193 protein-coding genes, 1 tRNA gene and 5 pseudogenes are annotated in these 230,686 nt (G+C 42.3%); 92 read left to right on the top strand and 107 right to left on the bottom strand.

Features of this window, described 5'->3' with window-relative positions:
* Positions 1-16 precede the first annotated feature (16 nt).
* Genes KOE27_RS26770 through KOE27_RS26755 form a run of 4 tightly spaced genes read right to left on the bottom strand, consistent with a single transcriptional unit; the run spans position 17 to position 3,961 of the window.
* Complete coding sequence (locus tag KOE27_RS26770; RefSeq protein ID WP_215241933.1) at positions 17-868, bottom strand: type 1 glutamine amidotransferase; 852 nt, start codon at positions 866-868, stop codon at positions 17-19.
* Positions 869-909: 41 nt separating this feature from the next.
* The gene (locus KOE27_RS26765) at positions 910-2,010 is read right to left on the bottom strand and encodes a carboxylate-amine ligase (RefSeq protein WP_215241932.1); all 1,101 of its coding nucleotides are present in this window, start codon (positions 2,008-2,010) and stop codon (positions 910-912) included.
* Positions 2,011-2,039: 29 nt separating this feature from the next.
* Complete coding sequence (locus KOE27_RS26760; protein ID WP_229253003.1) at positions 2,040-3,203, bottom strand: ATP-grasp domain-containing protein; 1,164 nt, start codon at positions 3,201-3,203, stop codon at positions 2,040-2,042.
* Between the two features lie 50 nt (positions 3,204-3,253).
* Complete coding sequence (locus KOE27_RS26755) at positions 3,254-3,961, bottom strand: esterase family protein (RefSeq protein ID WP_215241931.1); 708 nt, start codon at positions 3,959-3,961, stop codon at positions 3,254-3,256.
* Between the two features lie 189 nt (positions 3,962-4,150).
* Between KOE27_RS26755 and KOE27_RS26750 the strand changes: the two genes are divergently transcribed.
* Positions 4,151-4,939, top strand: a complete 789-nt coding sequence (locus KOE27_RS26750; RefSeq protein WP_229253002.1) for an alpha/beta hydrolase — start codon at positions 4,151-4,153, stop codon at positions 4,937-4,939.
* A gap of 19 nt (positions 4,940-4,958) precedes the next feature.
* On the opposite strand, the gene KOE27_RS26745 is transcribed toward KOE27_RS26750, so the two are convergent.
* A complete protein-coding gene (locus KOE27_RS26745; RefSeq protein ID WP_215241929.1) occupies positions 4,959-5,981 on the bottom strand; it encodes an acyl-CoA reductase in 1,023 nt (340 codons plus the stop codon).
* 132 nt (positions 5,982-6,113) lie between these two features.
* Here KOE27_RS26745 and KOE27_RS26740 point away from each other — a divergent pair, with 132 nt between their 5' ends.
* The 3 genes from KOE27_RS26740 to KOE27_RS26730 all read left to right on the top strand — a co-directional run bounded on the left by KOE27_RS26740 (position 6,114) and on the right by KOE27_RS26730 (position 9,393).
* Entirely contained in the window at positions 6,114-6,461 is a 348-nt protein-coding gene (locus tag KOE27_RS26740; RefSeq protein WP_215241928.1) for a 4Fe-4S dicluster domain-containing protein, read from the top strand.
* Between the two features lie 346 nt (positions 6,462-6,807).
* On the top strand, positions 6,808-8,037 hold the full coding sequence (locus tag KOE27_RS26735; protein WP_229253001.1) for a porin: 1,230 nt from the start codon (positions 6,808-6,810) through the stop codon (positions 8,035-8,037).
* Positions 8,038-8,073: 36 nt separating this feature from the next.
* Positions 8,074-9,393, top strand: coding sequence for an ammonium transporter (locus tag KOE27_RS26730; protein WP_215241927.1), 1,320 nt, complete (start codon positions 8,074-8,076; stop codon positions 9,391-9,393).
* Positions 9,394-9,511: 118 nt separating this feature from the next.
* Here KOE27_RS26730 and mtaB read toward each other — a convergent pair whose 3' ends face one another.
* The gene (gene mtaB, locus KOE27_RS26725) at positions 9,512-10,840 is read right to left on the bottom strand and encodes a tRNA (N(6)-L-threonylcarbamoyladenosine(37)-C(2))-methylthiotransferase MtaB (protein WP_215241926.1); all 1,329 of its coding nucleotides are present in this window, start codon (positions 10,838-10,840) and stop codon (positions 9,512-9,514) included.
* A 38-nt stretch (positions 10,841-10,878) separates the two neighbouring features.
* Entirely contained in the window at positions 10,879-12,711 is a 1,833-nt protein-coding gene (locus KOE27_RS26720; RefSeq protein WP_215241925.1) for an LTA synthase family protein, read from the bottom strand.
* A 142-nt stretch (positions 12,712-12,853) separates the two neighbouring features.
* Here KOE27_RS26720 and KOE27_RS26715 point away from each other — a divergent pair, with 142 nt between their 5' ends.
* Positions 12,854-15,040 carry a glutamine synthetase III family protein gene (locus KOE27_RS26715; protein ID WP_215241924.1) on the top strand — a complete coding sequence of 729 codons (2,187 nt, stop codon included), beginning with the start codon at positions 12,854-12,856 and terminating at the stop codon, positions 15,038-15,040.
* Between the two features lie 38 nt (positions 15,041-15,078).
* Positions 15,079-15,633: a hypothetical protein gene (locus tag KOE27_RS26710; protein WP_215241923.1), complete on the top strand. Its 555-nt coding sequence runs from the start codon at positions 15,079-15,081 to the stop codon at positions 15,631-15,633.
* Positions 15,634-15,699: 66 nt separating this feature from the next.
* Here the strand turns inward: KOE27_RS26710 and KOE27_RS26705 are convergent, their stop codons facing one another.
* On the bottom strand, positions 15,700-16,710 hold the full coding sequence (locus KOE27_RS26705) for a glutamine synthetase beta-grasp domain-containing protein (RefSeq protein WP_215241922.1): 1,011 nt from the start codon (positions 16,708-16,710) through the stop codon (positions 15,700-15,702).
* A 388-nt stretch (positions 16,711-17,098) separates the two neighbouring features.
* Between KOE27_RS26705 and KOE27_RS26700 the strand changes: the two genes are divergently transcribed.
* The 3 genes from KOE27_RS26700 (at position 17,099) to KOE27_RS26690 (ending at position 19,386) form a co-directional block, all read left to right on the top strand.
* Positions 17,099-17,806, top strand: a complete 708-nt coding sequence (locus tag KOE27_RS26700; protein ID WP_215241921.1) for an RsmE family RNA methyltransferase — start codon at positions 17,099-17,101, stop codon at positions 17,804-17,806.
* A 31-nt stretch (positions 17,807-17,837) separates the two neighbouring features.
* Entirely contained in the window at positions 17,838-18,500 is a 663-nt protein-coding gene (locus tag KOE27_RS26695) for a DUF4159 domain-containing protein (RefSeq protein ID WP_215241920.1), read from the top strand.
* Between the two features lie 139 nt (positions 18,501-18,639).
* Positions 18,640-19,386 (top strand): acyl-CoA desaturase, encoded by a 747-nt coding sequence (locus tag KOE27_RS26690; RefSeq protein ID WP_215241919.1) that lies wholly within the window; start codon positions 18,640-18,642, stop codon positions 19,384-19,386.
* Between the two features lie 374 nt (positions 19,387-19,760).
* On the opposite strand, the gene KOE27_RS26685 is transcribed toward KOE27_RS26690, so the two are convergent.
* From KOE27_RS26685 to KOE27_RS26665, 5 genes are all read right to left on the bottom strand, one after another.
* Positions 19,761-21,140 carry a sensor histidine kinase gene (locus tag KOE27_RS26685; RefSeq protein ID WP_215241918.1) on the bottom strand — a complete coding sequence of 460 codons (1,380 nt, stop codon included), beginning with the start codon at positions 21,138-21,140 and terminating at the stop codon, positions 19,761-19,763.
* A gap of 1 nt (position 21,141) precedes the next feature.
* Positions 21,142-21,819, bottom strand: a complete 678-nt coding sequence (locus KOE27_RS26680; RefSeq protein WP_215241917.1) for a response regulator — start codon at positions 21,817-21,819, stop codon at positions 21,142-21,144.
* Positions 21,816-22,349 (bottom strand): 5' nucleotidase, NT5C type, encoded by a 534-nt coding sequence (locus KOE27_RS26675; RefSeq protein ID WP_215241916.1) that lies wholly within the window; start codon positions 22,347-22,349, stop codon positions 21,816-21,818. Before KOE27_RS26675 ends, KOE27_RS26680 begins: the two co-directional genes overlap by 4 nt.
* A complete protein-coding gene (locus KOE27_RS26670; protein ID WP_215241915.1) occupies positions 22,349-23,641 on the bottom strand; it encodes a dihydrolipoamide acetyltransferase family protein in 1,293 nt (430 codons plus the stop codon). Before KOE27_RS26670 ends, KOE27_RS26675 begins: the two co-directional genes overlap by 1 nt.
* A 61-nt stretch (positions 23,642-23,702) precedes the next feature.
* On the bottom strand, positions 23,703-24,974 hold the full coding sequence (locus tag KOE27_RS26665) for a competence/damage-inducible protein A (RefSeq protein ID WP_215241914.1): 1,272 nt from the start codon (positions 24,972-24,974) through the stop codon (positions 23,703-23,705).
* Between the two features lie 110 nt (positions 24,975-25,084).
* Between KOE27_RS26665 and KOE27_RS26660 the strand changes: the two genes are divergently transcribed.
* Positions 25,085-25,816, top strand: coding sequence for a DUF4197 domain-containing protein (locus KOE27_RS26660; protein ID WP_215241913.1), 732 nt, complete (start codon positions 25,085-25,087; stop codon positions 25,814-25,816).
* A gap of 63 nt (positions 25,817-25,879) precedes the next feature.
* Positions 25,880-26,227 carry a gliding motility protein GldC gene (gene gldC / locus KOE27_RS26655; RefSeq protein ID WP_215241912.1) on the top strand — a complete coding sequence of 116 codons (348 nt, stop codon included), beginning with the start codon at positions 25,880-25,882 and terminating at the stop codon, positions 26,225-26,227.
* Positions 26,228-26,295: 68 nt separating this feature from the next.
* Here the strand turns inward: gldC and KOE27_RS26650 are convergent, their stop codons facing one another.
* From KOE27_RS26650 to KOE27_RS26625, 6 genes are all read right to left on the bottom strand, one after another.
* A complete protein-coding gene (locus tag KOE27_RS26650; RefSeq protein WP_215241911.1) occupies positions 26,296-26,655 on the bottom strand; it encodes an MmcQ/YjbR family DNA-binding protein in 360 nt (119 codons plus the stop codon).
* Positions 26,652-26,831 carry a DUF6728 family protein gene (locus tag KOE27_RS26645; RefSeq protein WP_215241910.1) on the bottom strand — a complete coding sequence of 60 codons (180 nt, stop codon included), beginning with the start codon at positions 26,829-26,831 and terminating at the stop codon, positions 26,652-26,654. The genes KOE27_RS26650 and KOE27_RS26645 overlap by 4 nt, the downstream gene beginning before the upstream one ends.
* Positions 26,832-26,872: 41 nt before the next feature.
* Positions 26,873-28,882, bottom strand: a complete 2,010-nt coding sequence (gene ispG, locus KOE27_RS26640; RefSeq protein WP_215241909.1) for a (E)-4-hydroxy-3-methylbut-2-enyl-diphosphate synthase — start codon at positions 28,880-28,882, stop codon at positions 26,873-26,875.
* Between the two features lie 317 nt (positions 28,883-29,199).
* Complete coding sequence (locus KOE27_RS26635; protein WP_215241908.1) at positions 29,200-30,300, bottom strand: GHMP family kinase ATP-binding protein; 1,101 nt, start codon at positions 30,298-30,300, stop codon at positions 29,200-29,202.
* 3 nt (positions 30,301-30,303) lie between these two features.
* A complete protein-coding gene (locus tag KOE27_RS26630; protein ID WP_215241907.1) occupies positions 30,304-31,557 on the bottom strand; it encodes a sugar MFS transporter in 1,254 nt (417 codons plus the stop codon).
* A 31-nt stretch (positions 31,558-31,588) separates the two neighbouring features.
* Positions 31,589-32,938 carry a Gfo/Idh/MocA family protein gene (locus KOE27_RS26625; RefSeq protein ID WP_215241906.1) on the bottom strand — a complete coding sequence of 450 codons (1,350 nt, stop codon included), beginning with the start codon at positions 32,936-32,938 and terminating at the stop codon, positions 31,589-31,591.
* 290 nt (positions 32,939-33,228) lie between these two features.
* On the opposite strand from KOE27_RS26625, the gene KOE27_RS26620 reads away from it, so the two are divergent.
* Both KOE27_RS26620 and folE read left to right on the top strand, forming a co-directional pair.
* Positions 33,229-33,645 (top strand): 6-pyruvoyl trahydropterin synthase family protein, encoded by a 417-nt coding sequence (locus tag KOE27_RS26620; protein ID WP_215241905.1) that lies wholly within the window; start codon positions 33,229-33,231, stop codon positions 33,643-33,645.
* Positions 33,605-34,294, top strand: coding sequence for a GTP cyclohydrolase I FolE (gene folE, locus KOE27_RS26615; RefSeq protein ID WP_215241904.1), 690 nt, complete (start codon positions 33,605-33,607; stop codon positions 34,292-34,294). The genes KOE27_RS26620 and folE overlap by 41 nt, the downstream gene beginning before the upstream one ends.
* Positions 34,295-34,404: 110 nt before the next feature.
* On the opposite strand, the gene KOE27_RS26610 is transcribed toward folE, so the two are convergent.
* A complete protein-coding gene (locus KOE27_RS26610) occupies positions 34,405-35,331 on the bottom strand; it encodes a sugar phosphate isomerase/epimerase family protein (RefSeq protein ID WP_215241903.1) in 927 nt (308 codons plus the stop codon).
* Between the two features lie 39 nt (positions 35,332-35,370).
* Positions 35,371-36,384, bottom strand: coding sequence for a cation diffusion facilitator family transporter (locus KOE27_RS26605; RefSeq protein ID WP_215241902.1), 1,014 nt, complete (start codon positions 36,382-36,384; stop codon positions 35,371-35,373).
* 45 nt (positions 36,385-36,429) lie between these two features.
* Here KOE27_RS26605 and KOE27_RS26600 point away from each other — a divergent pair, with 45 nt between their 5' ends.
* Positions 36,430-36,975 (top strand): NUDIX domain-containing protein, encoded by a 546-nt coding sequence (locus KOE27_RS26600; RefSeq protein ID WP_215241901.1) that lies wholly within the window; start codon positions 36,430-36,432, stop codon positions 36,973-36,975.
* 1 nt (position 36,976) lies between these two features.
* Positions 36,977-37,591, top strand: coding sequence for a LysE family translocator (locus tag KOE27_RS26595; RefSeq protein ID WP_215241900.1), 615 nt, complete (start codon positions 36,977-36,979; stop codon positions 37,589-37,591).
* A 62-nt stretch (positions 37,592-37,653) separates the two neighbouring features.
* On the opposite strand, the gene KOE27_RS26590 is transcribed toward KOE27_RS26595, so the two are convergent.
* Positions 37,654-39,219, bottom strand: a complete 1,566-nt coding sequence (locus tag KOE27_RS26590; protein ID WP_215241899.1) for a GH3 family domain-containing protein — start codon at positions 39,217-39,219, stop codon at positions 37,654-37,656.
* A gap of 23 nt (positions 39,220-39,242) precedes the next feature.
* A complete protein-coding gene (gene surE, locus KOE27_RS26585) occupies positions 39,243-40,010 on the bottom strand; it encodes a 5'/3'-nucleotidase SurE (RefSeq protein ID WP_215241898.1) in 768 nt (255 codons plus the stop codon).
* Positions 40,011-40,129: 119 nt separating this feature from the next.
* Between surE and KOE27_RS26580 the strand changes: the two genes are divergently transcribed.
* On the top strand, positions 40,130-40,624 hold the full coding sequence (locus KOE27_RS26580) for a GNAT family N-acetyltransferase (RefSeq protein ID WP_215241897.1): 495 nt from the start codon (positions 40,130-40,132) through the stop codon (positions 40,622-40,624).
* Positions 40,625-40,657: 33 nt separating this feature from the next.
* On the opposite strand, the gene trhO is transcribed toward KOE27_RS26580, so the two are convergent.
* Positions 40,658-41,644 carry an oxygen-dependent tRNA uridine(34) hydroxylase TrhO gene (gene trhO / locus KOE27_RS26575; protein ID WP_215241896.1) on the bottom strand — a complete coding sequence of 329 codons (987 nt, stop codon included), beginning with the start codon at positions 41,642-41,644 and terminating at the stop codon, positions 40,658-40,660.
* Positions 41,645-41,826: 182 nt separating this feature from the next.
* Here trhO and KOE27_RS26570 point away from each other — a divergent pair, with 182 nt between their 5' ends.
* Positions 41,827-42,441: a deoxynucleoside kinase gene (locus KOE27_RS26570; protein WP_215241895.1), complete on the top strand. Its 615-nt coding sequence runs from the start codon at positions 41,827-41,829 to the stop codon at positions 42,439-42,441.
* 9 nt (positions 42,442-42,450) lie between these two features.
* Here the strand turns inward: KOE27_RS26570 and KOE27_RS26565 are convergent, their stop codons facing one another.
* Together KOE27_RS26565 and KOE27_RS26560 are read right to left on the bottom strand one after the other, a co-directional pair.
* Complete coding sequence (locus tag KOE27_RS26565; protein ID WP_215241894.1) at positions 42,451-42,672, bottom strand: hypothetical protein; 222 nt, start codon at positions 42,670-42,672, stop codon at positions 42,451-42,453.
* A 326-nt stretch (positions 42,673-42,998) separates the two neighbouring features.
* Positions 42,999-44,615 (bottom strand): glycoside hydrolase family 32 protein, encoded by a 1,617-nt coding sequence (locus tag KOE27_RS26560; protein ID WP_215241893.1) that lies wholly within the window; start codon positions 44,613-44,615, stop codon positions 42,999-43,001.
* Between the two features lie 313 nt (positions 44,616-44,928).
* On the opposite strand from KOE27_RS26560, the gene KOE27_RS30075 reads away from it, so the two are divergent.
* Entirely contained in the window at positions 44,929-45,114 is a 186-nt protein-coding gene (locus KOE27_RS30075) for a DNA cytosine methyltransferase (protein WP_406566874.1), read from the top strand.
* A 193-nt stretch (positions 45,115-45,307) separates the two neighbouring features.
* On the top strand, positions 45,308-48,409 hold the full coding sequence (locus tag KOE27_RS26550) for a GH116 family glycosyl hydrolase (protein ID WP_215241891.1): 3,102 nt from the start codon (positions 45,308-45,310) through the stop codon (positions 48,407-48,409).
* Here the strand turns inward: KOE27_RS26550 and KOE27_RS26545 are convergent.
* The 8 genes from KOE27_RS26545 to cobA all read right to left on the bottom strand — a co-directional run bounded on the left by KOE27_RS26545 (position 48,384) and on the right by cobA (position 58,504).
* A complete protein-coding gene (locus KOE27_RS26545; protein WP_215241890.1) occupies positions 48,384-48,770 on the bottom strand; it encodes a hypothetical protein in 387 nt (128 codons plus the stop codon). The two genes, KOE27_RS26550 and KOE27_RS26545, sit on opposite strands and share 26 nt — an antisense overlap.
* 41 nt (positions 48,771-48,811) lie before the next feature.
* Positions 48,812-48,895 (bottom strand) — tRNA-Leu (locus KOE27_RS26540).
* 177 nt (positions 48,896-49,072) lie between these two features.
* Positions 49,073-49,543: a nitrate reductase associated protein gene (locus KOE27_RS26535; RefSeq protein WP_215241889.1), complete on the bottom strand. Its 471-nt coding sequence runs from the start codon at positions 49,541-49,543 to the stop codon at positions 49,073-49,075.
* A gap of 14 nt (positions 49,544-49,557) precedes the next feature.
* A complete protein-coding gene (locus tag KOE27_RS26530) occupies positions 49,558-51,024 on the bottom strand; it encodes a rubredoxin domain-containing protein (RefSeq protein WP_215242433.1) in 1,467 nt (488 codons plus the stop codon).
* Between the two features lie 37 nt (positions 51,025-51,061).
* Positions 51,062-54,670 (bottom strand): nitrate reductase, encoded by a 3,609-nt coding sequence (locus KOE27_RS26525; protein ID WP_215241888.1) that lies wholly within the window; start codon positions 54,668-54,670, stop codon positions 51,062-51,064.
* A 53-nt stretch (positions 54,671-54,723) separates the two neighbouring features.
* Positions 54,724-56,034 carry a NarK family nitrate/nitrite MFS transporter gene (locus tag KOE27_RS26520; RefSeq protein WP_215241887.1) on the bottom strand — a complete coding sequence of 437 codons (1,311 nt, stop codon included), beginning with the start codon at positions 56,032-56,034 and terminating at the stop codon, positions 54,724-54,726.
* Positions 56,035-56,223: 189 nt separating this feature from the next.
* Positions 56,224-57,582: an alginate export family protein gene (locus KOE27_RS26515; RefSeq protein ID WP_215241886.1), complete on the bottom strand. Its 1,359-nt coding sequence runs from the start codon at positions 57,580-57,582 to the stop codon at positions 56,224-56,226.
* Between the two features lie 169 nt (positions 57,583-57,751).
* Positions 57,752-58,504 carry a uroporphyrinogen-III C-methyltransferase gene (gene cobA / locus KOE27_RS26510; RefSeq protein WP_215241885.1) on the bottom strand — a complete coding sequence of 251 codons (753 nt, stop codon included), beginning with the start codon at positions 58,502-58,504 and terminating at the stop codon, positions 57,752-57,754.
* A gap of 276 nt (positions 58,505-58,780) precedes the next feature.
* Here cobA and nirB point away from each other — a divergent pair, with 276 nt between their 5' ends.
* From nirB to KOE27_RS26485, 5 genes and pseudogenes are all read left to right on the top strand, one after another.
* Positions 58,781-61,297 carry a nitrite reductase large subunit NirB gene (nirB, locus tag KOE27_RS26505; protein WP_215241884.1) on the top strand — a complete coding sequence of 839 codons (2,517 nt, stop codon included), beginning with the start codon at positions 58,781-58,783 and terminating at the stop codon, positions 61,295-61,297.
* 104 nt (positions 61,298-61,401) lie between these two features.
* Positions 61,402-61,755 (top strand): nitrite reductase small subunit NirD, encoded by a 354-nt coding sequence (nirD, locus tag KOE27_RS26500; RefSeq protein WP_215241883.1) that lies wholly within the window; start codon positions 61,402-61,404, stop codon positions 61,753-61,755.
* A gap of 8 nt (positions 61,756-61,763) precedes the next feature.
* Positions 61,764-63,194: an ATP-binding protein gene (locus KOE27_RS26495; protein WP_215241882.1), complete on the top strand. Its 1,431-nt coding sequence runs from the start codon at positions 61,764-61,766 to the stop codon at positions 63,192-63,194.
* A gap of 7 nt (positions 63,195-63,201) precedes the next feature.
* Positions 63,202-63,864: a response regulator gene (locus tag KOE27_RS26490; RefSeq protein WP_215241881.1), complete on the top strand. Its 663-nt coding sequence runs from the start codon at positions 63,202-63,204 to the stop codon at positions 63,862-63,864.
* A 3-nt stretch (positions 63,865-63,867) separates the two neighbouring features.
* A pseudogene (locus KOE27_RS26485) lies at positions 63,868-63,969 on the top strand (helix-turn-helix domain-containing protein); the annotation flags it as partial.
* 19 nt (positions 63,970-63,988) lie between these two features.
* Here the strand turns inward: KOE27_RS26485 and KOE27_RS26480 are convergent.
* The gene (locus tag KOE27_RS26480; RefSeq protein ID WP_215241880.1) at positions 63,989-64,582 is read right to left on the bottom strand and encodes a sigma-70 family RNA polymerase sigma factor; all 594 of its coding nucleotides are present in this window, start codon (positions 64,580-64,582) and stop codon (positions 63,989-63,991) included.
* 134 nt (positions 64,583-64,716) lie between these two features.
* Here KOE27_RS26480 and KOE27_RS26475 point away from each other — a divergent pair, with 134 nt between their 5' ends.
* From KOE27_RS26475 to KOE27_RS26465, 3 genes are all read left to right on the top strand, one after another.
* The gene (locus KOE27_RS26475) at positions 64,717-65,748 is read left to right on the top strand and encodes a FecR family protein (protein ID WP_215241879.1); all 1,032 of its coding nucleotides are present in this window, start codon (positions 64,717-64,719) and stop codon (positions 65,746-65,748) included.
* 211 nt (positions 65,749-65,959) lie between these two features.
* On the top strand, positions 65,960-69,535 hold the full coding sequence (locus KOE27_RS26470; RefSeq protein WP_215241878.1) for a SusC/RagA family TonB-linked outer membrane protein: 3,576 nt from the start codon (positions 65,960-65,962) through the stop codon (positions 69,533-69,535).
* 11 nt (positions 69,536-69,546) lie between these two features.
* Complete coding sequence (locus KOE27_RS26465; RefSeq protein WP_215241877.1) at positions 69,547-71,295, top strand: RagB/SusD family nutrient uptake outer membrane protein; 1,749 nt, start codon at positions 69,547-69,549, stop codon at positions 71,293-71,295.
* A gap of 153 nt (positions 71,296-71,448) precedes the next feature.
* Here KOE27_RS26465 and KOE27_RS26460 read toward each other — a convergent pair whose 3' ends face one another.
* The 3 genes from KOE27_RS26460 to KOE27_RS26450 all read right to left on the bottom strand — a co-directional run bounded on the left by KOE27_RS26460 (position 71,449) and on the right by KOE27_RS26450 (position 77,435).
* Positions 71,449-72,591, bottom strand: a complete 1,143-nt coding sequence (locus tag KOE27_RS26460; RefSeq protein ID WP_215241876.1) for an efflux RND transporter periplasmic adaptor subunit — start codon at positions 72,589-72,591, stop codon at positions 71,449-71,451.
* 1 nt (position 72,592) lies between these two features.
* Positions 72,593-76,960 (bottom strand): CusA/CzcA family heavy metal efflux RND transporter, encoded by a 4,368-nt coding sequence (locus KOE27_RS26455; protein ID WP_215241875.1) that lies wholly within the window; start codon positions 76,958-76,960, stop codon positions 72,593-72,595.
* A 97-nt stretch (positions 76,961-77,057) separates the two neighbouring features.
* Complete coding sequence (locus KOE27_RS26450; RefSeq protein ID WP_229253000.1) at positions 77,058-77,435, bottom strand: hypothetical protein; 378 nt, start codon at positions 77,433-77,435, stop codon at positions 77,058-77,060.
* Positions 77,436-77,524: 89 nt separating this feature from the next.
* Here KOE27_RS26450 and KOE27_RS30110 point away from each other — a divergent pair.
* Positions 77,525-77,722: pseudogene (locus KOE27_RS30110) on the top strand (IS982 family transposase); the annotation flags it as partial.
* A gap of 233 nt (positions 77,723-77,955) precedes the next feature.
* Here KOE27_RS30110 and KOE27_RS26445 read toward each other — a convergent pair.
* Complete coding sequence (locus KOE27_RS26445; RefSeq protein WP_215241874.1) at positions 77,956-79,275, bottom strand: serine hydrolase domain-containing protein; 1,320 nt, start codon at positions 79,273-79,275, stop codon at positions 77,956-77,958.
* A 343-nt stretch (positions 79,276-79,618) separates the two neighbouring features.
* Here KOE27_RS26445 and KOE27_RS30105 point away from each other — a divergent pair.
* Positions 79,619-79,804: pseudogene (locus tag KOE27_RS30105) on the top strand (IS982 family transposase); the annotation flags it as partial.
* Between the two features lie 86 nt (positions 79,805-79,890).
* Here KOE27_RS30105 and KOE27_RS26440 read toward each other — a convergent pair.
* Positions 79,891-80,559, bottom strand: a complete 669-nt coding sequence (locus tag KOE27_RS26440; protein ID WP_229253061.1) for an IS4 family transposase — start codon at positions 80,557-80,559, stop codon at positions 79,891-79,893.
* A gap of 572 nt (positions 80,560-81,131) precedes the next feature.
* On the opposite strand from KOE27_RS26440, the gene KOE27_RS26435 reads away from it, so the two are divergent.
* From KOE27_RS26435 to KOE27_RS26360, 16 genes are all read left to right on the top strand, one after another.
* Positions 81,132-82,130 carry a sensor histidine kinase gene (locus KOE27_RS26435; protein WP_215241873.1) on the top strand — a complete coding sequence of 333 codons (999 nt, stop codon included), beginning with the start codon at positions 81,132-81,134 and terminating at the stop codon, positions 82,128-82,130.
* On the top strand, positions 82,127-82,891 hold the full coding sequence (locus KOE27_RS26430; protein WP_215241872.1) for a LytR/AlgR family response regulator transcription factor: 765 nt from the start codon (positions 82,127-82,129) through the stop codon (positions 82,889-82,891). Before KOE27_RS26435 ends, KOE27_RS26430 begins: the two co-directional genes overlap by 4 nt.
* 30 nt (positions 82,892-82,921) lie before the next feature.
* Positions 82,922-83,746, top strand: a complete 825-nt coding sequence (locus KOE27_RS26425) for a type II CAAX endopeptidase family protein (RefSeq protein WP_215241871.1) — start codon at positions 82,922-82,924, stop codon at positions 83,744-83,746.
* On the top strand, positions 83,743-84,294 hold the full coding sequence (locus KOE27_RS26420; RefSeq protein WP_215241870.1) for a nuclear transport factor 2 family protein: 552 nt from the start codon (positions 83,743-83,745) through the stop codon (positions 84,292-84,294). Before KOE27_RS26425 ends, KOE27_RS26420 begins: the two co-directional genes overlap by 4 nt.
* Positions 84,245-84,601 carry a YciI family protein gene (locus KOE27_RS26415; protein ID WP_215241869.1) on the top strand — a complete coding sequence of 119 codons (357 nt, stop codon included), beginning with the start codon at positions 84,245-84,247 and terminating at the stop codon, positions 84,599-84,601. Before KOE27_RS26420 ends, KOE27_RS26415 begins: the two co-directional genes overlap by 50 nt.
* An 83-nt stretch (positions 84,602-84,684) precedes the next feature.
* Positions 84,685-85,035, top strand: coding sequence for a TfoX/Sxy family protein (locus KOE27_RS26410; RefSeq protein ID WP_215241868.1), 351 nt, complete (start codon positions 84,685-84,687; stop codon positions 85,033-85,035).
* Positions 85,032-86,276 carry an RNA polymerase sigma factor gene (locus KOE27_RS26405; RefSeq protein ID WP_229252998.1) on the top strand — a complete coding sequence of 415 codons (1,245 nt, stop codon included), beginning with the start codon at positions 85,032-85,034 and terminating at the stop codon, positions 86,274-86,276. The genes KOE27_RS26410 and KOE27_RS26405 overlap by 4 nt, the downstream gene beginning before the upstream one ends.
* Positions 86,277-86,393: 117 nt before the next feature.
* Positions 86,394-86,759, top strand: coding sequence for a DUF2147 domain-containing protein (locus KOE27_RS26400; protein WP_215241867.1), 366 nt, complete (start codon positions 86,394-86,396; stop codon positions 86,757-86,759).
* Positions 86,760-87,067: 308 nt separating this feature from the next.
* Positions 87,068-87,913 carry a hypothetical protein gene (locus tag KOE27_RS26395; RefSeq protein ID WP_215241866.1) on the top strand — a complete coding sequence of 282 codons (846 nt, stop codon included), beginning with the start codon at positions 87,068-87,070 and terminating at the stop codon, positions 87,911-87,913.
* 131 nt (positions 87,914-88,044) lie between these two features.
* Positions 88,045-89,169, top strand: coding sequence for a hypothetical protein (locus KOE27_RS26390; RefSeq protein WP_215241865.1), 1,125 nt, complete (start codon positions 88,045-88,047; stop codon positions 89,167-89,169).
* A 171-nt stretch (positions 89,170-89,340) separates the two neighbouring features.
* Positions 89,341-89,922: a Crp/Fnr family transcriptional regulator gene (locus tag KOE27_RS26385; protein ID WP_215241864.1), complete on the top strand. Its 582-nt coding sequence runs from the start codon at positions 89,341-89,343 to the stop codon at positions 89,920-89,922.
* Positions 89,923-89,974: 52 nt separating this feature from the next.
* The gene (locus tag KOE27_RS26380) at positions 89,975-90,298 is read left to right on the top strand and encodes a hypothetical protein (protein WP_215241863.1); all 324 of its coding nucleotides are present in this window, start codon (positions 89,975-89,977) and stop codon (positions 90,296-90,298) included.
* A gap of 8 nt (positions 90,299-90,306) precedes the next feature.
* The gene (locus KOE27_RS26375) at positions 90,307-90,837 is read left to right on the top strand and encodes a hypothetical protein (protein WP_215241862.1); all 531 of its coding nucleotides are present in this window, start codon (positions 90,307-90,309) and stop codon (positions 90,835-90,837) included.
* A gap of 201 nt (positions 90,838-91,038) precedes the next feature.
* Positions 91,039-91,620 carry a Crp/Fnr family transcriptional regulator gene (locus KOE27_RS26370; protein WP_215241861.1) on the top strand — a complete coding sequence of 194 codons (582 nt, stop codon included), beginning with the start codon at positions 91,039-91,041 and terminating at the stop codon, positions 91,618-91,620.
* Positions 91,621-91,702: 82 nt separating this feature from the next.
* Positions 91,703-92,323 (top strand): hypothetical protein, encoded by a 621-nt coding sequence (locus KOE27_RS26365; RefSeq protein WP_215241860.1) that lies wholly within the window; start codon positions 91,703-91,705, stop codon positions 92,321-92,323.
* A gap of 196 nt (positions 92,324-92,519) precedes the next feature.
* Complete coding sequence (locus KOE27_RS26360; protein ID WP_215241859.1) at positions 92,520-93,146, top strand: hypothetical protein; 627 nt, start codon at positions 92,520-92,522, stop codon at positions 93,144-93,146.
* A gap of 95 nt (positions 93,147-93,241) precedes the next feature.
* On the opposite strand, the gene KOE27_RS26355 is transcribed toward KOE27_RS26360, so the two are convergent.
* Positions 93,242-93,625, bottom strand: coding sequence for a winged helix-turn-helix transcriptional regulator (locus KOE27_RS26355; RefSeq protein WP_215241858.1), 384 nt, complete (start codon positions 93,623-93,625; stop codon positions 93,242-93,244).
* A 101-nt stretch (positions 93,626-93,726) separates the two neighbouring features.
* Between KOE27_RS26355 and KOE27_RS26350 the strand changes: the two genes are divergently transcribed.
* Entirely contained in the window at positions 93,727-94,479 is a 753-nt protein-coding gene (locus KOE27_RS26350) for an SDR family NAD(P)-dependent oxidoreductase (protein ID WP_215241857.1), read from the top strand.
* Positions 94,480-94,751: 272 nt separating this feature from the next.
* On the opposite strand, the gene KOE27_RS26345 is transcribed toward KOE27_RS26350, so the two are convergent.
* Positions 94,752-95,633, bottom strand: coding sequence for an AraC family transcriptional regulator (locus tag KOE27_RS26345; protein ID WP_215241856.1), 882 nt, complete (start codon positions 95,631-95,633; stop codon positions 94,752-94,754).
* A 356-nt stretch (positions 95,634-95,989) separates the two neighbouring features.
* Between KOE27_RS26345 and KOE27_RS26340 the strand changes: the two genes are divergently transcribed.
* From KOE27_RS26340 to KOE27_RS26295, 10 genes and pseudogenes are all read left to right on the top strand, one after another.
* Positions 95,990-99,205 carry a SusC/RagA family TonB-linked outer membrane protein gene (locus KOE27_RS26340; RefSeq protein ID WP_215241855.1) on the top strand — a complete coding sequence of 1,072 codons (3,216 nt, stop codon included), beginning with the start codon at positions 95,990-95,992 and terminating at the stop codon, positions 99,203-99,205.
* An 18-nt stretch (positions 99,206-99,223) separates the two neighbouring features.
* A complete protein-coding gene (locus KOE27_RS26335; protein ID WP_215241854.1) occupies positions 99,224-100,657 on the top strand; it encodes a RagB/SusD family nutrient uptake outer membrane protein in 1,434 nt (477 codons plus the stop codon).
* Between the two features lie 52 nt (positions 100,658-100,709).
* Positions 100,710-102,641, top strand: coding sequence for a hypothetical protein (locus KOE27_RS26330; protein WP_215241853.1), 1,932 nt, complete (start codon positions 100,710-100,712; stop codon positions 102,639-102,641).
* 106 nt (positions 102,642-102,747) lie between these two features.
* Entirely contained in the window at positions 102,748-103,842 is a 1,095-nt protein-coding gene (locus KOE27_RS26325) for a phosphotransferase family protein (protein ID WP_215241852.1), read from the top strand.
* Positions 103,839-104,585: an HpcH/HpaI aldolase family protein gene (locus tag KOE27_RS26320; RefSeq protein WP_215241851.1), complete on the top strand. Its 747-nt coding sequence runs from the start codon at positions 103,839-103,841 to the stop codon at positions 104,583-104,585. The genes KOE27_RS26325 and KOE27_RS26320 overlap by 4 nt, the downstream gene beginning before the upstream one ends.
* A 541-nt stretch (positions 104,586-105,126) precedes the next feature.
* Positions 105,127-106,005, top strand: a complete 879-nt coding sequence (locus tag KOE27_RS26315) for an SDR family NAD(P)-dependent oxidoreductase (RefSeq protein ID WP_229252997.1) — start codon at positions 105,127-105,129, stop codon at positions 106,003-106,005.
* A 17-nt stretch (positions 106,006-106,022) separates the two neighbouring features.
* Entirely contained in the window at positions 106,023-106,751 is a 729-nt protein-coding gene (locus KOE27_RS26310; RefSeq protein ID WP_215241849.1) for an SDR family NAD(P)-dependent oxidoreductase, read from the top strand.
* Between the two features lie 118 nt (positions 106,752-106,869).
* Positions 106,870-107,685 carry a helix-turn-helix domain-containing protein gene (locus KOE27_RS26305; RefSeq protein WP_229252996.1) on the top strand — a complete coding sequence of 272 codons (816 nt, stop codon included), beginning with the start codon at positions 106,870-106,872 and terminating at the stop codon, positions 107,683-107,685.
* A 439-nt stretch (positions 107,686-108,124) separates the two neighbouring features.
* Positions 108,125-108,563 (top strand): annotated as a pseudogene (gene tnpA, locus KOE27_RS26300) (IS200/IS605 family transposase).
* 274 nt (positions 108,564-108,837) lie between these two features.
* A complete protein-coding gene (locus tag KOE27_RS26295; protein ID WP_215241848.1) occupies positions 108,838-110,373 on the top strand; it encodes an IS1182 family transposase in 1,536 nt (511 codons plus the stop codon).
* A 233-nt stretch (positions 110,374-110,606) separates the two neighbouring features.
* Here the strand turns inward: KOE27_RS26295 and KOE27_RS26290 are convergent, their stop codons facing one another.
* From KOE27_RS26290 to KOE27_RS26265, 6 genes are all read right to left on the bottom strand, one after another.
* Positions 110,607-112,304 carry a PHB depolymerase family esterase gene (locus tag KOE27_RS26290; protein WP_215241847.1) on the bottom strand — a complete coding sequence of 566 codons (1,698 nt, stop codon included), beginning with the start codon at positions 112,302-112,304 and terminating at the stop codon, positions 110,607-110,609.
* A gap of 544 nt (positions 112,305-112,848) precedes the next feature.
* Positions 112,849-115,341 carry a cation-translocating P-type ATPase gene (locus KOE27_RS26285; protein WP_215241846.1) on the bottom strand — a complete coding sequence of 831 codons (2,493 nt, stop codon included), beginning with the start codon at positions 115,339-115,341 and terminating at the stop codon, positions 112,849-112,851.
* A gap of 219 nt (positions 115,342-115,560) precedes the next feature.
* Positions 115,561-116,274 (bottom strand): hypothetical protein, encoded by a 714-nt coding sequence (locus tag KOE27_RS26280; protein ID WP_229252995.1) that lies wholly within the window; start codon positions 116,272-116,274, stop codon positions 115,561-115,563.
* 15 nt (positions 116,275-116,289) lie between these two features.
* Positions 116,290-117,054, bottom strand: coding sequence for a LytR/AlgR family response regulator transcription factor (locus tag KOE27_RS26275; RefSeq protein ID WP_215241845.1), 765 nt, complete (start codon positions 117,052-117,054; stop codon positions 116,290-116,292).
* A gap of 44 nt (positions 117,055-117,098) precedes the next feature.
* Complete coding sequence (locus KOE27_RS26270; RefSeq protein ID WP_215241844.1) at positions 117,099-118,127, bottom strand: sensor histidine kinase; 1,029 nt, start codon at positions 118,125-118,127, stop codon at positions 117,099-117,101.
* 80 nt (positions 118,128-118,207) lie between these two features.
* A complete protein-coding gene (locus KOE27_RS26265; RefSeq protein ID WP_215241843.1) occupies positions 118,208-119,158 on the bottom strand; it encodes a fasciclin domain-containing protein in 951 nt (316 codons plus the stop codon).
* 475 nt (positions 119,159-119,633) lie between these two features.
* Here KOE27_RS26265 and KOE27_RS26260 point away from each other — a divergent pair, with 475 nt between their 5' ends.
* From KOE27_RS26260 to KOE27_RS26220, 9 genes are all read left to right on the top strand, one after another.
* Positions 119,634-120,062 (top strand): hypothetical protein, encoded by a 429-nt coding sequence (locus KOE27_RS26260; RefSeq protein ID WP_215241842.1) that lies wholly within the window; start codon positions 119,634-119,636, stop codon positions 120,060-120,062.
* A gap of 129 nt (positions 120,063-120,191) precedes the next feature.
* Positions 120,192-121,247 carry a tetratricopeptide repeat protein gene (locus tag KOE27_RS26255; protein ID WP_215241841.1) on the top strand — a complete coding sequence of 352 codons (1,056 nt, stop codon included), beginning with the start codon at positions 120,192-120,194 and terminating at the stop codon, positions 121,245-121,247.
* A 72-nt stretch (positions 121,248-121,319) separates the two neighbouring features.
* Positions 121,320-122,321 carry a hypothetical protein gene (locus KOE27_RS26250; RefSeq protein WP_215241840.1) on the top strand — a complete coding sequence of 334 codons (1,002 nt, stop codon included), beginning with the start codon at positions 121,320-121,322 and terminating at the stop codon, positions 122,319-122,321.
* A 247-nt stretch (positions 122,322-122,568) separates the two neighbouring features.
* Positions 122,569-123,888 carry a TolC family protein gene (locus KOE27_RS26245; RefSeq protein ID WP_215241839.1) on the top strand — a complete coding sequence of 440 codons (1,320 nt, stop codon included), beginning with the start codon at positions 122,569-122,571 and terminating at the stop codon, positions 123,886-123,888.
* An 11-nt stretch (positions 123,889-123,899) separates the two neighbouring features.
* Positions 123,900-125,027 carry an efflux RND transporter periplasmic adaptor subunit gene (locus KOE27_RS26240; protein WP_215241838.1) on the top strand — a complete coding sequence of 376 codons (1,128 nt, stop codon included), beginning with the start codon at positions 123,900-123,902 and terminating at the stop codon, positions 125,025-125,027.
* Between the two features lie 32 nt (positions 125,028-125,059).
* Entirely contained in the window at positions 125,060-125,755 is a 696-nt protein-coding gene (locus KOE27_RS26235; protein ID WP_215241837.1) for an acyloxyacyl hydrolase, read from the top strand.
* Between the two features lie 9 nt (positions 125,756-125,764).
* Positions 125,765-127,006 carry an ABC transporter permease gene (locus KOE27_RS26230; RefSeq protein WP_215241836.1) on the top strand — a complete coding sequence of 414 codons (1,242 nt, stop codon included), beginning with the start codon at positions 125,765-125,767 and terminating at the stop codon, positions 127,004-127,006.
* 18 nt (positions 127,007-127,024) lie between these two features.
* Positions 127,025-127,699, top strand: coding sequence for an ABC transporter ATP-binding protein (locus KOE27_RS26225; RefSeq protein WP_215241835.1), 675 nt, complete (start codon positions 127,025-127,027; stop codon positions 127,697-127,699).
* 36 nt (positions 127,700-127,735) lie between these two features.
* Positions 127,736-128,623: a DUF6268 family outer membrane beta-barrel protein gene (locus KOE27_RS26220; protein ID WP_215241834.1), complete on the top strand. Its 888-nt coding sequence runs from the start codon at positions 127,736-127,738 to the stop codon at positions 128,621-128,623.
* A 76-nt stretch (positions 128,624-128,699) separates the two neighbouring features.
* Here the strand turns inward: KOE27_RS26220 and KOE27_RS26215 are convergent, their stop codons facing one another.
* Entirely contained in the window at positions 128,700-130,361 is a 1,662-nt protein-coding gene (locus KOE27_RS26215) for a T9SS type A sorting domain-containing protein (protein ID WP_215241833.1), read from the bottom strand.
* A 188-nt stretch (positions 130,362-130,549) separates the two neighbouring features.
* On the bottom strand, positions 130,550-134,572 hold the full coding sequence (locus KOE27_RS26210; protein WP_215241832.1) for a hybrid sensor histidine kinase/response regulator transcription factor: 4,023 nt from the start codon (positions 134,570-134,572) through the stop codon (positions 130,550-130,552).
* A 247-nt stretch (positions 134,573-134,819) separates the two neighbouring features.
* Here KOE27_RS26210 and KOE27_RS26205 point away from each other — a divergent pair, with 247 nt between their 5' ends.
* From KOE27_RS26205 to tnpA (KOE27_RS26195), 3 genes and pseudogenes are all read left to right on the top strand, one after another.
* On the top strand, positions 134,820-135,683 hold the full coding sequence (locus KOE27_RS26205) for an AraC family transcriptional regulator (RefSeq protein WP_215241831.1): 864 nt from the start codon (positions 134,820-134,822) through the stop codon (positions 135,681-135,683).
* A 77-nt stretch (positions 135,684-135,760) separates the two neighbouring features.
* Complete coding sequence (locus KOE27_RS26200; protein ID WP_215241830.1) at positions 135,761-137,248, top strand: MFS transporter; 1,488 nt, start codon at positions 135,761-135,763, stop codon at positions 137,246-137,248.
* Positions 137,249-137,463: 215 nt separating this feature from the next.
* Positions 137,464-137,896: pseudogene (tnpA, locus tag KOE27_RS26195) on the top strand (IS200/IS605 family transposase).
* Positions 137,897-138,967: 1,071 nt separating this feature from the next.
* Here the strand turns inward: tnpA (KOE27_RS26195) and KOE27_RS26190 are convergent.
* The 4 genes from KOE27_RS26190 to KOE27_RS26170 all read right to left on the bottom strand — a co-directional run bounded on the left by KOE27_RS26190 (position 138,968) and on the right by KOE27_RS26170 (position 144,263).
* Positions 138,968-141,382, bottom strand: a complete 2,415-nt coding sequence (locus KOE27_RS26190; protein ID WP_255574041.1) for a sensor histidine kinase — start codon at positions 141,380-141,382, stop codon at positions 138,968-138,970.
* Positions 141,383-141,427: 45 nt separating this feature from the next.
* The gene (locus tag KOE27_RS26180; protein WP_215242427.1) at positions 141,428-142,024 is read right to left on the bottom strand and encodes a ligand-binding sensor domain-containing protein; all 597 of its coding nucleotides are present in this window, start codon (positions 142,022-142,024) and stop codon (positions 141,428-141,430) included.
* Between the two features lie 5 nt (positions 142,025-142,029).
* A complete protein-coding gene (locus tag KOE27_RS26175; protein ID WP_215241828.1) occupies positions 142,030-142,653 on the bottom strand; it encodes a response regulator in 624 nt (207 codons plus the stop codon).
* Positions 142,654-142,820: 167 nt separating this feature from the next.
* The gene (locus tag KOE27_RS26170) at positions 142,821-144,263 is read right to left on the bottom strand and encodes a hypothetical protein (protein ID WP_215241827.1); all 1,443 of its coding nucleotides are present in this window, start codon (positions 144,261-144,263) and stop codon (positions 142,821-142,823) included.
* A gap of 346 nt (positions 144,264-144,609) precedes the next feature.
* On the opposite strand from KOE27_RS26170, the gene KOE27_RS26165 reads away from it, so the two are divergent.
* The 3 genes from KOE27_RS26165 to KOE27_RS26155 all read left to right on the top strand — a co-directional run bounded on the left by KOE27_RS26165 (position 144,610) and on the right by KOE27_RS26155 (position 146,823).
* A complete protein-coding gene (locus KOE27_RS26165; RefSeq protein WP_215241826.1) occupies positions 144,610-145,176 on the top strand; it encodes a Crp/Fnr family transcriptional regulator in 567 nt (188 codons plus the stop codon).
* A 78-nt stretch (positions 145,177-145,254) separates the two neighbouring features.
* Positions 145,255-145,995 (top strand): SDR family oxidoreductase, encoded by a 741-nt coding sequence (locus KOE27_RS26160; protein WP_215241825.1) that lies wholly within the window; start codon positions 145,255-145,257, stop codon positions 145,993-145,995.
* 222 nt (positions 145,996-146,217) lie between these two features.
* Complete coding sequence (locus KOE27_RS26155; protein WP_215241824.1) at positions 146,218-146,823, top strand: class I SAM-dependent methyltransferase; 606 nt, start codon at positions 146,218-146,220, stop codon at positions 146,821-146,823.
* Positions 146,824-146,866: 43 nt separating this feature from the next.
* On the opposite strand, the gene KOE27_RS26150 is transcribed toward KOE27_RS26155, so the two are convergent.
* The 4 genes from KOE27_RS26150 to KOE27_RS26135 form a co-directional block, all read right to left on the bottom strand.
* Positions 146,867-147,775, bottom strand: coding sequence for a helix-turn-helix domain-containing protein (locus tag KOE27_RS26150; protein WP_215241823.1), 909 nt, complete (start codon positions 147,773-147,775; stop codon positions 146,867-146,869).
* Between the two features lie 20 nt (positions 147,776-147,795).
* Complete coding sequence (locus KOE27_RS26145) at positions 147,796-148,614, bottom strand: oxidoreductase (protein ID WP_215241822.1); 819 nt, start codon at positions 148,612-148,614, stop codon at positions 147,796-147,798.
* 330 nt (positions 148,615-148,944) lie between these two features.
* Positions 148,945-149,751 (bottom strand): helix-turn-helix domain-containing protein, encoded by an 807-nt coding sequence (locus tag KOE27_RS26140; RefSeq protein ID WP_215241821.1) that lies wholly within the window; start codon positions 149,749-149,751, stop codon positions 148,945-148,947.
* Positions 149,752-149,786: 35 nt separating this feature from the next.
* Positions 149,787-150,743 carry an SDR family oxidoreductase gene (locus tag KOE27_RS26135; protein ID WP_215241820.1) on the bottom strand — a complete coding sequence of 319 codons (957 nt, stop codon included), beginning with the start codon at positions 150,741-150,743 and terminating at the stop codon, positions 149,787-149,789.
* Positions 150,744-151,218: 475 nt separating this feature from the next.
* On the opposite strand from KOE27_RS26135, the gene KOE27_RS26130 reads away from it, so the two are divergent.
* The 14 genes from KOE27_RS26130 (at position 151,219) to KOE27_RS26065 (ending at position 162,095) form a co-directional block, all read left to right on the top strand.
* The gene (locus tag KOE27_RS26130) at positions 151,219-151,815 is read left to right on the top strand and encodes an RNA polymerase sigma factor (RefSeq protein WP_215241819.1); all 597 of its coding nucleotides are present in this window, start codon (positions 151,219-151,221) and stop codon (positions 151,813-151,815) included.
* 262 nt (positions 151,816-152,077) lie between these two features.
* Complete coding sequence (locus KOE27_RS26125) at positions 152,078-153,328, top strand: site-specific integrase (protein ID WP_215241818.1); 1,251 nt, start codon at positions 152,078-152,080, stop codon at positions 153,326-153,328.
* A 649-nt stretch (positions 153,329-153,977) separates the two neighbouring features.
* A complete protein-coding gene (locus tag KOE27_RS26120; RefSeq protein ID WP_112376281.1) occupies positions 153,978-154,370 on the top strand; it encodes a single-stranded DNA-binding protein in 393 nt (130 codons plus the stop codon).
* 45 nt (positions 154,371-154,415) lie between these two features.
* Positions 154,416-155,489, top strand: a complete 1,074-nt coding sequence (locus KOE27_RS26115) for a DUF932 domain-containing protein (RefSeq protein ID WP_215241817.1) — start codon at positions 154,416-154,418, stop codon at positions 155,487-155,489.
* A gap of 52 nt (positions 155,490-155,541) precedes the next feature.
* Positions 155,542-156,024 (top strand): DUF1281 family ferredoxin-like fold protein, encoded by a 483-nt coding sequence (locus KOE27_RS26110; RefSeq protein ID WP_045754127.1) that lies wholly within the window; start codon positions 155,542-155,544, stop codon positions 156,022-156,024.
* Positions 156,025-156,035: 11 nt separating this feature from the next.
* Positions 156,036-156,377, top strand: coding sequence for a molybdenum ABC transporter ATP-binding protein (locus KOE27_RS26105; protein ID WP_229252994.1), 342 nt, complete (start codon positions 156,036-156,038; stop codon positions 156,375-156,377).
* Positions 156,378-156,395: 18 nt separating this feature from the next.
* A complete protein-coding gene (locus KOE27_RS26100; RefSeq protein WP_045754125.1) occupies positions 156,396-156,578 on the top strand; it encodes a hypothetical protein in 183 nt (60 codons plus the stop codon).
* Between the two features lie 12 nt (positions 156,579-156,590).
* Positions 156,591-157,208, top strand: coding sequence for a PRTRC system protein E (locus KOE27_RS26095; RefSeq protein ID WP_045754124.1), 618 nt, complete (start codon positions 156,591-156,593; stop codon positions 157,206-157,208).
* A gap of 11 nt (positions 157,209-157,219) precedes the next feature.
* Positions 157,220-157,438, top strand: a complete 219-nt coding sequence (locus KOE27_RS26090) for a PRTRC system protein C (protein ID WP_215241816.1) — start codon at positions 157,220-157,222, stop codon at positions 157,436-157,438.
* 17 nt (positions 157,439-157,455) lie between these two features.
* Complete coding sequence (locus KOE27_RS26085) at positions 157,456-158,622, top strand: hypothetical protein (RefSeq protein ID WP_215241815.1); 1,167 nt, start codon at positions 157,456-157,458, stop codon at positions 158,620-158,622.
* A gap of 113 nt (positions 158,623-158,735) precedes the next feature.
* A complete protein-coding gene (locus KOE27_RS26080; protein ID WP_229252993.1) occupies positions 158,736-159,338 on the top strand; it encodes a PRTRC system protein B in 603 nt (200 codons plus the stop codon).
* Positions 159,338-160,144 (top strand): PRTRC system ThiF family protein, encoded by an 807-nt coding sequence (locus tag KOE27_RS26075; RefSeq protein WP_215241813.1) that lies wholly within the window; start codon positions 159,338-159,340, stop codon positions 160,142-160,144. The genes KOE27_RS26080 and KOE27_RS26075 overlap by 1 nt, the downstream gene beginning before the upstream one ends.
* Positions 160,145-160,541: 397 nt before the next feature.
* The gene (locus KOE27_RS26070; RefSeq protein WP_037438465.1) at positions 160,542-161,009 is read left to right on the top strand and encodes a DUF1905 domain-containing protein; all 468 of its coding nucleotides are present in this window, start codon (positions 160,542-160,544) and stop codon (positions 161,007-161,009) included.
* A 96-nt stretch (positions 161,010-161,105) separates the two neighbouring features.
* Positions 161,106-162,095, top strand: a complete 990-nt coding sequence (locus KOE27_RS26065; RefSeq protein ID WP_215241812.1) for a hypothetical protein — start codon at positions 161,106-161,108, stop codon at positions 162,093-162,095.
* A gap of 11 nt (positions 162,096-162,106) precedes the next feature.
* Here the strand turns inward: KOE27_RS26065 and KOE27_RS26060 are convergent, their stop codons facing one another.
* The 3 genes from KOE27_RS26060 to KOE27_RS26050 all read right to left on the bottom strand — a co-directional run bounded on the left by KOE27_RS26060 (position 162,107) and on the right by KOE27_RS26050 (position 163,360).
* Positions 162,107-162,496, bottom strand: a complete 390-nt coding sequence (locus tag KOE27_RS26060) for a response regulator (protein WP_065719243.1) — start codon at positions 162,494-162,496, stop codon at positions 162,107-162,109.
* Between the two features lie 272 nt (positions 162,497-162,768).
* Complete coding sequence (locus KOE27_RS26055; RefSeq protein WP_049038341.1) at positions 162,769-163,068, bottom strand: helix-turn-helix domain-containing protein; 300 nt, start codon at positions 163,066-163,068, stop codon at positions 162,769-162,771.
* Positions 163,049-163,360: a helix-turn-helix domain-containing protein gene (locus KOE27_RS26050; RefSeq protein WP_135834316.1), complete on the bottom strand. Its 312-nt coding sequence runs from the start codon at positions 163,358-163,360 to the stop codon at positions 163,049-163,051. Before KOE27_RS26050 ends, KOE27_RS26055 begins: the two co-directional genes overlap by 20 nt.
* 169 nt (positions 163,361-163,529) lie before the next feature.
* Here KOE27_RS26050 and KOE27_RS26045 point away from each other — a divergent pair, with 169 nt between their 5' ends.
* Positions 163,530-165,131, top strand: coding sequence for a hypothetical protein (locus KOE27_RS26045; protein WP_215241811.1), 1,602 nt, complete (start codon positions 163,530-163,532; stop codon positions 165,129-165,131).
* Positions 165,131-167,782, top strand: coding sequence for a phospholipase D-like domain-containing protein (locus KOE27_RS26040; protein WP_215241810.1), 2,652 nt, complete (start codon positions 165,131-165,133; stop codon positions 167,780-167,782). The genes KOE27_RS26045 and KOE27_RS26040 overlap by 1 nt, the downstream gene beginning before the upstream one ends.
* A 39-nt stretch (positions 167,783-167,821) precedes the next feature.
* On the opposite strand, the gene KOE27_RS26035 is transcribed toward KOE27_RS26040, so the two are convergent.
* The 14 genes from KOE27_RS26035 to KOE27_RS25970 form a co-directional block, all read right to left on the bottom strand.
* Positions 167,822-168,622, bottom strand: coding sequence for a TIGR02391 family protein (locus KOE27_RS26035; protein WP_002978276.1), 801 nt, complete (start codon positions 168,620-168,622; stop codon positions 167,822-167,824).
* 10 nt (positions 168,623-168,632) lie between these two features.
* Complete coding sequence (locus KOE27_RS26030; RefSeq protein WP_003002444.1) at positions 168,633-168,905, bottom strand: molybdenum ABC transporter permease; 273 nt, start codon at positions 168,903-168,905, stop codon at positions 168,633-168,635.
* 101 nt (positions 168,906-169,006) lie between these two features.
* The gene (locus tag KOE27_RS26025; protein WP_074964051.1) at positions 169,007-169,456 is read right to left on the bottom strand and encodes a DUF3872 domain-containing protein; all 450 of its coding nucleotides are present in this window, start codon (positions 169,454-169,456) and stop codon (positions 169,007-169,009) included.
* 12 nt (positions 169,457-169,468) lie between these two features.
* Positions 169,469-170,029 (bottom strand): conjugal transfer protein TraO, encoded by a 561-nt coding sequence (locus tag KOE27_RS26020; RefSeq protein ID WP_045756196.1) that lies wholly within the window; start codon positions 170,027-170,029, stop codon positions 169,469-169,471.
* A gap of 20 nt (positions 170,030-170,049) precedes the next feature.
* The gene (gene traN / locus KOE27_RS26015) at positions 170,050-170,943 is read right to left on the bottom strand and encodes a conjugative transposon protein TraN (RefSeq protein ID WP_045756195.1); all 894 of its coding nucleotides are present in this window, start codon (positions 170,941-170,943) and stop codon (positions 170,050-170,052) included.
* Between the two features lie 24 nt (positions 170,944-170,967).
* Positions 170,968-172,317: a conjugative transposon protein TraM gene (traM, locus tag KOE27_RS26010; protein ID WP_215241809.1), complete on the bottom strand. Its 1,350-nt coding sequence runs from the start codon at positions 172,315-172,317 to the stop codon at positions 170,968-170,970.
* Entirely contained in the window at positions 172,304-172,591 is a 288-nt protein-coding gene (locus KOE27_RS26005) for a hypothetical protein (RefSeq protein WP_002978260.1), read from the bottom strand. Before KOE27_RS26005 ends, traM begins: the two co-directional genes overlap by 14 nt.
* 23 nt (positions 172,592-172,614) lie before the next feature.
* Entirely contained in the window at positions 172,615-173,043 is a 429-nt protein-coding gene (locus tag KOE27_RS26000) for a hypothetical protein (RefSeq protein ID WP_135834310.1), read from the bottom strand.
* Positions 173,044-173,054: 11 nt separating this feature from the next.
* The gene (traK, locus tag KOE27_RS25995) at positions 173,055-173,678 is read right to left on the bottom strand and encodes a conjugative transposon protein TraK (RefSeq protein ID WP_002978256.1); all 624 of its coding nucleotides are present in this window, start codon (positions 173,676-173,678) and stop codon (positions 173,055-173,057) included.
* A 19-nt stretch (positions 173,679-173,697) separates the two neighbouring features.
* Positions 173,698-174,693 carry a conjugative transposon protein TraJ gene (gene traJ, locus KOE27_RS25990; RefSeq protein WP_002978255.1) on the bottom strand — a complete coding sequence of 332 codons (996 nt, stop codon included), beginning with the start codon at positions 174,691-174,693 and terminating at the stop codon, positions 173,698-173,700.
* 2 nt (positions 174,694-174,695) lie between these two features.
* On the bottom strand, positions 174,696-175,328 hold the full coding sequence (locus KOE27_RS25985; protein WP_002978253.1) for a DUF4141 domain-containing protein: 633 nt from the start codon (positions 175,326-175,328) through the stop codon (positions 174,696-174,698).
* Positions 175,329-175,357: 29 nt separating this feature from the next.
* Entirely contained in the window at positions 175,358-177,862 is a 2,505-nt protein-coding gene (locus KOE27_RS25980; protein WP_215241808.1) for a TraG family conjugative transposon ATPase, read from the bottom strand.
* Complete coding sequence (locus KOE27_RS25975; RefSeq protein ID WP_215241807.1) at positions 177,859-178,191, bottom strand: DUF4133 domain-containing protein; 333 nt, start codon at positions 178,189-178,191, stop codon at positions 177,859-177,861. The genes KOE27_RS25980 and KOE27_RS25975 overlap by 4 nt, the downstream gene beginning before the upstream one ends.
* A gap of 10 nt (positions 178,192-178,201) precedes the next feature.
* Entirely contained in the window at positions 178,202-178,507 is a 306-nt protein-coding gene (locus tag KOE27_RS25970; protein WP_050378370.1) for a DUF4134 domain-containing protein, read from the bottom strand.
* A 287-nt stretch (positions 178,508-178,794) separates the two neighbouring features.
* On the opposite strand from KOE27_RS25970, the gene KOE27_RS25965 reads away from it, so the two are divergent.
* Positions 178,795-181,953, top strand: a complete 3,159-nt coding sequence (locus KOE27_RS25965) for an SIR2 family protein (protein ID WP_215241806.1) — start codon at positions 178,795-178,797, stop codon at positions 181,951-181,953.
* Between the two features lie 244 nt (positions 181,954-182,197).
* On the opposite strand, the gene qatD is transcribed toward KOE27_RS25965, so the two are convergent.
* From qatD to KOE27_RS25930, 7 genes are all read right to left on the bottom strand, one after another.
* Positions 182,198-182,926 carry a Qat anti-phage system TatD family nuclease QatD gene (gene qatD / locus KOE27_RS25960; RefSeq protein WP_215241805.1) on the bottom strand — a complete coding sequence of 243 codons (729 nt, stop codon included), beginning with the start codon at positions 182,924-182,926 and terminating at the stop codon, positions 182,198-182,200.
* The gene (gene qatC / locus KOE27_RS25955; RefSeq protein ID WP_215241804.1) at positions 182,927-184,249 is read right to left on the bottom strand and encodes a Qat anti-phage system QueC-like protein QatC; all 1,323 of its coding nucleotides are present in this window, start codon (positions 184,247-184,249) and stop codon (positions 182,927-182,929) included.
* Complete coding sequence (locus tag KOE27_RS25950) at positions 184,236-185,102, bottom strand: hypothetical protein (RefSeq protein WP_215241803.1); 867 nt, start codon at positions 185,100-185,102, stop codon at positions 184,236-184,238. The genes qatC and KOE27_RS25950 overlap by 14 nt, the downstream gene beginning before the upstream one ends.
* Positions 185,102-186,982, bottom strand: coding sequence for a KAP family P-loop NTPase fold protein (locus tag KOE27_RS25945; protein ID WP_215241802.1), 1,881 nt, complete (start codon positions 186,980-186,982; stop codon positions 185,102-185,104). Before KOE27_RS25945 ends, KOE27_RS25950 begins: the two co-directional genes overlap by 1 nt.
* Positions 186,983-187,264: 282 nt before the next feature.
* Positions 187,265-187,900: a conjugal transfer protein TraD gene (locus KOE27_RS25940; RefSeq protein WP_215241801.1), complete on the bottom strand. Its 636-nt coding sequence runs from the start codon at positions 187,898-187,900 to the stop codon at positions 187,265-187,267.
* Between the two features lie 3 nt (positions 187,901-187,903).
* Complete coding sequence (locus KOE27_RS25935; RefSeq protein ID WP_050378360.1) at positions 187,904-188,308, bottom strand: DUF3408 domain-containing protein; 405 nt, start codon at positions 188,306-188,308, stop codon at positions 187,904-187,906.
* 12 nt (positions 188,309-188,320) lie between these two features.
* A complete protein-coding gene (locus KOE27_RS25930; RefSeq protein WP_215241800.1) occupies positions 188,321-189,088 on the bottom strand; it encodes a ParA family protein in 768 nt (255 codons plus the stop codon).
* 698 nt (positions 189,089-189,786) lie between these two features.
* Here KOE27_RS25930 and mobA point away from each other — a divergent pair.
* From mobA to mobC, 3 genes are all read left to right on the top strand, one after another.
* A complete protein-coding gene (gene mobA, locus KOE27_RS25925; RefSeq protein ID WP_132002274.1) occupies positions 189,787-190,218 on the top strand; it encodes a conjugal transfer protein MobA in 432 nt (143 codons plus the stop codon).
* A 2-nt stretch (positions 190,219-190,220) separates the two neighbouring features.
* A complete protein-coding gene (mobB, locus tag KOE27_RS25920) occupies positions 190,221-191,510 on the top strand; it encodes a conjugal transfer protein MobB (protein WP_215241799.1) in 1,290 nt (429 codons plus the stop codon).
* 101 nt (positions 191,511-191,611) lie between these two features.
* Positions 191,612-193,612: a conjugal transfer protein MobC gene (gene mobC / locus KOE27_RS25915; RefSeq protein ID WP_456305217.1), complete on the top strand. Its 2,001-nt coding sequence runs from the start codon at positions 191,612-191,614 to the stop codon at positions 193,610-193,612.
* A 68-nt stretch (positions 193,613-193,680) separates the two neighbouring features.
* On the opposite strand, the gene KOE27_RS25910 is transcribed toward mobC, so the two are convergent.
* The 25 genes from KOE27_RS25910 to KOE27_RS25790 form a co-directional block, all read right to left on the bottom strand.
* On the bottom strand, positions 193,681-199,095 hold the full coding sequence (locus KOE27_RS25910; RefSeq protein WP_215241798.1) for an N-6 DNA methylase: 5,415 nt from the start codon (positions 199,093-199,095) through the stop codon (positions 193,681-193,683).
* Entirely contained in the window at positions 199,082-199,519 is a 438-nt protein-coding gene (locus KOE27_RS25905) for a DUF1896 domain-containing protein (RefSeq protein ID WP_215241797.1), read from the bottom strand. Before KOE27_RS25905 ends, KOE27_RS25910 begins: the two co-directional genes overlap by 14 nt.
* A 166-nt stretch (positions 199,520-199,685) precedes the next feature.
* Complete coding sequence (locus tag KOE27_RS25900; RefSeq protein WP_255573965.1) at positions 199,686-200,540, bottom strand: ORF6N domain-containing protein; 855 nt, start codon at positions 200,538-200,540, stop codon at positions 199,686-199,688.
* A 26-nt stretch (positions 200,541-200,566) separates the two neighbouring features.
* Positions 200,567-202,651, bottom strand: coding sequence for a type IA DNA topoisomerase (locus tag KOE27_RS25895; RefSeq protein ID WP_072938702.1), 2,085 nt, complete (start codon positions 202,649-202,651; stop codon positions 200,567-200,569).
* A gap of 6 nt (positions 202,652-202,657) precedes the next feature.
* Positions 202,658-203,122, bottom strand: a complete 465-nt coding sequence (locus KOE27_RS25890) for a hypothetical protein (RefSeq protein ID WP_072938699.1) — start codon at positions 203,120-203,122, stop codon at positions 202,658-202,660.
* A gap of 60 nt (positions 203,123-203,182) precedes the next feature.
* Positions 203,183-204,664 carry a DUF3945 domain-containing protein gene (locus tag KOE27_RS25885; protein WP_215241795.1) on the bottom strand — a complete coding sequence of 494 codons (1,482 nt, stop codon included), beginning with the start codon at positions 204,662-204,664 and terminating at the stop codon, positions 203,183-203,185.
* An 83-nt stretch (positions 204,665-204,747) separates the two neighbouring features.
* Positions 204,748-205,056, bottom strand: a complete 309-nt coding sequence (locus tag KOE27_RS25880) for a helix-turn-helix domain-containing protein (RefSeq protein WP_072938693.1) — start codon at positions 205,054-205,056, stop codon at positions 204,748-204,750.
* A gap of 26 nt (positions 205,057-205,082) precedes the next feature.
* Complete coding sequence (locus tag KOE27_RS25875; protein WP_072938690.1) at positions 205,083-205,436, bottom strand: helix-turn-helix domain-containing protein; 354 nt, start codon at positions 205,434-205,436, stop codon at positions 205,083-205,085.
* Between the two features lie 248 nt (positions 205,437-205,684).
* Positions 205,685-206,533 (bottom strand): RteC domain-containing protein, encoded by an 849-nt coding sequence (locus KOE27_RS25870; protein WP_456305216.1) that lies wholly within the window; start codon positions 206,531-206,533, stop codon positions 205,685-205,687.
* Positions 206,534-206,711: 178 nt separating this feature from the next.
* On the bottom strand, positions 206,712-206,951 hold the full coding sequence (locus tag KOE27_RS25865; RefSeq protein ID WP_215241794.1) for a hypothetical protein: 240 nt from the start codon (positions 206,949-206,951) through the stop codon (positions 206,712-206,714).
* Positions 206,952-207,379: 428 nt separating this feature from the next.
* Positions 207,380-208,444: a hypothetical protein gene (locus tag KOE27_RS25860; RefSeq protein ID WP_215241793.1), complete on the bottom strand. Its 1,065-nt coding sequence runs from the start codon at positions 208,442-208,444 to the stop codon at positions 207,380-207,382.
* Between the two features lie 14 nt (positions 208,445-208,458).
* Entirely contained in the window at positions 208,459-209,010 is a 552-nt protein-coding gene (locus tag KOE27_RS25855; protein ID WP_215241792.1) for a hypothetical protein, read from the bottom strand.
* A 167-nt stretch (positions 209,011-209,177) separates the two neighbouring features.
* Entirely contained in the window at positions 209,178-209,735 is a 558-nt protein-coding gene (locus KOE27_RS25850; protein ID WP_215241791.1) for a hypothetical protein, read from the bottom strand.
* Between the two features lie 3 nt (positions 209,736-209,738).
* On the bottom strand, positions 209,739-210,221 hold the full coding sequence (locus KOE27_RS25845; protein ID WP_215241790.1) for a hypothetical protein: 483 nt from the start codon (positions 210,219-210,221) through the stop codon (positions 209,739-209,741).
* A gap of 324 nt (positions 210,222-210,545) precedes the next feature.
* The gene (locus KOE27_RS25840; RefSeq protein WP_215241789.1) at positions 210,546-210,917 is read right to left on the bottom strand and encodes an NUMOD4 domain-containing protein; all 372 of its coding nucleotides are present in this window, start codon (positions 210,915-210,917) and stop codon (positions 210,546-210,548) included.
* Between the two features lie 333 nt (positions 210,918-211,250).
* Entirely contained in the window at positions 211,251-214,673 is a 3,423-nt protein-coding gene (locus KOE27_RS25835; RefSeq protein WP_215241788.1) for a UvrD-helicase domain-containing protein, read from the bottom strand.
* 163 nt (positions 214,674-214,836) lie between these two features.
* A complete protein-coding gene (locus KOE27_RS25830; RefSeq protein WP_215241787.1) occupies positions 214,837-215,484 on the bottom strand; it encodes a hypothetical protein in 648 nt (215 codons plus the stop codon).
* 570 nt (positions 215,485-216,054) lie between these two features.
* The gene (locus tag KOE27_RS25825) at positions 216,055-219,768 is read right to left on the bottom strand and encodes a YobI family P-loop NTPase (RefSeq protein ID WP_215241786.1); all 3,714 of its coding nucleotides are present in this window, start codon (positions 219,766-219,768) and stop codon (positions 216,055-216,057) included.
* Between the two features lie 393 nt (positions 219,769-220,161).
* A complete protein-coding gene (locus tag KOE27_RS25820) occupies positions 220,162-220,686 on the bottom strand; it encodes a hypothetical protein (protein WP_072938654.1) in 525 nt (174 codons plus the stop codon).
* Between the two features lie 16 nt (positions 220,687-220,702).
* On the bottom strand, positions 220,703-222,199 hold the full coding sequence (locus tag KOE27_RS25815; RefSeq protein WP_072938649.1) for a DUF4339 domain-containing protein: 1,497 nt from the start codon (positions 222,197-222,199) through the stop codon (positions 220,703-220,705).
* Positions 222,200-222,303: 104 nt separating this feature from the next.
* Complete coding sequence (locus KOE27_RS25810) at positions 222,304-223,635, bottom strand: hypothetical protein (RefSeq protein ID WP_215241785.1); 1,332 nt, start codon at positions 223,633-223,635, stop codon at positions 222,304-222,306.
* Positions 223,636-224,462: 827 nt separating this feature from the next.
* Positions 224,463-225,611, bottom strand: coding sequence for a Wadjet anti-phage system protein JetD domain-containing protein (locus KOE27_RS25805; RefSeq protein ID WP_215241784.1), 1,149 nt, complete (start codon positions 225,609-225,611; stop codon positions 224,463-224,465).
* Positions 225,608-227,731, bottom strand: a complete 2,124-nt coding sequence (locus tag KOE27_RS25800; protein ID WP_215241783.1) for an ATP-binding protein — start codon at positions 227,729-227,731, stop codon at positions 225,608-225,610. The genes KOE27_RS25805 and KOE27_RS25800 overlap by 4 nt, the downstream gene beginning before the upstream one ends.
* Positions 227,732-227,854: 123 nt before the next feature.
* Positions 227,855-228,865 carry an IS30 family transposase gene (locus KOE27_RS25795; protein ID WP_215241782.1) on the bottom strand — a complete coding sequence of 337 codons (1,011 nt, stop codon included), beginning with the start codon at positions 228,863-228,865 and terminating at the stop codon, positions 227,855-227,857.
* A gap of 138 nt (positions 228,866-229,003) precedes the next feature.
* Entirely contained in the window at positions 229,004-229,654 is a 651-nt protein-coding gene (locus tag KOE27_RS25790) for a chlorite dismutase family protein (RefSeq protein ID WP_229252992.1), read from the bottom strand.
* Positions 229,655-229,763: 109 nt separating this feature from the next.
* Here KOE27_RS25790 and KOE27_RS25785 point away from each other — a divergent pair, with 109 nt between their 5' ends.
* A complete protein-coding gene (locus tag KOE27_RS25785; RefSeq protein WP_215241781.1) occupies positions 229,764-230,618 on the top strand; it encodes a LysR family transcriptional regulator in 855 nt (284 codons plus the stop codon).
* Positions 230,619-230,686 lie beyond the last annotated feature (68 nt).

Here is a 230,686-nt window from a genome sequence, read left to right as displayed (position 1 = left end):
TTAGATGATACTTCGCTTAGTATGAAGATTGAGTCAGCGACTGTTTGGACCTTAGGTATGCATTCCTGAGAAAGGCAGGAATGATGACCGATTCTGTCAAAGGAATTTTGCCAGGTTCATTTAAATTCTTGATCATGTCATCGTATTTCTCTTCTCCATAGTTGGCAATGATACTCGTTTTTTTGTCCTGCTGGAGAAAATACCTGAGCATGCCTTCGGAATCCGCCTCGGGGTGAAATTGTGTTCCTGCAATTTCATTTGAAAATCTGATGGCCATTATGGCTCTTTCCAGTGGCACGTGCGGGCGGATTTTCTCCAGGCATAAGAGTTTGGCTCCCATGTTTTCAAATGCGTGCTGGTTAGGCTGGGTAACCTGAAAATCCCTGGAATCTACAATCCAGAAGGGGTCAGGTAATGAGTTCAAAACTGGATCCTTACGCCCCTGCGGTGTTTTATGAACAGGAAATGTGCCAAATGAAGGTTTTCTTCTTTTGCTCACTACCCCAAGTTGCCAGTGGATACAGGCCATTTGAAAGGAATGACAGATGAGAAACAGGTGTTTTTTGGATCCTGCGGACCGGTGCCGGTTAAACTGAACAAGCTGGTCTAAAAAGAAAAAGAATTTTCTTTCCCAGAGCTCACCTGTCGGGGCAGGATTTCCTGGTCCGCCGGTAGAAATATAGGCGTCAAAGTCCAGGCCGGGTATCTGAAGTTTTTGTCTTACATCGAATACCTCATATTGAACAGGTACTGATTCGTCCTGCCCAAATTCTGTAATTAATTTTTTGATGCAGCGCATACCTTCGTTCGCCACTCCGTTATACATATCCAGAATGGCAATGCGGAAAGGTTTGTCTTTTGTATCCATGTTACGGTTTGCTCTTCACGTTTGTCAGCCGCCGGTCGTTTCTATGCGATACCAATTTTGGTTTCCGAAACGATATAGTCCACTACTGCACTCAGATCGTTGGTTTTCTCGAAAACTGCAAGCTGCCGGTCGGCACCGGTACCCATTTCCATGATTTTATGAATGTACTCCACTTCGTTACGGCTGCCAAGGTCATCAATCACGTCATCAATAAATTCCAATAGTTCGGTTACTAGTAATCTGTATTCAACTTCTTCCTGTTTGCCGAAATCAATGAGCTTGGCATGGATGCCGTAACGTGCTGCACGCCATTTGTTTTCATTGATCAGCATCCGGTGATAGGGCCTGAAACTCAGATTCATGCGGTGAAGCTTATGAATTTTGGCCACCAGCGCCTGCATGATCGCCGCAAGGCAGATCGTTTCGTCAATACGCATGGGTACGTCACACATTCGGAACTCTATGGTATTGAAAAACGGGTGTACCCGAATGTCCCACCATATTTTCTTGCCATTATCAATACACTTTGTTTTGATCAAAAGGTTCACATACTCATCATATTCGGCCGCGCTCGAAAAAAAATCGGGGATTCCGGTCCTTGGGAATTTGTCGAAAACTTTGGACCGGTATGATTTAAATCCAGTGTTTCTGCCACACCAGAATGGCGAATTGGTTGACAGTGCATAAATATGCGGGAGAAAATACCGTACCGCGTTCATAATGGCGATGCCCTGATTCCGGTCCTCTATACCTACATGTACGTGCAGGCCGAAGATGAGGTTGCCGCGCGCTACGTCCCTCATTTCGTCAATGATTTCGTCATAACGCGGGTCTGGTGTGATGAGCTGTTCCACCCAGTCGGCGAAGGGATGGGTGCCAGCTGCTGCTACCTGGAGGTTTTGTTTTGCTGCCAGATCCAGGATCATTTTCCGGAGATAGGTAACTTCTTCGCGTGCTTCCCGGATGTTATAACAAATGTTGGTACCCACTTCCACCACCGCCTGGTGCATCTCAGCCTTTACACGTTCGTTTAACGTAATTCTTCCATCCTCCACCAGCTTGGACATGTGGGACCTCAGGTTGCGCGTTACGGGGTCAATGGTCTGAAATTCCTCTTCTATTCCGAGTGTGAAAGTTGTCATGACAAAGTGCTTTCTTATACTTGTGTGTTTTATTTCTTTTTTGCCGGTTTCACGGCAGGCGTTTTTCCGGGTTTTTCAGTTGGCGGGGTTACTGCCACCGCAAGCTCCGGTTTGACCACTGCTGTTGCTTTGGTAGCTTTTTTTTGCGGCACTTTTTTGATCGCGATTTTTTCGTTTTCAGGGGCTGGTACCTCCGATAGTTCCGTAGGCGGGGTAGCAATGGCGGGGGAGGATACCGTTGCGGGTACCACAGCATTTTTTACAAATGTTCCCCATGTAAGGTTGGTCTGTCCGGGGATATGTTTTTGAGCTCTTTCAATGGCCATGTTGGCAGCAGCTTCAACCACCCACTCAAAATTGTCGGGACCAACGGAATAAATATCGGCGTCCGGTGCGGGATTGCAAAAGTCGATAGCGATGGGAACGCCATTCCGAACGGCAAACTCTACGGTATTAAAGTCATAACCAAGGGCAATATTCAGTTTGAGAACGTATTCCTTAATCGTTGCCACTAGTTTTTCGCCTTCTTCTCCTTTGGCTTTCATTTCTGCGGCATACCGCAAATGATGTGGGTTATTGGGCTCATAGGGCATCACCAACACATCTTTCTGGCCAATGCAGTAGCAGCGGAAATAATCGTCAAAGACAATTTCCTCCTGGAGCATCATCACCAGCTGACCGGTTTCCTGGTGTTTATTCCAAAGATCCTGCGGATTTTCAACCTTGTATACACTTTTCCATCCTCCGCCATTATGGGGTTTCATATAGGCCGGAAAGCCGATATAACTAAACATTTCTTCCCAAGCCATGGGAAAAGTAAGGTTCCGGAACGAAGTTTCACCCGTGTCGGTTGGCCTCTCTTTGGATGGCAGCAGTGCAGTTTTCGGAACGGGAATGCCTATTTGCTCAGCAAGGCAGTTGTTGAAAAATTTCTCGTCAGCACTCCACCAGAAAGGGTTGTTGATCACCGCAGTACCGCATAATGCCGCATTTTTGAGGAATGCACGGTAAAAGGGAACATCCTGCGAAATCCTGTCTATTATAACCGCATATTCCGTCGGCTCCGCCTGAATGACACGGTCGATTTTAACAGCTTCTGCCACAATCCCTTCAACACCTTTGCTGTTTACCCTTTCTACCAACGCCTGGGGAAACGTATTTTCCATTCCATATAAAATCCCTATTTTTTTCATGATTGGCCTGTTAATTTATGGGTACTTCTTCTAAAACCGTTATAGATATGTTAAAGTAATCTTGACAAATAATCAGGAAACATTTCGTTCCACAGGGGCCAGTCGTGCTTTTTCCACCCCCTGATATCCAGCCAGTGATCAATGCCTTTTCTGTTGAGAATTTCAGAAAGCTTAAGGTTGCTGTCCAGGCATATATCCCACTCTGATGTGCCCAATACAATTTTAATATGTCCGAAACGCCAACCCTGTTCATTCGGCATGAAATCAATCGGATTGTTGAAATAAACATTATCATCATAAAAGCCATCGGTGAAGCCCCTTATGTCAAAGGCACCACTCATGCTGATCAGGTAAGCCACCTGGGTGGGATGCCTGAATGCAAAATTAGCGGCATGGTAACCTCCGAAGCTGCACCCGGCCACGCCAATTTTATCTACCTGGCATTCGTGCTTAATATAAGGTACTACTTCGTTGGTCAGAAACTTATCGTATTGTATATGGTTAAGTACGCGGTATTCGGGATTCAGGTGCCGCCCGTACCAGGAATCCGCGTCAATGGAATCAATACAATAAATTTTATATTTTCCTTGTTCGACTAAATTTTTCACGGATTCGATCAGCCCCATATCCTTGGCCTGGTAATAACGTCCCAGTGTTGTCGGGAACAAAAGAATCGGGTATCCCCAACTGCCGAAAACAAGCATCTCAACATCCCTGTCCAGGTGATGGGAATAATATTTAATATGTTTTTCTTCCAAAGTACATGCGTTGAGGTTAGTTGTTGAAATATACAAAACAAAAAATGAGTTGCAAACAGGGAAGAAGCGCCGGGTGGGTATGTATGCCTTCTTTTGTTTTAGGAAAACGTAGTAATGTACAATTTTCGCGAACGGGCATTATCTGTTATATTGCAATTTTTATTTTTCAGTCTAAACCGGATTCTGATTTTGCCTTCCGTTATTTTAAACGTTACAACTGAGGAACTATTTTCGGATTCCCTCGGCCGGAATGTTGTTCTTACCCATATCGTTCCGTCGTGTCAGAAACCATTTCAGAAATTATTACTCCTGAACGATGGGCAGTATTTTGGGCCTTTACGGCTGGTGGATATCCTGAACAACTTTTGGGAGGGTAAGGAGAAAGCACCATTCCTGGTCACCGGTATTCATGCCGGCCATGACCGGCTTCATGAGTATGGTATTGCAGGCCAGGCTGATTACGCGGGCAGGGGAAGCAGGGCCAGCCACACCACAAGTTTTGTGATCAATGAGCTATTGCCTTATCTCTCCGATAAATTCCAGACTTCCTTTGCTGAAATCATTTACGCTGGTTTTTCTCTGGGCGGTTTAATGGCTCTGGATATCACCTGGCAACATCCCGGGGTTTTTTCCAGGGTAGGGGTGTTTTCAGGTGCGCTATGGTGGAGGCAGAAAGCATTGGATGACGGCTACCGCGACGAGGACAGGATCATGCATAGGCAAATCTGGGAGTCGGCACGGTGCCCCGATCTTAAATTCTGGTTCCAGTGCGGCGGAAAGGATGAAACGGATGACCGGGACGGAGACGGGGTCATAGATTCCATTCAGGATACGCTGGAGTGTATCGTTGAGCTGGAACGCAAAGGTTTTTTCTGGGGAAAAGATATCAGGTATGTGGAGGTGCCTGATGGAGAGCATAATGTCTGTACATGGTCAGGAATTATGCCTGATTTCCTTGAATGGGCATTCGGGGATTAACCAGGCATAACGGGGACGGTTACAGTTTTGCAAGAAATTCCATGGTATCAATATTATCAGCGTAGTCGGCCAGGCCGGGCTGCTGGCTTTTCCCGAAGGCGATTGAGCCGGTAATTTTCAGGTCGGGCGGGGCCGCAATGCACTGTATTTTCTCGCTGTTTTCGGCCAGAACCGAATTTAAATCTTCTAGGGAAGCGTAGGTTTCATAATGGACCATACTGATGGGCGAAACCAGTGCAGGGTTTTCGGACAGAATCAAAAAACCATTGTCCAGATGCGGGACTTTGTTGATGAGTACTATAGATTTATTGTATTCGTAATTGTTGAAGAACTTATGGTGATGGACGTAAGTATCTTTCATGGGCTCGATGGCTTGATAAAACCTTGTGAAATCATAACCTTCGGGAACATATAACTTGGAGACGTTCCGGCAGCCCAATCCGTAATACTGAAGAATGTCCTGCCCAAGGGCGCTCAGCTCTTCCATGGATTCGTTGCCCGACAGCGCAGCCACGGAGGTACGATTGCGACGGATTATGTTCGGTTTTTTTGCAAAGTAGTAATGGAAATACCTGGCCGTGTTGTCACTTCCTGTTGCGATGTAAGCTTCGGCCTCGTTCAGACGGTCTGCAAATTTGATATATTCCTGAAAGGAAGGTTCTATTTTAATAAGTTGCTCGAGTAATGCCGGGATCAGGACGGGATCATCCGAACTGGGTTTGGCCACCAGACGGTGCCCGCTTATCAGTACACACAAAATATCGTGAAACCCCACGGCCGGAATATTTCCTGCCATCACCACTCCAACACGGGAAGGCGACACAGCCTCCGGATAGTCTGCTACCCACCGTGAAAGCTTGTCGGTAGATAGAAATTGAGCAGCTATGGCATGCAGAGAAAGCAGGGAATTGGCAGGGCTGAACCAGTTGTTTCTGCGGTAAGCACCAGTTGCCCATTCTTCAACCGTTTCCTGGTGAGCTGCGCTAAGTATAAAACTTCCTAATTCTGCAAATGCATTTATTCTTTTATTTCTTGAAATCATTACAGGTGAACTACTAAAAATTCAATAAAAATTTTGGTTTTTAAATTTCTGATTGTTGTGAAACTTTAAATAGTTATATTTGTTGTCTCTATTAAGTTAAGAATAGCAACAAATATAAACAATCCGGCGACTATGGCTATAATGATAACCGATGAATGCATAAATTGTGGGGCGTGCGAGCCAGAATGCCCGAATACAGCAATTTATGAAGGTGGTGTGGAATGGACATGGAGTGATGGTACCAGTTTGGATGAAGTGGATTTCGGAGATGGTACCGTAGTAAGTGGAAAGGAAAAACAATCACCTGTTTCAGACGAGTTCTACTATATTGTAAATGATAAGTGTACCGAGTGTGTAGGTTTTCATGAGGAGCCGCAGTGTGCTGCGGTTTGTCCAGTGGACTGCTGTGTGCCAGATCCTGATCATGAGGAAGAGGAAGACACGCTGTATGCTAAAAAAGCCTGGCTGCACGGAGAATAACCGAATTAAGTCTATCAAATTGAAAAGCCCGCCATCCGGTGGGCTTTTTTTATGCCCCAATCAGTCGAAAAATGGTAAAATAATAATAAAAAAAGTTTTTCAATATTGATTCTTATGATTTATAATATTTTGTATAAATGCTAGTATGCAGAATAATTTAACATATATATTTTTTGTAAAAAAGGCTTATTTATATTTATATTTATGGAAAAAAGATGACAATTATATGAAAATTGGATTTTTTGGTATAAAATATGATGCTGTTATTTGATTAATATAATTTTAGTACAATATTTGGTGCATAAATATTTACCAAAAGTAGTATTAACTAAAACAGAATATAATTATGAAAAAAGTCTATTGCACAGTATTATCTTTGATGGTGTCTTTTTTGGGTTTTGCAAAGTCGGAAGGAGAGAAGAAAACGAAAGCAGAAGGTACTGAAACAACCACAGTAGCGGAAGTGAAGGATGAGGAAGACGCAAAGAGTGCTTTTGCCTTTTCTGGTTATCTGGATTCGTACTACATGGCCAATTTTAACAAGCCGATGTCCCGCTCAAATATGGGATATGCCGGTACTGCAAGGGTTTTTGATCGTAAGTCGGGTCAGTTTTCCCTTGGTTTGGTACAAACCAAAATGGTATACACCAATGCAAAGTCGGAAGCTGTGGTAGACCTAACCTTTGGCCCCAATGCTGATTATGGTAACTATGGTAACCTGCTAAGCCCATTGTCTGATGACTACACAGGTATGGCGCTTGCTATCAAACAAGCTTATTTCACCTACAAATTCACCGACAAATTTTCAATGACCGCAGGACAGTTCGGTACACACATCGGCTACGAGGTGATCGACGCCCCTGCAAACTTTAACTACTCACTTTCCAACCTCTTTAACAACGGACCTTTTTATCATGCAGGTCTGAAGGCTACTTACGCGTTCTCCGACAAGGCATCTCTGATGGTCGGTGTAGTTAACAATGTTGACGGACTTGGTGATAACAACCGCAAAAAAGGGATCATTAGTCAGTTGTACTTTTCGCCTGTTACCAACTGGAACGTTTACCTGAACTTCATTAACAGCAACGAGGCCAATCCTAATGATGCGGGTAAACAGCCGGATGCTTTCTACCGCGTGTTTGACTTAACTACCAGTTATCAGATCACCGACAAATTCCTTTTGGGCCTCAATGCTGCATATGGCTCTCAAAAGGGAGACTACCAAGGATATGGCGGGCCTGACGGTTCAGAAACCTGGGGAGGTGTTGCACTTTATTCCAACGTTTCTCTAACAGATAATTTTGGAATTGGAGCCAGATATGAGTATTTTAACAACGACAATGGTGTAAGAGGTGTGTTGAATTCTGAAGGTATGGGAACCAGTGTTAATTCGGTAACGCTTACCGGTAATATTTCTCTGGCAGATGGCCACATTCTGGTGAAACCCGAGTTCCGCCTGGACGCTTATCCAAAAGTTTCAGGCGCGGGAGCAGAGCAGCAATTTGAAGATTCGGACGGTGCGTTCACCAAAAACAGCCAAACTACTTTCGGTCTTGCTTTCATTTACAAGTTTTAATATAATACCTTCTTAATCAATAACAATTAATAAACAATGGAAAAACGTAATTATGTCCCACTGATCATTTTGCTGGCAATTAGTATTCTGGGTGCCTTCATTCCGAACGTCCCGACGCAAATTGTCACAGAAGGTGTAAATGCAGGCGACACCGCATGGTTGCTTGTTTCGGCAGCGCTTGTTCTGCTTATGACCCCAGGTCTTGCTTATTTCTATGGGGGAATGGTAAATAACAAGAATGTTATTTCTACAATGTTGCAAAGTTTTATTGCAATGGGCGTTATCAGTGTAGTATGGGTTGTAGTTGGTTTCAGCCTTGCTTTCGGAGACGATATCGGTGGATTTGTTGGTAATCCTGCCACCTTCTTCATGTTCAAAGGCGTTTTGGATGGTCCTGTCTGGGGAACCATACCTTTCGCTCTTTTCGCAATGTTCCAGATGAAGTTTGCGGTTATCACACCTGCACTTGTTACCGGCTCTATGGCTGAGCGTATCAATTTCCGTTCTTACGTTCTTTTCATGATCCTTTTCGGAGTGTTTATCTATTCCCCATTGTGCCATATGACGTGGCATGCGGATGGCCTTCTTTTCAAAATGGGTGTTCTTGACTTTGCAGGTGGTACTGTTGTTCACATGTCGGCCGGATGGGCGGCTCTGGCTGGTGCGCTATACCTGAAAAGACGTAAGGCGCTTCTTGAAGACCACGTTCAGCCACCAGCAAACATTCCGTTTGTATTATTAGGTACTGGTCTGCTTTGGTTCGGTTGGTTTGGATTTAATGCAGGTTCTGCCCTTGCTGCTGGTCCTTTGGCTGTATCTGCTTTCGCTACTACTAACACAGCTGCTGCTGCTGCTGGTTTATCCTGGGTACTTGTTGATGTTTCAAGAGGTAAAAAAGTATCAGCACTTGGATTTTGTATCGGTGCGGTTGTAGGTTTGGTTGCGATCACACCTGCTGCTGGTTTCGTAACAGTTCCTTCTGCCTTGTTCATTGGTACCGTTGCTGCCATTATCAGTAACTACGTTGCCCACCTTCGTACACGTTCAACTGTTGACGATACACTTGATGTTTTCCCTTGCCATGGTGTAGGTGGTATGGTTGGTATGATCATGACAGGTGTATTTGCAACCAGCGGTGTTAACTCACTGGTTACAGATCAAGGCCTTGCTTTTGGTGAAACTAAATTGTTTATCAATCACCTGATTGCCCTGGTTGGTGTATCAGTGTTTGCTTTCGGAGGTTCCTTGTTACTATTGAAAATCACGGATCTTATCCTTCCGCTTCGTGTTAGCGAGTCAGACGAAAATGCAGGTCTTGACATTAGCCAGCATGATGAATTCCTTGTAGAAGCGTAATATTGATTGGATATTGTTTCAAAATAGAAAGCCACGGAAATTTCCGTGGCTTTCTTTATGGGGTATAGGGAGTTTTCAGTTAACAGCAGCCTAAAGCCTAAGTGTTGAAAGGTGCTATCTAGTGCATTTCGTAACTTAGCTCGGGCTCGGTTACTTCCATCAAACCGGTTTCATTGATATGGTCATAAAGGATTTCCTTTGTTTCATTGATCAACAAAGGATCGTATTTTACAGCGACACGAACGTAATTTTCTGTGAAGCCCAGCATCTGCCCATTCTGCAATTCATCCTCGAACAGCACCGTTCCTGTTTTGCCAATCTGTGTTTCATAAAAATGCCTTTTCTTCTTTTCTGAAAGAATATGAAGCATTTTTGAACGCTCCGCCCGAACATTTTTCGGTACTATAGGCCTGATCTCCACCGCCGCAGTATTTTCTCTTTCAGAATAGGTAAAAACATGCAGGTAAGAAATGTCCAGCTCCTGAAGGAAATGATAGGTTTCCAGGAACAGCTCGGGTGTTTCGCCCGGATGGCCAACGATTACATCAACACCAATACAGCAGTCGGGCATCAGCGATTTTATTTTCGCTACTCTTTCCACATATAATTCCCGGCGGTACCTCCGTTTCATTAAGCTTAATACCTTGTTGGAACCGGATTGCAGCGGAATATGAAAATGCGAGGCAAAACGTTTCGACTTTGCCACAAATTCTATGATTTCGTCGGTAAGTAAATTGGGCTCAATTGAAGAAATACGAAAACGTGTGATGCCCTCCACCTCATCCAGTGCTTTAATGAGGTCCAGAAATGTCTCTTTTCTCCTTCCTTCCCGAATACCGAAATCGCCAATGTTGACACCAGTCAGTACAATTTCCTTTACACCCCGGGAGGCAACATCTTCCGCCGCCCGCACAATGTTAGCGATGGAGTCGGAACGACTTTTGCCCCTGGCCAATGGTATGGTGCAATAGGCACAGGGATAATCACAGCCATCCTGCACTTTCAGAAAAGTACGGGTCCGGTCGTTCAGCGAGTAGGAGGTATGGTATTCTACGGCCTCTTCAATGGGTGAGGCAAGCATTTGCGCCGGTCTGCCTGAGGGTACTTTTTCAAAGGTATCAATGAGGTCAACAAGCCTGAACTTCTCGGCAGCTCCCAAAACGGCATCCACACCGGGAATATCGGCTATTTCTTTTGGCTTTAGCTGAGCATAACATCCGATAATGGCAACATACCCGTCCGGATTAATTTTTTGAGCTTCCCTTACAATCTTGCGGCATTTTTTATCCGCGTTATCGGTAACCGAACAGGTATTGATGATAAATATATCGGGATTTTCGTTGAATTCCACTTTGGAATACCCTTTCTGCTCAAACATCCTGCCAATGGACGAACTCTCCGAATAATTTAGTTTACAACCCAGTGTATAAAATGCAACCTTCTTCATGATCTTCTGTTAATCCTGCAAAATTACACCTTTTATTATCAACGCTTTAAATAATCGGTAAAAGAAGATTGCAGATACGCCTTGCCGAGTTCCGCTTCGGCAGCCTTAATCTTTCCTTTCTGTTCGGTAATATGGCCGCCCAGGTTATCCCTCACAAGGTATCCCTCGGGCTTCATCCATCCAAAACCATTATTAAAAGCAAAATAGGCAAATGCTGTGCGGCCATGATTGAAGATATCATTGCTCCAGACAAATTCCGACGAAGAAATGTTGACTTGATTTAGCAAAGTGGCCGCAAGGTCCGTTTGGGAGCAAAGGCTGTCCACTCTGATTCCCTTTTGCGCAACGGCCCCACCGAGCCAGAGCATGGGCATGTAAAATTCGGATGGTTTGGTGTGGGATGTTTCGGGAAGAGGGTGGCCGTGATCCGCCAGGATAACAATGAGCGTGTGATCCCACCACGGTTTTGTTTTTGCTTGCCGTATAAAATCAGCAATGGAGGCGTCCGTGTAGTGGTGGGCGTTTAGAAACAGTTTTTCCTGTGAATTCCCCTTAACAACAGTTGGGACGGGTACCTCAAAAGGTTCGTGGCTGCTCAGCGTAAACAGCGTCGAAAAAAAAGGTTGCTTGGTATGATCAAGGTCATGCAGCATGCGGCTAAGCACCACATGGTCATGAGCGCCCCATTTGGAATTCATATCTTTTTTATCAAAAGAATTGATGTCGGTTATTTTGTCAAATCCTTGCTGGAGAAAATAGGATTTCATATTGGCAAATTCCGTTTCGCCGCCATAGTAAAACGAAGTGTAATAACCCGCCTTGTGAAATGACTTGGGCAACGACGGCAGATTCACCGTTTTGGTTGGGATTTTAATAATAGATTGTGTGGGCTGGGCCGGATATCCGCTAAGAATGGCCACCATTCCTTTGTCACTTCTGTTTCCGCTGGCGTACATATTCGTAAAAAGAATCCCTTCTTTTGCAAGGGCATCAAATTGCGGGGTTACATTCGGCAGTCCGCCTAAGCTTTTGACTATTTTGGCAGAAAAACTTTCCCAGATGATGACAATAACGTTCATTTCTCCTGAATTTACCATTTGTAAATGGGTATTTTCCTTTTTGTACAAGCTTCTAACTGTTGCATCGGCATCGTTTTCCTTGAAAAATAGAAAAGGATTGTCCTTACTATAGGTATCATTCAGTATCGAACTGGCATAATTCCAGGGGACATTGACGGCTGCGTAATTTGCAAAACTCTTGTTGCTGAAGAAGACAGTACTCTGGTTCATCGGTGCCAACTGAAACCCGCCCCGGATGGGGATGATCAGGGTTGCTGTCAGTACGAGGAATGCAAGCAGAGTTACCAGTATGTTTGCCGGAGTGAATTGAGAAATGGTCCTTTTCCGGATGGTATTTAAAAGCACATACACCAGCAGAAACAGGAAGAAAGCCAGAGTGCATAACAATAGGACCGGAGAAGAACTCATGGATGCCCAGGCTTCTCGGGGTGTCTGGAGATAGTGGAGTGACGACCCGTCGATCCTGAAGCCCCAGGCGCGGAAAAGTTCAAGGTCAACACTTACCAAAAGTACGATCACCAGGCCAACTGTGATATTATAAACGTTGATAAAACCATTGTACCAATTCCATTTTCGGCTGGTGGCAGCCATGAGCAGCGTGGGGATGGCCAGTATATATCCTGCAAATGAAATGTCCATCTGCAGGCCGTGCCAGGCACTTTGCATCCAGTAGGTTGCAGGAAGTTCCAGTGCTTTCCGGAAATGATAAGCCAGGAATACGATACGGAAAAACTGGAACAGAAGGATCCAGCAAAGAAAGTTGAAGACAAGAAACTGTAATCTTGATCGCATTTGTGTCAGGAGTAAGTTACAAATTTCTTAAATATAAAGTTATCCCTGACAAATAAGGAAAGAAAATATGTACGTGATAAAGTTGGGTAGAAGCGTATGAAATAAATAATTTTGGGATCAAATTCTATTTAACTAATATTTTATGACTTTTCGTTCCAAAGCTTTTGAGACTGCGCTGAGCAGGGTAGCTCCTGTTTTGTCACCTCCTACCGAAAAAGTGGCTGATCTTTTTGGAAGTAATACTTTCAATGACGATGTCATGCGGACCTTGCTCTCGCCGGAAGCTTATACAAAAATTTCCAATGCCATAAAATCGGGTTCAACCATTGACAGGGAAGTTGCCGATGAAGTATCGGCGGCCATGAAGTCCTGGGCCATATCCAAAGGAGCTTCTCACTATACGCACTGGTTTCAGCCACTCACGGGAAGCACAGCCGAAAAGCATGACTCTTTCTTCGACCTGAATGCTGACGGCAAAGCAGTTGAAAAGTTCAAAGGCAGTGCATTGGTACAGCAGGAACCCGATGCCTCGTCCTTTCCGAGCGGCGGATTAAGGGCTACTTTTGAAGCTAGAGGGTATACCGGCTGGGACCCGAGTTCTCCCGCCTTTTTAATGGATAACGGTGCAGGCGGAAAAACGCTCTGCATTCCTTCCGTTTTTATTTCCTATACAGGGGAAGCACTTGATTATAAGGCTCCGTTGCTGAAATCACTGGTGATGCTGGACAAAGCGGCTACCTCCGTTTGTCAATTCTTCAACCGTGACGTCGATAAAGTGATTCCCACACTGGGGATTGAGCAGGAATATTTTTTAGTAGACAAAGCCCTCTATTATGCACGCCCGGATCTGCTCATGGCTGGCCGTACCGTTTTTGGTCATAGTCCTGCACGCGGGCAACAGCTCGACGACCATTATTTCGGATCCATTTCTCCAAGAGTGAACGCGTTTATGGCTGACTTTGAATTTGAAGCGTTAAAACTCGGTATACCTGTCAGAACAAGGCATAATGAAGTAGCACCCGGCCAGTATGAGTGTGCTCCTACTTTTGAAGAGGTCAATCTGGCGATTGATCATAATGCCTTGCTGATGGACCTGATGCAGAAGGTGGGCGACCGCCATAATTTTCAGGTACTGTTCCATGAAAAACCTTTTGCCGGAATCAACGGGAGCGGGAAACACAACAACTGGTCTTTATCTACCGATACGGGCATCAATCTGCTGGCGCCAACCTCGAAGCCAAAGGAAAATCTGCGGTTTCTTACCTTCCTGCTTAATGTTGTAAAGGCAGTGCATGATCATGCCGACTTGCTGAGGGCATCCATATCCTCTGCCGGAAATGAACACAGGTTGGGGGCCAATGAAGCTCCGCCCTCCATTGTTTCTGTATTTCTTGGGAGGGAACTCACGGCAATGCTGGAAGATTTAGTGAATAAAGGGGAGATTACACTTGAAAAGGGAGAGAATTTTTATTATAAACTGGGAATCACAAGGATACCCAATCTGCAGCGGGATAATACAGACCGCAACCGTACCTCTCCTTTTTGTTTTACGGGAAACAAATTTGAATACCGTGCTGTGGGAAGTGCCCAGAACAGTGCTTCACCCATGATCGTGTTAAATACCATCGTAGCCAATCAGCTGCTGGAATTCAAAAGGGAGATGGATGAACGCCTTGCAGGGGGAGAAGAAAAGAAAGTGGCCACGGTAGCTATTCTCAAAAGGTATTTTACTGAATCAAAAAAAATACTTTTTGAAGGAAATGGTTATTCGGAAGAATGGATACAGGAAGCGAAGGAAAGAGGGTTAAGCAACATCCGCGAAACCTATGACGCACTCCATGCCTATATTACCGATTCCACCATTCAGGTGTTTAAAAGAATAGGAGTGCTTAGTGAAAGGGAATTGCACGCCAGATATGAAATCGAACTGGAAAATTATGTCAAGAAACTTCAGATAGAATCCAGGGTGATAGGGGACCTGGCGCTTAACCATGTCGTTTCAACGGTTGTAAAGTACCAGTTCAAACTTGCGCAAACGGCACGGTCACTCACTGATCTTGAAATGCTGGAAGAGGCAGAACCCATTAAGGAAATTATCAAGGACATTTCGGCCCATGTGGTGGTGATCAAAAAATTGGTACAGGAAATGACCGAAGCCCGCAAGAATGCCAACGGTGTCGAAAATCTGTTCGAAAGAGCCAAATTATACGGATCGGTGGTAAAAGGTTACTTCGAAGAAATAAGGTATCATGTAGATAAACTGGAATTATTGATAGATGACGAAGATTGGCCTTTGGCAAAATACCGCGAAATGCTATTTTTGGAGTAAATTACAACTTATTTAAAAAACGTCTTTTTTTTAAAACTATGAATCCGGGATTTGATCCAGAAGAAATTGCCCTGCTAAAACAGGAATGTAAAGCTGAGCGATCCAGTTTTATTTATGTGAATGATGAGTTTGAAGATGATGAGGAAGAAAATAACGAGCATGCACATGTTCAGTTTGTGGGTTATTACAAAGAAAAAGAAGTTGTTTATGATGCACTGATATATACCCTACGCCTGCACCATTCCACCTTGGTATATGACGAGGCGCTGGAAAGATTGAAAAAAGAGTACCCTGACTACGTTTCCCAGGATGAACGTGATGATAGTTATATTGTTGACCCTGAGAAAGAGGAAGATGCAGAAATTCTGCTCACAGAATTTATAGAGGAAATTGAGGAAAATCAGGAAATAACAGTACGTGAGCACGTAGAGGTTGACGACAAGTTTGAATATGGCATAGGCTTGGAAGTTGGTCTTAATAAAACCGAGATCAACGATAAAGTGATCAATGATTTTATCATCCGCTTCAATTCAGGGCGCCTTCAGCTGGATACAACGCTGTATTCGTTCACCGGTAGTGAAGAGCAGGATTGATTAGGTATCTCATATAAACAAAAAAACCACCATAGCGGTGGTTTTTTTGTTTATATCATTTTGTGATTACAAAGCAGATTTTACCGTTTTGATAATACGAGCTGCAACTTTGTATGGATCAGCAGCAGAATTTGGACGACGGTCTTCCAGGTATCCGCTCCATCCTTTTTGAGGAACCAGAACCGGGATACGGATAGAAGCACCACGGTCAGAAACGCCATAGCTGAAATCATTGATACTTGCAGTTTCGTGCTTACCTGTCAAACGCAGGTGATTGTCAGCGCCATAAACCTCAATATGCTCTTTTACCACAGGGCGGAAAGATTCACAAACTTTGTCAAATACTTCTTTACTTCCTGCAGTTCTCAGGGCAGTATTTGAGAAGTTAGCGTGCATACCGCTTCCGTTCCAGTCAAGGTCTCCAAGCGGCTTACAGTGCCAATTGATAGCAACTCCGTATTTTTCACCGATTCTTTCCAGAAGGTAACGGCCAAGCCAGATTTGATCACCTGCTTCTTTGGCACCTTTTGCAAAAATCTGGAATTCCCACTGTCCTGCTGCCACTTCGGCATTGATACCTTCTACATTGAGACCTGCGTCAAGGCAAGCATCGAGGTGCTCCTCGATAATCTCACGACCGTACGCATTTTTTGCGCCTACTGAGCAATAGTATGGTCCCTGAGGAGCGGGATAACCATTTGCAGGGAAACCTAATGGTTTATTGGTTTCAGTATCCCATAGGAAATACTCCTGCTCAAATCCGAACCAGAAATCGTTATCATCATCTTCAATTGTTGCACGACCATTGGAAACGTGAGGCGTTCCGTCTGCATTCAAAACCTCACACATTACAAGATATGCATTTTTGCGGAGGGGATCCGGGATGATGTAAACAGGTTTTAACAAGCAGTCAGAAGATCCGCCAAGTGCTTGCTCTGTTGATGAACCATCAAATGACCAGTTGCTGCAATCTTCCAGTTTGCCACTAAAATCCTCTTCAATTTTGGTTTTGCTGCGTAAACTTTGGGTTGGCTTGTAGCCATCTAGCCAAATATATTCCAGCTTGGATTTTGACATAATAGTACTAGATAAAGTGGTGACGAATTAGTATAACGACACAATATTAATGCAAATATGTATTTCCAAAAAATAAAATCTAATAAAATTTAACCCCTAGCAAAATATTATAATGTTTATGGTAGTATTGTCAGTAAAAAATGTATTTTTTTAATAGTATCTTGCGGGTTGTGAAATCTGCCATATCCTGAAGTATTTTGGTTTAAGTGCGTAAATCAGGTTCAATTTTTAACGATTTAGGCCTATATATTGCCGAAGTGCAAGAAAAACAGTGTAATGTTATGAATTATAAGGGTATGAAAACTATGCTTTGCATGAACCATGGACATCCGTGATTTTTAGCTACATTTGGATATATTGAATGTTTTGGAATTTAATTTTTGAATGAATGCATTTATTTTATCAGCCCGATCCTTCGATTTTTGAGCTGGATGAAGAAGAGGCCCGGCACACGGCAAAAGTATTACGTTTGAGTACCCGTGATTTAATAAACGTTACAGATGGCAGGGGGCTTTTGCAGACATGCCGTATATCCGTTGCGGGAAAAAGAGTGATATACGATGTGATTGACAGCACGCATATCAAACCCAGAAACTACCGGGTATGCATGGCGGTGGCTCCCACACGCAAGACGGAACGAAACGAATGGATGGTTGAAAAAATGACCGAAATAGGTGTGGATCGTATTGACTTCGTGGTTACGGAACACACCCATACCGAAGGAATAAACCGAATTGTAAACCTGGCGAGACTTAACAGGATAGCGGCTGCCGCCATGAAACAGTCCCAGCAATTTTATTTGCCCGAAATTACATTGGTCAATTCCTTTAAAACGTTTGTAGAGCAACAGCATATTAGTCAGAAATTTATGGCCTATGTTCCGGTACATGACCGGACGGCACATGTTTTTTCTAAAATTGAAAAGGGGAAAGACAGCCTTCTGCTGATAGGTCCTGAGGGAGATTTCACACCTGCCGAGGTAGAAATGGCCATGAGTCACGGTTTTGAAACTGTTTCACTGGGCAATACAAGGTTGCGTACTGAAACCGCTGCCGTTGCGGGTTGTCATGCCATTAATCTGGCGCAGTTTGTCTGATGGTCTTATACATTAACCTGGTTAGTAAGTTATGGTCTTTATTCGTGTTTTAGTACTTCTTGGCATATTAGCTGGTGCGACTACAGGCAGCGCTCAGCCATCTATAAAAATTGCGAAACTCAAGTATGGTGGGGGAGGAGACTGGTATGCCAATAAAACATCTCTGCCCAACCTGATCAAATTCTGTAATGCGGAGCTTAAAATGAATATTAACCCGGCTGAGGACGTTGTGGAAGTGGGGAGCCCGGATCTTTTTACATATCCTTTTATTCACATGACGGGCCATGGAAACGTTGTTTTCACAGATGCCGAGGCAAGAAATTTAAGACAGTACCTGCTCTCAGGCGGTTTTCTGCATATTGACGACAACTATGGCCTCGACCAGTTTGTAAGGCGTGAAATGAAAAAAGTATTTCCTGACCTGTCTTTTGTAGAGCTACCGTTTGATCATCCCATTTACAGGGTAAAATATGTTTTTTCAGATGGACTGCCTAAGGTACACGAACACGACGGGAAGCATCCTCAGGGGTTTGGACTGATCTGGCAGGGCCGTTTGGTTTGTTATTATTCTTATGAAACGGACCTTGGAAACGGATGGGAGGATCAAAGTGTATACAATGATCCCGAAGAACTACGAAAAAAGGCTTTGCAAATGGGCGCAAACCTTATCAGCTATGCTTTTATGATTTTGTAATATTCAGCGTTACGTTAACTTTAATAGGGAAATTTACTGATTTATCTGGATTTGTTTTAAATTGAATGGAATTATGCGTGGATTTTTAATGTGTTCCGCTTAAATTTGTATTCATTCAGTTCATTAGTCCATTAGCTTCATGTATATTGTTCTTGCCGTTTTTGCAGTACACTGGTATTTATCATTATTCTGTCAAACTTTCTTTTTACATCGTTATTCTGCTCATAAAATGTTCAGCATGAGTAAAGCCTGGGAGCGTTTCTTCTACCTGCTTACTTATGTTTCCCAAGGTTCTTCCTACTTAAGCCCGAGAGCATACGCCATTCTGCATCGGATGCATCATGCGTTCAGTGACACCGAGAAAGATCCGCACTCACCGCATCATACCAAAAATGTATTTACGATGATGTGGGAAACCAAATCCATTTACAATGCGGTTCTTAGCCGGAAACGTGTAATTGAAGCGCAGTTTGAAAGAAATTATCCCGAATGGAACTTCATAGAAAAACTGGGCGACAGCTGGCTTTCGCGTATCGGCTGGGGTATTGTCTACATGGCCTTTTATATTCTGGCTTATGTGTACCTGGACATGCACTGGGTTTTCTTTTTCCTTTTACCTATTCATTTTCTGATGGGGCCAATCCACGGGGCAATTGTCAACTGGAGCGGTCATAAATATGGCTACCAGAATTTTGACAATCAGGATAGATCCAAAAATTCGCTGATTTTCGATTTTCTGATGATGGGAGAGTTATTTCAGAACAACCATCACAAACGGCCTAATTCCATCAATTTCGGATCAAAGTGGTTTGAAGTCGATCCCACTTATCCGGTAATAAAATTGCTGAACAAATTGAAAATTATTGAAATACGAAAGAAGCACTGAGCATCGTAAATAGATATCAGAGAAGCAGGCGGAATAATTTCCGGCTGCTTTTTTTATGGAAAATCTGACACGGTTTGTGTGCTTTTAGCTGTTTGTTCCTGGAGGATAACCTTTACGATTTTCGCTACTGTGTGCCAGGCGCTGAGGATACTTGAACTATTACCTGCTGCGTCAGAAACTCCGATTGCTGGCAGTGCGCGTTGGTTGTAAAAAAACTTTGGCAGGCGTGAGAAACACCTGCCAAGTTTGCTTATTAACACCACAAAAAATGAAATCTCAATTATATCTTTGGATAGTCCTATGCTGGATTATCACTACATTACAAATTAAATATGTAATACTTAAGATGGACTTAATACAAAATTAGAATTTGCTTAGAGGCGTAAAAAATCTACCATGAAGGTGGTTCCTCTTACAGGATTGGGCTGAATGCTGATGTGCCCGTTATGCAGTTTGATGATCCTGTCCACAAGGGAAAGGCCTATGCCATAACCTTTGATGCTGGCAGTATTGTCACTTCTGAAAAAAGGCTGGAATACAAGGTTGTGATCAGAGGCGGGAATACCTTTGCCGCTATCAGAAAAATAAACGATCAGCTTCCTGGGAGAAGTTTTAAGGCTTACCCGCACGGCATGGTCGTCCGAAAACTTGCATGCGTTATCCATGAGGTTCAGAAAGGCAGTCTTAAGCAGCGTTGAGTTGCCCGAAAGCTCAAGCCAGGTGTCGTCGTCGGGGAGCTCCTCAAAATTAAGGGATACATGGAACAGCGCATTGGCTTGTATCACCGTTTGTCGGCAATCGAGCAGCAGGTCGTCGATCCTGATGATTTCTGTTAACAGGTCCCGCTGGTCTTCACTTACTTTAGCAAGCTCCAGCAAGGTATTGGAGAGCTGTGCCAGTTCCTGAATATCTTCCAGCACCGACCCGATCGTCAGCTGATATTCCTGCGAAGTTCTTTCTTTTAACAGGCTGACTTCCAGCTGTGAACGTATTTTTGTAAGCGGATTTTTTAATTCATGGCTGACATTGGCAACAAATATCTTTTGCATCTGGAAAGCCGTCTCAATCCGGTCCAGCAGTTTATTAAAAGTGGAGGATAGCCGTCCAATTTCATCATTCTGGTTGGGCACTTGCAGGCGTGTATCCAGTTTCTGTGGCAGGATACCTTCCACCGCGTTCATGACATTGGATATTGGCCTTAAAGCTCTTTTGGAGAAAATCCAGCCTACAATGGCAACAATAATGGTTACTATAATAAATAAAACTGTGAGTAACGTACTTAGATTGGAGAGGTTGGCCTGGCCATACAAATCCTGAGCGCCCAGCAAAACCACCGCCTGGTTGAACGGATAGCGGTAATAAAGCCCTACTACCTTATAATCGCCGTCGTTGTAGCGTATTTGACCCGACTTCCGGATTTCGTCAAGCCAGAAATTGGAAACATGGATACCTTTGCTTTGCGGATTCGTTAGATTGCTGTAAATCAGCCTGTTTTTCTCATCGAAGATCAGGATATTTTCGTTGTAGATCAGGTCGCGGTTGGTTTCGTTAAGCGTCTTGAGCAGGATATCAATGTTAGCCTGAGGTGCTTTCAGAAGGAGTTCGGCCTGTGATTTGGCTTTGGACCGCAGACGGTCATAAAAGTCCTCATTAACGTTGTAGTAGGTGAAAAAGTAAACGGCAAGAAAAGTAACCAGAAGAATACCGCTTACCAAGAGGGAAAACTGAAATGTAAGCCTGGTACGGATCTGCATGTTACTCTATTTTAAGTACATATCCCATCCCGAACTGTGTGTGAATAAGCTTAACGGGATAATCTTTGTCGATTTTTTTACGAAGGTAATTTACGTAAACTTCAATCACATTGGTCCCTGTATCAAAACCTATGTCCCATACCTGCTCCGCAATTTCTACTTTTGAGATAACCCTTCCCTGATTTCTGATGAGGTATACCAGCAAATTGAACTCTCTGGCTGTGAGATTTATTTTGTTTCCTGAGCGGTGTACGGTTTTGGCGTCCATGGAAACTTCCAGATCTGCAAATTTTAAAATCTGCCCGGTTTGGGATACATTGCTGCCGCGTTTGGTTAGCGCTCTTACCCTGGCCAGTAGCTCTTTAAACTCAAAAGGTTTGACCAGATAGTCATCCGCGCCAGCATCCAGACCGGTTACCTTGTCGTCGGTGGTTCCCAGTGCTGTGAGCATCAGAATGGGCGTGTCGTCACCAGCGAGCCGTATCTCCCTGCAAAGTTCAATGCCATTGATACCTGGAATGATTATATCGCTGATAATCAGCTGATAACTATTATTCCGGGCCAGTTGTTTACCGATCAGACCATCATATGCGATATCAACTTCATAACCATTTTCTTCCAGTCCCTGTTTAATGGACTGAACCGTTTTGGGCTCGTCTTCAATCAGTAGTAGCTTCATACAATGGGTAAAAATAATTCCGCAACCTCACTCCAGTCTGATACCCGGCGATACCCGGTTTCAGACAGGTTATGAGGTGCTGTAAATAAAATGCCTTCTCCTTTAAATCCGGCAAGGTTCCGGGGATGATCGTCGATCAGATAATCGGAATAAAGAATGTTTTTGTATCCGCAGAAAACAATATTGGTCCACGGAATGAAACTGAAATGTTTGTGAAGCCAGTCAAATTTATCCCGAAAGGAGTTCGGAAATTCCATACAAGCGGTTGCTACAAAAATTTCATAATATTTCGAAAGGGTATGAACCGTTTCGATGGCGTCCTTTTTTACTTCAACATTAGCAAAAAAGCCGGGGGAATTAATGATTTTATGAAGCTTGGTCAGTTGCTTGGGGTGTAACAGATCTTTTAAAGCTCTGGAATATAATTCCTTCTCAGTCAGTGAAGTAGAAAAGTCATTCAGGATGATATTAACCAATTTCTCATGTGTATTGGCCATCACGTCATCCATATCCAAAGTGAGTCGTAGCATTAAATCAGGGTTCGGCGTGTATCAAAATTTTCCAGATAATCGTTCACTCGTTTCAGGAACAGACCGCCAAGGGAACCATCCACCACCCGGTGGTCGTAAGAATGAGAGATAAACATCATACTCCGGATACCGATGAGATCTCCCTGGGGTGTTTCAATCACTGCAGGTTTCTTTTTAATGGCACCAAACGCCATGATGGCTACCTGCGGCTGAACGATAATCGGAGTACCCATGAGGTTGGCAAATGCACCGATGTTGGAAACGGAATAGGTTCCTCCGGCCAGGTCATCAGGTTTTAGTTTATTTTCGCGGGCACGTTTTGCCAGCTCATTTACTTTTCTGGCCAGGGCAGGTAAGTCGTACTGATCGGCCTGGTGAATTACCGGAACAATAAGGTTGCCATCCGGAAGAGCAACCGCCATGCCAATATTGATGTCCTTCTTTTTAATGATTTTATCACCTTCCACCGAAATGTTGATCAGCGGGTAGTCTCTGATTGCTTTCGCAACTGCCTCAATTAATATGGGGGTAAACGTGATACTGTCGCCAGATTTTTTGCGATACTCCTGTTTTACCGCCTCCCGCCAGTTCACCACCGGTGTCATATCGGTTTCAATAAAAGAGGTTACGTGAGCAGAAATTTTGCGGGATTCAGTCATGCGTTGGGAAATCATCTTTCGCATACGATCCATTTCAAAAATCTCTGTTTGCCCGCTAACGGACTGTGTTTTTACCTGCTGACCAGAAGCCGGGATATTCCTGTTCTTCAGATATGCCAGCATATCATTTTTGGTGACCCTGTTGTCTGCACCTGTGCCCGTGATGGAGCTGAGTTCCTGAGGGCTGATATTCTCCTGCCGTGCTATGCTTAAAACCAGCGGCGAGTAAAAGGTACTGGCGTCTCCCAGCTCGTGATATGTTATCTTATCGGGTGTTTGGGTCAAAACATTTTCTGCCAATTCTTTTTCTATGATTATGGCAGCTTTTTCTTCTTCTATGATTTCAACCAGGGCATCTTTTCCTGTTATTCCGGCATCAGCAACACCGTCGGCCTGCACCTGAATTTTGGCAACCGGACTTCCTATCTCAACAATATCATTTTCCTTCACAAGCCATTCCACCAATATCCCGTTATAAGGGCAAGGGACTTCGGTATCCACTTTGTCCGTGGCAACTTCCAGTATGGAATCGTCCAAACCAACCCGATCCCCTGGCTTTCTGAGAATGTTGAGTACGGTACATTCCAAAATACTTTCGCCCATGGGAGGCATTACCATTTCTACTATTCTCATAAGTCAATTTTTTCAAAAGACTCCGGTTACAAGTTTTGGAGCCCATACATGTCATTGCTGCTCAGATTTTATCTGTCAGTTCAGTTTTGAGTATCGATTTCCTTAGCAGGTTCAGTACATAGGATGAGGTCATCTCTATGTTTACTTTTCTGCTGCTTTTCAAATTCAGCAATTGCGTATACGTTCCGGAAGGCGTAGCACACGCTATCCACACGGTTCCCACCGGCTTGTCGGCAGTTCCCCCGTCGGGTCCTGCAATTCCGGTGGTTGAAACTGCAAAAGTAGTGCCTAGCAATCGTTTGGCTCCTTCGGCCATTTCAATGGCGGTTTGCTCGCTCACTGCGCCATATAACTTTAACGTCTCTTCTGAAACGCCAAGTACATTTTGTTTTACCTCATTACTGTAACTGACCACAGAACCCTCGAAATATCTGGAAGAACCAGGGACGCTGGTTAACTGGTGCGCAACCAATCCGCCGGTACAGCTTTCGGCTGTCCCTACTGTTGCTTTGTTAGTTTCAAGCAAGGAACCAATCACTGCTTCCAGTTCATCATTGTCGTAGCCGAATACATTTTCTTCTATGAGAGGCATGACAAGCTTTACCTGAGCCTCAAGTTCCTGATCCAGTATGTTTTCATCCAAGCCGGTAGCTGTAAGCCTGAGTTTCACCTGTCCGAAATGGGGCAGATAAGCCAGCCTGATATGCGGAGGGAGCGCATCTTCCCAGGCTTCAATTTTTTCAGCCAGAAAAGATTCTCCCACGCCAATGGTCCGGATGGACTTGTGTTTGATTACATAGGTGTGATAACGGGATTTGAGCCTGGGAAGAATTTCAAATTCCATCAGATTTTTCATCTCGTAGGGCACACCCGGCAGGGATACGTAAATGACACCTTCCTTTTCAAACCACATGCCGGGTGCTGTGCCCCATTGGTTGGGAATATAAACAGCGTTGGTAGGCAATGCGGCCTGCTGTCTATTCAGCTCGGTCATTGCTCGCCCTCTTTTGGCAAAGAAATCGGTTATAAAGGAAAGCGCTTGTTCGTTAATTTTAAGCTCACTGCCAAAGTACTCGCAGAAGGTATGTTTGGTGATATCGTCTTTGGTAGGTCCGAGTCCACCCGTGACAATCACTACTTCCACGCGGTTACTTGCCGCGGAAAGTGCGTCCAGTATATCGCTTTTGGTATCACCAACCGATGTTTTTCTGACGGGCCTTATGCCTATTCCGGTTAGTTGTGCACCTATCCACTGCGTGTTGGTGTCGGTAATCTGCCCGAAAAGGATTTCATCTCCAATGGTAATAATTTCGGCCCTGATAATGGCATTCATAGATAGCAAACCGGGTTATAACAAACCTATTATTTCCCCAAAAATAAGTAAAATTAATCGTTATTGATTACGTTTGAATCTTAGTAAGTAATTAACAAACTGAAAGTCTGATGAAAGAAAAATTAGTAGCAGTTGTATTTTTAATCACTTTTTCGGGCTGTGCTTCGCAGGCTCAATTTTCTTCGGGTTTGGGTAAAATTCTGAGTGGCGTACAGAAATCTGGCGGATCATTAAGTGAGGCTGATGTGGTTGAGGGATTAAAAGAGGCCTTAACTGTGGGTGTCAGCAATGGCTCTGCGGAAGCTTCAAAAGTAGATGGTTTTTTCAAAAATGAGCTGATCAAAATTGCGGTACCGCCAGAAGCACAAAAGGTTGCGGAAACGTTAAGGAAAATGGGACTTGGCGACGAAGTAGACAAATTTACGCTCGCACTTAACCGTGCAGCCGAGGATGCTGCAAAAAAGTCTAAACCCATATTTGTGAAAGCGGTTACCTCTATGACCATCACAGATGCGCTGGGTATATTAAAAGGGCAGGATGATGCAGCAACGCAATATCTCAGAAAAACGACCAATCAGGATCTGTTCAATACTTTTTTTCCGGTGGTTGACAGCACCCTGAAACAAAATAAAGCCACCCAGTATTATGCTGATATCGTGAATACCTACAACCAGATTCCTTTGGTGAAGAAAGTGAACCCCAATCTGAAGGAGTATGCAACTCAGAAAACAATTGACGGTCTGTACCTATTAATTGCCCAGGAAGAGAAAAAAATCAGGGAAGATCCTGTTGCAAGGGTGAGCGATCTGCTGAAAAAAGTTTTTGGGCAGGCAGGAAAGTGATGAGGCAGGGAACTACTTTGTCGGCCAATTGCTTTACTTTTGAGTAAAATATTAACATCACCAATGAAGAATTCGGAAATACACTTTAATGTTGAGCTTGACAACCAGAACATACCGGAAAAGATTTTTTGGAACGCGACGGACAATCCCAACGAAGGCATTAATGATACAAGGGCCATTGCCATTGCGGTTTGGGACCATTATCACAGAGGTACACTCAAAATTGACCTCTGGACAAAGGATATGGAGGTTTTTGAAATGAAAAGATTTTACATCGAGATTATGAGCGGTATTGCTGATACACTCCTGACCGCCACCAATGATACTACCATGGCGGATACGATTGAAGCCACCTGCGAGACGCTGAGCAAGCGCCTGGACGAGGAGATGAAGGCTGCCGCATCAAAATAAATTATGGAAGTCTGATAAACAGGAAGCCGGGTTGCTTGCCTGGCTTCTTTTTCTCCAGCCCGATCGGGCTATCGCGAAGCCTGTATTTCTTCCCGCTGTTTTTTGCTGAGGCTGGCCACTACCAGATCGTATGAATCCTGTACCCAGGTGTACAGGGTTTCGTTGGGTATACTTCCACTGGCATACACTGTATTCCAATGTTTTTTGTTCATGTGATATCCGGGTTTCACGTCCGCGTATTTTTCTCTTAATTCTTCCGCCTTTTCTGGATCACATTTCACATTGAACTGAACTTTAACCTCGTCGAGTGGTGTGAGGAGGAACATTTTCCCGGCTACTTTAAAGACCAGGGCATCGGGTCCGAAGGGTAGCTCTTCGGTAACATGGGGCAGTGCCAGGCAAAATTCCCTCAATGCTTCAAGGTTCATCTGGTAAGTGCGCGGAATATCATGACAAAAATACAAATAAGGAACATGATGATTGAGATCCTGTTGATCCCATGCATCATCCTGAGATTGAACGAATTGGGAGCATTCGGATCAGGTTTTTTGAAAACCCTTACGAAATAATAGAATACATCCCCAAGTTGAAAATACTTTTTCATTTGCAGAATATTTAATTTATTTTGAATTAATTTGTTGTAAATCAGACTAATACCTCTACTTCGTGCGGCTCAATCCAGCGGCCATCCTCTCGTATGAGTTCTATCAGTTCATCCACTGCTTTGGACGCATGGACTGAGCGTTTTATGACCTCCTGACCGCGGTAGAGCGCAATTTTGTCTTTACCCATGCCCACATACCCGTAGTCGGCATCTGCCATTTCACCGGGACCATTTACAATACATCCCATAATTCCGATTTTTATACCTTTCAAATGCTCGGTATGTTTGCGGATCATGGCAGTGGTTTCCTGCAGATCAAATAGTGTTCTTCCACAGGAAGGGCAGGAAATGTATTCCGTTTTGGACATCCGCGTCCTCGCCGCCTGTAAAATTCCGAAAGCAATACTGTTAAAGGTAGCAGCATACTTTAATTTTCCCTCCGTGGTAAGGGCCGGTTCAAAGTCCGGAGACAACAATACGCCGTCACCCAGGCCGTCAACCAGTAAGCCTCCCATATCGGTTGCCGAATACAGCGTTAACGCATCACCAATTTCCGGGGCATAGTTCCTGCGTATTATAACAGGTATCTTTACCTGCGCATCAATCAGCCTGAAAAACAGCCTGCGCAGTTCAGCCATAGCATGTTTGTTGTCCGAATGTATGATCAGCACAACGTTTTTCGCCAGACTCAGCCCTGCAGTGGTTTCAGGAGTAAAATCGTGAATATTTCCTGTAACAAAATTCAGAGAAGCGGATTGATATTTACGGTCGGTCACGACCCATTCCCCCACAGTGAATAACGGAAACTTATTGGTTTTATCTTCCTGTAACTTCCAGACTTCAATATCCAGGATCTCTTTCAGGCCATTGGGAAGCATGAAAGGAGCTGGTCTTTTCCCGGTATAGATGAAATCCGCCCCCTGGTCATTCATGGCCCACTTATCAGGTACCGGCAAAAAGAAATGGCCGATACTTTTCAGATCTTCCAAGTGTTCAATTTTTATATCAGTGTAATCAGCGATGACCCGCGGTACATTCAGCCCACCCAGGTTATATACTTCCGTTGTTTCGCGGCGGGTATACTGGAACGGATTAATGGGTATGCGCTCAACTGGCTCTATGAAGTCATGTGGCTTACGGCGGGTATATCTTTCAATCAGCGCCCGTGCCACGGGAGCTTCCTTTTCCGGGGCTTCGGTCAGAGAAACCCGGACTGTGTCACCCAGGCCGTCTTCCAGTAAAGTACCAATTCCAACGGCCGACTTGATCCGCCCGTCTTCTGCTTCTCCGGCCTCTGTAACACCCAAATGAAGGGGATAAGGTTTCAGCCCTTCCTCATCAAGCCTTTGAACAAGCAAACGGTACGCCTCCACCATCACCTGCGTGTTACTGGATTTCATGGAAAGCGCAATGTTATTGTATTGAAATTCCTCACATATCCTCAGAAATTCCAGTGCCGATTCCACCATACCCAGCGGGGTATCTCCGTAGCGGCTCAGGATTCTGTCTGAAAGAGATCCGTGATTGGTGCCGATCCGCATGGCAGTACCATACTCTTTACATATTTTAATCAGCGGAATGAATTTTTCCCTAATCCTTTCCAGCTCGGCGGCATAGGAAGCATCGGTATACTCAATAACCTCGAAACGCTTTCTATCTGCATAATTGCCCGGATTAACCCTCACTTTCTCCACTATTCTGGCAGCCAGTTCGGCGGCATTGGGAGTAAAGTGTATGTCGGCAATGAGTGGAACGTTGATCCCGATTTTGCGCAGACCATTGCGGATATTTTCGAGATTCTGTGCCTCCTTCACGCTGGGGGCCGTAATACGGACGTATTCACAGCCTGATTCCACCATTCTGACAACTTCGTCAATTGAACCTTGGGTATCCATGGTATCCACGGTTGTCATGGACTGAACCCGGATGGGGTATGCCGAGCCCATCGGCAGATCCCCGATATTGATGGTGATCGTTTCTCTTCTCCGGTATTCGGTCAGAGAGGGGCAGTAGCTAATCTTTTGTTTCTCAGAAGTTGTTATAATACCCATGTATTTTTTCCTTTTACCGGCATCACTTTAATAACAGGCCACCGGGTACTTTGCTCGTGTGCTGTGTATTCCGAAACAAAGTTCACAAAACAAAAACACAATCGGAACGCCTTTGGTGCAATTTAAATACTAATCCGTTCTGAATGCCTTCAGAAACATAAAAAATCCCAGAGTTTGATATGCTCCAGGATTCTTTATGTTTTGTTCCAAGTACGGCCAACCGTAATTTATCCGTTCCATACTGTTTTAGCGCACCATGAGTCGGTTGCTTCATATTTCGGTAGGGATATACGCTGTAAACTGCTTACCGCCATTATTTACTTTCCACCATTTACTGTTGACTTTTCCTCCACCGTACCATAGTCAACGGTAATAATGTAGCTTTTGCCGCCTTCACGTTCAATAGCCTCTGCCACTCGTTCGGCGTGATCAGGCGCATATACAAACATACAGCCGCCCCCTCCGGAGCCATTTATTTTTCCACCCAGGGCACCTGCGCCCAGCGCAGCATTCATCATCCGTTCAATTTTGGGAGTTGAAGTCCTTTTAAAGTCACGAAGATTTTTATAATGTTTATAAAGCAGCGCTCCGAAATGAGAATCAAACTGACCGCGGTCAGATACCGATTGCCGAGACAATAATTTCTTCCCTTCTATAAGAATATCCCGGTCTTCAATGTTGGCCTGTAATAAGCCCAGCTCATCGTCAGACAGGAAACGGCTGTATGCCGCACTTTGCTCGTAGGGCGTGGTGAATATAGAAAAGGTACTATCTTCTGCGGTAACTTTCCTGATGACGTCTTCCATACCATACCGGCAGCGCGCCAGGATTCCCAGGGTGTCTTTAGGTTCAAGGGAATCTCCCAGAACAAAGGTCCCTAGCTGGGGGGTTAATGCTTCCACCATTATTTCTGGCGTGGATTCCAGATAAATGACATTTCCTATGGCTGTTGAATAATGATCCATCATACCGCCGGGTTCACCAAATTCCAGTACCTCGGCCATGTTGGCAATTTCTCCCAGTTCCTTTGGTGTAAAGTGCTGCGGATTATCACTCATTTTATCCAGGAAATGTGCCCAGGAAACGATCAATGCCGATGAGCTGGACGTTCCCGAATTGATAGGGATATTTCCATGGATAACACACTCGAAGCCCTTAGAAAAGGTAAGGCCTTTTCTTTTGAGTACATTGATGGTACTTCTGAAATAGTCTCTCTGTACTACATAAGGAAAGGTTTCTTTAAGAGAAAAAGATTCTGTTTGATGGAGATCCGGCAAATGTAATATTACCTGATCATCGTCACGGTAGTCGCCGTCCAGGCTGATACGCCTTGAAATGGCTGCTGCAATAACGGGTAATCCAAGATAATCCTGATGTTCACCAAAAAGACAAATGCGACCGGGTGTTGAAACTTTCATGAATTACCAGCTTTTCTTTTTGTGGCCCACCAATGCATAATAGAGGATAAACACATAACATAAAATAACAACCCAGAATCCTCTTTGCGGGTTAACCTCACCACCCAGCATAGCATAAAGCAATGGCAGTAAACCTCCACCAGGCCCAATTCCCATGATCAGCAGTGCGGAGCCTACTTTTGTGAAATTACCCAGCCCATTGATAGCCAGGGGGAATATGGCTGGCCACATTAATGCATTTGCCAAACCTAAAAGAGCAATGAAAAGAATAGAGGTATAACCCGAAGTGAAGATCACGATCAAACAAAATACAATTCCGATGATTGCGGAATACTTTAAAGCATCTTCCTGTTTCAGGAATTTTGGAATTGCAATAACACCGATGATGTATCCCAAAAGCATAGCGCCCATGGTGTAGGAAGTAAAGTGCTTGGCTTCATCCAGACTGATACCGATGTTTTTTCCGTACTGTCCAATTCCGTCTCCGGCAATAACCTCTGCTCCCACGTAGCAAACTATTCCTATTGCTCCCAATACCAGATTAGGAAAGCTGAAAACGCTTTTCTTTTCTTCCTTGCTGGTGTCTACATCTGCTTCTGCCTGTATTTCGGGGAGATGAGAAAAGAAAATGATTACGGCCACGACCATTAAAATTACTGCCAGTGCTACGTACGGAGTTTGTACCCTGGAAGCCATTTCAGAAAGGATTGCATTTTTCTCTTCTGCATCTGTGATCACCAATAATTTTTTTTCAAGATCACTGGCTCCTTTCAGGATAATTCCTCCAACAAGCACGGGGGCTACAATCCCGGCCGCTTTGTTTGCAAGCCCAACTATGCTGATTCGCTGCGCAGCACTTTCAATAGGTCCCAGAATACTCACGTAGGGATTTACGGCTGTCTGGAGCAGCGCTAAACCTGACCCCTGCATAAAAAGAGCAGTAAGGAAAAGTCCGTAAGTTCTTGAATCGGCGGCTGGAATAAATAGCAACGAACCAAGTGCAACCACCACCAATCCTGCGATCATTCCATTTTTAAAACCCAGCTTTTGAAGAACGGCAGCCGAAGGAAGCGGCATAAAAAAATATGAAAAGTAAAAGGCAGATGTGACAAAAAATGCCTGGACATCTGTTTCAAGATTACATACAATTTTCAGATAAGGAATGAGAGGGCCGTTGGTCCAAGTGATGTAGCCCATCATGAAGAAAATTAATGCCATCACCAGCATTGGAACCAAGTAATTGTTCTTTTTTGTCATTTTAATAAATATAGGTATAAGTTAATTAGTGTTAGTATTCGTTATTTAAGCCAAAAATCCGCTTATTGGTTTTCCATTTACCACGCGTGAAATCGGGGATCTCAACCGGCGCGCTCCCTTTGGAAATGGATAATTCCGACAAAGGACTGATAGCGCTCCATACCGCGGCATCATAAACGTCAATTGGTGGGGCCACCTTGTTCCTTATGGCTTCTACAAAGCCACGAAACACAAAATAGTCGATTCCTCCGTGACCGGCGTTTTCAGCAGCTTTGGCATGTTTTGCCCATAGCGGATGGTCATATTTTTTCAGATAGGGGCCATCTGGCTCATTGGTATGTTCCTTGGGTGAAATTCCTTCCAGATAAATGCTGTCACCATCATTCATCCAAAGCCCGTTGGTCCCCTGTGCCCGAAAAGCCAGCGAATAATGACGGGGCGAGTTGGTATCATGTATCAAAACTATATTTTCGCCATTGAAACACTGGATGACTGTGGTGACAACGTCTCCCAGTTTGAAATTCACCTTTGCATTGGGATGATCCTTGCCGCCATGGTCTACCACATATTTATGCAATCCCCTGGATTTTGTTGCGGTGGAGGTGAGGTACTTGAAATAATTCCCCCGATTAATATCCAGCCAGTGCGCTACAGGGCCCAGGCCATGCGTGGGGTAGATATCCCCGTTACGATCCACCGAATGCTGTGTCCGCCAGCGGGCTTCAGAATAACCCTTTGGCCCAAACTCGGCTCCGCTGCCTTCCGGCTTACCGTTATTGAATTTAATCCCTCGCAGGTCGTGCTGGTAACCGCAATGAGCGTACGTCATCTCACCAAATAATCCTTCCCGGATCATCCTCAGAACCGCCATCACGTCGCGGCGGTAGCATACATTCTCCAGGATCATACAATGCGAACCTGTCTTTTCAAAAGTATCCACCAGGTCCCAGGATTCCTGGAGCGTTACCGTAGCCGAAACTTCCACAGCAGCATATTTCCCGGCTTTCATGGCCGCAATGCTCATGGGGACGTGCCATTCCCAAGGAGTAGCAACCACTACACCCTGAAGCTCATCTCGTTTCACCAGGTTCAGAAAATCCTCATCACCTCCTGAGTACACTGCAGGCTGTTTTTTGCCAGCTTTTTTGATCATTTCCAGCGTTTTAGCAATCGCTTCGGGATCAATATCACAGATGGCGGTAATTTCTACGTCACTTCGGAATAGGGCCTGCTCCACATGGCTTCGGCCCCTGGAACCGACTCCAATAAAGCCCAGGCGTACTTTTTCTGCTACCTTGGGACGGTTAAATATAATTTCAGGAAAAATTCCTGAGGCAGAAGCGGCAAGAGTAGTTTTTTGAATAAAATCTCGTCTATGCATATATAGCAATAGGTGAAATATCAGAATGGCAGGCTTTTATTTGCCCAAGGTCGCAATTTACATTCAAATACCGTATTTTTTAATTTTTTTTATTAATTATAATTTCACAGGAAGCCCGGCGTGTGATATGTAATTAAGAAAAAGTTTTGAACATTTTTTTCAGTGAAATCGTTAAGTTTGGGTAAGCATATCCAAATGAGCGTTTCTTTGGCCGGCTCTGAAAGCCTTAATGTGTTGGACACAAACTTTGTAACGACATTAAGGTTGAATATTAACTAACTGGTTACCCTATGTCTCACAAAGTATCGGTGTTCCGTAAGGAGCATTTTAATGCGGCTCACCGCCTTCACAATCCGTTGTGGAGCGAGGAGAAAAACCAGTCTGTTTTTGGTAAATGTAATAATCCTAATTTCCACGGTCATAATTATGAGCTGATCGTGCGGGTAACCGGAGAAGTTGATCCGCAAACCGGCTTTGTGATGGATATGAAGATACTCAGCGATACCATAAAAGAGCATGTGCTGGACAGGTTTGACCATCATAATCTCAATCTGGACATTGAGGAATTCAGGAACCTTAATCCCTCAGCCGAAAATATAGCCATTGTTATTTATTCTATCCTACGTAAATTAATCGATCCGGAGCTTGCTCTGAAAATACGTTTATATGAAACAGAACGGAACTTTGTTGAATATCCCGTCAATTGACAGTCTGGACGTTGAAGAAGTAGGGGAGGATCATCTCTTCTCTTCCATTGAAACCCCATTGCGCGAGGATGCCTTTGCTATGGAGGATGAAATGAAGATTGAATTAATAGAAAAACATTTCCGGCATATCATGGAGATCATGGGGCTTGACCTGAGAGACGACAGCCTGAGAGGTACGCCGAAGCGAGTGGCCAAAATGTATGTCAAAGAGATTTTCGGAGGCCTCGATCCCAGAAATAAACCTTCCGTAACGCTGTTTGACAATAAATACCAGTACAACCAGATGCTTGTGGAGAAGGACATCTCGGTGTTTTCCAATTGCGAGCATCATTTTGTACCGATATACGGGAAAGCACATGTTGCCTACATTTCCAGCGGAAAGGTGATCGGGCTTTCAAAATTGAACCGGATTGTAGAATATTTTTCGAAGCGGCCGCAGGTACAGGAACGTCTGACCATGCAGATCGCAAATGAGCTGAAAGTGGCTTTAAAAACCGAAGACGTGGCGGTTGTGATTGATGCCAAACACATGTGCGTTCACTCGCGTGGTATCAAGGATGCGGGAAGTTCCACCATCACGGCATCTTACAGCGGAAGATTTGAAGATGAAGCATTGAGAAAGGAGTTCCTTGGATATCTTGGACTATAAAAAGGTCTTTATGAGATATATTCTTCGATAGCAATCCGGGCGGGATATTAAGGATAAGGATGCAGGGGGATACAGTCAACTTAACAAAAGTTTACTGTATCCCCTTTGCATTATTTTATGGTAGGTCCCACGCGTTCGAGCAACGCTTTTGTAGCCTTGATACCTTCACGTTCCGAAAGGTTGCTTCCCTCGTATTCAATACCAGCAATACCTCTGAAGCCGCTGTCTTTCACAATTTTCAGAATTTTGGTATAATCTGTTTCGATACAGTTCCCTTTTTCATCAAAGTCGTAAGTTTTGGCGCTTACTCCTTTCGCAAACGGCATCAGTTCGCTGGTTCCCAGGTAGCGGTCATAGGACTCTGCACAGCCATCCTTTTTACGGACAATACAGAAATTGCCAAAGTCGGGCAGGGTACCTACATTTTTCATATTAACCTGTTTCATCACGCCTGCAAGCCATTTGCCGTTGGAAGATGACCCTCCGTGATTTTCCACGATGATATTGATCCCGGTTTTCGACGCAAATTCGCCCAGTTTACTTAAGCCTTCCACAGCCGCTTTCGCTATCTCCTCGTCGCTTCCTTTTCCGTAGGCATTCACACGGATTGTTTTGCAGCCCAGATATTTGGCACATTCCACCCATCGGTAATGATTTTCGACAGCTTTGTTTCTCGTGGTGGCGTCCAGTTCTCCCAGGCCACCTTCTCCGTCAATCATGATCAGGTGGTTTTTTACATCATTATCTTTGGTGCGCATCAGCAGTTCGTTGAGATATGTTTTATCCTCTGCTTTATCTTTGAAAAACTGATTGACATATTCCACAATACTGATCCCGAACTCCTTTTTGGCTAAGACGGGGAAATCAAGATTGGTGATTTTCTTGGCATTAAGCTCCTTATGTAACGACCATTCCGCAAGGGAGATATCGAACCACAATTTTTGAGGAGCCGGAGCTGCGAACAGATCCGGCAAGGCTGAGGCGGTCAACGCTGCGGCGGCAGCCTGTTTTAGGAAATCGCGTCTTGTAAAATTCATTTTAATCAGGATTAAATTTGACTGTGTAATTGAGGTATGTTATTGCTTTAAATGTGCCAGCTCTTCGTTGTACAATTTCTCATTTTTAGAGAGCTTTTCAACGTCCCAGTCGATGTCTTTCTGAAATACCTGCTGCCGTACCATACAGTTTTCTATTCTGCAAAAAGAACAACATTCAGGTAAGCAGGGGTCCGCATGAACAAATATCTCGGTTTCCCCGCTGTGGCTGGCTTTCAGAATATTTTCAAAGGAGTGAATAGCCTCATGCACGTTTGAGAGTTCCCAATAGTAAGGCAGCGTCAGGTGGCAGTCTATATGCAAGTCCGAACCGTACTGCTGCACCCTCAGGTTATGGATATCAATCCAATGCTTCTTTTTATGGTTATTTAAAGTTTCTACCACCTTTTGCAGTAAAATCGGATCGGTGGCATCCATCAGACCCGCCACAGATTGGGATACCAGCCTGCTTCCGCTGTAAGCCAGAAAAATGCCAAAAAACAGGGATGCCACACTGTCGATCCAGACCAGGCCGGTAAGGAGGATAAGCACCACACTCAGGATGAGAATCACACTGCTGATACTGTCGGATATTAAGTGACGTCCGTCGGCAGCCAGCGCCAGTGAATTGCTCTTTTTTCCTTCAGACAACAGCCGGTAGCCAATTGCCAGATTGACAAAGATGGTGAAAATAATGAATAACGCCCCTTGTTCAAGATTTTCTATCGGCTTGGGATCCAGAAGCCGCTTGACGGCCTCGATGCTGATGAACAGCGATGCGATTACGATGAGTGCGCCTTCAAAACCAGCCGAAAAAAATTCGATCTTGCCATGTCCGTACGGATGGTTTTGATCTTTTGGCTGGGAAGACAGATAGATACTGTAAAAAGCAAAACCACTGGCAATTACGTTGATAATGGATTCGAGGGCGTCGCTCAGAATGGCGTTTGAGGAGGTCAGATAATAGGCAAAAAACTTTAAACCTGTAAGCACAATGCTGGCTATAAAAGACAGCAGTATGAGACGTTGTTTGCGCTTATTTTGGTTTATTTGCATTTCCTGTACGATATCGGTACCAAATTTACTAATAAAATATGGGTTATGTCCACAGAAAATAACTGGAAAACACTGTCAGAAAAAACGGTTTACGAGAATCCGTGGCTGGAACTCAGTCACCGGGAGGTGATTAACCCTTCGGGTAACAACGGGATATATGGTTTGGTTAAATTTAAAAACCTGGCAATCGCAGTCATTCCGATAGATGAACAGGGGAATATTTATCTGGTAGGACAGTTCAGGTATGCAATCAATGAATATTCGTGGGAAATCCCGGAGGGAGGCGGTGCCATGGACGGGGAGCCTTTGGATGCAGCGAAGCGCGAATTAAAAGAAGAAACCGGGTTGATTGCCAACAGGTGGTCGGAGCTGGGGCGCATCCATACTTCCAACTCCGCCACCAACGAAGAAGGTTTTATGTTTGTAGCCGAAGAGCTTGTGCAGGACGAGGCCGAGCCGGAAGAAACAGAACAGCTGCAGGTGAGAAAGGTCCCCCTTTTCGAAGCGGTGGATATGGTGATGCGCTCGGAAATTACAGATTCTTTATCTGTTTGCGCGATTTTAAAACTAGCCAGGCTGAGGGGAATATAATATGATTGAATCCCTCTTATATGGCCTGCTTACAGGTATCGCACTTTGCCTTACGTTTGGTACTGTTTTCTTTTCGCTTGTTCAAAACAGCGTCGACAATGGGTACCAGGCGGGGGTCAAGATTGCGTTCGGCGTTTTTATTTGTGATATCGTTTTTGTTTTCTTTGCCATTTTTGGGACCTCTTTTTTGCCGGATATCCCCGATTTTCAGAAGTGGATGGCAGGTATTGGTGCGGTTTTTCTGGTGGCCATGGGGCTTAGCAATATCATCCGTGGGCAGCCAGTGATTGGTTACCCCAAAACAAAATTGGGAGATTTTATATTTTATTTCTCAACTGGTTTTTTGCTCAATGGTCTCAATCCGGTCAATTTTATCAGCTGGGTTACCATTGCTTCTTACATCCGCACCACCTTGCACTACAATCTCAACCAGGTACTCCTCTTTTTCGGAGCCAGCGTGGTAATGGTTTTTGTGGTAGAATGCGCGATGGCCATTTTCGCGCACAGATTGAAGAGATTGTTTACACCGAGAATTCTAACACTGTTCAATAAAATTACAGGGCTGGTTTTTATTCTGATAGCGGCCCAGATCACTTACAGCAATTTTATAAAGTAAAGAGCAAAGAGAAAAACGGGGAGCATTGCCAAGGCGATCCTCCCCGTTTTTCTCTTAGTTAGCTAGCTCTGGTAACTGTTTTTGGCCAGGTAATCCTTCCAGTCCTGTATCAGGAAATTTTTGAAAACACGGGGGAATTTGTGTTGCCCACCCATTTTTCCTTTGGATTCCATCCAGCCATAGAATGCTTTATTGGGAAGTACCGTCACTATGATATCTTTCAGGGCGTGGCGCCTTTCAACTGCGTAGTCGTCGTTCAGCTCGGAAAGTTTCTGGTCAAGCAATGTTCTGAGTTTTTCTGTATCGGCAGTTTCATTTTCCTCAATACCAATGTACCAGTGGTGCGCAAACATGGTGCCGTGTTCAACCCCGCAAACCGTAAATTCCTTTACGGTAAGGCCCATCTCATCCGAAACCAAATCAATGGCCCTGTTCATATTGTCTACTGATAAATGCTCCCCGCAAAGGCTCAGATAATGTTTGGTCCTTCCGGTAATGATTATTTCACCCTTGGCTTTGTCAACAAACTTAACGGTATCTCCAATCAGGTACCTCCAGGCACCGGAGCAGGTCGAAAGCAGCAGGGCATATTCCTTGTCTTCTTCTACCTCATTAATCATTAACGTTTCGGGGTTGGCGGTAAGGGAACCTTCCGAATCAAAATTATGCTCGTTAAAAGGAATAAATTCAAAGAAAATACCATTGTCGCACACCAGTTCCATACCCTTCGCTCCTGGGCGTGTCTGATAAGCTATAAATCCTTCGGATGCCAGGTACGTGTTGATATAGATCAACGGCTTGGCCAGGAGTTTTTCAAAACCTTTCCTGTAGGGTTCGAAAGATACCCCACCATGCGCAAAAACCTGAAGATTGGGCCATATATCGTGGATCGTATTGACCTTGTAATGTGCGATGATCTTCTCCATCAGGAGCTGTATCCAGGCGGGTACACCTACAATGAAGCCGATGTCCCACTCATGCGCCTGAAGGGTGATTTCTTCCAGTTTCAGGCCCCAGTCTTTTTGAGCAGCAATTTTCTCGCCAGGTTTATAATAGGGGCGGAACCAGTAAGGGATTTGTTTGGCGGTAATACCACTCAGGTCGCCCTCGAAATGTTTATCCTGATTGTTCAGATTAGTACTTCCTCCAAGCATCAGGAATCCTTTTTCGTAAAGATCGTCGGGCAGGTCCTTGTAATGTCCCAGGGACAGTATCTGCCTGATACTCGTTTTCTGAATAGCCCTTGACATGGCCTTGGTTACCGGAATGTACTTGGAAGCCGCTTCGGAAGTACCGGAGCTCAGCGCGTAGTATTTGATCCTTCCCGGCCAGCAGATATCCTTTTCGCCGTCAAGGGATTTGTGCCACCATTCGTTGAAAATCTTGTTGTAGTCATAAACGGGGACGGATTTCTTATATAATTGATAATAAGCATCTTCCGTTCCGAAAAGAATGGTAGAGAGGATTTCATCGAAATTGTACTTTTCGCCGAACTCCGTATAGCGGGCTCGTGCCAGCAGTTTGGATAACGTCTTTTTTTGTTGGATGCCTAAGTTTTTCTTCTTCCTGCTGGTAACAATGTTGCTGAACAGGATTCCTTTCTTCAGTAAACTTCCTACTAGAGCCATTTACAAATTTTTCTTAACGTGAATTATAAATTCCAGGTTTTCAGCTTATCTAAGGCTTCGTATTCGGTCAGGTCATATTGGCAGGGTACTACGGATATGTAATTATTCTCCAGCGCCCATACATCAGTATCTTCTTTTTCGGTATCAAAATTGATAAAGTCGCCTGCCATCCAAAAATAACCACGGCCGTTCGGATCGGTACGGTAATCAAATTTTTCCAGCCATTTCGCCTTGGCCTGCCGGCAGCTGAGAATACCTTTCAGCGGTTCTGTTGTTTTGGCCGGTATATTCACGTTTAAGGCTATTCCCTTCGGTATTCCGTGTTCAATAGCTGCTCTGGTAATTTTTGCAATAGGCTCCACAGCGTGTTCAAAATCTGCATCTTCGGTATAATCGCAAAGCGAAAACCCGATGGCGGGTATCCCTTCAATGGCTGCCTCAATGGCGGCCGACATCGTGCCCGAATACAACACACTGATGGAACTGTTACTTCCGTGGTTGATTCCGCTTACGACAAGATCCGGTTTACGGTCTTTGAGTACATAATGTTTGGCCAGTTTAACACAATCTGCAGGTGTGCCGGAGCATTCATATTCATCAATTCCATCAAAGATATGGGTGGCATACAATCGCAACGGTTCACCAATGGTTATGGCATGTCCCATTCCGGACTGTGGGCTGTTTGGTGCAACAACTACCACATTTCCAATGGTTTGCATAATTTCTACCAGTGTTCGAATACCTTTTGATGTGATACCGTCGTCGTTGGTTACTAAAATAAGGGGCTTCATAAATGGTTTATTCTGTCAGTTCAGGATCTTGTCCTGCCTCAAAAGGGTCTGAGAGAATTTATGGTTTTTTAGATATTAATACTTATTTGCGCAACAAACATAAATCAAAAATAAGGATAATGACTTCATTCGCAATAAAACATGCGACCTCTTTGGATATTCCGCTCATCATCTCCATTCAGGAAAGAACCTGGCAACCTACTTATGGTGAAATTCTTAACCCCGAACAGATCAGTTATATGTTTGATAAAATTTATTCTACGCAGGCGCTCGAACAGCAGATGGACGAAGGACAACGGTTTTTCATTCTGACCAGCTCTGGAGAGCCATTGGGCTTTGCTGCTGTTAAGGACGAGGGCGACCTTGTGTTTAAACTGCACAAGATCTATGTTCTTCCTTCTGCCCAGGGATCGGGAGCGGGCAGGCATCTGCTGGATGAAGCAGAAACTTACGTAAGATCAACGGGGGGGCAAAAACTGGTACTGAACGTTAACAGGTACAATAAAGCCAGGAGTTTTTATGAAAAAATGGGCTATAAGGTTATCCGTGAAGAAGATATCCCCATTGGCCCATACTGGATGAATGATTATGTCCTGGAAAAAGAGCTGTGCTGACGCATGCCAAACCCACCTTGCCCTGCCCGCTGCTTAACCAGCTTGCTCGCGCATTGCCAGCTTCATTTTTTTAATGTTTTTTTGCTGACTTTTGAGCCCCTGCAGCGGATGATAATGGTTACTCTGGCTGACGTAATAACCCGTTCCGTCATATACCCTTTTCCCGGGATGTGCCTTACATTCGTCGGAGCAGGCGCCTTCCATTTCCCAGCCGCAATTTTCACAAACGGGTACGTGGGTATTACATTCCGCATTGGCACAGTTGATCATCCTGTCGGAAGGGGTGCCGCAGATATAACATTTGGAAATAACAGTGGGGTTTACGTGGTTCACATCCACGGTAATCCGGTTATCAAAAACATAACATTTGCCATCAAAATTCTCACCTCCTTCTTCCAGCCCATAGCGGATAATCCCTCCGTGTAACTGATACACATCTTTAAACCCCTGATCCAGCAGATAAGCACTGGCTTTTTCACATTTAATACCACCGGTGCAGTAAGTCACAATTTTTTTGTCCTTCAGATGCGCTATTTCCTGCACATGATCAGGCAGCTCGCGCAGATTGTGCATGTCAAAAGTGATGGCGCCCTTAAATTTGCCTACTTCATGCTCATAATCCGACCGCATATCCACCAGTACCACGTCCGGGTCATTGATGAGTTTCCGGAACTCCGAGGGCTCCAGGTGTTTTCCCGTTTTCACCAAAGGATCCACCGGCAGGTCCGAGTTCACGATTTCGTCTTTCACCCTCACATGCAATTTCTGGAAAGCTATCTTATCGTGCTCTTCTATTTTAAACTGCGTTTTTTTGAACCTCTCATCAGAATGAATGTAGTTCATGTACGCTTCACAGTCCTCAGGCGTACCCGATACTGTCCCGTTTATTCCTTCCGGAGCAATGATGATTCGCCCCAAAAGATTGTGTTCAACACAGAATAAATGATGTTGGTCGCGGTAAGTTTCGGTATCTGAAACAGGGGAATAACAATAATATAAAATAACCCGAAATGGTTTCATTACTTTCAATGTCAATTATTACTTGGATTTCTGATCTCTGTTGTTCAACAACATTTTGTAAAATTCAGTGCAAATATACGAATACAGGCATGTTAATGGAAATCAAAAAAACTGACTTCCATCAGGTGACGGATATTTGCTGTTTTGTCTAATTTTGCCAGCAAACTGTTAACTCATCATTTATGCACATCGCAATCATTGGCAATATCGGGGCGGGTAAAACAACACTGACCCAAATGCTCGGGCAGCATTACAAATGGGATGTGATGTATGAGGCCGTTGAAGGAAATCCATATCTCGCTGATTTTTATGGAGATATGGAGAGATGGGCATTTAATCTGCAGGTGTTTTTCCTGAACAACCGTTTTGCCCAGGTTCAGAAGATCCGTTCTGCTACCTACGCCACCATCATTCAGGACCGGACCATTTATGAGGATGCCTTTATTTTTGCACGTAACTTATATGAGTCGGGGATAATGACGGAGAGGGACTATAAAACCTATCTGCTCCTTTTTGAATCAATCATTAATACCGTTTCCCATCCCGATTTGCTGATCTATCTGAAGGCCGGTATTCCTAAGCTGGTTTCACAGATACAGAAACGGGGCCGGAATTTCGAAGCGGATATTTCAACCGATTATCTGGAAAACCTTAACCGGTATTATGACGATTTTTCCAGCAACTACGAACATGGGAAAATTCTCGAAATTGATGTCAATAATATTGATTTTGCCTTAAATTCTGCTGATTTTAAGGTTATTACCGATCTGCTGGACAAGGAGCTTTTTTATGTATAAAAGCCACTGTCATCTTTTATGCCAATCTGCGAGTGTAATAGGGCGCCCAACGTCTGTCTGATAATCCCATTCAAAGTAGCCTGTTTCCTGAATGTACACATCTTCTGCTGCACTGGCAGCGTTGACGTAGGAACCCAGAATCTCTTCATTTAAGAATAATTGGACCCTGTCTGCTCCCGGCTGAGGCCTGATGCTGAACAGGCCATACTTTGATTTGAAATAATAGATCATAAAAGCGTGGACGGCTTAATTGGTATAAGATATCAAATGTAAGTGCTCAGAGACAAAATTGAAAGTGGAGAGCTTATGATTGCTTTTCAACGGCTGGCAATCTTCCTTGCGGAGGTCCGGGGTTGTTGTGTTTATATATAACCGAAGGATACATGGGTAGCCCATTTACAAGTTGGTATCGTACTGTTGATGTTCAGGCTTTTAACATTTTAATGGTTCAGGTCTGAAATTTATACATATGATTGCTTACACAGCCCCCGAGGTTTCAGGGGACTGTGTTTTTGAGAGATATGTGCTGCTTGGCAAGCCTTATGAGAGGGAAGAATTCAAGGCCAGACTGTTGACATTTCGTGTAAGGTAACTTTGTCGAGCACAGCACCGTAGTTGTCCATTTCAAGCCCATGGTCATTAGCCGGGTTAGCCAGGTGCCTGATCAGGTATTGTTCTCCATCATTGACAAAAATCTCTGCAATTTCCTTGTCCACAAAAACATAAAGACGATTGTTTTTGCCTGATAATTGTTCATTTGTGAGCTCACAGAGCAACTCTCCGTTATACCTTATGCGAAAGGCTCCTGCTTTTTTCAAGCTGAAATCGATTACCAGATGCAGCGAGGTAAGTTTGTTTTTGCGAAGTTCGGCATTGATCTGTTCAGACGGAAGATTGGCCCATGAAGAGGTTTCTTTATGCAGATCAGCAATTTCCCTGATGGGCTTGGCAAAGAGTCTTATACCGTCAGGTGTATCTTTCAGCGTAAATTCCGTGGGGATGAGCATGGCCTGGGAAAACGGCATACCTGCGTGGCTGATACCACGGCCCCAGGCAATTTGAACGGTTCGCCGATCCGGCATATTGGCAAACGTCTGGCCGGCATACAGAATATCCTCCGAGCCGGTTTTACCGTGGGCATACCTTAGCTTTGGTGTTTCGGAGATAAATTCTCTCCCATTGAAATGGCCAATAAAATAGTCAGCGGAAGCACCGTGTAAAACCCATTTTTTTACATCCTTGTGCCCTTGTACGGGAAGTTCAAATAGATCCGGGCATTCATGCAGGCCCTTAAACTTGCTTACCCGTTCCCAGCTGAGCAGATTGGAAGACAGGTAAAAACCTATCCCATCATTTTCGAAAAGTGCCATCACCCATTTTTTTGTGGGCTCGTGCCAAAAAACCTTGGGATCCCGGACATCGTTGGTGCCAAGTTCAAGCCGGTTGTCAATGATAGGGTTATTGGAATAACGGCTGAATGTCTTCCCTCCGTCGGTACTGTAGGCCAGACACTGTTTTTGTTCAGAAGCGAGATAGTTGTAAGCTGTGTAGAACAGCAGTAGTGCTCCTTTCCCAAAACCGGCAGTATTTTCTTTGTCAATAACCGTGCATCCGGACCATGGGGATCCCAGGCTGTCCAGCTCAAGTGCGTGAGGCTGCTCTTCCCAGTGCAGCATATCTTTGCTCACTGCATGGCCCCAGTACATGAAGCCAGTGTGCCAATCGGTTCCATACTGATAATTCTGATAAAATAGGTGATAGGTACCGTTCAGAAAGATCGGGCCGTTCACATCATTGAGCCATCCCCGCTTGACGGTGTAATGAAATAATGGCCTTAATTTTTCTTTATAGAGGGTATCAGCTCCCCTGATTTTCTCCGACTGATAAATTCTTGCCAATTGCTCGTCAGATCCTTTGCAGCTCAGGGTGATTCTTTTGCCTTTATATTCGGATACATCCAGATAACTCCAATACTCTACTTTGTCCTCCGCCAGCTGAATGCCAAACTCCCTGCTGATTGTCCCATCCGGAAGGGAAATCTGCATCAGTTTTCGTGACGCATCCTTTCCGATCGGAAAATTGAGGTAGGTTTGGGTTATGTTAATTTCAATTTTGTTTGCCTTTACCAATAAAGCGGAAAGCCATAAAATAAACAGAAAGATCAGTTGTTTCATTGAAAGACAGAGGTTGTTTAAGTAAACGGAAGTTAGGTTAGCGTTTGCCTTATACAAAGTCAGCCACTCTCTGATTCTCTTTGTTGTTTTGCTTTCTATTGGTAAAGAAAAATAGGATTCAGAGAGGACTAGCCAAACAGGTACTACTATGCAGGCATCAAAAAAGTGCGTTTAGAGTCTCCAAACGCACTTTTTGATGTGACCAGAAGGAGAGTCGAATTCTGAAAATGATTGCATAAAGTTATTATAATCAGATAGTTAAATATTTTGTTCTAGCCAAGAATTGGCCCATTATGGTATCGGTGACATTTTAATGCGGATGTTATATTCGAATGAACTGTTAAAGATCCAGGGATTTTCCGAAGATTATGTGCTGTTAGGTTCAGACTCGGATAAGAAAAAGTTTATAGGCAATTCTATCTCGCCTATTTACGTACAGCGATGGATTGAAACCTTTGGGAAGGCTGTCGGTAAGAGCCTAAAGCAGGAAGCGGCATGATTGTCCTTAAAATCAGAGTATACATTTTCCTGGCTGGTCGGTGGATCTACCCAAATAATCGAAAAGTTATCATGGAGATAATTATTTGACCTTGTGAAAACGCAGGCTATCATTGAAGGTGCTGAACCAACAGATGAAAATGTAATTTTTTAGATTTATTTTAGGCCTCAAATACACCATACCTAAACCTTTTATGAAACTCCTCGTTATTTTTTTGATCCTAACCTTATTTGTTCCTGCTTTCGCGCAAGTTTTGCATCCAACGCATAAAGTGCCCAGTAATAAGCAATTATCACCCGCATGGAAGGAGAAATTGTGGTCAAATGAAAGAAAACCTTACAAGGGGGAAGCGCTGAAAACTATTGGAATGCCTTGTGGTGGAATTGCCGCCGGGCAACTTTATGTGAGGGGAGATGGTACCCTCGCCAACTGGTGGATAGCCAACAATGCCTATAATACGGGGTATGGTATAGACAATCTTATCAATTTTAATACTCCGCAGGGGCCATGGAAAGTGTGCTATCAGACCTTCGAGCCACAAAGCTACATTGATCAGGGATTTGCAGTTACGATCAGACAGGGAAACAAAACGGTCACCAGACAGCTGAATAAGAAAGATTTCGATGACATTTCTTTTATCGGGGAATATCCGATTGCAAAGATCAATTATGCCTCCAGATCGGCCGCTTTACCTGTAAAAATCGATGCGAAGATATTCTCGCCTTTTATTCCCCTGAATGCCAGAGAGTCGGCTACTCCCGGTACTATTCTGAGCTATTCGGTCAAAAATACTTCGGGAAACAAGGTTTCGGTAGACCTCACGGGCTGGCTGCAGAATATGGTTTGTCTTGATCTTAAGGAATCTGCTGCAAATGCAGCCTCGCGAAACCGGGTTGTTAAAACCAATGATATGACCTCTGTGACAATGGATTTAACCGAAACCAAAAGTAACGAGGTGGTTACCAGGAGAAAACAGGTATTTCAGGATTTTGAATCGGGCGCCTACGGCAATTGGAAAACAGAAGGGAAGGCTTTTGGAGAAAAACCTGTCAGCAGTGGTGTGGCGGAAGCTGACAATGTACTCGGGCATCGGGGCAGCTTTCTGGTGAATTCGAAACTGACCAGTCTGGGTGATACCGCTACCGGCAAATTAATTTCTCCGGTTTTTATCATTCCGGATGACTATATCAATTTTACAGTTGCCGGTGGAAATTATGCCGACAGAACCTTTATGAATCTGATTGTAAATGATAAGGTTGTAAAAACGGTAACCGGAGATAACACCGATGAGCTTAAGCCGGTGAGCTGGGACGTAAAACAGTTCAGGGGACAAAAAGCGTATCTCGTAGTGACCGACAACGAGCCGGGCGACTGGGGACATATCAGTCTGGATGATTTTGTATTCAGTAACCTTCCCGCCGACGAAAAATTCTTCCCTGCCAGTCATCCGTATTTTGGTAATGTGTCATTAACTGTACTTGACGGCAAAGGAAAAGCCAGTACTGATTTTACCATTTCAAATCCATCTTTTACAACGATCACAGCCCTTAAACCTCTCGGCGAAAACCTGACCGGCGCGGTGGGTACATCGTTCGACCTTGCTGCTGGTGAGACCAAAGAAGTGACTTTCCTGCTGACCTGGTATTTCCCCGGTCGTCCGATGCAGTACGGTGAAGGCGGCAACTGGACCAAGCCGATACCCACGAGTGGTCCTGCCATCGGAAATATGTACGCCAACTGGTTCGGCCACTCGCTGGATGTAGCCCAGTGGCTGAATAAAAACAGGCTCCGGTTAACACAGGAGACACTTGATTTTCACAACGCCTATTATAATAATAATTCGTTGCCCTATTGGCTCATTCAGCGGCTGATGATGCCGGTGTCTACGCTAGCGACGGAAACCTGCCAATGGTGGGCAAACGATAAATTCTGGGCTTGGGAAGGTGTAGGTTCCTGTGTCGGAACCTGTACACACGTATGGAATTACGAGCATGCGCTTTCCAGGTTATTTCCGGAACTGGAGAGAAATATCCGGGAAAAGACCGATTTCAGCACTTCTTTTCAGAGCGATGGCGGTATTCAGGCACGAAACGGCTGGGGGGGGATTCTCATCGACGGGCACGCGGGTGCGATCCTGAAAGCCTATCGCGAACACCTTGGTTCGAAGGATAATCTGTTTCTTTCAAGAAACTGGGGACGGATAAAAAAGGCAACGGAATTTATCATCAATGAGGATGGAAACGGGGATGGACTCATCGAGAAAGAACAGGCCAATACGTACGACATTGCTTTTTACGGTGCCAACACCTATGTTGGAGGTTTATACCTGGCAGCTTTGCGGGCCGCCGAAGAGATGGCCACGCTGATGAAAGATGATTCATTTGCAAAACGTTGCCAGGAGATTTTTGCCAAGGGAAGCACTAATAGCGTAAACCGGTTATGGAACGGAGATTACTTTGTGCAGGATGTCGATCTGGCCAAGCATCCGAAATTTCAGTATGCGGATGGCTGCCTGAGCGATCAGCTCTTCGGGCAGACCTGGGCACACCTTAATAATCTCGGTTACATTTACCCGGAAGATAAAGTAAAGAAAGCGCTTTCATCAGTATGGAAGTATAATTGGGCGCCGGATGTGCAAGTGCAGAACAGCGTTCACAAACCCGAAAGAGTGTATGCAGACGCCGGGGAAGCCGGCCTGCTCATTGCCACCTGGCCCAAGAGTAAACACATGGGCGACGATGGTGTTCGCTACCGTGATGAAGTATGGACGGGCATAGAATATCAGGTGGCGAGTAATATGATCTATGAAGACATGGTGGAGGAAGGACTTTCTCTGGTAAGGGCGGTACATGACCGATACGACGGAGCGAAGCACAACCCATGGAATGAGATAGAATGTGGAGATCATTATGCCAGGGCTATGGCATCGTGGGGTGTACTACTGTCGTTGCAGGATTTGCGCTACGATGGCCCGGCCGGAAGCCTGTCTTTTGCTCCTAAAATCAAGAAAGACAATTTCAAAAGCTTCTTCACCACAGCAGAAGGATGGGGAAATATAGAGCAAAAAATTACCGCCGGGAAACAAGTCAACACGCTCTCGCTTGCCTACGGAAACCTGCGGCTTAAGACGTTGACCGTGGAAGTGCCGGGAGATACTGACCAGATCGTTTTCAAAGTTGCTGGTAAGGAGGTCCCCTTCACTACGGTTAAAGACAAAAACCGCCTTCAATTGAATTTTGAAGAAATAAATGTAGAGAAAGGACAGTCTGTTACTGTAGTTGCAAATTTTCGGTAGGGTTAATCGAGTCGTGTAAAATGTTGAAGTAAAGTGCTATAACCCAAGGTACTTCAGCTTGCTTACGAAACTCTTTTATAGGGTCGATATGTCCACCGTTTCTCAAAAGCTCATTAATTATTTGTATTTCCTGTTTCGCAAACTCCTTTTTTTGCTGAACCGTAGAGCCAATCACAAAACGTTTTCTCCTAACCAGCTTATTTTTCTTCTCCGAATAGATATAATAAGCTATGTACCACTTATTATTTTTTGTGTTTTTTAAAGTTGCGGGCTTGTATGGATAAGTCTTTTTGCTCAAAAAAATGCCATTTTTTGCAGCGAAAATTTGTCCCGCAATTGTCCCGCTGGAATTCTCAGACATAAAAAAGTGCGTTTAGAGTCTCTAAACGCACTTTTTTGCTGTGACCAGAAGGAGAGTCGAACTCCTATACCCGAACGGGCACTACCCCCTCAAAGTAGCGTGTCTACCAATTCCACCACCTGGCCATGGGTCGTTGCGTACGCGGGTTTCGTATGCACGGGTGCAAAAGTACAAATTAACAAATGCCTTACAAATGTCTCGGGTAAGTAATTTTCGGGGAAAGGATAATATTTCTGATAAGCTGCTGAATGTCAGAAATTTGATTTTTATTGAAAGATCGGCGTTTTATAAAAAAATATCTTTCAATAAATCCCGAACTCCCTTAAAGCAACCGGGAAATTTCTGCCTTCGTGCCCGGAACGACTGAGTTTTACCAGGGCAAATCGCTGAAGCATTTCCAGTCCGGTCCAGGTTCTCAATGAAATGACGGGGCATTCCCATTCTGCCGCCTTTTGCTGTACTTCATTCGGTATCTGATCCATATCATTCCAGGAATCGTTCACGGAGGGTAGACTACCGGCTTCATATCCAAAATGTTGCCATACCAGATGGATCACAAAATGGCGGTACTGGTTTGTTTCCTTTACAGTAGAACAGGGCAGGTAGGCCATTTTTTCTTTATCACTCAGGCTGAATTTTGCCCATTCATGCAGTTTGAGCTTTACTCCGCAGCTGTCGAGTTTATAACGGACAACCATGGGAACACATCTCAGGGTTGTGACAAAATCAGTTTCAAAAGCAAAAAAAACCGGTAAAACAGGAGCTGTTTTCATAAATAAATGTGGTCTTAGAAATAAGTAGTGTGGCTTTCGGCCACCTCAGTCATCTCCCGTTTCACCGTATCGCACGTCGGGCAGGTATAGGTTTCGGGCAGGTCATCAAAAGCTGTTCCGGGTATGATGTTCCGGAGTTCATCACCATATTCGGGATCAAAAACGGTGAAACAATTCGGACATTGGTATATCCCGGCGGGCTCCGGTCCCGCAGCGGACGGGGGCTCTGGAATACTGACTGTAGACAGGACGTTTGTTTCGGAATTTCGCCTGTTACTGTATCTTCTGCACAGGCGTTCCAGCTGTCCGGGAAGATGTATTTTAAATAGTCCCTTCTCAAACAGCACGTGTTTCCGGCTGTTGGGATTAAAATTTTCAGTATAGTAAAGGTCATACACACTGAACAATGGGAGCTGTGCGAAACTGATCAGCGGCCTTTTCCGTATGAGTACTGACCCGAAAACCTCCGATTTAGGACGGGTCTGAATTCCAAAACACAGTCCGAAGGTACGGGTGTCATTTTTGTCGATATACCGCACGAGCTCTTTTTTCAGAAGCGTTCCCTCATCGGTATGATCCTCGGTTTGCCAGGCAAGTTCATTGGCAGCATGCCGTACATTGATATTGTTTTTGCCCAGTACATAACTCCATTCTGCCCGGTATTTGTCTTCAATTCCTTTAATAATCAGCGATTTCCATGGAGTGGAGCAGATTTCCCCAATCCGGGTTTTCATGCATAAATTGCAGATATCGAGCAGAAATTCAATCGTAAATTGCTCGTCGCGCCGGTAAAGTCCCAGCCAGGTCCGTGATTCATAGCGGTTAAATCCTTCATAATAAGGGAGAGAGAAGGAGGGAAGTTCCAGCTCCTGAGCCAGTGGCAGCGATGTATAGTTCGTATTTTTTTTGATCGTATCGTATAAAACTTCTTCTTTCTCGCCATGAGGAGAAAGCATGTTCTCCTCCAGCAGGCGAGATAGCCTGCCAATTTCATTGGTATAGATAAGATCCGGCCATTTGTATAGGGTATTGCCCTTTTTGGGCCGGATGTAGAGATACCAGAAATGTGGCTCAGGAGAGGATATGAAATTGAGGTTACCCGTAAAAAATGGGGTAAAGCTCTGATTGGAATCAGACAGGTTCACTTTGAGCTGGGGCGCATGTTCAAAAGTATCCAGCACGCTATGGTATTCATTTGCACTGAGCCACTGCCCGGTTCGGAAAACATCTTCGCCGCAATAAGAGCTGATGATATTGGGGTACCGTTCAGTATTCACCTCGTAGGGTATTTCCAACTGTTGCAATGCCTTTTCAAGAAACCGTATTTGTTCGTAATGCACGGTGAGCAATAACTGCTGGCGTGATCCAAAACGCACTTTCCTGACCTCTGCCCTGGATGCCACGGAAAGGATGTTTTTCAGGTATCCCGGAGAAACAATACCGCCAGGCAGGTTTATTTTGATATGGTAGTAATCGCGCATGGTGTTTTCAGGGTCGGGTGGTACATTGGGATGCAGGTCAGGGTTGAACAGCAAGCGTATGATGAGCCATTTTTTCCAGGATGGATCTCACTTCCGGACGGCACGAGCCACAACCCGTTCCGGCTCCAGTTTTCAGGCACAATTGCTGGAAATCAGTACAGCCGCTTTCGATCGCATTTTCCAGGTTACCCTGCCCCACATGGTTACACGAGCAGACAAGTTTTCCCTGCAAAGGTTCGGTTTGCTGATTGGACCTGAGCAATTGCAAACGTTTTTCGGAGAGCTCCGTTCCGTTGGTGATCAGGTTCCGGAACTCAGAAAATTCAATTTTATCCCCTATCAAAATGCAGCCTACGAGCTTGTCGTGGTGGACGATGCATTTTTTATAGTATTTTTTTGATTTATCTATAAAAATAATCTCTTCAAACGAAGAGTCATCGTTCGGAACTTCCGTCATTCCGATACTGCACAGGTGAAAACCTTCCATTTTAAGGATATTCATGGAAGTACTTCCCTTGTAGGGTAGTGATATATCCCCTGCAATAAATCGGGCGGCTACTTCCGCCTGTTGCTCCGCTGCCAGCGTAATGCCCCACATTTGTCCACGCCACTCTGCTATTTCCCCTGCTGAAAATATATCAGTGTCAGAAGTTTGCATGTAGTCGTTGGTCAGTACGCCCCTTTTGGTTACGATCCCTGCCGCCGAGGCTAGTTCAATGGCCGGTACTGTCCCTATGGTCATTACCACCACCTGGCAGGCTATTTTTCGCCCTGATTTCAAACGGATGCCATTTACACTGTTAATACCTGAGAAAGTTGAAACTTCGTCGTTAAAGAATATTTCTACGTTACGGTCGGTGAGTTCCCGATAGAGTAATTCGCTGGCCAGGGGATCAAGCTGGCGTTCCATCAGACGCCCGCTTCTTTGTATGACCGACACTTTTACTTGCATGATCCGGAAAGCCGCAGCGAGTTCCAGCCCCAGAATTCCACCTCCGACAATGACGGCATGCGGGTTGGGCTGTTTTAAAAATGGTGCAAGCGAATCAGCATCCAGTCTGCTTCGCATGTTAAATATACCCGGCAGTGCGGGTACCCCTTTGGGCACAAAAGCTCTGCTGCCCATCCCGAGGATCAGTTTGTGATAGTTGTGTTCTTCTCCATTGCTGTCGATTACGGTTTTGTTTTTCCGGTCAATATGAACAATACCGACACCCTTATGAACGGTAATATTGTTTTCCTGAAACTGCTCTTCCCGGAGTTTCACCAGCTGTTCCCAGGATTGCGCGCCGCTGATATAGTCGGGGAGTAGTACCCGATTGTAAAAAGGATGAATTTCTTTTGAAAAAACATGTATTTCATCCTCCTGATTAAGTGAGCGGTAAGTATTGATGAAACCCAGTCCGGCGGATCCGGCTCCTATGAGGATGATTTTTTCAACCGGTTTTTTATAAACCATAACCTGAACGGCAGAAAACTTAAAGTCAGGTTCTTTGGACCGAGGGTCGGTCAGGGAACTGGTGAGGTTGTTGGCCCTGTTAAGATTGCTGCCCAGTATTTTGCCCCAGTGCATGGGAAGAAAACACAAGCCCTGTCTGACATCCTCCGTTATCTGTGCTTTCACCCGCACTTCGCCACGCCTGCCTTTTACCAAAACCAGTTGCCCTTCTGATATATTCCGCTGTGCTGCGTCCGAAGGGTGAATTTGTAAAAAAGCCTGAGGTGAATGCTGGTTCAGTTTGGCAACCTTTCCGGTTTTGGTCATGGTATGCCATTGATCACGGATTCTGCCGGTTGTGAGTATAAGCGGAAAATCGTCATCGGTTGGCTCAGACCTGTTTTCATCAGGAACGGCAAAAAGTCGGGCGCGTTTGCTGGGGGTGTAAAACTGATGATCAGTGAATAACCGTTTCGTACCGGATACATCGTTGCTTTCCACCAAGGTATTGAAATCCTCAGAGTTGATCTCAGCCATGGCCTGGCGGATACCGTGGCTTGGGGAGTTCCCCAGCTGTCCTGCTCGGAACGGCCACTGTATACTCCTTCTGGTTTGGAGTAATTCGTAATTTACCCCCGTCACATCAAGGGTCGTTCCGGCGGTGGTTTTAACATATTCGTCGTAAACTTCGGATGTATTTTGATAATGGAAAGCATCACCAAACCCCATTTTTCCGGCAAACCGCCAGATGATTTCCGCATCGGGTAGTGCTTCTCCTGGTGCCTCCAGTACTTTGGGAAGGTAAGTGATCCGTCGTTCTGCGTTCGTCATGGTGCCTTCTTTTTCAAGCCAGGCCGCAGCCGGGAGAATGACATCTGCAAATGCCACTGTATCAGCCTTATGGGATATATCCTGAACCACAACGAAACGGGCATTTTTCAGCGCCTTTTCTGATTGGGTAACGTCGGGCATACTCACCAGCGGGTTTGTATTGATGATCCAGATGGCCTTGAGTTTTTCATCTGCCAGCGCCTCAAACATTTCAGTGGCTGTGAACCCCGGTTTATCTGCAATTTTGACAGGACTATTCCAGTGGGTTTCCATCTCCAGACGGTGGGCGGCATTGGTAACGTCCCGGTGGGCGGGCAGTATGTTGGCCAATCCGCCGGTTTCACGGCCACCCATCGCATTGGGCTGGCCCGTGAGCGAGAAGGGACCGTTACCTGGGGTACCTATTCTACCAGTGATCAGATGCAGGTTGATCAGAGACAGGTTTTTATTGACGCCAATGACCGACTGGTTCAGCCCCATGGTCCACAGCGAGAGGAAACCTTTTGAATTGCCAATCCAGCAGGCAGCTAACCGGAGGTCATTCACATCCACGCCGCAAATTTCAGCTGCTTCTTCAACCGTTCGTTCAAATACCTTTTCCCGGAAAGCTTCATAGCCCTCGGTATGTTCTGTGATAAAATGCGCATCAATAGCTTCGTTTTCGATCAGAAGGCGTCCAATCGCATTGTTCAGCACAATATCCGTACCGGGGTGAATCTGCAGGTGCAGGTCCGATGATTTTGCAGTATCCGTCCGGCGCGGGTCCACACAAACGATTTTTACTCCGGGGTTTGCCGCCTTGTGCGCTTCAATCCTGCGCCACAAAATGGGGTGGCACCAGGCAGGATTGGCTCCGGTCACATAAAATACATCAGCCTCTTCTATGTCATCATAACACACCGGTACACTGTCTTCCCCCAATGAAAGTTTGTAGCCAACCACCGCCGAGCTCATGCACAAGCGCGAGTTGGTATCGATATTGTTGGAGCCTATAAAACCTTTGATCAGCTTGTTAACAAGATAATATTCCTCGGTAAGACATTGGCCGGATACATAAAATGCAACGGAATCCGGGCCAAACTTTTGGATCAGCGTCTTAAATACCGCTGCGGTACGTTCCAGCGCAGTATCCCAGCTCACCCGCTGCATAGGCATGGACCGGTTCAGGCGCATCTGAGGATATAACAGCCTGTCCGACTGGTCCATCACGGTATAGTGCAGGTTCATGCCCTTGGAACAAAGCATACCTTTGTTAGAAGGGTGTTCCTTGTCGCCTTCCAGTGTCAGTTGCCCGTTTTTTTCCTGATGAACCACTACGCCGCAGCCCACGCCGCAGTAGCAGCAGGTCGATTTAAATGTTGAACTGGCTGTTTTCATAGGATTTTCTTAACAAAGCTTTTAACTGAGATGCTTTAACAGGTTGTGACGAATCAGGCTTCGGCGGTGCCGAACGCACTGGTTTCGGGTATCATTTTTTCTTCCTTGTCGAAGTTGACCAAGGCAACAATTGCAGCGATACAGGCAATGGCCGCTCCTATGTAAACAAAAGCCTGAGAGTAAGAAATGGAGCTGGATTTGAAGAGAAATCCGGCAAGTACCGCACCAACATTGCCTCCGGCACCCACAATTCCGCTGACCGATCCAATCGCTTTCCGGTTTACGAAAGGGACAATTGCGTAGGTGGCGCCATTGGCCATTTTTAGGAACATGGCAAAGGCCAGCATGGAAATGACTGCCGCCGTGATACTACCGCTCTGGGCAAAAATGGCGATACCAATTCCTTCCAATGCAAGCAGCAATGCAAGCAAGCGCCCTTTTCCCATCATTCCGAATTTCCGTCCTACCTTGTCGGCTACAATTCCACCCACAGCCCGGGCAAATAGATTCATGAAACCAAATGTTCCGGCCAGGATACCGGCTACGGCCAGAGAGGTATCGAAATTTTCGAAGAAGTATAATGCGGCAATATTGTCAAACGTGATTTCAATACCGAAACAGGCACCGTAGGCCAGGAACAAGGCCCAGGTACGGGGATCTTTGGCGGCTATCGCCAGAGAGCCTTTGGTTTTTAAGGATCTTGAATGAGCGACAGGTAGTTCGTCGAAATTGCCGGAAGGGGTGTCTTTGGTATACCGGTAATACAGGAATGCGAAAAGCAGCAACATCACTCCAGGTACGATCATGGCAAGCCGCCAGGCCGTTTCCGGCAGATAACCTGCACCGATGAAGCCAGCGAAGATCAGGGGCATAACCATATTAGTGATTCCTCCTCCTAGGTTTCCCCAGCCGCCGGCTACGGCATTGGCGGTGCCAACGATTTTCTTATCGAACATCACCGAGGTATGGTACTGGGTAATTACAAACGAAGCGCCAATCACTCCGATGGCTAGGCGGAACAGTAAAAAGCCTTCATAGGAGTGAACAAGCCCCACCGTCATTACCGGAATGGAGCAAATACCCATCAGCGCAGCGTAGGTTTTTCTGGGTCCCCAGCTGTCACAGAGTTTGCCGATCACGATCCTTGCTATAACCGTGGCGGCCACAGATGCAATGATGATGTTGCCGATCTGGCTTTTGGTGAGTCCAAGGTCCGTTTTAACGATTGTCATGAGCGGGGCTAAACCGAACCAACCAAAAAAACATAAAAAGAAAGCCATCCAGGTAAGATGGAAGGTGCGCATCTGAACACCCTTGAAACTGAAGATATTTAATTTTTCCAGTGGTTGATTATTCGTTTCCATAGTTAGAGTATTGTTTTGGAGATGATGGTGCTGAGGTATTAGGGAGAAGAGTTAAGAGTTAAAAGTTAAAAGTTAAAAGTTAAAAGTTAAAAGTTAATAGTTAGAAGTGTTGCTGAGCCAGCATGCTGTACACTATGAACTGCATACTGCATACTGCACACTGCGTACTGAATACTGTGAACTGCATACTTATAACTTAAGAAAATCCGGTTTGATACTGATCATCAGATAGGCCCAGCTGGATAGCTTTTTGGGGTCTTTTATTGCTTTTACCTGAGCCAGGCTGTTGGTAGATAAAAAACTGCAGTATCCTGCCTGAAAGCTGACCAGCTTTGTAAGCTGATAGGTAGCAATCACATCCAGTTCATTTCCAAAATTGCCAGATCGCTTTTCTCCTTCTGTATTTTTAAGCTGGGTTGCAGATGAAAACTGATGGACATCAGCCTGCAGAGACAGTTTACCTGTGGCTTTTATGACTGACGTAATATAGACGTCGGAGAGGCCGCCTTTCCCAAAACCGTTGGCTGCATAAAAGTAATCCATTTGGCCCCAAAACTTGTGTGGAGTGCCATAAAGCGGATCAAAAGTGTGATTTTTCGTTGCGCCTGCCGTGGTACCTGAGGTATAATCAAATCCGGGGCCGACGGTCAGCAACCGGTTGACATCATAAAGTCCTTTAACGGAATACATATAGGCATCCAGGCTTTTTCCATCTTTGTCCTTTCCGGTTTGCAGGTAGGCACTTGCAGTTAAATTCCAACTTTTGCCAAGTCTGGTTTGTAAATAAGGGCCTGCTGTGACCCTGTTCCAGGTACCTTTTTGCAAGGTTTTGACTCCTGTTTCTGAGAGGCTATATTTTTGAAAATCGTCTTTAAACAGGAGAAAAGAAATATTTCCCTGTTTTAATTTCTTGCCCAGATACAGAAACTGCATTGATTTGTACATCGTCCCGATCCCGTTGGTTCCGGCGGCATATCCGTTTGGGACACCGTCATATAAACCCCCGGTTCTGCTCTCACGGTTTTGGTTATACGCCGCCCCGATGTGCGCTGTATAATCGTTGTTGCTGTATTTTAGCAAAACGGCATCATGCCTTCTGGCCTGCTGAAGCCAGTCCAGATTTCCTAATAGCCTACTGTCATCATAGATCATTTCCTGTCGTCCTATTTTTAGCGCAAATTCCTTCCCATTTTTTGTTTGACTGGTATCCAGCAGGCTCACTTCGCCCCAGGCTTCATGAAGCATGAGGCCATTGAACGCAGTGTTGGTGAGTCGGTTGTTCGTAGAAGCATCCTGGCCCCATACCCTCACATCCTGCGCAGAAATGTAGAATTGTGTCCGATAAGCCTTGTAACCCACGTTAAGCCGGGTTCTCTGGGAGGTGAAGAAGGCAGGATTTTCTCCTTTGGAAAGTGGTGCGCCCTGCCCGGAAAGGATTTCGGTACGGGTTCTTAACTGCCCTGAAATATTCAGCTGGGCCTGGGATCTGCCGGGCTTTAGCCCGCAAAGACCAAGGCAGAATGCGAAAAGGTAAATTTTTGCTTTCATACAGATAAATGTTAAAATGAAACTGGCTGGTGTCTGGCAGTTTGCTGCCTTACCCTAAACTGTTAACTAAAAAGCCGAAAGACATGCTGATAACCAGGCCATCAGCTGGCAGGTTGGGTGGTATTGGTTAAAGTATGCTGTAAGAATTTCGGATCTGTAAGATTTAATTTCAGTAATGAATACTCTTCAGGTATTCCATGGTGTAGGCGGGATGTAATGCTACTACTTCTCCCACCACCATAATGGCCGGGGAGCCGATCTTCTTTTCTGCTGCCATATAAGGCATTTCCCAAACCTGGCCCATCACACTTTTCTCGTCGGAGCGCGTCCCATTCTGTATGATAGCCATAGGAAGATACCCCCGGCCAAAATGTTTGTAGAGTTCACAGATCTCACTGAGTTTACTTAATCCCATCAAAATAACGACGGTTGCTTTGGACTGGGCTGCCAGCCGGATATCGTCTGACAATGCCCCATGGCGGTTGGTTGCTGTAATTACCCAGAAACTTTCACTGATACCTCTTCTGGTAACGGGAATTTCCATAGCCTCGGGTACGGCAATGCAGCTGGAAACGCCAGGTACTACCTCGACCTGTATGTTGTGTGCTCTGGCATATTCCATTTCCTCATGCCCGCGCCCGAAAACAAAAGCATCGCCACCTTTCAGTCGTACTACGTTCCCGCGCTTGCGGGCAAGCCGTACGATCAGCCCGTTGATCTCGTCCTGAGTGAAGGAAGCATCCCCCGCTTTTTTACCCACGTACATCTTTAAAGCATGTTCAGGGGCATAAGAGAGCAAGTCTGCATTGGCAAGTTCGTCATACAATACCACGTCCGCATTTTTCAATGCTTTCACTCCTTTTAGAGTGATTAATTCTCCGTCTCCGGGACCTGCTCCTACTAATGTGAGTTTTGCTTCCATTTTCTATTCTATAATCAGTTGAATATTAAAAATGTACTATATATGGTAAATTGTAACTATTAAGATTTTATGTTTCAAAAGTATTATGAAAATTCGTAAAAACAATAGTTTTGCCAAAAATAAGTTTAAAAATTAACTATAAAACGAATAAAAGATTAGGTTTTGACTAAAACACGATTTATTTTTGACCTGTAATATTTATAGTAAAATTAGCTATTTATAAGAATATTACAATTAATTGAGCTTGTTGTTATAAATATATAGTCATAAATAACTATGAATGCACAAACATCCCTTCGTATTGTAGTCATCGGAAATGGCATGGTGGGCTACAAATTTTGTGAAAAGCTATTGGCAAAAAGAAAAAAAGATGGCCTGCTGACGATTACTGTTTTCGGGGAAGAGCCTCGAGCTGCTTACGATCGTGTTCATTTAAGCGAGTATTTTGCAGGTAAAACAGCGGAGGACTTAATGCTGGCACCAGTTGAATGGTATGAGGAAAATGAAATCAGGTTATTCTTGTCTGATCCCGTCGTGGATATTGACCGTGCCGAAAAGCGTGTAAGATCTCACCATGGTCATATAGTTTATTATGACTATCTGGTCATGGCAACAGGCTCCGGCGCCTTTGTTCCAGTCATTCCCGGAGTGGAAAAGGACGGGGTATTTGTATACCGTACCATAGAAGATCTGGAGCTTATTTTGTCATACGCCAAAAAGGCTACAAAAGGTGCTGTTCTCGGCGGTGGACTGCTGGGCCTGGAAGCGGCGAAAGCCTTGCTGGATCTGGGCTTGCAAGAAGCACATGTAGTGGAATTTGCCAGCAGACTCATGCCTCGCCAGATCGACGATGCGGGTTCCCGAATGCTGCAAGGCCAGTTGGAAGCACTTGGCTTACAGATTCACCTTTCTAAAAGTACTCAGGAGATTAAAGGGGCGGATTGCATTGAAGGGATGCAGTTTGCCGATAATTCGTTTCTGGAAGTGGATATGCTGGTGATTTCCGCAGGGATACGGCCCCGGGATGAGTTGGCGAGGATTGCTGGTCTGGAAACGCATCCTAGAGGGGGTATCGTGGTAAATAATCAATTGAGAACTTCTGATCCCCATATATTCGCGATAGGCGAATGTGCCCTGGTGCATCACATGATCTATGGGCTTATAGCACCCGGTTACGAAATGGCAGATGTTGTAGCAAGCTGCCTGACCGGCGTGGAAAAGGAATTTAAGCCTTACGATATGTCCACCAAGCTGAAACTGATTGGGACTGACGTTGCCAGTTTTGGAGATCCGTTCACCGAAGAGCCAGCCTGCAAAACCATCCGGTACGAGAACAAAGCCAAGGGGATATACAAAAGGATTAACGTTTCTGCGGATGGCAAGACGCTGCTAGGCGGTATTCTCGTCGGTGACGCTGAACAATATAACCTGCTTCTGCAGACTTGCAAGAACAAAACCATCCTGCCGCCGGATGCCGAGGATGTGATTCTGGGAAACCGGGGAGCGGAAACCGGTGGAGCAGGCGTGATGAGTTTGCCTGACGATGCGCTCATTTGCTCCTGTGAAGCGGTGACCAAAGGGATGATTTGTCATGAAGTAGCCGAAAATGGGCATACCACCCTGGATGCTATTAAAAAATGCTGCAAAGCAGGGACGGGCTGTGGCGGTTGTGTACCGATGGTAAAGGATATTATTCAGGGTGTTCTTAAGGAGCAAGGGGTATATGTAAGGAATGTGATTTGCGAACATTTTGACCATTCCCGCCAGGAACTTCTGGATCTTGTGAAGATGAGCGGCATCAGAACATACAACGGGGTTCTGGATCATTTCGGGAAAGGTGATGGCTGTGAAATTTGCAAGCCACTGGTCGGCTCTGTTTTGGCAAGCCTCTGGAACGAAAATATTTTGCAGAAAGACCGTGCTCCCATTCAGGATTCCAATGACCGCTATCTGGCAAACATTCAAAAGGGAGGTACCTATTCCGTGGTTCCGAGGATTCCCGGTGGAGAGATAACACCCGAAAAACTGATCGTGATCGGTAAAGTAGCACAAAAATACGGCCTGTATACCAAAATAACCGGCGGGCAGCGCATCGACTTGTTTGGGGCGCATCTGAACGACCTGCCTGACATTTGGCAAGAACTCATCCATGCCGGTTTCGAAAGCGGCCATGCTTATGGAAAATCTTTACGGACGGTCAAAAGTTGTGTTGGGTCCACCTGGTGCAGGTTTGGAGTCCAGGACTCGGTATCGTTTGCCATTGAAGTGGAGGACAGATACAAGGGTCTCCGGTCACCCCATAAACTAAAATCGGCGGTATCAGGATGTATCAGGGAATGTGCAGAGGCACAGAGTAAAGATTTCGGCATTATAGCCACCGAAAAGGGCTGGAATCTGTACGTGTGTGGAAACGGCGGCTCCAAGCCACAGCATGCGCAGCTTCTGGCAACCGATATTGACAGAGATACCTGTATCCGTCTGATAGACAGGTTTCTGATGTTTTATATCAAAACGGCTGATCCGCTTACCAGAACAGCCACCTGGCTGAACAAAATGGAAGGAGGTATCCATTATCTGAAGGCCGTTGTGGTGGACGACGCGCTTAAAATAGCCGATGAGCTGGAAAGGGATATGCAGGCACTCATTGATGTTTACAAATGCGAATGGAAAGAGGTGGTTGAGAGCCCCGAACTGAGGAAACGTTTCTCTCATTTTGTGAATGCGCCGGTTAAAGACCCGACGGTCGCCTTTGAGCCTATGCGTGAACAGAAAAGGGTGAAGGATTGGGTGTAAGAAAGGTGAGTTTTAAGTTTTTAGTTAAAAGTCTACAGTACTGTGGGCAGTTAAAATCAAGCAGCATTACTTAACTTAATAGGAGGCGAGGCCTCAATCTGAAAATGGAACCAGTAAAAAATACCAAGGACCGAATTGTATGGCACAGGGCTTGTCATGTAGAAGATATTCCCGAAGATGGCGGCGGATGTGCACTGATTGAAGGAAAACAAATTGCTATCTTTAACTTTGCCAGAAGAGGGGAGTGGTACGCAACAGATAATGAATGTCCGCACAGGCAGCAGATGGCGGTGGCGCGGGGGATGATTGGCAGCCAGGATGGTGAACCAAAAGTGGCTTGTCCGTTTCATAAAAAGACATTTTCATTACAAAGCGGACAATGCCTTAATGATGACTCGTATCGGATTAATACGTTTCCGGTGATGGTTAAAGAAAATCAGGTGTATATTGGATTGTAAAGCGAGCAATGGAAAATGTGGATAAACGCGTAGCCGGAAGTCTTACGCGTTTTTATGTTGTGGCATTAATGGTGGTCGCATTTCTGACATTGGGAGGATTATTCCTGATCCGGAAAACCATCATGAGCCTCAATTACGACGGAAGGGTAGTCAATGTAGCGGGTAGGCAAAGGATGCTGAGCCAGCGTTTAACCAAACTTTCCATTCTTTCAATTGAAAGTATCCCACATGCCGATTCGGCTAGTTTTGACTCCCTGTTGCATGTCTGGAAAGAAAGCCATCAGCAGCTTGCAAGCCGGAGGTTAAAAATAGGGACCGAAGTGGTAACCTGGAAAAGCAGGCCGCTGGATGAAATGTTCAAAAGGCTTGATCCCGTTTTTGAGCAGATCTATGAGAGCTTCCTGGTGATTGGTAATCCGAAGTCGCCTCTTTCGGAAAAGCAGATCGTTTTGAAACTGATTCTGGAAAAGGAGCCGGTTTTTCTTGCGAATATGAATGAAATAGTATTTCAGTTTGACAAGGAAAGTTATGCGAGGCTCAAAAATCTGGAAACCATTGAATGGATCATGGACATCATGACCATACTGGTACTGCTGGCGGAAGGCTTGCTGATCTTCAGGCCCGTGGTGAATACCACCAAAAGAGCCATAAGGTTGGTGACCGAATCCGAAAGAGCACTGGCTGAATCTAATAAAAAACTGGAATCGTCTAATAATGAGCTTGTTAAAACACAAAAGGATATTGTAAGAATTGAGGCCGAAAAATATGAACTGCAACTGGCCGAGGACAGGATCAGGGCTGCGGCGCTGATAGAAGGGCAGGAGGAGGAGCGCAAACGTTTTGCCCGAGAGCTGCATGACGGGATAGGGCAGATGTTGACGGGGCTTAAATTACATGCGGAAAAGCTGATGCAGGTGCCATTTGAGGATGAAAAGCAGCGGTTACGGTTTGAACAGCTCGTAAAGCTCATCCAGGATATTATCCAGACCACCCGCCAGATTTCCTATAACCTCATGCCTTCGGTCCTGGGCGATTTCGGATTGAGCGCCGCCCTGAAATTGTTATGTGAGCAAACCTCGGATTCAACTGGCATGCAGGTCAGCTTTGAAGGAACCACAGAACGGATTACGATGCCTCAGCCGATGGAAATAGGGCTGTACCGGATAGCGCAGGAAGCCTTGAATAATGCTGTCAAACATGCAGAGGCAAGCCATATCGTGATCCAGCTGATCAGGCGGGAAAGCAAGATTATTCTGGTGGTTCAGGATGACGGGAAAGGATTTATAATCGGGAATCTGAAGGATCAGAAACATTCCTTCCTGTCGCAGAACGGAATCGAAAACATCAGAACCCGTACCGAACTGTTAAACGGCGATCTGGAGATAGAGTCTGAACTGAACGGAGGCACCCGACTGATTATTAAACTAAAACTGAACTGAGAGCCTGATGGTACCTATTCGTATATTGGTGGTTGACGATCACTCGGTTGTGAGGCAGGGTATTATCACACTCCTGCAGGACGAACCTGATATCCTCATTGTCGGAGAGGCTTCGGATGGCGATGAGGTAGCGGTTATGATTGAAAAAGTGCATCCGCAGGTGGTTTTGCTGGATTTAACGATGCCGCGTATGTCGGGGCTTGAGGTCATCCGGCAGCTTACACCGGTTTATCCCCGGGTTCGTATGCTCGTCTTCAGCATGCATAACAATCCGGATTATATATTATCAGCGGTAAGGTTTGGAGCTGCGGGGTATCTTTTAAAGGATGCCCGGAGAGAAGATATTCTGCACGCCGTGAGAAGCGTAGTGAAGGGAGATTTGTACTATCCACCAGCGGCATCTTCTGTCATTATTAAAAACCTGCTGAAAAAGGGGGCTAACTTGCCGGAGGTAAAATCAGCAGAGGATGGATCTAAGCCTTCCATCTGGAAAATTATTACGCCCAGGGAGCAGCAGGTGTTAAAATGTTTGACGGAGGGAATGAGTAGCAGGGAAATAGCCGAATACCTGGATATCAGCGCCAACACCGTAGCAAACCAAAGGTCGAGTATCATGAAGAAGGCAAATGTCAAAAATGTGGCAGAGCTGATCGGCCTGGCGATTAAATAGACACCCGTCGACGTATACCTCGAAGTTGGTTTTGAAAACCTATCACATTTTTCCAGCGCCTTTAAAAATCACTTTGGTTATCCTCCCCATACGATCGCTGCTTAGTAGTGGTCTGCCCAGGTTGCTATTTTGAAAACCATACCAGGAGAAGATAGGAGGAATAGCCCATACCCATACGAAGCAGCTTCAGGGATTTGCTGATGTGAAATTCGATCGTTTTTTCGGCCAGGCCCAAAAGCCCTCCGATTTCTTTATTGGTGAGTCCGCTGCGGCTTAATTCGAATACCTCTCTGGTTTTCTCTGGCAGGTTCTGAAGCTGAACCTGGTAGCTCTCGTTGGCCTGCCTGAAATTAATATACTCTTCCACCGCATTGGCAGAATAGGATACAAGCGTTTCGGGCTGCAGCACGCTCAGCGAAACCGAATCCCGGTGCAGCTGTTTTCTGTAATAGGAAATAATCCGGTTTTTGAGAGCTGAAAAGAGATAGCTGTTCAAGGCTTTCTCCGGATGAATGGTATCCCGGCCAGTCCACAACGCCACGAAAAGATCCTGTACAAGGTCCTCAGCAACAGTTTCATCCCCTGTTTTCCGGTATGCCAGTGCAAACAGGGAGGTTGAAAAGCGCCTGTGAACTTCCGCAAAAGCGCCTGCATCTGATTGAGTACTGATCAGCTGCCACAGTTGCAAATCGTCCTTGTCATGGTATGTAAAATCCATCCTAAACTTTTAAATAACATCCGCTTCAAATCTAAAAGTAAATATTTTTTTGAAATTCCGCCAGGGTTGTTGTTTGGTTGAACGTCTTATTTATAGAAGGACCAATGGGCTAAATAACAATTTAAAGAATTTATATGAACCAAAACTTTATTTCTCCCGAACTTCTTGAGCGTTATCTGAGCGGTACCTGTACGGAGGACGAAATTTTGTTGGTGGAGAGATGGTATGCGGGGATTCATAAGGCGGATGCTGATCATGCTTCCCAGCTTTTTAATCAGCAGGAACATTTTAAGAAAGTTCAAAATATGATCACTGTTCAGGCAGACGGTGAAGTCAGGCTCCTGCCGCGAGCCAACGGGCTTTCGATTACTTCCAGAACGCTTCGTTATGCTGCGGCCGCTGTCATTCTGATGTTAAGCGGGCTTTTAACCTATTTTTATCTCTCCGGCAGCCAGATGCGGGGGACTTTAATTTCTGGTGTTCAGGAGACTACGATCCGGAATGGTACTAAAAAAATAGTCCGGCACCATTTGCCCGACGGTAGTTCGGTGTGGCTCAATCCTCAGGCAACACTTTATTACAATGCACAGACTTTCACGCTTGTGGAAACCCGCGAGGTGCGGATAGAGGGGGAGGCATTTTTTGACGTTACCAAAGATCCGCTTCATCCTTTTCTTGTTAAAACCCAGGCGGTTGTAGTTAAAGTGCTGGGTACCAGCTTTAATGTAAAGGCCGATCCTGCAACGCAGCGTTATGTGGTAGCGGTTGTTTCCGGAAAGGTAAATGTATCAGCACCTGATAACAATACTTCGAAAAAACAGGTAGTACTGCTCCCCAGTCAGCAGGCCGTTTTTGAGGTAGCTACCGGTACACTGAGCGCAAGTACCTTAGTACCTGTGGCAGAACGGGTGGAAACCTGGCAGCCAGCCTCACTTACATTTGAGGATGAGAAACTAGGAGAAGTTGCCCAAAGGCTACAATCGAGGTTCGGAGTTCAGATACGGCTGGATAACAACAAGCTGAATAACTGTCTGGTGAAGGCGACTTTCGAAAACAATCGCTTGCCGGAGATTTTAGAAACACTTACCCAAATGCTGAACGCCTCCTACGAAATGGATGGTAACAACATCCTGATCAAAGGCGAAGGCTGCGAAAGTGCTATTTAACTAATATCAACGCGTAAACCCATCATCCACAGCATATTTTATCAATCCCAAATCTTTCTAATATGACCAGACAACCAGGAGAATTTTTGTACTGCTTGTGAAAAACCGGAAGTGATTGCAGCACTTCCGGCATCAAATGAAGCATGTCCTAACTTTATCACTTTCAGGTGAGAAGAGCATTTTATTGTCCACTTAATTAATCCCAAAATTTATGTTTTTTTTACGAAAAAGCAAGACAGCGTACTATATTATGCGATTATCGCTATTACAGCTACTGATTGCCGGATTGTTTACGGCCATTGCAAGTGCCCGAAATTCTGATGCCCAGGATCTTCTGAAACGCCCGGTTACCGTGCACCTTAAAAATGTGACGCTGCACGAAGCGCTTCATGTACTCGAGGAACAAACCAAGGTCAGGTTTGCTTACAGCCGGAGCATTATTCCGGTGAAAGAGGTGATCAGTCTCCATGCAGAAGCTCAGTCACTGGCGACTGTTCTGGATCAGTTGCTAACGCCCCTGAACATTGAATATCAGTCGGTAAGAGGGCAGATTATGCTCAAGCAGGGTGCCAGAGTAATGACACCCGCTCCGAAACAGATTCAGCCGAAAACGGTAATAAAGGACAATACCGAGGCACATCTGGATCTGAACATTTCTGGCCGGGTGGCTGATGAAAAGGGTGAAGGATTGCCCGGCGTAAGCATCATTATAAAAGGTACTCAGAAGGGTACCACAACGGATGTGGAAGGAAAGTATACCATTTCCGTTCCCGACGAACAGTCGTCTTTGATTTTTTCGTTTGTGGGCCACATATCACAGGAGGTTATCGTAGGAACCAGAACGCAGCTGGACATCACGCTCAAACCCGATACCAAAACATTGGATGAACTGATCGTGGTAGGATATGGTACCCAAAAGAAGGTAAACCTGACCGGGGCGGTGGATCAGGTCGGGACAGAGTATTTTGACAACCGTCCCACGCCAAATGTGGCCCGAAGCCTTCAGGGAGCGGTTCCCAATTTGAATATCAAGATGACGGACGGGAAACCCACAAGAGGTGCTACTTATAATGTGAGGGGTACCACCTCCATTGGGTCGGGCGGAAGTGCACTGATTCTGATCGACGGCGTGCCCGGAGATCCCAATACCTTGAATCCCAATGATATTGCCAGTGTTTCTGTTTTGAAGGATGCTTCTTCTGCCGCCATATATGGTGCAAGGGCGGCTTACGGGGTGGTGTTGATCACAACCAAAACACCGCAGAAAGGCAAAGTTCAGATCAAGTACTCCAGTAATTTTTCTGTAAACCAAAGAACGGTAACACCGGACCTGGTGACAAATGGATACCAGTGGGCTGCAAATTTTGACGAGTCATACTCAAGCTGGTATGATTACCTGTCGCACCCTACCACGGTTGATAATAAAGTGGCTTTTTCAGCGGCTTACCTGGATTCACTAAAATTTCATAACGACAATCCTGGTCTGCCGCAGTACTCCATTGACCGCAGCACAGGCAATTATGTCTATTATGCCAATACCGACTGGATGAAGGAGTTATACAAAGATTCCAACCCGTCAACGGAGCATAATATTTCTGTAACAGGAGGGAGTGAAAAGGTTACCTATTCCATCTCGGGAAAATATTATAACCAGGGCGGCATATTCAGGTACAACACCGACAAATTCAATCGCTACAATCTCAGATTCAAAGGCAGCGTTAAAGCGACTGACTGGCTCACCATTTCCGGACTGTCAGATTTGTCCAGCTACAATTATTACTACCCATTGAGCAGTCTTTCAAAAGCAGGTGTGAGCGGGATTTGGAACACCCTGTCTCAGACCGGCTTCCCATTTATGCCTTTGCTGAATCCGGACGGCAGTTTGTCTATTAGCGGAGCATATTCTATAGGTGATTTTTACTATGGTAAAAGTTATTCCAAGTCGGGGCAGACCTTCCTGAGAAACTCGCTGAATTTCGATGCTACGGTTATCAAAAACAAGCTGAGCATCAAAGGTGATTTTTCATACCTCTATACCAATACCACGGATCAGAAAAAATATTTTACAGTACCGTACAGCATCCGGCCCAACGAGCTTATTACCTCTGGATTGAATTACATGTCTAATAACGAGATACTTAATAAGCATTATGTGGGTAATATTTATGCCAATTACAACCAGGATTTCAAGAAACATTCTCTGGGTGTGATTGCCGGCTGGAATGTGGAATACGACGACATCAGTCTGCAGTATGTACAGCGTGACGGTTTGCTGGTGGATGATCTTCTGGATTTTAACCTGGCCAGCGGGACCAATTATAAGCTTACGGGCGGGGGAAGCAGCTGGGCCACCTCGGGCCTTTTTTACCGGATTAACTATGCATTTGCAAACAAGTATCTGGTAGAATTTGATGGACGTTATGACGGCTCCTCCAAGTTTCCGTTGAATCAGCAGTTCGGTTTTTTTCCGTCGGGGTCGGTAGGATGGAGGGTGTCGGATGAAAACTTTATGTCTTCCACTAAAAGATGGCTGAACACATTGAAATTAAGAGGATCCTATGGTTCGCTGGGTAACGGAAATATTGATCCGTATACGTTCCTGGAAACCATTACACCGCAGGCTTCCACCACCATCGTGAACGGTACCTATGCCACCTATATCCAGAATCCGGCTGTCATTCCGAACCGCATTACCTGGGAAAAAGCCACAACGCTTGACCTGGGTGTGGACGTCGATGTTTTTCAGCATCGGCTTTCAGCAACTTTCGACTGGTACCACCGCAATACTACCGGTATGATCACAACCGGACAAGTCCTGCCTGCTGTATTTGGAGCAACGGTTCCCAAGGGTAATAATGCCGACCTGCTTACAAAAGGATGGGAATTATCCCTTACCTGGTCAGATGAAATTGCCATGAGAAAGCCTTTGAAATACAGTGTAAGACTTACTCTTGCGGATAACCAGTCGGAGATTACAAAGTTCAACAACCCCACGAACACCCTGACATCCTACTACAAGGGACAGAAGATCGGGGAAATCTGGGGATTTGAAACAGAGGGCTTTTTTACTTCTCAGGGAGATATTGATAGCCACGCCAATCAGAAATATGTTGTGGTATCCAACAGTAATAAAATCTTACCGGGAGACCTTAAGTTCAGAGATCTGGACGGTAACAAGGTCATCAACAACGGCAGCAACACGGTTAATGATCCCGGAGACCGTAAAATTATCGGTAATTCTTCCATCCGCCTGCCCTACGGGGTAACGACCAGCTTCGACTGGAACAACTTTTCCCTTACTGCGTTTTTTCAGGGAGTGGGCAAGAGGGACTGGTATCCTTCCACGGAGTCTGCCTATTTCTGGGGGCATTACAACCGCCCTTACAACCAGATGCCAACTTCCACGCTTGACCGCTGGACGGAGGACAACCCGAGCCAAAGTGCTTATTTTCCACGGTACAGAGGTTACACTGCATTGTCGGGCACAAGAGAGCTTGCACTCACGCAAACCAGGTACCTTCAGAACGCAAGTTATATCCGCCTGAAAAACCTTACGCTGGGTTATTCCATTCCGACGGACATTGTGAAGCGTATCAAGCTGAACGCGGTACAAATTTACTTTACTGGCCAGAATCTGTGGACTTATTCGCCGATGTACAAGCATAACCGCAATTTCGATCCGGAAGTCATCGAAGGTTCGGACCAGGAGGTGAGCGCGTCTCAGGGAGATGGAAACAGTTATCCTATGTTGAAATCATATACAATTGGATTAAATCTGACATTCTAAAGATCTTTAAAATGAAAAATTATTTTTTAAAACTCATATTCCTGGTTTGTGCAGGAGCACTGTTTTCGTGCGAGGATTTTCTCACGAAGGACCCGAAAGATAAACTTACCGCTGACCAGGCTTTTGCCAGCGAGGCTACTTTACAGTTGTATATCAACGGGCTCTATGCCAATATGCTGCCCGCGGCACCTGCTATTTATTCCGGTGACGTAATGACGGATATCACCGTACCTACGGTAGTGCCGGACTATCTGCTTGCAGGTAATATCACCGAAAATAACGTAACCGGCTGGACCTGGACCAATCTGCGGAACCTGAACTATTTTATCCAGAATAACCACAATGTAAATATTTCGGCTGCGGCCAAGAACCACTATTCGGGGATTGCAAGGTTTTTCAGGGCTTATTTTTACTTTGGAATGGTAAAACGTTTCGGGGACGTACCCTGGTACAATACCACGCTTGATGTTGCGGATTCCACGTTGTATAAGGCTCGCGACCGTCGTGAAATGATTATGGATTCGGTGCTGGCAGATATCAATTTTGCCTGTAATAACATTTATGCTACTAAAAATACAACAGGCAGCACAGTTACCAAATGGGTAGCACTTGCCCTGAAATCCAGGATATGCCTTTTTGAAGGGACCTTCCGGAAGTACCATACCGAACTTTCCCTGACAGGAAATCCCAACGACTGGTTCGCGGCAGCAGCCGATGCCTCACAGCAACTCATGAGCAGCGGACAGTACAGCCTGGTAACCGGAAACGCCACCAGTGCCTACCGGTCACTGTTTATTAACGAAACCCCTAATACGCAGGAAATTATTCTGGCTTCGGTATATAATAATTCATTGCAGAAGTGGCATGCGTCTACCTATTGGTATAACAGCCCGACAACAGGAAGCAGGCTAAGTCTGGACAAGCATTTTGTTAATACCTACCTGAATATTGACGGCAGCAGGTTTACCGACAAAGCCGGGTATGATACGCTTACCTATCAGCGGGAAATCGTTAACAGGGATGCCCGGCTCGGGCAGACAGTTCGGCTGCCGACTTACGTACGGTCGGATGGGTCGCTCGGATTTCCCAACTTCAACGTAACTATCACGGGCTACCATACCATGAAGTTTTCCCTTGATAATCCTTATTACGACTCACGCTCGGAGAGTTATAATTCTATTCCGATTATGCGTTATGCCGAAGTCCTGTTAAATTATGCCGAAGCAAAATCTGAGCTGGGAACTCTCACCGCCGAGGATTGGGATAAAACAATCGGGGCTTTAAGGAAACGTGCTGGTATCACCAACACGGCACAGCCCACCGTAGCCGATGCCTACCTTCGGGCCAATTTTTACCCTGGCATTTCGGATCCCGTATTACTTGAAATCCGCCGGGAACGAGGAATTGAGCTGGTAGGGGAAGGCTTCCGTTTTGACGATTTGCTGCGCTGGAAAAGTGGGTCCAACCTGGAAAAGGTCTATACAGGTATGTACGTTCCGGGGCTTAATCAGCTGATTGATCTAAACAGTGACGGTAAACCCGATGTTTGCTTTGTCTCTTCAACACCGGCTTCCACGGTTTCGGGTGTTGTATATGTTAACATCAACGGTACCGTAAGCAAGCTTTCAGGTGGTACCAAGGGGAATTTATTATGGAACGTGAACCAGGTTAAAACCTTTGGCGACAACCGGTATTTTTATCCGATTCCCTATTCAGAAATCCAGCTGAATCCTAAACTCACCCAGAACACCGGCTGGTAGCAGTGGCAAGTTAGGACAACAAGCAGTTTTCCGCTGTTTGTCTGGTTATCTTCCCTTATCGGTTGCAGTCGTATGGTTATGATGGGTGAGGGGAGATGTTCTAAATGGTTAAATTTGGTACGGGCAAGTGGTGACGTTGCCCGTACCAAAAACTTAACTTTCTTCGGTATTCTTGATTTTCATCAGCAGGGCATACGCATTCCGCACCACAAGCCGGGTGGTTGCCTGAATACCCTTCCCACTGATCTGCAGCCTGCCTTGATGCACCGGGCCGGGCTTTATTTCTACCATTTCAAATTGTCCGTTACCACTTTCGGTGAATACGTAATAGCGGTTGTCCCACCGTACCACTGCCTCTTCCGGCACCGTCAGTGCGTCGTGGCGGGATACGAATACTTCCCCGTTCATAAACATGCCGGGAACAAGTTCAGGGCTGTATCGCTCAAAATGGCAGTGTACTTCGGCCATGCGGTCGGCATCAAGGTTTTTAGCGATCAGAATGATCTCTGCCATGAATTTTTTCTCTGGTGCCGCATTGGTATAGGCAACTACTTTTTGTCCGATGGCCAGCGCGGACAGGTCTTTCTCAAACACGTTCAGTGAGAGGTGGATATCACGCGGATCTACCAGCTCGAAAAGCATATCGGTAGGTGAAGTATATTTCCCCACGTTTACATTCACTTTTGATACAAATCCGTTAATAGGCGACATTATGGCAACGCTTTTGGAAATATTGTCCGGTTTCAGCTTCGCCGGGTTAATTCCGATCACCTCGAGTTTCTGGGCCAGCGCGCTCATTAATATGCGCTGTGTTTCCATTTCGGCCCGTGCTTGCTGGAAAACCTTATCACTGCTTGCTTTGCTTGCATTCAGGTCGCGCTGGCGTATAAACTCGCTTTCGGCCAGTGTGAATTTTTCTTTCGCTGTTAAATAATCCTGCTGTAGCTGAATAAACTGCATATCTTCCAGTTCTGCCAGTACCTGACCTTTTTTTATGTGCATGCCCGGAAGCATCCGGGTGGATTTCAGGTAACCGCCAAGCGGGAAGCTGAGACTTACGGTACTTTGCGGGGGTACATCAATTTTCCCCTGGAGACTGAGGCTTCCGCTTACTTTTTCCCGAACAGGGGTACCTATCTCCACGCCAACGGTTTTGAGTTGAGCGGTGTTGAAGGATACCAAAGTGTTTCCTTTTTGCTCCATTTGCGGCTGACGATGGTTATCCGGTTCTTCATTTTTGGGCTGACTGCAGGATGCCCAGAGCAATACGCCCAGGCTGAGAATATATGGTTTCATCTTATTGATTGTTAAGTCTTAAAAGTTGGATCACAGACTGGTTGTAATAATGCAGGATATCCAGGTATTCGCTTCGGATGGCTATGGACTGGTTGACCAGCAGGACCCACTGGAGATAATTAATTTCCCCAAGGCGGAGTTGTTCGCTCGCCGCGGCGATGATGGTATCCGAATGGCTCAATCCGTTGCCTTCGTAGTACTGCAGGCTCTGCTGGTATTTTGCGATTTGGGCCAAAGTAGTACTGCGTTCGGCCTCGAGCCGGAGGATAGCTTCTGCTTCGTATTTCTGACTGCCTTGAAAATCAATTTTAGCGGCAGCAGCCTTTGCCGACTGGGCCTTAAAGAAAATCGGTATCCCGATTCCCGCTGACCAAAAACTGAAACGGGCACCACCATTATAATAAATATTTTGCTCGTCCACGGTCTGATTTCCAATGATACTCTGGTTATTGTAACCCACCGTAAAATCTGGCAGGAGTCTGGCTTTCTCAGTCTTCCAGCGGTATTCTGCGGCCTGTCTTTCACTTTGGGCAAGGACAACAGCCGGTGATGCTGTTACCGTTCCTGTAGAGTCAGTCTTTGTAAGAATATAGCTGATACGCTGTGGTACGATCTCCGGTACATAGCTCACAGTATCCTGTAGCAACAGATTGAAATGCCGTTCGGTTATTGCCAGATCTCCTTGCAGCAGATTTAGCTGGTTGGTAATTTGCTGGCGCTGGGCCTGAGCGGCCGTTTTTTCCAGAAGATTGGCCTCGCCTTTTTCAAAACGGAGGTTGGATTTATCTTCAAAAATTCTGAAAATGCTGTCGGCATAGGTCAGCAGCTTTTTTCGGCTTACCAGTGACTGATACTGATAAAAAAGCAGTCGGACATTGGCCCGTATTTCTTGTTCCGACAGTCTGGTTTGCGCCTGCGCTGCTTCAAAGTTTGCTTGCAGTACCTTTTTCTGATGCATATAAACAGAAGGAAAGGCAAAGCTCTGGCTGACCCCGATCCGGTTATCGTTGTGGATACTGTTAAAACGACCGTATTCCGTGTCCAGGATGGTTTTGGGTAAATCAAATCCGCTATCTTTCCTGCGTTCTCCGGCTTTTTCATTCAGCCTTGCGCGCTGTATCTGCAGGTTCTTTTGCCCCGCTATTGCAATAGCCGTGTGCAGGCCGACAGGCTTGGCCGGAGATTGTGCCCATGCAGGCGTTGCCAGTAGCAAAAGGAGTAGGATAGCGGCTGGTGGTCCCAGGAAATGTTTTTTGCTTTTACCTTCTACAAGCAGAAACAATGCCGGCAACACAAATAATGTGAGGATGGTGGCGGTGATCAACCCACCTATTACCACTGTGGCCAGCGGGCGCTGCACTTCCGCACCAGCCCCATTGCTGAGGGCCATGGGGAAGAAGCCTAGTGAAGCCACGGCGGCAGTCATGAGTACCGGTCTTAGCCGGTTACGCGTCCCTGTGAGTACGAGATGGAGCGGGTCAGTGATGGTACCTTCTTTTTTGATCCGGTTAAATTCTGAGATCAGCACGATCCCGTTGAGTACTGCCACACCAAAAAGCGCAATAAAACCAACCCCCGCAGAAATACTAAAAGGCATATCACGTGCCACTAAGGCCAATACGCCGCCGATCGCAGAGAGGGGTATGGCCGTATAGATCAGCGCTCCCTCACGTACAGAAGAAAATGCGAAATAAAGCATCATGAAAATAAGTAACAGGGCGACAGGAACCGCAATGCTCAGGCGGGATTTGGCCTGCTGTAAATTTTCGAATGCTCCTCCGTAAGTAATACTATACCCCGCCTCGAACTTCATTTTGGAGTCTACCTTTTTTTGAAGCTCTTCTACGATCGATTGCACATCGCGCCCCCGAACGTTGAAACCAACGATGATACGGCGACGGGTATTTTCGCGCTGGATCTGATTCGGGCCTTCAATTTCGCCAATCTTTGCCACCTGGTAAAGGGGAATTTGCATACCTGATGGAGTGGAGATCAGGAGATTCTGTACGTTTTCTAAATTTTTCCGACCTTCTTCTCCCACCCGTACAACGAGGTCGAAACGTTTTTCTCCTTCGTAGATCCGCCCGGCAGCGGCTCCGGCAAATGCCGCGTTGATAGTCCGGTTGATCTCGTCAATATTCAGCCCGTACTTTGCTATTTCGTGCCGGTTGAATTCAATTACAATTTGCGGCATGCCGGTAACTTTCTCTACGTACAGGTCAGCGGTGCCTTCGACGGTACGGGAAATGGCGCCGAGCTGATCGGCATAACGGCTTAGTTTATGCAGGTCTTCTCCGAAAATTTTACAGACGACATCCTGCTTGGCACCGGTCATCAGTTCGTTGAAACGCATCTGAACCGGGTATTGAAAGCTGGTGGATACACCCGGTACCACTTCCTGTGCGGTTGCAGCCATTTTTTCTGCGAGTTCGGAGAAGTTTTTGGCGCTGGTCCATTCCTTTTTGTCCTTTAGGACGATCACCATATCTCCGCCTTCGATCGGCATAGGATCCGTTGGGATTTCGGCGCTTCCTATTCGGGAAACTACTTTTTGTACTTCGGGATACTCTTTTTGGAGCCGCTCCGAAATACGGTTGATCGCATGAATGGTGGTACTCAGGTTGGTGCCTACAAGCAGGCGGGTTTCTGTTGCAAAATCTCCTTCTTCGAGTTGCGGGATAAATTCACCCCCCATTTGCATAAAAATATAAATGGTAATACCGAAAAGAAAAAACGCAGTGGCCACCAGGCTTTTCTTAAACTGTAATGCTCGGGTCAGCAGCTTTTCGTATCCGTTTTCGAGGCGTGTCATCATCCGGTCCGATATGCCGGGCTTGTTGGTTATTTTCTTGCTGATAAACAGAGCGCTGATCATCGGCACATAGGTAAGAGAGAGAATAAAGGCACCCAGTATTGCAAAGGAGACGGTTTGGGCCATGGGCTTAAACATTTTGCCTTCGATACCGGAGAGGGAGAGGATGGGCAGGTAAACGATCAGAATGATGATCTGGCCGAATACCGCAGCATTCATCAGCCTTGAAGCTGAGCCGGTTACTTCCTTGTCCATTTCCTCCTGGCTGATCCGGGTGACCGAGGTGTATTTTTGCGAATGGTGAAGATGGTGTAAGATCGCCTCCACAATGATCACAGCTCCGTCTACAATCAAACCAAAATCCAGCGCCCCCAGACTCATCAGATTGCCACTTACCCCGAAAAGATTCATCATGGCCACTGCAAACAGCATGGATAACGGAATGACCGACGCCACAATAAGTCCTGCACGCAGATTGCCAAGAAACAGTACCAGAACGAGCACCACAATCAGTGCGCCTTCCAGCAGATTGGTTTGTACCGTGCCAATCGCGTTGTTTACCATCTTGGTGCGGTCCAGAAATGCTTCTATTTCCATTCCTTCGGGTATGGTTTTCTGAATTTCGGCTATGCGCGCTTTCACATTTTTGATCACGTCCGAAGAATTCCCGCCTTTCAGCATCATTACAATCCCTCCGGCCACTTCACCTTTTCCTGCCATGGTCATGGCACCGTAACGGATGGCCGAACCCTGGCGTACGTCAGCGATATGCCCGATCAGCACAGGTGTACCATTGCTGCTGGTTTTAACTACGATATCCCGGATGTCCTCATAAGAACTGGCAAGCCCTATACTTCGAATATATAGTACCGCAGGACCTTTTTCTATGTAGGCACCGCCGGTATTCTGGTTGTTACGCTGCAGTGCAGTAAATACATCGGTGATTGTCAGGCCTGCGGCCTTGAGGCGCGTCGGGTTCACTGCCACTTCATATTGTTTCTGGTCGCCGCCAAAGGTGGAAACGTCCGCCACACCCGGCGTACCTAATAACTGACGGCGAATGATCCAGTCCTGGGTCGTACGAAGGTCGGCGAGTGAGAACTTTTTTTCGTACCCGTCTTTTGGCTTCACCACATACTGGTATATTTCTCCAAGCCCGGTTGTTACAGGCGCAAGCTCCGGTTTGCTGGCATTTTCGTTCATTTCAACCTGGGCAAGCCGCTCGGTAACCTGCTGGCGTGCCCAGTAAATATCTGCTTTGTCGTCAAAGACTATGGAAATGAGCGATAATCCGAAGCGCGACATGCTACGGCTTTCCTGAAGTCCCGGAATATTACTAATGGCCTGTTCAATAGGAAAAGTAATGAGTCGTTCTACGTCCTCTGCCCCGAGGGCAGGGGCGGTGGTGATCACCTGTACCTGGTTATTGGTAATATCGGGTACGGCATCAATTGGCAACCGGGTAACTTCAAATACGCCGTAGGCAACCCACAGCAGCATGAATATCCCAATCGCCAGTTTATTTCTAACTGAAAATTGAATGATCTTATCTAACATGATGAATTTTGTATATACATGGCAAATGTCTATGCGCGCATCAGGCAGATGCACGCATAGCGGACAGGACGCGGGAGTCCTGTATATATGTCATGTTTCAGGCTTGCGGCGGGCGGAAGAGTGAGCCTAGTGCAGCATTATAATGTCCCTGCGGTCTTTCGGGGCCATAGTTAACTTTCACCGGCCATCCGGGACTTTTGAATTGGAAAGAACTGATACAAGGGAAGAAATCGAGACTGGTGTGCTGAATTTCAAATTTTTTAAAGGGCAGTTGCATGTCCTTTTCATCGTCATTGTCGTTGATATCCTCACCCCAGTAGTGCATGGAGAGGAAATCCATGAAACTAATTTCCTGGTTGAGCGCCTTGTGCTCAACGAAATGGGTGACCAGTGAAGGGATTTTGAAAATCTGGTACAACGAAGTCGTATCCAGAATCATTACCCATAACATGATATGTATCATCAGCTTTTTCACGCTGCTAAGGTAGGCCCGGATTGTTGTTTATGCAAGTATCCGGGCCATATTAGGGCCTTTTTCGCTCGCAAGAGGCAACCTGTCGGATACGAAAAACGCTCAAGATAATCGAAACGCTTTTCTCGCAACTCTGCGACCAACAACTACTGAAACGGAATTACTCGAAGACATTAGATGGACTATTTGCCAGAATTGTAGCCAAAAGAGCATCCGTTTCAATTTTGAAAGCAATCAACTCACTGGCGAACAAGCCGCTTGGGCGAATCAAACATGCGCTGCTTCGTTAACCGCACAACAGGTTCTTTTTAGTTTCTGTCATAATTGAAAATTTAGTTTTTACTTATTTTTTTGTCTGTTTAATTGTGTCTGTGTCGCTACAATGACCGATGACGGTTTGCCGCCTTGCGAAGGCGGGGATTTTTAGCACTCAATTTCATTAGATGCACGAAAATTGAATTTAGCACTTCACTTTCATAGAAGCAAGAAACCCCCGATTTTGCAAAACGGCTGTTATGCACAGTTATTCTTTATTCATTTCAACTTTCATACCGCCTTGATTTAGTATCATTTTGTTTTCTTCGGGAAGAAATTCAAGTTGTAACCTTGCTTGGTCAAATTTGAATTTGTTTGTTTCAAAGGCTTCTAAAATAAATGCAGGTTGTCCTGTTCCTTGTCCTTTCAGCGTATTTCCCTCTTTTGTAATTGATATTTTTAAAGGGAAATTTGGACTCGAATATGTTCCTAAAAACTTGTTTAAATCTTCTGATTTAAGGCTAATTGTATTGAAAATTGGAAATTCATAATCTTTGCCGTAAATGATACTAAAAATTCCTATTGCAAAATCGTTGTGTGGAAAGCGTTCTCCGTTAATAGCAAAAGCTAATCCTAAATTGTCTTTGTCGTTGTAAGAAACTAAGGAATGTGTACCGTAGGTGTCTCCACCGTGTCCATAAAAAACATTTTCGTAAAAAGAAATAAACATAAACCCTCTTCCAAAAGCTTCTTTTTGAGTATAGTCGGATTTCATTTGCTCGACACTCTCTTTTTTTAGTATTTTGAGTTGAAATAAATTATACAAAAAGATGTTTAGGTCTTTTGTTGTAGAAACAATATCTCCAACCCCAACAACATTTGAAAAGTCAAAGTCTGTAATTTTTTCCCATTTATCGTTGTAGCCATAAGAGAGAAATATATTTTTTGTTTTTGGGGTTATTGATGAGAAGTTTTTAAGATTTAGAGGTTTGGCAATTTTTTCTGCAACGATTGTGGCATAATCTTTCTTGTTTAATTTCTCCACAATTTTTCTTAATACATAATACCCCGAGTTGGAATAGGCAATTCCTTCGTTTGGTTGAAAGGCGACACCTTGTTCAATGATTTCTTCAAAAATTTCATTTTCGCTTACTTTTTTGGTTAGCCAAAATATGCTGTCATTCTTCATCGTAAAATCACCTAAGCCGCTGGAGTGTTCTAATAAGTTTTTGATTGTAATTTTATCAGAACTTGGAATATTAGGATAAAACTTTGATAGTTTATCGTCCAAACGTAACTTGCTATTTTCAATGAGTTCAAAAATTAAAGTTGCTGTAATCATTTTGGTTATTGAGCCAATTTGATATTTCGTTTCAGCGTTGTATTGAACATTTTCAAGTTTTGATTGTCCGAAACTTCTGTTGTAAACTTCTTTTCCTTCTTTGAAAATGGAAACACTTCCAATTCCTCTGTTGCTGTTTTCGATGTGGCTGACAAAACTGTCAATTTTTTGAACATCAATGTTCTGGGCAAAAATCGGCAAACTGAATAAAAAGGTTGTTACTGTTGTGATAAGTTTTAATTTCATTTTGCGTAGTTGTTTATAATTGTGCATAACGTTTTCGGCCGTTGCGTTCGGGCGGGTTTCGGAGCACAAAACTGTCAACCTGCACTGAACTTGATACGAAGCACCAAGCTCCAAGTTTGCACTTCACCCCGCCTGACGTAAAACCGTGTATGTGCCTTGCTAAGGTATACCATTGATGGGAGAGAAACAAGGCCTCCTACAGCCCGTGACGGACACTGGCTGTAAACCACCCGATGGTGCTGAGATAGTAATGACTCGTTGTACTGTTGAAATTGTGGAAGAAAAGATGTGCATTTTTTTCTGAATTTCAGTAAGTTATTATGGGCTTCAAACCATATTAACAATGCACAATCTAAGGGCTAATTTCAAAAAACTTTTGACTACCGCCAAATCAGTTTTTCAAGGCGACATCAATGAGCAAGGTAATTTTCAATTTTACCCAAACAAGCCAAAAATGTCTGACATTGAGATTGTTGCGCTTTCATGCTTGGCAGAATCCTTGTCCAAAGACTCTGAGAACTGGCTCTTTTAGTTATAAGTCGCATCGGCACTTTGAATTTTTCTCCTACAAACACCTCCATGTCCAGATACTTTTGTTTTTGCGCTTTTAGCTTTTCAATTATATCTATAGTGGTTATTCGCTGATACTTTTTCCCTTCTCTCACATAAAAAATTCCATTGCGACTTGGCTCTGCTGATATAATAAATCTTCCTTTCTTGCAGTTCAAGAAAGGTTTTAGGATAAAGATAACCCAAATCTCTTATCAATAGAGACCGTTTTGGCACTGTTTCAATCTCTTTCAAACCTTCCGTTACATCGCTGTCTAAAGCTGATCCAACACGCATCTGTGTTATCTTGCCCGACAAAATATCGTACTCAAATTGAACTTGTGCAATCGCCTCTCTACCAGGGCCGTAGCCGGGAAATTTATCAGCGACGTTTTTAGACAATTTGAATTCTGTACTATCCATTAAACGTATCTCTGTAAAGTGCTTCCCTGCCCCTTTTAAGTTGGCCTTCTGACTGATTTGTTTTGCAAGCCCTTCTTCAACCAATTTTTTGAGCATCGTCTTTAAGTTCTCATTGAATCGCTTGTCGACCCCTTGCTTAGATAGTGATTTGTTGATTTTAAGCTGAAAATCAATACAATAGTCCGTTAAGGATGGGCTTTTGTTAATACTCAAAAGAAACGCAGTTTCCAAAAATGACTTAGGTGAAATCTTCGACTTTCGTTTCTGAAAACCCGATTCCCTGGCTAAAACTTCAAGATTTTCATCTGAAATAAGTTTTGATAAATAAGTGGAGAAATTTTTGACTCCACGTTCTAAAATTGACTTCGATTTCTTTTCCTATGTCTTAAGTTGACGGCTATGGAGAGGACACAAACGATGGCGGGAAAGTCAGCCTGTTTTCGCCTGATCAAATACCCGGTGGAAAGAATAGGACCTTTTAGCGGTATCGCCGCATGATCAGAGACAATGGCCAAAAAAGAGTAGTAATGAGCGCTTTACGCCAATCAGGGTGTTGCGGATTTTCTTGGTAAGCCCTTATGCCATACCAGGCAAGGATGAAAAATGAAATTACAATTGCAAGTGCCATATATCAGTATTAGTTTTAATGGACGGAAAGCTAAAACATTGAGAAATATGGTTAAATGTATTTTTTAAGAGCGGCAAATTATTAATGCTGAGTGGATTTACCCAATATTTGAGGTTTTACTTAAGAGTACAGACAGATATTAAAATGAACCTGACAAAACATTCCAGTCAGGTATTTGCCCGCTTCTCATTGTATTATGCCTGCCTGAGAAGTTCGTTGGTGTTTTGATCGAAGTTGGCCTGACTACCTTTGCACCGTGAAAAAACAAAACCTGATTCCCGGACTGATCGTATCGCTGGGGGTGGCGCTTATCGCTTCGCTGCCCAGGGTGATCCGTATGGAACATTTTGAATTTCGACTTGCCGGTGTCAGTGTCGCCTACAACTTTACGTTCTGTCTCTGCTGCTGGATGGCCCATCAGCTGATCCTGGCGCGGTCGCGGCGCTGGAAGGTGAATCAGGTGCTGCTGGCGATCCTGGCCATTGGAGGCGTCAGCGGGATCGCCTTTTTGCTCGACCCGATATTTTCCGCCATCAGCCCGAACGCGCTGCTGCTGCCTGAAATAGCCGAAAGCAAGCGCCCCTACATCTTACTGCTGCGGAGTGTGGTGATCAGCGGATTGTTTTATTTCATCGCTTACTACCTCCATATTCTCGCCGAAAAGCAGCGTCACTTGCTCGAAATCGGGGAACTGAAACGGGCGCAGCTTGCCGCCAATCTTTCCTCGCTCAAAGAGCAGCTCAGCCCGCACTTTCTTTTTAATACACTCAATACCCTCAGCACGCTGACCGATGAACAGCTGGTGAAGGACTATGTGTCCGAGCTGGCCAACGTATACCGTTATGTGTTGCAATACAAGGACAGCGATACGGCGACGCTGCAACAGGAGCTTAATTTCATCGATTCGTATCTGTATATCATCAAAATGAGACTGGAAGCGGCCATTGACATACACATTGCTGTTGATCCGCGTTTCCTTTCCGCGAAGATCCCCCCGCTCACACTGCAACTTCTGGTGGAAAATGCGGTCAGACACAACGTGGCCTCGGCCGCGAGGCGGCTGCGTATCGACATCAGAACCGACGGGCAGGGTTTCCTGGAAGTAGTCAATAACCTGCAACCCAAAACGTCGGTGCAGCCCGGCGCGGGAATCGGGCTCGACAATGTGATGCAGCGCTACCGCCTGCTGTTCAACCGCGAAATCCGGATCGAAAAAGGCACCGATACCTTCACCATCAAACTACCGCTTGCATGACCGACGTACTGATCATTGAAGATGAGGCGCGCGCCGCCAGGGAGCTCGCCTCCACAATCCGGCAGATCGATGCCGACATACGCGTACTGGCCACGCTCGATTCTGTGGAGCAGTCGCTGGCCTGGCTGGCAGCCAACCCCCAGCCCGACCTGATCTTTTCGGATATTCAGCTCGCCGACGGGCTGTGTTTTGAAATCTTCAACCAGGTAACGGTCCGTAGTCCGGTCATCTTCTGCACCGCTTTTGACGAGTACCTCATGGAAGCCTTTGATACACATGCGGTAAGTTACCTGCTCAAACCCGTCACCCGTACGAAGATCGAAAAGGCGCTCGACAAGTTTCATGCGCTCAAATCGGTTTTTGAAAAACAACAGGAAGGCCAGAAACTAAGTGGACTGCTCCGGCAGGTGGGACAGTCCTACAAAACGGCTCTGCTGGTGTACCAGAAAGAAAAGATCATACCCGTGCAGGTAAAGGACATCGCTTTTTTTTACCTGGACAAAACCCTGGTTAACATCACGACCCTGAGCGGACAGCAATACCACCTTTCGGCCAAGCTCGAAGAGCTGGAAAAGGTGCTGGACCCGGCCCTGTTTTGGAGGGCCAACCGCCAGTTTCTGATCAACCGGGCTGCGATCGGTAATGCCGAGAAATTTTTTGCCCGCAAACTCGTCATCAAACTGATCGTGAATACACCTGAAATTATCGTAGTCAGTAAGGCCAAAGCCACCGAGTTCCTGCATTGGCTCGAAGGCTTGTGAGCCGCAGCATCGACCCAACCCAAGAAAAATATGCAACAGAAAATTACCCCCACAAAATCCCTTGTCGTCTATTTTACGCTGGCCTATCTGATCAGCTGGGTCATCTGGCTGCCGCTGTACGGCCCCGCTATCGGCATCCGGGGCCTGCCTGTATGGCCGTTCCACCATGGCATCGGCGGACTCGGACCCATGATTGCCGCATTGATCTGCACCGGACTGTTTGAAGGTGAACAAGGTACCAAAACCATCGTACGGCAAATGTTCAAAGTAAGGCCGCTGCTATATGTCGTTGTTGCGTTGTTTGCCCCCTTTCTGCTCGCGGTGATGGCCGCGGCGCTGAACCAGCTACTGAATCACCAGCCCATGCAGCTCTCCGGGTTGTTTGTCGCCAAAGAGTTTCCCGAATTTAACTTTATCAGCTTCCTGTGTTACAACCTGCTGTTTTTCGGTTTTGGCGAAGAGGTGGGCTGGCGTGGCTTTGCCCTGCCCCGTTTGCAGGCGCGGTACAATGCGTTGTGGGCGAGTGTGATCCTTACGCTGTTCTGGGCGCTGTGGCACTGGCCGCTGTTCCTGTACCGCCCCGGTTTTATGGATATGGGCATCGGCGGCACCTTCGGGTGGCTATTCAGCCTGCTCACCGGCAGTATCCTGCTCAGCTGGCTTTACAACAGCTCCAGGGCCAGCCTGCTCGTCTGCGCCATTTTTCATTCGACCATCGACATCGCTTTCCTGGCCGATTTTACCGATCAGAACATTGTCAACTACATGGGCATGCTGATTACTGTTTGGGGCATCGTAACCATCCTGATTTTTAAACCAAAAAATTTGTCCGCAACCGAAAAAATAACACGATGACGGCCCCCATCATACAACCCATCAAAGCGCTTTTCGCCAGTGTCGATGCCCGCGACTGGCAGCAGGTGCGGGCGGTCATGGATGCGCATGTGCTGCTCGACTACTCCTCCATGAATGGCAACCCGGCCACAAACCTTACACCCGGGGAAATCACCAGCGCCTGGGAGGCCTTCCTGCCCGGGTTCGACCGCACGCAGCACGAAGTATCCGGTTTTGACATACAGCCGGGCGACCACCTGGCCATGGTACATATGCGGGGCGAGGCGCAGCACTGGATCGGCGACGATTGCTGGCTGGTGGCCGGTACTTATGACATCACTTTGTGTGAGGTGGGCGACCGCTGGCTGATCATGTCTATGAAGTTCAATTTCGAAAGCCAGGGCGGCGACACCAGCCTGCCAGCCCGGGCGCAGGAGCGAATGAAAAAAAATTTGTCGGGTTTGTCCCCCTCAGGCACGACCGGTCGTCATAGCTACGAACATAAAAAACTATACAACAATGAAAGAATTTGTTTTGATTTTCAGAAACAGCATCAGCGACGATTTTAAGCCCTCGCCCGAACAAATGCAGCAGGTAATGACCGAGTGGATGGGCTGGATGGGTGACATGGGCGCGCAAGGTAAGCTGGTCGACAGAGGCAACCGCTTGTCGATGTCGGAAGGTAAAACGGTGAAACCCGGCGACGTGGTGACCGACGGCCCCTATACCGAGGTGAAGGAGTTCATCAATGGCTACCTCATCGTAAAAACCGAAACCATCGAGGAGGCGGTAGTGCTGGCCAAAGCATGCCCTATCCTGAAAATCGGCGGAAATGTGGAGGTGAGGAAAGTAGTAACTCCGGAGGATAACAGCTAACTTGTTCACGGAATACGGACCGCAAAATGACGGCATTCCCTGTCGTCATTTTGGCGTTTTTATAGCAACAAAAAAAGGGATATATGGCTTACGATCTGAACCTGGCCGACCGCATCCGCGCGTATCTGGCCGATGTGCCCGGACTGGACATTGAAGAAAAGGAAATGTTCAAGGGCGTCACTTTTATGGTCAACGGGAAAATGTGCGTTTGTGTGAGCGGTGATGAAATGATGGTGCGTTTTGACCCCGCCCTGCAGGATACCTTTGCCGAACAAGAGGGTTTTCGGTCGATGGTCAGCGGCGGCAGGGCCTACAAAGGATATGGCTATATCAGCCCCGACCGCGTCCGCAGCGAAAAAGAATTTACGTTCTGGATGCAGCAATGCCTTGATTTTAACCCGAGGGCAAAGGCCAGCGCCAAAAAGAAAAAATGATGCAGGCAGCCAACAGCACCGTCGATACGCTCCTCCCCCACCTGTTCCGGCAGGAGTATGCGAAACTGACGGCTGTACTGAGCCGGTATTTTGGGTTCGAGCATATCGAGGTGGCAGAAGACATCGCCAGCGAAACCTTCCTGAAAGCCACCGAACACTGGCCGGTGCACGGCATTCCGGACAGCCCTGCGGCCTGGCTGTATATGGTTGCGAAAAACAAGGCAAAGGACTACCTGAAACGCCACCAGCTTTTCGAAAGCCAGATCAGGGCGGAGATAGGTCGGGGAGAAACCGTTCATACCCCACCATTTGAATTCACCGAAGAGCGCATTGCCGACAGCCAGCTGTCGATGCTATTTGCGGTGTGCGATCCTGCCAACCCGCCCCAGGTGCAGGTCTGCCTGGCTTTGCAGATCCTGTGTGGTTTTAGCGTAGAGGAAATTGCGAATGCTTTTCTGTCTAACAAAGAGACCATTAAAAAGCGCCTGCAACGTGGCCGGGACCATCTGCGGCGGGGTCATTTTCGACTGCAAGAATTACCGGACAGCGTCCTTCACGAGCGTTTCGACATGGTTTTGAAAACACTCTACCTGTTGTTTAACGAAGGTTATTTTTCACAGAATGAAGACGCATTTATTCGCAAAGACCTGTGCTCGGAGGCGATGCGGCTGGCGCTGCTTTTGGCTGAAAGCAAACTGACCGGCAAGCATCAGGCCAGTGCGCTACTCGCGCTGATGTGTTTTCAAAGTTCCCGCCTCGATGCCCGTACAGACGATACCGGGCAAGCGGTCCTGTATGAAGACCAGGACCGCAGCTTATGGGATCAGTTTTTGATGGAAAAGGGAAATTACTATCTCTTCAAGGCCTTTGAAACGAAGGCGGTATCCACCTACCATGTGCAGGCCGGGATTGCCTACTGGCACACCACCTCCGGGGTGGAAAAGTGGCCACATATCCTGCAACTCTACAACCAGCTCGTTGTGCTTGAATACTCGCCTGCCACGGCGATCAACCGCGCCTTTGCCGTTGCCCAGGTACATGGCTTCGACAGGGCCATTGCAGAGGCCGAAAAACTCAACCTGGCGGGCAACAACCATTACCACGGATTAATGGGCTATCTGTACAGCCCCGTCCATCCCGAACGGGCCCTGTTCCATTACCGCGAAGCCCTGACGTCGGCCCGCTCGGCTGTGGAAAAGAAAGTGCTGGCCGGTAAAATCGCGCAGCTGACCGCACCATAGCGCACCTGCCCGTGTCGCTCCGGTATTTGCCCGCTTCGGGCAAGAGCAGCTTTCTGCCCTGACTTTTGCGCGTCAAATTGCTGTACAAACAAAAAAAATACAGCGATGATCAAAAGCATGAAATCCACCCTGATGCTGCTCTTTGTGGCAGTGGAACTAACCACCGGCGCGCATGCGCAAACCAGCGCAGACGCCATCCTGGGCAAATGGACCAACGAGGACCAAACCCGTGTGATTGAATTTGTAAAAGACGGCGGTGGCTACCAGGCCCTGATCCGCCAGGCACCCGACCAGAGCCTGGTGGGCAAAAAGCAACTCACGGGCATCACCTATGGCAAGGGCGTATACACAGGCCAGGTATGGCTGCCCAAACACGGAAAAAACTACCCCTGCACCCTCACCCTAAAAACCAACGACAGCCTGGAACTATCCGCCAAAGCTGGATTTATGAGCAAGTCGCAGATGTGGACCAGAGTGCGGTAGCGGGCATTGCGTTGCGCCGCCTTCGTTTGTGCCCTTGTTGCCTTCGTTTGTTCGCCGTCGTTTGTGTCCTGTGCCGTAGTTTGTGTCCTCACAAACTACGGCACAAAAGCCCGTTAATAATGCAGGATACGTTGAGAGTATTCAGCATTGTTAACGGGCTTACTTGTTTTTAATGGTCTGAATTTTAGATGGCTGTGCTTTTAGTGATCGGGTTTGTATTGTTGGGTAAAAATTGTATTCTTGTGAAGATATAGTAGCGTTGCGTTTATGTGACGTCGCTGTAATATTACAGACAGACAATCACCCTTATGCTAAAAGAATTTCAAAAGTTGATAGTAACAAAGAATGCTGGTCGAAATCTGTTGATCTGGGTAGCTCTTACTTTCGCAGGTATAGTTATTTATCTTATTAAGCCATTATTTATTCTGAATGAAAATCAAATTCTGTACCTTTTTTCGTCCGCATCACAAGTAATCGCTGCGATATTTGGACTCATAATAACGGGTTATATTTTTCTAAGAAATGAACTTGATAGAAAAGCTGACAAAGATGAAACACTCGAAGAAGTAATTTTACTGTTGAAGTCTGAATATTTCGGTTCAATCACCGGAATAAGTATAATGACAGGTATTTCAATCGCTCTTTGCTTCCTTGTTATTGTTGCAGAAACTAATCAACTTTTAGCGCCCCTTTCTCTTCTAATAAATATATCTGTTTCTACGATATTGACGACACTCATTACAATCATTTCATTTGTCATTATAATATTAAATCCAAACAGTATTGAAATAGCAAGCAATAAGCTTAGGGAAAATACAACAACGGATAAGGCTAATGAAAGTGGAAGTCTTGAAAATTTTCTTAAAAATTTCAATCAAATTGACTATATACTTGAAAAATACGGAACAACACTTTTATTTACAGACATAGATAATTATAAAAGTGCTAGAAGAAAACGAGTCGCGAAGACAAAACTTGTCTCTATATTATTTAGTGAGGGAAAGATTGACATAGATTTGAGAAATAACTTAATGGAGCTAATAACTCTTCGTAACAGTTTGGTTCACGGAACTGATCTATTTGTTTCAATAAACGATGTTCAATTATCGGAAAATCTACTAAATCGACTAAGGAGTACACTTGGAGTGGAGTAACAACGCAACGGCAAACATCGGTTTTTCTAACCGTCGTTTATGTCCGCTTGTATGGATTTCGAAATTGTGGTCATGAAAATCTGTATCACATGAATTATTTAGGACTTTTCTTAAAATTTAAGCAACTCTGAATGTCCAAAACAAAAATATCTTTGCAGAACAATATAAATGAGTTAATTGACCACGCGGTCTACCTTCAAATTATGGGGTCGTTTGTTCCGGGGGCGAAATTTCGACAAATTAAAGAAATTGTAACATCCACTCATGATTTTATCAAGAACTCGAGCGAAGAAGAAGTCAAAAATAGATTACCTGAACTGTGGAAGATATTTAATAAAATGAGTTCAATTTTTATGACCAGGTTTCCACTGAAAAGGGAACTGAGAGTGGTTGCCTCAGAGTTCAATGAATTTTTCAAAACAGGCAACGATGTTTATTCTTATGGTTTAGAGTTTGGGTGGTTGGACGCCCAAATGGATTTGCGTGAACTGCATTTTTATTCTGACACGCCTTATCACTATCGAATTGGATTGGCAGCACATAAAGGAAATGGGTCTATCGAGGAAGAATTTTTATTAAAAGATGCCTTCAGCATCCTAGTAAAAGCTAAATATTATCACAAACTGTTATTTAAATATGGCAATAAATTAAAGACCATTGAGCAACAAAAAGGGAAAAATGAATTTACACAAGCGATTTATCATCAAATAACTGACATTAAATTTGAGGTAGCCGCACATAGTAGACTTTCTATAATTTCATTTTATGCTTTTGTAGAGGCGTTTGTAAATAGTGTTGGTCATAGCTATTTAATAAAAAATACCGGCAAACTTGATGAAGCAGAAAGGGAACTATTAAATGGATTCAAAAAGGGTAGATTTCTTCAATTGAAATCTAAAAATGAAAAATTTCAATCAATAATTCGCGAGGACAAGAGAAGTGTAATTATCGTTTCCGATAATGGACAAATACCGGAAGACTTTAAATTTTTTTTTGAGTACTATGAGCAATTAAGAAATTCTGCGATGCATTATTCTCCTCTCAAAGAGAGAATTTGGATGAAGCCTCAGGATTGGATTGACAAGGCAAGTGATTTTAGTAAGTTAGCCATGAAAATTGCACTAGATTTTTGGAATGCCTGTTATCCAAATTCTGATGGACCAGAGTATCTTGGAAAGCTTGACCATAGTTTGCATGTAAACAAGGCTAATATACGAGCAAAAAAAATTAAACAAATCGAATTGGCGAGTAAATAATAGCCATAACAGCGGTTTACAGAAAATCGCAGTTAGTTCTGTGCACAGGCATCTAGGTTAATCCAAGTCTTTTTCTATGGCTAAATTTTGTAGAGAAATTTGCCACTCACCAAGCGTCAGAAAATACGCGTAAATGTTGACAATTCGCATAGCCAAAAGCACAACAAAAACATGCAAGACATCCTATTAGACTTCATATCCAAATACATTTCTCTGAACGAAGACGAGAAAAACGCGATTCTTTCTCTAGACTTGTTTCATTCGGTTAAAAAGGGGACGATTTTGCTTAAAGAGGGGCAACAATCGAAAGACAGTTATTTTGTCCTGAATGGTTGTATCCGGACGTACTATGTCATCGACGGGGAAGAAAAAACAACTGCTTTTTATACGGAAATGGAAGTTTTGACGCCGCCCTGTGTGATCAGCAAAATGCCGTCGGAGTATTACATCAGTTGTGTGGAAGACACGATTCTCACCATTTCAAATGCTGATATGGAGGTAGAAGTCAACAGCAAATTCCCGAAGTTTGAAATCATGTGCCGGGTCTTGTCGGAGGAACTATTGGCAAAAAAACAGCTGGATTTCGATGAGTTTAAAACGTCTTCGCCGGAACAACGCTATTTGAATCTGATGCAGTCGCGGCCAGACCTTCTCCAACGTGTACCGCAACATCAACTGGCGAGTTTTCTAGGTATCCAGCCGCAGTCACTCAGCCGGTTAAGGGCAAGAATCATGGAAAAAAGTAAGGCCTGATCTCGTTTCTTAACGTAGGTTGTGCAAGAAGATCTCTTTCATCGCTTTCAAGATGCGTACTACGCGGGGGGGAACATATCAATATATTCCAAACGGTCGGCTTAATATTGAATTTGAGGCTAAAGTACTTAATGACATGACAGAATTTGCTAATCCAGCTGGAAATACCTTTGCTGTTTCTACTCCGCAGTATTTTGGCTGGGTTGCTGATATGACAGCGAATGGTACAAAGTATCCGGCAACTATAGACAATAATCAATATTTTGATTATTTGGATGATTTTAGTATCCAAACCAGTTATAGCGGAAATGTCTACTACGGTTTGGCGCCTGGTGCACTCTTTGAACTTGTCACTTCTTCATCTTGTCCTAAATAATTAACATCATGAAAATTATTGTTTTTATATTATTGATTGTTGGGCATTGTTCATATGGGCAAATGAAAGTGACAGACACTCTCATTACTCCTAATGGCGTGAAATACATTGTAAGTAAAAACTTAAACGACGTTCACAGTCCAAAATTTTATTCAAATAGTCGGAATAGACTAGACTATAGTCTCCCAAAGGTTCCGCCAGAAGTGTCGCACTATGGATCTACCTATATAGATAACGGGGTTGAGGAGCGCAAACGTCGCGACCTTTTACTTCTTCGAGCTTTCCAGGGAGCAAGTCGCCCTATACCAACCGACACTCTTTACATGACGTTTAAAATGAAAGCCTCCGGTGATATATTGGAAATGAATTTTCACCTCACTGCAAATTCTAAACTTTCAGTCGACGACATAGAGTTGGTGGAGAAGACTTTGAAACAAAATTTTAAATTAAAGATTGATTCGGAAAAGTATAAAAGGATGGAGTATTACTGGTTTAGTTGTCCACTTTATTTTGCAGAACTAAAGAAATTGTCGCAATAGGTTAATCATTACAAATGAAAAATGATGGTCGAGGAGTGAAGTCACAATCAGGAATAATGAATTTCATAATGGGACTAATATATTAGGCAAGCCTCATAATATTCCGGTAACCTTTGACATAGACCCCGCTATAATAAACAATATTGGACAGCTTGATTTGGATAACGAAGGAGAGATAAAAGAATAACCCACAACAAAAACATGCAAGACATCCTACTAGACTTCATCTCCAAATACATTTCTCTGAACGAAGACGAGGAAAATGCCATTCTTTCTTTGGACTTGTTTCATTCGGTTAAAAAGGGGACGATTTTGCTTAAAGAGGGGCAACAATCGAAAGACAGTTATTTTGTGCTGAAAGGATGTATCCGGACGTACTATGTGATCGACGGGGAAGAAAAAACGACTGCTTTTTATACGGAAATGGAAGTTTTGACGCCGCCTTGTGTGATCAGCAAAATGCCGTCGGAGTATTACATCAGTTGCGTGGAAGACACGATTCTTACCATTTCAAATGCGGATATGGAGGTAGAAGTCAACAGCAAATTCCCGAAGTTTGAAATCATGTGCCGGATCTTGTCCGAGGAGCTACTGGCTAAAAAACAGCTGGACTTTGATGAGTTTAAAACGTCTTCACCGGAACAACGCTATTTGAATCTGATGCAGTCGCGCCCCGACCTTCTTCAACGAGTGCCACAACACCAGCTCGCGAGTTTTCTGGGCATCCAACCGCAGTCACTCAGCCGGTTAAGGGCCAGAATCATGGAAAAAAATAAGGCCTGATTTCGTTTCTTAACTTAGGTGAACGACTTTCGGTTTTTTGCAATTCTATCTTTGGAGCATCATTTAACTCAAAAGATCAGAGATGCAAAAGAGGATTTTATTCGTTGGGCTTGTCTTGCTGTTGACGGGCGTGCTCCCACTTCATGCGCAGCAAACCGCTACCGACAGCACCTACAAAAGATGGTTCGTCGGGAGTACGCTCCTGCTGTTCGGGAATTTCTCCAAGGTCAACAATCCCGAATTCATTCAACTACACGTGGGGTACAGGATCACACCCAAAAATGTGATTTCCTTTGAATTCAAAAGATCCATCTATTCCTGGCCGCTCGGTATTCCATGGGGACCTTCATTTGATGCGCCGGGCCTGAATTACCCCGGGCACGCGCGTATACTCGCCCCCACACTGGCCTATCAGCGTTTTTGGTGGAAAGGCATTTACACCTCCGTGCATGCGCTGAATGCTTTCGAAAAATACGTGAATGAGGATAAGAAAAAGATCGGGAATGGATATACGTTGTATCTGACTTTCCGTTTGGGTTACCAGCTCAAATTGTTCAAGAACCGTTTCTTTTTCGAACCGTCAATGGGGTTAAGCTATTGGCCTGTAAGGCTCAACGTGCCAGAATCCTTTAAAGCGGTAGAAAACAAATGGCCCAACTACTTTCCTCTCGAACCCGGCCTTCATTTCGGGTACAACTTTTAGCGGACTGTAAAATGCTTGGCAATTCCGACCTCCTGAGTAACCAATCTGAGCTGTTTCGGTATTACGTCTTCATCCAGGAACACCAAGTCCATCATTCCAAAAAAACGCGGGGAAGCGTTTCTTAACTTAAGTGAACGATTTGTTTGATCCCGCGAATCTACTTTTGCTGCATCAGTTAACATTAAAATCAAAAGAGATGCAAAAGAGAATTTTATTCATTGGTTTTGTCCTGGCGATGATGGGTGCGGTGCATGTCAAAGCCCAATATGCCAGCCAGGATAGCACGTTCAAACGGTGGTTCGTGGGCAGCACTGTTTTTCTGCTCGGCAATTTATCGACCACCAATCCGCCCGATTTTTTTCAGCTCAATGTCGGATATCGTCTTACCGGAAAAGATGTCATTACACTGGAACCCAAAACCTGGAAATATGCCTGGCCGAATGGCATTCATCCGATTTTTAACAAATCGTACGGAAAGGCAGAGGAAAAATTTCCGGGTTACGTGCGTGAGTATGGACTGTCGGTGGCCTATCAGCGGTTTTTGTGGCGAGGTCTGTATGCCGAACTGAATGTAATGCCCACTAGGCAAAGGTTCGTGAATACCGACGGCAAACAACTGGACAAGGGATTTCAGCTGTTCAACACCTACCGCCTTGGGTATCATATCAGACTTTTTAAAGACAGATTTTTTATCCAACCATCCATTGCTATCACCCACCGCGCTTATCACACCACCTTGCCCGACGGCTTCAAGCAGCTGGACGACAAATGGCCGAAATTCATCTTCGGCGAACCGGGCTTTCATTTTGGTTTTAACTTTTAGCTGGATCGCCGTGGATGGAGACAGGGCTTTTGTTCCCTTCCACGACGATCCCTAAGAGTATGGCACCGGTTTGTCGCAAACTTGCCAGCTATGTTTTAGCCATTGTCAACTTCTCCGTTGAATGTTGCTTTTACTTTTACCCTGTGATGTTGCCCCCAATCAGCCATTTCCCACAGAATAGGCCTCAGGGTCTTACCATAAGCGGTAAGCGCGTATTCCACCGTGACCGGTTTGGTTGGCTGCACCGTGCGACTGATCAAACCGTTGATCTCCAGCTCATGTAACTCCTTGGAGAGCATTTTGGAGCCAATCCCTTTTACTTCCCGCATTAAGTCCATGAACCGTTTGTCGCCAAAGCTCAGGCACCCAATGATCGTGATTTTCCATTTGCCGCTTAAAATATCCATCGTATCATGGATAGCCCGGAGCTGACTTGGACAGTGTAGGGGTTTTTGATCAATAAATACTTTCTTTTTCATCCGTTTGGCGCAACTTAGTTTCTCAAAGGAAACTACTTTCTAAAGGGAAACACATATCCGGGGTAAAGTTCGTTCATTTAGTTTTGTCAAAAAAAGATATCATGAAAATAGATTTGACGCAGAAAATTGCCATCGTTACCGGCAGCTCAAAGGGTATTGGCGCTGCCATAGCCAAGGAACTTGCCGCCTGTGGCGCAATTGTCATTGTTACCTATCATTCGGCGGCAAGCGATGCAGATGGCGTTGTTGACGCCATCCGGGAGACAGGCGGACAGGCCATTGCCCTTCAGGCCGATATGGCCCGGCATACCGATATTATTGATTTATTAAAACAGGTGAAGGAGCGATTTGGCAAGCTGGATGTGCTGGTGAATAACGCTGGCATCGCCCGATTCGGCCCTATCGAAGCCGTTACGGAGGGCGATTTTCTGGAACAGTATCGGGTCAATGTATTAGGTCCCATGCTGACGATCAAGGAGTCTTTGAAGTATTTTCCCCCAACAGGAGGTAGCATTATCAATATCAGTTCAGTAGGCGGACAGAATCCCGGGCCATACACCAGCATTTATACGTCATCGAAGGCGGCCTTGAACGCCTTAACCGTTTCTTTATCTAGAGAATTGGTGAACCGCCACATCCGCGTCAACACGGTGGCACCGGGTCCAACTGATACCGAGGGGTCAAAGGCGCTGGGCCTGGCAGGCAGTGCCATCGAAAAGGACATGATTGCCGCTATACCTATGGGTAGATTCGGCAAACCAAATGAAATAGCCCCAGTAGTTGCTTTCCTGGCATCGGACAATGCGGGCTGGATCACTGGTGAAAAATTGGCTGTCTCAGGAGGAATGCGCTAATACGGTTACTCATCTAATGAGTAGTAACCTAAACCTACTTTGGAGCTGTTATAACTAAATGATGGACAAGCTTAACTGCCGGATTTGTCCGGCAGTCGTTAGAGTCCTCACAAACGACAACATCGTTCCATCGCAACATAGCCTTGTGACTCGGCATATGTCAAGTAGTAGTACTTCAGGACGATACAGACTAAGGTTACACAAACTGAGGTGGTCTAGAAAAGTGTACCGCTTTTCTAGAATACCTCAATCAGTTTTGCGCAAACAGTGAATCAGAATACATATTCAGAATGACACTTTCGCTTGAATTCGAAGGGCGTTATCCCTGTTATCTTTTTAAAATGTGAAAAGAACATGGAACGGTTGTTGAATCCGCATTCAAAACAAATGGCTTCTGCTGTCGCCAGCCGGTCTTCGATCAACATTCTTTGTGCATGACTGATACGGATCTCGATCAGGAAATCGTGAAATGTTTTTTTTGTCATCAGTTTGAAATACCGGCAAAAGGAGGTGACGCTTAAATTGGCCACGGAAGCGATTTCTTCCAAGGTTAAGTCATTTTTGTAATTGGCCAGGGTATAATTATAAACCTTGTTGAGCCGGTCCATCTCTTCTTTACTGGATTGGTGCAAGCTGGGTGTAGACGCAATCCGGGTCAGATCGGGGCTTTCACAAAGTATATCCAGCATGTTCAGGATCAGCACCAGCCGGCTGAGTCCTTTTGCTTTTACCGAACGTAGCATGAGCCTAATAATCTTTTCCTTTGTAGGTCCTGTAATTACCAAGCCAGCTTTGGCTTTTTCGTACAGGTTAAGAATGGCCGTTGACTCCGACATTTTTAAAAAGTCCTTTCCCATAAAGTCTGGCAGAAACTGAACCACCACTGCCTCCGCCGTTATTTCAGGGTCTCTTTGAAAGTACTGCTCATTGCAGCGCCACATATGCGGCAGGTTTTCGCCCAGCAGAAGCAGTTCCCCTGAGTTGAAATTGCTGACGTTGTCGCCCACAAAACGCACTCCTTCACCCCGAACGATATAATGCAGCTCCAGTTCTGGATGGTAATGCCAGACCGTGCCAAAATTGGGTAGCGTATGATGCCGCGAAAGGTGCGAACTGAGGACGTCTCTGGGAACGAGGTAAAAATGAGGCTTCATATCAATCCGTAAAGTTGAACCATTTTTGACACTTGTAAGATAATTACGCTATATCTGAAAAGCGCTGTAACGCCATGCTTCCCGGTCATGTGCTTGTATGACTACTGCGACAAAGCATTGCAATGCTAATATACCATAAAGGTAACCTTATAAAAATCCCCCAAAAAGTGATATGATAAATTCCCATACACAGTGGGTAATTAATTGAACGGATTTTCCTGGCCTTTGCCTGAGATTTGCAGACACCAAAAAGGTAGTAAATCAATGGTCAGGAAACGATGCAAGACCCGCGTGAAAAACGCTTGGAAGACAATCATTTTTTGAAACAAAGGCCAACCTCAAAACCGGGAAAAGACATGATCTCAAAAGAAAACTCACTTATTTCTCCTTTTAAAATGCTGATAAGATTCCGCTGCAAGAGCGGTTTTGTCACCGCATTATTTGTCATTCTGCAGTCTGTGTGCTGTTATGCGCAGAATACCTCCCCGCTAAAAGGCAAGGTGTATGATGCAGGAAATGAAACAGCACTTCCGGGTGTAAGTGTGATGCTAAAGAATACACAAACGGGTACCACAACTGACGTCAACGGCGATTTTGAATTGCCGGTCCCGGTTTCTGGATCTGCACTGGTATTCAGTTATGTAGGCTATGAGTCGCAGACGGTGGAATTATCCGGGCAAAAAACCATTGAAATCCGGTTAAAGGGCAGCCAGAATGCGTTGGACGAAGTGGTGGTGGTAGGATACGGAAGTCAGCGTAAAAAGGACCTGACCGGCTCAATCGTAAGGATTACAAGCGATAAATTTTTGCAGCCGTCCACCGGAAGTTTTGATCAGATGCTTCAGGGGAAGGTTCCCGGTGTTCAGATCAGTCAGACGACCGGCGCACCGGGTGGAAATGTCAATATCCTGATCCGCGGTGTGAGCTCCATAACCGGTGGCACGCAGCCATTGTACGTGATTGATGGTTTCGCGATCGGGTCTGGCGGTGGCGGTTCGGATATGCGCAGTTATGGCGGATCATCTTTTTCTTCGGCCGGTATGGCGGGCAATACAGCAAACCGTGTGAATCCGCTTTCTTCTATCAATCCTTCTGATATTGAATCGATTGAAGTGCTGAAAGATGCTTCTGCAACAGCCATTTATGGTTCGAGAGGAGCAAATGGGGTCGTTATCATTACCACCAAGAGAGGCTCAGGCAGCAAATCGCAGATCAGTGTCGATGCCTCCTATGGTTTTCAGGAAGTGGCTAATAAGCTCAAACTTTTGAACGCACGCCAGTATGCCGAGTACTTCGTGGATGCACGTGACAACGCACGCGCCTATGAAGGTGGGTCGGTGAATGATCCCAACGAAGTGCGCTCAGCGGCTACACGGGTAAGGCCTGAGTTCAGAAATCCGGCATCACTGACAACGGATACAGACTGGCAGGATGTGCTCTTCCGGGTGGCGCCTGTGCGGAACGTACAGCTGTCATCGACAGGTGGTAACGACAAGACGAAGTTTTTCATTTCAGGAGGATATTTTTCCCAGGAGGGTATCATTATCAATTCTGATTACAACCGGTTTAATCTAAGGGTGAATGTTGATGCACAGGTAACGAAGCGGGTGAAAATCGGAACATCCACCTCGGGATCGTATGGTTTCGGCAGATTCGCCAACACCGAATCGCACTACGGGCAGGGTGGACTTTTAACCAATGTTTTATCGGCGTCCCCGACCATACCTGTGTACGATCAGAACGGAAATTATTATTTCAATCAGGCTGATGTGACCGATGGGCTGGGTTTTCTGGCCAATGTGCTGGCTGTGAGCGACGGCACGCAGGACAGGCGTAAAACGATGAATATTTTTACCAACAATTTTCTGGAGGTAGCCCTTACGGATGATTTGGTTTTCAAAAGCTCGATCGGTGTCAATTTTGGAGCAAACACCATCAGGTTGTGGAGGTCGTCGGCGGTGCCCAATTTCACAAGTCTGAATTATCCTGCAACGGCAGGTGTGACAAAAACAGAATCGCTCGACTGGCTCAACGAAAATACCCTTACTTACGCGAAGGTTTTCCAGGGAAAACATTTTGTAAACGCAGTTGGAGGCTTTACGGCGCAAAAAAACAGTGTTGAGCGTCTGTCGGCCGGGGCATCGGATTTCCCTTCGGAGTATGTGGAGTACCTGTCGGCCGGTATCGTGAATGCCGGAACACACTTCAACAGCGAGTGGTCGCTGCTTTCGATGATGGCGCGTGTGAATTACTCTTTTGCAAGCAAGTATTTGTTTACGGCCACCGTACGGCGGGACGGAAGTTCACGTTTCGGGGGTAATAACAAATGGGGTGTTTTCCCTTCTGTTTCAGTCGGATACAACATCTCGGAAGAGAATTTCATGAAGAACATCAAGTTTATCAGTAATCTGAAACTAAGAGCCAGTTACGGAATTTCGGGTAACAACCAGATCGGGAATTACACGCACATCGGATTGCTTTCAGGGACAAGGTATGTAGAGAACAATGCATTGAAGCCCGGTCTGGTGCCAAGCAGCTTATCCAATGACGATCTCACTTGGGAAAAATCCCGACAAACGAACCTGGGACTTGACCTGGGCTTATTTGCCGACCGGATAGCGCTAACCTTCGATGTCTACCGTGATCTGAAAACAGACCTGCTGCTGGCTGTGCAGTTACCTGCTGCGTCGGGATTCAGCAGCTCCACGCAGAACATCGGTGATATCCGGAACAAAGGCATGGAGATTGGTTTGAGGACGATCAACCTGAGATTCAAAAGATTTGAATGGAACAGCAATATTACGTTGAGTGCCAATAGAAATAAGGTACTCAGGCTTGCCACGGAAGGTGGCAGGATTGCCAATTCGGCTTACCAGATCACGCAAGTGGGCTCACCGGTCTCCAGCTTCTATCTGCTCAATACCTTGGGCGTATTCATGACCAGTAAGGAGCTTGACGGGGCCGCGCTGCAGCATCCGAAGACCCAGGCGGGGGATCTTAAATTTGAGGATGTGAATGGTGATGGCGTAATCAACCAGAACGACCGGAAGATCATGGGTAGTCCCTGGCCCGACTTCACCTGGGGTTTTGACAACAATTTCGCCTGGAGAAACCTGAACCTGAATGTGGCGGTCGTAGGCTCACAGGGTGCCTATACGTTTCTGGAAACCACTTTGCTAGGGTCAGGCGGAGTTCAGAACGCGCTTCAGATTGAAGACCAGCGCTGGCGGTCAGAAGCTAATCCTGGCAACGGTATCATACCCAGGGCTGTCAGAAATGGTTATGCCACCAGTTCAGGAGGTACCGTATCGCGCTATCTGTTTGATAATTCTTTCGCAAGAATAAGGAACGTGAACCTGAGTTATGATCTGCCGAAAGAAGCGGCCTCCCGTCTGCACCTGAGCAATCTGAACGTATACCTGAACGCGGCCAACCTCTTCACTTTTACCAAATATCCTGGCTATGATCCTGAATCCAGTGTTGCCGGTGATAACATTGTCAATGCGGGAATCGATTATCTCAATTATCCCTTGCCACGTACCTACACGCTAGGGATCAAGTTTTCTTTTTAACCGCCAAAAAACAGAACGATGAAAAAATACTTCCTATCCATATTCATGGCCGGCTTGCTGTCCTCCTGTTCCGATTTTCTGGATCTTCAGCCTGAGTTTCAGATCAACGAGAAGGCATTTTATAAAACGGCGAAAGATTTTGAAACAGCCCTGACGGGTAACTATGCCAACCTTCAATCCATACACAATGGCCCGCTTCTCAATGTCGGAGAGTTGACAACAGATAACGCCCGGATTGAATGGTCGTCTCCCACACAGGCCGAAGCGGAATTTGACGAATTGAATCTGTCTGCATCGAACGCCATTCTGGGAAGTATCTGGACGAGTTGCTTCTCCACGATTTCCAATTCCAATAACTTACTGACCAGGCTGGATGAAGTAAAACTCGCTGACGCCCAGCACAAGCAATACAGAGGGGAGTCGCTGTTCCTTCGGGCTTACAATTATTTTTATCTGGTCAGGATATTCGGAGAGCTCCCCATTGTGCCCGTTGCATTCAGGAGTCCCAATGAGATCATGTCTTTTGATATGTCCCGGAAACCGACTAGTGAGGTTTACAATATGATCATTCAGGACCTGGCTGAGGCGGCTACTCTGCTTTCCGGTATCAACAATACCAGCAAATCCCGCGCTTCTGCCGGAGCAGCCAAAACGCTGCTGGGTAAAGTGTACCTGACCACAAAGCAATATGACAAAGCCAGGGATGTTTTGAAAGAAGTGGTGGACATGAAGCTGTATTCGCTTAGTACGGATTATCGCAAATTGTTTACAATCAATAACGATGACCTTCCCGAGTCTATTTTTGAAATAAAATACCTGTCGGGAAACGTTGGAGAAGGCAACTCATTTTCTACCATATTCTCTCCCTCACGATTTGACCTTGGGATGTTTCCGGGAAATATGCAGGGATCCGGAAGGCTCATTCCCACGCCTCAGGTGGCCAATGCCTATGAACCGGGTGATGCAAGAAGGAAAATTTCAATCGGAGATACGGTTCGCCTGGTGTCCGGGAAATATGAAAAAGAAATCCACGGGTTGAAATTCGTAGATTTCACCACAGGCCTTGTAGGAGACGGCGGTGTCAATTTCACGTCTCTGCGTTATGCCGATGTTCTGCTCATGTACGCAGAGGCTCTGAACGAAACGGGTAATACGGACGGAGCTTATGTTTATATCAATCAGGTAAGGGCTCGCGCAGGGTTGTCTGCGCTGGCAGGCTTGTCAAAAGCAGCTTTTGCGCTGGCGATGGAAAGAGAAAGGCGGGTCGAGTTCCTGCTGGAGGGCCACCGCTGGTTTGATCTGGTCCGTACGGAGCGTGCCAAAGAGGTACTGAACAAGTATTTCAAAGATGTTGGATTGAGCTATACCGTTCAGGATCATGAGCTGATCATGCCAATTCCATTGCGGGAAATTGATATTGATCCCAGACTTAAACAGAACAAAGGATTTTGAGTAAAACTGACCGGCTTACGGGGTTAACCAGGAATGAACAACAAACAGGTTTATGACACATAATAAAAAATTAGTTACATTATTATCACTGGCGATTTCGTCTTTGTTATTGATTTCCAATACAATGAAGGATGAAGCGAATGAGCGCATTCCCGCGAAAAGTGTATTGAAGCTAACCAGGAAAGGAAAGGCGATTGCACCGGTGATTGACATTCAGCCCCAGCTCAGGCGTATGCACGACGTAGATAGTGTTCGCGCTGAGATTCAGGAAATTAAAAGGCTGGGCTTCGATAGGGTCTATATGGTTTTATGTAATCCCGGCTACCCCGCATTTTCCGATCCCGGCATTGTACCTGTGCCCCTGGATAAAAAGACTGGCAACCGTACACTCGAATCGATATTGAAGCTTGGCGATCCGAACTGGGTCTATCTCAACGAAGCAAAAAAGGCTGGGCTGCAGGCCTGGGCCATTATCAAACCATATGAGTCCGGTACGGGAAGTACGATCCCGCACGGCGCAAAAGCGCCCCTAAGTCTTGCCCAAATTGAGACAGTCGGCGGACAGCATGTGTATTTTGATAATTTGTTGTCAAAAAGACCGGAGCTGCGGGTAATGAGAAAACCCCTTCCGGACTCCGTTCTGGCCCGACTCAATGAGCCTGTCAAAGAGCTCGAGATTGCGTTTTGCCTGGATGCTTTTACGAATAAAACTGCGGCAGACCAGTTTTTTAAATATGAAGGGGTTAAAGACGATCAGGTACAAATTCCGGAAGTCGGCGTATGGACGAGCCGGGAAAACGGTCAGTATCAAAAGCTGGACAAGGGTTTTCAGGTACAAACTAAAATCGAACAGCGAAACGTATCTGATGCGAATGATAATTTGATAGCTTCGGCAAAAAGGCACCTGGTTGTACGTATCAAAGGACTGAACATCACAAGCGAACATCCCTATATGGCCGTTACCCTGGAAAAGGCCGGAAAGTTGTACACCATTCCGTACTCGATGATCAAGGCATATAGTAGCTCGGGTGAAATTCCGGTAACAATAAGTCTGCATGCGAGAGCAACCATGAGTGCAGTGGAAAAAGAAAAACCGTACGGTGAAAGGGAATGGGGTCTTGAAAAACAGCCTGTGATGGGCGACGCAGCCAGGAAATCCTTTGCGGACTGGGGTTTTGAGTTTGAATGGCATGGGGCAGGATTCTGGGGCGATGGCTGGACGGACAATCCGGTGTACGGAATTGCAAGAGGCAAGCGCACGCATATGAAAGGCACACTTTGCGAGGCCTATCCCGAGGTGAGAAATTACTGGCTCGATCAGGTCAAACGGGCCGTCGACATGGGCTTTGACGGGGTTGATATCCGACTTCAAAACCATTCTGGTATGGTTACGGACTATACCCAATATGGCTACAATGAGCCCATTGTCAAAAAATACAAGGAGCTGTATGGAGTTGATATTTTGAAACAGAAAGCCGATCCGCTCAAAATCATGAAAATCAGAGGTGATTATTTCTATTCCTTTCTGGTAGAAGCGGCAGCGGTTATTCACCAAAAAGGAAAGAAGATTCAGGTCCACCTCCGCCATGCGCACGAGGCACCGGTGTTAAGCGACGATTTTAATGAACTTGGATTCTGGGCCATGCCAAAAATTCTGCTGGATTGGAAAAAAGTGGTCGATCTGGCTGATGAAGTTACGCTGAAACATTATTACCACAATAACTACAGAACTGCACTTGGAGCCCAGATAAAGCAGTACGCAAAGCGCCAGAACAAAAGAGTATGGGTGCATGCATACATTCAGCAGGGCAAGGAGTTGAATGCAGGGTTTTTCAATGAAATTGAAAAGGATGACCTGATCGGCGGTATCCTGCTATACGAGTTTGAAGATTCGCTTTTCAAAGCCGACCCCACCGGCAAGAACCCTGCTGTGCCTTCGCTCGGAACCGTTGCGAGCCTTTTGAAAGAATTTGGCTACAAATGACTGCACTCTACCATACGTTTCTACAAAACCGGTGTCATAACGAACCTATGCCGCATTTTCGAAGCTTTAATTCCGGTTTCACCTTACTGCGTTTTCTCGACCCCTCATGACCAATCGTCAGGATATATACTACTGGAAATGTGATCGTCCTTCTGCGTTTTTTGCACTGAAAGATCAACATGAAGCCATGGATGTGAAAGAAGTGCAGGCGCTGCTGCTTCCACGGCTGATCAGGTATTTCGGTATAGATCTTGTGCAGCTCGTGCCAGCCACAGGGCAGGGAAATCACTTAACCTTTCTGGCCAGTGCCGAAGGGGTCGCCATTTTTGTGCGATTGGAGAACGGGCCCGAAGGAGACGATTTTATGGAAATTGAAGCACATGTGCTTAGGGAAATCAGGGCCCTGGGGATCCCGGTACCGGCGGTACTCGAGGTCGATGCCACACGTGCAGAGGTGCCTTTCGCCTACCAGATCCTCGAATATCTGAAATACCCAGATCTCAATGCGCTATTCAAGCTGGGTAAACTGAATATTACCCTGATTGCGCGTGCGGTGGGTGAAAATGTGGCCCGGTGGCAGTCGGTTCAACCTTCCGGATTCGGGCCGTTCGATCCTGAAAAATTGCGTTCCGAAAATGCGCTGGTGGGCCTGCACAAAACATATCGGGACTATTTTTTATTAAACTGGGAAAAGCATCTCGATTTTCTGGTCTTGAGAAAATTCCTGAGCCAGGCCGAATCCGACAAAATACAAAAGCTGGTTTTTGATCATCAGCATTACCTGGATATAGCGCAGGGGTGTCTCGTTCATAAAGATCTGGCGTTATGGAACATGCTGGGCGAAGCGGAGGAAATTAAGGCATTTATCGACTGGGACGACACCATCAGCGGTGACGCTACCGACGACCTTTCCCTGCTGGCCTGTTTTCATTCGGGTGAAGTTGTACGGGCTGCTTTGGACGGATACGAATCGGTTGCCCCCTTGCCCGAAGATTTCTTGCCGAGGTTCTGGCTGCATCTGCTTCGGAATATGATCGTCAAGGCGGTGATCCGTGTTGGCGCGGATTACTTCGAAAAGGAATCAGATTTTTTTCTGATTGGTACGGGTTCATCGGGTGCCACATTAAGGGATTTTACAAAACAACGGATCTGGCTGGCCTGCAAAGGGTTGGAGAATAAAAAACAAATCAGAGATTTATGAATGATAATAACCCGAACCGCCGTCTGGGGATCGGTACCTGGCTTTCTAGTGGGTCGCCCGTAGTGGCGGAGCTTGCTTCTGAGTGCGGTTTCGACTGGCTTTTGCTGGATATGGAGCATGGATGTCTTACAGACGCAGGATTGCTGGCCAGTTTGCAGTCCGCGAAGAGACACAACCTGAACCTTATTGTCCGTGTGGGCAGTTTTGAGCCTGCAGTAATCGCCAGAGTGCTGGACTGGGGTGCTTCTGGAATAATGCTTCCCCACGTAAGCTGCGCTGAACAGGCTAAGCAATGTATTAAGGCCATGCGGTATCCGCCAGGTGGTACGCGGGGATATTCGGGTTCAGCGAGGGTGTTCGGTTACGGACTGGCCAGCGCACTGGCATCACGCGAACATGTTTCCCCGCTATTCATTCCCCAGATCGAAGATTATGAAGGAGTGATGAATTCCGAGGCAATTGCAGCAGTTGACGGCGTGGATATATTATTTGTCGGGCCTTCTGATCTTCAGCTGGCGCTCAGTACTGCCTCGGAGGAGTTATCGATGCCATATCAGGAAGCACTTACCCGTATTGCTGCCTCAGCAGGCCGTTATGGAAAGCAAACGGGCATTCTGGTACGAAATGCGGACGATGTGCTACCGCTAAAAAAAGCCGGGTTCAGTTGTCTGGCTATCGGTTCGGATATAGGGTTTTTGAAGTCAGGTTTTTTAAACGCAATTCAGGAAGGAAGTCGTCATTGAATAACACTTGAAAATCCGGGAAAAGCTGGTCAGGAAGACTCAATCTTTTCGTTTCTCAATCGACCAAAGCATCCTTGTTCGTTTATTAAACACTTTTATAGAAGAATGCTCCCAATTGCACCGTTTGGATAATGTCTTGCCTTGGCACACGGGTCCATTTTTTCGATAAACTCAGGGTGATGCATTCTCGACTATTCAACTCGTGTGACGTCTCCAATTTTTCGTACCAATTGAACCACTGCAAATTACGCTATGGCCAGTAGTCCTATCACTTCTCCTTCGGTCCGCAATCAGCCTTCCACGATCAGCGGCCTTGATCGAAGATTATCCAAAGAGCCGGCCTTTTAAACAAACCAACTTAGGACTTTTGAACAAAGTCGCCCGTGTTGAGCTACCCTACCTTTGTTCCAACAAAACAACTTAAAAAATGGAACAGAACAATGATCAGGGTGCTTTGCAACAACCAGCAGGCTCCGGCTTCCACGCAAAATCAACGACCAGCGATGTCATCAAGGGTATCGACCTGTCAGGAAAGATCGCCATGGTGACCGGCGGCAATACGGGCATCGGCCTGGAAACAACCAAGACACTTGCCGCGGCAGGTGCCACGGTGATCGTGCCGGCCAGGGATATGGAAAAGGCCACCAAAAATCTGCAAGGTATCCCGCATGTAGAAATTATGCCGATGGATCTCATGAATCCTGCTTCCATCGATGCATGTGCCGACCGTTTTCTGGCATCTGGCAGACCGCTGCATTTCCTCATCAACAACGCCGGGATTATGTGGGTGCCGCTCCGCCGCGACGAGCGCGGCATCGAGTCGCAGCTGGCGACCAATTACCTGGCGCAGTTCCAGCTTACGGCAAGGTTGTGGCCTGCGCTCAAAAACGCCAACGGTGCCAGGGTGATCAATGTGTCTTCTCACGGGCATCATTTTGCCCCGTTTGACTTCGACGACCCCAATTTCCTGCATAGGGAATATGAAACACTACTGGGCTACGGCCAGTCCAAAACAGCCGTCAACCTTTTTTCAATGGAACTGGACAACCGCGCCCGCAGGAGTAACGTAAGAGCCTATTCCGTGCATCCGGGTTCCATCGGTGGAACGGAACTGGGCCGGGAGGCGCCACTCGAACTGTTTCAGAAAATGGGTTTTCTGGATGCAGATGGCAACATGCTGCCCGAAGTGGCCGCTGCATTGAAAACGGTGCCGCAAGGTGCTGCCACAACAGTGTGGTGCGCCACTTCGCCCTTATTAAACAACATCGGCGGTGTGTATTGTGAGGATGCGGACATCGCTCCATTATCTGCCGATCTTTCCAATCCCCACGGCGTAAACCCTTATTCGCTGGATGAAGCCAGCGCAAAAAGGCTGTGGGACCTTACAGAGGAAATGACAGGAATCAGGTTCACCCTATAACATCGGACAGCAGGACAATGAAAGAACTAAATAATAAAGTTGCTGTCATCACAGGTGGTAACAGCGGAATCGGTTATGCCACCGCAAAAAAGCTGAAAGAAGCTGGGGCAAACGTAATCATCACCGGGAGAAGAAAGGACGCTGTGGAAAAGGCAGCGGCAGAACTCGGGGTAACGGGGCTGGTGGCAGATCAAAGTAAATTGGCGGATATTGAGCACCTTGTACGCCAGGTGGGAGAAGAATTTGGCAAAATCGATATCCTGATGGTCAATGCAGGTATTACCAAATTCTCTACAATTGAAGACGCAGAACAAAGCCAGTTTGACGAAATCATGAACGTCAACTTCAAGGGGGCCTATTTTACCCTGAGCCGTTTTATCCCTTTACTCAACGAGGGAGCGTCGGTGGTCATGCTCTCCTCTACATCCGCCACCATTTCGCCCCAAAGCGCTTCTGTGTATGCGGCGAGCAAATCGGCCATTAATGCGGTCGTAAAAATAGCGGCGCTGGAACTGGCGCCCCGTAAAATCCGCGTAAATGCCGTAAGTCCCGGGCCGGTGGCCACCGAGATTATGAACAAGATCGGGCTGGACGAAGCACTGGAAAATCAGCTGATACAAAGCATTCCGGCGGGAAGAATGGGCAAAGCCGAAGAGGTGGCCAGTATGGTGCACTACCTGGCGAGTGAAGAGGCGTCGTTTTTAACCGGTGCAAACTTTCTGGTCGATGGCGGACAATCGATTTAGCAGCAATGGGGGGAGGATCATTTCGGTTCTCCTTCCGTCCCCAAAAGGTGGTCTTTTCAACAAAGTAAAGTGTCAACGATGCACTATCTTTGCTTTGCTGATTTCTTTAAAAAACAAGATGATGGAATACAAGGCACGGTACATCACCGATGACATCAAGCTGTCCAGCTACGAGGACAAATTTTTCAAGTCGGACATGATGTTCGACCACCACATGCTGGTATGGTTCCTTTCCGGCGAAACCAAGATTGTACAGGCAGATGCCACGTACTTTTTTAAGAAAGGCGATATATTCCTGATCCCGAGAAATCAGCTGGCGACCATCATCAACTATCCGAAAGACGGACAGCCGCATAAAACCGTTGTGATGCACCTGTCGGTGGAAACGCTCAGGCGTTTTTACAGCAATAAGCAGGTAAAACACAAGCCCTTGCAATCACCCAAAATTTACAGTTTCAGCAATCACCCGTTGCTGGAAAGCTGCCTGGCTTCACTCATCCCGTATTTTGACATGGAAGATATACCCGAGGATATTGCTTCCATTAAAATATCCGAGGCGATCAGCATTCTCAGAACACTCAACAAGGACATTGATGATGTGCTTGCCAATTTTGAAGAGCCGGGCAAAATAAACCTGGTGGATTACATGGAAAAGAACTTCATGTTCAACCTGCCGGTGGAAAAATTCGGTTACCTCACCGGCAGGAGCCTGACGACCTTCAAGCGCGATTTTAAAAGAGCATTCAACACCACGCCACAACGCTGGCTCACACACAAGCGGCTGGAACTGGCGCATTACCAACTGACGGAAAAGAGAAAAAAGCCGTTGGACGTATGCTACGAAGTGGGCTTCGAAAACCTGTCGCATTTTTCTTTCGCCTTTAAAAAACAGTTCGGGATCGCACCCAGCCAATTACTATTTCCCAATGATTAGCCGCGATCGTTCGGTATCCGGTAGAAATCACTGACAAGGTAGAATGGTCAACGAGGGCACAAAGAGATTCGACCCGCTGGCAAGGAAGTCTGGAATTCCGATCAGGATATTGTCCAAGGAATTACAAGAGCGTGAAATAAACCAACTGTTCAGTGGAAAAGTTGCGATACAAAGCCCGTTACCGTTAATATTCCGCTACTGCCTATACGGTGACACTTAAGGAAGTTATGGACGAAATGATCCGCTGGGAACAAAACCATAAAAGGAAGATTGTGGGAAGCGTTAAATAAGTGTGATTGTAGATCACAAAGACTGGACGATGTAAAACAGCGGGTTGATATTTTCCCTCCTCGACTGTGATTTATTGGTCTCAGGGATAGTTAAAACTATACAATTTATTGCATTTCGCTTTAGCTTTTAAAAATTGTTACTTTGGGCCATGGATTTTCAAAGGGTAAATGGTCATCCAGTTTCTCACTTTCGGTTCATATAGTTTGAGCGACCAAGTATCGCTATGCTGTTTTGCAGGGCGATTAAAGATTCGTTGCCGTAGCCTTCTGATACAAATTTGCGAAGCAGAGGGCGTTCAAATATTAAAAGGTGTTGTGTCTAAGGATCATGTTCATATGCATGTGGAATATCGTCCCTCTCAGGATGTGAGTACTTTGGTGAAAATATTAAAGGGGCGTTTACAGATAGAATTTCCAGAATTGAAGAAGCATTACTGGGGTCGTCATTTTTGGGCAATTGGATTTGGTTGCTGGAGCGGTCCGCCGCGCGGCACAGGAAATATTACTGATGAAATGGTTAACGGATACTTAGGGTACCATAGAAATCCAAATGATAATAACCATGGTAACTTCATTATTGAGGACTGAGGGTTGCCAGGCTTTCAGTCTGGTTTTCAAACTATTGAATTGCAGTTCATAGTGTTTTATTTTCTGTCATAATTCCTTGTTTAAAATGAAAGATTTGCGGATCTGCTTGTTTAGTACGTCCATCAATGATCGATAAAAGAGGGTGTCTCAAAAGGGCATCCTCTTTTCGTGCATTTTATGTTAATATATTTTGGAATATAGTTCTAAAATTCGATTAATTTCTTTTGCCTATTTGCTTGATTTTTATATCTTTAGATATAAATAATTATGACTAATGGCAGGAAAACAACCTACTTTTAAGCCTTACAACCAGCAGCAAATCATACTATTGCCTCCCAGTTTGGAGGAGTTGGTTCCAAAATCTCATCCGGTCCGCATTGTTAACGAGGTGATCAACAAAGTCAACCTGGGCCCTCTAAATTCAGCTTACAAAACCACAGGAGCTTCGAGCTATCATCCACAGATGCTGCTTAAAGTGTTGGTTTACGGTTATGTAAGTAATGTATATTCCAGCCGAAAACTTGAAGCTGCCTGTAAAGAGAGCATCTACTTTATGTGGGTAAGCGGTATGAGCTATCCGGACCACAATACAATCAACCGTTTTAGAGGTGTTCGTTTAAAAGAGGCATTAAGGAGCGTTTTTGAGGAGGTGGTCCTACTTTTGGCGCAGGAAGGTTTATTAAGCATTGAGGAGATTTTCATTGACGGCACCAAGATTGAAGCCAATGCTAACCGCTATACTTTTGTTTGGCGAAAAGCGATTGCGACCAATAAGGAGAAGATGAAACAGCAATTGAAGCACATCTGGGAATATGCCCAAAGTGTTGCCGCAAAAGAGGATGAGCTTCCTGATCCACCAGACTTCACCACCATTGACACAGAAAAAGTACAGTCTACCGTAGACAAGCTCAATGAAGTGCTTGGCAAAAAGAAAGATATTGACAAAAAGACAAAGAATAAACTGAATTACATAACCAAGCATTATCCTGCCAACATTGCCAGGTACGAAATGCAGGAAGCTATTCTGGAAGATCGCAATAGCTACAGCAAGACAGACACTGATGCCACTTTCATGAGAATGAAGGAAGACCATATGCGTAACGGGCAATTAAAGCCTGCATACAATATTCAGATATCCAGTTCCAATCAATATATCGTCAATTATACCATACACCCAAACCCAACAGATACGACCACATTAACTGATCACATTGCCCAACATGAAGAGAGCTTCAAAAGTACACCCGCAGTTGTTACGGCAGATGCAGGTTATGGCTCACAAGAAAATTATACCTTACTTGAAAGCAAAGAAATAACGGCCTATGTGAAGTATGGCATGTTTGATAAACAGCAAAACAAGAATTACCAAGCTAAAAGACCTTTTAGTGCAGACAAGCTTTTTTATAACCCGCAGAAGGATTGCTACATCTGCCCAATGGGCCAGCAGATGCATTACATCGGTGATATCAAAAATAAAACCAGCACAGGGTTTGAACAAACACTAAGAAGGTATCGGGCTCAGAACTGCTCTAACTGTCCGTTAAACGGGGCATGTCACAAATCCAAAGGGAACAGGGTTATCCAGGTGAACGTTGAATTAGAACGACAGAAGAAAAAAGCCCACGAGCTGCTCAATAGTCCGGAAGGAATTGAAAGGCGAAAGAAAAGATGTTTTGATGTTGAACCCGTTTTTGCTAGTATTAAAAGCAATCATGGGTTTAAACGATTTATGCTCAGAGGCAAGCAAAAGGTTGAAATTGAGTTTGGCTTACTGGCAATAGCACAAAATATCAGAAAAAAGGCCGCTTAGCGTGGCATTTTTAGCCTAATCTGCAAATTCAAGAGACTGAGATTTGATTGTATAAATTCAAACCTCAGTTTTCCAATGCTAATAACATAAATGAAAGAGGGTGCCTCATTTTGGTTTTGAGACACCCTCTTGTTTAGACTAAATCACGATTTTTGTGGGCCCACCGCCTTACTCTTTGAAAAATGTTTAGCTGCCTCATTCGCTTCATAAGATTTATAGTCGGAGGCCGACTTTTATTTCTTAGGTACCGTGAATTGCAATCTCTTTATCCAAATGGCCTGATGATCCGTCTCCTGACGATATGCATCAATCACAAACTCGCGATCTGCTGAAACATTACCGTTAAATACCGAAATGCCATTTATAACAACTGCAAGGGGCTTCTTAAAATCAATCATTTCAGGCGATAAATAAATACTGACAGATTTTACGCGGGAGGTTTTTAAATCAAAACGATTATTTGAGTAGTAGGCCTTCACAGCGCCAGATCGACGCGGAAAAACAAATGCCTGAGAAGTGCTGTCAAGGATAATTTCTGGGTTCATCACTTCTCGCCACCCGGTAACTGCGAAGTTTTGATGAGTATGCCATGATGCCGTTTTGATCAGAGTGTCTAGTTCGTTTATTGCAAGCCAGTCAACACGTCCATGCCTCACATTGTCACACTCCCAATATAATCTAGGTTGAAATGGATTTCGTTTTTTAGCCAGTAAATTGTTAAAAAGAGCTTCATATACTTTCACAACAGTACTATCCTGGGAATTAACGAGGAACGAATGACTGCGATGCCCCACAACTTCTTGATTAACCCAATCTATGTTAAGCTGCTTGGTCAAATTCGTTAAAGTTCTATGGCCCTCAATGGGAAAATAGTAGTCGTTGTCAGTGGACACATTGTAAAAAGAACGATTGGTCCCGTTAAGCAAAAAAGTCCCGCCAGTCCGCACTTGTGGTCGATTATTTAAACCTGCAAAGCCGGCAAACAGGCCTGGTTGTTTCAAAAGGTAGGAGAAGGCACCAGTCGCGCCGTTCGAATGGCCGGCCAGATACACCCGTTGGTCATCAATAGAATACATTTTTTTGACCTGTCTAACTAGGTCAGGAACCAGATCAAAACCGTCGTCAGGCATCATCCAGTTATAGCGGTTGGTGCTATACGGGAAAACTGCAATCATGCCAGATTGATAGGCGCGATCAAAAAAGGGTCTGCCGAAGAAGGCTATATGCCGCGTACTGTCGGCAACGTCGGGTAATGTGGTTTGTCGGCTGACAGCCCCATGCAATACGACTACCATGGGATAGCGTCGACGTGCATCAAAGTTAATCGGTAGCTGTACTAAGTAAGGAAATTCCAGCGAGTCTGACAGGGTGAGCCAGTAGTAGCCGAAACGCCCGGAATGTGAATAGCTATGAACCGGACTTGTAATCTGAATTGCTTTATAAAGCTCTTCAACAGATGGAATATTAACGAGAGAACCCAGATGATCTTCGGTTTGACCAAGCAGTTCGCGCTGGTAGTCTCGAAAAGGCAGACTTTCCTGAATACGCTTCTGTCGCTCCTTTTCCTTGAGTTGAGCCACCCTGTCCATCAGTTGTATCCACCGACTATCTTTGCGTAGCCAATCAAAACTGCTCCCGAAACCGGCATTGGTCGCTATTTCAGAGTCGACTACCAATGCTGCATACTTGATGGCCAAATCGGCATTGTGATCGCGACTAGCGAAGATTGCTGCATTCAAATAGCGCCAATATTTCTCTGAAGGATCGGCCTCTGCCGCCTTCAACGCCCAATGAATTGCTCTTTCCCAATTCTGCCTGCCCATATTAGCTCCCATGCTATCTAGTGCAGGATTTTTTGATTGCGCTAAGCAAAGCAGTGGTAACAGAATTTTGATTATAGTAACCGCGGAAAGGCAAATACTTTTTTTCATTCGAATATGTATTTTCGGTAAGGAATAGTCAACGCCCATCTATGTTTTAATCTCAGTTGGACATTCGAAAGATACAATTACGATAACAACGTTGCATTGCTTCTTAGAGCAATGAATAATGGGGCAAGGCAGGTTACCGGATGTTTTGACCTGAATTGAACCGGAATGATATGCTTATCTCTCCGCCGTAGTTTGTGTCCTCACAAACGACCCGGGCAGGGTTTGCGTGCTCACAAACGACTTATGACTCGGTATATGTCAAATAGTAGTACTTTATGACAATACAGGCTGAGCCTAAATGGATAAACCGAATGTTAATAATTCGTTTGTGGAGACAAAAACAAAGGCGGGGAATTCACGTTTGTGGGGACACAAACGATGGCGTTCGCGAGGACACAAACGATGGCGTTCGCGAGGACACAAACGATGGCCGAAATTCATCTTCGGCGAACCGGGCTTTCATTTTGGTTTTAACTTTTAGCTGGATCGCCGTGGATGGAGACAGGGCTTTTGTTCCCTTCCACGACCTCCCGCCAACGCCCCCTCAACGCTTTCCCAAAGATTTTTTGAACGGTTCGCCCCACCATGTCACCAGCGCACCGGTGGAGATGCTGAGCATCAACTGCCGGATATTCACTGGAGCGAGTTCGAAAAAGCGGGCCACCGGGTCAATGAGATAGATCAGTGTGACAAGCGTTATCGTGACACCGATGATCAACGGTACCAGGTAATTTTTATAGCGGATGGTTTGCCAAACCGGCTGTGTGAACGAGCGGTTGGCGAGCGTGAGGCAGACATTGGCAGAAAGTAGTCCGATAAAAACCATCGAGCGGGTTAGCTCTTGGTTATACCCGTTTCTGACCGCATACTGATACAGAAAAAGCATCCCCAATGTGATCACAAGGCCCTGTAGAATGCTGCCCGACAATTCTTTGGCGTTGAAAAAAGTGGATGTGGCCGGCCTGGGAGACTGTGACAACAGGTCTTTTTGTAAAGGCTCGTTTTCGTAAATGATCGAGCAGGTCGGCCCCATAATGAGCTCAAAGAAAATGACATGTACGGGGGTAAAGATATTTGGGTATATCCAATCCAACACCAAGGGGATAAAAACGCACAAAATAATCGGTATGTGGATGGAGATAATGTAACGAATGGCGTTTTTCAGCGATACATATATTTTTCGACCCATGGCCACGGCATCCACCATCCTTGATAAATCGTCGTCTACCAGGATCAACGATGCAGCCTGTTTTGCGATTTCCGTTCCTTTCCTGCCCATGGCGATTCCGATGTGAGCGGCCTTCAGAGCCGGCCCGTCGTTGACCCCGTCACCGGTCATGGCCACGATCTGCCCCTGCGCTTTCAGCGCGTTTACCACACGCAGTTTTGCTTCCGGGAACATCCTCGCAAAAATACCGGTACGCATTACCTTCTGTCGCAGCTCGGGCTCATCCATCGCCAGAAGCTCCTCGCCCAGAAGTACATGCTCCGCTTGTTTTAGCCCGATCTGCCTGGCGATATTCTGGGTTGTGGCGGCATTATCCCCGGTAATGATCTTCACCTGGATTCCGGCGTCGTCAAAGGTCTGAAACACGGAGCGGATGTTTGCTTTCGGGGGGTCGTTGAAAGCAACAAGTCCTACGAAAGTGAAAGGGATCTGCTGTTGCCTTTGCGGAAATCCGGCGCCGGAATACGCGCTCTGGCCTACACCCAATACCCTGTATCCCCGGGATGCGAGGGAATCGATCACCGTCAGCACATGCGACTTTTCATCTGCTGAAAGCCGAGAACATGCCATAATCGCCTCCGGTGCTCCTTTGGCGGCCACGATCCGTTCACCCTGCGGATTTTCGAAAACGTGGGTCATCATGGGCGGCTTCCCGTCTAGGGGATACTCATGTGTCAGTTTAAATTCCGCCCGCCGGTCTTCGCTTCCCAGGTCCTGATATGCCTGATGCAGGGCCACTTCCATCGGGTCGAAAGGTTCGGGTTCGCTTGACCACATCGCCATGGCCAGCAGCGCAGAGGCCTCCTCACTCAGAGCAGCGGAAGGCTCCACCACCTCATCCCGGACATGTACGTATAAACCGGACAGCTTCATCTTGTTTTCTGTGATCGTACCGGTTTTGTCGGTACAGATGACCGTGGCACTTCCCAGGGTTTCGATGGTTTGGGTACGCTTCACGATGATGCCCATGTTCATCAAGCGCCAGGCACCCAGGGCCATGAATGTGGTGAATGCTACCGGGATTTCTTCTGGAAGAATACTCATGGCCAGGGTCAGCGCTTTCAGCAAACTGCCCAGTACCACTTTTGTACGTAAAAAATTAATGGCCCATACCAGCACAAACACCGCGCCGCCCAGGATGGCCATCTTCTTAACAAAACTGTTTATCTGGGTTTGAAGGGGTGTATCTCCCTGTTCGATGGCGTCCAGGCTTGCTCCGATCTGAGCCAGCCTGGTTCGACTTCCGATAGCAGTTGCCTCTATGATTGCCCGGCCTGAGGTGACCAGCGTTCCCTGAAATACGGGACTGTCAAATCCGTTTTTCGCAACAGCCAGCGACTCCCCGGTCAGGATCGACTCATCGACAAAAAAATCATGGGCTTCCCTGACCGCGCCATCGGCCTGGATCCGGCTTCCCTCTTCAATGACCAGCCAATCCCCGGTTACAATTTCCTCACTCAGAATTTCGGTTTCTGATCCGTCGCGAAGTACCTTAGAATGTGGCTGGGTCAGCGATTTGAGCGCGGCCAGGGCATTGCGGCTCCTGGTGTCCTGGTAGAGCGAAATGGCAGAAACGACGACGATCGCGCCGAGCATAAAATACCCCTCAGCATAAGCTCCTGTCAAGAAATAGATGGTTGAGGCACTCACCAGCAGGATGAGCATCGGTTCTTTGACCAACTCCCTGAGCGCGTCCCAAAAACCGCTTTCCTTTTTACCCTGGAACCTGTTCTCCCCGTATTGGCTACGCGAGGCCGAGACCTCTTCACTCGTTAAACCACGGCGGATACTATTGGCAGGACTTGACATAAATTTACAGTATGACGGATTTCGGGCGGGCAAATGACTGGCGCATAACAGTAATTTACTGTCTGATATTAAAACGGGGATGCCCGGTGAATCTACTGACAAAAACATCACGGCGGTATCTGCCAGATCCGACCGACCTGTTAACCGGGCCGTTGCACGGTGCCTGATCCTTCCACCATCCCGCGCGGGTGCCTGAATAATGATTCGGGAACAGAGACTTTAAAACGAGAATCCCGCCCGCAACGTCAGACGATTAAAATCTTCAAGCTTTTTAGTCCCCAGCTGATTGACCGATGATCTCTGGTACCGATATCCTGCACCGATGACAAAGCCAGTGTTGCCGTTGAACAGAATTTTAAGTCCCAAACCAGCGGAGAAAGTAGCCCCGCCCCCAAACCGTACACTGTCGACATCGTTTGAAGTAGCATTGATGCCATATCCGCCTTCGAGAAAATAAAAAGGAATTTTTGAGCCCTTGCTGGTAAGGTCTCCTCTCAGGCTGAGCACAACGGGAACAAAAGTTTGTACAGCGTACAGGTCAGCACCGATCCCAAGCCCTGTGTATATCCATTGGTTAAATTTGTACCCGTTCGTTACCTGCAGAGAAAATGCCGACGTAGTCACACCATTGGATGCCCTGTTGCTCATGGCAAGCGGGCCGAGTTCGGTATAGTGGACAAATCCTTTCATTTTATACCGGATATTGGGATTGACGGGTTGGGTAAAGTAAACGGTGTCGACCTGATCCTTCGTGAAAACCCATACGCTCTGGTCGTACGTTTCCAGCTGGTAGTCTGGAGCCGATCTCAGCAGCCGTCCACGGATCACGGAGCCATTGTTCAGATGAATTTTTGCTTCTTTAATCTTTTGCCCGAGTGCTGGCAAGTCCATCATCACCAGCAGAAATAGAAAAAATGGTACTAATAATTTCATAACGTAGGTCCTGATTTAATTATCCAGCCAGTTTTTGAATTCCTGGCTTTTGTATTTGCTTACATAAACATCCTGTGAAAAGGCTGGTGATAAAAAAACCTGTAAACGTGAGCTGAGCAGGGTCTTTATTTTCTGAATTGATTCAATACGGGCAATAATTTTTCGGTTGATTCTGAAAAACACGGCAGGGTCCAGTACTTCCTCTAGGCTTTCAAGGTTACTTTCCATCAGGTATTTTTTCCCGTCCGTAGTAACCATGAAGACTACTTTATCATCAGCATAGAAATAGGCCACATCTTCTACATTTTTGAAATATATGGCATCAGCATACCTGACCAAAAACCTTCCCTTGTACTTTTTGGTCAATTGTTCCATCGTGGAGCGAAGCTGCTCAACGTCGGTTACGGAGAGAATCCGCCGATCCTGCAGAAGGCTGTGATATTTGTCCATCGCACGGCAGAGCTCTTTCTTATCCAGTGGCTTGAGCAGATAGTCAATGCTGTTGATCTTGAAAGCCTGAAGGGCATATTGATCATAAGCGGTTGTAAAAATCACCGGGCTCCTGACGGACACCTGCTCAAAAAGATCAAAACATAGTCCGTCAGCCAAATGGATATCAAGCAGCATCAGGTCGGGTTCCGGATGCTCGTTCAGCCAGATTACCGCCTCCTCGATCGAGTCAAGTACTTCCAGAATCTCGATTTCCGGATCATATTCGGCTAATAGTTGGGAAGCTCTCTGGGCAGAGAGCGATTCATCTTCCAGGATGAGTATCTTCATTGTAAAGGGTTTATATTCAGAGCTATTCCTGACGTATTTCAGTATTACGACTGAAGACGTATGAGCGGAATGGTAACACAAAAATACTTGTCATCATGTTCAATATTTACCCCGTGGTGTCCCAGAAAATCATAGCGCTTCACAATGTTGGTCAGGCCTAACTGAGTAGACTGCGTGTCATTGATAGCCCTTTTCTGCAGATTGTTGCGCACCGTAATCGATTCGTCATTACGACAAAAAATTTCGATATTCAGGGGTTTGCTTTTCGAGATAATGTTGTGCTTGACAGCATTTTCCACGAGCATTTGAAGAGATACCGGGAGTATATAGGCTGAAAGACAGCCTTCAGAAACATCAATGGCGACATTTAAACCTGAATTAAAACGTGTCTTTAGCAGGTAAAGGTACGACTGAATAAATTCGATTTCTTCGGCAAGGTGTGTCAGTTCTTTTTCGTCGCTTCTCAGAATGTAGCGGTACACGTTTGAAAATTGCCTTACAAACTCCACCGATGCATTGGCATCCTGACTGATTAATGCGCTGAGCACACTGAGATTATTAAACAAGAAATGCGGGTTTACCTGATTTCTAAGGGACTGCAGCTGCGCCTGGCTGCTGATCCTCTTATATGTTTCCAGCTCCTGGTGGCTTTGCTCGAGCTTTTGCATATACAAGAAAATAATGTGTATGGTATTCAAAAACAGATTGATGCGAAAACAAAACATCGCAAACAGCTTCAATGGAAGAATCCATCCGTGCCAGTCGCCCGGCAAAGTGAAGTAAGCCGTCGAAACACCCAGCAGTAACGAACAGGTGGCGGTAATGACCAGACTTCCGGCAAAATTGTAACAAATCCTCAACCAAAAATGGGTGATATCCTGTCTGGCGAGCCATCCGTCCCAGATTCGGTTCCCTTCCCAGATAGCTGATGTGACAACCAGAAACAGAAGAAATATGATCCAGTTGTCTACACCCACATGGTAATAGTCAAAGGTTTCTACGAGCAGCGTATTCACGAACGAATACGCGCCAAGTAAAAGCATGAAGCCGAACCGGTACCGGATATGAAACATCGTCTTTTAGCAATTTTGGACCTTCCATAAAAAGATCGGCAACCGGCTAAGGTCACCGATCTTTTTATGGATTGTTAAAGTTAAGGCATTAAAACCTTATTGATCACATGCACCACCCCATTTGTAGCAAGGATATTTGCCGCAGTAATGGTGGACGCTCCGCTGGTTTTGCCAATGACCTTTGCGCCGCCGGCAAGATCGAAGGTTAGTGTCGCGCTCGTATTCGCTGTTGCCACAGGGCCTGATACATTCGGCAGATCAGTAGAGAAAACGCGGCTTGGGATCACATGATAAAGCAGGACGTTGGTCAGCAGTGCACGGTTGGATGCCATTAGCAGTGTAGCCTTCGGTGTTGTTTTATACAACTCTCTGAACGCAGCATTGGTTGGAGCAAAGACCGTCAGCCCGCTTGAAGCGGATGAAAGTGCAGCAGCCACGGCCGGATCTGCAGCCAGAACGAGCGAAACAAGTTCTGAAAAACTAGTATCTGCCTGGGCAATCTCCACCAGCGATTTGGTAGGAGGGATGATCACATTATCAATTACGTGCACAATTCCATTTGAAGCGGAGACGTCCGTTGCGATCACTTTGATGTTACCATTGATAAAAACACCGTCCGCATTTTTCGACAAATAGATGTCATTCTGTGCGTTCACCGTTTTCACAGTTCCGCTTTTCACATCAGCAGCCTTGACTGAACCGCTTACTACGTGCGAGTTCAGAATGGGTGTCAGGGCATCCTTATTTAAGTTGTTAAGACTAGTGATGCCTGCCTTTGTAAAGGCTGCATTGTTTGGTGCGAAGACAGTAAAAGGACCGGCTCCCTGAAGTGTTGGCACAAGTTCGGCTTTGGTAAGCGCCGCAACAAGTGTAGAGAACTGAGGATCGGCAGCGGCTACGGCCGTTATATCTGCTTTTACCGGCTCTACGGTCTTATCGTCGTCATCGTCCTTACAGGCAGAAATAGAAAATGCCACGAAGGCGGCGAAGATACATTGCTTCAGAATTCCGGGATTTGGTAAGATGCTCATGATTTAAAACGATTAATAGTTTGAAAATTGGTTACACTTGTAAGCATAACCTACACCACCCATCGCTGCGTTCTGGCAAAGGAGTGAACGGCAGTATTTCAAGAGCGAGAAGCAAATTTGACTAAATCAACGGGTATTTTACGTTCTCACCGGCCCCCGCCTGGGTTTGTTCCAACGCAACCTTTCGGTATCGTATTTGCCAGATAGTCGTTCTTTAGGTTTCAATGGTGAAGAATCTGAAATGATGAGACCTGAATCCTCGTAGCCACAGGGATTTGTGCGCGCTCTTTACGCTCCAGATGTGACATGCAGTTCGGAAAGAAATTATGGGTGTTGGGAAAGAAGTCTATGAAACTAAACAGTCGGGCTCAGCAGCACATTTGAAATAGGACTAAATTGGACTAATCACGTCCAGCAAAAATCTCCTGCGATGAAGTTCTTCATTCAGTGTAGTGAAATAACAAAATATTTCTCGATGAAATTTATACTTTTAACCCTCCTGCTTTCTGTCACCATCACGCTGACTGCTGTTGGGCAATCCAACTATGCCGATCAATTTGTGAGTGTTCGCGACCTGGAGAAACTGATTACCTTTGAAAAGTCAGAACTATCGGACTATCTCTTAAAAAACGAATTTATATTCGATAGGGATAAAGAGCATTTCATACGCGACAATGAAGATGATTTTATATTAATCACCTTTTCACCCTCCAGATACCGGAAACTTACCTTTCAAAACATTACTGAGGAAAGATACTTAAAAATCAAGAATTCCCTGGCGGCACAGGGTTATACCTATTTACACCCGGCAGGCTCCGAAGCGCACTACCAAAAGGGGAGGTATTCCATTAGGATCATTACCGAAGAAGTTGCAGGATATTTATTTGAATTGGTTATGAAATGAATTTGAAAGAATTAAAAATCTTATAACATAAAATCACACCACATCTTCATAACATTAATCATCAATACAAAAAATAAAGCTTGCGATAAGCAAAAAATAAATAGAGAAATAAGAAAAATATTGAAATAAATGAAAATCAGTGGAATTATTTTATGTCTGATCTTTTTTATTGGAATCACGAAAGCTTTTGCTCAGAAAGACGACGACGAAACCATATTAAATTTCTGGAACGATAAGATCCTAAAAGAGCCTGGTGATGCAAAAAATTACAATCATCGGAGTCTGTCCTATTTGACTAAAAAGGACTACAAAAGGGCTATGGCTGATCTAAATATTTCCATCAGGTTGGATAACAAATTTATCACGGCTTATGTGTGGAGGGGTTTATGTCATAAAGAGTTGGGTGAATATACCTTATCATTACAAGATTTGACCCATGCTATTCAAAATAAAAGTAAACTCTATGAAGAGGACAACGAGATGGTTTATAACGCTTACTTATTCAGAACTCAACTCTATGCGCATAAACTAGATAAATATGACTTGGGTATCATTGATTGTAATGCCATGATAAAAATAAAACCTACGGATCCGACTGCTTACAAATACCGGGGGATTTGTTATTATCGTAAGAACGAATTCCATTTGTCCGTTAGGGATTTTGAAACAAGTTTACGATATGAGCCAACTGATGCAGATGCGATGTCATGGTTAAGGAAAGCGGTGAGCAGTCGCCCGTTGGGAGCTACCGCAGGCCCATACACCATTGAAGAGATAGAAAAACTAGTCTGTATGGACCACACGCAGCGTATGGCCTATTTTGAAGCAAATGGTTTTATAGATGATAATCTGGATGGCGAGAGATATGTAGGAGGAGGGGAGGAGTACCTCATTCATGTCGATCATGATAATAAAAATGCGCAATTCTTAACTATCGAAACGAAAAATCAAAGGCGAATAAATGGCATAGCCAGATCATTGTTTAATTCCGGTTACCGGGCTGACGTCATAGAAGAAGGAGTTCAGTGGTACGTCAATTCAGATAAAAAAACCGAGGTAGGAATCGGAAAACACAAGCCTGATGATATTTTGGAATACATCTCTGGGGATATCTTTGTTAATTTTGATGACATTGAAAATTTGAAAAGGAAAAGACGTTTAGCAACAGTAAATTCAAAAAAATAGGTAGCACATGAGAAAAGTATTACTGCTTGTATTCCTGCATAATGCTCCGGTTTCTAATATTTATTAAAAGTGATGAAAGTACTTTTTACCCTTGTTTTTCTTAACATAGTGCAATCAAGTGTTATTGCGCAGTCCAATTCCGACTCTTTTGTTAGCATTCGGGATATGGAGAAGATATGCACCTTTGATGTGGAGAAATTGACTACTTACATGTTTAATTTAGGTTTTGAAGGCTATGAAGATAAGGGCGTTGTGGAATTCAGGCTTAAAGCCGACGGTGAAGTATTGTCCATTAAAGTACGCAGTTTTAAGGGTGTTTCTTTTTTACATTTGGTTACCAATTCGAAAGAAAGATACCTGAAGGTCAAAAATTCGCTTTCTGTTGCGGGGTTTAAGTACGCAAAAACGGAGGACGGTAACAGATTTTACACCAAAGGGGCTGATTCAATGTTTGAAACAGTGACAGTGGATGAGGACGATGAAGCGGAAACTTATCAGGTAACTTATGCTCCAAAAACAAAGTTCTCAGATAGCCGTTCGGATCAGAAACCGACCAATAAGCCAGTTGAACGAATTGCCTGTACGCATAGGACCGCCTGTAATCATAAAGTGGCGTGTTCACACACGGTGAGCTGTCAGCATAAGGTGACTTGCTCGCACACAATGAATTGCCAGCATCAGGTAACCTGTTCGCATACTGTTAATTGTCAGCACCAGGTTGCATGCTCGCATAGAGTAGATTGCCAACATAGGATGGATTGCCAGCACAAAATGGCTTGCCAGCATAGGATGAATTGTCAGCATGCCATGCAAACTCCATACGGGCTCCGGGCGCAGCATCAGTTTGATGTAGCGCACCAGTTTGACATACAACATCAGTTTGATGTACAGCACCAGTTTGACGTCCAGCATTCATTCGACGTGCAGCATCAGTTTGACTATGCCCATCAATTTGACTTACAGCATAATCTTGATTATACCCATCAGTATGACTTTCAACATAATCATGATGTACAACATAACTTTGACTACGCGCATAACGCGGACTTTGAACACGATTACGACGTCAAATAAAGGTTGTTTGTTGGTAAACCCTCCCGCCGTGGTTGGGGTACCATCGTAACATGGGCAGGGAGTTTGGGGGAGGTCAAATAATTTTAGCTGATGATGATACAGGCTAACGTTGGGTAAACAAACAATCAATAGCGTCCGTTCCCTGCCCGCCTTACTGTGTTCTTTGCCCGCTTTGGAGGGAGAACAGTTTCAGCGGCGTTGCGCACACGTCAATTTTGCAGCTGTAAAGCCAAGCAGCTTATTGACGATGATGAATATAAAACCCATACTTACACTATTTCTGATTTTTTCGTGCTATTACCACAGCCGGGCTCAGATCAGGTTTGGCTCACTGGAAGAGGTGTTCAGCTATGCGGATCAAAATGCGGTGAGTATACAAAACGCGAGGGATCAGCAGCGGGTGGCGGCCTCCAAAAACGCGGCTGCCAAAGGGGCCTTGCTTCCGGCTGTGAATGCTTCGGCCGGGTTTAATGACAACATTACCCTGCAACCTACACTGGTTCCGGCAAATCTGTTCAACCCGGCGGCACCTGCGGGCACTTTCAATGAGTATACCTTTGGCAGGCAATATCTGTACAGCACGGGCATACAGGTTAGCTGGGAGGTGCTCAATTTCCAGAAATGGTTTGATGTAAAAACCTCCCGGGCTGCACAAAAACTGAGTGAGGCTAATACCCGCAACGCACGGTTTCAGGTATATAACCAACTTGCCCAAACCTATTATTCCATTCTGTTAACCGAGAAGTACATAAGCATTGCCAGGGACAATGTTGCTGCATCGGACAGCATTTTTCGTATTGCAAAGGACAAGTATGAGGCCGGGATATTTACCCAAGAAAACCTGAACCGTAGTAAAATTCAGCATATTCAGGCCATGCAGCAGGAAAGCAGCCTTACGTCGTCCCTGGCTCAGCTCTACAACCAGTTACAGTCTCAACTGAACACCTCTGAGCCTGTCAGCCTTTTAGGCGGGCTATCTGCGCCGCAGCCTTTTGGCGGAGTAGAAGCAGGCGAAAACCTCACGCATCCCCAGGTACAGGTTCAGCAGGCGCAGCTGCAACTGAACGAGCGCCAGCTGGTCCAAAGCAAGGCGGTTTTATATCCCAGTCTCTCCATCGGCTATCAGTTCAACCGCAACTGGGCAAGCGATAAAATGTTTGACCTCTCGGCCGCCAGCAACCTGCCTCAGCAGTTCTGGGGTGTCAAGCTCAGTATCCCTGTTTTCAATGGTATGTCGGCCAGGGAAAAAATCACGCAGGCGCAAATACAGCTCCATCAGCAGCAAAGGCTATTGGATAACGAGGTTCGTGTAACCCGGGAGGAGGATGAAAACCTTGAAATTCAATACTTTCAGAGTCTGGCAGACTTAAAACAGCAGGAAGATATCCTGCGTCTTCAAAGAAGCAGTGATGCGTATACTAGTGATCGGTACAAAAGCGGCATCATTGGCCTGGACGAACGCCTCGATAAATTCCAGGACCTGCTGCTTGTCCAAAATCAGTACATGCAAAACCTCAGTAACCATTGCATCAGCGGATACAGGCGTTACCTGCGGACAAAACTTTAATATGATAATTAATGAAAGCAAAAAGCACGACATTATTTACTGCGATACTTCTGATGTGTCTCTGCGCATGCAGCGGGCAGGAGGAAACCCATCCAGTCCGGAAAACCCTGCAGCAGGCTGTTTTTGCCAGTGGTCACCTGGAACAGGAAGATGAATACGTAATTGCCGCTACGGCAGAAGGTACGATCCTGGAAATGAACATGCGCGAGGGAGATAACCTGACTGCCGGGCAAATCCTGGTCAGGATCAAAAGTGATGTAGCCAATAACCAATTGCAGGAGGCAAAGATCGTTTACAACGATGCCAGGCAAAATGCCGCACCCAGCGCACCACAGCTGTCGGAGCTACGCGCCCAGCTCGGCGTTGCAAGGGCCCAGCTCGACCAGGATCAGCTCAATTATGAGCGATATGCAGCGCTGCGTAGCAAAAATTCGGCATCGCAGCTGGAATACGAAAAGGCTGCCTTACAATATAAAACCTCAAAGGGCAACCTGCTGGCGTTGGAGAAGAATTATGGCCAGGTACAGGATGCACTGCGCCTGAATGCCGAAAAAAGTCTGCAGCAGGTGAAAACCCAGCAGGCGGTGCTGAGCGACTACGTCATCGGCACGGATAAACCGGGTGTGGTATTGGATGTACTCAAAAAGAAAGGGGAACTGGTGCGGAAAGGGGAGGTGATTGCCCGGATCGGTAGTGGCAGTTACATCATAAAACTCTTTGTTGCCGAGGACGATATTGCCGGGGTGCACGTGGGACAAAAAGCAGTAGTGCAAATGAATAACTTTCCTGACACTACTTTCACGGCGGTCATCACCAGGATATTACCCGCTTTCGACCAGACGGCACAGTCTTATTCGGTGGAAGCGGGGTTTGTAAGTACGCCGCCACTGCTGCTGTCGGGCACCCAGCTGCAGGCCAATATCATCCAGGAAGCTGCCAGGCCGGTGCTGGTGATCCCGTCGTCGGCCCTGGTAAGAGGCCAGTTTGTACAACTGCGGGACGGTACCGAGCGGGCGGTCAGGACGGGTCAGAAGGCGGGCAGTTGGGTGGAAGTCAAAGCAGGCCTCACCGAAAAGGATATCATACTTTTACCCAAAGACCAAAACAAAAAGCAGGGTACTGAATTACCCGGCAGCTGAGATGGTCCATACAAAAAATGATTGGTGTCACGATGAAAACGATAAAGGTAACCGTGTTTTTAATACTTGCCATCGGCGCGGTAGCAGGCCCGGCCTGGGCACAGTATCCTTTGGGAGACAGGTGGTACGAGAACCCGCTTGGACTTAAACCACTGAGCCTGCACACCAGTATGGGCTTTGTACTACCCGCTTTGGTTACTGGTGTCGCTTTGGTACTGACAAAAAGAGACAGCACCTTACAGCAAAAATTTAGCCTCTACACCGAAACCGGCGTTACATTCGGCTATAAATACCCGCATACGAAGGTGGCACAAAGCAACACCGGCCTTAATTTCATGCTGCGCAGGTGGCTTTCGGTGGGTACGGAGCTGAGCGCCACCTGCCCTTTCGATGACTACAACCGTACAATTGGCTTCGCTATCCGGCCTTTTGCCAGGTTGTATGCCGTTAACAAACCTGCATGGCAACTATGGTTTGAATCGGGCGGCGGGCTTGTGTATTTCACCGATCCGTTCCCTCAGCCCAACAGCAGGGATAACCGGACCGGCACATCACTGAACGGCACCACCAAATACGGTATCGGCGCTTCCGTAAGGCTGGGCCCGCGCGCAAAGCTCTTGTTCGGAGCGCGGCATCTGCATATTTCCAATGGTGATACAAAAGGCGCAGACAGAAACCCTTCGCACGACAGCAATGGCTTGTTTGCAGGATTAAGCTGGATTTTATAAAACAAAAAGATGGCAAACGTAAATACCAAAATATCCTGGGTACACCTGACCTCCAAAATACGACAGCTCGTGGTAGCGGTGCTGAGCGTCACCTTTGGCATTTCGATGTACATTTTCATGAACAGCTTTATGAATGGAGTGAACGGAGCGCAGACGGATATCACTTTCACGACCATGGCGCATATCAGGGTGTACAACGAAGTAGGAGGGGACCCTACGATACTCATTCCGTTGAACAACAGTGGCGATACGCTGCGCAGCGTGAGCAACGCCAGGCATATCAGCTATACTGAGGGGATCAGGAACGCGGACGAGGTTGTTCGGGTGCTTGAAAGGAACGAGCAGATAGTGGCCATTACCCGGCAGGTGAACCAGAACGTCTTTTTTCGGAACGGGGTCACCAAAGTGAGCGGCACGTTGTCGGGGATCGATGTTGTCAACGAGGTCAGGATGTTCAATACCGCCCAATACATGACCGAAGGAAATCTGACGGAGCTGGAAAAGCGGTCGGATGCGGTTGTGCTGGGGACGGGCCTGGCCGACAAGCTCAGTGCATCCATAGGGGATAACATTACATTGACCACGTCCGACGGCGTTACAAAAATCTTGAAAGTCATAGGGCTGATACAAACTGGTACTGGCAGCGTCGACAAGAGCCGGGCGCTGATTTCGATCAGCACCGCAAGGCAGTTGCTCTCTAAAAACAAAAGTTATGCAACGGAAGTACTAGCCAATATCCGCGATTACAACGATGCCAAAGTAGTTGCCGATGCCATTCGTCCTGATATCGAATATAAAACAGAGGCCTGGCAGGAGGGTAACGCGCAACTTGAATCGGCCAATACGCTGAGGGATATCATCGCCATTGCGGTATCGCTCACGATACTGATCGTGGCGGGTTTTGGAATTTATAACATCATGAACATGACAGTTAGTGAGAAAATGCGCGAAATAGCCATCTTGAAAGCAATGGGTTTCGATGGTAAAGACATTATACAAATTTTCTTGGTGCAGTCGGTTATCATCGGTCTGATGGGTGGTTTCATCGGCCTGCTATTTGGGTTTATTATTGCCTCCATCGTCGATCGTATTCCTTTCAAAATCGCGTCTTTTGATACCCTGCCCATTTCATACCTCCCAGTCGATTATATCCTGGCCATGGTCTTCGGGCTGATCGTCACGTTTGTAGCGGGTTATCTGCCAGCCCGTAAGGCATCCACCGTTGACCCGGTGGAAATACTCAGAGGATAATTATCTAATCAACAGCAAATGAACGCAGCACTTTCCGCAAGGGGCATCAGCAAATATTTTCACGAACCGGAAACTTTCCAGGTTTTGAAGGAAGTGGGTTTTGACGTGGCAAAAGGGGAGTTTGTCGCGATCGTTGGCAAGTCTGGCTCCGGCAAATCAACACTCTTGTACCTGCTCTCTACCATGGATACCGATTACCAGGGAAGCATCACGATCAATGGTACCATCGTTACAGGACTTAGTCAAAACCAGTTGTCCCGGTTCCGCAACGAACACATTGGTTTTGTGTTTCAGTTTCATTATCTGCTGCCCGAGTTCTCGGTGTTGGACAACGTGATGCTGCCTGCGCTCAAACTGGGCAAAAAGTCGAAAGAGCAGATTGAAGCAAAGGCGATGGAACTGCTGGCGATGCTGGATATTAAAGGGCATGAAAGCAAAAAGGCCTCAAAAATATCTGGCGGGCAACAGCAGCGGGTGGCCATTGCCAGAGCGCTCATCAATGAGCCGGCCATCATCATGGGAGACGAACCTACTGGCAATCTGGATTCGAAGAATACCAAAGTAGTATTCGATATCTTCCGTGAGTTGGCCAGGGAAAGGGGCCAAACGATCATTGCCGTTACCCACGATGACGAATTCGCCGCTAACTGCGACCGGATTATTGAGATGGTGGATGGAAAAATAATGCCATGAGCAAACCATGACCAACCGTATCTGCTGAGAAAGGCTATGCTGAAAAATCTGTTTCACTGCTTGCAGCTCCTGCTTTTGGCCAGCGCAGTGCTGGCCCAGGACCGGGATCTGGCCACTGTTCATTATGCAGTGGCAGGGATGAAATATAACGATACTACGGCTCACACCGCGCAGCTGGATGTTAAGCTACGTATTCCCCTTTACCAAAAGAAGAAGATTGTCGCCGGGGCGACACTTGGATATAAACAGGTGAACCTGTTTAATTTACCTGCCGATTATGCCAACCCCTTGTATGGATTTACATGTCAGGGCGCCTGGCTTTACAAAGTTACGCCCCGGCGAAGTCTGGCACTTTTTGTACAGGCGGGTTTGTTTACGGATGTGAAGGACATCAGCGGCAAGGATTTTCGGTACAGTGCAGGGTTCAGATACCGGCTGAAGCATTCCGAAAAACTGAGCACCGGCTGGGGATTGGCTTATTCCAGGCAGTTTTTTGGAAATCAGTTGGTACCCTTTATCGATGTGGATTACCGCCCCAGTGAGCAGTGGAGTATCAGCGGACAGTTTCCCGTCAAGCCCAAAATATTGTACCGGTTCACCAGGAAATTAAGTATCGGGCTGGAACTGAACGGTGAAGCCGCCAGCTACCGGTTGTCTGCCGCAGCCAGGGAAAACGAGTTTATCCAGATCAACCAATGGACTGGCCTCTCCCGGCTGGAATACCAATTTGCCAATGCCTGGCAGCTTTATTTTGGTATAGGGAGGAGCCTTAAACAAAGCTATAAACTGTTTGACGACGCCTCCCAGACGCGCTGGACAATCATCACGGTCCCCATCGGAGACAAGCCCAGCCCCCAACGGAAAATTGATAGCGCAGGCTTGTATCTGCAATTAGGGATTTCATTTGGTTTATCGGGTAATTAAGAAACGTTTGTATGCGAGGCTATTCACTGTTTTGCCTCGCATACAAACACATCTTATCCAGTTATTCCTACAAAACCTACTGACGGATCAGCTTTCTGGAGATACTTGATTTTCTGTTTTGGAATTGCACAATGTTCATGCCTTCGGCAAGGGGGGGGAGCTCCAATTTATTCATGCCTTTCTGTAAATTCCGACTCTCGGTACCGATCACTTTTCCATTGGTATCCAACACCCGGATCTGCCAGGTTTCGGCAGCATCGGCATACACATCGACAAACACTTTTCCGCTCGATGGGTTAGGATAGAAGCTGCCGACAACATTGTTTTCAACGGAATTAAGTACAGAAATGATTTTAGAAAACTGATAGCTGCCATCCAGGTCCACCATTTTCAGACGATAGTAATTCATGCCGGCAGTATGGCTGTCCACAAACTGATAGGCCTTCAGGGCGCTGCCGGTTGCAGAGGTGGCGGTTACCGAGCCAATGGATTCAAAACTGCGTGCATCCGATGAGCGCTGAATTTCGAAATGCTTAAAGTTCTGTTCATCTGCTGTAAGCCAGGTAAGCGTGTTTTGATTGTTCCCTGTACTTTTTCCCGAAAACTGAACCAGCGTAACAGGGAGTGCTACCATTTCGTACACGAAGGGAACGGTGTACGTGCAGGCATCGTCGCCGGTCGCAATCTTCGCGTAAAGTGTAACATCTCCCGGGTCCAGGTCGGAGGGTGAAAACGTATCGGGTGCCGTAAATGTCCCGGCCGACGTGGTGGCGTCTTCGTCGGTATATATACCCTCTATAGAAAAAGTATTGGACGTCCCGACCTGAGCGATGGGATCCGTTTTGTCGTCAATAATGATACCATTGTTAGTAATCATTCCACCTCCTGTTGTGCTCAGCTCGTTGTATTTAAATACGCCATTGTTGGTGATAGTTCCGGAATTATTCACCAGCCGGGAGACTTGGATAAGCCCCTCGTTTACGATCGTACCCGTATTTTCCAGGTTGTTGTTCTCCGTATTTTCCAGGATTATTTTGCCACAGGAAAGATTGTTGAGCGTGGCATCCAAAGCTAAATTTAAGCCGCGCCCCGTGCTGAGTTTAACTATTCCACTGTTCGACAATGTGCCTTCCAAGAGATCAAGTGTGCGGTAAGTGGCTGACATATTTATTACACCACTGTTGGAAATGTTTGTTACGCCGTTGTTTTGATACATTCCGGAAAAAGTGCCATTAGTATTAATAATCCCGGTTGCCTGGTTGGTAATTTGGCTGGCATCTGAAAACTGAATTCCGTCCTCGCCGTCTGTGTTAACGATTCCCGAATTGGTCATGGTTCCTGCCTCGAACACGATGCCAACAGCTCCCCCATCAGCGGCGTCAGGCATCTGAACGGTGATGGTACCGTTGTTGATTAATTCGGATTCTCTTATTTCTATTCCGTTAAAATAAGTCACTCGTTCAGCATTTGTTACGGTGAGTGAGGCGCCGGTTTCAATGGTTAAGGTAGCGCCCGACTTCAGAAAAACGCGAAATGCATAGGCGACTATACCGTCGGATATGACAGGGTCAATGGTGGGATTTTCAATCGTCAGTATATCGTTGATATCCGGAATTCCACTTGGCGACCAGTTGGAGGCTGTTGCCCAATCTGAGGTGGTTCCTATCCAGGTCCGGTCAATAGCTGACGCAGTGGAAACCGTAAAAGTGGCAAGCAGTAAGTAAAGGTACTTTTTCATTCATAACGTCGTTTGTTTCTGTCGGTAAAGTTGTAACCTTCGGTCATTAATTTTTTAACCCTAAAACGACATTCTTTTGCTCATTTTGGACAAATGAGCAACTTTTCCATTCCCAGGGGCAGTTTTGTAACCAGCGTATCCAGGTCTTTCGGCCACGCCGGGATATTTCTATGCCGGGCTGAAAAGGATCAGGGCGCCCACTCGGAAGGCTTTTTGCCAAACTTTTCCTGAAACACTTTCGAGAAGTAGGACAGGCTTTCGAAGCCCACCAGATAAGCGATTTCGGAAACGGATCCTGTCTGGTTCCGAAGCAATACCGCCGCTTTCTCGAGCCTGTAATTTCGTAGGTATTCGATACCCGTCTGGCCGGTCAGGGCCTTGAGTTTTCGCCTTAGCTGAACGGTCGTAATTCCCATTTCGGCGGCGAATCGCTCCATCGAAAATGCGCTTTCTGAAAGATTATCGTCCAGGACATTATTGGCCTTCTGTAAAAAGGGGTCTACCATTGTCTCACCCTGCTCAGGAGCGGCAGGAGCGCCATGGCTGTACTTTTGTTGCAGGAGCTGGCGCTGCCGCAGCAAATTTTCTACCCGAATCATTAGTTCATCCGTGTCAAAAGGTTTGGCAAGGTAGTCGTCGGCACCGAGTTTCAAGCCTTCCAGCCGGCTTTCGAGGGTAGCTTTTGCCGTGAGCAGAATAACCGGGATGTGATCCGTTCGCAGATCGGTTTTCAGGGTCTTGCAAAGCTCCAGCCCATCCATGCGCGGCATCATCAAATCACTGATGATCATATCAGGGACCTGGGCGATGGCCACTGCAAGGCCTTGCTCACCATCCTGTGCTTCTTCAATACGATAGGTTCCTTCAAAAATACTCCGTACAAATTTCCGGAGATCGAGGTTGTCTTCTACAATCAGCAGCACAGGGAGTTCGTCGCTGTTTTCCCGGGCAGGCTGTTCTGTTGGAGGGGTATGTGCTTCCTGCATCATCGGAAGGGAAGTACTTTGGGGGGCGTCTGTAACGATATGGTCGGCCCAGCTCGCAAGATCACAAGGCAGATGTACCGTAAACCTGCTCCCCTTGCCAGGAGTACTTTGCACGTCAATCGTACCGCGCAGCGAATGAACGAGCTCCTTGACAAGCGCAAGACCGATACCCGTTCCTTCGTAGTGACGGTGCTGGCCTTCGTCAGCCTGGTAGAAGCGGTCGAATATCCGTGGCAACCGTGCCGGGTCAATACCGATCCCGTTATCACTTACGATGATGTAAAACGAGGAAACCGAACCATCGCCCAACCGGTACTGGTAGCTTACGTCTACGCTGATCTGCTCGTTCTCAGGCGTAAATTTAAAAGCATTGGACAACAGGTTGGTTACGATTTTTTCCACCTTATCGCTATCGAAATAGGCTAACTGGATGGATGGCCGAACCATGCTCACAAAATTAATTTGCTTGCTTTGGGCAATGGATTCGAAGGAGGCACAGAGGTAGGTCAGAAACCGTGAAAGATCGGCACCTTGTATTTTGGGCTCCATTTTGCCTGCTTCCAGTTTGGACAAATCAAGCAACTGATTGATGAGCGTCTGTAAGCGGAACAGGTTCCGCTGCATCGTCGGGATCAGCTTTTCGTCGGGATTTTTCTTTTGGAGCTGGGCAAGCGGTCCCATCAGCAGCGTCAGTGGCGTCCGGAACTCGTGCGAAATGTTGGCGAAAAAGTTCGTTTTGATTGTATCTAGTTCGGCGAGTCGCGAGGCCTCCTTGTCTTTGTATAAAAGCTGCTCCTGCAAGCGCACCCGTTTGAGCTGGCTCTGGTGCCATCGGTACCATAAACAAGCCAGCGCGACGAAGTATACCAGATAGGCCCACCAGGTTTTGTAAAAAGGAGGATAAATACGAATGTTTAGTGCCGTTGGTTTGCTCCATACCTGGCCGTTGGTAGTGCCCATTACCTGGAAAGTATACCTGCCTTCGGGAAGCTGCGCATAGTTGGCGAAGTGACTGGTACCGGCTTCGACCCAATCCTGATCGATCCCTTCGAGCTGATAACGATAGCGGTTCTTAACCGGATTGGTAAAATCCATCACGGCAAATTCCAGCGTAATCTGATTCTGATCGTGCGAAAGATCCAGCTCTGTCACATATCCCAATGCCTGAGCCAGCAATTTGCTTTCGTCTCCCGTTTCGATTTCCTTGTTGTTGATTTTTAAGCCAACTAATTTTGTAAAAGGCGGCTTGGTGTTACCGACAATAGCGGAAGGACGAAAAATGTTGATACCCTTGATCCCTCCGAAGAGGAGTTCTCCACCCGGGCCTTTGAAGTAAGCGTTGGTGTTGAACTCGTCATCCTGTAGCCCGTCGGATTTGTTGAAATTCGTAAAAATTAGCGTTGTAGGATTTAAGGACGAAAGGCCACGGTTGGTACTCAGCCACAGATTATTATCATCTCCCCGCAAAATACCATAAACCACTTTGTTGGGTAACCCCTGGCTTTCTGTAAAGTGTTCAAATTTTCCAGTCTTCTTATCAAGTCGTTCCAGCCCGCCACCTTTGGTACCCACCCATAGATATTTGGCAGGCTGTAGGGGATCGTTGATGATCGCCGAAACAAAGTCGTTACTCAGGCTTTGCCGGTCGGTGGCGCTATTTTTATAAATGGAAAAAACAGGCTTGCTCTGAAACTTTTCCGCGCGGATCAGCCCCTTCTGTGTACCGATCCACATCGTTGTTCCATCCTGATACATACAGAAATTTTCCACCACCGACCCGCTTACGGGCAGAAGCGAACGATAGGTATAGGTAGTAAAGGTTTCCGATGCAGGGTTGAATCTCAAAAGCGCGCCATTGGAGAGCCCCATCCAGAGCAAACCTTTTTCGTCTTCGTGCATTTTCAGGGTGAAATTCTTTTCATTTACGAAGGGAAGTAGGTATTTCTTCATCATTTTCAGGTCTTCCGATAACCTGACGAGCCAGGTCTCTGATTTTGTATCGCTGGAAATAATCATCCATATATTTCGCTGGCGATCCTGACAAATGGCATGGTGGCGAACAGTCGGACCGCTGATCCATGAGGGTAAACGCTCAAAGGAATTGTTGACTTGATCAAGTTTGTAGATCTGATAGGCAGGATTGTAATTGGCATGAAAATATACATCCCCCTTCAAATCCTGAAAAAGTGCAGCCGGTGACTTCGACGGCAGAAAGGACTTGAACTGCTTCACGCGCGGGTTGAATTTCAGCAGACCATATCCTTTGGTAGAGGCCCATAAATTGCCCCGGCTATCCTTGAAAACATGATTTACCGAATGCATGTCCCGAGGCAGTGCGAGGTAAGCATTGCGGACCGTGAGGCTATCGAGCTTCAGGAGTTCATCCGGTTTGAACAGCCAGATAAATTCCTGGTTGCAGATGGCGATGGTACCGTCGGCAAACTGGTTGGCGGCACTTATTCCACCTTTGGGGAAGGAGATCGTTTTGATATGCTTATTTTTCCAGCAAACAATGCTATCCTGCCCAACGCCCCAAAAACGACCGGCCCGATCTTCTATGATGATATAGGACGAAAACCCCTGAAAAATATCGGATGCCAGGGGCTGTCGCTTCTCCGGCGGATAAAGATTGGCAGAAAACAGATAACCAATGGCATGATGGTCGTATCTGAAGCGTCCGTCAGGCACACCTTCCTGTGCGGACGATACCGGCTTTACCAGGCTCGTGAAATCAGCCTGGCTGGGAAATGATGGCAGGGATGATACTTTGTAAACTTTGCCTGGCTTATCGGATATCAGCCAAATGCTGCCATCGCTAGCTTCCTTGATGAATATGATACCGTAGTTACCCGCATTTTTCTGGTCCTCGTCGCTGACACCTGCATGATAGAATCGCTGGGTTTTAGGATCAAAGAGGTTGACACCGTCCTTTTCCGTACCAATCCAGATTCTTCCCTTGCTATCCTGGAAAAGAGCGGTACAGATGTTGCCGGAAATGCTGTTCGCACTGTAAGGATCGTGTGTGAAAACCTTAAAATTGTAACCATCATAACGATTCAGTCCGTCTTTTGTCGCAAACCACATAAAACCTTCCCTGTCTTCGAGCAAGTCATACACCATTCCCTGGGATAACCCCTCGGATATGGTGATCGGCTGCCAGAGATTTTCCTGGCCTGCGCAAATGAGTGAGATGAATTGTAGTAACAGGAGTAGTCGGGCTATCATCGGCTAATTTTTGGGTAGTAGTACCGGTACTCAATACACTTTTTACTCATTTTGTACTACGCTCCAGCGGCAAAATTATCAATATAACCGGATATATACTTATGCAGATCGTGTTTGACCCTTTGCTATTGTCCAACGCGATGACTTGCATATGAAGGTTTTTAACATATCTAAATAATTAAATACGCTATTAAAGAAGCAGTTCCGGTTTAACTAAATTTGCAAGGTGTAAGCTATCCCGACTATAATGCAGAAGATCCCTGTCAGAAATATTAAATCCAGTATAAAAGAACCCGATGTTTCGGGAAAATACGTTGTCTGGGATTTAAGTGAACTGCTGTCTGGCAGCGATATGAAGCAGGAGCTTCATCGGCACAGTTTCTATTTCATTCTTATTCTGGAGAAGGGTTCAGGTACCCATATTGTTGATTTTACTTCATACCCTGTTACCGACGGCAGCATTTATATCATGCGTCCGGGACAAGTCCACGAACTATTGCTTCAATCGGACTGTAAAGGTTATCTGTTGCAGTTTACGGACGACTTTTTTTTAGATTACGACGCAACTGCCCAACAGATATTAAAAAAAATCAGCCGACAAAATCAGTATTTGCCTGATCCGGCAGGTTCCGAAAGGATACTGTCATTCATGAAGGCCGTATTGCTGGAACATCAGGAAAAGAGAGATAAATATCAATATGCCATACAGGTAAATTTGCAGCTGTTTTTTGTAGAGTTATTAAGGCAAAGGTATGTTCCTGAAGCTATCCCCGACGAGAAAGCCTCCTACCAGCTGGAACGTCTGGAAGAATTTCGGGAGCTGGTGGCCGAAAACGTTTCGGACCGCAAACATGTACTTTGGTATGCAGAAAGAATGAACCTGTCTGCCTATCAATTAAATACCATTACCAAAAAGATGCTGGGTAAAACCAGCTCAGAGGTGATTGACGACTATATTCTACTCGAAGCAAAACGTTATCTTTTGGCAACCACCAACCAGGTTAACCAGATATCCTGGCACCTGGGTTATGAAGATGTTTCCTATTTTATCCGCTTTTTCAAAAAGCATACCGGCTATTCCCCGGAAATTTTCAGGAATCTCTTTAAATAAGTCCAACACTATTTGATTTTTGTCCTGTAACCAGGGTAGGGCATGCGCATACATTTGTATTCATATTTACAAAGTGTATGAAGGATAGACAAAAAAGAATGCTCACAGAACTTGCCGGTACCTTCTACATTATCGGCTTAAATGCTTTCGTAAGGTTTTTAAAAAGGACGGATGTACCTTTAAAACAGAACCAGAATATGAAAGCTAACCATACAGGACTGATGTCCGTAGTTTCGTTATCGGTCCTGCTAGCCTCACTCGGGACCAGTATTGTCAATATCGCATTGCCGTCACTCACAAGTTATTTTTCGGCCAGTTTTCAATCAGTGCAATGGATGGTGATTGCCTACCTGCTGGCTATTACTGTTTTTGTAACCATTGCAGGTAAACTGGCAGACCGGTATGGCAATAGAGAGGTTTTACTTGCAGGTATGGTTATGTATACCACCTCATCATTCCTGTCAGCTTTTGCGCAGGATATCTGGGTGCTTATCGTGCTGCGCGGATTTCAGGGACTGGGTGCAGCTGTCCTGTCAACAGTAAGTATGGCGATGGTCAAAAATAGTAAAGACAAAGTCAAAATAGGAGCGGCAATGGGACTTTTAGGAACGATGTCTGCCCTGGGAACCGCAATGGGCCCGTCACTGGGCGGGTTGCTGCTGGTCTATTTCAGTTGGCGGTCTATATTCTTTCTGCTGACATTCCTCGGAGTCCTGGCGTTAATGCTGGGTGTGCGTTTCCTTGTGGCCGAAGGACGGACGGACAGGAAAAACCAGCCCATCAATTTCGCTGCCCTTTTACTGCTTTCAGTGTCGGTTGGAACTTATGCCCTCTCCATGACAATAAGCCAAAAACGGTTCACCATTTATACTCCGGTTTTGCTGTTGCTTTCCGTGTTTGCAGGCTGGGCATTTTTCGCCATTCAGCGGCGCAGCGTAAATCCCCTGATGGATATCAGCCTGACAAACAACAAAGCGCTGATGTCCTCACTGTTTGGCAATTTCTTGATTTCCAGCATTATGATGACTACACTGATCGTTGGTCCGTTTTTCCTGTCCTTCGGACTGGGATTGAGAGAGGCAACAGTTGGCTTGCTCATGACCGCCGGGCCACTTGTTTCTATACTTACCGGCATTCCTTCCGGAAGGATTGTAGATAAAACCGGCACAAGGCTAACTATAAAGATCAGCCTGCTTTTATTGTTTGCTGGCACGCTGGTGTTGGCTTTCCTTCCGGCGGCGTGGGGATGGCAGGGTTATATTTCAGGTATTCTGTTGCTCACGCCTGGATACCAGTTGTTTCAGGCAGCCAATAATACTTCCGTAATGTCCGCCGTTGGCGACAAGCAGGGAGGCATCGTTTCGGGTATTTTAAATTTATCCCGGAATATCGGACTGGTTACAGGAGCTTCACTGATGGGCGCGTTATTTACTGTTTCAGCGCAAAATGCTCCCGGAGCGGTAAGTAAGACACATTCGATATTTTTTGGGATGCAGATTACCTTCCTTACGGCTTCGGTATTCCTCCTTTTCTTGCTGGTAAAAGTTATTTTCAAACGGGATTAAGACCACCAAAGTGGCTCCCGTCATGGTCTCTTCTATTCAGCTGGCCTGCCGCGCCAGCTGAATAGAAGAGATCGTATTTTTCTGGTACTGCCCACCACGGGAATGATAGGGATGCGCCTGACAAACCCGGTATTTATTGGTCTCAGTCGCTAGTTAAAACCATGCGCGTTCAGTGCAAGACTTGCAGTTGCTACACATTTTGTTAAATTTATTGAATGAGTAGGGAACAACGAATTAGCAGCCATACTGTTACCTGGTTGACGGTACGTAATGAGTGGGTTACCAAGTATAGGTATAAAGTTCTGACTGGCGATATTCAAATACCTTGCAGAGAGCTTGTTAATCAAATCTGTGATGCTCAGGATGTTCGTATCCTGAAAGGTGTTGTGAGCAAGGATCACATTCACATTGAGTATCAACCATCTCTTGCCCTTAGCGATCTCGTAAAAAGTCTGAAAGGTCGTACCTCCCGTCGTTTGCAGGAAGGGTATCTAGAATTGGGTAAAACGATATTGAGGGCGTCATTTCTGGGCTATTGGATACGGCGCTTGGAGTACTGGTAATGTTACAGATGAAATGGTTAATGAATATTTGGAGCATCATAGTAAGCCTCGAAATATTGATAGGGATAATATTATCCTTGAATAAAGAATTTCATTCTTTCTCTTAACCTATGGACTTTAAGTCCATAGTGGTTTAGTTATATTTTATGTCTGGAAATATAACAATAGGGGCGGCAGATGCTTGTCGGGGACATCTCAGAGAATGTGGCTTATTCAGCAGTAGTAATATCCCTTTTACTTACTGACCAATTAACCCCTCGCTGTTTACTACGGTTTTTATCTGCCCGATAACTGATCCCTTGTTACCATACCTGGCAAAGGAGAGAGCCATCCTTTCCAGGAGAAAGGATGTACGCTCAGCCATTGCCCCGTATCTTCAATTTTCTATTTTACGGTTACTTTGATAACGGAATCATTTGTCCCGGTCCATTCGGAGAGAAATAATTCATCGTTATTATTGATAGTCAAACCATAAGGACTGCGCAGTTGATTGAGCAGAACTTGCCACTTTAGGGATTTTGGATCGTATACCCACAGCGCTTTATATATTCTCATTACCACAGGTTAATCAATTATCCGTCTCATCCAAACCCTGTCACAGTTATCTGCCTGGGCGTAACCCGCGTGACTAACTCTCGGTTATATCGGTAAACCTTATTGCTGAGTGGGCTGGCTGGGCAGGCCCCGCATGAATGGTTGTCTTTGTTGTTATGTATAAACCTTTTTTCGCGTCGCCTTGCTCGGCGATTGCCGGAGCGCTGGCAGATGTGGAATGGAAGGGTTCCTCAGGTTCTGTTTCTCCGGCATCCACTAGATTTCAGTGGTTAGGGCGCGTCGGCCTTTTATCCTTATACGTTAACAGGTATCTCCGGGTCCTCGCCTCATTGACTTCATGCATATTCTTAAGCCAAAGGTCAGCTAAAAGAAAGGGCTCATCAATACCAATATCCCGGTAAATTGATACGTATTTCTACGTATGTTTTGCATCTGGCCACCCAATTTGCCAGTCGTTCGGTTCGACATTATACGGGCACGGTGCAATAACATAAAATCATGATTTTAATTACTGGTAAAGGGCTGACATCCCTTGCCAGGGTTGATCTGGAAGGTTTTCGAAGTACGCTGTGTATTCGCCGTTCATCGCGAATTTTCCGGCTTATCCTGCTACCCTGAGGTGAAATTCAGTGCCCTGCGGTCCGGATTTGCTCGTCATTTCACCTTTCAGCAACATCACACGGTTGCGGATGTTCAGTAACCCGTTGCCCTCCGGTGGGGCGGAAGTGTCAAATCCAATGCCGTTGTCCCTGTATGTGATGATGAGGGTTTCGTTCTCAAAGCGAAATTGCAGCCATACGTTCCGGGCGCCCGAATGTTTTATCGCATTCTGTAAAAGCTCCTGAACAATCCGGAAGAGATTGATTTCCAGTTGTTCTGGGAGCTTTTCGGGCATGTTCGATGAGGTAAAAAACACAGACAGGCCATTACCCATGTTAATCAGGCTCACCATATCTTCAACCGCCTTCACCAAGCCCAATTCTTTGAGGTTGCGCGGTTGCATGTCGTGGATGAGCCGCCGGATTTCATCCACCGACCCGGCCAGTAATTTCTCGGACCGGTCCTTCAAATCGCTTAAAGGAATATCTGTATCCCCAAACGCGGCGATGTACATTTTCAGGAGTGACAGATTGGCGCCGATTCCGTCGTGCAGTTCCCTCGAAAAGCGGCTCCGCTCTGCTTCCTGGGCCATGAGTGAGGCACGTATTTCTGCTTCACGCTGACGCGGCTGCTGAACGAGGCGGTAACGGAAGAGGCCGTAAATCCCGCTGGCGAGCAACAGCATAAGCAAGGACCGGGCCCACCATGTAGCCCACCAGGGTGGCAGGATCGTGATGTTTACTGTCGTGCCGATGTTGTTCCAAACTCCGTCATTATTGCTGCCGATAACCTTGAATACATAGCTGCCAGGCGGTAAATTGGTATAACTTGCTGTTCTTCTGTCGCCGGCCTGCACCCACTTGGGGTCAATGCCCTGCATTTTGTAACGATACTGGTTCTTTTTTACATTCGAAAAGTTCAGCGCTACAAACTCGAAATCAATGAAGTTTTGGTGATGCGGCAGGACAATTTCTTTGAGGTGGGGCGGGTACACACTGTCGGATATCGTTATGCCGGTCATTTTAACCGGCGGAATGAAGGTGTTGGCCCGAAGGGCGCCGGGATTAAAATAGGAGACGCCGTTGACTCCTCCAAAATACATGGTGCCATTTGCGTGTTTGTAGATACAGTTGGTGTTAAACTCATTGCTCTGCAAACCATCCGTGACATCATAGGTCTTGACTACGCCCCTTTGTTGCGAAAATTTTGCCAGGCCTTTATTGCTGCTCAACCACAGATTGCCCTCTGTATCGTTCAGAATTCCATAGACGACATCGTTGGGCAGATTAAAAGGTGCGGGAGTTGCTTCCGTGTACTGGCGGATTACTTTCAGTTGTTTCAGATCCAGCTGAAACAGCCCGCAGTCCGTTCCGATCCAAAGAGCCGTGCCTACTTCCAGAATACTGCGGATGTTTTCGCAAAACAGGCCGTTTTTCTTGTCGAAAGTGAGCAGCTGCTGGCTTGCGGGATCGTAGCGAAGTAGTCCATAACCCAATGTCCCAAGCCATACATTTTGCCGGGAATCTTCATGAATCATACGGACCGGGCGATTCGCCACTGCTTTCATGGGTGGCATGTCCTGCCAGTCTTTCCATTTCAGCGTCCGCAAATCAAAACGTTCCAATCCGCGGTGTCCTCCTATCCATGTTTCGGGAGCGCTTCTCAGCGCCTTCACTGCGTACAGGAAGTACTGGCGCCGGTCATTTTCTTTGCTGTTTGAGAAGGAAACAAAGCCCTGCCTCTCGTTGTAACGATATAATCCCTGATCGGTCGTAACAATCCACAGGTTACCGTCCGAGTCTTCGGAAATGTTATAGACTTCAAAATGCTTTCGCGAAGAGGGGCCACCCAGGTCACTTTCGAATTGATGATTGGTAGTGGAATACACCATAAGCCTGTCCGTTGTACCCAAGTATAGCTGATCCTGTTTACCGTAAATCGTAAAAATGGACCCGTTTTGCGACATATCATGGTCTTTTCGGATGGTCCTGAAAATATTCCTCGCCGGGTCATACTTATCGATACCGCTGTAACTGAGACCGATCCAGATAATACCCTGCTGATCCTGAAACAAATCCATCACATGATTCTCGCTGAGGCCATCTCTGCGCGCGTCAGTGCCTTGTATATGGGTGAAAGTGCTGCTGGAATACTTAAAAAGGGATATACCCCCGCCCTTGGTTCCCATCCATATCCTGCCCTCCCGGTCTTCCATGAAGTCGCGGATCTCGTTACTGGAAATGTCGAAACGGGTGTTTCCTTTGACATAATGTGAGATGCGGTAACCTGTCGGTGATTTTTCTATTCTAAATACCCCCTCCTGGTAGGTCCCCACCCACATGTTACCCCTTGTATCTATAAGAATGGATTGGATCCGCGACTTTGCGGAAAGGTATTTGGTGAGTTTTCTTTTGATGCCGATCGGTACGAGCGTGTCAGTTTTTGGCTCATAGTAATAAATCTAATCATAGGTAGACACCCATAGTTTCCCGTCAGGTGCCGTACAAAAATCATATAACCTGTTGTTTTCTTTCAGATACGAATGAGTCCTGCCGGTCCGGGAGTCCACGCGAAAAAGTCCGCGTTCATCGGTCATCACCCAAACATTTCCATGTTTGTCTTCGTCCAGCTTTTCAACGGAGACCGAATCAAGCAGATGTTTGTTCCCGAAGGCCTCTGCGAACCGTTGAAATCGTTCGTTGCCGGCATTATACAGGCATAATCCACCCACGGTGCCTACCCAGAACCGCCCTTTGCGGTCTGCCAGCAAAGCCTGAACCCAGCTGTTACTGAGGCTGTATGTCTTTCCCCGGCTTGCCCGGTATGTCTTGAAATTGTGTCCATCAAACCGGTTCAGGCCGTCCTGTGTGCCAAACCACATGTAGCCGTCATAACTGGCGATATCATATACGGTACCCTGCGAGAGGCCGTTTTCCTGCGAAAAATGTTCAAAACTGAATTGGTCTGGTAAAGATGCCGTTGCTGCCACCGCCGAATGCTGTCCATTCGAATGAAGCGTACGCAGAAGGAAGACAAAAAGCAGAACGGTGCGAAACATAACTTTTATGTCTGGATGTTGAGCCTTTTCCGAGCGTAATTGGCCAGCTCGACATTTGAATGTACATCAAGTTTGCGGTAAATGTTTTTGCGGTGCGTTTCGACAGTTCTGATGCTCAAATGTAGTTTTTGCGCCATTTTCGCGGATGTCACGCCCTCGCAGATCATCTTGATGATTTCTGTTTCCCGGGGTGTCAGCAGATACTCCGACATTTTTTCTGTTTGTCCGGACAATAGCCGCAGGAATGCAGGAGGCCAGAACCTGCCGCCGTTGAGAACCGTTCGGATTGCCCGGAAAACCTCCTCCCGTCCGCTGCTTTTGACACAGTATCCATCTGCACCGGCACGGTACATTTTTTCGAGAGAAATAATGTCGTCGATCATCGAAAGCGCCAGTATTTTAATCTGGGGGTACTGCTGTTTTACCGACTTGGCAATTTCGAAACCCGATACATCGGGCATATCAATGTCCAGCAAGAGGACATCTACCGGATGGGCGGACAGAAACGGCATGACTTCCCGGCCATGATGCAAAGCGCCTGTAACACGCAGGTCGGTGGTATGCCCGAGGAGGAAAGAGATTCCGTCTGTAAAAATCCGGTGATCGTCCACAACCAGTATTTTGTGCATCGGGTAAAGGAGTTAGTCTTAAAATTAGTTATTTAGAAGTTAATATTAAATACAGGTCACTCATTCTCACAACATCCATATTCCGATAAGTGCCACCAGAATGGCCAGCAAGGATATTGCCAGCCAGATCAGGTCCATGGTATGTTTTGTTTTCTGCATAAGGTCACCTACCTCGACTGCCCGGAGAAGCCTAGCCGTGAATTGTGAGTAACTTTCCAAACCGATAGTCCAGAGTCCCAAGCGACAGAGGTACAGGGGACGCACGCCTCGGCAATGGATCCGTAATTGCCAGGAGCGGTAGGAAGGGAGTTTGGCGTGCCATGCGTCTGCCAGATCCTCAGATTGGATGCGTAATTTTCGATATCTGCCGGATTTATAGGCAATTTAACCGTACTGGCTAAATTGAAGGCGTCGAACTCTTCCTGGATGAAATACAAAACGACCTGGTACCACGCGTTCTGGGTTTCCGAGGGATTCTCAGGTTCAAAATCATAATGACGCTGCACATAGGGCTGATTGTTATGAACCTTTACAGAATTGTCCTTCGCAACCTTTACGGTAATTCGCTTGCCCGTAGTTACATCTACTCCGTCCCAGTTCTGATTGGGTGTAAAGCGGGCAATGAGCTGGCAATTATCGTCCCCCAGGACGTTTAGCCCGGTCAATCCATCATACTGCTGTGTGTGCACCGTAAAAGTTCTTTCTCCGCTGGCAGCGAGTGTCGTTGGCGGTTTCACCGTGAATGTCTGGGTGCTACTTGTTTTTACGGCACATCCAGGCACGGCTAATTGTGCATAATATTGCGTACTGAGGTTGGTGACCTGCACGTTTTTTGTTGTTTCCGAACCAATGGTCGTGGCTGCCTCGGTACCTATCTTTTCATACCAGGTGAGCGTTCCAGCATCCAGCCCCGTACCCGAAGCAACGAGCGTCTGACTCGACCACATGCACACCTGATTGCCTGAGGCTGGCGGCAAGATACCGACGGATGGCTGAACACCTGTGGCGCCTACCGAGGTAAGGAAGCTCCCAAAACTTTCTGTGCCGTTTACTGTACAAGTGGCTGTGAAAAAGCCGGTTGATGACGTTTGATAAGTTGTTCCCACAGCGCCCGGTATCAATTCTCTTGTATAGGGCTGCATACCGCCGTCTCCCTGTCTTTGGTACCATTTTACCTCACCACTGCATCCGGTCGCTGTAAGAACCGGATTGAATGTACAATACGCTGCTGCAGAAACGGTCGGATGGGAGGGGGCCTGTTCGGGAAGAACCGTCACCGTTATGGCATTGGTCGCGTTGTTATTAACGGTATAAGTAAGCGTTATATTCGAACTTCCAGGATTGACGGGCGTAATGTACGTACTGAAAAAAGGGGATCCCTCGGGCGGAAGCCCCTCTCCATACCACTTCGCGGTACCCTGATCATAAAATCCCGTCAACTGAATAGTCTGGCCCGATCGGATGGTTGCCGTATTCGGTTTTGTGTATGCATCTGGAGACACGAGGATGCCGGAAAGTTCAACGGCATAAACATTGTAGACAGACTGTCCCCAACAGGAGGGTAATTTCAGACCGGATGAAAGAAGGAGCAATAGCAAAATCCGTTTCATAAGATTGCGCGTTTAGTATAGTTAAAAATGGCTGAGCGTGCTGACGTTGGTCATAATTACACCCCGAAGCGTATATGTTTAAATCGCCCTCCGGGCACAATAAAGGTGGGGCATCAGCACTATGCTTTCAATACCACGATCATGGTATACTGCTGCGTAGAATTACCTGGTTTTCTGTAAACTGAATACGAATGTGGTGTTTTTGACGAATTTTTTGGGAACCATACACAAGTGTTTTTGTTAGCCTACAGCGGTGCCTTCCGGCAACATCAGCTTTGTGCCACCGGTAATTTTTGAATTGCTAAATCCTCGCCAGGCCTGACAAGAATTGAGATATGAAAATATAATGAAAGAACTTATAGACTACTTGTTAACTTTCGGCGATTTTAAGCCGTGTCAATTGGAGCTTATCACCGGCAAGGCGCAGTTGACAGAACTCCGGAAAGACGAGTACTTTTCCAAGGCAGGGCAGGTGCCGAGGCAAGTCGGTTTCGTGGTGGAAGGCGTGCTGAGGGGTTGTTACTATACCCATACGGGCGAGGAAGTGACACGCTGCTTCATCAGTGAAAATAGCCTGGTGGCCGACTACCTCAATTTTGAGGCAAACCTCGTTTCTTCGGAATACCTGCAAGCCTGCACCGATTGCAAACTGCTGACGTTTTCGAGGCTGGATTGGGACAGCTTATCCGAACTTGTAGAGGGATGGGATATTGCCAAGTATAAAATGGTACAGGTTTGTTTGTATCAGAAATCAAGAAAAGCACCGGTGATCTCGCAGGATGCCACCACCAGGTATCTGGAATTCCTGGAACGCCATCCGCTGCTGGTCAACCGTGTTCCGCTTGCCTACGTCGCGTCGTACCTGGGCGTTACGCAGCAGTCGCTGAGCCGGATCCGCAGAACGATCCGCTGACTGCTTTTTTACCAAATGTTAAATGTCTTCATTTTTCCATGCTGCAATTTTGCCGTATCAAACTAAAATTTTTGGAATATGAAGACCGCATTAATCACAGGAGCCAACAAAGGCATAGGTTTTGAAGTAGCAAGGCAATTATTGAAGAAAGGGTTTTATGTATACCTGGGAAGCCGTGATCTCTCGAACGGAAACGAAGCAGTCGGCAGGCTGAAAGCCGATGGCCTCACCCAGGCTGAGGCCATCAGGCTGGATGTAACGGACCTTGCATCCATTTCTGCCGCGCGGGATGAAATCGGCAGGAGAAGCGCGGGGCTGGACGTATTGATCAACAATGCAGGCATCAACGGAGGTGCTCACCCATACACCGTAGCCAGCGCGACCGCAGACCAGTACCAGGCGGCCTTTTCCACCAATGTGATCGGTACGGCAAGCGTCACCAACGCCTTTCTTGATCTGCTTATGACTTCCCCGGAGCCAAGGATCGTCAACGTCAGCACGAGCGTGGGGTCCCTGGCCCTGCAATCAAATCCCGACTGGCCCGCTTACAACTTTGCAAAATACGTCGTGTATGCCACTTCCAAAGCGGCCTTGAATATGTATACCGTTCACCTGGCTTATGAACTCAAAGACACAAAGGTGAAGGTAAATGCAGTTTGCCCGGGCCTCACCGCAACGGACTTTACTTTCTTTAATGGTGGCGAAGTCAGCGTGGCGGCGGAGCGGATCATCAAGTATGCGCTTATCGGCCAGGATGGACCAACCGGCAAATTCTTCAGTGAGGAAACCAACCCGGCGACCGGCGAAATTCCATGGTAGCCTTTACTCGTTTTTAGCTGGCTATTCAAAATAAAGGCTTTCCCGAATCTTGACGCCTGTTTCTGCATGTGTGGCGTACAGCAGGGATCAGTTCACATCTTTTTTCAAGGAATTTTCTTGTGACTTTCGGGGTTGCGTTCCATGACCGTCCAGGAGTTAAATGACGCTGACGACCTGGACGTGCCATGAAAACCATAAAATTTGAACGAAACATAACCGGATATGAGTGAATTTTGGGAAGAAGCATTTAAAAGTAAAAACCAAATGTGGGGTTGGGATCCCGCAAATGCTGCCCTGATTGCCTCCGGAATTTTCCATGAGGCGGGCTATAAAAAGATTCTGATTCCTGGTATCGGGTATGGTCGGAATGCTCAGCCATTTGTTAAAGAGGGGATGGAAGTGACCGGGATAGAGATTTCCGAAACAGCTATCGCCATTGCAAAAACCCGATACGGTGATTCACTGAAACTCTACCATGGCTCGGTGACGGAAATGCCGTTTGACGAAAACCGATATGACGGCATTTTCGCCCACGCGCTGATTCATTTGTTGAATGAGGACGAAAGAGCGAAACTGATTGCAGATTGTTATGAGCAGCTCCATGAGGGCGGTATGATGATTTTTACTGCCATTACCAAAGAGGCCGTAACCTATGGACAAGGAAAACCCGTCGGGCCCGACCGGTTTGAGCAGTTCGGCGGCGTCAGAATGTTCTTTTACGACGGGGTTTCCATTCAGCAGGAATTCGGTGGTTACGGCCTGGCCAGCGTTGAAGAGGTCATGGAGAATTACCCGTTTCATTTGATCCGGTGTGTGAAACAGAATTGACGCATTTAAACGGAAGGTATCGCAAAGGGCATTGGTAACAAGCTCAATTCAGCTTTCTGTATTCTTGCGGTGTTAATCCTGTTTTGCTTTTAAATAAGCGATTGAAATAGTGGGGATAATTAAATCCCAGCGTATAGGCAATACCACTTACCGTTTCTGATTCGCTAAGTAGTAGCGTCTTGGCTTTCTCGATGACAAAATTATTGACGTGATCTTTTATTGCGTACCCGGTTTCTTTCTTTAACAGGTCACTCAAATAATTTCCCGAGAGATGTATTTTGTCAGAGAAATATTCAACCGAAGGTATTCCTGTTTCCGCAAATTTTCCATGTTTATAATAACTATTGAGCAGCGTATGAAAATGGCTCACAACATCAGAATTTTGTGCGGAGCGGGTATTGAATTGTCTTTCATAATAACGTTTTGATAAATTCAATAGTAGTTCCAGGGAAGATGCAATAACGGTTTGGCTATGGTTGTCTATCCGTTCGAGGATTTCATTTTGTATCATGGTTTTGCAATCGGTGATCGTCTTTTGTTCAGCATCGGACAAATGAAGGGCTTCGCGTACCTCATAAGTGAAAAATCCGTAATTCTCGATACTTCTCCCCAATGTGGTATTGCGGATTAAATCGGGGTGGAAGAATAACATCCATCCCTGTATTTCATTTAATTCCTGAGTTTTCGATACGGACTGAACCTGGTCGGGTGCTGTGAAGAACAATACCCCTTCGTCAAAATCGTAGGTATTTCTTCCGTAATGCAAACCACAGCTTTTGTCTTTCAGGCCAATCGTATACAATTCCGAGGTGTATTTTACGCCGACAAACTGTTCTGAAATTTTCCATTTTGACACATCGATGATACTGATCAGCGGATGCGTCGGTTTTCCAAATCCGAAAATTTCATGCAACTGGCCGATCGACCTGATATTTTTAATGTCCTGTTTCATCTTCTTGCCCAAATTTTCGTCTACTTAACCTGGCTCATTACTATTTTGTCGTACACTTTGTCGCCAAACCATTTTCTGATGGCCATTGCTGGTTTTGCCATATAACCCTTTACATACCTGGTTTTGGGTTTCTTGTCGGTGGCAGCGCGGGCAATGGTCTGTCCAAGTATATCCACATCAGTCAATTGGCTTCCGGTGTACATTTTAATCGTGCTCTCAGCTACTTTGTCGGCAAAGTGAGCGTAGGCACCTCTGCCTGAGGTAATCTTCAAATTTTCCGCTGCTATTTGGCCCCAGGGCGTTTTGATGCCTCCCGGCTCAACGATTACCACATCGATTCCAAACGCCTTCAACTCCAGACGCAAACAGTCGCTCCATCCTTCTACGGCGTGTTTCGTGGCGTGATACCAGGCACCCAACGGCGTATAAATTTTACCACCCATTGAAGAGATGTTTACAATTCTACCCGATTTTTGCTCACGCATACCGGGTAATACCAACTGCGTCAACCGGGCCATTCCAAAAAGATTTACTTCAAACTGCCTTCTGGCTTCGTCAAGGGGGACGTCTTCAACAGCGCCGTAAGAACCATATCCGGCGTTGTTTACCAGAATATCTATCCGGCCTTCGTTGTTGAGAACGGTGTTAACAGCTTCAACGATTGAAGCGTCGTTGGTGAGATCAAGTGCCACTACACCCATTCCTTTTGCTTTCAGGTCATTCATTTCATCGGTACGTCTCGCTGCTCCATAAACAGTATAGCCCTTGCTGTGCAATATGTTAGCGGTTGATTTTCCCATTCCTGAACTTGCTCCTGTGATTAGTGCTACCTTTTTCATTTTTCTAAACTTTGAATGTTTCTCAATGATTTACAATGCAAATTTAGACTGACGGGTTAAAGCGAGTTAACACAATAAAGGGGATGCATAACACAAATTACGGAATGTTTGAGTCTGGGATTTTAGGCGGGTCGCCGGTGCGATTGGAAAACGGGACTTGCACCCATCGCCTATGGTGCTCATTTTTTCCCGCTTTCGGCGTCAAAGTTCACTACTGTTACGGTCAAATTTGAGGTCAAAAAAATGTTTGGCGATATCATAAATGTATGCTGACCGGTTTGGAAAAGGGCGTGTGGCTTGGATACCATACCCAGTGGCAAAAGTCCCCGATCAACTCCTGCCCTGATACCTCAATGAAACTTCTGTTGGTGTTAATCCAAATTCTTTTTTGAATGCAAAGGAAAAATGAGACAAGTCTTCAAAGCCTACTTCAAGATAAACTTTCCCAGGCTTTTCATTTTGCCTGCTGATTTGAAAGTAAGCTTCTTCTAACCGCTTCTTTTTGAGCCAACTGCCGGGAGTAGTTCCAAATGCTTTTTGGAAATCCCGTTTAAACGAGGATACACTTCTGCCTGTAAGAAAAGCGAAACGCTCCATGCTGATATTGAACCTGAAATTTCGGTTCATATATTCCTCCAGATTAATCTTTTGAGGTATACCGAAGTTGAAGAATACATCGGCCAGCTTGGGACTGTTCTGCAGTAATATCAGTAATAGCTCTTCCCGCTTCACATCAGAAAAGGCCTGATCAATCTGATCACTTCCGTTGTAGTATGGTTCCAGCGACTGAATGAAATTCCTGATTAATTTATCCTCCTGTACAAACAGAAATGAATGGTCGTTGTCGTAAATACCGACGGTCGACGGGTGTTTTTCCAGATATTTTTTTAAAAAGGGTTCATCCAGCGTGATGATTATCTTTTCGAAGGCATCGTCTTGATCTCTGTACTTGGTATAGCGTACCAGATGATTCTTCCGGGCGATGCAGTAATCGCCCGGTTGCATCAGATAGTTATTTCTTCCATCAAAAGCCTTCATCGAACCTTGCAGCAGGTACAGGAAGAAATGCTCCGGTATAAACTGTTCCGGTGAAATCTCCGGTCCCAGATGACAAGATTGTATGTTGTTAAATTTCAATTTATATATTAAGAAGGCGGTTCCTGCAAATTTAATTATTTTATCAGACTGTCGGCACTGGCAAGCAATGCCTCTTCCTTGCTTCGTGGTTGCCAGCCCAATACGGTCTTAGCCTTCTGGTTTGACATTTCAATGTAAAATTCCTTTGCGGTAGGCTGCATTTGCGCGATGTTTTCAGCCCACTCCGGTCTCTCATTTCTGAGCAATTCTGCTACGTCATAAAAGCTCATTACGCCATCGGCACAGGCAATAAATCGTTCTCCGGCAGCTTTGGGATGTTCCATCGCGAGTAGGTGTATCGCTGCTACATCTCGGACATCCACCACACCCATTGTAAAGTCCGGACTTACGTTAGTTGTCCCATTCAATATTCCGGCTACTGCTATGTCCAGCGAGGCGGAGCTGATACCACCCATTATCGGTCCGAATATTCCGACAGGATTTATTACCGTTAATTCCATACCGCCGTCATTTTGCCCGATGTAATCCCAGGCGGCCTTTTCCGCAACCGTTTTTGATTTAATGTAGGCGGGAAGCGGCACATGAACATCAGTCCAATCTTCTTCTGTAAAAATATGGTTCCTGGGGTTGATACTGTACCCAATCGCGGCGAAAGACGAAGTAAGCACAAGACGTTTTACGCCGGCATTTTGTGCGGCTTTGAGCACCCGCAAGGCTCCGTCACGGGCGGGAACGAGGAGTTCGTTTTCATCGGCCGGCTCCTGGGCCGGAAATGGGGACGCTACATGCAACACATACGAAACCCCTTTCATTGCTTCGTCCCAGCCAGCATCGCTGGTTAAATCCGCTTCAAAAAAACGCAGGCTGCTAATATTTTCAACTGCCGAGGCTTTTAAGGCAGTGCTGACGTTATCTTTTTTGGCCAATGTGCGAATGGTCGTATGCACCTGAAAGCCTTTCTGCAATAATTGTAAAATAGTATGGATACCCACGAAGCCGCTACCACCGGTCACTAAAACTGTTTTGTTCATCTCCTTAATTGATTTTTTGTACTGCAAAACTACTACCAACCGTTAAGCGCAGGTTTGTTGTAAAGCCCAACTTTACTTTGTTGTGAAGTTCAACACCGTATCCTTTCACTTCTGGTTTCGTGGACCCGCGTTTCGTTTTGGATCGCCATCCGGAGCAAGACCTGATAAAACCGTCAGGCGAGTATGTACCGTTTTGATCGAAGGAGATGATCAAGGCACGACACATCCCTCTATTCAACAATTCAACTGGACTGGCTGACCGGGGCAATAATATAGAGCTATCGGTGATAGGGATTCGTATAGATTACAACGTTAGTGTCGGTGACATATCGCGAAGGCTGTTGTACGCGCGCAGAACAGCAAGTCTTTTTCAATGGTCGGCTTCACATTTATTCTTAACAATTCATTCATAACAATTTTTTCCTAAAAATATACAAAATATATACCTTTGGCGATACAATAGAAACGCACCCGCATGAAGGATCTCCGTTACGCCTTTCAAGATCCGGTCTCCGATCAGGATCTCTGGTCTGCCTTTAAGCAGGGAGACCCAACGGCATTTGCGAATATTTATGAACGGCATTTTTTTCCGCTTATCAGTTACGGATTCAAAATAACAAATGATAAACATGTAATTAAAGATTGCATCCAGGATCTATTCGTAGAGCTGTGGGAAAGGAGAAGCAACCTGACCGACGTCAATTCTATCCGTTTTTATTTATTGAAATCCCTCCGCTATAAGATCGTCAGGAACCTGGACGCGCGTTGTGAAGACGCACTGGATACTACGCATAGCGAGCTATACGAGGAAAATTTTGAGCTGGCTTTACTGCGGGACGAAGACAATTCGTTTAAATCCAGGCAATTACATGTTGCTATTCATGCACTGCCGAAGCGTCAGCGCGAAGCCATCCAACTCCGCTATTTTCACAACATGAGCAACGAAGAAGTGGCTCATATTATGGGTGTCAACTACCAGTCGGCCTGTAAATTTATTTATACGGCACTCAAATCGCTGCGCGACATCATGCACCTTTCCAGCTTTCTTCCGCTGCTGATTTCGTTTTTTTGAAAAAAAAGATTAGTAAAAAGCAAAGTTAAGCAAAACGATTAAATCCGTTGCTATACAATGTTTTATAAAGAAGTAGTCTTTATTTGGAACTCGGTGTCTGATAAGTTTTGGGCTTGAAATGACAAAGTTAAGTTACTAATTCGTTACCGATTAATAGAGGTTTCTCATTAGCCTAAACGGTTATATTTCAGTGTTTTGCACTTATTTTTATATTTCCTTGTAACTCAATGTAAATTAATTTTAAACATTAAACATTTGAGTTATGAAACAGACAAAAAAATCAACGTTCAAACTGCTTTTCTACTTGAAAAAGAACGAACTGAAAAAAAATGGTAACGCTCCAATTATGGCACGTATTACCATTGATGGAGCACCTAAAACTTTTGGGACAAAGTTAGAAATTGACCCAAGCAATTGGGATCTAAAATATGGAAGAGTTGAGGGCAAAAGCGCAACAGCTTTAAATATTAATAAAAAGTTGGATAACATACGTGGGCGTATCGACAAAATTTATGAAGATATGCTGAAACACGAGGGCTTTGCTACTTCCCAAAAAGTAAAGCTCTCATTCTTGGGTGTTGGTGTAATGGATGATGCAATTCTAAAAGTCTTTAACGATAAAAATGAGGATTTTAAAAAATTGGTTGACAAGGAAGAACGTTCACAAAGCACCTACAACAAGTACATCACGGTTTATAATCATCTTACCACTTTTATCAAAGAACGCTATCATCGTGATGATATGGCCTTTCGGGAATTGACTGGAGATTTTATTAGGGAATTTGATTTTTATCTTCGGTACGATTTACAATCTACACATAATACGGTTTGGGTTTACACGATGCCTGTGCTAAGTCTGGTGGAATTGGCTATTAAAAAAGGTTTGATACGTGATAATCCGTTTCAAGATTATGAAATCAATATGGAAGAAACTGACAGGGGTTATATTCTTAAAGAAGATGTAGAAAAACTGATGATGTGTGCACCGCCCCACCCACGGTATGAGCTTGTGAAAGATCTTTTTATTTTCAGTTGTTTTACCGGACTTGCTTATGCGGATATTAAAAAACTGACAAGGAACAATATTCAGTCTTTCTTCGATGGTCACCAATGGATCATCAGCAGAAGAAAAAAATCAGATATTGCTTCTAATGTTCGGTTAATGGAAATCCCAAAACGTATCATAGAAAAATACCTCGGTAGCACTCGTAATGAGTTTATCTTTCCAGTTCCAACCAATGTAACCTGCAATACTCACATTGGCAAATTAATTGAAAAAGCTGAAATTATAACAGAACAAAAAGTAACTTTTCACACCGCAAGACACACATTTGGAACGATGTTTTTGACCGAAGGCGTACCTCTTGAAAGCCTTAGCAAAATGATGGGACATAAAAACATTTCAACTACACAGATTTATGCTAAAATTACCAGCCAAAAGATTAGTAAGGATATGGATTTGGTAGCTCCTAAATTTAAGGAGATTGAAGAAGCGTTTTTACAGGTTATATAGTTAATCACAATTTGAAATTAGGAGCAGAACTTAACGGTTCTGTTTTTTTTATGCCCATATTTTATAGCCAAAGCACATTTACTTCGCTCTGCTATTCCCTTTCTGTAAAAGAGCTTTTCGGCTACTTCTGGAACAGAAGATTAAAAAATGTTGTCATCTACTCCTCCCGCACAAATACATTTTTCTAATCCTCTGTTAGTGTGGCTTTGATAGCCCCACCGCTTTAAAAAAGTGTTTTAAAAATTCAGCGAATTGGATGTGTTATTTCAATTCACTCTGAACCATTTCTCAATGCCATCTTCTTGGCTTCCACATTCATTTTTATCCAAAGACCCGTATGCTTTTTTGTCCCATTTCAAGAGCAAAGGTATTTCCGTGTTCTTAACGCATCACAAAGGTCAAGCAAGTTTGGAAAATAATCTCCACCCGTTGGGTAGTATTTTTTTCCAAAACCTTGGTGATGCTAAACACGAACCTTTTATGCTCGTGAAACGAAACATAGCATACTCCGGCTCTTTAAACGAATAAAAAAAAATGTCAGATATGAAGATTAAAAACATTGGAAATGGTAATGAAACGAAACAGCACCTCCTCTCATTGCCGAATAAATCTAAAAAAAATCAAAATCAATAACTAAAAATTAAAGAATATGAACATCACAGGAAGACTGACAAGGGATGCGGAAGTACGCACAACGTCACAGGACAAACAAGTAGTAAATTTTTCAGTAGCGACCAACGACAGCTACCGAAACAAACAAGGCGAACGCATAGAGCAAACCACCTATTTCGACTGCTCTTATTGGATAACTCCGAATGTAGCCAAGCTACTCAAAAAAGGCACTTTGGTAGAACTATCGGGACGAGTAAGCACAAGAGCGTGGACAGGTAATGACGGAGAGCCAAGAGCAGGACTGAATTTCCATACCTCACAAATCAAATTGCACGGAGGTAGTAAGAGAACCGAAAGCGTACAAGCTACTGCACAAACAGGAAACAACAGTACAGCAGGAAAAGGTACAGAAGACGACCTTCCATTTTAATCAAGAACATTCAATCCATTTTTTAATATCAAAATTTTAAGCATTATGGCACATAATATCAATTTCAACGAGAGAACAGGACGTTATTCATTTTTTAGCGTACAACAAAAAGCGTGGCACGGTTTGGGGCAAATCGTAGAGCAATATCCAACAAGTGAGGAAGCTATCAAACACGCAGGATTAGATTACGAAGTCGTAAAATCCCCACTATTTACCAAAGGTTCCGGCATTATCGAAACCACCAATGGTATAGAGATAGGCAGTAGCGAATTAAAAGTGCCTAATTATTACGCTAACATTCGCACCGATAACAATAAAGTATTGGGAGTAGTCGGCAAGGATTACCACATCGTACAAAATCGTGAAGCCTTTAATTTCTTTGATGCTATTGTAGGCGGTGATGAGGGCATTCTGTACGAAACCGCAGGAGCATTAGGCAACGGAGAACGCATTTTTATCACAGCCAAATTGCCCGACTATATTCGTGTAGGCAATGGCGATGATGTTACAGAAAAGTACATTTTCCTTACCACTTCGCACGATGGTAGCGGAAGTATCACAGCCGCATTTACACCAATCCGTATCGTTTGCCAAAACACCTTAAACGCTTCGTTACGCAGTATGACCAATGTTGTTCGTATCAAACACACTTCGGGGGCAAAGCAACGTATCGAGAACGCTCACAAGATTATGGGACTTGCCAACACATTAAGCAACCAATTAGAGGGCATTTTTAATGAGTGGGCAAAAGTAAAGGTAACAGACCGAGAGGTTAAAAAGCTTATCCAATTGGCACTTTGCCCGAACAAAGAAACGCTTGACCTAATCAAAAAAGGTGCAGAAGATGAAATTTCCACAGTATTCAAAAACACCGTTGAAGATGCTTTTGCGTATGCGATGATAAGCGACACCCAACAAATGGACACTACTAAAGGTACATTGTTCGGAGCATATAATGCGGTTACAGGCTACTATCAGAACGTGAGAAATTATAAGAATGATGAAGCCAAATTACAAAGCATTGTATTGGGTGGTACTGCTCAACTCAAATCACAGAAAGCATTTGAATTGTGTAATGGTTTTGCTTTAGATGGTGCAGAAATCCTAAACCTTAATTAAATAACAACAGGCTACCGCCTTAATCGGTGGTAGCCTACTAAAAATATTCATTATGGCAAATTGGTGCAGTAATACGGTTGTATTCGAGGGAAAACCCGAAACAATCACAGCAATACAGGAACTTTTTCAATCAATGAAGGAAAAGGAAGAAAAATCCGAAGAAGGGCAACTACCCAAATTTATTTCTAAAGATAATGGTGGTTATTTCTTCAATATCTATTGGAATGATGGCGATGAAGGACAATTTCAGTATGAAACAAAATGGTCGCCCAATATGGAAATCATTCAAAAGATAGCGGAGCATTACGAAGTGAATTTCACACACGACTATGAAGAAATAGGCAATCTTGTATATGGCAGGGCAACATTTTATGACAAGCTACTCACAGATGTTTATTTGGAAGACGTGGATTTTGAGCAATACGAGTTTGATGAAGAAACCGATACCTACCATTTTGAGGGTAATGCTTACGAAAGCGATTACGAGATATTAGAAAACTTGTTGGAGCGGAAAATCAAAAATCAGCAACCTTAAAATCTACCGCAATGGAAATAGTAACAATAATAGCCACAAAGTTTGTACGCCACGATGTACCCGAATTGGCAACCCTGCAAAATGCAAAGGTTTACCAATTAAGGGAAAAGCTGAACAAAGGCGACAAGTTGAACCGAGCCGAAAAAAATTGGCTTGCCGAAGCAGTAAACCGAAATGCTTATTTCAAAAGAGCCGTACCGCTTATGGGTTATCGCTTTGGTTTTGAGGATGTTTTAAAATCCTATATCGTAAAGCAGTACGGCAGTTGGTTAGAATACAACGCTCCTGACAAAACAAGTCTTCGAAGTATCATCTATGGTAGGATTGACCAAATAGCGGAAATCAGTAAATAACATTTAAAGCCAAGTACAATGAAAATCATAGATAAAAATGGGAATTGGGTTGAAGTTACCGACCTCATAAAAGCTATTCAACAAACTGGTTGGTATAAAGAATATCTGCACGACACACCAACAGAAACAGACAAGGAAAGACAGGAATATTGGGCAGATATGCACGAGAAACTCAAAAGAGAAAAAAGTAATAACAATTAAAATTTAAGAACAATGAACACAAATTTTTTCAATCAGATACAGCAGTTGGACTTTACAGGAGTATTGCAACTGAACATTTCAAAAGGGATAGAAAGCAACCTAATTGTAACAGTATTGCTCAACAACGAACAATGCGGAGATAGTGCAAAAAATCTAATTCCCCCATTGACCTTTAACGCCACGCCCCAAGAGTTTGACGAGGGATTTTTTGAGCAGATAACTACACCCATACAAAAGGTATCGGGCTTAATGGTGGATATGGAAAAATTCCAAAAGCAATTGGACGAAGCCAAAGCACAATCGGCAATAGAAAAGGAAAAAACCGAGAAAGCGAAAAAGGACAAGGAAACCAAAGACAAGAAGTTTAAAGATGCTATGGCAAAGGCGGACGAGTTGGAAAAAGAGGGTAAGTTCCGTGAAGCGTGGATAAAAGTTCCTGATATAACGGAGTTTCCCGAAAAAGCAGACGAGATACGCAAACGCAAAACAGCATTATCCGACAAATTCGCAACACCGAGCCTTTTCGGAGCAATGGACGAAGCAAAACCCGAACCACCAATAGAGCAAGAAATTACTGCCGATTATCCTATTGATGAAACAGACGAAGATGAAAAGAATAGTAATCATTAAAACAGAACATTATGTTATTAGCAACGCAATTAGAACGAGTTTTTATACTCAAAGATAAAGGACAGGACATAAGACTGACCGACCCCGAACCACGTTGGAGCGTGGAAGCAGTAATGAATTTTTACGCCAATATGTACCCGATTTTGACAACAGCAAAAGCATCTACACCGCAAATTAAAGATGATGCAGTAGAATACAAATTTGAGAGCGTAATGGGTACGAAAGGTTAAACTAAAATTATAAAACGATGAATTATGCAACGCAACATCATATCGGGAACTATCAGCATACCCGAACAGAAACGACAACGGCAATTGCACCGACAGTTGGGCGAGTTCGCCAATTGGATGCAAAGACCAAAAGATGCAAACCAAGTGCAGAAAGACAAGCAGAAATCCATACCAATAGCAATGCTACCAATGGTATTCTAAAGTGTACGTTTCTGCCAAAACTGAAAACAGCACAATCCGTACAGGCTTGTCAGAAAACGGAGAGGGATTTTTACAAGTCCCTCTCCAGATTTGCCGAGCATTACAGCATTGAACCAATGCAGACCAAAGATTTTGGTTTTCCCTACAATATTGCATTGGCTATGTGGGATATGGAAACCAAAGTAAAACGTACCAATATCAATTGGGATAGTTTCAAATTGGTACAGGACAGTAAGAAAACCTACTTCACAAGTGAGGAACGATACAATACAGGTACAACCTTGTATTACATTCCTATTGTACCACTTTTTAAAATGCTCAAAGACCCGAAGCGTAAAAAGACTGCACAGCTTTTAATATCAGTATGTAGTTATCTGTACCATATTGCCGATGTGCCGTATTACAGACAAGAAGACAGCTATCTGTATTGGCAATATGAAATGCACAAAGATTGGGTAGAACAGGACGAGGAAACGGACGAAACCGAAGCTTATAAAAGGGAGTTGAGAAATGCCGAATACATTGGCGATAAAATAGAACAAAAGCTATTTAACCGTATCAATCTAAAGGTGTTTGAACAGCGTGTGAGCCAATTTAAAAGTGTTGATCTGTTCGACAGGGAATGCCATAATGTGTCTTGCAATGCGTTAGCCCTTTTTACTGAATATCCGAACGCAAGCATTTTCCGAAACGCACCAATATCCGAAGAAGACCCTTACAATGATGATTACGAAAACGAAGCAATCGGAATGGAAAAGTACATTTCATTTATTGCAGATACCAAAGGTTGGTTATACGGAAGCCTTTCCGATACCATCAACAATGAATTTAATGAGTACGGAGCAATGGAAGAACCAACCATTTCCAAGCGATTTGACGTAAATGAAATACCAACAACAAATCTCGATTTTGAGAACCGCTTGTTTGCCTTATTGGACTACCTCTGCACACTATTAGACGACTATAAAACAACAGAAAAATGAACAACGTAAATAACATCACCAACGATTTTGGCACATTGTACCATCCGAAATCCGCATTGGTTTTTTACGAAACCATAGGCACAAATACCGATATGTATGTAGAGCATTTCGATATGGACAGCAACGGAACGCCTATCAATGCCCACCCATTGACAGTAAAAGAAGCCAATGTATTGGCAAAGGCTCTAAAGACCGATGAAGAAAATAGCAAAGCCTTTTTAAAGCCAAAGGGAATTTTGCCGACCAACATTTTGCATATTAATCCGAGCGAAAAAGGTACGGTGCTATGGTACACCAAAACACAGCTAAGACAGCTATATTTTGTGGATAGTTTAGGTATTTCCAACGGCAAGGCACAAGTACCGCCAATGCTATGGTTTGCCAATAAAAGCAGTCTTACGGTATTTGCTTTAGCAAACGACAGAAGACCCACCGAGAAAACGCCATTGCATTATGCACCTTTCTTCAATATCTACGAAAAGGGCAATGTATGTATGGGTACGGTGGGTATTGACATTAAAAATTCGGCTTCGGTTGAGGAATTTATACAGGCGTGGGAACATTATTTTTTCAATTCTTATTTCAGTCATTCATTATGCGAAAACTTAACGAAAAAAAATATTGTAACCCTTTGGAAAGACCTTATCAATACGGATAAACCCTTTCCTAAAGAGGTATTAAAAAAGAATAATAAAACCCTTAAAAATCTATTGTGATGAATACGACAAAAACAGCAGTTCATTTTACGGACAACTATTTACTCAATCCAACCAATCCGATTTCGGTAAACCTTATCGGAGCAGGTGGTACAGGCTCAAAAGTATTGACCGCCTTAATGGAAATAAACGAAAGTTTGATAGCATTAGGACACGCAGGGTTGCAAGTCCGCCTTTGGGATGATGATGTTATCACGAGTGCCAATTTGGGCAGACAGCGTTTTGCAGAAAGTGAAACAGGATTATACAAATCCGTTGCTTTAATCAATCGTTGCAACCGTTGGGCAGGTACAAATTGGAAAGCCAAAACGGTAAAATTTGAAAAAGACAATTTTGGCAGATTGCCCGAAGAAGCAAGGGCAATTATTACCATTACTTGTGTGGATAATGTACAGGCGAGGTTTGGAGTTGCTGAAATTTTGAAAGAAACAAGTTACCGCAAACACTATCAAGATGAACCAAAATATTGGTTGGATTTTGGCAACAGCCAAGATACAGGACAAGTGTTACTATCTACCATCGGAGAGATAAAGCAACCCAATTCAGAGAAATACCAAACGGTGGCAAGCCTGCCATTTGTTACCGATGAATTTGGCGAACTATTGAAGCAATCCGAACAAGAGGACAGCACGCCAAGTTGCTCACTTGCCGAAGCATTGGAACATCAAGATTTGTTTATCAATTCATCACTTACACAAATGGGTTGCTCCTTATTGTGGAACTTGTTTCGCAGGGGAATGACTGAATACAAAGGATTTTTTCACAATCTGAAAGATTTCCGCACCCACCCGATAAAAGTTGCCTAAAAGCCGAAATCGGCGGGCAAAAATGCAATTCCTCCCTACGGTCGGAAACGCATTTTTGCGGTTTAAAGCTGATGCAATCACTTTGCAAAAATGCACCGGCTCACAATTCCATTTCCTTACATTTTACCAAACAGGTTGCGAGTTTTTTGCGTGGGATATTCAGTATCCCATTTTTTGTTTTTGGTAATGACTTCTTTTCTTTTCACACAGCGACCAAAGAAAAGAAGCAAAAGAACGTCGCCTGATTAATGATGGTTTATAATAGAATATTTGCCATAACCCTAGCATCTAATTCATTAAATTTGTCCTTAAAACAAATAGACTAATTCCTAAACAAAATACCCAAATTTTCTAAATTAAGGGGTTAGCGGTAAAGCTATAATACAGGTCATAAAAGATGAAATACTTAGTAAAGAACAAGGAGCTCGAATTGAAATATGAAGCAGGTAAAGGTGCTTGGACATATCACATCCAAGTACCTAACACTAAACATATCGTAGGAAAATGGGGCTCATTGAAAGTATCTGGTACAATTGACAACTACACAATTGACAGTATTAATTTGTTTACGATTGGAGGACAAGACAAGCTAATTTCAATTAATGACAAAATCAGGAAAGCAATCAGCAAAAGTGGTGGCGACACTGTAACTGTGACACTTTACTTATTGACTTCAAAGGAGCCGATTACAGAAAAAGAAATATTAGATACTTTTAGAAATTCGGGTGTTTTAAAATCGTTCAATAAATTACCAAAAGAAGATAGGATCAAAATTATTGAAAAAATATCCTCTACAAAATCCGAGGACAAACAAGTAAATCTAATTTTGAAATACATTGACCAATTGGGTGACGACAATGATTAAGCAGTCTTCACTTGATTTCCTTTCTACTCTCAAGCACAATGGTTTGAACAAAAAAATGGCATTACTTTAAAACTGTCAGTAAAAATAAATTTCAAAATGATTGAAACTGAAATCTCAATAACCGTAAACAGGAAATCCGATATTACCTTATTAGAGCAAACAATCGTCGGTAACAAGTTCCAATTTCCGGTTTACATTCGGGAATATGAATTTAGCTATCAAATAAATTTTACAAGTGATTATGAGGAATGGGAATTAGACACGGCTATTCTCAATTCTTTTCCTGGATATGAATTTACCACCGACCTTGAAAAAGGACGGAAGGAAATACGGGTTCAAATATCCCGATACCAATCAGAATTATCGACTGATGGCTGGGGAAGACGGATTGAAAATACTTTGGATGAAACGAAATATCTTGTAAAAGCATCGGTAAATAATCCTGAAAAGTTCAACCCTAAAATCAAAGTCTTGTTTGAAGATAAAGAGCAGTACTACTTTGTAAATATTGCAGATGGTGTTAACAGTACAACCGAAGAAAAAGGTTTTTTGCTTCTGGATCATTTTAAAGCCAATGAAACGGATGAAGCAACTTTTTTTAAAGATAGATTATACAAATCTCCATTAGAAGCTTTTCATTCAGGATACTATAAGTTATCTGAATTGGTTGACAAGGATTTTAGCACTTATCTTGAAAACAAAAAGAAAGAAATCAGAGAAATTCAAAAACAACCACGAAAAATCATCAGAGATTTTATAAACGCCTGTAACAGTTCCGATGAAAGTAGTATCCTGAAAAATCTTGACGAAAATATCGTTTTTGAAGTTCGTAAAAACTGGAAAACAATATTTGAAATCGAAGGGCTTTCAAAATTCAAAGAATATCTGAACTCATCCGATCAACAATTGTGTGGTAAGAATTTTAAAATCAGGTCATCTTGGAGTTTTAGTTTACCAAACGTGACTATTGGAGTAAAATATTTTCCGCCAGTTACAGAAAAGGATATGCACCCTACTCAAAAATATGAGCAGATAAGGTTTGTACTAAATGATAAAAAAATCGCTAGTATTTTGTATGAGAATTAGTGAATTTTATCCTAATTGATAACGGCTTCTATTACTTTTCTAAAATATTCCGCATCATTACCAATCAGCAAGTAACTTGAAAAACCAATATCTAAAAGATATTTACCCACTTTCTCATCATCAATATCACTATGTGCAATAAGTTTTATAGTTGGATATTTTGTTCTTAATTCTTGAAGTTCAACAAAAACATTCTTGTTGTAAAAATCAAGGTCGATAATACAAATTTTTGGGAGTTCATTTAATGAAGATAATTGTGACAGTCCATCTTCCATGCTTTCTGAACGAAATAAGACTTCAGTTCCCGAAGCAATGAGGTCTTTACAAATGAAATCTAAAATTGGGCTTTTATCATTGATAAAGGCGAGTGTAATTTTTTTTTGTGCTGTACCAGTTTCCATATCATCATACTTTTTTAAAGTTGATGTAGCCCTGCACAAAAAGAAAGCGCAGGCAACTACACTTACCGCACATTGAGGCACTGGTATACCCGACAACGAATAAGCGAGCGCCCACGCCTATGGCATGAGCGTTCTTCCTTATTGTCCCGTTGTCTAAAAATTACCAGTTTTCAATGTGGGACTTAAAGCAAAAACACTTTAAGTATTTCTATATTTTACATAGCAAAGATACTAAACTCTTGCTATTAGATGTATTAATGCAACAAAAAAGCTTAGTCTGAATTAGTTTTGTGATTGATATAATTCTGCTCCAATATTGTCATCAAATCTGTTTCCTTATAAATAATTTTGCCACCAATCTGAATATACGGCAGGATATTATCATCACGATATTGCTGTAAAGTGCGTTTGCTAATGTGTAACAGTTTGCATACATCTTCGCCCGACAAATAAATTTCTCCATTCATTACGGGACGATAGTTTTTTAATATATTTTCAATACGGTCTCTCAATATCAAAATCATTTCTTGATGGGAAATGATTTCTTCATTATCATTCGTCAGTAAATCCATTATCATTGGTATTGTACGGCTGTCCAGCTTCGAGCAAAGCCCGTACGTCCGAGAGTTTATAATAATTCTTGCGGTTCAGTTTGGAATAAGGTAACAGCCCTTTGTCCTTGTAGGTCTGCAAAGTCCGTTTAGTAATCTTCATCATCAAACAAACTTCCTGGTTATCTAGCCATTTTTCTTCTTTGAAAATTGAAATGTATTTCATTGTGGCATTTTCGGTCAATTCCAAAAGTGCTTTCAGTTCATTTGTCATTCCATCCAATGCGGATTTTTGTATTGCGATAACTTCCATAATCTGCTCAATTTTGCTGTGGAAGTGGAATTTATCAAGGATTTGTAAAGGCTTGGAAAATGTTGTATTGATTGGCGTTGAAAGGTAGTATTTGTCGCCACGATATAAATTTCAAGATAGTTTATTTTGTAAATTTGAAGAATATAGGTTACTGATAAATTAATTTTAAATGGCAGTATTACAAAAAGGCAATTCAAATTATCCGTTTTGGGGAGCATCAATAAGTCTAATCACTGGACTTGACCCGTTAGGCCTTCAAACAACCTCAGAAGCGACTTACGCCACTATATTGCCTGGAATTTCCAATTTGACTAATCGTCTCCGTTATTATGGGTTTTATTGTTGGCTTTTAGACTTCTATTTCAAGACCGAGAAGAAAGGCAACTCAAAAGAACAATATCGTTTTATCCGCAGAGCTGAATTGATGATTGCCATAATTATGCAAAGCGAGCGTAAAGGAGTTCAACAGATAACAGGAAGTAACTTTGCTTCAAACCTAATAAATACAGCTGAGGAAACTTATTTTGACTTAGCCGAAGGAGCAGACAAGGACAATACCGATAAAAATGTTTATTGGAAATATCCATCCGGTGCATTCGGACAATATTATTACGGAGCAATGCAGGCACTTTCCTTAATTATTACAGCAATAAATGATGATGGAGATGTTATTTACAACATTAGTAAACCACACCCAAGACAAAAAGTTTCTGGGAAACAATTAGCCGAGGCTTTTGAAGGATCATTGTCACCACAAATAAAAGAGTTATTTTATATTAATATCAAAAAAGGAAAACTCTACCAAGATGATATTTCAGAACTGATAAAGTATTTTGCGATTGATACGATACAAACAGAAAATGCCGAATGGCAACTATATGTAGAAATGCTTTTGGACAAAGACGATCCAAGTCAAGAAATGGAAGAACGTTTTACTTTTCACAGAAGGGAAACAATTTTGTCGCTCTTAAATACAGCTGTTAAAAATGAAAATAATTACGACTGGTATAGATTTCTATTGGAAAGTTACCGAAAGAAATTGGGAACAAATGGTTATCCTGAAACGGAAACTAATATTGGTTGGTACTGCTATCAATTAAATGAGTATTGGCAGTACAGTTGCGGAACAATATTTTGGGCTGTATTACAACATCTTTACGATTTCCAACAAGACCAATATCTACCATTGTTTGTAAAGAAATTTTCAAGCAGTATTACAAATGAAATATGCAAAGAGCTAAAGCAAGCTACAGAGCCAACAAGTTCACTTGCAGAAATTTTGGAGTTAATCCCTGACACAGAAGATGAGGAAAACATCAAAAAGGAAATTGATGCAACAAACGACCCTGTTATGGCAGCAAAATATGGCTTTATGCTTTTGCTTCAAATATTCAAGAATAATAGAGAGCAACTTCATCCATTGAAAGAATTTATGAGCAGAAAAAAGATAGAAAGGGATGGGAATATGGTTGATGGTATCTTGACAGTTCACACAGCAGAAAATGATACACTTCAAGATTTTGTTGAACAATTTATTTTACGCAAAATTATTTACAGGCACTCAATGGTTGCACTCAGAAAAATGGGCAACGGCTCACAGGCTACCCACAAATTTTTTATTGAGGAACAATACATCCGTTTCATAGATACATTTCCACCAAGAAACACATCGCCAAGAATGAGCGCCTTGCAAAACATAATGTTTGATTTACAGGTAATCAACGACCAAAGGGTTTTATCGCCATTACATAAGAAACTTTTGATTGACTGATGATACTAGAAAGAGAAAACATACTAACATTGATAGGAAGCAGAAGATATCATTCTGCAATTCTTACTACCTTCAGCTTTGACTTTTATTTTTTTGAAATGAAAGCAATGAAATGGTTGCGTTCTTGTGGCGTGAGAAACATCAACGTTTTTATTGATGGACATTATTATTCAGAGTTAATGCAACAAGCGACAGGAGAAGAAATGCAACTTTCTGCCGGTTATTCACTTTATCCTGTTTTTCAAAAGTCAGTATTCCATCCAAAAATTTGGATGTTGTTTGGTGAAAAAGAAGGATTGCTTATTGTTGGTTCTGGAAACCTTACAAATTCTGGAAATGGCAACAATGATGAGATTTGGGGAGCATTTCATTTTGATATTCGTTCAACCGAAAATTCATCAGTCTTTTCGTCAGCTTGGGATTATCTATCAACTCTTTCATCGTCAGTTAAGGGACAGATGAATGAAAAAACTACAAAATGGATACTTGAACATTCTAAATGGCTGAATGAATTGCCAAAGACAAAACCATTTCAATTTTTCGAAACGTCGCAAAAAGAGAAGGTTGCTTTCCTGTTTAATACTGAAACAACTTCTATTTGGAACGAACTTTTAAAACATCTTAGCAATGAGAAAGTAGTAGAAATAACTACCATTTCTCCATATTATGACAAAAATGGGAAAGTATTGCAAGAACTTAATTCTCTTTTTCCTTCAGCCATAGTAAAAGTCATATTGGATGAAAGTGGTTTAATCCCTTCTGCAATGCAAGTGAGCAAAGCGTTTACATTTTACGATTGGTGTGATGCAGGCGTAAGCAAAATCCAATATGCAAAATCTGGAAACTCAAAATCAAAACTTCACGGGAAGATTATTCATTTCAAGACAAAAAATGGAAAAGAGTTTTGCTTGTTCGGTAGTGCCAATATTACACCTGCAGGATTGGGATTATTGGGCAAAAATTCAAATGCAGAAGTTTCACTTCTTATTCAGTCAGAAAAAGGTGGATTATTAAATCAATTAGGCATAAAACTGAAAACAAGCAATAGTAAAAGCCTTGATGAATTTACAGCGACTACAAATCAGTCAATTTATGAAACTATAATCAAGAACAATCAATTTAAAGTACAGTTGCTTTGTGCAGAGTTGATTTATGATGAATTTATACTTCATTCCACTGGAACTTATACCGATGAATTCAAGGTTGTTTTCTTCGATAAACAAAACCGATTTTTGTATTCCAAAACTTTCTCAAATTATGCGAAAGAGCTAAAAATAACAGTCAATTTAGAATTAGGCAGTTTCCTATATGTGCAATTGACAAATGTTAATGATGGGATTATCTCAAATAAACTATTAATTTCCGATTATTTCCTTTTGGCGAAAACGCATCCTAACCCAAAAACAGAGGAAATTGAGAAAATTTATAGCGAAATTCAAAATGGCGAACTAAGTAAAGTTCTTGACTTGTTGCATTACGCCATCTTTGACGAAACAGAAAATGAGACAGGAGCCAGCTTTTTAGATAGCAGAAGAAACACGTTTACAAAGTTGAATGATGACAAAGAACCTGAAAAACTTTACGATCTCTCTTCCTATAAAGCAATAGAAAATTCTGGATTTGAAAAAAACCTTCTACTCTCTTCTCTTTCCCTACGTGTTTTAGATGTTTTGAAGTTCATCAATTTAAATGGAATTTCAACAAATAAAAAAGCTGATATAAGTATTGATGAGCAAGAAGACGATTTAGGCAACATAAATGGAAATGAGGAAGGAGAAGTGGCAACGGTTCGTAACCTCTCCTTTGTCATGCTTAAATCTGAAAAAAGAAAGTTGATGAACTACTTTGATAACCTTTACAATTACCAACAAGAAATTCTCTATGGGAATAGTCGACCAAAAACATATAGGCCTACACTTACAGATTTGACTAAATATTTAATCGCTCTTGAGTTGATAAGTGAATACGGAGGGAAATCTGCAAAGTATGACGAACAAGACACGCACCATTTTTTCAGTTATTTACCATTTGTAGACGATTATGACAATAACAATGTAAAGGGTTGTTGTTTAAACTTAATTGGCGACTTTTTGATGCTGGCAAGAAGCGGATTTAAAGCGTATGAATTTGACTATACAAAAAAGAAAATCGAGGAACTAAAAAAAGAGGCACTCATAAATACAATTGTTTGCTTAATTAACAATCGATGGAAAGATGATGAATTACATTACTTTTTTACTATGGCTTTAAATGCACTTCATTATTTAGGTTGGAGGAATGTAGATGATTTCAATAGCAATTTTGTAGAATTAAAATCCAAAATTAATATTAGAATTTCTGAGTTGAAAAACAGGACAAAAGGATTTGAAAAAAACTTAGAGATATTTTACGAAAGACTATGTCCTTCGTTTATAAAAGTGATTGAACAGATTGAAGATAAGAACTTTGATACATCAGCAGTTAACGGGCAAATTATTTACAAATCGCCTTGGGGTTATAGCTACGTTCAGTACGTAAATAAAACAAACGATTTTACTTTAATCAGACCTGGCTTTATGTGGGACTATGATAAAGAAGATTACATAAAACACAGTCCAGACGAAATTTATTTACCTCTAAAACTCTCATCTTTTATATGCACCGATTTGTAAGTTAAAAAATCGGATAACTTTTGGGTTATCCGATTTGCGCTATTTAAGTCCTGTTTTGTAAGTGTTATCAAGTTTGTTATGAATAATTGTAGCTACAACCAATACTTCAGTCATTTCTGAAAGTTGAGTGTCTTCTAATATTTTCGGGTTATGCGCTTTTGGATTTCGGTACATAGAAAAAAATCCTTTACAGAAGTTGCCGAAACCCTTATGCTCACTTTCTTCGCTTGGATTATTCAGCATATTAAAAGCAAGCATAGGTCTTTTGTCTTTTCCTAAAGCAAAACAATCATCAACCAGATCTGCTCCATCTGAAGTATAGCCACTTTTCTGCCTAAGTCTTTCCGCAACACTTTTTGTGATTTCTAGTATAGAGTGAAAATAATTTTCTTTCAGCCATTCGGCTTCGCAGTATGGTAAAATTTCTGAATGAACTCCGATACCGTGTACTTTTTCTTTGATTTTAAGTGACCTGCTTTTAGCTTCTGAAATGGTTTTAGCCTTTTCAACTAGTCGGGGTTGTCCGGTTTTATCAATTTCTATCCCTTCGTAAACTAATTTTTCATTGATAGTTGTTCTGTCTCTTTCAAATTCGTCTTCGGAATTATATCTTTTAGGATTTAATAACCTAACTACAAATGCCAATACATTATTTCCACAATTGTCTTGTATTTGCTTTTCTTTTAATGCATAAAAAAGTCTGTCGGTTTTGTTTGTACCAATTTGCGATTGAGAAATATTAGCACCAGCTAAATGTTCTGTGATTTTTGTATGCGTTAATAGATTTGATATAATGTCAGATATATTTCGCAAGGTTATGTCATCAAAGGATTTTGTCATTTAAAAATGATTAATTCTGTTTCTGGATTTCCATGTTTTGGATTTCCCTATCTTTTTTCTCACGAGAATAAACCCAAAGTGATAAAAGTCCAAATATAATCAATCCATAAGCTATCCATTTACCAACCTTTTCAATAAATTTAATGAAAACCGAACTTTCATAAGATGAAAAACCTTCGGCTCCCATCGGACCACGCCTGTAAAACTTTCGTCGGTTAAGCCAATAGCGAAGTCCTAAACCTGCAATCAAAAATATTATTCCTATAACCAATGATGCGACCATAACAAAACACTTAAAATCTACTTTTTAAATTTACAAAAAAAACAGTTTTAATATCCCTTAAAAAGAGAAATCCTGCTTTTTGTGGCAGGATTTCATTGTTTTTAATCAGCACTATTAAACTGAAAACTTATCTGTTTTTCATTTCCAAAGCTGTCCGAAATCCAAACATCAAAGGATTGCGAAACGGCAGATGTTGAAGTATAGTACAACCGAAATTGCTCTGTGGGTAATGGGTATAAATCGTTCGGTAAATATGGTTGCTCATCGTAATACCGCAATGTGCCTTGTCCGTCAAATTGGAAATAGCGAAGAAAATACTGTGTGTTGCTGTAATTGCCTGTTCGCTGTATGGCAATGCGTATTTCTACCGTTTGTCCATTGGCTACATCTTTTGGAACTGGCATCACGTTTACCTCGAAAGGAAAATCGTTCTGTATTTCGAGTTCATCATCTTTACTACAAGATACTAAAGTTACCGAAGCTGTTAGGATTGCCAGCATTACATATATCGGCACTAATCCTATTCTGAATTTATTAAATATTGCTATCATTGTTTTAAGTTTTTAAAAATTAAACCTTAATCCCACACCTGCGGATGGTCGGAATTGCTCTAAGTCCGTACCCCAAAATACTTTTGTGCGTCCTTGCAGGATTAAAACAAAACGGTCTGATAGATATGTTTCAAGAGTGAGCCGTCCACCAGCTCCGTAGATGAAGTTATCCTCGCTCAAAATCTTTGCTCCGTCATACAACATCGCTTCGCCACGATTGATGCTTTCATAACCGACCACACCTGTTATTCCGAAGTTCAGTGTGATGTTTTTACGGGCATCACCCAACAGAAAGAAACTGTAACCGCCTTCGGCAGTATAAGTTTCCTGCGGTATGCGGAGGTCTTTATAATTGTGGTATTGGTGCGTGTATTCCAATGCCCAAAGCTGGTAGTTCCCGTTTTTACCGTTCACGGTCATTCCGATATTGAGGTAATAATCATTACCGATTTTATCATCGGACAGTATTCCTGTGCTTATTTCCAATCCTTTCTGTTTTGGGAGCATTCTTTGTGCCTGTGTAACCGTCATGGCCATCAAAATGAACATCACGGTATAGATATACTTTTTCATATTATTGCATTAAAATGTTATTAAAATTTTAGGTGCATATCGTTTATCAAACGAGCTTTTATCAAATCCGAATTTTCTACCTGCAAAGTTTGATGTCTGCCACCGTTCTTCTCGAAAATCTCAATCAACAGTACCTTGTCATCGGCAATGGTAAATTGGTCTAACAGGAATACGTTTTGTTCGGTTAGTTTTCCGCCAATCTCGTCCAAAGGCTTGTAAGTTCTGAGGGGTATCATAGGGCGTTCTTGTACCACAGTACGTTTGGCTACCTTTTTATCTACTACTTTGAAATTGATAAAATCAATCTGGAAAGGCACATTGGTTTTATTTCTCAATTCCGTATGGAAATAGTATTTGCCGTTGTGAATGTAAATTCCTTTCAAAATAAACTGTATGCCGAAACTTTTTGCCCCAATGTGCTTTACAATACGCTTATCATTTTTGTAAATCGTTTCCAAAAGCAATCCTGCCAACGAAGGCGAATTATTGCCCAACTCTTCAAAAAGCACATCGTTACCGTTAGCTTTATCAACTGCCTTTTGCATTGTGAGTAGGTCGTAACTCATTGCCTCTGGGTAAGAACTGTAATAGACATTGAAACTGTAAAAACGTCCGTCATTGGTAATGACCGAAAAATTGGTTTCAGGTTCGAAATCCCTTACCGTTGCTTTTACACGCAACACGTTTTCCGCATCTTCTGCTTTTCCTGCAATTAGATATTCGCTTCCCAAATCCACATAACGGATAGCGGTCGGAAAAATCAAGTGCGAAGTTTTATCGTAGGTAACTTCCATTTTATACGGTTCTATCTTGCCTAATGCAAGCGGAGTTCTGATGCTGTCTTGTGCAAAAGATTGTACGGCAAAGCCGAGTATCAGGGCAATTGCCCAAAAGGTTTTTAAATGATTTTTCATTATTAAAATTATTTGAGTTCAACATTATTTTTTAGATACCAAGAAGACTTGATATCCTGCTTTCAGCGTAACTTTTGGGGTTCTTACCTTTTTGGCGAAGTAGCCCGAAATTCCCTGTACCACGCCACGACTAAGGTCTGCTGCAACCTGCTGTCCAGCATTTTGCGTGAGCATTACGCTTGTTCCGCCTGTCTGGCTCATATTGCCTGCCATTTCAGTAAGGGCATTCATTTCGGGCGAATAAGGAACGTACAAGCCTTGCTGTCCGTCCAAATCGTAAATGGTTATATCTACCGGGATGATATTGCCCTCCAGTTCTATCGAGGTAACTTTTAGTTGTAAACGCCCTCCCTGAAATTTCGCATTAGCCGTTAAAATCGTTCCTTTTGGAATGGTACGGCTCGGTGTTTTTGCAGGCTCTAATAATCGTAAACGCACACCTGTTTCGCCAACTACTGTTTGGGCATCGTGTACACAGGCTTTGATACTGTTTTTGGGTTGTGCCATTTGTTCCAAAGAACCAGCGGTATAAAACCCACGGTTCTTTGTTTCGCTCCAATCCGCTAAAAAAGCACTGTCCGATGGTTCACGGTAAAGGGCTGATACTGTATTTTTTCTTGCTGATGTGAACGATACAAAATGCTCTTTTTGGTTAGTAGCCATAGCACTAACAGCATCCGGAACAGCACCATTAGCAGGTGTTGAATTTTCGGTATTCGCATTTTTTGGCAGATACTTTGCTGCCATTTCATAGGATTTCTCCATTAGCTTCAATTGGTCATCAACTGTGGCCACAGGTGGCACATCCTTTTCTGATAATTTTTCTTTCAATTCATCCACCTGCTTACGCAGTTCCATTGTTTCAGCGTTATCATCTTGATAAAAGGAACTCAATGCGCTTTGGCTATTTCGATAGCTGTTCAAAGCAGGGTTACTGCTTCTTGCCGAATTTCTCCCACTACCGCCAAAGCTGTTGTTTTCCTCTTCTTCATTAAACGGTTCGTCGGTTGGCTCTTCTTTGTCTTCTGTATTCCAGTAGTCTGAAAGTGTAGCCAATGCATTGCGTTTTTCCTGCTCTTTGCGTTCGAGCATTTCCTGTTCATACGCCTTGCCTTTGTCTGCAGGCATTCCAGTTCCAGTAGCCTCTGGTACCGCATCGTTCAGCCCTACATTTTCAATTGTCTTTTTGTCTTCGGATGGTTTAAATATGAGGTACATACAACCCACGAAAACAATCGCCATTAAGCCGAAAATTAAGGGCTTTTTGAGCTTCTCCTTATTATTCTGTGTGCCGTCTTGCAACGCATCAGCAGTTGCTGTCGAGTTCCCCTCCGTTACCCGAACAACCGATTTTTTGTTCTCATTTTCTTTCATAAATTTGATTTTTTAAAATTGTTGATACACTATCCTGCAATCTTGCAGGACTTCCATTTTTTTTGAGGACAGGATTTTCGATATGCTCTATGATCATATCGTTTCCAGACTTTGAGGTATCGTACCAGACTTTGAAAATTACACCTGCGGTAAGCAGTAGATATCCCACAAAAAAGTACAGGGTATATTGGTGCTGCTTGCGCACTGGCAATGCCTGCCAACGTTCGTCGAGCTTATCAAAATACCTATCCATATTTGCTCTTAGTTTTTTCATACTCTTAATTTTTTATGATGATGTTAGAGCTTGAACCGCTTGGAGATTTTACCCACATTTTGCTTTTGTTCATCATTAACCAAAGCAATAACCTCAACTGCATTGGGTAGGACTATTAAAGAGAGGTTTGTCAGTTCCGATTTTTTTAGCAATTGCCCAAATTGGTCTTTTCTTGCCACCTCCATTCTGTTGAGTGAGAATTTGCCGTTCAGATAATTTACCCACATACTGCATTCTACACTTGGCTTGTCTTCTCCCGACCATTGTAGGTAGCCTGTCAACAACAAGTCTTGTTTAGGCAAAGTATCTGCACCTTTTTGGCAGCTTTCAAGGTAATCGCTGATACTTTCTTTCAGCTTTCCGGCATACGCACCCTGCGTATGAAAATAGCCGTTATATCCTTTTTCTGTAAGGATTTTTGCGAACGTGTTTAAATCTGATAATGTTTCCATAAGATTGTTTTTTAGCGTTCGATGACTTCTATATCCCTGTTTTCCACGACTGCAAATTTTTCGATATTGAAGCCTTGTGGGTTGTTGTCAGAGCGAACGGAGTTGACTAGGTAGCAGGAAGTAATTAAGTTACGTCTGGTTACATTGCTTGACCGAATGATGAATTGTTTTGCATAGGTTCGTACCGCATAAGGATGGGTATCGAAATTGCAGACCACACTATCTACTTCGATGCGTTGCTGTACGTTTCCTGATATAATACGACTGTAATAGCCTTTTTCTGACAAGTCTTTATAGTAGTCGAAGGCACTTTTGTCGGCAAGATTGAATGCCCTGCTCATATTGCTTTCTATAGCGTTTTTGTCGGGAGCAAGTGTAAAAAACAGCTCGTGAAAACGTCTGACGTGTTCCCTTGCTTCCACAGGTCGGTTGATACTTGCATCTTGCGATAAGGCAAGCATCAAAGATTTGCCGTTATCCAATACATAGATTTTTTGGCGTTGTTCTTCTGCAAAGCGGTAGGACTGCCATACGGCATATCCTACCACGCCAATACAGAGAACCGCAAACACAATGGCATATAGTCTTATCTGCCTAAAGCTGTTTTCGATATTTCTTAGCGTTTTAAATTCCATTTTTTTGAATGATTTATTGTTATTTATTCATCAGTTTACCGCCGATGTTTCCTACTGTAGATCCTGCACCAGCACCCGCAAGGTTTCCTGCCTTCATCGCTGTTTGATTTACATTACGAGTAAAGTTTCCTGCACCTCCGGCTTGGATTACCCAACCTGTTACTGTTGGAATTGTGAAGTAGCCAACGATACCGATAATCATAAAGATGATGTACACCGTATTGCTCGTATCGGGTATGTAGGTCGGGTCGGCAAGCATTGCTATATCCCTTTCCAGTATGAGGGATTGTATTCTTGCCAGCATCGAGCTGAACAAATCGGAAACAGGAAGCCAGAGATATACGCTGACATATCTCGTGATCCACTGTGTGAGCGTGGACTGAAATCCGTCCCAAACGGAAATAGCAAAAGCTATTGGCCCCAGTATCGAAAGGACTATCAGGAAAAATGTTCGTATGGTATCAATAACTAAAGCCGCCGCCTGAAAGAGTATTTCCAATAAATTGCGAAACCAATCCTTTATTGCTTTCTCTATCTTGTAGGCTTGCCTGTCCATATACATTCCTGCCATTGTACCAACGTCCGATGGCGACCAGCCCAATTCATCCAGCTTTTTATCAAACTCTTCGTCTGATGCCATATAGGCGGTTTCGGGATTTCGTACCATTGCTTCGTATTCCAATTGGTCTTTCTGTTGCTGGAGTTGGTTGAGGTCAAGCACCTGGTCTTCGAGTATGGCGTGAGTTCCTGTAACTACCGGGCTTAATACTGCATTAATGGTTCCCAACACGATGGTTGGAAAGAACATTATACAAAGACCCAGAGCGAATGGACGCAGTAACGGAAACACATCGATAGGCTCGGCTCGGCTTAAAGCCTGCCAAACCTTTAATGCTACATAGAACAACGCACCCAATCCCGCCAATCCTTTAGCCACAGCCGCCATATCACCTGCAAGCGGCATCATATCGTCGTAAAGTGAACGAAGGAGTTCGTGAAGATTATCCCATTCCATTTTTACCAGTATTTTTGGTTAGAAGTTCCGTAGAGTTCAAGAACTCTCTGTGCGTCGTTTTTCTTTTTCGCTCTTAGGTAGCTTACAGAAATGTTCTTATTAGTGTAGTAGCGTACAAGGCTGTGGTAATCCTTTACCTCTTTGTACACACGATCAATAATATCCATACGCTCTTTGTCGTTTAGCGAAAGGCTTGAAGAGGTTATAATTTGCTTCAATTCTTTCAGCAGTTCGGTACTTTCATTGAGCAGTGCCGAATAACCATTGCCGATTGCAACCAATTCCTGTGGTGTGAAATTGGGATCGTTCATCATTTTTCCAAAGTTCTGAACATATATTTCGGACACATCGCCTACCAACAATACGGTTTGCTGTACTTTACGGGCATCTTTCACAAGGTTGTTGATAGCTTTTAGCTTGTCGTAATATTCCTTGCCCTGATCGTACACTTTTTTCACTTCGTTGAAGTTCTTTACGACATTGCTCACGGTGGAAGAAGTCTGTATGATTTCGTTCGCACTGTTGATAATTCCTGATGCCAGATTTGCAGGGTCAGTTACTACAAATTGAGCTTTCGCTGACGGTGCTACGGCGAGCATTAGTGCCGTACACACCAGATACAATACTTTTTTCATTGTTTCTGAATTTTTAAATTGTTAATTGACTATTGATTTACTTTGTCCCGCCTTTGCATTGCGATATGCTTAATGGCGAGTTCTACATTGCCGTCCAGTTCAGCAGCAAGCTGCATCACTTCCATTTTTTCGGTTTCTTCGGTGGTGTAAGCAAGGTATTCCTCCAAACTAACTTCGGTGGCATAGACTGCCGAGTGCGTACCACCTAAGCCTATCCAAACCTCTTTGTAAAGTCGGCTTGCATCGTTGTTCATATTGATAGAAAGTACCTGCCCTTTTTCCTTATCTGTAAGCCCCAACATCGCCTGTATATCATCAAACTTGTTCATATACTTTCGTTGGTCTAAAAGGATTTTACAGTCAGAGTTATTGATGATACTTTCTTTGACGATAGGCGATTGGATAATATCATCGACCTCTTGCGTTACGACAATCGCTTCTCCGAAGAATTTGCGGACGGTCTTAAAGAGATACTTGATGTATTCTGCCATTCCTTCTTTGGCAATCGCTTTCCAAGCCTCTTCAATTAAGATGAGTTTGCGAATACCTTTCAGCCTACGCATCTTGTTAATGAAGACTTCCATAATGATAATGGTAACTATGGGAAAGAGGATTTTATGGTCTTTTATCGCATCAATTTCAAAGACAATAAAGCGTTTGGAAAGCAGGTCTAACTGCTTATCGGAATTGAGCAAATAATCATACTCACCGCCCTTGTAGTAGGGTTCGAGTACGTTAAGGAAATTGGCAATGTCAAAGTCTTTTTCCCTTACCTGTTTTTCTTCGAGTACCTTGCGGTAATCGCCTTTTACATACTCATAGAAGCCATTGAATGATGGATAAATATCTTCCTGTTTGATGCGCTCGATATAGCCTGATACAGCATTCGATAATGCTACTTCTTCTGAACGGGTTGGTGGTTCATCATCACGTTTCCAGAGTGTCAGTATCAAAGTCTTGATACTTTCACGCTTCTCAATATCGAATACGCCATCATCGGTATAGAAAGGATTAAAGGCAATTGGGTTGTCTTCTGTATAAGTAAAGTAAACACCGTCTTCGCCTTTGGTTTTACCTTTAATGAGTTCGCACAAACCTTGATAAGAATTTCCGGTGTCCACAAGCAAAACGTGAGCGCCTTGCTCGTAATACTGCCTAACCATATGGTTTGTGAAGAACGATTTACCACTTCCCGATGGACCGAGTATAAACTTGTTCCGGTTTGTGATTATGCCACGCTTCATAGGCAAATCCGATATATCCAAATGGATAGGCTTTCCGGTCAGGCGGTCAGCCATTTTGATACCGAATGGCGAAGGCGAATTGTGGTAATTGGTTTCTTCCGTGAAGAAGCATAATGCAGGTTCGATAAAGGTGTAAAAACTTTCCTCTGCGGGAAAATCACCTGCATTACCCGGTATTCCTGCCCAGTACAATGTTGCTACATCGGTAGTGTTGTGTCTGGGTTTACATTCCATCAATGCTAAAGCACTACCACAATCATTTTTTAGCTGTTTCAGTTCTGCCGCATCATCCGACCACGCCATAATGTTGAAGTGCGCACGAACAGAAGATAGCCCAAAACTGTGGGCTTCGTTCAGGTACTTTTCTATCCACTCTTTGTTAATCTGATTGGCACGGCTATACCTTGCCAAAGAGTGCATATTCCTTGCGGACTTCTCAAACTTTTGTAGATTGGCTTCGCTGTTATCCAAAAACAAATATTGGTTGTAAATGTGGTTGCAGTTTAACAACAAGCCCACAGGTGCGGCGAATGACAAACGGCAATCACTTCGGTCGGTAGATAGCTTTTCAAAACGGGTATCAGCCGATACCGTTCCGGGTAAATCGTCAGTATCGGACAAGGTGTGCAGGCTCAACCTTTTGTTCCCGATACGGACTTCTTCCGTTCCGAGAGCGATGTCCTGCATCGGTGTTCCAGCTTCCCTTGATAGCGTAAGGTACTGTTCCAATAATCCCTGTTTTTCGTCCGTTCCGATAATGTCATCTTCGGTAAGACGTTTCAGGGTTATGAAACCGCTATCGTTTACGATACGTTCAAACTGTGCCACCGCTTCCATAAAGCGGTGTATCGTTTCCTTGTTCCTGATTTCCTTTGGTATCAGCGAACCTTTGCAAAGCGATGAAAAATTACTTTGCATACGCATACGCTCTTTAGTTGTCTTGGTTAAAAAGAGGTAGCAGTAATGGTTTAGGAACGGTCGCTCATTAAAATGACGTTGGTAAGACTTCGATAAAAAGCTCTGGTCTTCGATTGCCAAATTGGGCGTATAGCTTTCCTTAATATACCAATCCTGTTTGTGAATAACTGTAAAATCAGGCAAGGTCTTGATAGCCTTGTGCCAAGCGGAATGAATGGCTTCATATTCCGCAGAAGCGACCGTAAACAGTTCCGGCAAACGCAATTCAAAACAGGCGGTAATGTCTGCATCTTTGGAAAGAATACAGTTGTTTTCTACTGCCAACAACGGAAATTTGTTTTCCAGCGTTGTAGTTTTTGCAACGTTTCTCATAGGACATTCGATTTAGGAGTGAATTTTAAATAGCGGTGTATGGGCTTGCGGCAGATGATGTAGCGGGGATGCCTTTTATTAGCGGCTATTTTCATTAATCCGTGTTCACCATATTTCCTGTTCAGCGAAAAGGTCTGCCACACAATCAGCGAAGCACCGCCTGCTCCGAGAAACAGGCAGATGTAAGAGTTTACGCCTGCCATATACAGTATCATCACGAAGATGAGCGTACCGAGTAGTCCGCCAGCGAAGATGAAAAGGTATTGCGCTTTCAAACCTTTAAATTCCACCGTTCTCCCGATGCCTTTGTTTATGTTGTAATTGTTCATAAGCAAAGGATTAAAGGAAGAATGAACGGAGGATGGTAGCCGCTACGATTAAGAAGATACACGCACCGAACCAGCTTGCCGCAGTCTTCGATGTGTCGGGGTCGCCTGAGCTGAATTTATTGTACACCTTAACACCTCCGATTAACCCGACGACCGCACCGATGGCGTAAATTAATTGGGTTGCTGGGTCGAAATAAGAGGTTACCATTTGGGTAGCCTCGTTGATACCTGCTGTACCGTTTCCCTGTGCGAAAGCACCAATTCCTGACAGCATAGCCACGGCTGCCAGCAATACTTTTTTTCTTTGTTTTTTCATAATTGAAACACATTATTTTGTTATCCTTAACCCGCACCTTGCGAGCTTTCGGGACAAAGGTGTTTCAGAAATCAAGACGTTATAAAAAAGTGGCAGTCAGAGGAATTGTTTGGCGGTGGGTGGCCGTTCAAATACTGAAATATGTTATATTAGCTGTTTTATGTTTTCAACTAATTCACTCACTTATCTCACCCTGCATTGATATGCGCTTTGAATTAACTGAAAATCAATTTCACTATTATTTTAACCATCTTATCGACTCTCAAAAAGACTTGGACTGACAAATTATGACAGAAAATATACAACTTGAATACGACGCTTTTTTAAGGTCATTTAAAAGAAATATAGATGTACCTCATTCTTTTTTACTAGGTGCAGGAGCTTCAATTAGTTCTGGAATACAATCTGCTTACGATTGTATTTGGGAATGGAAAAAAGATATTTATCTATCAAAAAATATAAATTCTGCGGAGTTTTACAAAAATCACAAAAATGAATCTGTTAGGAAAAGTATCCAAAATTGGTTAGATAATCAAGGACAATATCCTAAGCTTGATTCTACTGAAGAATATTCTTTTTACGCAGAAAAAGCATATCCCATTCCTGACGATAGGCGAAAATATTTTTTCAGTCTAATTGAAACTAAGGAACCATATATAGGATATCGATTGCTTTGTCTTTTAGCAGAACATAATATTGCAAAATCTGTTTGGACCACAAATTTTGACGGATTGATTGTGCGTTGTGCCCATCAGAACAAATTGACACCAATAGAAATTACATTAGACAATTCAGATAGAATATATAGAAATCAAAGCAGTAAAGAATTATTAACTATTGCTTTGCACGGAGATTACAAATTTTCCACATTAAAAAACACTGAAAAAGAACTAGATAATCAGGATGAAACTTTTAAAGATCAATTTTCCACTTATCACACAGATAAAAATTTAATTATTATCGGATATAGTGGTAGAGATAAATCGCTAATGGATGCTATTTTAAAGGCTTTTTCAAAGAAAGGTTCTGGTAGATTATACTGGTGTGGATTTGGTGACCAAATTAATCAGGAAGTTTCCGATTTGATTGCACAAATTAGAGAATCTGGAAGAGAAGCCTATTACATATCAACGGACGGGTTTGACAAAACCTTAATACACTTAACTAAATCTGCATTTGAAGGAAATTCTGCTGTAGAAAAACAAATTCAAGAAGCTTTGGAAACTTCAAATGATGATGAATATTCCAAAACAGAGTTTAGCCTAAATTTTACAAAGGCCGATAAATACATTAAGAGCAACTTACACCCAGTTACTTTTCCAAAAGAAATCTTTCAATTTGTGATTGATTATAACAATGAAAGACCTTGGACATTTTTAAAAGAACTCACTAAAAACACAAATATTTGTGCTGTTCCTTTTAAAGGAAAAGTATTTGCAATCGGTACATTAACTGATATTGATAAGACTTTCAAAAATCATCTTAAATCAGAAATAAAAAGAGAGCATATTTCAAAGTTTGATGTTGAGAACGTTTCTGTATTTAGATCTTTAATGCTAAAAGCAATACTTAAATATTTTGCTAGTAAATACGAAATAGATACAAATTTTAAAGATAAAATATGGCTTAAAAATAGTGATAGTAAATACGGAAATATTAACATCCACAAAGCCTTAATGCTTTCATTTTATTTTGATAAGAACAGGCAGTTTGCATATTTAGCATTTGTACCAACAGTTTATTTAACATCTATAGATGAGATTTCAAAACAACAAAAACAATTACTAAGTAAGGGAAAACTTGAAAAACTTTTCAATGATAAGTATGATGAACTACTTGGTTTTTGGAATGGAATATTATTCCCAAATCAAAAATTAAAATTTGAATTTCCAGAAAACTCAGGAACAGGGTTTGAGTTCCAAATATCTTCAAATACGGCATATGGAGAAATTAATGTTTTAGATCCTAATTTCAGAACGTATAACCCGAATAATTATAACAGAAATCAAACACAGTTTAAAGGTGTTCAATTTTTAGAACCTCAACTCATATTTAGAAATATAGCTACCGATATTGAGTTTAAGGATTATCATCCAATGAGAGGGCTTGTAAATAACAGACCTTTTGATGTAAATCTTAATGGAGTTATTTATACTAATGAAGTTAATCTCTCGGTTATTTGTGGTAAATTATACGCAGAAAAGCTATTTGATTTTCTTTCCAAAATTCAGATCAAACATTCAACCGAAAATATTAATCCTGATTATTTAATTGATTATCCCGGTTTCGCATCAGCATTCAATTTACCGATCAATATACCTACCTATGAGAGTAACGAGAAATGGATGGATGTTGATTTTAGGGCAAATAATGAATTACAGAATCATGAAAATGCTCTAAAATTAGCTAGATTGATAACATCTAAAATTGAACAGATTGCTAACACACAAAGTCAAAGTACTGTTGTAGTATTTATTCCTGAAGAATGGCAACCTTTTGAAAGTTATATTTATGAAGGCGAGAGTTTTGATTTACACGATTATATCAAAGCATTTTCAGCTTCAAAAGGGATTGCAACACAATTGATAAGAGAAGATACATTAGAAGATAAATTAAAATGTCAGATTTATTGGTGGCTCTCTCTATCTTTTTATGTGAAATCTCTAAGAACCCCTTGGATTTTAAATAGTCAGGAAAAGAATACTGCTTACGCTGGAATTGGATATAGCATATCACGCATTCAAAATAAATCTGAAGTAGTGATCGGTTGTAGTCATATTTATGATTCAAACGGCCAAGGATTGAAGTACAGACTTTCAAAAATTGACAACTACTTTTTAGATAACCGCAACAATCCTTATCTTTCTTTCAAAGATGCGTTTCAGTTCGGCGTATCAATTAGAGAACTATTCTATCAATCACTTGATAAATTACCAGAACGAGTGGTTATTCATAAAAGAACTCGGTTTACAGAAGATGAAATCAACGGTATAAAAGCTAGCCTTAACAAAGCTGGAATAAAGAAAATCGACCTGATAGAAATTAACTATGAAGTAGATGCACGATTTGTGGCAATGAGTGTTTATCAAAACAACTTACAGGTTGATAGATTCCCAATATCAAGAGGAACTTGTATTGTTACAAATAAACATACTGCTCTTTTATGGACACACGGAATCGTTCCCTCTGTTAGACAGACTAATTATAAATTTTATCTAGGTGGGAGAAGTATTCCTGCCCCAATTAAAATTGTGAAACATTATGGGGAGTCAAATATAAATACCATAGCAACAGAAATTTTAGGGTTAACAAAAATGAACTGGAACTCACTTGATTTGTATTCTAAATTACCCTCAACAATTGACTCTTCAAATCAAATTGCCCGGATAGGAAAATTGCTTTCAAGATTTGAAGGTAAGACTTATGATTATAGGCTTTTTATATAATAAATTTCATTCGATCAGTAATGATTAAGGGGAGTTTGTATAAGTTTCCCTTAATCATTTTTTTTGTAAAATGGAAGAACTGGCTTTTGCTTTGAAGCTGTAACCTTGGCTATTACAAAGGACAGGATTATGAAAGACCAAATCTGATTTTGAAAGTTACAAAAACAAGCGATGAAAGGTCTTTATAAAGAAAAATATCTACAATGTTTTTTTTAGCTGTTTACCAACAACCTAGGGTCAAATTTTATTTCAAATTACTTATTAATCTTCTGAAATTCATATTTATAATCTTCTGAACTTCATAAATAGGGATATCCCAAATTTTTGATAAATACTCAAATACTTCTTCAACTTCGCCAGGTAATAAAGGCTCATTTCCTTTGTTAATAAAAGGTCCATCCGTTTCTGTTAATACATTTTCCTTTGGTATTTTAGATATTATTTTTTGACCAGATATTGACTTTATCATCGCAGGATTAATGGAGAAATAATAACCTTCATCTGAGATATTTTTAATTAAGTTAAGTCCTCCTGAATACCAATGAAAAATTGCATTTTGAATTTTATAGTGTATTAATAATTCAAAAACTTCCTTTTCTGCCTTTCTCGAATGTAAACTAAGTATTTTCTTTTTATCAGAAACCAACTTTAAAATTCGATTAAATGAAGCTAGCTGAATATCTTTTGTTTCAATACCTTCTTTTGAAAAGTCTAATCCAATTTCACCAATATATGAAGTTTTAGACAGGTATGATTCAAATTTTGAAAACTCGTTTTTATGTAGGGTAGCATATAAGGGATGCATTCCTAAAGCCATCCTTACATATTTTTTTGATTGGAAAAAAGGTAGCCCCATCTCAAAATGACTGGGTAAATTTGTCATCGAAAAAACGGTAATACCTTTGTTTTCGCATATATCTAAAATAACTTTAGGATTTTTATATAAATCTATGTGACAATGAGTATCTAACATTTATAACCCAGCTTTTGTTTTTATGACTGAATTACCATTTTTGTCAATCCATTTGGATAATTCAATCCTTGTTCGCCATACTACATCAACATATTTATTCAATTTATTGATATTCTTTATACCATTAACTATTAATTCTGTTTTAATATCATCTTTGGTTATATTTTTTTTAATAAAATCTAGGCAAATTCCTACATCTTGAGTTTTCTTCAGTTTAAAAGGTATTAAAGAATCTATATGGCTACCATAAGTTGTTTTGTCAATTTGATTTAACAATGATGCTTGGCGATAAATACAAGGCATGCACACGCCACAATGAGTTGCAGAACGCTTTGTCCAAGTTTTTCTATGACCTCTCTTTCCACATGAGTTTGAAGATCCAATTATTTGTTTTAAAAATTGTAAGTCTTTGCAATTTTCAACCATTTCACCTTTTGTCATAAATTCATATGGGTTAGAAATGTTACTAACAATATTTAGTTTGCTTAGAACCAAGTTAGTTTTATCTAACACAAATGAATGGGTTGTTCTCGTACTACAAGAAGTTCGTCTTGAAGCACTCAATGGATAATTCAGCGATACCGAACCATTTTCAGGTACAATAATTTCACTAACTTCCTTGCCTTGGGAAACTAAAAGTGCAATACCAATGAATAAAATCGAACGGCTTCTAAAGGTTGTCTCTCGTTTTGCAGTTGTTTGAGATAAAGTTACTTTTATAGAAGGTGTATGTTCAAAAAGCCCCGTGTATTTAACTTTTAATTTATCCAACAAAATATTTTGGTCACTTAAAGGACCTTTCATTTGGGGATCATAGTGAGATGCTAGAAGAATTTTGTCTTTAGGATGAGTGCTTAAAAAATCAACTGCTCCAATCAAAGAATCTAAGCCTCCTGAAAATAGGTTTAATTGCTTATACTTTTCCTTAAAATCAATCGATAATTCAACTTCCGGATTTGTAAAATCAGATTTATAAAAACTAATGCTCCAATAATCCCCAGTCAGAAAAGAAAAAAGTTCTTCCAAATCATTTTTGACATTATTCCAAACCTTTAGTTCTGAAACAGGGAATGATATATTTAGCTCTCTTGACCACCCATCAACTGAATGTTGTTTTCGGTTTACAAATCGATCAATCCCATAAACCGAACATGTTATAAAGAAGAAATCTCTAATTTCCGAATTCACAGAAGTTGCAAATGGCAATAATGTTTTATAATCAACACTTACTGTAGAATAATCACCTTTATCTTCTTTAAGTTTTATATTTAGAATTCCACTTTTTAAATCATACTTAGGAATTTCTACTTTAATTTTTTTCATTGCAGATGATTTTAATTATGGAATCAAATATTTTCTCGATTTCTTTTCTTCCTTCAGCTTTATTCCAATCAATTTTTGATACAGCTCTTTGTGTATTTAAAACTTTTACACGACCTAATATGTCATCTTTTATTATTTTAAAAGTTTCTTTGCTGACTTCTTCTCCTTTTTGCTGTTGTATTTTTTCTTCAAAACGTTGTGATAAATGTTCGAAAATGTAAAGCCCCCAAAATTTACACAATGTATCCGCTAGTCCTTGACCATCAACCAATTCTTTTATTAAATCTTGATATTTCTTTACATCGTTATCCGATTGAGCTGCAATTTCTTTCATGATTTCACAAGAAGCTTTATTAGCAGCAGTTTCATCCATTCCTTGGTTGGAATCTGAACAATAAATTAATAAATAATCAATGACATCGTTAAACGATTTTCCTTGAAGTGAACCAAAACCAATATCAGTTAAAGTCTTATCAAGACCATTACTTGCTACACTTGTAAAAAATCCAGCAAGTTTACCCGCAGACTTTAATCCTGCTTTACCAATAGAGGATGATTTACCAGATGCAATAGCTTTACGACCACCACCTGTTTTTACTAGATTTCTAAACATTGATTTGATATGTTCAGTTCTTCTATCCAATATTTTTTTATACTGTTTAGAGTTATCACTGACTACAGGTTTTTTGCCATCATCATTTTCTTTTTTATCCTCTACATTCTCTTTAGCTTCTTCATCATCAAGCTTTTTTTCCTGTTCCAAGGTTTTAGCTAATTGAGTAATTGAATTTGATAAATCTCCCCAATTGGGTTCATTGGTTACTCCTGGATTAATTCTTTGTGTAGTTCCCATTAGTTATCACCATTTATTGCATTAAAAATTTGACTATCCTTTTTAAATACTTTATATAGTTTTTTCACCTCAACATTCTTAGATTCAATTAATTTAAAATTTTGAGCTAAACTGAATGGAATTTTTTTATTATCCACTTTATTGATAACCCTTGTATACGCATCAATCACATCTGGACATTTTTGCGACATTAGTTCAATAAAAGCCTCATGTATTTCAGTTTTTTCAGGAGTTTTAGTGAGTTCTTTTTCAAGTAACGAAATCAATGTTTCATAATCTCCTTCACTTAATTTATCCTTAACTTCATTAGCTACAGTTCTTGTTAAGGCTGTTCCAGCAACAGGTTCAATTAACTTTTTTACTAATGATCTGATATGTGGGGATACCAAGGAACTACCACTAATTGATGTTGTTAACTGGTCTCTAGTAATCCAATAATAATCTCTTAAATCTATATCTGTTAATTTTGGCTCTGCATTTAACCATTTTATCGTTTTATCTGTACCCCAGTCGGCAGAATATTTTTCTTTGATAATTTCAATACTATTTTTACTCGCAAGTGATTCTAATTCTTTAAGTTCTTTAGATTCTCCTTTTTGAGATGATTGCCATTCATAAATTTGTCTGAATAAACTTTGTGATGAGTATTCAAGCACCATCAACTTAGCTAAAATATCCATTTTGAAATCAGCTATTTTTGCAACCCTCACCAATCTATCTCTTAATGAGTAAGTGTTTAAAAACCTTTTTATTTGTCTTGGATTACCTTTTAATCCTTCCGTTATAATAGGAGCTAAAGAAGCAATGATTGATACACTATTTGTTAGCTTACTTTTCTCTTCAGGTTTAAGAATTGAGTCAATATCTCCCAATCCAAATACGTCATATCTATTATTTTCTCTTGCTGTACAAAAAGCTTCTAAGACTTTATTGAAATCGCTACCAAGCTCTTTTTGACAGAACAATAATGACAAATAAGTTTCGACCTCATTATCAGTCAATTTAGGGAGATAATAAGGGACTTGTATTAATTTTTCTAAATAGTCGCTAACAATTCTTTCATTTCGGCTTTCTACGTCTGAAGAGTTTTCAATACCATCTGTTTTGTAACGTAACTCTATTGCATGCCTTACAATTCTTGGGTCGGCACCAATAACGAAAGCAGTCTTATCAACATTTAAAAATAGTTTAATAGCTTCTAGGTTTTCAATTAACCTATCAGGAGTGCAACGATCCAAATCATCAATAATTACAACAAGCTTTTCAATCTTAGATTTGTCAAGCATTTTTTTGAAATCATCTCTGAATTCACGTACCATCGTAATTTCATCTGCTTCATCTTTCTTGATTATACTACTCAAAAAACTTTCTGCTTCATCCCCCTTTAGTTTATTGGCTAACTCCGTAGGATCTATTTGAGAAAACTCATTTAATAGATAAGGTATTAATGAAACTCCTCCTGTGAGATATGCTGAAGCAGCAGGAATCGCAATTTTTTTGAAGCCCAAACCCATTAAACGCATCCATTTAACAGACTTAAAAAGCTTTACTGTTTCATTCTTAACTTTTGGACCTAATTTTTTATGTTTTGCAAATTTTTCAATGATTGATTCTAATAATGCAGCTTTAGCATCATCATAACCTTCAAAAACCCAACCGTTAAAATACAAAACAAGAGTACCGTCTTTAAACCCATCTTTATCATCTCCAATCAGCTCTTTTTCTACTATTTTAAGTATGCTTGATTTCCCACTTCCCCAATCACCAAAAACACCGATTGTAACAGGTAGTACATCATTATCATTAATCACATCTACAATTAAATCTGCATGAACTTTAAAACCGAGTAAATCATCAGAGGTTTCATTATCTGCCCACATATATAAGGATATTAGTTGTTAAAAAAATAATTTCAATCGCTTTTAGTTTTGAAACAAATTCGGTCAGCTTAACAGAAAACAATTAAAATTTTATGGAATAGTAAATATATACATTTTAACTCTTATTATTTTCTTTTGATTGAGGATAATTCAAGAGCGTTTTTCGGAATTTCGGGAAATAATATAAGTATATATCAAAAGTTTTTTCGGGGATTTATTGAGAAGTTTAAATTATGAAAAGAATCAAAAAAAATTTGCTTCAAAAGCAGGAGAATAACTTTTTCACACAAACTCCCCAATGTCAAAATCACTCAAATCACTTTTCCGCAAAGTGGAAGAACCGGCTTCCGTTTCAGATGAAAGGGTACTATCCAAAAGCTCGGCTATTCTTCGGGAAGCATCTTCCATAGAATTTTCCAATAGGTTGAATAACTCAGTTCCCTGTATTTTTTGAACTATCGCTATCGCTGTTTCCTTTTGGGCTGGTTCCAATTCTTCTTTTTGGAGCAAAACCCCCACGGAGCTTAGTTCTTCAAAGGTAACCCCTTGGGCAAAACCGTTATCACCACCAGATATTCCGTACCTGTTCCATTCTTCTTCTTCTTCCTCCAAATCAGGCACATTTCTGAAAACTTCGTCCAGCTCTTCCTGCGGAATTTGAATACTTACGTTTTCATTTTCGTCGTATTCAATGTCTAAATTAGCAGGGTTTATTTCCTTTTCCTGAATTTGGCGTTCAGTGGCAGTGTTTGGCACTGAAAGGCGTTCTACAGGTTTGGGCTGTCCCATAATATCGGGTAAGTTCGGATTGACTTTTTTCTGCGGAGGTTCTTGTTTCGACCTTTTATGAGTTATAATTTTATCCTGCAATAGTAGGACAATGACTATGAGTAGGCATATCACAATTACTATTTCCATAGCTTATAGAATAGGTTTAAAATGTTCGTTGAAATAATCGGTAATATCTTCACCGTACTCCCTGAAATGATGTTCGAGAATGTTGTCAATGTAAGAGTAGAGCGTTGTTCTTTCTTCCCTTGTCAGTTGAACGATGCGGAGCAATCTTTCGTGGTATTCAGGGCGTATGTAAACGACCTTGCCGTTACGCCCCGATGGAAACCGATTGACCAAAAACGTTTCCTCATAGGCCACTTTTTTTGATGAACTGTTACGGGCTTTTTCCCTTGGCTTGGTTTCCTTTGGTACATCCTGCTTTTTGTTATTGCCCGGTGGAGCTACAAGCTCATCGCCGCTTATGATGTTCATAAGGTATTCCTCATCAACATTGGGCTTTTCAAAATCGTTGTTTTTGTTATTTGAAGCCATACTTTACTGTTTTTATAGATGAGTGATTTTTAAAAATTCCTCGACAAACAAATCCATTTTCGTTGCTTTCATCAACTGTGGTTCAGCAGGTAGCAAACTTGATCGGAATACATAACTGGCTGTGTCGTCTGTTTCCTTTCGGAAACGCTTGCTGTCCATTATCCTTGTTTCCATTATGGGCAGGTTGAGTTCTTTGATGACACTTTGATACGCATCATACAAACCTGTTTTTTCCCTGCCGTCCACTTGGTTCCAGAACAACCACATCTCTTGTTCGGGATTTCCCTCGTCCGTTTGTGGAAGTCCGAGAAAGGCTTTGGTAAAGCCCAATGTACTTTCCACTACCAAACGATCGGCAGTAATGGGCGAAAAGATAAAGTCCATTTTTTTCAAGGTAGTCAGTACGCCTTTGGTATTGGCTGTTCCGGGCAGGTCGAAGAAAACTACATCCGGTTCAACCGCAGATTGGCTTTTATATTCCGATGCTTTATCCAAAGCCGTTTCAGCCTTGCATTTAATAATCGGGTACGCTTTTTTGTTGATGGATTGAAACTGCTTCATTGCTATCTTTTTATGGTAGTCGTTCTGCATTATGGTTCTCTTATCCCGTTCACGCATATTGGTCAGGCTGTGTTGCGGAAAGTCGCAGTCCATCACCAGCACATTAAAACCTAAACGGTAGTGTAGCACACTTGCCAGCAAAGTGGTCATTGTAGATTTTCCCACACCGCCTTTTTGGGTGGAGAAGCTGATTTTTAAAGTTTTCTTTGTTGTTTCCATTATTTAAAAATTTATTGTTACACACTTTATCTGTTTTGCAGGATTGAATATTTGTTTGTCTGATTATAACCTCATTCCTATATTCCTGCATTCTCTTTTGGGTACTTTCCTGTACAGGTATTTGCTTTCATTTTTGCCTTGTCAGGTACATTCTTTGGCAAGTGGAAAAACTTGCAACAGGTAAATTGCTTTACCGCTTTTATGCTTTCACACTTTTATTGTTTTATGCTTTTAAAACCTTATGCTTTTATTCCAAACTACCTGTTTGCAAACCTGATTTTCTTCTTTGTTTAGATACATTTTTTACTACCTGAACTAAAATTATACGGCAAATAAAGCGATTGATTTAACCGCTGATTGAGCTGTGGCGGTGTTTGGCGTTCAAAGGCAGTGTTTGGCACTGCGATACAGTATAAACCTTTCGTAAACATGTATTTACTTTGTAAAATGATTTTTATTAATGGATTTATGCAAAAGTCTTTTGACAAAACGGAAGGTAACGGGAACGGCATCGAGCCGTTTTTCCCTGTTACATTTAATCCGTCCCGCAGGGCGGATTTTTGTGTTCAACGGAACACGGCAAGTTGTGTTTTGAGGCACTCGAAACCGAGTTAGTGCCTCAAAACAACTTGCCCTGCTGGGAGCTAAAAAACACTCTCCGAAGTCGAGGTTTTGTGTGAATTAAAAATGGATTAGTGATGAACAATAATCAAAAACAGAATAAGGGCGGACGGACACCAAAAACCGACCCGAGCATCCACCGCCACGTTTTCCGTCTTACAGACGAAGAAAATGCCAAACTTCTATCGCTTTTTGAAGCATCGGGAATGCCCAATAAAGCAAAATTTATAATTTCCCTGCTGTTCAGTAAGGAAATGAAATCGGTTAAAATTGATAAAGGAACGGTTGATTTTTATATGCGATTGACTTCTTTTCACAGTCAATTCCGCTCCGTAGGTGTTAATTACAACCAGATTGTAAAGTTGTTGTACAAGCATTTTTCTGAAAAAAAAGCCGCTGCGTTCCTTTACAAATTGGAAAAACAGACGGCTGAAATGGCGATGCTATGTCAAAAAATCATTCAGATAAACGAAGAATTTGAAGCAAAACATTTGAAAAAACAGTCTTAGAAATGATAGCAAAAATCGGAAGAAGCGTAAATTTATACGGTGCATTGGCATACAATCAGCTCAAAGTAGAGAATGAAAACGGACAGATTTTGTTTGCCAATAAGATGATTGAAACCGCTAACGGTCATTATTCCGTTGCTCAATTAGCCCAATCTTTTGCTCCTTACCTGATAGCCAACCGCAATACCGAGAAACATACGTTGCATATTTCGCTCAATCCCGACCCGAAAGATAAGGTAAACGATGACAAGTACAGGGAAATGGCGGAAGAATATATGCGGGAAATGGGTTACGGCGAACAGCCTTTTGTGGTATTCAAACACACGGATATTGACCGCAATCATATCCATATTGTATCCGTTTGCGTGGACGAAGAGGGTAAAAAGATTTCGGATAAATTCGAGAAAATGCGGTCTATGAATCTATGCCGTGAACTGGAAAGGAAACACGGATTAATATCCGCAACAGATAAAGAACATAAGCCGAACGACAAAATTTTTCGTCCGGTAGATTATCGGACAGGCGATATGAAAAGTCAGATAGCTTCAGTAGTCCGACACCTGCCCAACTATTATCAATACCAAACGTTGGGAGAATACAACGCTTTGCTTTCGCTGTTCAATATTACCACCGAAAAAGTGGAGGGCGAATTGCAGGAGCAACTACGGCAGGGTTTACTGTACATTCCTTTAAATAAAAAAGGAGAAAGAGCAGGACATCCGTTCAAGGCTTCTCTGTTCGGAAAAAGTGCAGGACTTCCGACTTTGGAATTGCATTTTACGAAATGCAAAGCCGCTTTGAAAGACCACCCTACAAAGCCAACTATTAAAGCGGCCATTACCATTGCCCTGAAATCAACAAGTGATGAGCAGGCTTTTAAAAAACAGTTAGGCGAACAGGGCATCAATGTAGTGGTACGTAGAAATGACACAGAACGTATTTACGGAATAACTTTTATAGACCACAATTCTAAGACCGTTTGGAACGGTTCACGCTTGGGCAAAGAACTTTCTGCCAATACTTTTAATGATTATTGGAACAATAATATCAAACCCGACATTAAAGAGCCTGTTGAACTACAATCGAAAATATCAAGACCAAATGATGCAGATCTTCCTGCGGAAGAACCTCACCATTTGTTCGACTTCCTAAATACTACTGAAAAACACGAAGACGGTTTGATTGAAGCATTAGGCGGTTTATTGCCCGAAACACAGAGCGAAGATTACGAGGAACAGGATTTTGCCAATAGAATGAAGAAGAAAAGAAATCGCAAAAGAGGTCAGAAATAGCATTAAGCCAAACACTGCCACGCACCGCCATTGAGTGCCACATTCTTAAAGTTGCTATTTAGAACCTTTAGATTCACGCCCGAACATTAAAAATTAAAATAATGCAGGGAGAAGATGATTTAAGAGGACTTGCCAAGATTATGGCATTTATGCGGGCAGTAAGTATCCTTTTGGTACTGATGCACCTTTATTGGTTCTGCTACGGTTTCTTTATAGAACGTGGCTGGACTTTAGAAGTAATCAACAAAATATTAGGCAACTTTCAGCGTACCGTTGGACTGTTTTCGGATACCTTATATACCAAACTATTTGCTTTGGTATTATTAGCATTAAGCTGTTTGGGTACAAAGGGGGTTAAAGACGAGAAGATAACCTGGACTAAAATTTATATTGCTTTGGCGATTGGCTTTGTTCTGTTTTTTCTGAACACACCTTTATTAAAGCTATCAATAATTACCGCCACAATCCTTTATATCCTTACCACAGGTTTAGGTTATATCGCTTTAATGGTAGCCGGAGTTTGGATGAGCCGATTGCTCCGCACCAACCTAATGGACGATGTTTTCAATAATGAAAACGAGAGTTTCCAACAGGAAACCAAATTGATGGAAAACGAATATTCTGTCAATCTTCCCACAAAATTTTATTACAAAGGCAAATGGAACAATGGCTGGATTAATATAGTCAATCCTTTTCGGGCAACGATTGTTTTGGGAACTCCAGGTTCAGGAAAATCGTATGCGATTATCAATAATTACATCAAACAACAGATTGAGAAAGGTTTCAGTATGTATATCTACGATTTCAAGTTTGACGACCTTTCTACCATTGCTTATAACCATTTATTAAAGCATCGGGATAAGTATAAAGTACAACCCAAATTTTACGTCATTAACTTTGACGACCCACGCAAGAGCCATCGTTGTAATCCGCTTAATCCTGATTTTATGACGGACATTTCCGATGCTTACGAAGCAGCTTATACCATAATGCTGAACCTCAACAGGTCTTGGATACAGAAACAGGGCGATTTTTTCGTAGAAAGCCCAATTATCCTATTAGCAGCCATTATTTGGTATCTGAAAATCTATGAGGATGGTAAATATTGTACATTCCCACACGCCATTGAATTACTGAATAAAAAGTATTCGGACGTATTTACTATTTTAACATCCTATCCCGATTTGGAAAACTATCTGTCGCCTTTTATGGATGCGTGGCAAAGCGGAGCACAAGACCAATTACAGGGACAGATTGCATCGGCAAAAATTCCTTTGTCAAGAATGATTAGCCCGCAGTTGTATTGGGTAATGACGGGCGATGATTTTTCATTAGACATTAACAACCCAGCAGCACCTAAAATTTTGTGCGTTGGTAACAATCCCGACCGCCAGAATATTTACTCCGCAGCATTGGGATTGTACAATTCAAGAATTGTAAAGCTCATTAACAAAAAGGGGCAATTAAAGAGTTCCGTTATTATAGACGAGTTACCCACCATTTACTTCAGAGGATTGGATAATCTTATCGCAACTGCCCGTAGTAATAAGGTAGCAGTTTGTTTGGGTTTTCAGGATTTCTCCCAATTAACAAGGGATTACGGCGACAAGGAAAGCAAAGTTATTCAAAATACGGTAGGTAATATTTTTAGCGGTCAGGTTGTTGGAGAAACAGCAAAAAGCCTTTCGGAACGTTTTGGAAAAGTATTGCAGAAGCGTCAGAGCTTGACCATTAACCGTAACGATAAATCCACTTCCATATCCACACAATTAGATAGCCTTATTCCGGCTTCCAAAATTTCAACGCTAACGCAAGGTATCTTTGTTGGTGCTGTATCGGATAATTTTGACGAGCGTATTGAGCAGAAGATTTTCCATTCTGAAATTGTAGTGGATAATGAAAAGGTTGCATCCGAAACAAAAGACTATCAGAAGTTACCGCAAATTTTATCCTTTGTAGATGCACAAGGAGAAGACAGGATGAAACAAGAAATTGAAGCAAATTATAAGCAGATAAAACGAGACATTGTTCTGATGATAGAAAGTGAATTGGAGCGAATTAAAAACGACCCCGATCTGCAACATTTGGTACAAAAAGAATAACCAAAAGGTATATAAGTAAGCTTGGCATCATCTGCAAGCTCTTTATTTTAAAATAATTACAGTATAAGTCACAATACTCCTCTGGGTAAATGAATACCTTTTGTCCGTACATAATTCTCCGAATTGTTTGGAGTTTCTTTCTGTTTTTCAGTCTGCTCCACAGCTTCTTCTTTAGGCTCCGGCGTGATAGACAACTGTATCTTCCGTTCAACTGCAGCCAATTCTGTTTTAAGTTCGCTCAATCTACTTTCTTTAGACCACGTACAACCCACCAATTCCTGAAGTACAGGCAAGTCTTTTTGAATTTCGGCAATCTTTTTTTCTTCTTGGTCTATATAGCTGGGCAATTTTTCCAATGCCCTTAAAAAATTCATTGAAGCGGTTTCGGGGTCTTTTGCCATTAAACCGTTATTGAACGTGTATTTGATATTGCCCTCGCCCTGTACCAAAAATCGGTTTGCCCTTATATCCACACCCTCTTTTTCGGATATTTCGGTTTTGACCAACAGCGTAAATCCGTACAACGTGCCAATTTCTTCATACTGACCTCCAGTGCGGGCTTTGTCCACAAGCTGGCTGAGCTTTGCACCGATTTGTTTTATATCCGCATTGGGCGATAAGCCGTCCAGTAAAACAGGGTTTGTAATAGTACCGTCCGAACGCTTTTGTATGCGCCCTTGTAAATTTTCCCAATCAAGACTCATTCGGTTAAAACGAGATTGCGAACTTTCCAGTAATCCCGTAAAATCTTGCAACTTGTATTTGGCACTGAACTTAGAACGGTTGAACGCCTGTTTCTCGCTTTCCAGTCCTCCAATCTGTTTTTCTAACTTGGCTTTATCCAACAAATCGGTATTTCCCGACAGGATAGCCACATATTCCGAAAAATTCATTCCTGATTTTTCATCCATACTGCCTTCATCAATCGTTCGTTTGCCGAGATTGTTGTTTTTTAACTGGTCTATAAAAAGTTGCTTATTGTATAGCAGGTTAAACTTGTAGCTATCTAATGATTTTTCTACGGCATAGATAATTACATCTACTTTGTTGTCTGCAAAATGTTTCGCAATTTCATTGCCTTTTCGGACAGCCCTGCCGTCCCTTTGAGCAAGGTCGCTTGGTCGCCACGGCGTATCAAGATGATGAATGGCAACGGCTCTTTTCTGAGCGTTCACACCTGTGCCTAGCATACTCGTTGAACCAAACAGCACACGAATTTTACCCTCGTTCATCCCCTTTATAAGTTCCTTGCGTTGTTTGTCACTTTTGGCTTCCTGTATAAACCGGACCTCGTTTGCGGGTATGCCGTGGTCTTCCACGAGCTTGCGTTTGATTTCGGAGTACACATTCCATTGGTTCGGCTTGTATGTTCCCAAATCAGAGAAAACGAACTGCGTTCCTTTTTGTGCATTGTATTGGTTGAAATACTTGGCGATGTTTGCCGCACAATGCGAAGCCTTATTATCGGGGTGGTCTTCGTATATACCGCTTACCATACGCATATCAAGCGACATCTTACGGGCATAGTCCGTAGCGATGAGCATCTTTGCTTTTTCTTCATTTTGTGATAAAGGTTCTCTTCCTAATAAGGTAGCATCACCCGTTTTGGCAAACAGCATTAGATTTTGGATAAATGCTGACTGGTCAGGCGTAGGCGGTATGTTATAAAGTACCTCGTTCTTATTCGGGCGGTCAATGCCTATATCCTTTGCCGTTCGGTAATCCGTGATTTCCGAGTAAAACTGTGCAAGTTCCGGCATTTTGATGAAGTATCGAAAACGCTCTTTGGCTACGATATTGTTAGCAACTGAAAACTCATAATCGGTCGTTTTCCTTGAATAGATTGCTGCCCACGCATCAAAAGAATGAATGCCCTGTTTTTCCATTGCTCTTGGTCGCAGGTATTTGAACAGCAAGTACAGTTCCGTTAATGAGTTGCTAATAGTAGTTCCCGATAGAAAGGTTGCTCCCATATCCGCATTTGTACGTTCCTGAATGGTACGGATGGCAAAAAGCAGGTTCATTGCCTTTTGGCTTCCATCCACATTGCCCAATCCGGCAACCCTTGTATGCCTTGTGTTGAACATTAGGTTTTTGAATTGGTGGCTTTCGTCCACAAACAAATGGTCAATGCCCATCATCTTAAAATCCACCACATCATCTTTGCGGTTTTCAATATCGTGTTGCAGGGTTTTGAGTTTGACTTCGAGGTTTTCTTTCCGCTTGATTACTCCGGCAAGCATACCTCTGGTAACTTCCTTGCCTTGCGATTGCAGCGCATCAAGGTTTCGCCCAACGCTATCCAATTCAATTTCGAGAATTTCTTTTTGTATTTCGGGCGACTGCGGTATCATACCGAATTGGTCGTGTGTCAGAACAACACAATCCCAATCGTTGTTTTTAATATCCCCAAAAATCCGCAACCGTTTTTGTGGTGTAAAATCTTCTTTGCCTGGAAACAGAATTTTAGCGTGTGGATAGGCAGTACGGTAGGCTTCGGCAATTTCGTGAACATTGCTTTTCAGTCCTATAACCATTGGCTTGTGGGCTAATCCCAAACGTTTCATTTCCTGTGCTGCGGTACACATTACCAACGTCTTTCCTGCACCTACTTCGTGGTCGCAGATAGCACCGTTATTCAGCTTTATCATCCAAACGGTATCCTTTTGGCTTGAATACAGGTCTTCAATACCCAATGCCTTACGGTCTAATCCCGGAAAATCCTGATGTGTTCCGTCATAGTTCGGTCGAACAAAACAGTTAAACGTATCGTTGTATTGGTCGGTCAGCCTGTTTTTAAACTCATCGCTTTGGGCGTGAAGCCAATCGGTAAAAGCGGTACGGATTTCATCAATCTTTGTGTTCGCCATTTGTATAGCTTCCATATCCCGCACCTTGACCTCTTGGTCGCCAATCCTAATTTTTTTGGTAATGTCTGGTGTGGTATTGACAAGAGCGTGTTTGATCAGGGCAATTCCGTCAAACGTTCTGCTCTCTGCTTTGACAGCGTATTTTTCCCATATATGTAAATTCCCCTGATGACACTTTACGGAAAAGTCATCGGAGCTTTCTGAATAATGAATAGCTACTTCTGCATCAAAAAGATGTGAAGCAAAACGGGCATAAATGCCTGTGGGTATCCAGCGTTCGCCCAAATTAAAATCCAGTTCCTCAAATTCGATACGTCTTGGTCTGGCTTCTTCTAAAACCGTAAGGCTTGCTTTGGCTTCGCTATCTTCGGGATTATTTTGGAGGTAGGCTTTGACCTCCTGGGCTTTTTCCACTACGTTACCTGCAATCCAGCGTTCGGATATTTCATATTCCTTTTGTAAAGGATTGTAGAAAATACGACCGTGTAAGGCTTCTTTCAAAGTATCATCTGTCATACCGCTGATTTCGGACATATAGTCCAAATCCACGCTTCCGTATTTGTTCAGTGAAGCTACTAATGCTTCTTCGGGATTGTCTGTTGCTATTGTTACCGTAGAAAAACTTACAGGACGGCTGAATATATCCGCTTTGTGTACTACGCCACCAACAACACGCTCCAAATAAGGGATTTCCTTGCCGGAACTGTCTGTTTTAATCAATTTGGCATTATCGGCACTATTGAGATTACCGTATCTTTTGACAAAAACATCGTATAAACGGTTAAAGTTTTCTCTTTCTTCCTTGTATTCGGTCTTAAACTTCGCCTCTTTATTATAAAGCTCTTGGTAAACATCACGCACTCCGATATACGCTTCTGCTCTTGCTTTTTGCAGAAGTGGTAATTGCAAAGGGTTGAAAACAGCCGTACCGTCTGAAGTATCTACATCTTGCAGATGACCTACCCAACCATTATCCACCACAAGACAATCGTTACGGTAGAACGGTTGCAGTTCGCCACTATAAGGAGCAGGTTCGGGAATGGTGTCGGGAATGACTGGCTTAACAGCTTGGCCGATCCCGTTGATACCTGAAAACAGGTCGCCGATAGCTTCCTGTTTTTTTTCATTGTTTAATGTGCTTTCGTTAGTAATTCTATTTGTAACTGGAGATGTATAAGTTTGTTGCATCACATTGAACAGGTCGATTTGGCGACCTATTGCACGGCTACTTTTTTTAGTACTTTGTCTTTTGGATTGTGTCGTTGTTTTGGGTGGAGCAAGAACCATTAAAGGTTCGCCCGCATTTTCAAACAGGTCAAAAATGCTTAATTGTTTTAATTCCTGCGGGCTTTCCCGATTGATTGATAAAGGTTGTATTTCCGGCTGAATGGTTACAGGCTCGACAATTGGAGGTGTTACTTTTGGAGTAGCGGTAATTTGTATTATAGGCTCATCGTTCCGTTCGCCTTTGTATAGCTTCAAATTCAGATGCATGCCAAAATCTTCGGAAAGCATTTGTTTGAGGTCTTTAGCAATTCCAGCAACGCCGTCTTTGTGTGTATAAATTAGTGCAGGTTGTCCATAAGGGTCTGTATCTAATTTACGGTTGGTATGCACAATCCTTGTGCTGTCCTGAAAGAGTGCATTGCTTGGAGTATCGTATTCCGTTCGGTTGCTTTGGCAAAACAGATCTTCCCTTTCGGTCAGACTTTGTTTTGCTGTGTTCTTTTGCAGTATAATCAAATCACTGCCAACCTCCGTACCTGCATATTCTGTAAACAGGTTGTTGGGCAATCGGATAACCGAAACCAAATTGTTATCCTGCATCAAAGCCCTGCGTATCGGTTCATTCTTTGGGCTATTGAGAATACCCTGTGAAGTAATGTAAGTCAGTAAACCTCCCTCACGGAGCATATCAGCACCTTTCAGAAAGAAGTAATTATGTATGCTTCGGGATGCCTGTACTTTTGCCGTGTCTTTACTTCGGGAATAGGAAAGGTCAAATATCGAAGTGTCGCCAAAAGGAATATTGCTGGCAATTACATCATAGCTGTTTTGTTCCTTTTCGGGTATTTCCTCAAAACCACTTACACGGATATTGCTTTCGGGATAAAGCTGTTTTAAAATCTTGCCTGTGAGCAAATCCTTTTCATAGGCTGTAACACTGGCTTTTTGATTTTCTGAAAAGGATTGTATGAATGAGCCGATACCTGCGGAGGGTTCGAGGAATTTTTGAATATTCAGACCGCTTTCACGCAATGTTTCGGAAATCGAATCTATAATCTGGGGCGGTGTATAAAAAGCCGTCAGTACAGAGCTTTTCATACTATCCACATACCTGCGGTATTGCTTTTCGTCTTCGGAATTTTCGTTGAGTAGCTGGTGGAGTTCCTGCGTTAGTGGAAAAAGATCGTGTTCTGTTTTTCTCCAATTATTGATGTCTATTTCGTTCGCTATGGGGTTCAGCACGAATTTAAGACCGCCAAATCCGCTGTATTGCATCATTAGCAGTCTTTCGCCTACGGTGGCTTGGCGTTTCTCCTTTTCCAGTTTAAAAGCAATTCGCAGGGCATCAATGTTCTGTTGGAGATGTTGCTTTTTACTGAAGCCCATTTTCCGTTATCCATATTGCGATGGTTCCGGTTATTTCGGTATAGAGTAGGTCAAACTCATAACCGTATGCGAAATCATCGGTTAGTTCATAGTTGGAAAAAACGACCTCACATACAGGGGACATTTTCAGGGCAAATGGGCGTAATTCCTCATCTGCCATTATGGTATCAAACTCATTACAGACCACCTGAAAAACGGTATCGAATTTAGAGAAATATAAGCCCTCAAAAAGTATGTAATTGGCTATTTCGTTGCATTGCTCAATAGTATTTCCTGAACGGAAAGCACCCTCATAGGCATTGGCAGTCCACAAGGAACGTTCCTCAATAAATTTCTGGTCGTTTGCTATTTCGGGAAAGCTGGTGTTTAATAATTCTTGCAGTCGTAACCTGAAATACGATAGGTCTTTTTGCTGTGTATCCATACTATAATTTTGTTTAGAATTTTTCTTGAAGCCTAAAATTAAAGCAGTAGATAAGAGCCTTTAAAATGTGGCAGGGTTTGGCTTTGAGAGGCGGGCTTTGGCGTATAAATGCTGTTTACGATAAGAAATGAAAAGCAAAAACCCTCCAAATTATCAGAGGGTTTATTTATTGGTTATTTAATATTTGTAGCATCCTGCCAACCTCAATATCCATTCTTGAAAAGGCAAACCATTTTTTGCCCAGATCTTTCAGTGATGCTCCGATATGGTAAAGATCTGTATCGTCAATAATTAAAAAGCGGTCGTGAGCATCGGAAAAAAACTCAATTTCAATCGGGGGATATTGGCTGTTGTACCGTTGCACATCCAGCCGTAACTGATTGCTGATGTTTTTGGTATAGATAGTTGCAGTTACATTATTATTCCGTTTGCCCAATAAGGTCAGTACCGTGTCATCGACATAATTATCCAACAGGATAATGGAGCTTTTAGCACTCCGGATAATATCCGATACAAAGGTATAGGCATCAAAAATTTGCCCGTTGTAGAAAATACCTTTTTCGCTGTGGAGCTTGTCGCTTCCCATCGCCTTAAAAATGGCTTCAAATTTTTGGTCAGTGTCTAATTGCTTTAGCTCAATTTTGTCCAAACGATGAAACAAAGAAGCGTTGCTGATAATCGTTCTACGCATTTCTACAAATGCTTCCATAATTTCAACACTGACTTTAACGGCAATATCTGAACGCAATATGGCAGAAGCCATTGCAACCCCTTGTTCTGTAAAAACATAAGGCAAATAACGTCTTCCTCCGTAGCTCAAACTTGAGGTTCCAATTTGGAACCTCAAGTTTTCAACTTCCTCTTCGGTCAGTTGAAAACAAAAAGAAGCAGGAAACCTTTCAATATTTCTTTTTACGGCTTTGTTGAGGTTCTTTGTTTCCACCTCGTATAAGGAAGCGAGGTCGCTATCCAGCATCACTTGCTTTCCACGTATGGAGTAAATCAGATTTCTGATTTCCATTGTGCTAATGGTAGGCTTATTTTCCATTACTTTTTGTAGCTTTTATTTTTGGCAAACTCAAAGGAACTTTCTGCTTTGTCATTTAAGACGATGTAGGCGTCGAACTTCTTTCCTGCCTTGCTTTTCATCCCTTTGATGAGTGAAGTTTTCCTTTTATTGACAAGACTTTCAATATCGGCTATACCGATTTGTACGCCACATACATTACGGAACTGCACCCAATTACAAGTCTCATCGGGACATTTGACAATTTTATCACGGATAATAAGTTGTTGGCTTTTGCATTTCGGACAAACCAATTTAGGTAGGTTATTTTGGGCAATGGAAGTTTGCAACAATTCATTGGTAATAGATGAAGCGTAAGTTTCCATTTCCTTTAGAAATACCCCTGCATCTGCTTCGTTGTTTTCGATTTTATGGAATGCCAATTCCCATTCGGCAGTCATTACCACGTCTGCGATTTTTCTATCTTTGACCAATTCATATACCTGCAATCCTTTTTCGGTTGGGATTAAAGACTTCTTTTCCCTTTGGATATAATTGCGTGTAAACAATGTTTCGATAATTGATGCCCTTGTAGCTGGAGTACCAATGCCTATATTTTGCAGGGCTTTCCGTTCCTCTTCATTTTCGATTTTCTTTCCAGCACTTTCCATAGCTGACAATAGCCCTGCTTCGGTATAAAGAACAGGTGGTTTGGTTTTCTTTTCCAAAACGGTGACTTCCTTGATTTTGAGTTCGTCGCCTTTTTTCAGTTCGGGCAAATCCTGTACATATTCGGTGTCATCATCAGAAAAACTACCTTTAATGGAACGCCAGCCCGCTTCTGTAATCTTACAGCCTTTTGCTGTAAAATCGTAATGCAATACCTGTAAACTGACATCGGTTATCTCCTTGATACAGGCTTGTGAAAGAGCTTCGAGCAACTGAAAGGCAATCATATCGTAAACGGCATTTTCCTTTGCGTTCAGTGCTGACGGGATTTTATCTGTAATCAATAATCCGTGATGGTCGGTAACACGCAAGTCGTTCACGATGCGTTTATTGAAACGTCCCCATTTCATTTTTGATACGGCTTGCTTGTAGGTTTCTTTGTCCTGCAAAGCCCTCACTAGGTTGGGAATTTCAGTCCATACATCTTCGGGAATATATTTGCTTCCGGTACGTGGGTAAGTGATAAACTTTTTTTCGTACAAACTTTGGGCAATGTTCAGCGTTTCTTCAGCAGAAAGGTTCAGTTTTTTGTTGGCTTCTTTTTGCAAGCCAGTAAGGTCGAACAATAAAGGCGGTTGTTCCGTAACGCTTTTGGTTTCTAACGATGTAATTGTTGCTGTTCCACTTCGCTGAATGGCTTTCAGCGCATCATCGGCAAGTTTTTGGTCTTCCCATTTGGTTTTGGAAATGCTTTTAAAATCTATCAACTCTTTGTTATGCGATAACTGTATCTGCCAATATTGCTGTACCGAGAAATTTTTATTTTCCAAATAGCGTTTGCATATCAAAGCCAATGTAGGCGTTTGCACTCTTCCGAGCGAATAGATACCATTGCCTGCGATAATACTCAATGCCTGTGAAGCATTGATACCCACAAGCCAATCGGCACGGCTTCTGCCTTGTGCCGACTGATACAATCCGTCAAATTCTTTTCCATCTTTAAGAGTATCAAAACCCTGTTTAATGGCTTTTTCGGTAAGAGAGCTTATCCAAAGCCGTTCAAAGGGCTTGTTACATTTCAGGTATTCATAAATGTACCGAAAGATGAGTTCGCCCTCACGACCTGCATCGGTTGCTACGATAATGCTATCGCTTTTATTAAAAAGTTGTTCGATAACTTTCAGTTGTTTTAATGCTCTTGTATCAGCGGTATAGTCTTTGTCTTTTTTAACTTTACGAACGGTTAGTAAGAATGGATTGGGGAGTATCGGAAGTGAGGCTTTCTGAAAACCTGATATTCCGTAATCTTCGGGCATTCCCAATCCTACTAAATGTCCAAATGCCCACGTAACAAAATAGCCGTTACCTGTTAGGTAGCCGTCCTTTTTCTCGGATGCGCCTAACAAGCCGGCTATTTCCCTTGCTACGCTTGGTTTTTCTGCAATGATTGTTTTCATACTTGATTATCTTTTTACGCCTTTGGACTTAGCAGGTGTCTTTAGCTGTTCCGGTTTCCTTTGAATGTCGAAATTTTCGTTTCCTGCTTTCAATCGTCCTGATAAGTGATCGATTTGCAATTCATATTTCTGTACCAATGATTTGTCTTCTTTAGATGAATTATTGACACCTGACTGAATTTTATCCGACAACTCCACTGCTTGGGATTGTGGCACAATAAAAAATCTGAATTGGATTGGATTTTGCATCGACGAAAAGAATTCGATCAGAAATTCCATAAGGAAACTACCATTTTTATCGAACAGCTTAAATTGTTCTTGATTTTTCAGGTTTACTTCTGCTGTTTCAAATTCATCATATTTCCCAACGCCCTTCATACCATAGATCTTATTGTCCCCTTTATTCATTATCAAGAGGATATCAGTCCTTTTTTCCTGCGAATATTGTTCGCTAATTGATTGTTTATTCATAACAAATATTTTTTTGTTTAATCCTTATAGTACTTGGCTTTTCGCACGATTTTTTTCTTGTTACATTTTTCTGCGTTTGGACTTTGCAGGTGCTTCGGGTTTTTCCTGTTCTTCCTGTTGCTGTTTGCTATCAGGATTTTTTTGTCCTGATTTTAATGGCTCTTTGATGTTTTTGGTTGCCTCATTGGTTTTGCCTTCTGAATTGACGGCAGTTTGTGTTTTATGGGCTTCAGTAGGTTTTATCCTTTCCTTGTATTGATTGGGAAATTCAAAATTGGTTTTCCCATTTTCTTTATTGAAAGTGATATAGCCTTGATAAGGTTGTCCTTTTTTATCTGTCAAGCCGTCAATGTAAATGGTTTGACCGTTTTTGAAATCCTTATTTTGCTCATCGGTCAGTTCTTTACCACGGAATGTTTTTGGAGCTTCCTGTGGTTGATTTTGCTGATTGCTTTGCTGATTGCTTTGTTGATTGTTCTGTCCGTTGCTTTGCGTTTGCTTATTAGAATTACTTCTATCAAAAAGAAACTCAACATAACGCTTGTCCGCATTGAACTGTACTGTTGCCGAAAACTCAGTTCCTTTCGTAGAAATCATGCCTTCTAACTTTAGCGGTTTACCCTCTATTAAAGTTTGCTTTTGGGTATCGTCCAATTTCACGCCTTTAATTTCATCGGGGACTTTTATGAAATCCGTTCGTAATGCAACCAGCTCATTGGTAAGCCTGTCCACACTGATAATAGAGGGCATCAGTTCGCCTGTTTTGGAATTTTTTAAATCAACCACACGACCCATATTACCTGTTTCGAGTAGGTTTTTCTTGTCCTCATTCGTAAACTTGTATCCGAAAAACTCAAAGTTGAGGTTCGGTTCTTTACGAATGCCGTTCAATGCAGGAACTACTCTTCCGTCTTCGGTTACCTGTAAAGACAAGCGTACATCTGTGCGGAGAATGGCTGTGCCAAAATTAACGCTCACAGGTATAAGCTCATTGGTTTTGTAGCCTTTCAATAAAGGTTCAAGAAGGTTTCTTTTTTCAAGGTATTCTTTACTTAATCCGAGATTGTTCATTGTGTCCCAATCAATCTGTTCCGGCTTGTAGCGGTATTCGCTTGTTTCCGGCGTTGTTTGTGCTGTTTCCATATTATTTTGATTTACTTGTTTTTTATCTAGTTGATTTTCGGTTTTCACTTCGTGCTCTTTCATCACTTTTTCACCTTCGGGTGTTGGGTTATCTACCTGCTTTTGCATTTCCTGTGCTTTATTTAAAGCTTCATCAGCCGATACTTTAAAAAATGACAAATTGGTTGGGTTCTTCAGTTGGCTAAAAAAATTGGAGAAGAAATTGGAGAAGAAATCACCACTTTTGTCCACACGCATAAATTGGTTTTGGTTCTTTTTCGTTGGTTCAACGGTTTCCATTTTCCCGTTTTCGTCCATACTCTTTACGGCTTGGATTTTCATTTTTTCTTTATCCAGCACCAATAATATGTCCGATAGTTGTTCGGGCATTTCCTGTTTATTTGTTGTTTCTTTACTCATAATCCGAAAATTTTAAGTTCTATGCCGAATATAAAGGAAGCGTTCATTGCATTACCTAAAGTGGCAGTCAAAGGCAGTATTTGTCACTTATTGGCGTTCAGTTTAGTTATGGGAGGATTAAAACTCTCCCTGATAAACTGATGCACATCAGACAGTTTGTAATACAATTTTCCGCTAATGGTATAATAAGGCAGCTTGCCGATGGAGCGATACCGTTGCAGGGAACGGTTACTGATTTTTAGCATTTGGAGCAAATCCTGATTATCCAATAATTCCTCACCGTCTATACTGTTACGTTTTTTTTGTAATTCGTCTATAGTGTCGCCCAGCATATCAAGGCGACCCATCAGGCGTTCCATCCACGCCAAAAATTCCATTCTATCTATATTCATAGGGATATACTTTTAAGGGTTAATACCTATTTTTTATCTGTCTTTAGCTTTCTGCCTTTTTCGATATAGCTTTTGCCTTTTGCCATAAGTTCCTGCACAAATTCATCACTGCTCTGTATGGCATTGGCGTTGAGCATATCCTTAATAGTTCCAATGGTATAGAAGTATTGACCATAGATTTTTGAATAAGCTATCTCGCCTTTGGTACGCATACGCCAGAGGGTTTTTTCGCTGACATGCAGGTATTGGCATACTTCGTGGTTATTGAGCCACAGGTCATCATAGCTTTTATCTTCCTGTCTTTTCAGATAGTCGGCAATGGCATTGATACGGCTGTTGAGCTGTTGCCAGGCTTCTTCCTCAATAGTTATTATTTTCATTGCACAGCATTTAAAGTTCACTATGCAAAATTGTGAAAGGTGGTAGTGTTTGTCTGCCAATCCCTGCCAATTGGTTTGGCGGTTTTTTAAAAATTTTTATAAATAGAAAAAAACCTTGTTTAATAAGGGTTTTGAGGCATTTTGCATATTTTCTAATGGAGTTTTGCCAACATTTGCCAATTGGCAGATATGGGCAAAGAAAAAGCAGTACATTTTGTGTACTGCTTTGAAATTACTGTATTGAACCGCTAAAGCTCTTTATCCATATATTCTTCGAGGGATATTTTGAGCTGGTCTAAAAATGCAGTTCGGGAACCTACCCGTGTTTTCATTCGGTGGAAAGAGTGATGCAGATCTCCAAGAGGAACTCGGAAAAGTATCTGAAACATTAAGCTTATTTTTCGGATACCAATTTTGCCGTGAGAAATAGCTCCTGAAGCATAAAGAGCATACACCAATTCGATAAGTGCATTTTTGCTATCTGTCCAAAAAACATCTTTTGTTGATTCAGAATTTTGTAAAATCACATCAGGATTTTCGTCGGGATTAATTTTTGTTAGCAAGTAATTATACAATAACTCATTTGCTATAATTCGAGCAATTTTATAGTCATAAAAAGTAGAGAACTGAGAATCTATTTCAAATACGAAACTATTAAGTCCATCGTGATAATTGATGTTGCCAAGTCGGAAGTAAACTTCATCGTTATCAGTCCTTCCTGAGCGGTAATATCTATAAAAATCTGAATTACAAATGTGCTCATCGTATTCTTTTTTCAATTCCTGTAAACGGCTTGTAAAATAGCTGTGATATATTTTACCATTATTAACAGGGCAACCAGTTTCTATGCGGTATACCTTATTGTAATAAATTAGCTTTCCAAGGATTTTCGGCTTAATGGTATGGAAAAAATATATCTCTTCTTCATCATTTTTAAATCCCTCTTCAATAACGTATTTCTTGACCGTAAATAACAAGTCTTGGAGGTACAAGGTCATTTCGTAAGCTTCATCAATCAATCTCTTATTTTGCGATAAAATCTTATCCTCCTTGTTATGAATCTCTAAAATGATGTTTTGTAACGAGTACTTCATCATAACTATATTTTTTATGAGGATTACCGTCCTTTATAGCGAATTCCCCTAATTAGTTTACAAACATTAATAAGATAAAAGAAAGTATTTCCTAAGCGTAATTAGCTACAGTATTTCTTGTTTATTTCATCTTTCTATTATTTTATTGTAGTAATAATGACACTTTTATAAGTTATGATTATTAATTAACGTAATATTGTCGCTTTAATTGTGGAAATAAAAAAATAGGCAACATATCCACTTCAAGAGTCGAGATATTTGGTTGGACTACTAATTCGTGATAGATAGATTGAAACTTTTCTATGGTTTCAGAAAAAGCAATCAAGTCTTCGTTTGGTATAATCCCTAAAGACTTGTTCTTAAATTCTTGTATGGTTTGGCTTGTTGCCAAGTTTTTTTCTAATAAATCTACAGACATCATAGCCACTTTAAGTGGAAGAGAGGATATTGGTCGAAGGAATAGGTATAGTTTAAGCGAATTTTTTCAAAATCCGAAATCTACTTTTTATAACTTTCCATATTATAGTTCATTGCAAAAACCAAAAAAACAATATAAAAGCTTTGTAATGAACTATAATACTCAATTATGTAACACACACAGCTTGGGGGAAAAAATTACTGGCGCAAGTTGCGAAGCGTACGTGTTTTTGATAAAAACTGTGCCAGTAATTTTTTTTGGAGCGTTGGCAAAGGGGTGACTACTGAAATGTAAAACGTCTTTTTTACCACCGAACGAAAAAGAATGTTCTTGTTATTGGAAACGTAATTAGCGAAATGAAGCAAACAAAGACTTGAGTTTAGGAATACTTGGACTAAATGAAAGTTTTGTGCAGCTGAATGAGATAATGATTAGATAATTCCTCTTATTTGTAAATGATATTTTAAGGATGAAGTTTTTTCGTAATCATCATCAAAAGGCATTTGATTTTCTTGTTCTTCCTGAGAAAGTGTATTGTATTTATTTAATTTTTCGTAATAATGCTTTTCAAGTAGTTCTTGTAAATCAATGCAGTTTTGTAAAATGTTTGTTTTGAAGTAAACAGTATGGTCTTTATGTAAAACACAATTGCCTGTTTGTAAACTTTCCTCAGTCACGATATTAGCACATAATAATATCAATTCGTAATATAAATGTTCATACTTTACTAACCATTTTAATAAATCTATTTCGTTATCAAGACCAACATATTTAAATTCATCAATCGCTATTTTAGCTTCATTTTCAATCATTAAGAATTTATAAACTTCATTGATATGATAATAAAGCTCGTAAAACGAATAATGATATTTGTAATAATTATTTATCCAATTCATAGAATTGTATAATTCTTCATAGCTTTTAATCCAAGTAATTATTTGTTCTTTTGAAATTTCACAGTCATTAAGTTGCTTTATTTCATTCAGAGCAGTGATTGATTTATTTTTTAAATAGTTATATGTAGATGAAGGTGTAAAATTTACTTTTTCATCATTATAAACCGTAATATCAAGTTTTCTTTTATTTTCATTGATAACATTCTCATTAGTGCAAAAAACCGAACAAGTGTATATGTCCTTTACTGTGCTATCTTCATTTTGTTCAATAATGAAATTAATGTAACGCCCTGATTTATTGCCAACAAAGGCAATCCCTTTTTTATTTTTATTTGTACATTTATCGGAAATACATTTACCCTCATAAGGAATAAGTTTATTGTCCTCTTTTTGGAAATCTGCGAAAACTTCTTTCAGTTTTTGAAGAAAAATTATTTTCGTAGTATCTTGATAACTGACATTGTCTTCCAAAATTAATTCAATTGCTTTACAATCCATTTCTGAAATAGCATTAATAAGACCCGATATACCTCTTTTTACAATGGTAACATCTCCTAGTTCTGCAAGTTGTTGTATTAATTTTAGTTGTTCTGGTGTCATTTTTAAATTAGGGTTTAAAATAATGAAATTCCTCGCTGATATTCTGGCCTTAGTCCTTCGGTAGTATATTTTTTTAATTCGTATTCTAAATGCTCCTGCATAAAATCTTTCCCAAATTCCTCATATACTTTAAAAAATTTCATAGCTATTGTGTTCAAATTATTAGCCGGAATTCGTTCTTGTTTCTCTGAGCTAGCTTTTCTGAATGAGGAACAAATTAGAGTGTATATTTCAATAATCTTTTCATCGCTAATGTTCTCTGTAGGAGCTGTATTGTTATATTCGCCAAGCTCTCTTAATCTTTTTACTAAACTAGTATTTAGTTTATCTTCGAATGAACCTGGTTCTTGTGGTTTTCTTTTTAGTATATAATAACTAAAATAAAAAATAGGATAAAAAATGGTCATAACGCATCTTATCAAAATAATAAATGAGTATCTGTAAAACCAACTTTTGTTTTTATTTTCTTTTAAAGAGTGTTTATTGCCAATGGATAATTGCTTGGCAAGTGGACCAATGAAATTAGATATAATTCCAATACCTAAATATGTTAAAAATTCTATCATATAAATCTTATAATTATTGTAAAATTTCTTGTTTTATAATCGTTTTTATGCTTTTGAACTTCGTTCATTTTTTTTGAATTAAGTAAATTTGCTTTAAAGTGCTAAACATTTAGTCAACTTCTTTTAAGTTTTTGGGAGTTTTACACTAGAGTCATCAGGGTTTTGTTTTATTCCCAACCCAAAGTTTTAATTATTTGGTTTCTGTACTTGGTGGCTATTTGCTTTGGGGTGTTGCGGATGTATTCTTCGGCTAAAGCACTTTGATTTCCTTTCAGTTTTTTTAAATAATCAACTCGTTCATCTGGGTCAATTTTCGTTTCATTTTCATCATTCAAAATCCATTTTTCAGGAAGATTTGTCCAAATTACGCCATCAAAATCTGTGGTTTGAATCCAGTTTTTGATATTTTCTTTAAACGAAAATTCTATTGATGAAAATTCATCTTTAGTTTTATTATAATAACCAATGCTCATTCTCCCAGAACCTTCGCGAACGGCAAGATTTAAAACCGCCAAATCAAGGTTGTCAAAACTAGAAACTGAATACAATGTTGGAACTTCTGTTCCATTTGCTGTAATGACCAATGTTAATCGCCCATCTTTGGAGATTCTTGCAAACTCAATGGGTAAAACAGGACCATTTTCTTTCCAGCCTATATTGGTATCAAATTTTAATTCTTTGGGTAGCCATATTAAGGAACCCCAACCGAGGATTGCTATTTTCATAGTTTATGATTTATCGCAGATATTGTTCATTTTTGCTTTGAAATTATCTCTTAATTCAGTGCTACTATCAATATTGTTAAATGAAACACCTTCAATTATTGCTTTTTTATAATCAGAAATTGAGTTTTCAAGGGCTTTTTGAAAATTTTCTCTAAAGATTATTTTCTCGCCATTAAAAACAAGATTAGTTTGCTCTGTGTCAGAATGAATTGTCCAACCATTTTTAGTTTGTGTTTCGTGTAAACAAGCACATCTTACATTTATATAAAAATCACAAGATTTTGACTCCATTAACTTAAATGCATTATGATTTTTAAAAAATGACATAAAAACGTTTTTATTTCCTCTAAAACTATTTCCATCCATTTTAATAAAGTGTGGGTGTTCGTATTTCCAACCATTTATAAAACTTTCGATAGTTTCAATTAAAGAGCATTGCAAATTAACAACAGCAAATCCCTCACCGTTATTTAGTTTTAAATCCAAAATTGCATTTATTGGATTCAAGTATCTTGTTCTTATCCTTTCTTCAAAAAAATGAAAGGCTAAACTCCATAATTCATCATTGTTTTGGTCTAATTTTTTTCTAAATCTTCCCAGTCTTTAATTGTTAATTCTCCTGCGATTTTCATAGTGTTGTTTTATAGTTTCTTAATTCAATAAACCCTACGTCCTAGATATTTACAAAGATAGTGTGGATTTGTATTCCGTCATACAAAGATTGGCTACTAAAATAAATCCAGCCTAGTTGCAGTTATTTTATTTTTATTACAAAAAAAAACTACAACTTTTTATCGTTGTAGTTTTTTGTTACTTGATTATCTTTATGGGTACGGATAAAATATCCGCACTATCTACGTTGGACAAATCCGTAGCATCTGGTTTAGCTAATTCAAATCGTGAAATCAATTCAAGATTTTCAAGTCTGTTATCGGTTTTGATTCCGTTTTTGTGAACAACTGTTTCAAAAAAATTAAATTCGCTGTGTCCTAAAAAAGCATAAGCTACCAAAAAGCAAACGTTAAATGGTTTTAGCTTTCCATTTTTTCTCAAACAAACTATCATTTTTCCAAATCCGTTTTCGTTACCGTGAGTGATATGTGTTGGTGTTCTTTTAAACCTACCTAAGCTACTGATTTCATATGGGTTATCAAATCCATCTATTTTTTTCCAAATTTCCATAATGCAAAAAAAACAACTAATCAAAGAGTCGCACGTCTTATTATAGTTGGATTTTATAATAGTTCTTATTGCAAGTGCGACTTTGCTAAAACAAATATACTACTTTTGTTTAAAATCCCTGTGCGAGCAGAATGTCTTGTCCTCAAATAGATTTACACAAAAGTTTAAATTATCTTTATACATATCTAGGAGGTCACGTAAATTAGTAAGTTTTCTGATTCAATGGTTAAATTTTCTTGAAGTATTTTTTCTATTACATTCATTTTTTATAGTATAATTTATTTTAAAAAGACGCACTATTTGTGGTAGTAGCTTTTAATTATTCATTATCGGTTATTCCGACCAAAACTCAATTTTATTTGGATTCATTATTAAATCGGAAATACGATCTAAATTAAAAGTTCTTTCTTCTTTGCGCATATAACAATAGCCATATACACATACTGAATCGAATTGTCCCATTGTTTTAAAGCCAGTAGGGCTTATGGTTCTTAAACTTTGTAATCCTCCTTCGAATTGAACATTTTTATGGTAGTTGAATTTGATATTAATTCCAAAATCTATTGCTAACTGAATGTAAACTTTGATAGTTTGCAATTCTGTTGAATTGACCGTTGATTCTTTTGTATTGTATTTATCACGTAAACGCTCTAAATAGCTGTTTTTGAGTTTTATTGCATCCTTGTTGTTTGGATTTGTTTTTATTTCATTCTCAATAAATTCTAATGTTTTTATTGCATCCTTTGTTTCAAAATAGACTTTTGATAGCCAATAATTTATAGCGTTAGCATTTGGTTTTAGATTATTAAAAACTAACCAATCTTCTTTTGCTTTTTCATATTCTTTTAAATCATAGTATGCACTACCTCTCCAATAGTAAGAATACGCATTATTGGTGTCTATTTTTATGAAACTATTATAATGGAAAATCGCTTCTTTTAATTGCTTATTTTGTTCATAGGCCCTTGCTAAATCATAGTGAACAGTGGCTTTTGAATTATCGAGTTCTAATGTTTTTTTTAAATATTCTATTGCCTTTTCAAAATCCTTATTATCTGTGAAGTTTTTTGCTAATGATGTAAAATCTTCTGTATTTATTTTTCTTGTGTAATTGCAGTAATAACTGTTGTTACAGGAATAAAAATAGCCATAAGGACCTTTTCTTTCAATTAGTTTACCATTATCGCACCAATCACATTTTATTGATGTAATAGGTTCGTTTTCTTTTATTTCATCAACAAATTTTGAAGAGTTCTCAATGCTTGATAAAATATGAACGTGTTTTTTTGCTCTTGTTACTGCAACATAAAACAAACGTCTTTCTTCCCCATTTGGAAATTGGTCAGCTTTTGATAATAAGAAATTTAATAATGGGTCGTCTGATATTTCAGAAGGAAAACCGTAAGTTCCTGAATTACCATTTAAAATTATAACGTAATCTGCTTCTAATCCTTTAGCAGAATGGACTGTCATAAAATTCAAGTCTAATAGATCATTATTTACATAAGTGATTTTGTAAGGTCTATTTTTATTGTCGTATCTAATGTTGATATAATTTAACTTCGTTAAAGCTTTATAATCAAATTCATATCTACCTAAAAATAATATTGAAGTTTTACTTTTTGGATTACTTTTTATGATTTCCTTGATTGCTTTATCAAGTGCTATATATTGATTAGTTCCTTTCTTATCTGCATCATTGTACTTATGAAATGTTATTGCTTCAAGATCACTTTGTTTGTTTGATTTTAATGTTTTTACAATTTGATTTGGATTTTTAAGTATGAAATTGCTTGAAACATTAATCAGTTTATTGTCGAATCTATAAGTTTGTTCAATAATAGAACTATTAGTTTTTCTATTAAAATCTTTTAAAGTTGAAGTTTTAAAATATTCTTCGAAACCTGTAAATATACCAATATCACTTCCTGCAAAACGATAAATGGATTGCCAATCATCACCAACACAAAATAGTTTAGTTGATGGTTTTTGGTCTAGTAAAGCTTTGATTAATTGATAACGGGATTTAGATATGTCTTGAAATTCATCAATAATAATATAATCATAATCAGAAGTATATTGATTAGTTGTAATAGTTTTAGTTGCTATATTAATCATATCACTAAAATCAATTTCCTCTTTTTCTTTCAAGTAGTTTTCATAGTTAATATAAATAGGCTCAAATATTTCTAAAAAATAAATAGCTCTTTTATCATTGTCTTGTAATGCTTTAGATGCTAATGTTTTTATGTTTTCATTATTTGATTTAAAAAGCACCAAGAATGTGTTGATTAATTGTGTAAATACATCAATATCTTCGGGAATGTTTTCAGTTAAATACTTCCATAAATCATCATCAGATAATGGATTTAGCTTTACGTTTTGATTAGTTAGTTTATCAGTTAAGTTTTTAATTAAATTCCCTTCTTTTTGCTCCCAAGAATAGGTTTCTAATAGTTTAGTATTATTTTCTAAATGTTCAGCTCTTTTCCATTCAATTCCTTCTGAATATTTTTCTTGTGCTGTTTTAGTTTCATCACCTTTAAACCAATCAGGTACTTTTCCGTTTTTGTCAATACCAAAATGTTCGATATAAATTTTATATTCCGGTAAATAAAAGTCTGGCTTGTATTGACCAAACATTTTACTCGCTGTTTTATATTGGTATTTTTCTTCGTATTGGTATTCTATTTGATTTCTAAATAAAAAATTAGCAATTAATACTTCTTCTTGGCTTTTGAATCTTTCTCGATATTTTATCTCGACACCATCTTTTGTGGTTGTTTGAATAATTTTGTAACCTTCAAATTTTTGCTCTTTTAAATAATTGTTATGTTCTGCATCAGTTTTAAATTCCTCTAATGATTTGTATGGTTTTAAAAAATATGATAAAAAATCTAATAGTTTATTTGAGTAATTTGCATCCTTTTTTGAGTGGTTTATAAAGGATTGTAACAATGATTTTATATCAACTTTCTTTGGATCAAATACTTCAGGAGCTTCACCATTTACTTCTGCAATTATATCTTTACCAAGTTTGTGAAAAGTCATAACAGGTAGGTCAATATTCATTTTCATTCTAATCCTATCAATCATATCTTTTGCCGATTTGCGAGTGAATGAAATCAATAGAATTTTACTTTTATCTACATTCAATCTTTCCGTAAGATATTTTACCTTTCCTGCAATAGTTGTCGTTTTTCCTGAACCAGCTCCTGCAATAATAAGGTTATTGTCTTCATCTATCACAACCGCTTTCCTTTGCTGTACATCAAGTGATTTACCTTCAATATCGCTTAAAATATTATCTGAAGTTTTTAGTTCTTTTATTACATATTCGTTATTTCTTTGTTGAATACTACTTTCTAAACTATTAAAATTTGATATAAATTGGTTTATGGTTTTTATTTCCTTATCAAAGTTAGGTAAGTGTTTGTATTCAAGAGTATTGATTTTTTTTGATAAAGGATTGTGAATCTCCTTAAATTTATATAAATCGTAATTGGATATAAATTTTGGACTTTCTATAAAAACAGAAAGTGCTTTGTTATATTCGTCTATTTTAGAGAATAAAGGATCGAGTTCGCTCTTTTGATTTATATGAAGTTCTGCAAGTTCTTCCTCTTTTTTAATCCTTAATTGTTTAGCTTCCAATCTTTTACGTTCAAGTTCTTTTCTTTTTAATCTTTCTTGTTTTTCAATGTATATGATTAAACTAATTACTAAAACTACTACCGTTATAAATATATATATCATTCGTTGTTATTAAATTGTTTACAAAAACCAAAGGTTGTTTTTACCGAAATCGGGGAGTTTTTCTCTTTAGAAGTGGGGGAATATTTGTGCGACCATTTCGGGGTATTTGATAGTTACGGATTAGTTAAAAAATGATTCCTCTTGGTGTTTTATAATAGATTTATTAAAAAATAGAATGACTAGAAATCACTCCATTAGTTACATTAATATGCATCATAAATTCTAATTTGTGTTTGCCATTTGGTGCTGGAATATTATTTAATAATACTTTATCCCCTAAAGAAAAGCTATATTCATTTTTCTGATAAATTTTAAAAGTGCCTTTTGATGTTTTATAAGTAAATAACCAAAAAAGGTCTTTAATTTTGGAATCTGTAATATGGTATACTAATAATTTATCGACTATATCACCTTGAGCAAAATATTCACCATCTGGCGCACTATTGTTGTTTAAGAGGACAGACATACCTACTTTTGAATAATTTAATTCGTCTCTATTTATATTTAAAATATCTCCATTTATTAATGGCATATTAAAAAAAGTAGTTCTTTCTAATATTCCAATATTAATAATAAAAGAAGAAAGGTATTTTGGAACATCAAGATCAGGAATAATATTTTCATTAGCTAAAATGAATAAATCATCATTGGTGCCATCAATTTTTAATATCATCACTGAATCATCAAAGAAGGATTGTTTTAGAAATATTTTATCTGTCAAACGATCTATATAAATTAAGTTAGCTTCAGCAAGATATTTCCATTTGCCAATTTCAACCTTTCCATTGAATGACATAAATAAATTCACCATTAGTGATTTTATTTAAACCAGTTTTAGGAAAAGTATTATCATTTCCATTGCCCCCAAACATATCTAATTGCGCCATATACAAATGTAATTAAAATTGATGTTCTTTGATTATGCTTTGTTTTAATATTAATTGCACTTTATTGTTTGTTTTATAATAAATACATTGTGTTGATTTTGTTGAACTTAATATTTAATTACAGAAAAAAATATTTATTTATTTTAAAGATTAAGTTTATTTTTTTAAACTAAACGAGGATTTTGTGCAGCTGAATGAGGTAATGACTATTTGAGTATTTCAATACTGGTGCAAGTTGCGAAGCGTACGTGTTTTTGATAAAAACTGTGCCAGTAATTTTTTTTGGAGCGTTGGCAAAGGAGTGGCAACTGAAATGTAAAACGTCCTTTTATCACCGAACGAAAAAGAATGTTCTTGTTATTGGAAACGTAATTAGCGAAATGAAGCAAACAAAGACTTGAGTTTAGGAATACTTGGACTAAATGAAAGTTTTGTGCAGCTGAATGAGATAATGGATAAAACTCAAAGGCTCAAAATGAATCTATTCAAAAACATTAAATTCTGCTATTTATAAACGGGAATAATTCAATTTGTTTATTATCCTTTGATGCTTTCTTTTTACTTATTAATTTACCTTCAAGATTATTGATTAATTGTTGGTTATAAACTGTGTTATCCACTTTGGGATGTTTGCCTAAAAGTAACTTTGAAAATTCTTCAATTTTTTCAATAATTGCGATTAAATTAATGTTTTCTATAAAAGTGAAATAATTATTAGTTAACTCCACTTTATGTTTAAGTGTGGACGAATTAGATATTAATTCGGTTAAGAGAACAAAACTAATTTTATTAATTCTATTATCTAATAAAAATTCGCTCAACTTAATTAGTAATTTTTTATTGTCAATTAAAATCGTATCGGTTGTGCTTTCTATGATTGATAATTTTTGTGAAGTATTAAAAATTTTAGAATTTAATATTTCTAAAATAATAGAACTATTCAAAGTATATTCCTCAATTGATTTTATAAAATCATTAACATTTTGTTCTACAAGAAGAATTAACAAATCATTATATGATTCATCAATCATAGTGTAATTATCAGTCGATAATAATATTCTTTTAGATTCAATTAATGATTTCATCTTTGAATTGCTAATACTTATGAATTCATTCCCATCTTTATAGGCAAATGGGAGACTATAAGTTAATTTAGAAAAACTCTCATCTGAAATATTGCTATTAATTAAATCTTTAGGAAAACTAGTTTTTACACCTGCATCTGAGTCATCAATAAAAGGTGGTTTTGAAAGAATATTATAATTATGTTCAAGATTTAAATAATCTATTATTGTTTCATCAAATTCTTTTGATTTTTTATAATAGGCCATTAAATTTTTCCAAGTTGGAATTATTTTCTCATATATTATTAATGCTGATTGGATTTCAATCTCATTGATTTTTGACAAGTCAACTATTGAAAACTTGCCTTTTTCTATAATATCAAAACGGATGTTGATTTTTTCGTTATTAAGAATTGAGCATATACTTTCTTGAGATTCATTAGAATTATTTTCTAATTTCAGAAAAACATTTTCTAAATATATTTCTAAATTGTCTTCAATATATTTAATGAGTTTTGGCTTTCCTGAATTTTTAATTGTTGTATAATTTGATGTTTTAAGATTTTCAACATTAGTTCCATTTTGATTAAAATTGGTTATAAACAATTCAATCATTTTTTCATTTATTACATATTTGTTTTTATCATAAATAAATTCAAAAATATTTTTATTTTCTTTATTGTATTTAATATTTTCAAATTCTATTGTTGAGTTTTCTAGAAATTTTTTGAATGTTTCTAAATTAGTTTCTTTAGGGTTGAGATAATTTAGATTTTCTAATTTAGAAATATAATTTGATAGTATTTTTTGGTTATCAATTTTATCAATTGTTTTTATATCAAGATATTTGAAAATGTATTTTAAATATTGCTTGATTTTTTCGTCAGGAAGATTAGACTTATTGAAAATTAAATTTAATATCTCACTCCAATTGATGAATATAATTTTAAATAATTCAGCTCTATTGTTTTCGTTAGCATACTCAAAATAAGCATCAATAAATTTAACAGATTTTTCATTTCCTTTGCTTAATAATGCAATTATAGAGTTTAATTTTGCATTGATTTTATTTTCAATCAAGTAATCAATCAAATAAAAATTTAAGATCGCTTCTTGATAATAATTTTCAGGCTTTATTTTTTTTATTAAAGTTTTAACTTCTTTTAGTTTATGATTATGAGATAATGCTTTTTCGCTGGGAAGTAAACTAATTAAAAAATCATTATCTTCTTTAGTAATACTACCAGGATGAAAATAAGAAATGTAGTGGTTGTAATCTTCATTTATATATCCTTTGATTAACAAATAGTTGATTAATTTATAATTGTTAATGATTTTCTTTTCTGAATAATATTTTTCAAAATAAGGTGCTGAATTATTTTCATCTAATAACTCAAATAATTTTTTTGAATTGAGTTCTTGTTTTTTATTTTCGATATCGATTAATTCAGTTTTAATTTGATTTAGGTTTTCTTTTTCACCGCTTTTAAGTGTTTCTAATCTTTCAGAATAAATTGAATTATCTAATGCTTTTTCAATTTGGCTAAATGAAACCCCACTAGCTGTTGAATTGTAAGTAGAATAATAATAATTAATATTTGGTTGGTTTTTAAATAACTCAAAATATTCATCTGTTAGAAGATTTTCAATTGAACATTTAGTTTGTTTTAAGTTAAAACCAAAAACCGAATAATTATTTTGAGAGTTAATTATTTCGCAAAATTTTAAAATATAAAGCATTCTTAATTCTTTTATATTTTTGATCTTTTCATTTTTAATGTTCTCTAATTTTGGATTCAATTCTAAGTTTATTTTTGTATTAAGACTTTGAATACGTTCTTCAATTAATTCACTAGAATTTTCAATAATTTTATAAACGTAACCTTGATTAGAATTTAATTCATTAAAATCTGTTGGTTCAATATTCTTATATACCATCATTGCTAATAAATTATTGTAATTGTCTAATTGTTTGCCTATGATTTTTTTATAAATCGTATATTCATTATATATTGATTTAATTGTTCTATAATCATTCAAAAACAAACAAACATCATCAATAAATTCTTTTGATAATTTCTTGTTTTTAATATCTAAATCTAATTTTTCTAAAAATTTAGAACTTGAACTTGTATAATTTATAATAGGAATTACAGGAATAATAAAATCAAAGAATTTAGCTCTTTCACTTTCTTTAAAAACATCGTCAGAAACGGCATAGATAAATGTTACTTTCCGTTGGTTTTTTATTGGTTCATAGTTATTTATCAAATTATTAATTTCTCTTAATTTTATAAATATTTCACTTTTATTTTTAAATCTGTCAATATCTTGAATAAAGACAATTTCAATTGGATTTTTTTCAAAAAAATATAAAATTTCATCAATTTCATTTTCGAAATTTATAGTTTTTTTGTCTTGATCATTTTCAAAATCAGTTTCTTTTATTTTAAATTTTGTCAATTTAAAATTGATAATAAAATTCATTACTTTATTTAAGATAATGCCTGTTCCAATAACTAGATAAAAACCATAAAAGAAATCAAATCCTTTAATGTGAAAATAAAGATGAAGATTTCTTTTAAGATTTTCTAAAAATTCAAATTCTATAAAGTAAGATATTGAAAATAGCCATAGTGAAAAGAATATTGTTTTTGACCAAATTCCAGTATGATTTTCAATTCTTTTAAAACGTGATTCAGGAATTTTCTTATGTTCAACACTATAAAAAAGTTGTTTTAAAATGTTATATTCTATTTTATCAGTTACTAATGTTTTTTCATCAAATGTTGCAAGTGAAATGTTTAAGTATTTATATTCAAGATGTTTGTGTTCAAATGTTTTTAAAATTGAGCTTTTTCCACTTCCATATGGACCAGTTAGGGCAAGATTTTGAATATTAGGATTGTCTATTGCAAACTTAATTGTAGTGCTGTGACTATCTTCTTCTTCATTTAAAACAACAGGACTAAAATCTTCTAAATTATCAGGATTTTCATAATTATTTATACCATTTATTTTTCTTAAATAATTGGTTGAATATTTTATTACTATGAAAAGAATCAGTTTTAAAATTTTATTTTTTTTAATTTTAAATTTTTCTAAAAATGTAGATTCATTTATATTCACTTTGACTTGACTCATATCATAATATGTTTAAAGAAAACAACTTAAAAATTAATTGTAAGAATTGTTTCTGCTAAATTAATTTTTTTAAAAGTTGTATTCTATTTTAGTTATCAACAAAATGTATAATTAGTATTTTATTTAATTCAAGATTCACACCTCAATTGAGGTTAGATTGCTGCTATAAACTGTGTATTTACTTTCGAAGTTTTAGTTCACTTCAAGTGTATCTATCCTCTATAATATTTCTATAATTGGATGGAGATAATTTCTTTGATTTTTGTGGTGAAGGTTGTCTTGGTTAAAACCGCGTTGAAAACGCTACGATTTGTTTTTCTAATGTGAGTAGGTACTCGCCGCAGGCAAGCACCTGATATGGATACAAACGAGGACAAGAGGGGTTTATTGCTGTTATATCTTGTAAATTAATAGTATTAGTGCAATCACAAATGTTACCGCTTGCAGAATGAAAAAACACCAAGTTGCCTTACCTAAATATTTTGTAAAGCAATTTAGACTTTTTATTTTGTCATTAAGTTTTTTTTGTGTTAGCTCTTCGCAATTCTCATACTTAATTTCATTTTTCACTTTAAACAATAATATTCTTTTGCGAATAATTGTCTTTGTGAGGCGAAAATCAAAAAGTCGACAAAACAAAGCGACAATTCCAAAAATTGATGAAATTGTAATAATAAATGCAACTGTCTGTGGAAGTATATATCCCCAAGCATATTTTTCTTTGAATATCGGTTTGTCAAAGTTATTGATTATTAAACCTACTGATGCAATTGAAATAGTAAACAGAAGGTTGATTGAAAATGTAAGTAAAGCGATTTGTTTTTCTTGCCAACGTATAAAGCGTTCATTTAAAGATTTTAAATGATTGGCTTCTTCGCCTTCAAGACTGTACATAGATTTTTCTCCAAAAGTTGGCATTGTGTTTACTATTAAATTACTGATTTGTTTCTTCTTTTTGTGTGCTAATATCTTCGTTTTTTATTTCTATAGTTTCTTTTGCTCCAATTCTTTTTAATGTAACAACGCTTTTATCTTTTATTGAGATTAGAGATAAATTATCGACATCAATTTTGTCAATTTTATAAAATAATTCTTTGTTTGGATATGATAAATTGATTGTGTTCCCTTTGTCGGTAATTTTTAATGTTCCTTTGTAAACTTTGTCGTTAATTATTTCAGTAAATGTTTGTTTTCCAAAAAATGAGTGTTCAAAGAAAAATATTTGTTCCTTATAAAGTAGGTTTTGCCATCTTTTACCATACAAGTTCAAGTTTCTAAAATATTTCGGTTTAGATATAAAAGCAATTAATAGTATCAAGAATATTAAACCAATGGCGATTCCGATATTGGTCAATAAATCTTTGTTTATTTTACTGTCGTTTTCTGTTAGTTCATAATGTTCTCCATATGTTTTATAATATACAACCCAGTTTTCATTATTAATATTTGCTCCGTGGTCACCAGAACTTTCCCAAGAAGCGGCAAATGTACCTGATGAAGAATATGATTTAGGTTCTCTATTCTCTAAATAAAAATATTCATTTCTTAAATCTGGAAAATTGTTAATGTCAATAAATTTTCCTGGAGAATACGCTCCTGGTGATTTTTTATCTTCTTTTGTGAAATATTCATACGCACTACGATAAGCATCACGTACAGAAGTTCTATAATTTTGGGATTGGTAACCTCCACTAATTTTAAATTTACCACCCAAACCATCATCCATATATTGCGGAGCAATATATGATGAACTTGGTTTTTTATATCCCATATCTCCAGAATATGATGTCAAAACATCAAAACTTTCGTCACTTTGTTTTGTTAATTGTTTAATTGTAAAACCACCACTTTCAGCAGTAAAAATTGTGTAAAGTTTTTCGGTTTCCCACCAAGGATTTCTAATAGGAATTGAAAGAGGGTCATCAGTTAGGTTCTGTTTTCTTTTTCCGTAATCTATATTTTTTAATTTACCTTCCGTTAAAGTTATTGTTCCGTCAATAATTAAACTTTTATTGTCAAGGACATTATTGATTTTTAATGAAATTTCATCTTTTAGTTTTGCTTTTTTAGAGTTTACAATATAAAAGCCTATAAATATTGCTAAAAGAATAAAGATAACAATAGAACCGAAAATTTTAAAAGAAGCCCAAAATTTTATGTTGCTATCTTCAACATTATTCATTTTTTCGTCTAAAATTTCATTCTCATCATCTTTAATCGAAGATGATGATAAAGTGTCTATTATTGGTGGTGGCGGTGGCGTTTTTTTTAATACAATTTTCAACTCATCAACATCTTTGACTTGTTTCCAATTTTCAAATCCATCTGACCAAACTAAAGTTTCTGGTTTTAGTCCAATTGTTTTTAATTGGTCAATAGTGAAAGGACCTTTTTGTTCCTTTTCGTCCAAGTAGTAAAATTCTTTTTCCATTAACTGTCTGTTAAATTTTTATTCGGTCGCCCAAAATGGCTGGTAACCAGCGGCGCTTTGTGAAGTGCTTTGAATTTCTCAAAGCGCTGTTGTGTGCCCGTGCATTATTTCCATTTAAAATCGTCATTAATCATATAATAAACAGCATCAGCATTTAAAGATAAGCAATAAACAGACGCTAATATTAATGCATATTCATATTTCATTCTTTCACCTTTAATCAAATACTCCTGTGTTTCTCCACTCATTCTAGTTTTGTTATATGAAATAAAAGCAATATCATTTGCCTTATCCATACCAATTTCATTAATTTGAAGTAATATGTAATTATTACTGATTGGTGTATTATTAAATGCAAAGCTGTTCTCAGCTATTTTAATAACTTCTTTCTGAAATATAGGTAAAAGAGAAATTCCAATATCTTTAAAACTAAATGGAGAGGGAGTTTTAATTAGTTCTTCTTTTGAAACTTTTATCGGTACTATTGGTTTTAAAAAGTCATCATTTTCAATTCTTTCCTTTTCTATCCATTTAAGGTAATCCTCCAAATTATTTTTAAGCAAATAACTATCAAAAATACTAATGTTTTCTTTAACAAAATTATAGCTCTCTAAATCAAAGATAGGCATAACAACTCCAACTGGAGGACATGATTCCATCCCTGTTGTGTCAAATCTAGGCCTTCCTTGTTTTCCATAAAAATCGGATTCTTTTCCCCATTGAATAGGAGGTTTTACATATCTAATATTATTTAACTCAAAATAAATATCTTTAATGGGTGGCTTCGTTCTTTCTATTTCATTACTAATGATTTGTTGTGTCATATATTCATTAACCTTAATACTCCAAGCCTCTCTTAATTTATCAATAAAATCAATGGGCTTTTCTTTATTTTGTATTTCAACATCTTTAAACATCGCTGTTGCAATTGTATCAAAGCCGTCTGAAAAATGATAGATTCCACAAATAATGAGCATGTCAATATTTGATGTGTCATTTTTTGCTCGCCTAACAGCTATGTCAAAAAACTCATCAGGCAAGGTCATCGATAAACCATTATTCACGATTATAGTAATCTTATATTCTCCATTTTCTGATGAAATCTTGAGTTGTTGAGATGCTTTTTTTATTGCAGTCTTTATAGGCGTAGAAAGCTCATTGTAATATTTCCTTTTGTTTTCAAAATCAAGGTCTAATGGATTTATAATTACAGTTTTTATATCAGACCGAAACAACTCAGCTAGTTTATTTTGTTTTGATTGCTTTTCAATAGGCTCTTCCTCAATGATTTTTAGTTCAATCAGAATATTTTCATATCTATAATCGCAATTTTTAGTTTCAATTGATGGATCATATGTAAACCTTTCACCATCGACCATCGCAATTATATCATCGAAGTCCTTTTCAGTTAAGCGTGAAAAATTTAAATATTCCATCTGTTGTATTTTCTTTATTGGTGGTGGTTCTTTCGCATGGCACACAACGTTTGCGGCTATGCGAAGTGCCTTCTTTCGCCGCTTCACTAATAATAGCTAAAATAGCCAAATTTTTTAATTTGTACTATTTTATCCAATAAAAGCGGAAGGCATTTCGCATAACCGCTGTTGGGCGTAGTTACTGACTATTTACAATCCATCTTTTTATCAGTAACGGAGTTGGATAGACTACTCATATCTTTTCTTTCACCACAATCCAAATCAATGAAACCAATTATTTATTGCGCTTAGCAAGCCTGCTAGGCGAAGTCAATAATAGGGGTTTTTGGGCTCTATTTTTTTGGGATATTTAAGTTATCAAAAATAAATTCTTGACTTTGTCATTTATTTTCGATAACTTAGCCAAGTCTTTTACGTTGTCAAACGTATTGAAAGTGAACTTTCTACGATTCCCAATCGAAAGACTTGAAGACTAAATCCTTTATTCTTCTAAACATCCCAAAAAGAATATCCCGAAAATTTATTGTGCAAGAAACTCCGTAGTCTAAGTCGTACGTGCCAATTATGCCCAACGTTTTGGCGCTTGGCGCAGTGGCGGATTTCGGAGCACAAAACTGTCAAGACACCACAAATGTTGATGCGAGGTAGAATGTTCAATTAACCACGTCACCCGCCATTGAGCCAAACGCCTGTTACCGCCTAGTGCTTCTTTTTCTTCGTCCATTTGTTGGTCAGTCGTGCGTTGGGACAGACACACTCTTTGCCAAGTTTTGGATTGCGTGTCGGCTTGATCGACTTGGCAATGTGTGTGGCTGTGAAGGGTTGGGTTATTCATTGTCAAAGTATTTGTTTACATATTCTAATGGGATTTTTTCTTGTTCAAGTCTCCAGTTGTTTGTTTTCAAAATCTCGTAAAGCTCTTGTTCTTCGTCTGTCAAGTTTAGTCTTGTTGATATGTTTGTCGGTGTTCCGTTGTCGTCTTCAAAAAACTTGTCAAAGGATTTTTTGTCCATTAATATACTTTTTGTCTGCGGAAAGTAAGACCTGAATTGTGATAGAATTTCAAAACCTTGAACGTCTATGTCACCCCAATAATGTAATTTAAGATTATCAAACCAACGTACATTTTTAAGATTGAAAACGCTAAATCCACTACCAAATATCGCAATGGTGTCATCCATTTTTGGAAGTGTCAAAGTGGTGTAAAGTGTTGTTTTGTTTTCTATGACCAATACTTTTCTGATTGGTAATTCCAATTTTTCAAATTGGCTGACTGGAATAGCAATATCATCTATTCCCGAAAAAAATCTGTCCGATATTGTTTTATCAAGAACTTTAAATCTGATTTGAGGTTCAGCATATTTCAAATAGAATCTTTTTTCAAATTCTTTTTCTTCGGTGTTTACGTGTTCGTAGATAAGGACATCTAGGAGTTCTCTGATAATGCCTTTATTTCTCTCAATAAATTTCGTGTGAACTTTTACCGGCAATTCTCTGATGTAGAAATTTGGTTTTGGATTTTGTTTGAAGTATTGACACACTTGCAAAATATTTTTCCATTCGTTCGCATTGTCAATAACCTTTTTAGGATTTTTAATTATCCAATCTTTGAGTTCAGGGAATTCTTGAAGGATTATCTCAACATTTGATTTGAAAGAATCTACTTCATTCTCTTTACCTAAAAATTTCAAAAAATCTTTTTCATTATCAAAGTAAATTGAAATTGGTAAATCTTGAGTTCCTAAATGCTTTGTCTTTATTTTTTGAAACTCCAATGTATAGCCAAAACCTTTTTTCTCCTTTGAATGGCTATGAATATGTTGAATTTCTCTTTCAAATTCCGACAGTGAAGATTTGGTGTACGTCTTATCGCCACGAATAACTAACTTCTCAAAAGGTCGCTGTTCAACCAAAGATTGAAGAAATGAAATGTACTTTCTTTCGGTTTTGTCCTTTATTTCCTTTGGTGTAATCATTTAGTCAGATAATTCGCTTTTTCTTCTTTGAATTGTTCAATTGGCATATCATACAACCACGAATGTCTTTCTTCTTTACGCTCAACAAAGTGAACAAATGAAATATCGTTTTCTACAATGTGAATATTATCGCTTGGTGTAACGACCAGTAATTGCAAATGAAGTTGTTTACAAAGTGTAATTAAGTACCGTGCTTTGTCTTCATCTTGAGCCTTGAATGCTTCATCAATGGCAATGAAGCGAAAGGATTTAGATTCTAACCCTTGATTATATCTTGTTAATCCAAATTGATAAGCAATTGCAGAACCCAAAATAGTATAAGTAAGTTGAGCCTTTTCACCACCTGAAAGTTGCCCCATTGCTTCATAAGTCTTAAACTTTTGACTTGTTTCCTTGTAAAATTCTTCGGCTTTGTAACTAAACCAAAAACGAACGTCCATTACTTTTTTCCGCCATTCTTCTTTATCTAATCGTTCTATAAATGGTTGAATGTGATTATTGAAATGATGTTTCCTGCCTTCAATATTTTTTTCCATTTGGTAAACATTGGGAACGGCTTCTTCTAAAAGTTTTCTAAACTCTTTCACTTCATCATTAATCTTGTTAGGTGCAACAAGTTGAATGTAGGTTTGGGGTTTATTTTTGAAGTCAATCTCTTTTAAAGATTCGTTCAAATGTTTGATGTTTTCTTTGATTGAATCTGACCAGTTTTCAAAGAACATTCTAAAATCACCTACTTTGTTGGTAATTGTTTCTTGCAAATAGTCATTGAATTTCTTTTCAAACTTTGGAAGATTATCATTCTCCAACCTAGCAAGGAAATTTTGATATTCACTGATTAACTCTAAATGTGTTGAATCGGGAAGGGAATTAACATCAGAACGCCAATCCTTGAATTTACTTAATATAGCTTCTGAAGGCTGTTTAAATTCGTTTATCTTGATAATTACTTCTCTTTCTTTCGTTTGCTTTTGTACTTCAAGTTCTCTTGTTTGTCTTGAATTTTCCTTTTGGAATCTCTCACGACTTGTTTCAAATGTTGTGTATTCAATATTCAGCAAATCGGAATGTTGTTTTTCAAACATTGAAACATCAACAATTCCCAATGGCTCATAAATGGATTTGTTACTCCTGATTGATTGTTCAATTGAGCCAACTTCATTTTTCTTGGAAAATATTTCTTGTCCTTTATTGAAAATTTGAACATCTGAAAGCTGTCTCAAAGCGTCTTGAACCTTTTTTAAATCTTCTTGAAGCTGCTTTACTCGATTGTTTGTTTTTTCTAGTTTATCTTTCTGTTCTGTTTTTTCTTGAATCTCGTTCGCATACGATTGCCAATTTACATCATCATACTTTTCAAATTTTGAAAATAAATTATGGCATTCATCCTTGTATATACCTAGGTTTTTTATTTCAATATTTTTGTTTGCAATCGCTTTCTTATTTTCTGTTTGTTGATTTTGAAGATTGATCAATTCTTTCTTTAAGGAGGAGAGTTTTTCTTTGTTGTCCCATCCTAACACAAAATTTTCCTTCCGAGCAATATGTGGTCGGTCGTCTTTTTCGTGTTTGCCCCTTTTGAATTTTATCAACCCATTTTGAGTAATTGCCATTTCGTGGAATTGCTCAAATTCCAAAAGATTATCTACACACACAAAGTCAAATTGTGATTCGAAATAGTTCTCAATCCAATCGTAATATTGTGTTTTTGGCTTAATTTCAATTTTATTGATTAATGACTTTTCGTTAAAACCTTTGTTCTTAAAATTTTTGAGATAGTCTTGGTCTTCAAACTTGTCGTAACGAATTCTGCCTTTCAAATTATTGCTGTTCACATATTGGTTAACTAATGAATAATACTTTGGTGGAACAATCAATCTCAAAGCAAAATTGTGAAGTACTTTTTCAATAGAAGATTCCCACTTCATTTCACCATCTTTTACTTTAATCAATTCTCCGATGAAAGGAATTTCTTCTCTACTTGCTCCAATATGCTCAATTAGTTCTTCACGAATACGAGCCTCATTAATAGGAATATTGTTCTTGTTTTTTTGAAGTGTTTGAATTGTTGCTACTAATTCTTCGGTTGATTTAGTTAAATCATCTTCTTTGTTTTTCAAGGAACGGAGAATTTCATTTTCAGAATCAATATTTTGTTGAGTTTTATGTTTTAATTCTTTTGCTTTTTCTCGGTTAGTAATAAATGTTTCTTCGCTTGGATTGGTTTCTAACTCAAGCCGTGTTCAAGTAATAAGTGCAACAGTTTTGTAAGATAGTAATTTCTCTTTAGGAGTTAGGTAGTTGAATTTCCTAATGGGCCTGTTGTTGATTTTTTGTTCTATTTCTGCGATGGTTTGGTCGTTGATTTCATTTAGGTCGGTTCCTTTAGGAAGGAATGCTCTGATGAGTCCTATTCGGTTTTCTACTGTTCCTTTGTCTTGAGAAGTATAGGGTCTGGTGAAGAAGGTTTTGATTCCATATTTGTCTCTTATTTCATGGTGCAAGGCGAAAGCCATATCGTTGTCGAATGTGCAGGTTTTGATCCAGCTGGGTCCGATCCACTCAATGCGCTGTTCGATTTTGGCCTTGACAAGCTCTGCTTCTTTTGAAGGGAGGAAGTCCATTGTCGTGATTAGAGTAGCTCTATCTGTCATGACTAGTAAGGCAGATTGGTGGTTTTTACCCATCATCAAATCTACTTCTATATCCCCTAATCGTTCCCTGTTTTGAACGATTTCAGGTCTTTGGTCGATCGGTACACGTTCTTTGATAACGCCTCTATTTTGCCTGTAATTGCCTCTTTTTTGTTTTCGTTTGCCGTGTCTGAGATGTTTGTACAGGCCTCTGTCCTGAATCAAACTCGAATGGCGGCTTTTCTTGGCTTTCCAAATCCAGTCATAAATGGTCTCATGGGATACGCCTTGCTGTTCTTGTTTTTCCCATTGGGCAGCGATGAGTTCCGGGCTGAGTTTGTCCTGTTCCAGCCACATTCTGGCTTGTTCTTTCAGGGCTTCAGTGAATCGGATTTTCTTTCGCTTGAGGCGATGGCGTTCATGAGTCCGATCTATAGCAATCTTGGCTGAATATACTTTGGCATGAGGTCCTCGCTTTCCGGTATTCCGCTTGAGTTCTCTGCTCACGGTGCTTTTATGGACCCCAATGAGCCTGGCTATCTCCACTTGCTTGGTTCCGGCTTTGTTTAAAATTTCGATTTGGTACCTTTGTTCTGGGCTGAGATGATTGAATTTCTGCATGACAACACTAATTTAGTTATTCAGCCTAAGGAAAGGAAGCCTAGGCTTCCTTTCCTTAAACCTTTAGTGTTGCATTTATAACTTGAATCTGGGAATTACTTTCCCCGGGAGCTGTTAGCCTACCCCGGGAAGAACAGATCAGGCTCTAACCAACCTGATGTCGAATTCCCGCGTAACATACTTCCATTCCTCGGTTTTTCTGAGTTTGCCCACAAGCTCTTCAAATTCATCTGAATGCTGCGGCGCATATTCGAACCAGGTAAGGAAATCAAAAGGCTCCCCAATATCCCTGCTATGATATAATTTCCTTGCCACGCCTGGTAAATAATGCATACCAACTTTGGTGTGATCAGATTTATCAGCAAAGATTGCACGCCTTTGATCCTGTGCCAGCATCCACCATTCATCGGATTTCTTAATGGGAATTAATGCGGCCATTGTGGCTTCAGGGCGGCCTAGCCCCGCTTGTACTGCGTCCATTGCGGCTTTTTCTTCCTGAGTAGTGTAGCGTAAATTACTCGTTTGCCCCCTTAATGTCCATTTCCCCGAAATGGTATTAAAGTCTGTCGTCGGTACAATATTTAAAAATGGGGCCAGAGCCATGGCTTCACCAATAAAGGGACTAATTTTGGTGATTTTCCACGTTCCAGTCTCGCCTGCGACGAAATCGAAAGTGTTTTTTAACTGGTTTGCTGATTGAAGTGAATCTGCTGTTGCCATGCCGGGTAAACTAAGTGCTGCGGCGGAAACCGCAACACTTGTGATAAATTTTCTACGGGAGTTATCCATGTTTTAAGATTTTTTGTTTGATCCAAAATTAATTCTTATATTTGATTATATAAAATGATTTTAAATGATTTTAAATGATTTTATACATCATTAATTGTGATTAATAAAAGTGAATACAAACGATCTTAAAATTTTTGAGGCAGTAGCTGCTAACGGAAGTTTCACCAAGGCTGCAGAAGCGATGTTTACCGTTCAGTCAAATGTAACGGCCAGAATTAAGGCGTTGGAAGAAGAGTTTCGCACAGAGCTTTTTACCCGTACTTCCAGAAAGGTTGAGCTAACGGCAGCCGGGCATACCCTTATGCAATACTGCAAGCAAATCAGTCACCTCGTCGAAGAAGCAAAAAAAAATGTTGGCAGCAGCGATCTCGTCAACGGCTATCTGAAAGTTGGGTGTGTGGAAACAACTATGGCCTTGAAAGTGCCGGAAATTCTCAGCGGCTTTGCCGAACATTACCCGGATGTTGAACTTGAATTTAGATCTGAAATGCGCAGTACGCTAATCAATGAAGTTCTGAATTACAAATTGGACGCTGCCTTTGTGCCGGGCCCGGTAAATGTGGCTGAACTGGAGCAAATTAATGTCAAAGAAGAACAGCTGGTAATTCTCATCGCCGCCAAAGCACCCAAGCTGGCCGATTTACTTCAAAAACAACCACTAAAGATCGTTGTCTTTGAACAGGGTTGCGTTTATCGCGCCCGGCTGGAGTCGTGGCTAAGTGCTAAAGGCATTATCCATTATAAAAGCACAGTGCTCAACTCCATAGAGGGGATCATCAATTTTGTCGAAGCCGGGCTTGGTGTCAGCATATTGCCCGAAGAGATTATTTCCCAATACTATCCAGGCAGACAAATCATTACCTATCCACTCAACAGGCAGCTTGGCACCATAAACACCGTTCTCATATCACGGAAGGATGTACCAAAGTCAGGAGCGTTAAAAGCCTTTCTCGATAAGTATTAAACACCTACTGGAAGGCAAAAAATGACCATACGAATAAAACTAACAGGCCCCTTAAATCACAGCAACTG

The organism is Dyadobacter sp. CECT 9275 (assembly GCF_907164905.1).
In the GTDB taxonomy this organism is placed as follows: Bacteria; Bacteroidota; Bacteroidia; order Cytophagales; family Spirosomataceae; genus Dyadobacter; species Dyadobacter helix.
Note: the sequence above shows the minus strand (reverse complement) of the source record. Positions and strands in the feature narration are given on the sequence as shown.

Coding starts and splice junctions, on each gene's coding strand:
- KOE27_RS26460 (WP_215241876.1), bottom strand. CDS start 72,591: ATGAAACCATATATTCTCAGCCTGGGCGTATTGCTCTGGGCATCCTGC.
- KOE27_RS30075 (WP_406566874.1), top strand. CDS start 44,929: ATGCGGATGTTATATTCGAATGAACTGTTAAAGATCCAGGGATTTTCC.
- KOE27_RS25980 (WP_215241808.1), bottom strand. CDS start 177,862: ATGAGAAACGTTGCAAAAACTACAACGCTGGAAAACAAATTTCCGTTG.
- KOE27_RS26040 (WP_215241810.1), top strand. CDS start 165,131: ATGATACTAGAAAGAGAAAACATACTAACATTGATAGGAAGCAGAAGA.
- KOE27_RS26050 (WP_135834316.1), bottom strand. CDS start 163,360: ATGGAAGTTATCGCAATACAAAAATCCGCATTGGATGGAATGACAAAT.
- KOE27_RS25865 (WP_215241794.1), bottom strand. CDS start 206,951: ATGATGTCTGTAGATTTATTAGAAAAAAACTTGGCAACAAGCCAAACC.
- KOE27_RS25790 (WP_229252992.1), bottom strand. CDS start 229,654: ATGGATAACTCCCGTAGAAAATTTATCACAAGTGTTGCGGTTTCCGCC.
- ispG (WP_215241909.1), bottom strand. CDS start 28,882: ATGGGTATTATAACAACTTCTGAGAAACAAAAGATTAGCTACTGCCCC.
- mobC (WP_456305217.1), top strand. CDS start 191,612: ATGCAGGGAGAAGATGATTTAAGAGGACTTGCCAAGATTATGGCATTT.
- KOE27_RS26590 (WP_215241899.1), bottom strand. CDS start 39,219: ATGGCTCTAGTAGGAAGTTTACTGAAGAAAGGAATCCTGTTCAGCAAC.
- KOE27_RS25940 (WP_215241801.1), bottom strand. CDS start 187,900: ATGGAAATAGTAATTGTGATATGCCTACTCATAGTCATTGTCCTACTA.
- KOE27_RS26385 (WP_215241864.1), top strand. CDS start 89,341: ATGCAAGACATCCTATTAGACTTCATATCCAAATACATTTCTCTGAAC.
- KOE27_RS26210 (WP_215241832.1), bottom strand. CDS start 134,572: ATGATAGCCCGACTACTCCTGTTACTACAATTCATCTCACTCATTTGC.
- KOE27_RS26325 (WP_215241852.1), top strand. CDS start 102,748: ATGACCAATCGTCAGGATATATACTACTGGAAATGTGATCGTCCTTCT.
- KOE27_RS26220 (WP_215241834.1), top strand. CDS start 127,736: ATGCTGAAAAATCTGTTTCACTGCTTGCAGCTCCTGCTTTTGGCCAGC.
- KOE27_RS26600 (WP_215241901.1), top strand. CDS start 36,430: ATGTCCACAGAAAATAACTGGAAAACACTGTCAGAAAAAACGGTTTAC.
- KOE27_RS26030 (WP_003002444.1), bottom strand. CDS start 168,905: ATGGTCGCATCATTGGTTATAGGAATAATATTTTTGATTGCAGGTTTA.
- KOE27_RS26020 (WP_045756196.1), bottom strand. CDS start 170,029: ATGAAAAAGTATATCTATACCGTGATGTTCATTTTGATGGCCATGACG.
- KOE27_RS26080 (WP_229252993.1), top strand. CDS start 158,736: ATGGACAGCAACGGAACGCCTATCAATGCCCACCCATTGACAGTAAAA.
- KOE27_RS26380 (WP_215241863.1), top strand. CDS start 89,975: ATGCGTACTACGCGGGGGGGAACATATCAATATATTCCAAACGGTCGG.
- KOE27_RS26620 (WP_215241905.1), top strand. CDS start 33,229: ATGTCTCACAAAGTATCGGTGTTCCGTAAGGAGCATTTTAATGCGGCT.
- KOE27_RS26125 (WP_215241818.1), top strand. CDS start 152,078: ATGAAACAGACAAAAAAATCAACGTTCAAACTGCTTTTCTACTTGAAA.
- KOE27_RS26005 (WP_002978260.1), bottom strand. CDS start 172,591: ATGAAAAAACTAAGAGCAAATATGGATAGGTATTTTGATAAGCTCGAC.
- KOE27_RS26330 (WP_215241853.1), top strand. CDS start 100,710: ATGACACATAATAAAAAATTAGTTACATTATTATCACTGGCGATTTCG.
- KOE27_RS25840 (WP_215241789.1), bottom strand. CDS start 210,917: ATGGAAATTTGGAAAAAAATAGATGGATTTGATAACCCATATGAAATC.
- KOE27_RS26215 (WP_215241833.1), bottom strand. CDS start 130,361: ATGAAAAAGTACCTTTACTTACTGCTTGCCACTTTTACGGTTTCCACT.
- KOE27_RS26290 (WP_215241847.1), bottom strand. CDS start 112,304: ATGAAAAAAAGTATTTGCCTTTCCGCGGTTACTATAATCAAAATTCTG.
- KOE27_RS26375 (WP_215241862.1), top strand. CDS start 90,307: ATGAAAATTATTGTTTTTATATTATTGATTGTTGGGCATTGTTCATAT.
- KOE27_RS25810 (WP_215241785.1), bottom strand. CDS start 223,635: ATGGAATATTTAAATTTTTCACGCTTAACTGAAAAGGACTTCGATGAT.
- KOE27_RS25935 (WP_050378360.1), bottom strand. CDS start 188,308: ATGGCTTCAAATAACAAAAACAACGATTTTGAAAAGCCCAATGTTGAT.
- trhO (WP_215241896.1), bottom strand. CDS start 41,644: ATGAAACCATTTCGGGTTATTTTATATTATTGTTATTCCCCTGTTTCA.
- KOE27_RS26580 (WP_215241897.1), top strand. CDS start 40,130: ATGACTTCATTCGCAATAAAACATGCGACCTCTTTGGATATTCCGCTC.
- KOE27_RS25850 (WP_215241791.1), bottom strand. CDS start 209,735: ATGAAAATAGCAATCCTCGGTTGGGGTTCCTTAATATGGCTACCCAAA.
- KOE27_RS26165 (WP_215241826.1), top strand. CDS start 144,610: ATGAAAGAACTTATAGACTACTTGTTAACTTTCGGCGATTTTAAGCCG.
- KOE27_RS26270 (WP_215241844.1), bottom strand. CDS start 118,127: ATGTTTCATATCCGGTACCGGTTCGGCTTCATGCTTTTACTTGGCGCG.
- KOE27_RS26765 (WP_215241932.1), bottom strand. CDS start 2,010: ATGACAACTTTCACACTCGGAATAGAAGAGGAATTTCAGACCATTGAC.
- KOE27_RS26630 (WP_215241907.1), bottom strand. CDS start 31,557: ATGACAAAAAAGAACAATTACTTGGTTCCAATGCTGGTGATGGCATTA.
- KOE27_RS26320 (WP_215241851.1), top strand. CDS start 103,839: ATGAATGATAATAACCCGAACCGCCGTCTGGGGATCGGTACCTGGCTT.
- KOE27_RS26685 (WP_215241918.1), bottom strand. CDS start 21,140: ATGCAGATCCGTACCAGGCTTACATTTCAGTTTTCCCTCTTGGTAAGC.
- KOE27_RS26175 (WP_215241828.1), bottom strand. CDS start 142,653: ATGCACAAAATACTGGTTGTGGACGATCACCGGATTTTTACAGACGGA.
- KOE27_RS26145 (WP_215241822.1), bottom strand. CDS start 148,614: ATGAAAAAGGTAGCACTAATCACAGGAGCAAGTTCAGGAATGGGAAAA.
- KOE27_RS26445 (WP_215241874.1), bottom strand. CDS start 79,275: ATGAAATTAAAACTTATCACAACAGTAACAACCTTTTTATTCAGTTTG.
- KOE27_RS26770 (WP_215241933.1), bottom strand. CDS start 868: ATGGATACAAAAGACAAACCTTTCCGCATTGCCATTCTGGATATGTAT.
- KOE27_RS26315 (WP_229252997.1), top strand. CDS start 105,127: ATGGTGACCGGCGGCAATACGGGCATCGGCCTGGAAACAACCAAGACA.
- KOE27_RS25975 (WP_215241807.1), bottom strand. CDS start 178,191: ATGAACAATTACAACATAAACAAAGGCATCGGGAGAACGGTGGAATTT.
- KOE27_RS26255 (WP_215241841.1), top strand. CDS start 120,192: ATGAAAATCAGTGGAATTATTTTATGTCTGATCTTTTTTATTGGAATC.
- KOE27_RS26410 (WP_215241868.1), top strand. CDS start 84,685: ATGGCTTACGATCTGAACCTGGCCGACCGCATCCGCGCGTATCTGGCC.
- traM (WP_215241809.1), bottom strand. CDS start 172,317: ATGAAAGAAAATGAGAACAAAAAATCGGTTGTTCGGGTAACGGAGGGG.
- KOE27_RS26430 (WP_215241872.1), top strand. CDS start 82,127: ATGACCGACGTACTGATCATTGAAGATGAGGCGCGCGCCGCCAGGGAG.
- KOE27_RS26520 (WP_215241887.1), bottom strand. CDS start 56,034: ATGGAAACGAATAATCAACCACTGGAAAAATTAAATATCTTCAGTTTC.
- KOE27_RS25830 (WP_215241787.1), bottom strand. CDS start 215,484: ATGGTGAATTTATTTATGTCATTCAATGGAAAGGTTGAAATTGGCAAA.
- KOE27_RS26090 (WP_215241816.1), top strand. CDS start 157,220: ATGTTATTAGCAACGCAATTAGAACGAGTTTTTATACTCAAAGATAAA.
- KOE27_RS26340 (WP_215241855.1), top strand. CDS start 95,990: ATGATCTCAAAAGAAAACTCACTTATTTCTCCTTTTAAAATGCTGATA.
- KOE27_RS26285 (WP_215241846.1), bottom strand. CDS start 115,341: ATGTCAAGTCCTGCCAATAGTATCCGCCGTGGTTTAACGAGTGAAGAG.
- traN (WP_045756195.1), bottom strand. CDS start 170,943: ATGAAAAATCATTTAAAAACCTTTTGGGCAATTGCCCTGATACTCGGC.
- KOE27_RS26170 (WP_215241827.1), bottom strand. CDS start 144,263: ATGAAACGGATTTTGCTATTGCTCCTTCTTTCATCCGGTCTGAAATTA.
- KOE27_RS26230 (WP_215241836.1), top strand. CDS start 125,765: ATGGCAAACGTAAATACCAAAATATCCTGGGTACACCTGACCTCCAAA.
- KOE27_RS25860 (WP_215241793.1), bottom strand. CDS start 208,444: ATGACACCAGAACAACTAAAATTAATACAACAACTTGCAGAACTAGGA.
- KOE27_RS26235 (WP_215241837.1), top strand. CDS start 125,060: ATGAAAACGATAAAGGTAACCGTGTTTTTAATACTTGCCATCGGCGCG.
- KOE27_RS26035 (WP_002978276.1), bottom strand. CDS start 168,622: ATGACAAAATCCTTTGATGACATAACCTTGCGAAATATATCTGACATT.
- KOE27_RS26420 (WP_215241870.1), top strand. CDS start 83,743: ATGACGGCCCCCATCATACAACCCATCAAAGCGCTTTTCGCCAGTGTC.
- KOE27_RS26400 (WP_215241867.1), top strand. CDS start 86,394: ATGAAATCCACCCTGATGCTGCTCTTTGTGGCAGTGGAACTAACCACC.
- cobA (WP_215241885.1), bottom strand. CDS start 58,504: ATGGAAGCAAAACTCACATTAGTAGGAGCAGGTCCCGGAGACGGAGAA.
- KOE27_RS26295 (WP_215241848.1), top strand. CDS start 108,838: ATGGCAGGAAAACAACCTACTTTTAAGCCTTACAACCAGCAGCAAATC.
- KOE27_RS25910 (WP_215241798.1), bottom strand. CDS start 199,095: ATGGGCTTCAGTAAAAAGCAACATCTCCAACAGAACATTGATGCCCTG.
- KOE27_RS26060 (WP_065719243.1), bottom strand. CDS start 162,496: ATGGAAACTGGTACAGCACAAAAAAAAATTACACTCGCCTTTATCAAT.
- nirD (WP_215241883.1), top strand. CDS start 61,402: ATGGAACCAGTAAAAAATACCAAGGACCGAATTGTATGGCACAGGGCT.
- KOE27_RS26205 (WP_215241831.1), top strand. CDS start 134,820: ATGCAGAAGATCCCTGTCAGAAATATTAAATCCAGTATAAAAGAACCC.
- KOE27_RS26425 (WP_215241871.1), top strand. CDS start 82,922: ATGCAACAGAAAATTACCCCCACAAAATCCCTTGTCGTCTATTTTACG.
- KOE27_RS26155 (WP_215241824.1), top strand. CDS start 146,218: ATGAGTGAATTTTGGGAAGAAGCATTTAAAAGTAAAAACCAAATGTGG.
- KOE27_RS26105 (WP_229252994.1), top strand. CDS start 156,036: ATGGAAATAGTAACAATAATAGCCACAAAGTTTGTACGCCACGATGTA.
- KOE27_RS26025 (WP_074964051.1), bottom strand. CDS start 169,456: ATGATAGCAATATTTAATAAATTCAGAATAGGATTAGTGCCGATATAT.
- qatD (WP_215241805.1), bottom strand. CDS start 182,926: ATGTTAGATACTCATTGTCACATAGATTTATATAAAAATCCTAAAGTT.
- KOE27_RS26065 (WP_215241812.1), top strand. CDS start 161,106: ATGATTGAAACTGAAATCTCAATAACCGTAAACAGGAAATCCGATATT.
- KOE27_RS26475 (WP_215241879.1), top strand. CDS start 64,717: ATGAACCAAAACTTTATTTCTCCCGAACTTCTTGAGCGTTATCTGAGC.
- KOE27_RS26565 (WP_215241894.1), bottom strand. CDS start 42,672: ATGATCTATTATTTCAAATCAAAGTATGGCCTGTTCAGCATCAGGCCT.
- KOE27_RS26355 (WP_215241858.1), bottom strand. CDS start 93,625: ATGAAAAAGAAAGTATTTATTGATCAAAAACCCCTACACTGTCCAAGT.
- KOE27_RS26610 (WP_215241903.1), bottom strand. CDS start 35,331: ATGAATTTTACAAGACGCGATTTCCTAAAACAGGCTGCCGCCGCAGCG.
- KOE27_RS26570 (WP_215241895.1), top strand. CDS start 41,827: ATGCACATCGCAATCATTGGCAATATCGGGGCGGGTAAAACAACACTG.
- KOE27_RS26130 (WP_215241819.1), top strand. CDS start 151,219: ATGAAGGATCTCCGTTACGCCTTTCAAGATCCGGTCTCCGATCAGGAT.
- KOE27_RS26000 (WP_135834310.1), bottom strand. CDS start 173,043: ATGGAAACATTATCAGATTTAAACACGTTCGCAAAAATCCTTACAGAA.
- KOE27_RS26715 (WP_215241924.1), top strand. CDS start 12,854: ATGACTTTTCGTTCCAAAGCTTTTGAGACTGCGCTGAGCAGGGTAGCT.
- KOE27_RS26160 (WP_215241825.1), top strand. CDS start 145,255: ATGAAGACCGCATTAATCACAGGAGCCAACAAAGGCATAGGTTTTGAA.
- KOE27_RS26225 (WP_215241835.1), top strand. CDS start 127,025: ATGAACGCAGCACTTTCCGCAAGGGGCATCAGCAAATATTTTCACGAA.
- KOE27_RS25905 (WP_215241797.1), bottom strand. CDS start 199,519: ATGGATACACAGCAAAAAGACCTATCGTATTTCAGGTTACGACTGCAA.
- KOE27_RS26200 (WP_215241830.1), top strand. CDS start 135,761: ATGAAGGATAGACAAAAAAGAATGCTCACAGAACTTGCCGGTACCTTC.
- KOE27_RS25900 (WP_255573965.1), bottom strand. CDS start 200,540: ATGGAAATCAGAAATCTGATTTACTCCATACGTGGAAAGCAAGTGATG.
- KOE27_RS26710 (WP_215241923.1), top strand. CDS start 15,079: ATGAATCCGGGATTTGATCCAGAAGAAATTGCCCTGCTAAAACAGGAA.
- KOE27_RS25820 (WP_072938654.1), bottom strand. CDS start 220,686: ATGCCAACTTTTGGAGAAAAATCTATGTACAGTCTTGAAGGCGAAGAA.
- KOE27_RS26690 (WP_215241919.1), top strand. CDS start 18,640: ATGTATATTGTTCTTGCCGTTTTTGCAGTACACTGGTATTTATCATTA.
- KOE27_RS25835 (WP_215241788.1), bottom strand. CDS start 214,673: ATGATATATATATTTATAACGGTAGTAGTTTTAGTAATTAGTTTAATC.
- KOE27_RS26390 (WP_215241865.1), top strand. CDS start 88,045: ATGTCCAAAACAAAAATATCTTTGCAGAACAATATAAATGAGTTAATT.
- KOE27_RS26405 (WP_229252998.1), top strand. CDS start 85,032: ATGATGCAGGCAGCCAACAGCACCGTCGATACGCTCCTCCCCCACCTG.
- KOE27_RS25985 (WP_002978253.1), bottom strand. CDS start 175,328: ATGAAAAAAGTATTGTATCTGGTGTGTACGGCACTAATGCTCGCCGTA.
- KOE27_RS26275 (WP_215241845.1), bottom strand. CDS start 117,054: ATGAAGATACTCATCCTGGAAGATGAATCGCTCTCTGCCCAGAGAGCT.
- KOE27_RS26350 (WP_215241857.1), top strand. CDS start 93,727: ATGAAAATAGATTTGACGCAGAAAATTGCCATCGTTACCGGCAGCTCA.
- KOE27_RS26635 (WP_215241908.1), bottom strand. CDS start 30,300: ATGAAAGTTTCAACACCCGGTCGCATTTGTCTTTTTGGTGAACATCAG.
- KOE27_RS26365 (WP_215241860.1), top strand. CDS start 91,703: ATGCAAAAGAGGATTTTATTCGTTGGGCTTGTCTTGCTGTTGACGGGC.
- KOE27_RS26735 (WP_229253001.1), top strand. CDS start 6,808: ATGAAAAAAGTCTATTGCACAGTATTATCTTTGATGGTGTCTTTTTTG.
- KOE27_RS25965 (WP_215241806.1), top strand. CDS start 178,795: ATGACAGAAAATATACAACTTGAATACGACGCTTTTTTAAGGTCATTT.
- KOE27_RS25825 (WP_215241786.1), bottom strand. CDS start 219,768: ATGAGTCAAGTCAAAGTGAATATAAATGAATCTACATTTTTAGAAAAA.
- KOE27_RS25805 (WP_215241784.1), bottom strand. CDS start 225,611: ATGATTACACCAAAGGAAATAAAGGACAAAACCGAAAGAAAGTACATT.
- KOE27_RS25895 (WP_072938702.1), bottom strand. CDS start 202,651: ATGAAAACAATCATTGCAGAAAAACCAAGCGTAGCAAGGGAAATAGCC.
- KOE27_RS26465 (WP_215241877.1), top strand. CDS start 69,547: ATGAAAAATTATTTTTTAAAACTCATATTCCTGGTTTGTGCAGGAGCA.
- folE (WP_215241904.1), top strand. CDS start 33,605: ATGAAACAGAACGGAACTTTGTTGAATATCCCGTCAATTGACAGTCTG.
- KOE27_RS26100 (WP_045754125.1), top strand. CDS start 156,396: ATGAAAATCATAGATAAAAATGGGAATTGGGTTGAAGTTACCGACCTC.
- qatC (WP_215241804.1), bottom strand. CDS start 184,249: ATGAAAAAAATTAAAGTAGAAATTCCTAAGTATGATTTAAAAAGTGGA.
- KOE27_RS26045 (WP_215241811.1), top strand. CDS start 163,530: ATGGCAGTATTACAAAAAGGCAATTCAAATTATCCGTTTTGGGGAGCA.
- KOE27_RS26675 (WP_215241916.1), bottom strand. CDS start 22,349: ATGCTACGACTCACTTTGGATATGGATGACGTGATGGCCAATACACAT.
- KOE27_RS26560 (WP_215241893.1), bottom strand. CDS start 44,615: ATGAAACAACTGATCTTTCTGTTTATTTTATGGCTTTCCGCTTTATTG.
- KOE27_RS26135 (WP_215241820.1), bottom strand. CDS start 150,743: ATGAACAAAACAGTTTTAGTGACCGGTGGTAGCGGCTTCGTGGGTATC.
- gldC (WP_215241912.1), top strand. CDS start 25,880: ATGAAGAATTCGGAAATACACTTTAATGTTGAGCTTGACAACCAGAAC.
- KOE27_RS26245 (WP_215241839.1), top strand. CDS start 122,569: ATGATGAATATAAAACCCATACTTACACTATTTCTGATTTTTTCGTGC.
- KOE27_RS26705 (WP_215241922.1), bottom strand. CDS start 16,710: ATGTCAAAATCCAAGCTGGAATATATTTGGCTAGATGGCTACAAGCCA.
- KOE27_RS26650 (WP_215241911.1), bottom strand. CDS start 26,655: ATGAACCTTGAAGCATTGAGGGAATTTTGCCTGGCACTGCCCCATGTT.
- KOE27_RS26550 (WP_215241891.1), top strand. CDS start 45,308: ATGAAACTCCTCGTTATTTTTTTGATCCTAACCTTATTTGTTCCTGCT.
- KOE27_RS26055 (WP_049038341.1), bottom strand. CDS start 163,068: ATGGATTTACTGACGAATGATAATGAAGAAATCATTTCCCATCAAGAA.
- KOE27_RS25950 (WP_215241803.1), bottom strand. CDS start 185,102: ATGGGAACTACACAAAGAATTAATCCAGGAGTAACCAATGAACCCAAT.
- KOE27_RS26545 (WP_215241890.1), bottom strand. CDS start 48,770: ATGTCTGAGAATTCCAGCGGGACAATTGCGGGACAAATTTTCGCTGCA.
- KOE27_RS26645 (WP_215241910.1), bottom strand. CDS start 26,831: ATGAAAAAGTATTTTCAACTTGGGGATGTATTCTATTATTTCGTAAGG.
- KOE27_RS26695 (WP_215241920.1), top strand. CDS start 17,838: ATGGTCTTTATTCGTGTTTTAGTACTTCTTGGCATATTAGCTGGTGCG.
- KOE27_RS26700 (WP_215241921.1), top strand. CDS start 17,099: ATGCATTTATTTTATCAGCCCGATCCTTCGATTTTTGAGCTGGATGAA.
- KOE27_RS25795 (WP_215241782.1), bottom strand. CDS start 228,865: ATGCAGAAATTCAATCATCTCAGCCCAGAACAAAGGTACCAAATCGAA.
- surE (WP_215241898.1), bottom strand. CDS start 40,010: ATGAAGCCCCTTATTTTAGTAACCAACGACGACGGTATCACATCAAAA.
- KOE27_RS26075 (WP_215241813.1), top strand. CDS start 159,338: ATGAATACGACAAAAACAGCAGTTCATTTTACGGACAACTATTTACTC.
- KOE27_RS26495 (WP_215241882.1), top strand. CDS start 61,764: ATGGAAAATGTGGATAAACGCGTAGCCGGAAGTCTTACGCGTTTTTAT.
- KOE27_RS26360 (WP_215241859.1), top strand. CDS start 92,520: ATGCAAAAGAGAATTTTATTCATTGGTTTTGTCCTGGCGATGATGGGT.
- KOE27_RS26455 (WP_215241875.1), bottom strand. CDS start 76,960: ATGTTAGATAAGATCATTCAATTTTCAGTTAGAAATAAACTGGCGATT.
- mobA (WP_132002274.1), top strand. CDS start 189,787: ATGAACAATAATCAAAAACAGAATAAGGGCGGACGGACACCAAAAACC.
- KOE27_RS26110 (WP_045754127.1), top strand. CDS start 155,542: ATGGCAAATTGGTGCAGTAATACGGTTGTATTCGAGGGAAAACCCGAA.
- KOE27_RS26530 (WP_215242433.1), bottom strand. CDS start 51,024: ATGCGCGATTACTACCATATCAAAATAAACCTGCCTGGCGGTATTGTT.
- KOE27_RS26085 (WP_215241815.1), top strand. CDS start 157,456: ATGAATTATGCAACGCAACATCATATCGGGAACTATCAGCATACCCGA.
- KOE27_RS26515 (WP_215241886.1), bottom strand. CDS start 57,582: ATGAAAGCAAAAATTTACCTTTTCGCATTCTGCCTTGGTCTTTGCGGG.
- KOE27_RS26490 (WP_215241881.1), top strand. CDS start 63,202: ATGGTACCTATTCGTATATTGGTGGTTGACGATCACTCGGTTGTGAGG.
- KOE27_RS26730 (WP_215241927.1), top strand. CDS start 8,074: ATGGAAAAACGTAATTATGTCCCACTGATCATTTTGCTGGCAATTAGT.
- nirB (WP_215241884.1), top strand. CDS start 58,781: ATGAATGCACAAACATCCCTTCGTATTGTAGTCATCGGAAATGGCATG.
- KOE27_RS26345 (WP_215241856.1), bottom strand. CDS start 95,633: ATGAAGCCTCATTTTTACCTCGTTCCCAGAGACGTCCTCAGTTCGCAC.
- KOE27_RS26415 (WP_215241869.1), top strand. CDS start 84,245: ATGAAAGAATTTGTTTTGATTTTCAGAAACAGCATCAGCGACGATTTT.
- KOE27_RS26605 (WP_215241902.1), bottom strand. CDS start 36,384: ATGCAAATAAACCAAAATAAGCGCAAACAACGTCTCATACTGCTGTCT.
- KOE27_RS26740 (WP_215241928.1), top strand. CDS start 6,114: ATGGCTATAATGATAACCGATGAATGCATAAATTGTGGGGCGTGCGAG.
- KOE27_RS26625 (WP_215241906.1), bottom strand. CDS start 32,938: ATGCATAGACGAGATTTTATTCAAAAAACTACTCTTGCCGCTTCTGCC.
- KOE27_RS25930 (WP_215241800.1), bottom strand. CDS start 189,088: ATGGAAACAACAAAGAAAACTTTAAAAATCAGCTTCTCCACCCAAAAA.
- KOE27_RS26760 (WP_229253003.1), bottom strand. CDS start 3,203: ATGAAAAAAATAGGGATTTTATATGGAATGGAAAATACGTTTCCCCAG.
- KOE27_RS26265 (WP_215241843.1), bottom strand. CDS start 119,158: ATGAGCATCTTACCAAATCCCGGAATTCTGAAGCAATGTATCTTCGCC.
- KOE27_RS26745 (WP_215241929.1), bottom strand. CDS start 5,981: ATGATTTCAAGAAATAAAAGAATAAATGCATTTGCAGAATTAGGAAGT.
- KOE27_RS26150 (WP_215241823.1), bottom strand. CDS start 147,775: ATGAAACAGGACATTAAAAATATCAGGTCGATCGGCCAGTTGCATGAA.
- KOE27_RS26370 (WP_215241861.1), top strand. CDS start 91,039: ATGCAAGACATCCTACTAGACTTCATCTCCAAATACATTTCTCTGAAC.
- KOE27_RS25945 (WP_215241802.1), bottom strand. CDS start 186,982: ATGTGGGCAGATAATGAAACCTCTGATGATTTACTCGGTTTTAAAGTT.
- mtaB (WP_215241926.1), bottom strand. CDS start 10,840: ATGAAGAAGGTTGCATTTTATACACTGGGTTGTAAACTAAATTATTCG.
- KOE27_RS25970 (WP_050378370.1), bottom strand. CDS start 178,507: ATGAAAAAACAAAGAAAAAAAGTATTGCTGGCAGCCGTGGCTATGCTG.
- KOE27_RS26670 (WP_215241915.1), bottom strand. CDS start 23,641: ATGAGAATAGTAGAAATGGTAATGCCTCCCATGGGCGAAAGTATTTTG.
- KOE27_RS26280 (WP_229252995.1), bottom strand. CDS start 116,274: ATGAAATTATTAGTACCATTTTTTCTATTTCTGCTGGTGATGATGGAC.
- KOE27_RS26120 (WP_112376281.1), top strand. CDS start 153,978: ATGAACATCACAGGAAGACTGACAAGGGATGCGGAAGTACGCACAACG.
- KOE27_RS26305 (WP_229252996.1), top strand. CDS start 106,870: ATGATGGAATACAAGGCACGGTACATCACCGATGACATCAAGCTGTCC.
- KOE27_RS26240 (WP_215241838.1), top strand. CDS start 123,900: ATGAAAGCAAAAAGCACGACATTATTTACTGCGATACTTCTGATGTGT.
- traK (WP_002978256.1), bottom strand. CDS start 173,678: ATGGAATTTAAAACGCTAAGAAATATCGAAAACAGCTTTAGGCAGATA.
- mobB (WP_215241799.1), top strand. CDS start 190,221: ATGATAGCAAAAATCGGAAGAAGCGTAAATTTATACGGTGCATTGGCA.
- KOE27_RS26535 (WP_215241889.1), bottom strand. CDS start 49,543: ATGAAAACAGCTCCTGTTTTACCGGTTTTTTTTGCTTTTGAAACTGAT.
- KOE27_RS26595 (WP_215241900.1), top strand. CDS start 36,977: ATGATTGAATCCCTCTTATATGGCCTGCTTACAGGTATCGCACTTTGC.
- KOE27_RS26680 (WP_215241917.1), bottom strand. CDS start 21,819: ATGAAGCTACTACTGATTGAAGACGAGCCCAAAACGGTTCAGTCCATT.
- KOE27_RS26395 (WP_215241866.1), top strand. CDS start 87,068: ATGCTAAAAGAATTTCAAAAGTTGATAGTAACAAAGAATGCTGGTCGA.
- KOE27_RS25855 (WP_215241792.1), bottom strand. CDS start 209,010: ATGATAGAATTTTTAACATATTTAGGTATTGGAATTATATCTAATTTC.
- KOE27_RS26310 (WP_215241849.1), top strand. CDS start 106,023: ATGAAAGAACTAAATAATAAAGTTGCTGTCATCACAGGTGGTAACAGC.
- KOE27_RS26115 (WP_215241817.1), top strand. CDS start 154,416: ATGGCACATAATATCAATTTCAACGAGAGAACAGGACGTTATTCATTT.
- KOE27_RS26260 (WP_215241842.1), top strand. CDS start 119,634: ATGAAATTTATACTTTTAACCCTCCTGCTTTCTGTCACCATCACGCTG.
- KOE27_RS26180 (WP_215242427.1), bottom strand. CDS start 142,024: ATGTTTCGCACCGTTCTGCTTTTTGTCTTCCTTCTGCGTACGCTTCAT.
- KOE27_RS26095 (WP_045754124.1), top strand. CDS start 156,591: ATGAACACAAATTTTTTCAATCAGATACAGCAGTTGGACTTTACAGGA.
- KOE27_RS26250 (WP_215241840.1), top strand. CDS start 121,320: ATGAAAGTACTTTTTACCCTTGTTTTTCTTAACATAGTGCAATCAAGT.
- KOE27_RS26660 (WP_215241913.1), top strand. CDS start 25,085: ATGAAAGAAAAATTAGTAGCAGTTGTATTTTTAATCACTTTTTCGGGC.
- KOE27_RS26470 (WP_215241878.1), top strand. CDS start 65,960: ATGTTTTTTTTACGAAAAAGCAAGACAGCGTACTATATTATGCGATTA.
- KOE27_RS26070 (WP_037438465.1), top strand. CDS start 160,542: ATGAAATACTTAGTAAAGAACAAGGAGCTCGAATTGAAATATGAAGCA.
- KOE27_RS26335 (WP_215241854.1), top strand. CDS start 99,224: ATGAAAAAATACTTCCTATCCATATTCATGGCCGGCTTGCTGTCCTCC.
- traJ (WP_002978255.1), bottom strand. CDS start 174,693: ATGGAATGGGATAATCTTCACGAACTCCTTCGTTCACTTTACGACGAT.
- KOE27_RS25880 (WP_072938693.1), bottom strand. CDS start 205,056: ATGAATATAGATAGAATGGAATTTTTGGCGTGGATGGAACGCCTGATG.
- KOE27_RS26720 (WP_215241925.1), bottom strand. CDS start 12,711: ATGCGATCAAGATTACAGTTTCTTGTCTTCAACTTTCTTTGCTGGATC.
- KOE27_RS25890 (WP_072938699.1), bottom strand. CDS start 203,122: ATGAATAAACAATCAATTAGCGAACAATATTCGCAGGAAAAAAGGACT.
- KOE27_RS25870 (WP_456305216.1), bottom strand. CDS start 206,533: ATGATGAAGTACTCGTTACAAAACATCATTTTAGAGATTCATAACAAG.
- KOE27_RS26525 (WP_215241888.1), bottom strand. CDS start 54,670: ATGAAAACAGCCAGTTCAACATTTAAATCGACCTGCTGCTACTGCGGC.
- KOE27_RS26480 (WP_215241880.1), bottom strand. CDS start 64,582: ATGGATTTTACATACCATGACAAGGACGATTTGCAACTGTGGCAGCTG.
- KOE27_RS25815 (WP_072938649.1), bottom strand. CDS start 222,199: ATGGAAAAAGAATTTTACTACTTGGACGAAAAGGAACAAAAAGGTCCT.
- KOE27_RS25875 (WP_072938690.1), bottom strand. CDS start 205,436: ATGAAAATAATAACTATTGAGGAAGAAGCCTGGCAACAGCTCAACAGC.
- KOE27_RS25885 (WP_215241795.1), bottom strand. CDS start 204,664: ATGAGTAAAGAAACAACAAATAAACAGGAAATGCCCGAACAACTATCG.
- KOE27_RS26665 (WP_215241914.1), bottom strand. CDS start 24,974: ATGAATGCCATTATCAGGGCCGAAATTATTACCATTGGAGATGAAATC.